Below are 201,692 nucleotides of genomic sequence, written 5' to 3'. Positions count from 1 at the left end.
TACCTGAATCAAAGCTTAAAGCCGAAAGCTGAAAGCAAAAGGCTAAAGGCAAAAAGCTGAATGCTAAAAGCAAACCCGAAACCGATCAGCGCTCATCTGCGCTGTACTCATCCGCGAAAATCTGCGGGAGATAACAACCAACCCCTCTACCCCTTACCCCGGTGACTTGCACCCGGCTGCTGCATAGCGTTGAAGACGTACAAGTGTGCGACGCAAGGGACGATCATAAGAATTACTACTGACGGCAAAAACCATAACTAACAATAACAAGCTTTTAACTAGTTGATCATTATATTTGGTGAACTATTTAAGCCAGCCATACTAATGCTTTTACAACCACCAATAGTTAAGCGGTATAACCTGATTAACTTTATTACAACAGCGTTAATGCTGTTATTTTTTTGCATAAACACCAGGGCCCAGGCACAACGTGCTGACAGCACAGCATCCTATGGTGCCATCAAGGGGATAGTATTTGATTCTGCATATAATTTTGCCTTAAGCAGTTCCAGCATTGCCCTCTATAAACTCGCTGATTCCAGTTTACTCAACTATACCTTACCCAATAACTACGGGGAATTCCTATTAAAGCCTATCCCTTTTAATACACCTGTGCAGCTGGTTGTTACACATGTGGGATATAAAACAATGGTTAAGCCTATTACCATTACAAATGCGAAGCCAGAACTAGACCTTGGTAAACTTTATTTAGACCGGAAAGGCGATGATGACAGTAGTACGGTAGAGAATGAAGTAGTGGTTACCGGTGTAATACCCATGCGTATGAACGGCGATACACTGGAGTTTAATGCAGCCGCCTTTAAAATGGATAAGAATGCAACAGCTGAGGACCTGATGAGACGGCTACCTGGTTTCACTATCTGGGGTGATGGAGAGATGACCTTTAACGGTAAAACGATCAGCTCGGTCTTGGTAAACGGTAAACCTTTTATGGGTGGCGACGCCAGCGTGGCTACACAAAATATTTCCAAGGATGCGATACAGAAAATACAGGTGTACCAGCAAAAAAATGAGAACAATCCCCTGGACTCCGTAATGCATGCCAATATCAAAACAAAGGAAGAAAAAAACACCGGCCACTTTGGTAAAGCATCGGTGGGGTATGGATCGGATAAACGTTATGCACTGGATGGTATGTTTGGCATGTTCAACCCCAAAATGCAGGTGAGTGTAGTGGCGGCTACCAATAATATTAATAAAACAGTAAGAAGCCTGAGCCAGCTTATCCAGCAGGCAAGTTACAAAGGCATTGGCGCCAATATCGATTACCAGACGGATTTCAGGATGGCAGGCTTAAATAAACCGGTTGCCGCCGGCGCCAATTTTCAGTATGACTTTATTGCTGATCCGACTTATTACAAATCAAGCCGGCTTACCGGTGATTATTTTTTCCGGCGCAATAATACCCTTACAGAGCGCAATACCACCACCAATATTTTTACCGGTGAAAATAATTTACTCACACAGGAAGCTGTTGCGGTCAACAGTAATATCAGTACCAATCACTCTTTACAGACTAGTTTCAGTAAAAGAAACGAAAAGCTGAACACAACACTCAATGCCGGCATAAACCTGGGTCAGACAAATGGCAGGAGTGAATCGAATGAAACACAAAGCAATGCCACAGGGTTAATTAGTACCAATAATGCCATCCGGACAAATGCCAACGATACCAGGCAGTTTAACCTGGGATTAAGCCTGAACAGGATGGACAATAATTACAAGAACTTCAATCGTTTTTCCAAACGGGTAAACCTGGGTTATAAACTGAATGTAATGGATGATAACGGCCGGAGTACCAACAATTCAACATTCACTTCTTATGTACCGGGGCAGGATAGCAAAATTTACAGTCGTCTGTACGATAAACAGGATAAATTATCTGTTACCAATGATATAACATTAGAATACCCGGAGATCAAGAAATTGATATTTGGTAAAATGAGATTATGGGATATTAATATTTCACTCAGGGCTGCAGCCGTATTAACCAATAACAAGTATGATGACCGCGTATTGGATTTTGATGCCGGGTTGAATAAACATATACTGAATACTTATTTAACCAATAAAAGGGATGAGGATATTTTTAACTTTAAACCTAATCTGGGTATTTCAAAAACTTTTTTCAAACAGCTGAGTAACCGTTATACAAAAGCGATATTTATTTCAGCCACCATGGAAGCGCAATATTATAGCTATAAACACCAGGCGACAAGCATCACCCAGAACTTCAATTATAAGTACTGGAATATGATACCCAATATTTCGGTATCAAGAATGAATGAACAACATGGCGCTTATTCTATCAACTACTCCCTCAGTTATAACAGCTCTTTTAAATATCCTGATCTGTTTCATATAGCACCACTGGTAGATAGTTCAAATATCTGGTTTATACCCAAAGGTAACCCGGCCATAAAGCCGCAGGAGAACCGCAACCTGGGTTTTAATTTTCAATACAGTTCCCGGAAAGCAAAAAATCCCTTTAGTTTTAATATTAATGCGGGTGTTGGAAATGCCAGTGATTATATAACAGACAGTAGCTTTTACAACACAGCAGGTGTGAGAACAAACTATTATACCAATATTAACGGCTTCAGAAATGCCAACCTGAATACAACGGTAAGAAAATCTATTAAGGTAAAACAACATGCTTACCAGGTTGGATTCAGACTGGGAGGTTTTATCAGCAGAACACCACAATACATTGAAGACATTTATCGTATTGCCAAAAAACTGAATGGTAACGGTGCTATTACCATTGATTATAGTTTTAAGGATGTGGTGACCATACAGGCAGAGCAGGGAATTGGGTATAATGAATCCAAACAAACGGGTATTAACAATAATGTATTTATAGCCCGGAACTATAATACGCAGTTAAGCGGTAGTTTGCAGTTACCCAAAAACCTGACCTGGAGCAGTAATGTTACTTATTTCAGGAACAGTAGCAATAACCAGGTGCCGGTTAACTTTACCATATGGAATGCAAGCCTGACTTACCGGTTCCTGAAAGCCAATCGGGGAGAAGTAAAATTCTCGGCTTTGGACCTGCTGCGGCAGAATAAAAATATTATTAACCTGGCCAGTCCCAATAGCCAGACTTTCGGGTACCAGAATACCCTGCAGCAATATTATATGATCACCCTGTCTTATTTTCCCCGGAAATTCGGGAAGTAAGATGTTGTAAATAATAACTTATGCGTATGCTTAAACAGTTTTATTTCTTATGGATATGCCTGTTGTGTACAGGCAGCCTGTTTGCACAGGCAGTACCCAAATTACGTATTGATCCTGCCAATGCATACGGCGGAACTATCTCAGACTATTTTGACCAGGTAGATTATATACCTTTAGAAACAACAAAAGAAAGTTTGTTTGGCCAGATATCACAACTCATTATTACAGATAGTAGTATGGTGGTAACGGATGATGATACCAAAGCAGTTTTGTTTTTTACCCCGGACGGGAAATTCATACGGAAGGTTAAAACGGGCGAGCAATCTTATCCACGGATACATTATGACAGGACGGCCCATACCATAACGCTCAATGTATACAATTTTAATACGGAGAAGACGGTCACTACGTATTATGATTTAACAGGCAATAAGTTTGGCGATAAAACTGTATTTAAAAACAGTTCTAAAGAAGGAAGGATGCCGTTTGGTAATAATTTTTTCCTGACGGCGGAAGGTTGTCATTATGGTACGGATGATAAACCAAAGGATAGTGTATTTAATTTATTGAAAGTATACAAGGGGGATTCGGTATACAAAGCTTTTTTACCTTATAATCAAAAAGATAACCCGGCTCTGTGTGGTCTGGTAGGAGGCATCTGGCCCCGTTATTTACCGGAACAGGGACAGACTTATGTAGCTACGCCTTTTGATTTTAATGTGTATAGAATAACAACTGATACAGCAGAAAAGCTTTACCAGGTTGTATTTCCCCTGAGCCGTACGATGGATAAGGATATAAGAGAAACGAAGAATATTGCTATGATAGACAGCCTGCGTAAGGATCACCGGTGGCGTAAGGAACATATCATCACGGGGATCAGTAATATCCTGATCAAAAACAATTATTTTATATTTAAAATTGATGCCGCTACTTATTCCTGGGGCTACGGTTCAGAAAACAGTAAACAGTATAATTTTATTTATAACCTGGCATCCGGAAGACTGAGTTCAATAGAACGTATGCTACCTGATAGCGCCAATGCTTTTTTACCGATCATGGATGGCTTCAGGGCTTCGATAGATGGCCTGGGTTACCAGGATGGCTTTTTTTATAGCAGTGTTTCCGCATTGCGTTTATTTACCGTGAAAGAAGCTACGGCAGATAAAAAGCCGGTGTATAACGCTATTATGCAAAACTTTTTTAAACAGGGTAGCCGTAAATCAAACCCGGTTGTGGTGAGAATGAAAATTAAGGATGAAAAAAAATAAGGAAAGCTAAAAAAGAATTACAGTTATTTAAAAGCAACAGTAAATTAAAATTTATCACCTTTAAACAGGTGTTTTACCCTGAATTTGCCGGTGATAGTATAAGGTTTAACGGTGGGGTCGTTTTTAGGATTATTACCGGGTATCGTTACCACGTTGACAGTACCGGTGATGGCGCGGCCTTCTTCACCCAATTTTTCACTGGATGTAACAATGATGGCATCGGGTACCGGTGTCAGTGGCGGATTAGCAGTAAAGTCAAAACTATTGAAGGTATCCCCCTTTTCAGGATAGTCCTGCAAGGAAACACTTCCCTGTGAAATACTATAACCTGCTTCGGAAGATCCGGAAGGGGTAGTAGAGGGTTTTGACATATCGTTGGGAATGGTCAATATTAATTGAGGCCCACCTTCATTACCGGCAAATATTTTAAATTCTATTTTACCACTGAAATTATTATAACTGGTTAGTATGTTATCGGGATTTACATGTACCGGTTTCCCGTCCACGGTAAAATCGAAATAATAATCATCTGCTTGCGAAGTGTTTTTTTCCGGTTCATTGGTTGCTGTTTTTTCAGAGGCGGTATTACCACAGGAAGTGAGAATAGCGGCAATGATAAAGACAAGTAGCAGGTTAAGGGTTTTCATCTTGTATAGTTTTTAATATATAATATAATAAAAGTAGCGTTAACGGGTGATATATTCATATTTCCCGGTAAGCGGATTCATGCCACTGGTATACGTTTTGTTCATGGTAGCAGGAGACCCGTCCGCGTTATAGGTATAGGAAGAAGTTGCTGTATTGGTGGAAGCCGGAGAAAAGGTTTTTGTTACTTCGGACGCGATCATATTTGCGGATACAAAAGGAGATGATTCCACAAAAGCAGTATAATTGTTTTTGCTTTCGGCATAAGTAAAGGTAACTTCCTGAGTTTGTACCAGGCTGCTGTTATATTGTTTCCGGATAGCAATATTCTTTTTATCGGTCGTATAATAGTAAATGTTTTTTCCTGTAAATAAACCAGCGCTGTTATACGCAAAGGTTTCATACCTGTCGTCATAATAGGTATAGGTTTCATAAAAACCGGCTGCACCGGAGGTTTGAAAACCACTGGTTTTTATCAGCTTGCCCTGTGCATTGTGTTCATACACATAATAGCCCCGGTTATCACTGAATGTAAGACGGGCTATTTTGCCCTCACTGTTGCGCATAATAGTAGCAGAATAATTGAAGGTTGGTTCGGAGTTAGTGGCAATAAAGCCGATTACCCTCCCTCTGTCATCATACTGCAGCTCTTCGGCCCAACTGGAAGTACCCTGTGTATACGATCTTTTTTGCAGCAGGGTAGTTTTGTTCTTTGGTGCTGCATCTTTTTTACAGGATAAAAGAGACAGACTTATAATTAATACAAATACGGATAATAGTTTTATGTGTTGCATAGTGTAAGGGTTTACTTAAAAACAAACCTAAATAATTGATTAGTACCAATAAAAACCAACCGATTAACGGCGACCGGAAATCGATAAACGGATAAAATATTGGCCTGAATAATAGGAATGAGTTTGTATAGCTGGTATTAAATGGTTAAGCGTAATTTACCAGCTAACATATTCAAACGTGGTTTCTGTACCGTCATTACTTACTCTTTTTACAGGATAGCCGTCGTTGTTATAAGCATAGGTATAGCTGTAATTAGTAGTTGCGCCGGGCACTATTGAGGAGGTGTACGCAATTACATTATTGGCTGTTGGAACGATGGGAGAAATATCGGAGAACGGCATGGCCAATTCAGTTCCGTATTTAGTATCGTATTGATAGGTATATATTGATTTTAAAGTACCGGTATTAGTATATAATTTTCTTGATTGTATATTTTTCCCATCAGCTGTATAATAACTTTCAAAATATTCACCGGCACTACCGGCCGGGTTGTATTGCTTTGAGACGAACATATTACTCTGATAGGTGAAAGTGTAGTAAAATGTTACGCTACCGGAGGATGATAATGACTCTCTTTTAATACATTTACCGGCTGCATCATAGTAAAAATTTACGCCCCCGACTATAACACCGGTAGTAGCATTGGCATCCGTCGTTTTTGTTACCTGTCCGTTTGCATTTCTTGTAATGGTAGTAACAGTAATATTGTCATATTTATAAGATACTAACTGGCCCGCAGCATCGTAATTATAGATAATGGTAAAGGGCGCTTGTCCGGGTTTTGTCGTGATGGTTTTTGTCATCATTACCTTTTTTGCAGCAGGTGTATCTTTATCTTTTTTGCAGGAAGGTAAAAATGTAATAGAAAAGAATAGCAGGTAGAAGTAAAGTAAAGTTTTCATTGTTTATGCTTTAAGGTTATCAACCGGGGTTGAATTAAAGCATAAAAATATTTTGTTCAGGCATTAGTTAAAAAACTAACCGATAAACGGCGGGGTAAAATCGATTAACGTCATAGACTATATATTTTGATAGCCTATACGCTGATAGTAACTTGTGTGGTATCAGGTTCCGGGGCAGAAAAGGTAATAGTAATACCTGTTTTTTGCGAAAGCTCATGCACCAGCCGTAAACCAAGACCATTAAAACTTTTGGCACTTTCAGGGTCTTGAATGAATGCTTCATATTCCTTTTGCGTATAGGCAGCTCCCCGGTTCTGAATACTGATGATTGTACGGTTTTGCTGCTGGCTGGCATTGATGTTGATTATACCGTTTTGAGGCGAAGCCTTAATGGCGTTTTGTAAGAGGTTACGGATGATGGTTTGTAAATAATAACTATCTGTTTTGGCAGTAATGTTTTCGGGCAGATCAGTTTGGTAACTGATGTTCCTGGCTTCACTGTTTAACTGTAATAAATTTTGACAGGCCTGAATAACAGGTACTATTTCAACTTCCTGTATATCTATATGAAATGCGTTCATTTGTGTCTTACTCCAGATCAACAGGTCTTCCATTGTTTCTAATAAGGAACCGGTGGCCGTTTGTATTTTCTCACTGAGCACTGATTTTTGCTCGGGTGTTAATGCATCAGGATTTAGCTGTTGCAATTTTAGAAACTGGTATACCTGGCTGATGGGAGAACGCAGGTCATGGCTGATAATGCCAAATAATTTTGTTTTGGTCTGATTAGCTTCATTTAACCGGGTATTGAGTTGTTCCAGCGACCGGTTTTTTTCTAACAGCAGCCCGGCCAGCTTTTTCTTATTACGGAAGTTGACAAATAATAAAACCCCGCTTAATGTTAACAATGCGATGCCTGAAATAAGCCATACTTTTTCTTTTTGTGCAACAGATAATTTCAGGTTTTTACTGATGATCTCCTGTTGTTTTTCCTTATTCTGATACCGGGCTTCGGCCTCTGCAAAGTTTTTGTTGGCGGCAGCATGCATCAGGGTATCCGACATTTCACTATACATTTTATAATGTACATAAGCACTGTCCCACCGCATTTGTTTGGCATAACAATCGGCTATTATTTTATGAATGTCAGCATAACTTTCTTTATGAAAATCAAAGGAGTAGTTAAGTATAGTTTTTAATTCTTGTAAGGCTTCATCGTATTTACCCTGGTGGTAATAGATGGTACCCATCAGTTCTCCGGATTGGGTGGTTGTGCTCACCTCCTCGGCCTTTAATGCCAGCGCCTTACTTTTTTTACCGTAATAATAAGCACTGTCAATATTGTTTTTATCTAAATAATATTGACCATATAAATAATTGGCGGTGCTGAGCATATAAAACAACGTATCCCGGCCTGTCATACCTTTATACATGAGATGGTAATAATACTGTGCACTATCAGGTTGGTTTAGCCCTAAATAACTTTGCAGGAAATATAGATACAAGGTTTCTTCATTACCGGTTAAGGCTCTGTCTCCAATAATAGCTCTTGCCTGTTCTAAATAATCAATTGCTTTAGCATGTTGTCCTATCTGGTTAAACAGGTTGGCCAGGTTGCTGTAATCGTATCCTAAATTAATGGTTGATGTAATAAGGGTATCGGTTCTTAGGGCTTCTTTATACAGGTCGGTTGCAATAATGGTATATTCAATCGCTTTTTGATAGTCATTAATATCTGTATAATACTTTGCCACAGCATCCATCGCCAACTGTTTTGTGGTAACATCGGTTGACTTATTCCCGATCTCTGTCATTCGTTTAACGGTATTGTTTACCATTACCGTATTTCTTAAATAACCATATACATAGTTTAACCGGCTTAATGCTGTTATTTCATAAGAAGTTTTGTTTATTTTTTGAGATAACTCAGCGGCCCGTTTCAGGAAAAAAACAGCACTGTCAAGCTGGTTGGTGTTTTCATATGCACAACCGGCAAACAGGTTAAACATGGCTTTTTTAGCAATGCTGTCATCCGGTACAAGCAACAAACCTTTTTTGGCTTCGCCAATTAGTTTACGGTACTCGAATGTTTCAGTAAGCAGTTTATTACAATAGGTGCGCCAGGCATCTACTTTTTCATTTAATGTTTTATAAGTAGAAAGGTCGGGGGCCACCTGTCCCCGGGTTTGCGTAACCACTGTAAACAATAACAGGAACCATATTATCCGTTTCATACAGGTTACCATTTTAGTTGGGCTATGGCCGATCGATATGTTTTACCAATAGGTAAAACGGTATCCATACATACCAGCTCGTTGCTTTTTAATGCCTTGATTTTTGAAATGGCTACTGCATAACTCCGGTGAATACGGGCAAACAGCTCGGCAGGCAGTTTTTCCAGCATGGCGGTCAGCGTGGTAAGCGTAAGATAATTGCGTGTTGGCGTTACTATCTTCGTATAATCCTGCATGGCTTCTAAATATACAATATCGTGCAGGGACAGTTTTATTTTATTATAACCTTCGGAAAAAATGATACTGTCAGTTTCAAAAAGTAATTTATAAGATTGGGCCTGGTCTTTCATTTCCCGGTAATCCTTTAACCTGGCAGCAGTTTTGGCAAAACGTTCCGGTGTTAAGGGCTTTACAATATAATCAAATGCGGATAGCTCAAACCCTTCTACAGCAAACTCGGCATGCGAAGTAATAAACACGGCCAACGGAATTTTTTCCTGCAAAAAACGAAGTACTTCTATGCCGCTTGCACCAGGCATCTCCACATCCAGGAATACGAGGTCGGGTTGTTGTGTTTCAATAGCTTTCATGCCAGCCATGGGGGTATCAAAACTGGCAATGGCCTGTAAAAAAGGGTATTCAGCTGCATAATGTTGCAGCAACAGGGTATCTACAGGGTTATCATCAATAGCGATATAACGTATTGGTTTGGGCATGTGGAATTTTACAGGAATAATTTAAAGTAGGTTTATAAAACAAATTACGGAATATAATTCATTATCTGCCAAACTAATAAGGTATAAAATCAGTAGGCCGGCAATTTTGCCGGCCTACTGATCAAAGGATGTTTTTTACAGTGATTTTGACTTTTCTTTTGCCTCGTATAATAAGTTAAGAATATGCCGGGTATACTGCGTTTCCTTATTTAGTTCCAGCGATTTTTCTAAATATAACAGGGCCTGCAGATAGTTCTTTTGTAACAGGTAGTTATTTCCTAAAGCGTAATGAGGCATAAAGGCTTCGGGGTATAACCAGGTATTCATCTCCAGTACTTTTAAACCGTCGGCGGGCTTACCTTGTTTTATGAGCAATTGCCCCAGGCTGTTTAACTCGTACTCATTACTCACTTTGTTTTTTACCTGCTGACTTAACCCGCGGATGCTGGTATTGGGATGTATGAGAATATTATTATTCAGCCAATCCCTTAACTGCGAAAAAGAACCATAATTCGGCTGATAGCTTTGACCGGAAAGGATCTTTAACAGGTCGGCTTCTAATGATTGAATGGGGTATTCATTGATACGCCCCAGCTCAATATTGTTTTGGTAAACAATAAAAGTAGGTACCCGGAATATGCCTAAGCCTTTTTCTTCACCGGCGGGACTTTGCTTATACAGGGAATCACTGCCACCCAGGCCGATCAGCTGAAACTGCTGTTGAGGGAATTGCATCTGGTGCAGCAGTTTTACAAAAGCCGGTACTTCCCGTTTACTGTCGCCGCACCAGGTACCCAGGAATACCTGTATGTGCAGGCCCTTGGTTTTTATTTGCTGCAGGCGTTTCAATATTTCAGGATCAGCATTATATTTTTCATAATTAGGTTTATACCAGGCGGCATAAGGTGCCTGTTCCAGCAGGCGGGGTTGAAAGCTCCCGTAAATAACAGGATCCGGGGCCTGGTTATTGGTTTGTGCAATGATTGTTTGGTTGAGGTACAGGCATAACAATGCCATCACGATATATTTCATGTTTTTTTATTTAATGAGTGAACCAGTTTTGTAAGTAACAGTAATGGAGATCAAGCGTATTACAACAGGGCATAGTAATGCCTGGCCATTGTTAGGCAACAATAGTTTGGATTGTATATAAAACGTTGATTAAGCCATAACTGGCTGTGGCGGCTTGAGAATGGAGAAATGGAACTGGTGATACAAGCCTTGTGTATAAGGGATTTCAGGAGCAGGATTGGATGTATGAATGATGACGGCTACTGTGCAGACAGGCTGCTGTATATACCATTCGGCCAATGAAAAATGCTGGTGTTGTGCATGGTCTTTCTGCGTATCAGCATCCTGCGGCTGTATATTGGTTATTTGCTGGCAATCGCAAAGTGCAACGCCCTGGCGAAATTCATTGATCAGTACACATTGCATATAACTTAATTGCCGCCCGTGAAAGAACAGCGACAGCAATGCTAACAAAAATATGGCAGAGAGTTTTTGCAAAAAAAAATGTTGGTTGGTAACCCCAAGAAGCCATCCATACCAAAAGGGTTGCGTGCAGGGTTTATTTTTTTTGCGGGATACGGCCGGGAAACAACAGGCAGTACTAAGTAAGAATATTTAGTATAGAGAGACAGGGAACTTAAAATTTATAATTCCTCATTCATAATTCATCATTCCTCATTCACAACTTACCCTTCAATATGCAAAGTGAACACGATCATACGTGACTGTATATTATCAATAACACTGGAGTATTTTAAGTTGGCATCACGGCTATGGATATTACGCAGCCCCTGGCTTACTTTAATTTCGGGGGAGAGAATGAAAGTGGGGAAGTAAAAATTAAAACCAATACCCAGTTCAGCGCCATAATCCAGTTTCTGTAATTTTACCAGGTCGTCAGCACGGCGGGCACGGGCATTACTGGCCAGGTCAAAATCAACCTTGCCGCCGCCCAGCATGTACACCCGGAAATTATGAATACGGTCGCTGTGGAATTTTAACTGTAAGGGAAAGGAAACAAGGATAGACTCAATGTTCTTTACATTATTGGTACTGTTTTCCACGCCTTCCGGATATTTGGTTACGTAACGTATACTGCGGTTCATAAAAATCAGCTGCGGGTTGAACCGGGTCTCTAAACGATTGGCTAAGCGCAGGGTAGCGGATAAACCTAAGGAAAGGCCACCATTGTTATTGGGCTCAGCAACATATACACTATCATCCTGTAAAAAACGGGAATGTAAAGAAGTACGGAAGCTGGACATATTACCGCCCAGCGTGATACCAAAATAATACGGTTTTTCGTCGTGGTTGGGCAGGTTGGGTTCTCGGAACTGCGCCTGCAGATCATCCTGCGCAACAAATAAAAAAAGAATTGCTACAACAATATTTAGGACAGTGGCTTTTTTCCTGTGTAGATGCAACATATGCCTAAGCTTAACGATTTGTAACGGGTATCGGTATAACCTGCTTTGTTTAAAATATCAATTAACTGTTTACGTTCAGGAAAAGCATTGGCCGATGCCGTTAAGTATTCGTATGCCTGCTGATCTTTGGTTATCATACGTGCTACGTTGGGCGCAACTAATTTCATGTACAGGTTATAAAGCGATTTAAAAGGTTGTTTAGGTTTGGAAAACTCTAAAATAACCAAGGGCGCCCCGGGTTGTAAAACCCTTAATATCTCCTGCAGTCCCCGTTCCAGGTTCTCAAAGTTGCGGATGCCAAATGCCACCATTCCAGCATCAAACGTATTGTCATTAAATTTTATTGCCTCCGAATCACCGGTATGCAGGGTAATTTTATCAACAAGTCCTTCTTTCTCAATCTTTTTGCGGCCTACTTCCAGCATTTCGGTAGATATGTCAATACCCGTAATTTGGCGAGGCTTTAACATTTTACAGGCCATGATGGACATATCGCCCGTACCGGTGGCAATATCCAGTATGTGTTGAGGAGCAACGGGTTGTAACCATTTTATCGCCTTTTTACGCCAGCCTATATCGGTACCAACAGATAAAAAGCGGTTCATAAAATCGTACTTGCCGGCAATGTTGTTAAACATATCGGCCACCTGTTCTTTTTTGCCTTTTTCCGACTGCTCGTAAGGCCTGATACTATCGTGTGGTAAACTGTTTGCCATGGGGCGCAAAGGTAACTATTATGGGAGATTTAAGATCGAAGATTTTGGATGGAAGATTTACGCTTTGAGACCTTTTCCCGTACCGGGTCTGTATACTATGTATCCAAATCTCAATACTATAATCTACCTACTATATCCTTTCCGTTTACCGGCTTCGGTACTACTGGCATCGCCTGTTGTGTCACTCACTTGTGCAACATCAACGCCACTCAACGTTCTCATTTCCAAATTCCCAAATTAACTAATTGCCAAATTAGCCCTCTGTTAATAATTCCGTCACACTGGCGTAACAATGGCTTAATATAGCGCCAATACTTTTGCCGCAAATTAAAACGGCTTATGAAGCTTACATTATTTAGCTGCTTATGTGTTCTGTTCCTTTCTTTTACTGCCGCTGCCCAAAAAAGTGGTGTAAAAATTAAAGTAAAAGATGAGGACAATCTCAATCTTCCCGGTGCTACTATTGACGTTAAACCCGGTAAACATACCGTAGTGACCGATAGAAACGGGGAAGCTTTTATTCAGTTATCATCCGGTAATTATAATCTTTCCATTACCTATATAGGGTATGGTAACAGTACCAAAGAAATCAAGATCGGTACGGAGGTACTCCAGGTAACGGAAGTATTAAAAAGCGGTGCCGTGGTTACCGATAACGAGGTGATCGTACTGGGCGACCGTTTAAAAGGCCAGGCCAAAGCCCTGAACCAGCAACGCAACAGCGGTAATATTACCAATATTGTAAGTGCCGACCAGATCGGCCGTTTTCCCGATGCCAATATCGGTGACGCCATTAAACGTGTACCCGGCATTACCATGCAAAACGACCAGGGCGAGGCCCGTAACATTGTTATCAGGGGTATGGGCCCTGAGTTTAATGCGGTTACCTTAAATGGCGAGCGTGTTCCTTCTGCTGAGGGTGACAATCGCCGTGTACAGATGGACCTGATACCTGCAGACATGGTGCAAACCGTAGAGGTAAATAAAACTTTAACGGCCGATATGGATGCCGATGCGATCGGTGGTTCTGTAAACCTGGTTACACGTTCTGCTCCCAATGGTTTACGTATCTCCGGAACACTGGCCGGTGGTTACAGCGATATCAGGCAGGGCTTTAACGGTACTGCCAACTTATTGATAGGCACCCGCACAAAAGACCAGCGTTTGGGTTTTATTGTGAACGGCTCTTACAATACCAATAAATACGGTTCTGATAACGTGGAAGCTGTTTGGAGCAAGGATGCGAATGGCAAAGAATTTATCAGCGACCATGATATCCGTGTGTATGATATAACCCGTATACGCCGCAGTATTTCATCTACTGTTGATTTTAAAATTGATCCACGCAATACTATCTATTTAACCGGTACCTATAACTGGCGTGATGACAGGGAGAACCGTTACCGCCTGCGTCACCGTACCCGTTCCGGTTATACTTTGCAATATGGTGCCGATGGGGAGATCACCGGTTATACAGGAGGTGAAGTGTTGCGCCAGACAAAAGGTGGTTTAAATGGCGGCCGTACAGATGGTGCGAGGTTAGAGGATCAGCGTGTACGTTCCTTAGCGTTGAACGGTGATCACTTCTGGGGTAAACTAAAAACTAACTGGAGTGTACAATATGCCAAGGCTTCGGAAGAAAGACCAAATGAACGGTATATCGCTATGGGACGCAGGAATATTGCAGTAACGCAAAACATTCTTGACCCCGAAAAACCCATGCTGACTGATGGTGAAGCATTTAATCGTTACACCCGTTTAGATGAGTTAACTGAACAGTTTCAAAACCAGTTTGAAAAAGACCTGAATGCCAAACTGAACTTTGAATTACCGGTTAGCATTATTAAAGAACAAAAAGGTAGTTTATACTTTGGTGGCCGTTTAAGGTCTAAATCAAAAGAAAGAGCAAATACTTTCTTTGAATATGAGCCCATCGGTGCCAATGAAGATAATTATGCCAACATCAGCTTATTGCCTTTGATCAATAAAACAAGCAATAACTTCCTTGCCGGCAAAAACTATGTAGCGGGACAATTTATTGATAAAGCCTTTTTAGGCGGGTTGGATTTAAAGAATAACACTTTATTTGATGAAGCAGATGTACCGGCTGAATACCTGGCAGGTAACTATACCGCTTCTGAAAATATCTATGCAGGTTTCCTTGGTCTGAAACAAGACTTTACCAATAAATTTTCAGCCAATATTGGTGTACGTATTGAGCATACCAACCTCAAGTATACCGGTAATATTGTGGAAGATGAAGAAACACTAAAAGGACAAAACACCTTTACAGATGACTATACCGACTTTTTACCCAGTGTGAACTTAAAGTATAATATTGCCAAGGACCTGGTGTTAAAAGCAGCCTATACACATTCTATTGCACGCCCTAAATATTATGACCTGGTGCCTTATTTCCTGATCAACCCTGCCGACCAGGAACTGGAAGCCGGTAACCCCGCCTTAAAACCTGTACGTTCTAAAAACGTAGATGTAATGGCAGAGAAATATTTCAAATCAGTTGGTTTGATCTCGGGTGGTGTATTCTATAAAAAATTAGATAATTTCTATTTCACTTATATTGATAATCAATATAACGCTGAAAAATTTGGCCGTGATTTTCCGGAAGCAACATTTAATCCAATCGGTGCAGGCGAAGTATGGCGCTTTACCCAACGTCGCAATGGTTCAGGCGCAGATGTAATGGGCTTTGAAATAGCGGCACAAAGACAGCTGGACTTTTTACCGGGTATCTGGAAAGGCTTTGGTGTGTACGCTAACTATACCTATACTTATTCCAAAACCGAAGGTATTTATGCTGACGGCGAAAAGATCAGGAGCGATGTAAAACTTCCGGGAGCAGCGCCTCATATGTTCAATGCTTCATTATCATATGAGAACAGCAAACTGGTAGTGCGTATATCCGGTAACTTTACCTCGGCTTATGTGGATGATAGTGATGATGCCGGTTATGGTGAAGATTCTTTCAACGACCGTTATTACGACAAACAGTTTTTCCTGGATGTGAATGCTTCTTACGCTTTCAACAAAAAATTCAGGTTGTTTGCCGAAGCCAATAACCTGACCAACCAGGGCTTACGTTATTACCAGGGTGCTAAACAAAGAACAGCACAAATGGAATACTATGGCCCAAGGTTTAACTTAGGTATTAAATTCGATTTAAGTAAATAATATATAACCGATAGTTACTCGCTTGCCGGCATGATAACCGGCAGGCGAGTTTGTTTTATCATATAATATGAACTGCATGAAATATCCCCCGTTTTTATGGATAGGTTTGGCTGTTTTACTGGCGGCCTGTAACAACGAAAAAAAAGGCGGTACCATAGCGCCGGATGCTATTAAACCGGTAGCTGTTACCGAGCCGGTTGAGTTTGATACCGATGATCCGGCTATCTGGATCAATAAACAGGATACCACAAAAAGTTTAATCATCGGCACCGATAAAGAAACCGGTGGCGGCCTGTATGTGTATGACCTGCAGGGTAAAATAGTTAATAAAGTAACGGGCTTAAAAAGACCGAATAACATTGATATCGCTTACGATGTATTGCTCAACGGTCGGCGGGTAGATATAGCTTTAACAACAGAAAGAGAGGCCAATGCGGTGAGAATATATACCATACCCGATTTTAAACCGGTTGATGGTGGGGGTATACCTGTATTTGAAGGCGAACAACAGCGTGACCCGATGGGTATTGCGGTCTATACCCGTCCTTCGGATAGTGCTGTATTTGTAATTGTAGGCCGTAAAACAGGCCCTGCTGACGGCTATCTATGGCAATACCGCCTCACAGATAAAGGTGGTAAACTGGGCCTTGACCTGGTAAGGAAATTTGGTAAATACAGTGGTAAGAAAGAAATAGAAGCTATTGCCGTTGATAATAAATTAGGGTTTATTTATTACTCCGATGAACAGGTAGGGGTACATAAATACTATGCCGATCCGGCTATGAATAATAACGAAGAGCTGGCCTTGTTTGGTACTACCGGCTTTACCTCCGATCATGAAGGTATTTCCATTTACCAGTCAACCGACTCCACCGGTTATATCCTGGTATCTAACCAGCAGGACAACAGCTTTATGATCTTCCCCCGGGAAGGCGCCAGGGATAATAAGAACAACCATCCTTTGATCGGTAAAGTACCGGTATCAACCCTGGAAAGCGATGGCTCCGAAGTAACTGCCATACCCTTACCTAATTATCCTAATGGTTTATTTGTGGCCATGAGCAACGGTAAAGTGTTTCATTATTATGACTGGAGGGATATTGCGAAGAAAGCGGGACTTAAATAGTTCAAAAGGTTTAAAAGTTCAAGAAGTTCAAAGGTTAATAGTTGTTATTTCCTAAGTGAAAATAATCAGCGTATAAAAAAGCCCGCGGCGTAAGTCGCGGGCTTTTTGGACTATTAAATAAAAAAACTTTAGCAGGCACACAATATCCTTCTATACAAAAAAGTTTTTTCTAAAATCTAAAATCTAAAATCTAAAATCTAAAATCTAAAATCTAAAATCTAAAATCTAAAATCTAAAATCTAAAATCTAAAATCTAATTCCCGCTTCTTCCCACTGTCAGTTCCGTCGTTGTTTTAATGGTCATCGGCATTACACTGTTCATGGCCTCTACGGTTCCTTTTCCCTCGGCTACACTTGATTGCGATTTGATGATACCGGTTGCTTTATCTACATAGGTTTTACCGGTAGTAATGGTGCTGATCTTGGTGGTGGCATCCATATTCATCATCTGCGAAGTAACGATCGATTCGGCGGCTGTTCTGAACCCTACTACGATCACGCTGTCTGTAATATCTTCTATCGTATTTACCGTAGCCGATACTTCGGTAGCGGTAGTGGCCGATGTTGTCCAGGAATAACCTTTTACCAGTATAGTATCAGGTAATACTTTAAAAAAGCTATTGCTGCCTTTAGCCGGCGGGTTGGCTACATCCTGCAGGCCGGGTATCATGTTGGTAACAATATTAGCCTGGTCATTCGCTTTTTTGTCAAAGCTTTGCGGAATGCTCATCAGGGTTTTGCCCGAGCCGTCAACGATCACGTTATAGGTTTTGCCCATGATCTCTTTAATGGGTTTACCCAGCTGGCCATCCAGGTCTTTTTTATTATCGGAATCAAAGTTGAATCCCTGGCCCATACCGTCCGCCTTAAAGCTGATACGCTTTAACTGGTGGCTGAGCGTACTGTTATCCTCCGTTACATTGGTCACCTTGTATTGTTTTTCAATATTACTGTTTGATTTAAAATCAATATTACGGCCCATTACCTCCTGTGCTACGGTGGATTCCTGTTTAAGGGTAACCGTAACGGTTTCGCCCTGTACAAAAGCAAGTTTGGGCGCTTTCTGCTGGCTGATAGCCGGTATGGTCAAGCTTAACAATAAGGAACAACCGATGATTTTGGTAACAAACATGTTGGGGGATTTTTTTAGAGGTTCAACAATGGGTCAAACTTACAAAAATGACGGGCATTTACAGCTATTCGTTGCCTGATTAAACCCACTATTTGCCCACACGGCGAAATATTATAAAAATATGCGCCGAACTTGCTACTTTTAGCCGGTAAAAACATACACATGGCTATCAGAATGACCGATGATCCGCAGGATCAGAACCAAAATGACTATAACGATAATAGTGGCGGCGGTGGTAACCGTCCCAGTATTCCCGGCGGCGGGGGAGGTTTAATTGCCTTATTACCCATGCTGCTCAGCCTGTTCAAAGGCAAAGGGATCTTTCTCCTCTTAATTCTGGGCGCAGGCGCTTATTTTTTACTGGGTAAAGGTGGTGGCGGTTGTAATGTTGCCGACATAGCCCGGCAGTTCTCCCAGAGTGGCTATAACTTTAGTCCCGAACAGTTTAACAAAGCTTCCGTTTATGAAGGACTGGAAGCGGAGGCCGGTAAAAACCCATTACCCGAAGCGGTATCTCTATTAAGATATGCACCTACCCGCGGCGACCAGGGATCACAGGGTAGTTGTGTGGCCTGGAGCAGTGCATATGCAGCCCAGACCATTTTAACGGCTGCGGCAACCGGCGCCGATCCCAATACTATCGTATTTTCTCCCTCTTACTTATACAACCAGATAAAACTGGATGACTGCCAGGGTTCTTATGTAAACCTTGCCATGGAAGCCATGCAGAAGAACGGTGGTGTACCTTTAAGCAGTTATCCCTACAATCCCAACGATTGTGGCCGCGATGCCAGCCAGTACTTCAATACAGGCCGTCAAAACACCATACACGGTTATACCCGCTTAACCAATGGTAATACCCAAACCATTAATGTACGTGCCATTAAGGAACACCTGAGCAAAGATGCTCCCGTGGTGATAGGCATGATGGTGGGTAATAGTTTTATGCAGGATATGATGGGTAAGGAACTGTGGACACCACAGGGTATGGACGCATCTATGGTAGGTATGGGTGGTCATGCCATGACCATTATCGGTTATGATGACCGTAAATTCGGCGGGGCCTTCCAGATCATGAACAGCTGGGGCCGCGACTGGGGTAAGGATGGTATAGGCTGGGTACGTTACGGCGATTTCCAGCAATATGCCCGTGAAGCCTATGGTATAGATGCTTTACCTAAAACAAATGATATAGCGGCAAAAGCATTGGAATGTAATATTGGCCTGGTGGCTTATGAAGATGTGAATGCGACCACAAAAAAATACATGCAGCTGCGTTCTACCGGCGGTAACAGCTTTCAATCGGTAGCGCCTATTAAAGTGGGTACCCGCTTTAAAATGGAAGTAACCAATGCCACACCCTGTTATGTGTATATATTCTCGCGCCAGGCCGATGGCAGCAGCGCAGTATTATTCCCTTACTTAAAACCGGGTGAAACGGTATCCAAACATTCTCCTTACTTTGGTATTACCGGTTACCGTTTGTTCCCTAAAGGTCAGTCTATGGAAGCAGATGCCGACGGCAACAAAGACTATATCGCTATTGTAACCAGTAAATCGGAGCTGGATTATAACAAACTCAACCAGGCTATCAGTGCCAGTGCACAAACCGATTATACAGCCAAAGTAAATGATGCGTTAAAAGGTATTTTAGCTACCAATGCCAGCATCAGCAGCACCGGCGACGGACGTATTTATTTCAAAGTAAATGCCGGCGAAACCCGTGCGGTGGCAACGGTAGTGGCTTTTGATAAGGTAGCGAATTAACCACTACGTTGTTTCCTAGGAGTTTCGAAGTCTGTTTGGCGTTCGAAAGTTATCCCATGTTTGTATATAGGATTATTACTGCGAAGGTTTATGGCCCTTGATATTCATGTTTAAAATCTTTTATAGTTATTTTCTTCTCAAAGAAGTTTATTTTCTCTTTTTGTATATTTACTGGTAAGCTACTAACAAAAATTTTTTGTGATTTTTCATGTCCTGTGCGAAATTTAAGTGTTGAGATATTGGTCAATTTGATTTCATTGGGAGGTTGAGGATAACCGAATGTTAAATACCATCCTAACAATGATTTATAATTCTGCACATTGGCATAGTCTTTATTCCTAATAAATACATTTTTCATTATTTTCCAAACTGATATTATTATACTGTCTCCACTAATTGATGCGCTTCCTTGAATAGATACTTCTTTCAAGTTCTGTTCTATTGTTATAAAGCTCTTTTCCCATTCAGGACCACCTATAAGGCTATTCTGATAGGATGAGTATTTGGAAAAGCCAATATTGTCAAAAAAAATTATATAAGATTGTTGATAAGTATTAAGATTGTTTAATTGTATTTCATTAAAGTAAGTATTTTGATTGGGTAAGGGTTTGTTAATATATGGATAAAATTGTGTAAAGTAATTTGTAGGTACTTTGATTGTATACTCAATAATTACATCCATAGGGGTAATAGGATTTAGTATAGACTCAGCATTTTTTTGTATATCATTTACATTTTTATTTGCTTCTCCTAGATTATTATAAATAATATCAGTTGTAAGTTGCAATTGGGAAGCATTTGTGTAAATTTTTTGTTTTGCTGTATCAAACACTAAGTTTTGGCTATCAAGGGCATTTGATAAACTTGCAAATATTTCTTGAACTTTTGATTTTACTCTTTGTTCACTTTGATTTCTTTCATTTTTTAATAGAGCTTCACTTGCATTACTTTTTTTATTTGCAATATATAATTGCCAACAAGTGAAAGCTGCAGTGGCCATTAAAACTATAGATAGTAAAACACCTTTAAATTTCAAGCCTTTTACTTTTCCCTCCTTTTTTTTAAAAAAGGTATCGTCACTAGAAATAAAAGACACTAATAAGCTTAATAGCTGAAGAAAAATGATAATAACATATTCCATGATGGTTGAATGGTTTAATGGGACAATAAATAAAAGTACAAATTATTTAAATAAGGGATAAACAAAAAGTCCGGGGCTAAGCCCGGACTTTTTGTTTATAGATTCGAATATTTATAATTCAACATTCATAACTCATCATTCCAACACCTTATCCTTTCACAAAGTTGTAAACAAAGTAAATGGTTTTGCCTTCAAACACCACCGGCGATTTGGCAATAAAGCCGTTATCGGTAATATCGGTGATCACCAGCCTGTAACCATCGTCTACATCGTTGGCATCTTTTCTTTTAACGCCATCCATTTTTTTGAAATTAAAATAATTCACGCCGTCTTTGGTGCGGAACGACCAGTTGATCTTTCTTTCACCGGTCATGCAATTAGCCGAGGCAATATTATAGGTGCCAAAGCCACTGTTGGGTAAATACCATTGACTGCCCTGGAAACACTCGTAAGGCACGTCGTCAAAAGCAACGGTTTTGATTTTAGTACCGGCGGCCAACCCTTCAATACTTACGGAACTTACCGTCCAGGTGCCACGGATGTCTTTTTTCTTTACATTCTGCGAGGCTGATTTTGAAGAAGAACAGGAGCCCATTACGAAAAGGGTTAATAAAGCCAATACGGGAACGAAAATTTTGTGTCGCATAATTTAAAAATTAATAATGTTAAGTTAGCAATTGAAGTGCCAAAGTTAGTACAAACAATAAAACAACGGGATTTAAGTATATTGCATAATAAAAATTTACCTCCGATGTTACGTACCATTCTTTTAGGTATATCTGTCTTATGCCTTGCTACTGTTTCAGTTGCACAAGCTGACACTATTGTAAAACCAAAAATTTACAACCCAGACGACAACGCCGCAAAAGCCGTTGCACAGGCCATAGCAACCGCTAAAAAAGAAAATAAACATGTTTTCATACAGGTGGGCGGTAACTGGTGTATATGGTGTATACGGTTCAATAATTTTGTTAAAACCGACGCTACATTAGATTCACTGGTGAAGGCCAATTATGTGGTGTACCACCTTAATTACAGCGAAGAGAACTACAATAAGGATATCTTAAAACAATATAAGTTTCCCCAGCGTTTTGGTTTCCCGGTATTTTTAATACTGGACCAGGAAGGGAAACTGCTGCATACCCAGAATACAGAGTATTTGGAAGACGGTAAAAGCGGTTATGACAAAAAGAAAGTGATCACCTTCTTAAATCACTGGTCGCCAAAGGCATTGAACCCTGCCACTTACCAGGATAAAAAATAAAGCTATGTCCATACAAGCCGCCGATACTGCTGCCTTTATAAAACTGGTAAAACATCCACTGAAATTCAGGCTGTTCTTATTAAGCAAATTACCCAGTGCTTTTTTTGCCGGGGTAAGGGTGCAGTCCATTTCGGAAAAAGCCTGTACGGTAACGGTGCCTTATAAATGGTTCTCCACAAATCCTTTCCGCTCAACCTATTTTGCCTGCCTGGCCATGGCTGCCGAAATGAGTACAGGAGCCCTGTCCATGGCGCACCTGTATAAAATAAAACCATCAGTATCCATGTTGGTGGTAGGTTTGCAAGCGGAGTATTTTAAAAAAGCAACAGGCAAAACCAGTTTTGTTTGTAACGATGGTGAAGCTATACAAAATGCCATTGCCGCTACCATCCGTACCGGCGAAGGGGTAACCGTAAAAGCTACCAGCATAGGTATGAATGCAGAAGGGGAGGAGGTAGCCCGCTTTTTTATAACCTGGTCGTTCAAGGCAAAAAAATAACCAACTAAATGAGTACATTAGCTACTCTATACACCATTTAAAAAAGCCCGGTATTAATAACCGGCATATACAATATTATGAAGATTGCTTTCCACGGCGCCGCCCGTACGGTAACCGGCTCCAAACACCTCCTTACTTTAAAAAATGGCAAACAGATATTACTGGACTGTGGTATGTTCCAGGGCCTGGGTAAGGAAACCAACCAACTGAACCGTGACCTTGGTTTTGATGCATCGGCAGTGGACGTAGTGATACTCTCACATGCGCATATCGATCACTCGGGTTTATTACCCAAGCTGGTAAAAGATGGTTTTAACGGCAAGATATTCTGTACGCCTGCCACGCAGCGTTTAACTTCTATCCTGCTGGAAGACTCGGCAGAGATACAGGAGGAAGAGGCCAAGTTTGCCAATAAAAGAGGCCTGCACCAGGGACGTCCTTACCAGCAGCCTTTATATACACTGGATGATGCCAAACGTACCATTGACCGTTTTGAAGAAGTGGAATACGGACGCTGGTTTTTTGCCTTACCCGATGTAGAGGTGATGTATTCCGAAGCCGGCCATATCATCGGCAGTGCCTGTGTTAACCTGCGTATTACAGAGAACGGCAAACAAACACATATCACCTTCAGCGGTGATGTAGGCCGTTACCGCGACGTGATCTTAAAATCACCGGATATTTTTCCGCAGGCCGATTACATCATCATGGAGTCTACCTATGGCAACAGCTTACACGATCCTGCAGACAGTACACCGGAGCTGTTGTTAAAATGGATCAATCATACCTGTATTGAGAAAAAAGGAAAGCTGATACTGCCGGCCTTCAGCGTGGGCCGTACACAGGAATTATTGTTTGCCCTTAACCAGCTGGAACTGGAAAACCAGTTACCCGACCTGGATTATTATGTAGATAGTCCTTTAAGTATTGAAGCCACAGAAGTAGTAAAAAGTTACCCGCAGTATTTTAATAAAAAGATCCAGAAGATCATGCAAACGGATAATGATCCCTTTGCATTTAAAGGATTAAAATATATTAAAACGGTGGAGCAATCCAAGATGCTCAACTACCAGAAAAATCCGTTCGTGGTGATATCTGCCAGTGGTATGGCCGATGCGGGCAGGGTGAAACACCATATCAGTAATAATATTGAGAACAGCCGTAATACTATTGTATTTACCGGTTATTGCGAACCCAATTCCTTAGGCGGCCGTTTAATGGCCGGTGTGCAGGAGGTAGGTATTTTTGGTATCGACCACCAGGTGCATGCGGAAATTGGCTCTATACGCAGCATGAGCGCTCATGGCGATTACGAAGACCTGAGCCAGTGGTTAGCCTGCCAGGACCCGCAACAGGTGAAAAAACTGTTCCTGGTACATGGTGAGTTTGAAGTGCAGGAGGAGTTCAGGCGTAAACTGCTGAAGAAAGGTTTTACGGATATTACTATTCCTGAGCAACACCAGGAGTTTGGGTTAGGAATGGAATAAAATTATGAATGATGAATTATGAATTAATAATGTGCTATCTGCGGGATGCCTGTGCCACGGTTCGTGTATCACGAACTGCTATGAGATTTGCGGGATGCTGAATAGGATTACCGGACGTACAAGTGTGCGACGCAAGGGACGACGATAGTAGTAATGCAGCCTGTAACAAAATAAAAAAAGGACACTGTTAAAACAGTGTCCTTTTTTATGAATATAGTTGAAATTTATTTACGCTTCCTGCTCCATTAGTTCATACTGAAAAACTGCCAGGTTTAAAAAGTTAGGCAGTATATGTGAATAGGTCCATAATATTTTATCAGGATCATTCAATTGCTCTAACATGCTCTGCAACTTGGCTTCACCGTGGTTTTCGATAACGGTCTTACGTTTTTCTTCCTGTTGAAAATGCGTAGCCATACCCATGGCATCGGCTTCAGGATGAAACTGGGTACCTACCATGAATTCGTTAAAACGAATACCCATCACGGCACGTTCGTAAGGCACATGCGGACGGTCTTTTTCAATGCATAATATTTTACCGCCTATTTTTTCCAGTATGGCATGGTTGGGCTGTATAACCTGGTAATCGCGACTGTCCACCACATAAAAAGGATCCTGTAAACCATCAAAAACATGTTCCTCCATTCCTTCTTCCAGCATATGTACCGGGAAAACACCGAAGGATGTACTGCGGCGTTTATATACCAGGGCCGCATCAAAATGACGGCAGGCCAGCTGGAAAGAATGGCAGATAAAAAATACATGTTTTTTTATCTGGTTATCGGGGTTCTCATTATACCTTACCATATCGGCCACCCACTTGTTCCAGTTTATATCCCAGTCGTCAAAACGGGATGATAAAGGATCGCCGGGGCCACCGCTGGAAATATAAATATCAAAAGATGTATCGGGTAGTTCGTTTTTTTGCCTGACATCAAATTCGGTAGTGGTCACATACAAATCACGCTGCTCGCTCCATTCCTTTATGATCTGCCTGATGCAACGCATACCCTGGTTAGGAAAACCGTCATTGAGGTCTAAAATTGCTATACTAACGGCCTTATTTTCTGTAAAACTCATGCCTGCAAACATAGGATTTTTTTAAAAAATAGTGTATTCATGCTATTTTACATATATAACTAATTAAAATATAATTTTTTATGATGTTTATTCGCCAATAACGAACAAAGCTGGAACAAGGCTTACTTTCCAATTATCAAATTAACTAATTATCTCATTGGCTAATTGTCCTCAACCTATTCTTAACCCGTTTTCCGTTGGTTGTTCCGGCGTAAGTAAGGTAATCACATTACTGGCGCCCACTGTTCCCAGTACCAGGCACTCACTCATAAAAGTAGCGATCTGTTTAGGCGGAAAATTAATAACGGCGATCACCTGTTTACCGATCAGTGTTTCAGGCTGATACAGGTCGGTTATCTGGGCCGATGTTTTACGGGTACCATATTCGCCAAAATCAACCACTAATTTATAAGCCGGTTTACGGGCTGCTGTAAATACTTCTGCCTGGATAATGGTGCCAACCCGCATTTCAATCTTTGTAAAATCGTTCCAGGTGATAGGTGCTTCCGACTGTTCTTTCATGCTTTAATTTTAGGGTTGCTGGTATACTTTAACACCGTTAATATAGGTTTGTTGAACGGTAGTTGTTAAAATTTCGGACTCGGGTATGGTCATCAGGTCTTTATTCAGGATAATAAAATCGGCCAGTTTACCGGCTTCCAGGCTGCCTTTTTCTTTTTCCTCAAAATGGCTTTTAGCGGCCCAGATGGTCATGCCTTTTAATGTTTCCTCGCGACTCAGGGCATTCTCGGTCTGGAAACCCTGTTCGGGCCAATTCTTGCTATCCTTGCGCACAACAGATGCAAAAAAGGTTTTAAAAGGCGATATATCTTCTACCGGGAAATCGGTGCCCAGTGCCAGCCAGCCATTCTGCTGTAATAATTGTTTATAGGCATAAGCCGTTTTTACTCTTTCATTACCTAAACGGTCGGCAGCCCAATACATATCACTGGTGGCATGTGTGGGTTGTACCGAGGGTACAATATTATATTTACCAAACAAGGCAAAATCAGCAGGAGCCACTACCTGTGCATGTTCTATACGCCAGCGCAGGTCGTTTTTTTCCGGTAAATGTTTGGCATAGGTATTTAATATTACCCGGTTGCCGCTATCGCCGATAGCGTGGGTACACATCTGGAAACCGCCGGCTTTAATGCGGGTAGCTACCGAATCAAAATGAGCGGCGGTGCTTAATAAAAAGCCATAATGCCCGGGGCGGTCATGGTAAGGGCTTAGCAGACAAGCGCCACGTGAACCCAATGCACCATCACCATATACTTTAAAGCCACGTACATGTAAACGGTCAGTTTTTATAATGCCCGATTTTTCCAAATACTCATAGTTTGATTTGTCATCGCTTAACAATACATACAAACGCATGGCTAGTGCATTAGCGGCGTGTAACTGTTTAATGCGTTCCACATCTTTATTGCTTAAACCGCAATCGGCAATACTTGTCAGCCCCATGGCAAAACAATTCTTCTCGGCCTGTTGTAAGGCGGTCTTATAATCGTTATCAGTGGTGGCGGGTATTTTGGAGGATACCAGGTCAACCGCATTATCTACCAGTACGCCGGTCAGTTTTCCATTTACTACTTCTATTTCACCACCTTCAATCTTATCACCGGCTTTAATACCTGCCAGTTCCAGGGCTTTGTTATTGGCAATAGCGGCATGGCCGTCCACACGTACCAGTAATACGGGATTATCCCTGAACAATAAACTCAATGCTTCATTATCGGGGTATTTTTTACCGGGCCACAGGTTCTGGTCCCAGCCGCGGCCGGTGATCCATTGTCCTACGGCTAAACTTTTAGTGGCGGCAAAAGCCATGGTTCTTTCAATACAGTTATCCCAGGTAGGAGCGCCCATCAGGTCAACACTTTGCAAAGCCTGTGCATAACCCACAAAATGCGCATGGGCATCAATAAAGCCCGGCATAATGGCTTTACCGCCGGCATTTAAAGAATCATTGGGATTGTATTTGGCTACCAGGTCTGCATAACTGCCGGTCGCTACTATTTTACCATCTTTAATGACCATGGCCTCCTGTATACTAAAAGCGCTGTCTACGGTATAAATGCGGGCATTATGTACCAGCAGGTCAACAGCCTTTTTTTGGGAGCAGGCGGTAAATAAAATGACACTGAGTATAAGCAGCAGTAAACGGTTCATAAAGCTTTATTTTATAAAACTGTAAGATAAGTTTTATTTTTTTAGGAGGGATTTGCTGCGAGCTGTAAATAAATTTTCCTGTAAGTGTTTACCTGAAATGCCCCGTATATGCATACGCGATCGAATCATTCACCTTATAAAATATCTCCCCGTTAATGCTTCGTTTTTGTGTATTCAGGTCCTTATCCAGCAACCTGTTTTTATGATCAAATAATTGTCTGGAGGAGAAGAAGGCCAGTGTAAAATACTTTTCAGCCTTCCATTTGGCAGCCAGGTCCTTGTGCCTTATGGTTAAAAATACCAGGTGTTTCTTTTGGCGTTTTTCATAAAAATCAAGGGTGGTGATCCAGGTGCAGAAATTCTGCCGCATATCATAGATCAGGTCATTCACCCCCCGTTCGTCAAAATGGTATTTTCGTAAAGTATCGGTCAGTGCCTGTGAGTCCGAGTCAAATACATAAATATACCGGATGCTGTCTGTAATGATCTCCAGTCCTAATTTGGTAAAGTTTTTGTCCTTGAACTCGATAGAGAACGGCCGGTTTTTTGACAGCTTTTCGTATTGCTGTTTGATACGTTGCAAAGCTTTTTCATTGGCCTGGTAATAGTTATAGGTAAACTTCTGCGAAGGAAAACAACCTCCCAGTAAACCGAGCAGCACAAAGCCCATTAAAAAAAGTTTACCCTTCATGTTTATCGGTCTTTAGTTTACAATTGGTAACACCATAAATAATTTCATCTAAAAACTCAGGGGTTACCTGCTGCAGTGATTTGCGGCCATAATCCCAGTACACAATATTTATTTTACCGTTATCTGCTTTGTAAATATCCAATAACACCACGTAATGGGTAGGTACACCAAACCTTGCTTTAACATGTGTTTTTTTATACAACAGCCGGTTATTCAGGTATAGGAATACCGGACCTTCCTGCATTTTTTTGCTCAGGTAAACTAACCAATCGTTAACGGATGGTTTAATAATATCGGCGCCACGGGCATGTACTTCAAACTGCGGGAACAGTTTTTTTAACATGCGGTTGAACTTGGCAAAGTTGGTAGAAGCCCAGAAAGTGTTCTCATCACCTTTATCAAAACGGTGGTTGAAAATATTCAGGTAACCTTTAAAATGATCGGCCAGGGTAAGAAACCACATTTGTCCTGCCGGGCTTATATCCAGTGCGCCTTTGTATTTAATTAAACCCGCTTCATTGCGTACCCGCTTACCCGGTTTTAGCTTTACATTACCAAAAGTGGCCTGCCCGTTGACAAACAGACTAACCATAAACCTGGAGAAATACTCCGGGTCGTAGTTCAGCGGTAAATAGGTAAGCGCCATATAGGCACAAAAATTAGTTACTTTTCCTTCGTAAAATTTAAGAGGTGATTTGGCAAAAAAGCGCAGGTTTTCCATGAATAAAACGGGATCAACATGCGGCCAGTGTACACTGCTGTCCAGGCGTTGCACACTATCTAAAAAGCGCATGGCCTTATCCTGGCTATAAGCTAATACAGGGCTGAAGTTTTTAACCGGCAGGTCACTTTGTGCATATAGCGGTAAGCGCAATACACATAGTCCGAAAAAAAACAATAGAGTCCTGATATATGCCTTTGGTGAATGCAATTGTTTCCTTAGAATGGGTTCAAAAAAACAAATTTAATGAATAGTTTATTGTAAATGATGAATGTTGAATTATGAATGAGGAATGATGAATTGGGGAGAGAAGCAGGGCAGGCGGGCAAAGAGGTTAGTATATAGTTTTTAGTATACAGATGTACCTTGTAAGGTCATTCCCCAGGTATTTCCTATACCCTGGGATAATAGCACTACCTGAAATTAAGCACAAAGCTGATGCCATTGGTGTTGGCCAGTTCGCTGTAACCGGGCTTTATTTTAAAGCTCAGGTCGGGGCTAACATCAAAAGTACTTAAATGGGCATCCACTGTTGCATCCACTACATTTAAAGCCCATGCCAGCAGGAAGAATAAGGCAGAGTAATCAATATCCCGGCGATAAGAGTTACGGTAATAACGCAGTGTTTCGAGGCGGTTGTTTTGTACAAAAGGTTGTAACTGGCGATGCACTTTTTCATAAGCTGTCGGCCCTTCGCTTAGTAAAACATTGGTAGCATAACGGGTACGGTTATACCATTGCAGGTTAAAAAAGAAAATATACCCGGTAGCGCCTAATGCACCATATACCAGGGGGAGTTTCCACCATTTACGGTTATATATCTGTCCTAATCCCGGCAGTATAGCCGAACGCAGGGCGGCAGTCCGGGGGTTACGTGCTTTTTTATTAAATACAGAAAGGTTGCTGTCCGTAGCCGGAACCGTATCAATATAAACGATGAAACTGTTGGGAGCGGCCTCTTCAATGGTGTATAAAACCTCCTTTAAATCATGGTGGGTATAAGGCGGTACAGATGCACGGGCGGTAAGTGACGGCCAGCTAAGGGCTACCACAGTGGCCAATAAAAATAAACAACGCATCGGTACTGGTTTCATACTTTTTGTTAGGTGCATCATCCTGCTTAGTCAATGGAAACATCCAGTTTTTTCAGCAGCTTATTCAGTTCATCCAGTGAATAATAGTCAAAAGTGATCTGACCGTTACCGCTTTTACTGTGTTTTAGTTTTACCCTTGTTTCAAAATGCGATGCTAAGTTATCTTCAATTCGCTGAAAAGCGGTTGCCAATTTGGGTTTTGCAGTTTTTTTAACAGCAGGGTCATCTTTATAAAAGTTACGTACCAGCTGTTCTGTCTGGCGTACAGATAAGCCTTTACTTTTTATTTCCTTGAATACGGCCAGTTGTTTATCCACCGTATCAATATTGATCAAAGAACGTGCATGGCCCATGCTCAACTCACCCTTACGTACTGCCAGCTGAATATCCGGTGGCAGTTTTAACAAACGGATAAAGTTAGATACGGTGCTTCTGTCAACACTCATACGTTCGCCTACCTGGTCCTGTGTATAATTCAGTTCTTCCATCATCCTTTTGTAGCTTAAGGCTACTTCCATGGCGTTCAGGTCCTCACGCTGCAGGTTTTCCAGTAAAGCCAGTTCCAGTAACTGCTGGTCGTTTGATTGGCGTAAATAAGCCGGTATATCTTTTAAACCTGCCATTTGGCTGGCACGCCAGCGCCTTTCACCCGATACCAGGCGGTATTTACCGGATGGTAGTTTGGATACGGTGATGGGTTGAATAATATCATGCAACTTTATTGAATCGGCAAGGTCTTTTAAGGCCTGTTCATCAAAATCACGGCGGGGTTGTTTGGGGTTGGGCTCAATATCGCCAACCGGTATACGGTTAATGCCGGTGGCATTTTCAACCACGGTATTCTTTAATGATCCCGCTGCATTTTTCAAATCCGAATCAATGCCCTGTAATAAGGAACGTATGCCTTTACCTAAGGCGTCTTTCTGGGGTTTGGGTGTTGCCATGTACAAGTAAATTTATTGCCCGGTATGTTGCAAGCATCGGGCTATTGGATGCAGCAATCATCTTGCCGCAATATGATAAAAATTAAAGTTCCAGTATTCTTTCTTCCTGTGTTAACTTGGTCATGTTGTTCTTCTGCAGTATTTCTTTGGCCAGGTTCAGGTAGTTAACCGATCCCTTACTGCTGGCATCGTACATAATAACAGGTTTACCAAAGCTGGGAGCTTCACTCAGGCGCGAGTTACGGTGAATAATGGTATTAAATACCAGCTCATCAAAATGACGGCGCACCTCGCTTACCACCTGGTTACATAAACGTAAACGGCCATCGTACATGGTCATTAAAATACCTTCAATCACCAGTTCAGTATTTAAACGGCTCTGTACTATTTTAATGGTGTTCAATAATTTACCTAAACCTTCCAGCGCAAAAAACTCGCACTGTACCGGTACTACTACCGAGTCGGCAGCGGTTAAGGCGTTTACCGTAATTAAACCAAGAGAAGGTGAGCAGTCAATTACAATAAAATCATAATCATCCTTTATGGTCTCCAGCATGCTTTTCAGCACGGTTTCACGGTTGGGGTAATTGATCATTTCAATTTCGGCGCCTACCAGGTCAATATGCGAGGGAATCAGGTCCAGGTTAGGGATCTCGCTTTTCAGTATTACCTCTTTGGCCGTTGCCTGGTTAATCATACAGTCATACAGGCTTTTGGTAATATTATGCAAATCAAAACCCACACCGGTAGTGCTGTTTGCCTGCGGATCACCGTCTACTAACAGGGTCCTGTATTCCAGTACGGCAAAACTTGCCGCCAGGTTAATGGCTGTAGTGGTTTTACCCACCCCGCCTTTTTGATTTGCTACACCAATAATTCTTGCCATATATTTCCAAAACTACACTACCCAGCGTAATATTTATAATAAAGCTCCAAAAATAATAAAAAACCCGCCTATAAAGTGATCGTTTCCCCGATTGCAGGTAAAATCAGCTCCTGCCCGGCATCCGAAAATGCTTTTTTAGCTCCGGCATGGTCAATTTTAATAAAACCGAAAGTATCAAAGTGCACACCTATTACTTTATTGGTTTTTACCCATTTAGCGGCTTCAATGGTATCTTCAATACCCATGGTAAAATTATCGCCAATGGGCATAATGCTGAACTGCAGATCAGCCCACCTCGGTATCAGTTGCATATCCATAGTGAGGGCCGTGTCGCCGCTGTAATAAAAATTTCCTTCAGGGCTGTACACAATAAAACCCATCGGGTTGCCGCCATAACTGCCATCCGGCAGGCCGCTGCTGTGCTGGGCTACCACACATTTTACCGAAAAATCGCCAAAATCCCATTTACCGCCGGTATTCATGGGGTGGGTGTTTTTCACATCCTTAGTTCCCAGCCACTCGGCTACTTCCCAGTTACAGATCACTTTAGCGCCGGTGCTCATGGCCAGGCTTACCGCATCGGCCGTATGGTCAACATGCCCGTGCGATAATAAAATATAATCGGCTTCAATATCAGCTACCACAATATCCTTTGCCAGCTCATTGGGCGTAATAAACGGGTCAAATAACAATTTTTTACCATTTACTTCTACTAAAAAACAGGCGTGGCCAAAATAAGTAAACTGCATAATCTGTATTTTTTTGATGGAATGGTACAAAAATACGGCCTAAACAGGAAAGAGGCAGATGTTTAAAGTTTAAGGTTCAATGTTTAATGTTTTCGTAAAAGGACAGCGGCCTTTTCTCTTTTCCACAAATTCGGCCAACCAAAATGGTTTTTTATTTGTTGACCAGCTGCAGTAATACAAATGATCGTCCCTTGCGTCGCACACTTGTACTGCATATCGTTAATCGGCAGGGTAAACCCGGAAACAAATGAAACCAAAAGCCGGTAAATCAGGCTATTAACCACTCCCAACATTAAACCTTAAACTTTAAACAGTAAACTACAAAAACCGCTTACTTTGCAATATGAGAAATTCCTCTTTCTGGTGGATATTGATCGTTTTAATGATCATATTGGACCTATATGTTTTTCAGGCAGTAAAATTAGTGGCCCAGCCAATGGGCGCCAGGGCAAAAACCATTATTTATATTGCCTACTGGGTGGTATCTATCTCCGCGATGGTTACTTTACTGTTATTGCCCTACCTGCCTTTTATACAGCAATCCAAGTTTTTACGCTCCACGGTATTTGCCATTATTATCGGGCTGTTCTTTGCCAAAGTGGTATCGGCACTTTTCTTTGTTATTGATGATGTACGCCGCGGGGCGCAATGGCTGGCCGGCAAATTGCTTTTCAAACAAACGGAAGGAGAAACCATCCAGGAGGGAACCCGCATTTCCCGTTCTGCCTTCCTTAGCTGGATAGGTTTTGCTGCGGGCGGTGGATTATTCAGCACCCTCATCTATGGCTTTGGCAATAAATACCGGTACCATATTAATAATATACCCCTGAGCTTTCCTAACCTGCCGGTGGCTTTTCACGGGTTAAAAGTGGTGCATATATCCGATATACATACCGGTAGTTTAACCGATAAAAAAGCCGTATTAAAAGGCGTAGAAAAAATATTAAAGGAAAAGCCGGATGTAATATTATTTACCGGCGACCTGGTAAATAATGTATCTGAAGAAGCGGACGAGTTCATGGAAATATTCAGCCGCCTGAAAGCGCCAATGGGTGTATATTCAACACTGGGTAACCATGACTATGGTGATTATGCCGCCTGGGATACCATCGAGGCCAAAAAAGCCAATCTCGACCGGATCATCAATATCCATCACGAGATGGGCTGGCGTTTATTAATGGATGAACATGTGGTGTTGGAAAAGGAAGGCCATCAGATCGCTTTACTGGGCGTACAAAATATCAGCGGCAAAGCCCGTTTTCATTCCTATGGTAATATGCACAAAGCTTATGAAGGTGCGGCTGCTTACCCTTTTAAAATACTCATGAGTCACGATCCCTCGCATTGGGATGCAGAAGTGGTGCCTAATTTCTCCGATGTGGATTTAACCCTCGCCGGTCACACACATGGTATGCAGTTTGGGGTGGAGATACCCGGCTTTAAATGGAGCCCTGTTCAATACGTGTATAAGCAATGGGCCGGCCTGTACGAACAAAGCAAACAAAAACTATACGTAAACCGTGGTTTTGGCTTTATCGGCTATCCTGGCAGGGTAGGCATATTACCGGAGATCACCGTATTTGAACTGAAGTATGGCCAGGGGATTTAATATTGAAGATGTAGTATTTAATATTTTTCGTTACCGATGGTATTGTTAAAACGTCTTTTGTTGTGGAGTATTTGTCTGCATGGTTTAATACTTATAACATTTGCTCATAGCGGAGGCTTTTTGTTTATGTTAGATTTGGCTTTCCTGTCAGCATCTACTGAATTTTTTGACGAAAGAAACTTTAATCCGTTCACGCTGGATATTATACACAATATTGGTTTCGTTGTAACATTATCTTTTTTAGGAAAGTTGTTTACTGTTATTGCTTTATTTATAAAAAGGAAAAAAAGGTTTTTTATTCTGTCGTTTATTGGTTTAATACAGCTTTGGTTAAGTTTTTTTTATTTGGCTTATGACTTTCGCAACAACAATGAAGCTTATACAGCTTTTATAACCGGGCTTCCTTTCCTGATACTATCAATCTTATTTATTTTATTTTCGTATATGCAATGGAAAAACCAAACAGTCAGAGTATAACGCTTAAAATGTAATTACCTCATTTCCAAATTCTCAAATTGTCAAATTATCAAATTGGCTAATTGTCCAATTGTTTTACATTTTCTTTCACAACTGTTATATACTAAAACAGTGGGGTAAACTGTTTTAGCAAATGATTATACTCCTGTTAAAGTACTTTATAAAATGCAGGTATAAGTATTGATATTTTTTGGACAAAAACATTATTTACCATGACGAAAAAGCTTTCTATGCTGCTACTTGCAGCAATTGCCTTAACACAAGTTGCTATGGCACAGTTTCATGTAGGGATTAAGGGTGGTGCAAACATTACCAAAATTGATGGCAAGTCGTTTAAAGATGAGTTCAGTTATGGCTATGTGGTAGCCGGCTTTGCCGAAATTGGTTTAGGCCGTCGCTTCAGCATTAACCCTGAGGTACAGTTTAACCAGTTTTCCGGTACCGTATCCGAAGATTATAAGGATATATACCAGGGCGTATTTAATTCAGACCAGTCCAAAGTAAAAATGAATTACCTGTCTATTCCGCTGGTATTGGATTATAAACTGCTGGGGCCTTTACATATACAGGCCGGTCCGCAGTTCAGTATTTTAATGAATAAGGATAAAAACTTTTTACAAAACGGGGCCGATGCATTTAAGAAAGGTGATTTTGCACTGGTAGGTGGTGCCCAGATACATATACGTGGATTACGTGTAGGAGGCCGTTATGTACTGGGTCTGGATAATATGAATGATATAGATAACAAAGATCAATGGCGCAGCCAGGCATGGCAGCTGACCGTTGGTTTTGCACTATAGTTTTTTGGTGAAGGATAAATGATAAAGCCGGTTGTTTTTACAACCGGCTTTTTTTATACCTGTAAGATTTTTAAAATCTTACAGGTATAACTGTTGAAGGGCTGCCCGACTGGCAGCAGTAGCTGCAACTTTGAGCCGGCATGGTGCGGGGCGTTGCACTACTGCAGAAAGCGGGAACTATAGCTGAAACGTATTACTGCAGTTGACAGCCCCCAAATACATTTTGAAAATAAACCGGCCATATTGGCGTAAGCCGTGCCATAGTTTTATAGGCTTGAGACACAATGAGTTGATTTTTTTTGTGGCATTAAACTTGACCGCTATTTATTCCTTTGTATTTTTACAGGTTCGGACTACGGCCCTGTGACAACTTGACTATTAGAATTAATGAATATGAACTTTGATAAAATGTTATTGAATACGGAAGATGATATGAATTTTATGCCGATCATTCCGTTGAATGAGAGTGACCAGGAGGATAATGCTAAACTGGAGATACCGTCCGAAATTGCACTGCTGCCTTTGCGTAATACGGTATTGTTTCCCGGTGTGGTATTGCCGATTACAGTGGGCAGGGAAAAAAGCATTAAAGCGGTAACCGATGCGTATAAGGGTGATAAGCTGATAGGTGTGGTGGCGCAAAAGGATACAAGTATTGAAGATCCCGCCGCCAGCGACCTGGTACAGGTGGGTACGGTTGCCAAGATTGTAAAGCAGATCAAGATGCCGGATGGCGGCACTACTGTTATTATACAAGGTAAAGCCCGTTTTCAGGTGAATGAAATTATTACGGACGAACCTTATTTTAAAGCAAAGATCACCCGGCTGGAAGACGGGGAAACCCCGGTTGATACGGATTTTGAAGCCTATGTGGCCAATATCAAAGACCTGGCAACTGAGATCATACAATTATCGCCCAACTTACCGGCAGAAGCATCGATCATTTTACGCAATATTGAAAATCCTTCTTTCCTGATCCATTTTGCATCGAGCAACCTGAATACGGATATAAAAGAGAAACAGCGTTTACTGGAGATCAATGATATCCGTGAGCGTGCCAATGCGTTAATGCAGCTGCTGCAAAAGGAGTTACAATTTGCCGAACTTAAAAATAAAGTGACCAATAAAACCCGCACCGAGCTGGATAAGCAACAGCGGGAGTACTTTTTACAGCAACAGTTAAAGAGTATTAAGGATGAGCTAGGCGGCGATACCAATGCCCAGGAAATAAAACAGATGCAGAAGAAGGCCGAAACAAAAAAATGGCCCGAAGCTGCAAAAGAAGCCTTTAAAAAAGGGATTGAAAAACTGGAGCGTATGCATCCCAGTACACCCGATTACTCCGTGGTGTACAATCACCTTGACCTGATGCTGGAATTACCCTGGCAGGAGTATACCGAAGATTTTTACGACTTAAAGAAAGCAAAGAAAACCCTGGATACCGACCATTTTGGTATGAACAAAATAAAAGAACGTATCCTGGAATACCTGGCGGTACTGAAATTAAAGGGCGACATGAAAAGCCCTATCTTATGTTTTGTTGGCCCTCCGGGTATTGGTAAAACCTCATTAGGCCGTAGTATTGCCAATGCCGTAGGCCGTAAATATGTACGGTTAAGCCTGGGTGGTTTGCATGATGAAAGCGAAATACGCGGTCACCGTAAAACCTATATTGGCGCTATGCCCGGCCGTTTATTACAATCATTACGCAAAGTAAAATCGGGTAACCCGGTAATTGTATTGGACGAGATTGATAAAATTGGCAGTGATTTCAGAGGCGATCCTTCATCGGCTTTATTGGAAGTGCTTGACCCGGAACAGAACCATACTTTTTACGATAACTACCTTGAGCTGGAATACGACCTGAGTAAAGTGTTGTTTATTGCTACGGCAAATAACCTGCAGAATATTCAACCCGCTTTACGCGACAGGTTAGAAATTATTGACCTGAGCGGTTATGCAATAGAGGAAAAAGTGGAGATAGCTAAAAAACATTTATTACCCCGCCAGAAAAACCTGCATGGTTTACAGCCTAACAGTTTTAAGGTAAGCGATAAAGTACTGGAAAAGATCATTACCGATTACACCCGCGAGAGCGGTGTGCGGGAGCTGGAAAGACAGCTGGCATCCGTGATGCGTTACCAGGCTAAGCTGCTGGCCATGGAGGAAGAAATAAAATCACCCCTGACCATAGAGGATGTGGAACTTATTTTAGGTAAATCTCGTTACAGTAACGAAATATACAAAACCGCCAATATACCCGGCGTGGCTGTTGGCCTGGCCTGGACCTATGTAGGCGGTGATATTTTATTTATTGAAACCAGTTTAAGTACGGGCAAAGGCGACCTGAAGCTTACCGGTAACCTGGGTAATGTAATGAAGGAAAGTGCCACCACGGCCTTAACCTACCTGCAGTCCAATGCTGAGCGTTATAAAATTGATGCTACACTTTTTGAAAAGAAAAGTATTCATGTACACGTGCCGGAAGGTGCGGTACCAAAAGATGGTCCCAGCGCAGGTATTACCATGATGACCGCCATTGCATCGGCGTTAACAGGAAAACGGGTAAAACCTTTCCTGGCCATGACAGGGGAGATCACTTTACGCGGACAGGTATTGCCGGTTGGTGGTATTAAAGAAAAAATACTGGCGGCAAAACGGGCCGGTTTAAAAGAGATCATCCTTTGCTGGCAGAATGAAAAAGATGTACAGGAAATAGAAGCCGAGTATATTAAAGGCATTAAATTTCATTATGTACGTACCATGGACGAAGTACTGGAACTGGCTTTATTGAAGAAATAAGATAAGGATATACAGATAACGAAAAAGAGCAGCCTGAGCTGCTCTTTTTCGTTTATGTTATTGTAACATTACTGTAGAGTCTTTTAATAAAGGGAGTTTAGCATGGAAATATTTATTGCTGATGATCCGGAATATATTAACGGAACTGAGGCTGTCGTTAAGCATGGAATAATCTTTATCAGAAAAATAAATAGCGTTCAGGTTGGCAAACTCCTTATCTCTTATTTTATCCCGCATTTCCGGGTCCCTGTAACCATGATCCCCGGCAATGATCATTACTTTCGGCCGGCCTGAAGGGGTATGATGGATCAGCGATGCCATAGAGTCTATCAATGTATTGGCATACAGTACTTGCTGAAAATACAGGCTATCCTTCGTTTTACCGGCTTTATGGTCATACATGGAAAGATCCCTGATTGCTCCGTCCTTTGTATAAATAAAAGGGTTATGCGGTAAAATAAGGTGTGTATATACAAATACAGGTTTGGCCGGTTGCTTTTTTAATTCATTAAATGTGTTGGTGATATTGGCAATAGTCTGATTTCTCCGGGGTAATGCCGTTTGCGTTATTTTTTTTCCGATCTCTGCCGGGCTATATAAACGTAGCGATACATTCCACCATATATCTTTATTGATCCTGCCCCAGAGTGTTTCCAGCGTCAGGATATTCTCTATATCAAAATTAAAAAACGGTTCTCTCAGGTTTTTTGTACCCGCAAAATTAAAAATACTGTGATTCACAATATTATAACCGGATGCCGACAGTGCTGCCGGGAAAAAACTTTCCTCAATGGTTTTCTGTGCTTTTAAGGAAATACTGGGTGTATAAAAATAGCCTTCCAGGTCGGCATTTAAATACTGTAAGTTTAAAGTAGAAGCCAGCGAGTGGGGCGTAGCATTGTAATTGCTGGTCGCATGATTGGCTACAAAAAAGCCTTTTTTCAATAATGAAGAATCCAGGGCCGAATTATCAAAGCCGGTATATTTTTTTATACTTTGGGTATTGGCAAACTCATCAAAAATAATAAAGTAAATATCAGGCTTTAGCGAGTCAGGTATGGCTGCAATATTCAATGCAGGCGCTGCTGAACCGTAGGTCAGGTTGTTTTTTTCACTTTTATGGGTTAACAATTGGTAAACTGTTATCTGTAATTCCAGTAAAAGCAAAAACAATAAAACGGCATTTAAATAAGCCGTCATACGTATCTGTTTGTTCTTATTTCTTCTTAATACAATAGCCGATACAACAATAATAACCAGTATTATCGGCAGCAATATGCTGTATGAGCTGATGATGGAAAAAAAAGTATTTGTTCTTACAAAATCATGAAAAGCCCCGAAAAAGAAAAATATGGTCAGCAATACCGAAGCCCAGATAGCCGCCCGGGTATTACGCTTTAATAATAATTTACCCAGGCCAAACAAGGCCAGGCTTAAGCCGGTATAAAGAGCGCCATACTTAAGAATATAAGACCAGGTGATTAACCCAAAATAACTATTACAGCAATGCCAGATAAAGAATATTGGAATTAAAAGAAAATGAAAATTATACCTGGTTAAAAATTTGATCATGCGGGTTACTGGTTATTTCCTTTTCAGTAAAAATAATATTCTTTCGGAATGTGGTACCACCATTTGCTGTTCAACATGAAATAAAGGCTCAAACGCAGCCAGGAAGCCGGCTTCCGTGTAGTGCGGGTAAATATCTTTTTTATGTTGCAGCAGTAATTGTGTTTTGGGGTCCTGTTTGGGTACAAACTCAATTAACAGGTAAGGCGCTACCGGTGCAAAAAAAGCCGCAATTCGTTCCAGCGGAATATTTTTGCCAATGGCCAGGTGGTGTATCACTGCCAGTGCCAGTACCAGGTCAACCTGTAATCTTTTCGAAAAACTGCTGCGCTCCGCATAATTCAGCCCGTTGGCCGGTGAAGGCTGTGACAGGTCAAGTATGAGGGGCTGAATATTTTTTACACCATGCTTTTTAATATGGCGGTATAAATTATTAATGCAATAGGGGTCAAAATCGGCAGCAACCGTATCAATACTTTTAGCGGCAACCATTTTGGAGAACTCTCCTTCATTAGCGCCAAGGTCGGCTGCTGTTTTAATTTGCGGTAAACGGCTTAACCAGCCGTCAATGATCTCCTTCTTTGCTTCCAGGTAACCATTACGCTGCGAGGCTTCCTGGTAATAATGCGACCAGGTACTCTCCAGGTCCGGTATCTGTAATTTATTAATCAGTATCTCCAGGCTGTTGATCAGGCGGTCCAGTTTACCCCTGGTAAATACTTCGGTATTACTGTTGCCTGGTGTGCCTGTTTTTTGTTTGGCCGAAACCTTTGCATGTAAATGTATATGCAGGTAGGTATGGATGGAAAAACGGCTCTTACGGGGTAATAAGCTGGCCGCTATATCCAGCGGAATACCATCCGGCCAGGCCAGCATTAACTGTTGTAAAGGCCTTTTGGTATAATACATTACCAGCAAAGGTGCTACAAAACATTCGCAGAACTGGCGGTAAGCTATCCAGGGCTTTTCTTCATACTTTTCAAAGGACAGGGTATCAATAAATACCAGCTTACCATGGTGCCATTGTATATTGTATGGCGTGGCATCTTTTAATATCAGCCCGAACTGTAAGGCCTGCTTCAATATGCGTAATGTCAGTAATGCGGCATCTTTCAGCATATCAAAACTCCACTCATAAGCATAACTCACAAGGGAAACCTGTTCCGGCTTTAACGTAGTATACCAGTCATTACTGTTCAGCAGGTTATCTGTGAGCTGCTCATGGCTTACAAGCAAACCATCATCAACCAGTTGCCGGTAACAGCCGCTGTTCACAAACAGGTCAAAATGTTCGCGGTAAAACTGGTTTACCTGCCGGTATACTATGCCTTCATGTACATAAACAAAACCCGATGGGTCGCGGTAGGATGCAGGATGTTGGACGCTGGTACTCATTAATCGTTGGTTGGGGTATTATCCTTCTTAGGCTTTTTAAACCTGGAGAAAAAAGCCATGATGTATAGTTTGATGTTCCTGAAAAAAAACACCACGCCCAACGCAGCAGCAGCCAATATCTGTACCAGGTAGCTGCCGCTACCCGGGTCAAGATATAAAAGGTAATTGGTTATCATAAATAACTCAGATTAGTTTTAGGGGTAAGGGTTAACAAGGTTTCATACATCAGCGAAATGGTATTTTCAATATCATCATGATGTAACATTTCCACCGTTGTATGCATATAACGCAAAGGTATTGAAATTAGTACGGACGGGCAGCCGTCGTTACTGTAAGCAAAAGAATCGGTATCCGTACCGGTGCTGCGGCTTAAGGCCCGCCATTGTACCGGTATTTTTTTATCAGCCGCTACCTTCTCCACTATACCCAGCAGTTTATTATGTACGGCCGGTGCATAGGCCAGTGATGGGCCTTTGCCACAATGTACTTCGCCTTCTATATTCTTGTTGATCAGCGGGGTAGTGGTATCGTGGGTTACGTCTGTAACAATAGCGATATTCGGTTTAATACGGCGGGCGATCATTTCCGCACCGCGTAAACCAATCTCTTCCTGTACCGCGTTTACCACGTATAAGCCAAAAGGTAATTTCTTTTTATTCTCTTTTAATAAACGGGCCACTTCAGCTATCATAAACCCGCCTACACGGTTATCAAATGCACGGCCTACATAATTACCATTGGCCAGTTCGTCAAAACCGTCCTGGTAAGTAACCACGGCTCCTACATGTATACCCAGTTCTTCCACTTCTTTGCGGTTGCGGGCACCACAGTCCAGCCATAAATTATCGGTACGTGGCTGTGCTTCCTTCTGGTCAGGCGTGGCATAACGGGTATGTATAGCCGGCCATCCAAATACAGCTTTTACCGGTCCTTTTTTGCCATGTATCAATACACGCGATGCAGGTGCAGTCTGGTGGTCCACACCGCCATTTCTTTTCAGGTAAATCAATCCTTCGGCAGTAACATAATTCACAAACCAGCTGATCTCATCGGCATGGGCCTCAATCACCACTTTAAACTCATGCTCAGGATTAATAACGGCCACAGCAGTACCATAAGGATCTACATAATGTGTATCTGCATAAGGTTTTATATACTCCAGCCATAACTTCTGGCCCCAGGTTTCAAACCCTACCGGTGATGCATTATTAATATAATTCTTAAAAAAAGCGAATGACTTTTCGGTAATGATCTTTGTCTTTTTAGGTTTTGCTGCTTTTGCCATGATCTGATTATATGTTTTAATTTTTTTGGCGTTCCCCGGTAACAACCAAGGCGGCTCTTTTTTCGCCGGCTACTTCAATACGGGGCGGGCTTTCCGCTGCAAGCCCTGACGCTGTTTTCAAAAGTAAGTAATCTTGTATGAATTATTGAATCTTGAATGATGAGTGACCAATGTTACCGTATAATACAATAATTGTTCTTCAATCACCTCATCAGCGAAAATCTGCGTATTCATCTGCAGGATCTGCGGGTAAAATAAACAGATGTTCAAATTTGAATAGCCTTTACCGGCTAAGTCCCTTTAAAAACTCCATCGTATCGGCGCCATCCGCATAATTACTGATGCCGGGTTGCTGCGACTGTCCAAAGGGTATATAGCCGTCACCAACAATACATTGTATAGTGGTATCGGCTTCCAGGGTTTGGGCCAGTTCTGCTTTATCGGTATAAAAACTATAATTCAGCTGGGCAATGGGCGAAAAATGATTTTCGTTCTCTACCAGCAACAAGGATGGGTTGCTCATATAGAACTGTTTATTCAATATATAAATGGCCAGGTTATAATCGTAATTGTTCTTATACTTATGGTGATCGGCCAGGTCATTATATTTATCAAAAGCCCTTAGCAGGGGAATAAAATCGTATTCCTGCGGCACATATATATGGGTAACATTGCGGCAGCCCAGGCCAAAATACAGGTACACATCATCGGCCAGGCGGGTCAGCTCATCCACGGTTTCCTTACCGGTAAGCAGGGCAACGGAAGTACGGTTACGGCGTATAAGGTTAGGGTACTTACCAAAATAATAATCAAAATACCCGGCAGAATTGTTGCTGCCGGTAGCTATATAGGCATCACAATGTTTCAGCATATCGGCAAAGGAAATATAACCTGCCACAGCGGGATTAATATGTATCAATTGAGCCACCAGGTGTTTGATCAGTACATCATCCTTAGAGGAAGCTTTTATAATAGCCCTGTGACCACTGACAAATACACATAAAAGATCGTGAAAGCCTACCAGCGGAATATTGCCGGCCATAACAATGCCCACATTTTTGGGGTTTTCAATAGCCTGTTCGCTGATCCCGTAACTACGGGTCCATTCTTCCAAAGCCCCCGGCTGTAAAAAACTGTGGGCAATCTGGTGGGCAGCCCTGTTTATAAATGCTTCCGTAAACCAGCCGTTCTGTAGCTGTGCTTTATACACGGCTTCCTGCCAGGCTTCATTATTTTCCGAGATATATTGTCCTAAACTTACTAAAGCCTGTATTCGTTCTTGTAAAATCATTACCAAAGGTTTACTTTTGCATTTCGTTGAGCGTAATTTTGCAAAAGTAAGTTCAACCGTTTAATTAGTTCAAATTATGGCAATTAAGATTACTGATGAGTGTATAAATTGTGGAGCCTGCGAGCCGGAATGTCCCAATAACGCTATTTATGAAGGTGGGGTGGAATGGGCCGTGGCCGATGGTACGGGTGTAACCGGTATGTTTACCTTAATGGATGGTTCACAGGTAGATGCGCATACAAAAAATGACCCTATAAGCGTAGATGTATACTTTATTTCCCCTAATAAATGTACCGAATGCCAGGGCTTTCATGAGGAGCCCCAATGTGCGGCGGTTTGCCCGGTAGATTGTTGTGTACCGGATGAAATGTACCAGGAAACCGTAGCCGAATTGCTGGAAAAGAAAGAAAAACTGCACGTATAACAGGCTTATTGCCTGTGCCCGGATGTGCATAAAATTTTTAGGAAACAGGTATTATATATAGTAACTTGTACTCAACATTCAACACTATCTTGAATGTAAACAACTTCGGTTGTTATTAAGCAGGCGGGTGATATTTCCCGTCGTAAAAAGGTGAAGTACCATACCGGTCTTCACCTTTATTATTTTAAGTCCGTTCCATATTGCCAAAAACAGGTTAAATTAAACATTCTATGCTGTTTTCTGCAATACAAATACCCTGCATACGTTAGTCTCAGCAGGTTTAACGGTATATAAATGCGTTCACCTACATTTTATTTTATGTTACCCTTTTTTTCAATAATATTTGTGTTATTAAATTAGGCAAAGAATATGAAGAAAAATATAGCCCTGGTTACCGGGGGCTTTTCCGGCGAAGCTGTCATTTCCTACAAAACGGCTGCCACCATTGAGAATAACCTGGACAAAAGCTTATATAATGTTTACAAAATAGATCTTACCAAAAACGGCTGGTTTTATGAAGTGGCCGATGGCCGTAAGGTTACGGTTAATAAAAACGACTTTTCTTTGCAATTAGATGGCCAGCAGGTAAAATTTGATGCGGTTTTTATTGCCATGCACGGCACACCCGGCGAAGACGGGAAACTGCAGGGCTATTTTGATATGCTCAAAATACCTTACACCAGCTGTGATGCCACTACTTCGGCCATCACTTTTAATAAACGGTTCACCGTGGCGGTGGCTAAAATGGCGGGCATTGCCGTAGCCGAATCGGTACACCTGTATAGAAACAACGCTTATAACTGCGAGGCTATTTTACAGCAACTCACACTACCCGTGTTTGTAAAACCGGCTAATGGCGGTTCCAGCATTGGTATGAGTAAAGTATCCCAGCCCGGCGACCTGCAGGCGGCTATTGATAAGGCTTTTAATGAGGACGACCAAGTGCTGGTAGAGCAGATGATCACCGGGCGCGAGTTTACCGTAGGCGTATTTAAAACAGAAGGTAATATTATTGTACTGCCGCTTACCGAAGTAAAGGCGCACGACAGCAAAGACTTTTTCGATTTTGAAGCCAAGTATGAAGGCAAATCAACCGAAATTACACCCGCACAGGTAGATGAAAGTATTGCCAATAAAGTAAGAGAGGCTGCACAAAAAATTTATGCGGTGTTCAACTGCCGTGGTGTTATACGTATTGACTTTATTTACCACGAGGCCAGCGGGCAACCGCATATGCTGGAAATAAATACCATTCCCGGCCAGAGCGAAGCCAGTATTGTACCACAACAGGTAAAAGAAATGGGCTGGAGTTTAAAGGAGTTTTATGCTAAATTAGTGAATGAATGTTTCGCATAAACCGGCTGGTAAAAAACTGTAAATAGGCCTGGTCTCAATTATTATTAAACATAAATAAGTACATGTTTAAATTTATCACTACCCGTCCTTTGTGGGTAAACATTTTAGCAGGTATAGCACTCATGGTGATTATATTTTTCCTGTTTGTATTATCCTTGCAATGGCTCACCAATCATAACGAATCCTCAACAGTACCCTATGTAATGGGAAAAAGTTATGATGAGGCGGAAAAAATATTAAACAAAGCCGGTTTTGAAGTGGTGATACAGGACTCCGTATACACCGATACCACCAAACCGCTCACCGTATTAAAACAGGTGCCGGAAGGCGATGAGCTGGTAAAAAACAACCGTACGGTTTACTTAACCATTAACAGGGCGGTAGCCCCGCCGGTTGAAATGCCGAATATTGTGGGGTATAGTTTTCGCAGTGCCGAAATGGCTTTAAAAACGGCGGGCTTAAAAGTGGGGGATACTATTTTTAAACCCGACTTTGCCCGTAACTCTGTACTGGAACAGCTTTTTAATGGCACTGCTATTAAACAGGGTACTAAAATTCCGATGGGTAGCCGTATTGATCTGGTGCTGGGTAATGGTATAGGTGACAGGGAATTTATTGTGCCGCAATTGATCGGTAAAACCTATTGCGATGCACTGGCAGAATTAGAAGCCAACGGCCTTGGGCTTGGCGTGGTGATTGCCGACGGTATAAGTGATACCTGTAATGCTTATATTTACTGGCAAAGTCCTGAGCGGTACGATGAGGATAAAAAATTCCGCCGCATTCGTTCCGGACAATTAATGGATATTAAATTACAAACCGAAAGACCGGCCATTGATTCGGCAAAAGCCATCATGCCACCGGTACCGGCAGACGAATAAAAAAAACATAGTTATGCAAACAATTACCATAGACGAATTAAAGGCACGTTTAGATGCCGGCGAAACAGTAAACATTGTAGATGTGCGTGAGCCACACGAACACGCGGAATTTAATATTGGCGGCGTACTGGTGCCCTTGGGCCAGGTGCGTGATATGCAGGTAGATGAGCTGGAGGCGTTTAAAGACCAGGAGCTCATTGTGTATTGCCGCAGTGGTAACCGGAGTGGCCAGGCCTGTATGGTGCTTGACTCCCTGGGTTTTGAAAATACCAAGAACCTGGTTGGCGGTATGTTAGCCTGGCAGGAAAAGTTTGGTGGTTAAAATTTTTAAAGGCCCTCGCAAGGGCCTTTTTTTATACTTGCTAAAGGGTTGCAGTCTCTTGCTGAAAGGGGCCATCTTTCAGCGTTTGGTTCACTAACCAACAGAAGCTATTTTTATATGAGAAAAATTGTACTGCCATTGCTCATGAGCATTTACTTGTGCTTTCTTCTTACTGCTGATATAAATGCTCAGGATAAAACCGATCCTGTATATTATGGTAATATAAATTGGGTAAAAACCAATAATGATATTATCAGGTATAGTCAGACGGATATTCAAAAAGGAGGAAATAAAAAAGCGGATTCCGTTTCTTTAAAAGTGTTAGGTTCATTAGATGAACATCAAAATTTAATTAGTTCTCCATTCGACGCTATGGCTTTTGAATCCTTTCATGGCATTGAAGAAAAAAAGTATGCGATAAAAGATATTTCAGCGACAAGCTTACAGGAAGTCATGCAGGTGATACCAGAGAATGGTACAGTCTATGTCCGGTATCAAAAAGTTACAGTATTATTAGATCGTGTTATTATCTCCCTGCGTGTTTATTTTAAAGACTCTGTTGATGTAGCTACACAAAAAAAGGAGGTTGCTGCCTTTGCAAAACTTCAATATACCGATTCAGTCAGGTATTATACTAAGGAAGAAGAAGAAAAACTTTATTTGGAAGCGGGTGGCGATGAAAGCTGGAAGTCAGTACTTGATGTTAGTCCTTTTCCTGCAGTTGCAGAGGTTTTTATAAAGCTGCAGTATATAAATGAAAAAGATATTCCTGTAATAGTAAAAACAATAGAACAATCTAAATTGGTCTCATCAGTTGAATATCCCAGGGCAATGAAGTATAACCAGATAACTCAAATAAATCAACTATACCAGGTTCCTTTTATTCTTAAAATTCAATATGATTAATGTAAATGTACCGGAGAATATTGTTTAATAGACACGGTTCGTGTCACACGAACCAAGGCCGGTGAGTAGCATTACCGAACGTACAAGTGTGCGACGCAACAACAGCCAAATCAGGGGAGGGACGATGGTAACAAAAAACAAAGCCCCTCTTTGCAGAAGGGCTTTATCATTACTAAAAATATTTTACAGGCTAATATTTACGCCAATCATAAAATTGGTGCCTGCCATCGGGTAATAACCATTATCTGCTCCTACGGTACCATCTAAGCGATACGCATAGTTCCAGCCATTGGGCTCGTATTTTTTATTCAATACATTATTTACCTGGCCAATAATATACCATTGTTTAAAGAACTTATTTTTTAAGGTTAATATGGCTCTTATATCCTGCGTATAAAAATCATTCAAAGAACGGGTTTTATTCTGGGTATTATCCAGGTACTGTTTGCCCACATACTTACCCAGTAAGCTGAACTCCAGGTTTTTTGCCGGTAAAAAATTAAGATCATAGCCGGCGATCACGGCAGGCGAAAAGGCAATACTGGTATTTTCATGGGCTATACCAAAATAACCTAACTTGTTCCAGTCCGCATCATAATCTTCTACATACTCGGTAAATGCTTTTATTTTATTACGGCTGAAAGTGGCATTAGCATTGATATTGGCCCAGGTACTAAAAATATAACCGGCCTGCAGTTCAATACCTGTACGGTAGCTGTCCGGCACATTAATGCGGGTAGCTGCACCAACATCATTGATCTGGCCGGTAAGTACCAGCTGGTTTTTATACAACATATAATACAGGTTGGCGGCGGCATAAAACTTATCGGTACGTTTTTCTACACCGGCTTCAAAATCGTGTAACTGCTCATGTTTTGGCTGGCTGAGCACACCGGCCTCAAAATCATCCCGGTTGGGTTCTTTATTGGCAGCTGCATAACTAACAAAGGCGTTCCAGCCATTTACTAAATAGTTGATACCTATTTTGGGGTTCACAAAATTGAACTTACGTTTAACCTGCAATGTTGGGTTGTCCTCAAATCCCTTCATCTGGTGTTGTACATAACGGTACTGTATATCCGTAAATAAACTCCAGGCATTGGTAAAGGAGTACTGCCATTTGGCAAAGCCGTTGATATCGGTTTTATTAGCCGGGTTATTATAATAAATATACCCGTTGTCAAAACCATACTTCGCCCATATTACTTTACCAATATGGTCGCCGGTATAACGGCTCCAGCCGCCACCCAGCGTTATCTCGTGTTTCTCCTGTTTATACCGGATCGAAAATATCTGGCCGTAAAAGTAATTATCCAGCCATTTCTGGCGTACCAGGTCGGTGCTGGTAATAGTGGTATCGCCTAATACTACATCAGGTACACGGTACTCGCTTAAAAGCTGTTCGCCCTTATAATTCTCATAATAACCCTTGCCACGGGTTAAAAAGAAAGCCGTATTCAGGTGCCAGCGGCTGTTTACCTGGTGGTCCAGGAAAAGCTGGTAATGGGTCTGGTTATAATTATCCGTTTCATTATCATAAGGCTCACCGGGTTTATCTGTACCGGCGGGGTTATAGGTCCGGTCATTCTTTAACCTGCTGGCCGAAATGCCGTTCCAGGCCTGGTAGGTTTTTTCTTTACCCGAAAAAACATTCAGGCGCAGGGTAGTGCGTTCCCTTAAATAAGCGCCGGATAAATAAAACGCCTGTAAATCGCTGCTGGCACGGTCAATATAACCGTCACTGGCAATACGGCTTAAACGGGCATCCAGGGTAAAAGCATTATTGATCAGGCCGCTTCCTACCTTAACGGTATTTTTCCAGGTGTTAAAGGAGCCGTAACTATTGTTCAGCTCGGCATATGGCTTTTCGTTCACTTCATTGGTGGATAAACTAACGGTAGCGCCAAAAGCACCGGTTCCGTTGGAGGAAGTACCCACACCACGCTGTATCTGTATGGAGTTCACCGATGAGGTAAAATCGGGCAGGTTCACAAAAAATGTTCCCTGGCTCTCCGCATCGTTGTAAGGAATACCATTCAGCGTAATATTAATACGGGTAGCATCTGTACCCCGTATACGCAGGCCGGTATAACCAATGCCCGTACCGGCATCCGAACTTACCACTACCGATGGGGTACGGTTCAGTACAAAAGGAATGTCCTGCCCCTGGTTCAGCTTCTGGATGGCCGCTTTGTTTAAATTGGTCTTTGTAAAAGGTGTTTTTTCGCCGGCGCGGATCGCTTTTACTTCAATGGGCGATAACTGGTAAAAGCTGTCGGCAACGGCAGTAGTTTGTTGGGCATGTAAAATGCCAGCTACTCCTAAGTAGCTGAGAGTCAATAAAATCCTCTTCATTTTTTTTAATGAGTTTTGTTTTAAAAAATAATGAGAGGGAAATGCTGTAGTAGAAAGGAAATAGAAATAGTCAACCATCCTTCCCTGCGCAGGCATTACCCTGATCAGGTTTGCGGGTTTAATCTCAGCCGGTTGTTTTTAGGCAACAAGCACCCCGGGAAACACTGTAAAAATGCCCTTAAACGGTGCACCATTTAAAAGCGGCACCAAAGATAGCAGAATATTTTTACATTTTTTGTAACATTCTGTTCTCCCTTATCGTAATACCCTATATAACTACTTAACTTTTTTAAAATAAAACGAGTATGAAACCCATCACTATTGCTTTAATTGCCCTCACTTTATTGTGCAGTAACCTTTTATCCGCACAAAAAGTAATTACCGATAACAATGCCAATGCGCAGAAAAGAACCCTGTCCGGAAGCTTTTCGGCCATCAGCGTATCCAGCGGTGTTGCGGCTTATTTAACCGAGGGTAATGAAGAAGCAGTAGCGGTAAGCGCTGTTGACGATGAATTCCGCGACCGGATCATTACTGAAGTAAAGAACGGCACCTTACATATTTACTACAAACAGGATGAAAATAAAAAATGGATCAAAGGCGATAAAAGATTAAAAGCCTATGTGTCCTATAAAAGCTTAAAAAACATCCGTATTTCATCCGGGGCTTCCGTTACTTCCAATGAATATATCAATGCCGACAAATTAAATATGGACTTATCTTCGGGGGCCGTTTTCAATGGTTCAATAAAAGCGGATAAGGCTGTCATCAGTCAGAACAGTGGTGCAGTAGCCAATGTGGCGGGTAATGTGCAACAACTGGAGGTAAGCTCCAGCAGCGGTGCAAAATTTAAAGGAAAGAATTTGCAAACTGTAGCCTGTGAGGCTTCGGCCAGCAGTGGCGGCCATGTAGAGGTAAGTTGCTCCGAATCGTTAAATGCCGATGCCAGCAGCGGGGGAAAAATAGCTTTTAACAGTAATAACAATGCCATCCACGTTAAAAAAATAAAAAGCAGCGGTGGCTCCATTGTAAACAGTAAATAATTTAACAAACAGAGGATTCATGAAACGGATAAACTTTCTTATTGCTTTTTTAATCACTGCCGTTATTGCCCAGGCGCAGAAGATATACGATGCCAATGCCACCTTACGTACGGTAGGCGATTTTAAGGCCATTTCTATCAGCAACGCTTTCAGTGTGTACATTTCGCAAAGCAATGAAACCGCGCTGGCGGTAAGCGCCGAAAATAAAAACGATATTAAAAACATTGTGACCGAAGTAGAGGATGGTGTTTTAAAAATTAAATACGATGAAAGAGGCAGCTGGCGTGGTGATAAAAAACTGAAGGCCTATATTTCTTTCAAAGACCTGAACAGGATCATCATGAAAGGCGCTACCGACCTGTATATTGTTACGCCTGTTAACCTGCCGTCCCTGCAGGTGGATGCTTCGGGAGCCAGCAACTTTAAAACGCTTACCGGGGTATTAAATATTGACGAAATGGTGATTAAATCCCAGGGAGCATCCGATATACAGTTAAAAGGTAAGGTAAACAAACTGGTCATTGATGCCAGTGGTGCCAGCGATATTAAATCCTATGCCCTGGTGGCCAATAACTGCGATATCAAGGCCAGCGGTGCCAGCGATATTAAACTAACGGTAAATGGCGAATTAACGGTTAATGCCAGCGGCGCCAGCGATATCCGTTATAAAGGCTCAGCTACGGTAAGTGATATTAAATCCACCGGCGCCAGCTCGGTAAGTAAAGTAAATGATTAAAATAGCTGTATAATTAAGGTGAATTCCTAACCGGGGCTGAAGCAATTCAACCCCGGTTTTTTATGACAGATCCTTCATTTTGAAAATATACCCATGAATATTTTTCAATTAGTTTGGCTGGTAATATAAATCCCCTTAATTTTGCACCCTCATCGCGAGGTAGAGCAGCGGTAGCTCGTTGGGCTCATAACCCAAAGGTCGGGAGTTCGATCCTCCCCCTCGCAACAAAAGAAAAAGTTGGCCTTTTGAGCCAACTTTTTTTATAGGTGTATGTGAGTCCAGGTCTTTTAAGCAAATTCCAGCTCCTTATTTTTAATCTTCAGGTTTACGGCCGATACCCTGATCTGTTGTAATACCGCAGAAAGTTCCTTGATCCTTTCGGCAGATAACTGGCTGTACAGTTTTATCTCGTTCAAAAAATATACATTGGCATTAATGATCTCCCTGGCCGTTCTGCCCGAAAAAACATTCACAAACAAATGCACAATGCCTTTTACTATCTGGTTATCGCTGTCACCGGCATAATAAATCTTACCGTCCACATACTTGGCTTCCAGCCATATTTTCGACTTGGTGGCTTTTACCAGGTTCTCGTCCGTTTTCTTAATGGAATAAGCAGCAGTATCTTTTTTACCAAAATGGGCCAGGTGACGGAAGTAATTGAATTTGCTCTTCATACCATCAATAATGGACTCAAACTCTTCAATAATTTTGTCCTGTACTTTGTTCAAATTCATAATACAAATTTTTCAGTTTATTAAAGTGGTTACCCGGCGTTCTTCATAGTGGTTATCACATGTTGTATGTGTACACATCATGCCAATAACACAAAATTATCCCGGTGCGGTTTTCAGCAGCAGTCCCTGCATTTTATACAGCCGATTATGTAATAAAATGGAGTTATTCTGTAATATGTTCTTCCTGCGGGTAATTGCGTGCAGGGGTTAAAAAAGTCCTACATTGCGCCCTGTTAGCATAAAAAACAAAATAGTATAATGGCGGGCTGTCATAAAGGTCCCGCCAGCATATAAATGAATGAAGCATTTCCCGGTAATAAAAAACTCCTGTTTACGGACGGCTGCAAAGGCCGGGGGCTATGAACTTATGGTGCCGCTATCAGCTGTAGTTCCGGCTGCTGCGGGCTTCGCTGTCGCTCCGGCCCCGGTAAAACCGTGGCTGCCCCTGCGCATCCGGCAGCCCTTCAGCAACAGTACTTCGTATCGGCTCAGGGCAATCGTAAAAATGATGCTCTTTTTATTATTGGGTATCATCGCCATCAACCATTTGCAGGCACAAACCGATACCAGTAAAACCTTACATAAAATAACCGTATCAGCTTTAAAATACAAAAACCCATACCGTTCTGCGGTTCCCACGCAGTTACTGCAAAAAAATATATTACAACAGCTAAATGCCCCCACCATTGGTGATGCAGCCAACTATTTCTCCGGTGTATTGGTTAAAGATTATGGCGGGGTTGGGGGATTAAAAACAGTATCGGTCCGCAGCCTGGGAGCTGCCCATACCGGCATTGCCTACGATGGCATTGCTGTTTCCGATGTACAGGCCGGGCAAATTGATATGTCCCGTTTCTCCAGTTCTTTTGTGCAGACGCTGTTACTGGAGATAGGTTTGCCTCAACAGCTTTTACAGCCTGCCCGTTTGCAGGGTTCAGCTGCCTTATTATCTGTTAATACGCCTTTTAACTATCCTGCTGCCGCAACACAAACCAAATGGCAGGCAGGGCTCCACGCCGGCTCTTTCGGCTTATGGCAGCCCTTTGCCGGGGTACAATTGCCGGTGTCAAAACGAACTACCCTTGGTGTCAATGCCGAAGCTTTCTTTTCAAAGGGCAACTATCCCTACCAGGAGCGTAACGGCAATATTGTGGAAGATCATAAACGGGTAAACAGCGATATTCAATCGGTACAGGCCGAACTGAACCTGAGAACCATCTTTAAAGACAGCGCCAGCTTACAGCTAAAAAGCTGGGGTTATCATTCGGAAAGAGGATTGCCCGGCGCCGTTATATTTTACAATAACCGTTCGGTGCAACGGCTGTGGAATAAAGACTTTTTCCTGCAGGCAAAATATACCAGGGCCCTGGCCCCGCATACAGACCTGTTGCTGGCGGCTAAATACAATTATGCCTATACCCGGTATATTGATCCTGCTTTTTTAAATAATACCGGCGGGCTCGATAACCGGTACACCCAGCAGGAGGGGTACTTTAGTGCAGCTATTCAGCGCAGCTTGTTGTCATGCCTGTCAATGTCACTGGCATCAGATATAGCATATACCGGTTTAACGGCCAACAGTAACGTAAAAGGTAAGCCCGAAAGGTTATCCTTATGGAATGCGCTTAGCGTAAAATATGCGCAAAACCTGTGGCAGGTGAACGGCACTTTATTGTGGCAGCATTTTAACGATAAAACCCGGCATCAGCCATCGGCGGGTACTACCGGTAAAATAACCCCCGGTATCAGTACTACCTGGCAATGGGCTGCTGAAAGTCCTTTTATGCTGCGTTTCTTTTACAAGCACATATTCCGCATGCCTACTTTTAACGACCTGTATTACAATTTTATCGGCTCCCGTAATTTGCTGCCCGAGCTGGCAAAGCAATATAACGCGGGCATCAGTTATTCCAAAGGCCTTACGGGTTTTGTTCAGCAACTGAATATCAGTGCCGATGGTTATATCAACACCATTCATGATAAAATAGTGGCCATGCCTTCGCAAAATATGTTTGTATGGGCTATGATGAATGTAGGTAAAGTGCGTATTACGGGTATCGATATTAATACCGATGTACAGGGTAAATGGAAAGAGCATTTTAGCTGGATGTTACGCCTGGCCTATACCTGGCAAAAAGCATTGGATATTACCAGCCGGGCCGAAAGCAGTTATAAAAACTTTATACCCTATACACCGGAGCATTCGGGGTCTGGTATATTTTCTTTGTCCTGGAAAAAATGGACAGCCGGGTATAACCTGCTTTTTTCGGGCACCCGCTATACCCAGAAAGAAAATCATCCTACCAATGAGTTGAACGGTTGGGGTATTCACGATATTTTTGTGGCCCGGACGCTCAGCTATAAGCAGTATGACCTGCAGCTGAGGACCGGTGTAAACAATTTAACCAGCCGTGCATATGATATTGTAAATAGCTATCCTATGCCGGGACGTAATGTTAAGATCAGCCTGTTGGTGAATAACCTGTAAAACACAAGCAAATATTAAAAACAAATAATAAACAAACATAGATGAAAACAAGAACACTGAAGCTCCTGGTTGCAGCCCTTTCCGGCAGTTTACTATTCGCGTCCTGCCAAAAAGAAGATGATCCGGTAGTAGTAACCCCTGAAACACCGGCTGATGGCTTATTCGTTTTAAATGAAGGCACTTTTTTTGCCAACAATACCACACTCACCTATTACGATGCCGCCACCAAAACGGCAACCACCGATTTTTACCGTAATAAAAACGGCCATGGCCTGGGCGATACCGGCAACGACTTTATTAAATACGGTACCAAATTCTACTTTGTAGTAAATGTGTCCAGTTATGTGCAGGTAACCAACAGTGAAGGGGTTGATGTTAAAAAGATCGATTTCCTGGGTGATGGTGGTGTAAAAAGAGAACCACGTTATATAGTACCCTATAAAAATAAAGTATTGGTAAGCTCATATGATGGCACAGTAGCCGTGATTGATACTGCTTCTTTAACCATTGATAAATTTATAACAGTAGGTAGTAATCCTGAGCAGATTGCTGTGGCCGGCGATAAACTATTTGTTGCCAATTCCGGGGGATTTAGTTACCCTGTTTTTGACTCTACCGTTTCGGTAGTAGACCTGGCTTCTTATACCGAAGTACATAAAGTGAAAGTGGGTAAAAACCCCGGGGCTATTGTGGCCGATAATGCAGGCAATGTATATGTTGCCTGTACCGGTAATTACAGTGATATAGGTCCTACATTGGTTAAAATAAATGCATTCACACATGCTATTCTTAAAACAGTTGACCTTCCTGTTGGGAAAATGCGTTTTAATAATGGACTTATATATGCAACACCTGGGTATCTGGGCGATGGAAAGGTAAAAACAATTAACCCAAACACCCTGACAGTAGCTAGTGCTAATTTTATTACTGATGGTACCAGTGTTACCTCACCGTATGGTATTGACATTGATACTCAAAATGGCGATATATATATAACAGATAATAAAAACAGTATGTCATCAGGTGAGGTGTTTTGTTTCGATAATACAGGGAAAAAGAAATTTTCATTTGCTACAACCCCCGGATTAAATCCTAATAAAGTAGTAATTATAAGAAAGTAAAAAGTACTTCTTAATAGTTACTTGGTTATAATAAGATGGGCGGCCTTAAGGCCGCCCATCTTATTAACGCACAGTTATTTAAGCAGGGTATAAAAAAATCCGGCTTGGCCTGAATTATATTGGTACGGTTTTTTCATTAAGGGTAGTAACAAGATCTTAGGACTAAAACCAAATTCTATAATCAATAAATTTCAGGTTATGAAAAAAGAAAGCCCATCCGAAGATATGTCAACATTGGTGTCATGCATGAACAATGCCACCCGTAAGGGGTTTAAAGCAGATTTTCGTGTAACCGAAAATGGCCTGGAGTCTTCCTCCAATGATAAAGTGTTTCAACCTGCTGATGTATGCATTGAAAACTTTTATCGTTTTGAAGGCGAGAGTGACCCGGCCGATAGCACTATCCTGTATTTAATAAAAACCAATACCGGTTTAAAAGGCGTTTTGCTGGATGCCTATGGCGCCTATGCCGATGACAATGTGAGTGCATTTATCCAGAATGTTGAATGCATTGTAAAAAAAGAACCTACCAAATTAAGAAAATCGAAAGCAAGGTTGCGTCGCAAAAAAATTGCAGCCGTAGCCATAGCAGCTTCTATTATTGGCGGTACTTTTTATTACCTCATCAGGAACAGTAAAAAAAGAAAACTACAGTTCGCCTGTTAAGTTTTTCAGGGATAAAACATAAAGAATATTTTATAGGTATTTTTTATGCGCTAACTAACAAAAGCACCGATATAAAAGAGGGACCTAAGTAATTAGGTCCCTCTTGCTGTTAACAGCCTGTATACAATCACTGTTACGGCAAACAATAAACTACCCTGGTGTAAAGCTGTCTGGCACAAAGCAGCCGATTTTAAAGGTTGTTTACCTATGCCTGGTTTGGGCCCGGCCCTGTCACCATGCTAACCAAACCAGGGTAGTGCTGTTTGAAATTATATTTGTGATGAGTGTTCTTTATAACAGACCACTATTGTATTAATTGAACAGTTGCAGCAGATAAGGGCAATAAAAAAAGGAGCTTCTGTAGAAACTCCTTTTAAAGTGGGTATGTGTTTGTGAAATGCTCCCGGAAATTGTTGAAGGGGTTCAAAGGCTTACTACAGCCTTTAATTAACCAGCCTTTTACGCTGCTGGTGCAGTAACTGGTATAACAGGGCGCCTACAAAAGGCACTGAAATCACCAGGATCTGCCAGAATCTTTTTTGATAAGTAAATAAGTCTTTGGTTCCGCTTACAAGTACGATCATCCATACCCAGTAAATGGCAGCAAGTACAAGGGCCACGGTTAGCAGGGGATAATTAAAAAGGGCTTCGTCCGGTTTAATTAAAAAGCTAAGCATGCCTGTAAATAAAGCTATTATTGCTACCACAAACGGAGGAATGTTTACTATTTTCATAACCTATTGTTTTAGTGGTTAAAAAATTGCCCGTATTAGTTTCACAAGCTTTAAATGTATATTTTATAGTATGCAAAACCGTACCAAAAAACTGGCCTCCCTTTAATTTATGATTTATTTTAAGCCGGTCAAAAGCCGGTAAAATGTAGGGAATAAAGAATATTTTTTTGTTTATTGGCGGTCTGCTGTATCTTAATACAAAAAAAGCATGTTGCGTAATGTATTATTGGTAATACTGTCTCTTATTTATTTTCAATCAATTGCACAACAGTTCGGGGGGCACCCGGCCTCCACCAAATGGCAACAGCTGAACAGCGATACTGCCAGGGTGATTTTTAAACAGGGAAACGATAGCCTGGCCCGAGATGTGGCCGCGATCGTACATACCCTGGCAGCACAACATCCTTACAGTTTAGGAAACAAGCTTAAAAAAATAAATATCGTATTACAACCCAATACTACCATTGCAAACGGGTATGTAGGCTTGGGGCCTTTCCGCAGCGAGTTTTATATGACACCGGCCGTCAACTCCTTTCAGCAGGGCAGCACACCCTGGCATAAACAACTGGCCATACATGAGTACCGGCATGTGCAGCAGTTCAATAATTTTAATAACGGCCTTAGTAAGGTAGCCGGCATCCTGTTTGGACAGGAGGGCTATGCACTGGCTATTAATGCCTCGGTACCGGATTGGTTTTATGAAGGCGATGCGGTATATGGCGAAACTTTTTTAACACAACAGGGCCGCGGGCGTTTACCCCTGTTTAATAATATGTTCCCCGCTTTATGGCAGGCCGGGAAAAACTATTCCTGGATGAAGCTGCGCAACGGCTCATTAAAAGATTATGTACCTACCCATTATCACCTGGGCTATTTACTGGTAAATTATGGAAGAGAAACCTATGGCAATGATATATGGACAAAAGTAACCCGTGATGCCAGTGCTTTTAAAGGCTTGTTCTATCCCATGCAAAAAGCGGTAAAACGGCATACCGGTAAAACCTATAAAGCTTTTTATACCGAAGCCTTTGAGCATTACCGGCAGCAAACAAAAGCCACAGCAACCGGTCAGTTTATACTACCCGTAAATAAAAAAGTGGTCACACATTATAAATACCCATACCTGTTGGGTGGCGATAGCCTGCTTTACCTGCAATCTGCTTACAACCAGCGGGAGGCTTTAATGATCAAAGAGGGAGATCACACCACACGCCTGCGTTTCCTGGATATAAGGGACGATGACCAGTTTAATTATAACAATGGCAAAGTAGTGTACAGTGCTTATGAAAACAATGCCCGCTGGCGCTGGCACGATTACAGCGTGATCAAGGTACTGGATATTGCCACCAATAAACAGGTAACCATCGGTAAAAAAACAAAATACTTCAGGCCCGATATAACGGCTGACGGCAGCAAAATTGTAGCTACCCATGTGGCAGTGAACGGGCAAACGGCTTTGCATGTATTAGATGCGGTCAATGGTGGTCTTATCAGGGAGTTAAAGGACAAAGATATCAGCTATTACGCCGATCCCCGCTTTATGGATGCGGCCAATATTGTTTTTGCAGCCCGTTACAACAATGGTACCATGGCACTGGTAAAAGTAAATATCAGTGATGGTAGTTTTATAAGGCTTACACCGGCCACCCATAAAGTAGTGGGCAACCCCTATGTGCAAAACGATTCACTCTACTTTACAGCCGGGTATGATGGTGGTGATCATGCATACATGTTATCACTTACCAATAATAACCTGTACAAAATAGCTGCCTCTGCCCAGGGTAATTATAACCTGCATGCCGGCCAGAATAAAATAGCCTGGAGTAGTTTTAGTGCAGAAGGATTTAATATTGAGCAGCAGGATATTAGCAGCAAACAATGGCTGCCGGTGGATATAAGCAGTTTAACTGCGGATACCGTTCCGGTACCTTTAGCATGGCCGGGTACGGCAGGTAGTGATAATGTTACTACTTATCCAAAACACAAACACCTGGTGAATGCACATAGCTGGCGGCCTTATTATGAAGATCCCCTGCTTACCTATTCGCTCTACAGCGAAAATATATTGAACACCTTGCAGTCCGAACTGTTTTACCAGTATAATGAGAACGACCGTACCCATTCTACCGGTATCAACCTGGCTTATGGCGGCTGGTATCCGCAAATTACGGGCGGGGCGCAATATACTTTTAACCGCTGGGCGCAGGCCCAGAACCGGCGTAAAGAGTGGAACCAGCTGGATATAGGGCTGGGCTTTAATATCCCTTTAAGCTGGGTAAGCGGCACTACCATTAAAAACTTTAACTGGGGCGTACGTTACCAGTATCGTAACGATTTTAATACCGGTTTTTATAAGGACACATTCACCACGGTACAATTCAGTTACCTCATACACCAGTTATCCTGGAGCCAGTATATTCAAACAGCGGCACAGCATATTTACCCCAGGCTGGGTTATGCGTTTGGTGCACAATACCGCCATGCTATCAGCAGTTATACCAGCTGGCAACCGGTGGTGAATGCTACGGTTTATTTGCCTGGTTTTCAAAAATCGCATAGCATTGTAGTGTCCGGGGCTTATCAGGAAACAGATACTACCTATGCGTTGTTTGGTAACCGTATGCCTTATTCCCGCGGGTACGAAGCGCCTTACTTTGCCCGCATGTGGCGTATAGGTGGCAACTATCATTTCCCGATCGTGTACCCGGACTGGGGATTTGGTAATATTTTGTATTTACAACGTATCAGGGGTAACCTGTTTTATGATATTACCCGTGTGTACAATAAACAAAAACAACCCTTTGCCTGGCAGCGGTCAACAGGCGCCGAGGTTTTTATTGATACAAAATGGTGGAACCAGCACCCGCTTACCTTCGGCTTCAGAACAAGCTATTTACTGGATACAGATTTTTACTATCCCAACAGGAAAGTTGTTTTCGAGTTTATTATGCCGGTGAGCATCCTGCCCCGATAAAATGGATGCGTATTATGCGGTAACCTGGTGATGAACGGTGAAGGGTTCAATTGCTTCGGTGTAAAAAACTATCTTTGCCGCATGGAAATTGTATCGGCTAAGTATATTATCAGCAGCGCTACCTATAAACAATGTCCCGGGCCTGATAAGCCGGAATATGCTTTTATCGGTCGGAGCAATGTGGGGAAGTCGTCGTTAATTAATATGTTGTGTAACCAGCGTGGCCTGGCCAAAACTTCGGCTACACCCGGTAAAACACAGCTGATCAATCATTTTGAAGTAATATCCAAAGACGGCACTAAAAAGGGCACGGGCCGGGCCTGGTACCTGGTCGATTTACCTGGTTATGGCTATGCCGTTACCTCACAAAAATCCCGGAACAACTGGGCTAATATGATCGAATCCTATATCAGGAAACGTCCCAACCTGGGTTGTGTTTTCCTGCTGGTGGATAGCAGGCACACCCCTCAGACCATTGATTTAAATTTTGTACAACAATTGGGCGAATGGCAGGTGCCTTTTGTACTGGTATTTACCAAGGCCGATAAAAATAAGCCCGGCGCTACCAACCGTAATGTAAAGTCCTTTTTAGATGAACTGCAGAAAACCTGGGAGGAACTACCCCCGTTTTTTGTTACCTCGGCTATTGATAAAACAGGTAAGGATGATATACTGGATTATATTGCCGATATTAACGCAGAATACCATGCTAACCCGCCCGCCTTATAATAGTTGTTGCTAAGGGTTAACTCTTGCGTATGCAAGTTTGTGAGTTTCAATTGTTTTACTGATAAAATTCTGGGCCCTGTTTCCACCAAAAACATTAACTTGCGGCCAATTAGAACTTATGAGGACGTATTTCTCTGAGAAGAACCTAGTGGTCCTTCTTTTTATTCTTGTACTGGTTGTTTTCACCATCGCTCAATCCGAAACCCAGAAAATGGGTAAAGTGAATGGTGGTTTATTGTCCTCTGCGCATAAGTCAATCCATAAAAATATTGCCGCTCTACAGTCCGAAAAGCCGGCTCTTAACCAGTAAACTTATTTACTCCAGATCAGGCAAACCGGTTTCCCGGCTTCAATTCTACCCCCCGTATCTGTCAGCTTTCCTGTTTTTTTATCTCTTTTAAACACAACAATATTATCGCTGTCCTGGTGGGCTACTAATAAAAAGTTACCGCTGGGATCAATGGTAAAATTGCGGGGAATATGGCCATTGGTAGGCACTGTTTCAATGTGGGTTAAACGCCCTGATTTAACATCAACAGCAAAAGCCGCAATGGTATTATTAATACGATGGGTAGTATACAGGAAGTTACCATCGGGTGATATGTGAATGTCGGCACTATTGGCCGGTGATTGTTTATCTTCCGGTAAACTATGGATGGTTTGTAAGAGGAGCAAAGTACCTTGCCTATGTTCGTACACCAATACCGCACCATTTAATTCCCCCACAGCATATAAGCGGCTCCCGGTTTTGTTAAACGTCATGTGACGGGGCCCGGCACCGGCCGGCACAGCGGTTTCCAGTACTTTTTCAGTTAATGTTCCCGTAGCAGCATCAAAAGGATAGGCGCTGATCTTGTCCGTTCCCAGGTCAGCTACCAATAACCAGCGATTATCGGGCGTTAAAACAGTACTATGCACATGGGGTGCTTCCTGCCTGTCTTTAACAGGGCCGCTGCCGGTATGTTTAACGGTAAGGGAGGCAGGGGCCAGGCCGCCGTTCGCGTTTACCCGGAAAACGGAAAAGTTTCCGCTGCTGTAATTTCCGGCAAATACAGTTTTACCTTTTTTATCAATACTTACATAACAGGGGTGGTTGCCATGGGTAGGTTGCTGATTGATCAGTTTTAATTGCCCTTTGGAGGAGTTAAATGAAAAAGCACTGATGGTCCCACCACCTTTATCCTCACCCAGTTCATTAACTGCGTAAAGAAACCGGTTATCGGGGGATAGAGCTAAAAAGGAAGGATCAGCAGCTGCTACTGTACTGATTAAAGACGCTTTACCGGTTTTGGAATTAAAATCAAAAACATAAATGCCTTTACTCTTACTGTTGGTAGTGTAAGTGCCAACTATCAGTTTGCTATTTTGGGCTTCCAGTAATACAGACATCGTAATACAGGCAATCGTTGTTAAAAAAAGTCTCATGCCACAAGTTAACCATAAAAGATAATGCCAGTTATTTCTTCCACCGTTTATCTGCGCTTTAGTACGATTAAGAGAGGGTGCCGCATAAGCTAATATGTCCACTATCAGTTAGTTGGCGGTGAAAAGCTAAATATATGGTCGGGGCTATAAATGAGGTATAAGCCAAAAAGCTTATCTTAAAGCATTGGAAAACCGGCCTGTATTTCTGTTAAATAGCTGTTTTCAGTTGTAAATGAAGTACCTTTGCGCCCCCAATAAGAAATTAACAACCGTTTTGAAAGTAGGTTTTGTAAACATATTTGGTAAGCCTAATGCAGGAAAAAGCACATTATTAAATGCGCTAATGGGGGAGAAACTGGCTATTGTATCACATAAGGTACAGACTACCCGCCACCGTATTAAAGCCATTATGACCGGCGACGATTACCAGGTTATTTTTTCTGATACCCCCGGTATTATCGAGCCTAAATACAAACTGCATGAAAAAATGATGCAGGCGGTAAAAAGTTCGCTGGAAGATGCCGATGTGGCCTTATTGATCGTGGATGTGAATGATAACTGGGAAGAATCGGATGCCATATTCTCGGCATTACGGTTAAAAGTACCGGCTATTGTCATCATCAATAAAACCGACCGGGCCAAAAAGGACCGTATAGCGGAAGCTATTGATTTCTTTAAACAAAAGAAATATTGTAAGGAAGCCGTACCGCTGGCGGCTGCCAAACCTTTTGATCCGCAGGTATTATTAAAGCCGATTATCGCTTTATTGCCTGAAGGAGAACCGTTTTACAACGAAGATGATATCAGCGACCTGCCCACCAAGTTTTTTGTGAGTGAGCTGATCAGGGAAAAGGTATACGAACTGTTTTCTGATGAATTGCCTTATCATACTGCCGTACTGATACGGGAGTACAAGGAAAAAGCCACCCTGGTAAAAATAGTAGCCGATATTATTGTGCACCGTGAAACACAAAAGGCCATCATCATCGGCGAAAAGGGAAGTATGATCAAAAAGATCGGGATGCTGGCCCGGGCCGATATAGAGAGCTTTATCCAGCAAAAGGTTTTCCTGGAGTTATTTGTGAAGGTTAAACCCAAGTGGCGGGAAAACGAGTTACAGCTCAGGGAGTACGGTTATTAATAATATAATGGTCCGGTATAAACCGGTTTTAAATGTAGTTAACACAGCATCAGCCTTTTAGATCCGGCTCTGCTTTTAATTTTTTCGATATGAGTTTTACAGTTGCAATAGTGGGTCGCCCCAATGTAGGAAAAAGTACGTTCTTCAACCGTTTGCTGGAAGAGCGTAAAGCCATTGTAGATGACGTGAGTGGCGTAACCCGCGATCGCCAGTATGGCGAAAGTGATTGGAACGGCAAATCATTTAATGTAATAGATACCGGTGGTTTTGTAAGCGGTAGTGATGATGTGTTTGAAAAAGAAATTGCCAAACAGGTGATGATCGCTGTGAATGAAGCTAATGCGATTGTATTTATGGTAGACGCCCATACCGGCCTTACCGATCTGGATGAAGCTATGGCCAATGTACTGCGCCGTAGTACCAAACCCGTTTTTCTGACAGTGAACAAGGTTGACAACAACGACCGTTTACTGGAAGCCAGTGAGTTTTACAGTATGGGTTTTGACCATGTTTTCTTTATTGCGGCGGCAAGCGGCAGTGGCAGCGGTGAATTACTCGATGCCATTACCGAGCTTATTCCTGCCCAGGCCGAGGAAGCTGTGATCACCGATGAAGAATTACTGGAAGAAGGGGAGGAGAAGCCGGTGGTGAAAAAGGAATATGGCATACCTAAATTTGCCATCATCGGTCAGCCGAATGTGGGTAAATCCTCTTTATTAAATGCCCTGATAGGCCAGGAGCGTACCATTGTAAGCGATATTGCCGGCACTACCCGTGATACTATCCATACCCATTATAATTTATACCAGAAGGAGTTTATCCTGATCGATACAGCCGGTATCCGCCGCAAAAACAAGGTGCATGAGGACCTGGAGTTTTACTCGGTGATCCGTGCCATTAAAGCGGTAGATGAGGCGGATGTTTGTTTATTGTTACTGGATGCTGAAAAGGGAATTACTGCCCAGGACCTGAATATTTACAGCCTGGCAGCCCGCAAGGGTAAAGGTATTGTGGTGCTGGTGAACAAATGGGACCTGGTACAAAACAAACAGACCAATACCGCCAAAGAGTACGAAAATACCCTGAAAAAGAAATTGGCTCCCTTTAATGATGTGCCGGTATTATTTATATCCGCTTTAGAAAAAACAAGGATATTTAAGGCCATTGAAACGGCCCTGCAGGTGATAGAGAACAGGCGTAACCGTGTATCTACCTCCAAACTGAACGAGATCATGCTGAAAGCGGTGGAAAACTACCATGCGCCGGTGGTGCGTGGCCATGCCATTAAAATTAAGTTTGTTACGCAGTTACCCACGGCTGTGCCTTCCTTTGCGTTCTTCTGTAACTTTCCTGACGATATTAAGCAACCATATAAAAACTACCTGGAAAACCAGTTACGCCAGCATTTTGACCTGAGCGGGGTGCCGGTGCGCCTGTTTTTCAGGAAAAAGTAAAGAGTATTAGTATAAAAAGTTATAACCCGGCCCTCCCTGGCCGGGTTTTTTATTTCAGGTACCCGGACCCAGGATCAGTTGTATATTGATATTTTTTATAATGTGAATAGATTAATAGGTTACCCCTAAATGTTTGGTACACTATTTGAAAAGTAAGGGTAAGCACGTATTGGGTGCAGATTTGTATAAAAAAAGTCATATACTTTTGTAAAAACCTGAATTTGGTGATTTAAATCAACCGGAAGGACGATTTATGGCACTTAATTTGCGTTTTTTTGCATGGAAACACGCCCCGTTTTTAAAACAATAGTCTATGCAAACCCTGTTTCCCATATTGTGTGAAAAAACCAGATATCTTAAGTAAAGCTTTATGTTCATTATCCCTGAATAAACTTATTAATTATGTGTATGTGAAACACCGAACTAGGTTAAGGGCTCAGTCTTGAGCCTTTTTTCATGCCCCTACACCACCTTTGGTATTATATGTTGATTAATAAGCTGTTGTAGAACAGGCACCTTTATTTTTAACGGTGAGACCCAACCGGCCGGTTTTTACCGGCATCCAGGCCTTTGAAAAACAATGGGTTGAACGGGGTAGAAGGCAGGTTCCGTGTAAAACAACCCGGCGCAAAGGGTGATAACAGCTCCGAAAAAGGGTTAATTTTACATGATTTAAGGCAAAACCTAAGAATTTTTCAAAAAAAGTATATTAATATTTTGCCCTTTCATATCTATCCCCTTACCTTTGCACTCCCAAAAGAAAAGCGGGTTCAAACACATGTCACAGCGAATCAGAATAAAATTACAGTCTTACGATCATAACTTAGTTGACAAATCAGCAGAGAAAATCGTAAAAACAGTACGCAGTACAGGTGCAGTAGTAACTGGACCAATTCCTTTGCCTACTCGTAAGAAGATCTTTACTGTATTACGTTCACCACACGTTAACAAAAAGAGCCGTGAGCAGTTCCAGTTAGCTACTCACAAACGCTTATTGGACATTTATACTTCTTCTTCTCGTACCGTAGATGCGTTAAGTAAGTTGGATCTGCCAAGTGGGGTAGAGGTTGAGATCAAAGCGTAACCCGCTGAAAATCGCAACTTTAGGGAAAGTAGTTCTTTTTTAAAATTAAATTTTTACCATCTCTCAAATTCCGAAAGCGGAACCAAAAGAGCTCTGGAATATTACATAAAACAAGCCGTTCAGGGTTTGTTTACTGCCGGTACTTCCCCAGAAAGGAAAAGGTCGGTGGCAAACGGGGATTGAAGCATCCTGATAGTGTGTCCCGCACACTGTTTAGACATGATGTTGTCCCAATAATCCTGTAAGGCATAAATTGATCACAAACCATGAAAGGTATTATTGGGAAAAAAATCGGGATGACAAGCATCTTTGATCCTTCAGGCAAACAAACAGCCTGCACGATCATTGAGGCAACTCCTAACGTAGTTACTCAAGTAAAAACTACAGAAACAGACGGCTATAATGCCCTGCAACTTTCTTTCGGCGAGAAAAAAGAAAAACGTGCCACAAAAGCCGAAAAAAATCACTTCGCAAAAGCTAGCACAGCTCCAAAGAAATTCTCTAAGGAATTCCGTAATTATTCTCTTGAAAAAAATATTGGTGAATCAATAACTGTTGACATCTTCGAAGAAGGTGACAAAGTAGAAGTTGTTGGTACCACAAAGGGTAAAGGTTTCCAGGGTGTTGTAAAACGCCATGGCTTCTCCGGTGTGGGTGAACAATCGCATGGTCAGCACGACCGTCAAAGAGCTCCGGGTTCCCTGGGTAACTCTTCTGACGCAAGCCGTGTAATGAAAGGTATGCGTATGGCCGGCCGTGATGGTGGCGACCGCGTTAAAATGAAAGGATTGAAAGTAGTGAAAGTATTTGCTGACAAAAACTACATCCTGGTAAGCGGATCTGTTCCCGGTCACAACGGTTCTATCGTTCTTATTCAAAAATAAGCACCGCCTTTTGTAAAGGTGTAAACCCAACAAAAACAGTTAGCGCTAGCGCTACTAAAAAAACAAGAAAATGAAAGTTGAAGTATTAAATAGTAAAGGTGCCAGTACTGGTCGCTCGGTAGAACTTCCGGAAGAAATTTTTGGAATTGAGCCAAACAATCACGTAATGTACTTGGCTGTGAAACAATATTTAGCTGCACAACGCCAGGGTACACACAAAGTGAAAACCCGTGCCGAAGTAAAAGGTGCCAGCCGTAAACTGCACAAACAAAAAGGTACAGGTGGCAGCCGTAAAGGTAATATCCGTAACCCTTTATATAAAGGTGGTGGTACTATCTTCGGTCCAAAACCTCATAGCTACGATATTAAATTAAATCGTAATGTGAAAGCTTTGGCCAAGTTCTCTGCACTTTCTTATAAAGTAAAAGAAAACAACCTGGTGGTAGTAGAAGATATCCAGTTAGCGCAACCTAAAACAAAAGAGTTTGCCGCTATTCTGAAAAATCTGAAAGCTGACACTAAAAAAGTATTGTTCCTGACTGCAGAAACAAACGACAGCAACGACAGCCTGTTCCTGTCTTACAGAAACATACCAAACGTATTAGGATATACTTTCCACAATATGAATACGTATGATATTGTAAACTCAGGTTTAGTGGTATTAACTGAAGCAGCCGTTAACCAGATTAACGAAGACCTGAAAGAAGCGTAAGCTTTAACAGGGTGGGAACGAAAACAAATTTTGATTTTTAAAAATTAAGGAAGATGAAACTTTCTGAAGTATTAATAAAACCGGTTTTAACAGAGAAAGCAAATGCACAGCAGGACAAACTGCGTCGTTACACTTTCAAAGTAGCAAAAAGTGCTAACAAACTGGAAATTAAAAAAGCCGTTGAAGCTTTTTACGGTGTAAACGTAATTAACGTGAACACTGTAGTTTCTCCTGCAAAAAATAAAACCCGCTTTACAAAAGCCGGCTTTATCTCTGGTCGTAAGCCTTCATTCAAAAAAGCTTACGTAACTGTTGCAGAAAACGAAACAATTGACTTATACGCTAACATTTAATTGCAGGCTGTAAGCAGACAAACCAATTTGTAAACAGAATGGTAGATCAACTACCGCAAAAGTTGAAACGCCTAATATCCAAAAAGGCAAAAAAAGAATAAAATGGCATTAAGAAAATTTAAACCGGTTACAGCAGGCACACGTTGGAGAATAGGTAATGCCTATGCTGAAGTAACCACTAACGTTCCGGAAAAATCATTGGTTGAAACCAAGAAAAAAACCGGTGGTCGTAACTCTTCTGGTCGCTTATCTATGCGTTACAGAGGTGGTGGACACAAACAGAAATACCGTATCATCGACTTTAAGCGTGATAAAAAAGATGTTGCAGCAACTGTAGTATCTATTGAGTACGATCCGAACCGTACCGCATTCATCGCTTTACTGAACTATGCCGATGGCGAAAAACGTTACATCATTGCCCCTCAGGGTTTAGAAGTTGGTGCAACAGTTATCAGTGGTGACGCCGTAGCTCCTGAAATAGGAAACGCGTTACAAATGAAAAACATGCCTTTAGGTACCAACATTCACAATATTGAAATGCAGCCTGGTCAGGGTGGTAAATTGGCCCGTAGCGCCGGTTCATCAGCCCAGTTAACCAACAAGGAAGAAAAATACGCTGTATTAAAAATGCCTTCCGGTGAGTTAAGAAAAGTACTGGTTAACGGTTATGCTACCGTAGGTGTGGTAAGCAACAGCGACCACAGCTTACAGAGCATGGGTAAAGCCGGCCGTAACCGTTGGAAAGGTATTAAACCAAGAAACAGAGGTGTAGCCATGAACCCTGTAGATCACCCGATGGGTGGTGGTGAAGGTAGAGCTTCCGGAGGTCAGCCTCGCAGCAGAACCGGTCAGTACTCAAGAGGTCTTAAAACCCGTACTAAAGGTAAAGGAAGCGATAAGTTAATCATTCAAAGAAAGAATGGTAGCAAATTAGCTAAGTAAGATTTGAAAAGTGAGGATGTGAAAATTTGAAAATGGTTTTCAGCCCACGGTAAGAAGAGCACATTTTCAAATCAACAAATTATCAAATTAACTAATTAGAAATATGGCACGTTCGATTAAAAAAGGTCCTTATATAGCTACTCACCTTGAAAAAAAGGTATTGGCTGTAAATGAAGGTAAAGCCAAAAAAGGTGTAATTAAAACCTGGAGCCGTAGATCAACTATTTCTCCTGATTTTGTAGGACACACTTTTGCTGTACATAACGGTAACAAATTCATACCTGTTTATGTAACAGAGTTTATGGTAGGCCACAAACTGGGAGAGTTTGCACCAACCAGGAACTTCAAAGGGCACTCTAAGAAAGACTAATTTTTAAAAGTTATACGAAGTACAATCCTTCGGTTAACAGATAAACTAAAGAAGGTAAAATATTCAGGGTATTATTCGCCGGACAATATTTGACCATAAACATAGTAAAAATGGAAGCAGTAGCTAAATTAAAAAATTACCCAACGTCGCCTCGTAAGATGCGTTTGCTTGCTGATCTGATTCGTGGTCAGAAAGTAGAGAAAGTATTGGCGGAATTGGAGCACAATCCTAAACATCCGGCAGTGCCTTTGCGTAAACTGGTTTTAAGTGCTATCAGCAACTGGAAACAAAAGAACGAAGGTGGTGACGAAGGACAATTGTATATCAAAACCATTTTTGTTGATGGTGGCAGAACTTTAAAACGCATGCGTCCGGCGCCCCAGGGTCGTGGATACCGCGTTAGAAAAAGAAGCAACCACGTAACTGTAATAGTTGACGCTAAGTAATTAAGCAAAAAGTTGGATGTGTTAATTTGAAAATGAGTAACACATCCGAATGATTAAACATAAAAGATTATAGGTAGTTTGAATCCATTTTCAAATTTTCAAATTATCACATTGTCAAATTAAAAACATGGGTCAGAAAGCAAATCCGATTGGTAACAGGTTAGGCATCATCCGTGGATGGGAGTCTAACTGGTATGGCAGCAAAAAAGACTATGCCGGCAAGTTGATCGAGGACCACAAGATCAGGACTTACCTGAATGCACGTATCAATAAAGGCGGTATTTCTAAAATCGTTATTGAGCGTACACTTGGTAAATTAATTGTTACCATTCATACATCTAAACCTGGTATCATCATTGGTAAAGGCGGTGGAGAAGTAGATCGTATTAAAGAGGAGTTGAAGAAACTTACCGGTAAAGATGATGTACAAATAAATATCCTGGAGATCCGTCGTCCTGAACTGGATGCGATGATCGTAGGTGATACTATTGCCCGCCAGATCGAGAACCGTATCAACTTTAAAAGAGCCACTAAAATGGCGATTGCTTCTGCATTACGTATGGGTGCCGAAGGTATTAAAGTAAAATTAAGCGGTCGTTTAGGTGGTGCAGAGATTGCCCGTAGCGAGGAGTTTAAACAAGGTCGTGTACCTTTGCACACTTTCCGTATGGATATTGATTATGCCAATGTATTTGCACAGACTGTATATGGTAAAATTGGTATCAAAGTATGGATCTGTAAAGGTGAGGTTTTAACCAAACGTGACCTGAACCCTAACATTATTGCCGGCGGTAAAAACGAAGGTGGTAATAACGCCGGTGGCGAAAGAAGAGGTGGCGATAGAAGAGATGACAGAAGAGGCGACAGAAGAGGTGGTGGCCGTGGCGATAGAAAAAATTAATTAGCTAATTAGTCGATGTGCTGATTTGCTAATGGATAGCAATTTACACATTAGCAGATTATAACATTATCAAATTGAATTAAGATGTTACAACCGAAAAGAACGAAACATAGGAAAGTGCAGAAAGGCCGCATGAAGGGTGATGCAAAAAGAGGTACTACCATCTCTTTTGGATCATATGCACTGAAAGCACTTGATGATCATTGGATTACCGATCGTCAGATTGAAGCTGCTCGTCAGGCGCTTACCCGTGAAATGAAAAGGGAAGGTAATGTGTGGATCCGCATTTTCCCTGACAAGCCAATTACACACAAACCTGCTGAGGTTCGTATGGGTAAAGGTAAAGGTAACTTGGAATACTGGGCTGCCGTAGTAAAACCGGGTCGTATTATATTTGAAATTGATGGCGTTGACGAGAAAGTTGCCCGTGCTGCACTGGCACTTGCTTCAGGTAAATTGCCTATCAAAACCAAATTTATCATGCGTCGTGATTTAGTTACCGCATAATAACTCAGTTTCAAACTTTCAAATAAATAAAGATGTCAAAAAAAGTAGATTTCAATAAAAGTATCCAGGGTTTGAGCCTTGCCGATCTGCAGGCCCGCCTGGAAGAAGATAAACTTCGTTTGAAGAAATTGGAGTTTGCCCATGCTATTTCACCATTGGAAAACCCAATGAGCATTCGTAGCCTGCGTAAAGACATTGCACGTGTACAAACTGCAGTGAAACAAAAACAAGCGGAAGCTTAAGATAATATTCAAATTAGATAAAGATGTCTGAAAGAAATTTAAGAAAAACGAGGATTGGTGTTGTTACCAGCAATAAAATGACTAAAACCATTACGGTTGCAGTTGAGCGTAAAGTAAAACACCCCATCTACGGTAAGTTCCTTAAAAAAACTACCAAGTTTCATGCGCATGACGAAAAAGACGAATGCAGCATTGGTGATGTAGTTAAAATCATGGAAACCCGCCCGCTGAGCAAAACTAAGCGTTGGAGACTGGTAGAAGTGGTAGAAAAAGTTAAATAAGATAAGGGTACTGCGTAGTCAGTATTAAGTAAAATAGTTTTATAATATTTAAGTACTAAGTACTAAAAGCGAAGTACTCTATTAAAAATCTAACAAGATGATACAGCAAGAAAGCCGGTTAAACGTAGCCGATAATAGTGGCGCAAAAGAGGTGTTGTGTATCCGTGTTTTGGGTAATAGCGGTCAGCGTTATGCCAGAATTGGTGATAAAATTGTGGTTACTGTTAAGGATGCCATTCCTGCCGGTGGTATTAAAAAAGGTACCGTAGCAAAAGCGGTAATTGTACGTACTACTAACAAATTACGTCGTAAAGATGGTTCTTATATCCGTTTCGACGACAACGCGGTAGTAATATTAAATGCTTCAGATGAGCCGAGAGGCACACGTATTTTTGGGCCGGTTGCCCGTGAATTGCGTGACAAAGGATACATGAAAATTGTATCACTTGCCCCTGAAGTACTGTAAGGACCGGGAGGGATCCCCTCTCAGCCGATAAGCGTACGGGACGCTGAAAGTAGCGTCGCAAGCAAAGATGAACAGAATTACCAGAGCTGGTAAACCAAATAAAAATATCTCATCAAGAGAAAACAAGTAAAATGAGCAACAGATTTAAACCTAAATACAACATCAAGAAGGGTGACCTGGTAATTGTTATTACCGGTGCCGCTAAACCCAGAAAAGATGATAACGGTAAGGTTGAGTACAAACCTCGTGTAGTTAAAGAAGTACTGGTGGAAGCCGGTAAAGTAATTGTAGAGGGTGTTAACGTAGTGTCTAAACACACTAAACCTTCTGCACAGAACACACAAGGTGGCATTGTGAAAAAAGAAATGCCGATTCAAATTAGCAACGTTATGTTGTGGGATGCTAAAGCTAAGGCACCTACAAAGGTTAAACGCGTACGCGAGGAAGGTAAGAAAACTGTGCGTGTGTCAAAGAAATCAGGAGAAATTATATAATAATCTCTTAGCAGTATTAAAAGCATTAGAAAATGAGTACTACAAAATATACCCCAAGATTGTCGGACAAATACACTAAAGAAGTGGTTCCGGCTTTAGTTAAGAAGTTTGCTTACAAATCTGTAATGCAGGCTCCACGTTTGGAAAAAATTTGCCTGAACCGTGGTGTTAACGGTGCTGTGGGTGATAAAAAATTAGTAGACATTGCTATTGATGAGTTAACAACTATAACTGGTCAAAAAGCAGTAGCAACTATATCTAAAAAAGATATCTCAAACTTTAAATTACGTAAAAACATGCCCATTGGTGCACGTGTAACTTTACGTGGTGATAAAATGTACGAGTTTTTAGATCGTTTAATTGCTGTGTCTTTACCTCGTGTACGTGACTTTAAAGGTATTAACGAAAAGGCTTTTGACGGCCGCGGTAATTATACTTTAGGTGTTACCGAACAAATTATTTTCCCTGAGATCGATATCGATAAGGTAAATAAAATTACCGGCCTGGATATCACTTTTGTAACTACCGCGCAAACTGACGAAGAAGCGTATGAGTTACTGAAAGAATTGGGAATGCCTTTTAAAAACGCTAAGAAAGAAAGTTCTAATTAAGTAAAGGTATTTGGTTAAGCAGCGTTGCTGAACTAACCAGATTTTAAAATAAAATAATAATATGGCAAAAACTTCAGTATCAGCCCGTCAACGTAAAAGGGAAAAACTGGTAGAGCAGTATGCAGCTAAAAGGGAAGAGCTTAAGAAAGAGGGCAATTGGGCTGCTTTGGACGAGCTTCCTAAAAATTCATCTAAAGTACGTTTAAAAAACCGTTGCGGTTTAACCGGCCGTCCAAAAGGTTATGTACGTTACTTTGGTATTTCAAGGGTTGCTTTGCGTGACATGGCACTGAATGGTAAAATACCAGGATTGAAAAAAGCAAGCTGGTAGTAGCAATGTTGGCCTTTAACCGCCGGTTAGGGCAAACAGAAACAATTTACAAATAACAATTCACAACTTACTTAAAGATGGTAACAGATCCTATAGCAGACTTCCTTACAAGAATTAGGAATGCACAAATGGCGGGACACCGTATTGTAGAAATACCTGCGTCAAACCTTAAAAAGCGCATGACCGAGATTTTGTACAATCAGGGCTATATTCTGAAATACAAATTTGAAGATGATAACAAACAGGGCGTTATTAAAATTGCCTTGAAATATGATGCTGCCAGCAAGCAACCCGCTATCCAGAGCCTGGAGAGGGTAAGCCGCCCGGGTCTGCGTCAGTATGCATCTCCTGCTGAATTCAGACGTGTTAAAAACGGTTTAGGTGTAGCTATTATTTCTACCTCTAAAGGCGTTATGACCGATAAAGAAGCAAAAGCTCAAAACGTAGGTGGCGAGGTTCTTTGCTACATTTATTAATACATTTTCAGGTATGATGACAATGGCTGCCTGATGTAAAAAGTGTTAAACGATAATATAAAGTTCTCTATACGGAAACTGAACACGTTTAATACACATTGTCCCTTTTTTAAACATATACAATTTTAAATTATGTCTCGTATAGGTAAAAAGCCGATTGTTGTTCCTGCAGGTGTTACTGTTACCGTTGGTAAAGACAATGTAATTACTGTAAAAGGACCAAAAGGTGAATTGAAAGAAGCGATTGATCGCGATATTACTGTAGAAGTAAAAGATGGCGAAGTTACTTTTGGCCGTCCTACAGATCAGATCAGGCACCGCGCCTTACACGGTTTATACCGTGCCCTGGTAGCTAACCTGGTTAAAGGTGTTACCGAAGGTTTTGAGCGCAAACTGGAATTAATTGGTGTAGGTTTTAAAGCTACCAACCAGGGTAACCTGCTGGACCTGGCTTTAGGTTATTCTCACAACTTCATTATCGAGATCCCTAAAGAATTAACTGTTGCCACACAACAGGAAAAAGGTCAGAACCCTATCATTACTTTAAACGGTATTGACAAACAATTAATTGGCCAGGTTGCTGCTAAATTACGCAGCTTACGTAAACCAGAGCCGTACAAAGGAAAAGGGGTACGTTACATGGGTGAAGTGGTACGTAAGAAAGCTGGTAAATCTGCTGGTAAATAATAAAAGCAGGTAACAAGAAATAATATTGAATACAATCCTGGCAGAATCAGGATATTAAATAAAAGAAGATGTCAAACTTAAAATCTCTCAGAAGGCAAAAAATCCGCTACAGCATTCGTCAGAAGGTGAGTGGAACTGCTGCAAAGCCAAGATTGGCTGTTTTTAGAAGCAACACTGATATTTATGCGCAGTTAATTGATGACACCAGCGGTGTTACCATTGCAGCGGCTTCCTCTAAAGACAAGGATATTAAAGCACAGGCCGGCAATAAAACTGAAAAAAGCAAATTAGTAGGTGCTGCCGTTGCCCGCAAAGCCGGTGAGTTGGGTGTGACGACTGTAGTATTTGATCGTGGTGGTAACTTATACCATGGCCGTATCAAAGCTTTAGCCGAAGGCGCAAGAGAAGGTGGTTTACAATTCTAATTTTCAACAACGCAAGTTTCAAAACTGAAATAATGTCAAAAGCAAATTTAAACAGAGTAAAAGCAGGTGACCTTGAATTAAAAGACAAAGTAGTTGCCATTAACCGTGTGGTTAAAACTACCAAAGGTGGTCGTGCTTTTAGCTTTTCTGCACTGGTAGTGGTAGGTAACGAGGCAGGTGTGGTAGGTCATGGCTTAGGTAAAGCTAAAGAAGTTCAGGAAGCTATTACAAAAGGTATTGAAGACGCAAAGAAAAACCTGATCAAAGTTCCGGTAATGAAAGGTACTATCCCTCATGACCAGTGGGCTAAAGAAGGTGCTGCTAAAGTTTTAATTAAACCCGCTGCTCATGGTACTGGTGTAATTGCCGGTGGTAGCATGCGTGCTGTACTGGAAAGTGCAGGTGTTACCGACGTATTAGCAAAATCTTTAGGATCAGCTAACCCGCACAACGTGGTAAAAGCAACTTTTAAAGCTTTGGCTTTATTACGTGAGCCGGTTTCTGTTGCCAAAACAAGAACCCTGGGATTAAAGAAAGTATTTAACGGATAAATGTTAATTGTTAATCGTTATTAGTTAATCGAATGTTGACCAATAACTATTAACCTTTAACTATTAACTTATACATATCATGAAAAAGATAAAAATTACGTTAGTTAAAAGCCCTATTGACCGCCCCGAGCGTCAGAAGCTTACTTTAAAAGCTTTAGGACTTAACAAAACCAACTCTGTTAAAGAAGTTGAAGCTACTCCTCAGGTTTTAGGTATGGTGCGTAAAGTAGAGCACCTGGTTAAGGTAGAGGAAGCTTAATTAAAATAAAATAGTAAGGTTTGCAATGTTTTCGTAACATTGCAAACTTTTTCGTTCATATAAGCGAGCTCCAGCTGCTTTTGGAGCGCCAAGTAAAAAACAAAGCACAATGAAATTACATGAATTAAAGCCTGCAAAAGGCGCAACGCACAAAGAAAAAAGAATTGGTCGTGGTGATGGTTCCGGACATGGTGGAACTGCTACAAAAGGTACAAAAGGTGGTCAGAGCCGTGCCGGTTACAAACGTAAATTAGCACACGAAGGTGGGCAGATGCCTATCCAGCGCCGTGTACCTAAAAGAGGTTTTAACAACCCTCACCGTATTGAGTATAAAGTATTGAATGTTGGTCAGTTAGATCAATACGCCGAAAAATATGGCTTTACCGAGTTTTCTTTAGAGAACCTTTATATTAACAACCTGATCGGCCAGAACGATAAAATTAAGTTGTTAGGCAATGGTGAATTAAAAGGAAAATTCACTGTAAAAGTAAACGCAGCCAGTGCGAAAGCGAAGAGTGTTGTAGAAGCTGCCGGCGGTACAGTAGAAATTGTTAAGTAATTTTCACTAATTTGCATCGACGCACTTAGTGCGTCTTTTGCTTTTTTGGCCTTAAAAACTGATTACATTTCCGTGAAAAAGTTTATTCAGACACTCAAGAATATTTGGAGCATAGAAGAGTTAAGACAAAAAATTCTTTTCACTTTATTGCTTATTGTTATTTATCGTATCGGTTCACACATTGTGTTACCGGGCATCGATCCCATCAGGCTGGAGCAGTTAAATGCTAACAATGCCAATAATGGTATCCTTGACCTGATCAACACATTTGCCGGTGGTGCCTTTAACATGGCATCTATCTTTGCATTAGGTATCATGCCTTATATCTCTGCCTCTATCTTTATGCAGCTGATGACGGTACTGGTTCCTACTTTCCAGAAAATGCAGAAAGACGGTGAAAGTGGCCGTAAAAAAATTAACCAGTACACCCGTTACTTAACAGTGGCCGTTACCATTGTACAGGCTTTTGCTTACGTAAGTTACTTACGTCAGACCTCAGGTCCTGCTATTATGGAAAACTTCGGAGCTGCCTATTTCACTATCTCTACCATCCTTACCTTAACTGCCGGCACCATGCTGGTAATGTGGATGGGTGAAAAGATCACTGATAAAGGATTAGGTAATGGTACTTCCTTAATTATCATGGTGGGTATCTTAGCCCGTTTACCACAATCATTCTTCCAGGAGTTAACCAGCCGTTCAACCCGTGCCGGTAATATCCTGATCTTTATTGTGGAAATAGCGGTGTTTATCGCCATTATCTTAGGCTGTATCTTACTGGTACAGGGGGTACGTAAAGTGCCTGTAAACTATGCCAAGCAATTAACCGGTAACAAACAATTTGGCGGTGCCCGCCAGTTTTTACCCTTAAAGGTGAACGGTGCAGGTGTAATGCCTATCATCTTTGCCCAGGCTATCATGTTCCTGCCTACTTTATTTACTTTAGGTAGTACTTCTTCCATTGGTAAAGCATTTACCGATCATAAGAATATCTGGTACATGGTTATTTATTCAGTAGTGGTAATTGGTTTTACCTTCTTATACACTGCCCTGATATTTAACCCGCGCCAGATTGCCGATAACCTGAAGCAGAACAATGGTTTTGTACCGGGTGTAGCTCCTGGTCAGCCTACGGCCGACTATATTGGTACCATCATGGACAGGATCACTTTACCCGGCGCTATCCTGTTAGCCCTGGTAGGTATCTTACCTGGTATTGCCGAGCTTGTGTTTGTGGGTATGCAGCCAAGTTTCTCTACCTTCTTCGGTGGTACATCCATCCTGATCATGGTAGGTGTAATCCTGGATACTTTACAACAAATTGAAACACAGTTGTTGATGCGCCAGTACGACGGCCTGATGAAAAGCGGTCGTGTACAGGGACGTCAGACCACTTCTGCGGTTCAGATTTAATAACTATTTACAAGTTCATTATAAAGCCGGTAAGTAATTACCGGCTTTTTTTTACGATATTTGCGTATGATTTTTTTGAAAAACAAGGAAGAGATTGAAATGATGCGCCAAAGCGCATTGCTGGTAAGTACCACGCTTACCGAAATTGCTAAAATTTTAAAGCCGGGTATCACCACTTTATCGCTGGATAAATTTGCCGGTGAATTCCTGGCCGACCATAAAGCAACTCCCTCATTTTTAAACTTTCACGGGTATCCCTTTAATACCTGTATGTCGGTGAATGATGTGGTGGTGCATGGCTTTCCCAATAAAATGGAACTGAAGGAAGGCGATATCATTTCTATTGATATTGGCGCTTACCTGAATGGCTGGCATGGTGACCATGCCTATACTTTTGCCATCGGCGATCCCGGTGAAGCTACCATACAATTAATTGAAGCTACCAAAGCTTCTTTATATAAAGGCATTGAAAAAGCCGTAGCGGGTAACCGTATAGGCGATATTGCTTTTGCTATACAGGATGCTACAGAACGTAAATACGGTTATGGTGTGGTACGTGAACTGGTAGGCCATGGCCTTGGTCGCAGCATGCACGAGGATCCGCAGGTGCCTAATTACGGTAAACGTGGTACCGGCACCAAGCTTAAAGCAGGTATGGTACTGGCCATTGAGCCCATGATCAATATGGGTAAAAAAGAAGTATATACCGAAGATGACGGCTGGACCATCCGTACAAAAGATGGCAAACCTTCCGTACACTTTGAACATGATGTATGCGTAGGCAGCGATAAGCCGGATATTCTTTCCAACTATGCTATTATTGAAGAAGCGGAGGCGAATAACCCTAACTTATACACGGTACGTAAAAAAGCAGTGGCCGTTTAATTTTTTGTTGACCGGCTGCAGTAACACAGTGGATCGTCCCTTGCGTCGCACACTTGTGCTGCAGTAATGCTAATCAACAGAGAGAAGTCGGAAAGTTCGAAAGACCGTAAGAAATATACTAGTGAGTAGTGAATAGTCAGCAGTCAGTATTACATGATCTATTCACTGCTCACAATTGACTATTCACATAAGCATCGTCTCAAATCTCAATTCTGTTCTCTCTTGAAACCAACAACAACCATCATCATTGGCGGCGGCGCGGCGGGTTTTTTCTGTGCCGTTAACCTGGCCAGGTTGCAGCCGCAGATGAAAGTGATCATACTGGAAAAAAGCAGCAAGCTCTTGTCCAAGGTAAAGATCAGCGGTGGCGGCCGGTGTAATGTTACCCACGCCTGTTTTGATATCAACGATATGAGTAACCGTTACCCCCGGGGCAGAAATTTTGTAAAAAAGATCTTTCACCAGTTTTTTACAACCGATACCATTGTCTGGTTTAAGGAAAGGGGTGTGGCCATTAAAGCCGAAAAAGACGGCCGCATGTTCCCGGTTACCGATTCATCGCAAACCATTATTGACTGTTTACTGAAAGAAGCCAATAAATACCAGGTGGATATTCGCATGAACGTGGAAGTAACGGGTATAGAACAACAGCAGCAACAGATCATATGTACAACCCGTAATGGCGAAAAACTGGTAGCCGATCATGTATGTGTGGCGGCAGGCGGGTATCCCAAATCAACCATGTTTGACTGGCTGATACAAACGGGTCATTCTATTGCAAACCCAGTTCCTTCCTTATTTACATTTAATATTCCCGGCCACTCCATTACCTCCTTAATGGGTGTAAGTGTGCCGGATGCACGGGTAAAGATAGCCGGTACCAAACTGGAACAGCAGGGCCCGGTATTAATTACCCATTGGGGATTAAGCGGACCCGCCGTATTAAAGTTAAGCGCCTGGGGCGCCCGTGAGTTACAGGAAAAAAACTGGCATTACGAAGTATTGATTAACTGGTTGCCGCAGTATAAAGAACCGGAACTAAGGGAGCTGCTGCTGGAGGTAAAAGAAGAGCAGAAGCAGCAAAAAATAACCGGCCGTAATCCTTTTGAATTGCCCAACAGGTTGTGGGAGTTTTTTGTTACCGAAGCAGGGATAAACAAGGAGGTAAAATGGGCCGATGTACCCGTTAAATTATTAAACCGGCTGATCGTTATTTTAAATAGTTACAGTTTACCGGTAAAAGGTAAAACCACTTATAAAGAGGAGTTTGTTACCGCAGGGGGTATTCAGTTACAGGATATAGATGCCAATACCATGATGAGTAAATTAGTACCCAACCTGTTTTTTGCCGGCGAAATTACCGATGTGGATGGTATTACCGGCGGCTATAACTTTCAATATGCCTGGACCACCGGCTGGGTAGCTGCCAATCATATTACCAGGCTGTCTAAAGGCTAATGTTTTACCTGTACTCCTTTTGTTAAGCTTTCTCCGTTTTTACCATCTTCAAACACACAGAGTACAGAAATAAAAGAACTGCCTGCCTTAGGCTGCAGTACATTAAAATGCAGGTGTGCCACATCGGTAAAGCCCGTCATACCGCTTAAACCAATGGCCTGGCCCTTATTTACCTTATCACCTGTTTTTACAAAAGCACCATGGTGTTTTAAGTGAACATATTGTGTAAACAGGCCGGAATGCGGATGATAGATGGTAATAAAATTACTTTTATCATTATTACGCCATTCGTCAGTATGACCACCATATTTATACTCCTTTATCACACCCACTACATAACCATCATCGGCACTGCAAACCGTATCGCCAATTTTTAAATTAAAATCAACGGCATACTGGCTGTAATCGTTTGTATGCGAGTACCGGCCGGTATAACCCTGGATAATGGTATAGGTTTTACCTTTTGGAAAAGGGTAGGCCAGTGCAACGGGGTGTATGGGTTGTTGTGCATCGCCTAAATTGGTATATAAACCAAACACCGGGTTTTGTATGGCCGGCACATAAAAATGTAAACTGGTATCCTGTTGTGGCAGGAGGGTAACGGTATCCATCATACTGACAAAATTTTTTAACCGGCTATCATTGGTAAAAGCGTTTACCCTTATGGGACTCATTAAAGAATTGTCAATATAAACAGTTAAGGTATCGTTATGGTAGTGGTAGGTTTTGGTATGGTTGAACTGGCGGTAGGTTTGCGTGGGTAACTGTTGCTGTGAGGTACAGGCGGTAAGGATAATTATGAAATAAACGAAAATGATAGGTACAGGTTTCATTTTAAACTGGTCGGGTAAATTATGGTAAATTTTAGATCTTTCTTCCCTGCATAACACTGATAGCGGAGCCTTCTGCTAAAAATACAGACCTGGGAATTTCATTTTTCAAGAAGTTAAATTCACTTCCGTATACCATAGCAAAGTCAACATCTATCCAATAATCATGAATGGGGTATATCTCCCATTTCGGGTGTTTTACTTCATACTCGGCTGTTTGGGTATTCGATATTTTGGTATAGCCCCAATAGTGCTCTGTTATAAACTCCGCCTCGCTGCCGGGCATAATAGGTACAGGATTACTGTCTGCCTTTATTTTCAGAGAGTGCCAGTTTTTCTTTTTCCATTTGTATTCAATGGTCAATTCCTCATCCCGTTCCACCCAGGAATGTACCATGGGCATGGTTTGATAATTTTCCCCATACACCGTATTGGCTACAAATGTGAGGGCCGCCCTGGGAACAATTTCCTTAATGAACACCACACCCCGTTTCCAGGTATCATTGTCTTTATAACGCACGTAGAACCGTAGGTTAACTTCTTCAAAATTGATATGAAACGGGATTTTAAAACCCTTTACCCTTGTGTTTTTGAACATAAACCCAACCAGGCTTATATAACAGGTATCATTCCACAGGTCGATCTCCGTTTTGGCAGGTAAATAGGAGGCCAACAGGTTAGGATCAACAGCATAGTTTACCATTGCCAGTTTTCTCCATTCGGCCTGTAAGAAGGTGTTTGCCATGATGGTGTAATATACCGGTGATTAATCCAACTGTTTACTGAGTTGTATATAACTGAAGGCCGTAAAAGGTATCAGCAGCAAGGCTAACCAGCACCAGCTGTAAAACACCAGCACCAGTATAACCGTGAGTAATAAAACGTAAAGAGGGTAAGTGATCAGTGATACACCTAATAATACCGAATCGAAATGATCGGTCTTCCCGGCTTTTTTAGTGACAAAGTTTTTTACCGGTATAAAATAGGGGGCGTGAATGATAAGGCCGATCAATGCCGGTATTGCCAGCAATATCTTTTTCCAGGCCGGAACCGGCACGGTGAGCAGTTGCGTTTTCTTTGCCGTATCGTTCGCATCAATTTCGTACACCAGTTGGTTCAGTTCCGTTTTTAAAGCCTGGTTAAATACTACATTCTTTTTGCCATCGGTATCATAATCTTCCACCAGGCTTTTTTGAATAGGCGAACCAATATTGATAAAAACATTTTTGCCTAATAAACGGAAGGAATTATAGTTGATACCTACGGGTAATACGGTCATGGGTACATTCTCCTCCCAGGCTTTGATGGCTAAACGGGCCGTGCCTTTTTTTAAGGGGCGCAGGTGCCATTCGTTAATACAAAGTCCCTCGCTGAAAATGAGGACCGATTCGCCCTGCCTGAATTTTTCGATACAGGTATCGAAGGTTTTATAGTTTTCGCCCAGGTTATCGTTTCCCTCGCTGGTACGGTATACCGGCAGTATGCGTACGGCAGTAAGCAATTGTATCACTCTTTTACCTTTGAATACATCGCCACGGGCCAGCGACCAGATGGATACTTTAAAAAGAATGTCCATGAAGATGGCATCTAAAAAAGAATTGGGATGGTTCATCGCCAGCATAAAAGGAGCATCGGACCTTAATAGTTTTGGATGGTTCACTTTTATTTTACGGGCAAAGATGAACATGGCCAGCCGGACATAAGCTTTTAAAAATGCGTACAACAAGGGGATTCTGATTTTTGCGTGAATGTAGGGAATTATGAATTATGAATGAGAAATTATGAACGGGGAATGATGAATTATGAATGCGGAATTATGAATGATGAATGATGGAGCGGGTTATACAGCTGAAGGGCTGCCGGACTGGGGGCAGTAGCTGCAATAGGAGGCAGAGTGGGGGGCCATTGCACTACTGCAGAAGGCCGGAACGGAAGCTGGGACAGGGTAATATTGCTGAAAGCCCCGGCAGGAATTTGGTGATTTGATAATTTGGTAATTGGATAATGAAATATCCCGGTTTAATTTATTGATTATTAGGTGGTTAAGAAATGGGGTATTGTTTGATTTTTTTGACCGGTTTTTGGCGGAAAAGCCTGTAAAATAGTGTATCTTTGCACCCCCGATTTTAAAACCCCGGGGACAAACAAAATGTTTATTAACAAACACTTAAACGCTGATGCACAGGATAGCGCGGGTGGTGAGGTGGAAACACCGGCTGCCGAAGCTACTACAGCGACAACAACTGCACCTGTGGCCGAGCCTGTTGTAGAAACAGCTCATGATGATTTTGACTGGAACGTTGACAAACGTAACGTAACTTCTTACTCTAAAGAGGAAAAAGAAAAGTACGATGCGGTTTATGACAACACTTTCGTACAGTTAAACGACGGTGAATTAATTACCGGTACTATCGTAGGTTTAACTAAAACTGATGTGGTTTTAAACATTGGTTTTAAAAGCGACGGTTTAATTTCTTTAAACGAGTTCCGCGACCTGCAAGGTATTAAAGTTGGTGATGAAGTTGAGGTAATGATTGTTGAGAAAGAAGACCGCGACGGTCACCTTAACTTAAGCCGCAAACAAGCCCGCATTACACGTGCGTGGGAAAGAATTGTGGAAGTACACAAAACCGGCGAAGTTATTACCGGTGCTGTTACCTCTAAAACTAAAGGTGGTTTAATTGTGGACGTATTTGGTATGGAAACTTTCTTACCAGGTTCGCAAATTGACGTTAAACCTGTTACCGACTACGATCAGTTTGTTGGTAAAACAATGGAGTTTAAAGTAGTTAAGATCAACGAAACTATTAAGAACGCCGTTGTATCGCACAAAGCATTAATTGAAAGCGATATTGAAGCACAACGTGCTGAGATCATGAGCAAACTGGAGAAAGGACAAGTATTGGAAGGTACTGTTAAAAACATTACCGACTTCGGTGCTTTCATGGACCTGGGTGGCTTAGACGGCCTGTTGTACATTACCGATATTTCATGGGGTCGTATCTCTCACCCTGCTGAGGTATTGAAAATGGATCAGAAGATCAATGTGGTTGTTCTTGACTTTGATGACGAGAAAAAACGCATCAGCCTTGGTTTAAAACAATTAACTCCTCACCCTTGGGACGTATTGCCTGAAGCGATTGTTGAAGGCAATTTAGTAAAAGGTAAAGTAGTTAATATTGAAGACTACGGTGCTTTCCTGGAAATACTGCCAGGTGTTGAAGGTTTAGTACACGTAAGTGAAATTACATGGGCTAACACTCCGATCAACGCTAAAGAGTTCTTCAAATTAGGCGACGAGTACGAAGCTAAAATTGTTACCCTTGATAAAGAAACTCGCAAAATGAGTTTATCTATCAAACAATTAACTGAAGATCCCTGGAGCGAAATCGAGAACCGTTTTGCTGAAGGCAGCAAACATGCCGGTTTGGTGAAAAACATCACTAACTACGGTGTATTTGTTGAGTTAGCTTCCGGTATCGGTGGTATGATCCACATTTCTGACCTGAGCTGGTTAAAACGCTTTAACCATCCTGGTGAGTACACTAAAGTAGGTGACTCTATCGATGTTATCATTTTAGGTATTGACAAAGAGAACCGCAAATTACAGTTAGGCCACAAACAATTAGAGGAAGATCCCTGGAATGCATTACAGGACACTTTCGCTATTGGTAGCCAGCACGAAGGAACTGTTATCCGTCGCGACGATAAAGGTGCTGTAGTTCAGCTGCCTTATGGTTTAGAAGGATTTGCGCCTAACCGTCACTTAACAAAAGAAGATGGTAAGAGCATTGGTGCCGACGAAACTGCACAATTTGTAGTGATCGAGTTTGACCGTAACGAAAAACGCATTGTACTTTCACATAGCCGTATCTGGGAGCAAGGACAGATAGAAGAGAAAGAAACAGCTAAGAAAGAAGCCAAAGCGGAAGCAGAAAAAACCAAATCTGCCGTTAAGAACATTCAGAATAAAGTAGAGAAAGCAACCCTGGGTGACCTGGGTGTATTAGCCGACTTGAAGAAAAAACTGGATGACGAAGCATCAAAAGGCGAATAAGCAATAGCTTATATATACTTTAACTGCCGTAGCCCTGTGCTGCGGCAGTTTTTTATTGTACAGTTTTTTACACAGTATTTTTTTTATTTGTTTAAAATAAAAAAGTTATGTTGCATCCTGCAATCATAACAAACTACCGATAGTAAGAGTTTTATTGCAGTAGTTGGTTAAGGGCGCCTTAAAACAGGCGTAACATTTTAAAATGACTTTCAGTACAACGCTGCTTAGCTTCAATTTAATAAAAGATGTGGGAACGATTAGTAAAATATAGTTTGGTACGCAAGTTTGTGCATGCGGTGGTAGGAGCTGTATTTTATCCGCGGTTGGCCATCTTTAATAAACTTACATTTGAAGGAACGGAACATTTTAAGCACCTCCCTAAAAAAAATGTTTTGTTTGTAAGTAATCACCAAACCTATTTTGTAGATGTGATTACCTTTTTATCTATTTTTTCTGCAGCCAAATGGGGCAAAAAAAACAGGCTGGGCATACCTTTTTACCTGTTAAACCCTTTTACCAATGTGCGGTATATAGCGGCTGCGCAAACCATGAAGGACAGCTGGGTAGCACGTTTCTTCCGTTTGGCCGGCGGGGTAGTGGTGAAGCGTACCTGGAATGATAAAAGTAACGAGGTTCGTAAAGGGCTTGACCCTTCGGATACCCGTAAAATAGCCCGGGCCCTGGAACAGAACTGGGTAATTACTTTTCCGCAGGGTACAACTACTCCTTATGCACCGGGCCGCAAGGGTACAGCGGTGATCATACGTTATACCCAACCTGTGGTGATACCGGTTGTTATTGAAGGGTTCTCCACCGCATTTGATAAAACAGGCCTGAAGACAAAGAAACGGGGCACAGCGCTCAAAGTAACTTTTAAAGCTCCCCTGGATATTGACTATAAAATGCCTGCCGATAAGATAATGGAACAGATCATGGAGGCTATTGAGCAAAGCAGCGCCTATGCTGATAAACAAGGTACTGCCACCAGCGCTGTTACGCAAACCATTGAATAGATCATTATCGCCGTTCCTCCGCTTTTATTGCGGGCTTTTAAGAGTATTTATTGCTAAAATTCATAATATTGTAATACCGATGTCATGATAAAATAATATAGCCATTATTTTGTTTACGATCAGTATTAACAAAACGCTGTTTAAATACCCCCTAGCTATGATACAGAAACCCGCCACCATAAAAGAAATTGCCAAACGTTTAAATGTTTCTATTTCTACCGTATCACGTGCTTTGCACGATCACCCGGGTATTGGTTTACGTACCAAAATGCGGGTTCAGCAAATTGCTGCCGAATTGAATTATGTACCCAACCAGGCCGCTATTTCTTTTAAGCAGGGTAAGACAAAGACAGTAGGAGTGATACTTCCCAATTTTAACGAAGACTTCTTTTCTATTGCCATTACAGCGATAGAAGATATGACACAGAGCAATGGTTATACCGTGCTCATAGGGCAAAGCCATGATAATACGGAAAGAGAAAAGACCATTGTAGCTACCATGCAGAAACACCGGGTAGATGGTGTATTGGTTTCTTTATCAAAAAACACAACTGATTTTACACCTTTTGAGCAATTAATGGCCAATGGTATACCGGTTGTTTTTTTTGACCGGATACCTAACCAGTTAGATGCTTATACCGTAAGCTGCGACCTGAGCAAGGCTACGGAGCAGTTGGTTGACCTGCTGGTGGCACAGAAACACAAACGGATCGGTTTTATCAATGGACCGGAGAGCATGGCCTCCTTTAAAGAGCGGGAGGAAGGCTTCAGGGAAAGTGTAAAAAAACATAAACTGAGCGAGAAAGATATTACAGTGGTATCGACCGACCTGACCAAGGAACAAACCACCACTGCTATTAAACAGCTGCTGGATAAAAAAGACCGGCCTACTGCGGTTATTGCTTTTAATGATTATGTAGCCCTGGAAGCCATTAAATTTACCAGGGAGCAGGGCCTGAAAATTAACGAGGATATCAGCTTTGTGAGTTATGCCAACCTACCCATTACTACCTACCTGGAACAGGGTTTACTGGCTTCTGTAGAACAGTTCCCGTACGAGCAGGCGGAGAAGGCTACCGAGATACTATTTACCATACTGGATGAGAAGGAAGATACATCCGCACTACAAAAAAATTATGTGTTTCAGGCCGAAGTGGTAATGCACTAAAAAAGTACAAAAAATAATTCAATACTATTTTTTTATTAACTCTCTGGCACTTACTTTTGCGCCGGAGAGATGGCAGAGCGGTCGAATGCGGCGGTCTTGAAAACCGTTGTCTGTAACAGGACCGGGGGTTCGAATCCCTCTCTCTCCGCATATTAGTATAACACGCTCATTATCAACTAATTAACGTCTTTATTTTGGTGTTTGAGGTTCTAAACCTCAAGCAAATAAAGACATGTATAAGCATTATTCGATAGTACTCAGAGACTATCAAGAAGACCTAAACCAAAAGTGGTTTTTAGAACTCTACTTTACCGATCCGGTAACGAATCAAACAATCCGCAGACAAATCAGGGGCTACATTAATAAAGGCACCACTGCCAGGGAACGCCGACAAATAGCGCGTATTACAAAAGAGGAACTAATCAAGAAACTAGATAACGGTTGGTCGCCGGTGTCAGAAGAACTTGTGTTTTATAATTTCTCTCAGGCGTTGGATTACGCACTCACTAAATGCGTGGTTTCCAAAAGAACAATTCAAGGGTATAGATCCTGTATTAAACAAATCAAAAGTGGTGCTGAAAAGCTAGGCATTGACTTATTACACGTAAGGATGATTTCCCGCCGACATATAAAACTCATCCTAGATAAATGCAGGGAATTACATAACTGGTCAAACCATGCTTATAATAAATATCTGGGTTATCTGTCGGCTTTATTCAGTCGGTTGGAAGAATACGAGGTTATCAAATCAAACCCCGTAAGTAAGATTAAAACACTTCCACTGGTTGAGACCGACAAATTCCTTACACTGGATGACTGGGAAAAAAGAAAGCTGCGCACTGAACTCACAAGGATTCACCCAAACTTTTTTACTTTCCTTATGGTGATATACCACACCGGAATGCGCCCTAACGAGGTACGGTGTTTGAAGATTAGAGACTTAAACATGGAGCGTCGGGTAATAATGATATACCCAGACTTAGAAGAAAGAAACTCAAAGACCAATAATATTAGGGTAGTGCCAATTAATAATCATTTGTATGAGCTTTTACAGAATCATATTGCAGGACATGAAAATGACGACCTGTATTTATTCGGGCCACCTAAGGACAGTTATGTTATTCAATATGGAGTACATGTTAAAAAACAATACAAATGTTCTCATAAGATGTATTTCGGTGTTTCCGACAAACGTATAAAACGAGACACCGCCACTAAACTTTGGAAAAGTCTGGTCATGGATAACCTGGGAATTAAAAAACACATGTACGCATTAAAACACACAGGAGCTGATGATAAAATACTTGCTGGAGTTCCGCTGGATGCTTTGAAGACTATGTACGGCCACACCAGCAAACGAATGACAGAGAAATACGCCCGGAAAGTGAAAGAGGTATATCAAAAGCAGATTGTGGATGGGAGTCCGGATTTTTAGGTAAAAAATATTGTTTTAAAATGTGTAATGAATGCAAGAATCTAATTCAAGTTATTTATGGCATCCACAACCTTATTTCTTTCTATGTTTAGCCAACCCACATGTTGGTCATGTAATAAATCGTCTGGTGCAAAAAATTTTATTGAATGGTTTTTAAAAAATACTTCGAAGCATGCAAAATATATTAACAATTGTTCTTTTCTTGTGTATAATATTTCAGTAACTCCTATTATCTCGTTTTTTTTAATTATTGACCCACAGATTTCTAAAAATGAACTGTTGTTTAATTTTGATAATTGATTCATATTAATAATGATGTCATTTTGAAGTATAAATAAATTACTTTTTAAATTATATTGATTTTATTTTTTATCGAATATAACAGTCACATTATTAAGCATTGCTGTTTTGTTCTAAAAAGATATTTAATCCCCACACATGAGGGAATGCTTCGGCCGTTGAGTTGCACTGCGGCCGAACACATTTCCCAGTTTAAGTCTAAAATTACCGCTTCAGTCCAATCATTTTCAGGATCAGTAGGTGTATTGTTTTTTGCATAATATACCATTTCTCCTATTTTTAAAGAAGAGTCATAGCCGATTTGAATAGTATTATTCCGTATAGACATCTTATTACGTTAGGAGTTACTCTCTTGCATTGAGCGAATATCAAGACCAGCAGAATCTGAACTTCAAAAAACAGTATCATCACTAATGCCCAAACCACAAAACCTCAAATAGGCAGTATGAGGAGTTATTCCTGTTTTATAAAGACGCTCTAAGCGTCCTCCATAATCATGGAACATTGATGCTTCTGTAACGCTCCAATGATATTTTTTTACTAACAAAAATTTAATTTGTTCTAAGAACTCAATGAAAGTTTCTGGAATGCTTGTTAATTCTGACATTACATTTAAAGTTTTAATTGTTATTTAAAAAAAATTATCTAAAGAATTCATGATTAGCCAACTCCTGCGCATTCTCCATTTTTGATATTCTGATATACCTGAAAAATGCCGTTTCAGTTGAATGCCCGGTGATGAGCATAATCTTAGCTACTGGTATTTTAGCCAAATATGCGTTTGTTGCAAATGAACGTCGGGCGGTATGAGTGGTAATCAGTTCAAACTTCCTAACGAGTTTATTTACGACTGTTCCTTCTATCTTTTCCTCGATTTTTACAAAGTCGTTTATCCCGGCCATAGATCCGATAATCTTCAACATCATATTGTAATACCGTAGCGTATAACTTTCCGGCAGAATATTATTATTCCGCTCTAATGTTACAAGTAACAATCGGTGTGCGGGTATAACGACTTCCCTGTTGACTTTCTTCGTCAGGATTTTTACAATATTTCCGCTAAGATGCTCTCCGTTAAAGCGGGAGTAATCGGAGAAACGTAGGCCGGTAACGCAGCCTATTAAGAACCTATCTCTTATTTTGGCAAGGGTGCCATCGAGTTCAAGGTCAAAGATTGCTTTGATCTCGTCAAGGGTTAAGTATATTTTATCCATAATTATTTACAGTTCAATTGGCGGCTCCCATACGTCGGTTACAGTATCGGAGGAAATAACTAAGGATATTGGATTGTTATTATAGTCGGTTTGTTTCATTGTTGGATTGGTCGGCTGAAAATAAACACTATCGCCAATGTTAATTCCAGTAACCCCCGCTCCTTTAGCGATAACCGTTCCTTTAAAATTAACCTCAGCATCAATCAACACACGCCCAGGACGATTTGAGAAAGTGATATTCTGGGGTATTAACTCAACTGATATTTCGTTATCTCCAATCATTGTGTATATAAAGCTACTAACTTTTATGATAAAAACTATAAAATAGTATACAAAAGTGCATAATTTTATATCCAATCTGTGAAAAACATGGTTCCTGTCTCACCTAACGGCCACATTATTGTAACCTTAGAAAGCCTTTACCAGCAGAAGGAAGGGCGTTTTTTCATTGACACGACATTTAACCCGCATGAACACTCCACAGTAACCGGAACTATTCAGAGCCTGCCACTTAGGAGAGGCATTAACGGGCTTCGTAAAGGAGACGAGATTGCCTTCTCCTATTTGGTGGTAGCTGGCTCCAGGGAGTTTAGGGACAACGCTATGGATGTTTTTTATGAAGATGACCTGAATAGTATCAGCCTTACTTCGTGGACAAATAAGAAAAAGCAAACCATTTATCGGGAATACTTGCATAATAACAAGTTTAAGGCTTGGCTGGTAAATGAAGGGGTAATCGTGGATCAGATTTTAGGCACCGAAGGCGACATCGAAAGCTGGATGGGCAAGTTTACTTTCAATTCTACCACTGACGAAAGTTTTAAATACAGACTTCCACACGACGGAATCGATTATTGGCGTGTTCCGGTTGAGCAAATTTATGCGGTAAAGAGGGGGCGAAAAATAGAGACCGTTCCGGGCTATTTACTACTTGAAAAACCTGCTGCTAAAAAAGATAAATGGGGTGTTGAGTTCCAGGAACAACGAGTTAAAGTTTGCCATACCTCGGTAACTTCTGAATTAAAGCCCGGCGAACTTGTTTGTGTTGACTTTAATAAAACACCATCTTATAAAATCTGGGGCAAGGAATACCTGGTGGCCCGCGAAAACCAAATCCTTTTAAAATGCGCATAGACCAGATTCATGAAAGGATAAATTTTATTGCTGACAAAGAACAGTCTGGCTACTTCACACCCGCTGAAATTGATATTGCTATTGATACAGCTTCCATGTGGCTGTTTAATCAATTCCTTGAAGTATATGCCACAAGTACTGAATCGCAGGAAGCCCTGTCCCCATTTAAGGACATGGAATATGTATTAACTAATTCCGATGGAGAATTTAAGGTAGTAAGCACGAATTACATGCGTTTGATCGGATTAAAAGTATCTGTTCTTTCAGCAAATAATATCCCAACTCACTCAGGAGTTCCAATCATGGACGAATCGGAACTAGCCTTTAGACTAAATTCTCAGCTTAAAAAACCAACACGCCAATATCCTGTTGGAGAAGAGATAGGAATTGGAAGTTACAGACTACACCCGAAAGAAGTACACGCGGGAGAAATCAGGTTTTTAAGAAGGCCAGCAAAGCCGGTTTTTGCAATTGACGATGAAGGGAACTATGATGATGTGAACTCAGTTCAACTTGAATGGGGAGAACAGTTTATTGGTAAAATCATACTTCAAACCTTAGTAATACTTGGTATTCATCTTGATAACAACTGGCTCCGTGAAAATGGTATGGCCTTACCTCAATCCAATGTTTAATGTACCCAACTAAATATTCCATATCAGAGCAGGTTATGAGCCTTTTAAAAGGTGGTAATCCTTCTGTTTCTTCATCTATTGATATAAGAGAGGTAATGGTTGCAATTAATCAAGCAATCAACAAACTTTTAAAAGTTGAATATTATAGTACTCACTTGGCATCAGGCGAGGAAATCGCTATTAACGGGCAGATCATAGCGACTTATGACAATATCCCTGTAAAGTCAACCTGCGGAAAGGCGGAGATTACCCTACCTGTAATGCCGGTTAAATTATTAAAGAATCAAGGCTTATGGCATATATCCAAACAAGATGACCACTGGAACCCCTTTATTCCTATTCCTAATGGTATGGGTGCAATGCTACAAGGTGAGCCAATTCTGAGCGATTTGCTTGGGCAGGTGGGGTATGAGCAATTCGGATTAAAGGTTGTGTTTAAGACCGATATAACACTCGATGGAATTAACGAAGTAATGGTAAAACTGGTTGTTTCGGATATAGAAAAACTGGAAGATACCGACCCTTTACCAATTCCTGCAGACATGGAACAAGACGTTGTTGTTACTGTATTTCAAATCCTTGGCGGACAATTAAAACCGCTTAATCCTAATGATAACACCCAGGAAAAACAATGACATATATAACCCTTGACCATATTGTTCGTTCGGCCCTGAGCCAAAAGAACCTTTCCATACATTGGTATTTTCAGTATCTCAAATTAGCCGCTGATTGCCTGAGAGAGTTTAATTATGACATCCTCGGAACAGTTCAGACCAAAAGAATAAAGGTAGATGAAAATAATGTCGCCAAATTACCGGATGATTTTATTGACTATACCAAGATCGGGATGGAGGTTTCTCAATTCGTGCGCCCGCTGGTACAGAATCAGGCTATTAACCGGCTCCCAAAACTCGATGACGACGGCAACGAAACAACCTATACCCAAAAACTAGATGGGATCGGAACCTACTATGGCGGTATGTGGTACTTAAACTCCTGGAATAAATACGGAGAACATGTAGGCGGATATTTTGGGTACAAACAAAGAACCTGGAGAGATGGATTTAAGATTATCAAAGAAAGGGGAATAATTCAATTAACCGAAGGAGTATGTACTGATTTTATAGTACTGGAATACATCTCAAGTGGTATGAACTGTGACGCAGCCTGTAAGATCAACCCATTTGCGCAAAAGGCTATTGAATCTTATGTATTTTGGAAAGCTAGCCCAAACCGGTTCAATAATTTCTCACCGGAAGCCCAACATTTTTTTAATGACCGCAGAATATTAGTCGCGAGAGTTGACCATTTGTCATTGGATGATATTAAAAGAGTAATGAACCAAAATAAAATAGCATCAATTAAGTAATGCCGCTGATTGAAAAGAAATTCCCTGTTGACCTTTTGAATACGGATGACGCACCACATGTCGTACCGAAAGATGCTGCTGTGTTTATGCGTAATATCCGTTTTAATTCTAGTCTGGACGGGAAAGCTGGTTATTTTGAAAACATTATCTCGAATAAAAAAATCACAAATAACGTAATCCCGGATGATAGTGTATGTGTGGGGTCGGGTAGTGACTTAACCGGAAGATTTATTATATGGTTTACGCATTGTCTTTCAAACCCCGATAACGACCAGATCAACCTATATGATACCGAAGCCGAACAATATTGGTTAGTCGCCCGTACAAATATGGGTGCGCAGGGGAATATTACGGGCGGATTAAGGTTTACCCAGAATAATTATATTTCGTCCATTGAGATTGTAAATAATATATTAATCTGGACGGAGAAAGATAAATTTCCAAGAAAATTACATTTAGGCGCTGCGATTAGAGCTGCAAATCCCGCGGCCCTTGACACTCCTTTTTATGACGGCTGGCAGTATGATTGGACAAATACTGACCAAAACGATACTTTATTAGAGAACATCTCTTTAATCGTTAAACCGCCGTCTTATCCGCCAACTATTATAAAAACATTAGACGAAGCCTATACTAATAACTTCATTCGGAACGAAAGTTTTCAATTTGCTTATCAGTTTGTTTACTATTCTAATGAAGAAAGTACGCTTTCGCCTTTCTCAACTTCAAGCCTGATTAATAGTAAATTTCAAGCCGAAGGGAACTGTATTGATGTCAGAATGTCAAATATCGAATTCCCCTTAGCTCAGGGCATTCGGATGATAAGATTATACGTTAAGGTTGCCAGTACCCAAAAAATGTTCGTTGTTAAAACCTGGGATAAAGAAATACCCGAAGAAGCCGTTGAAATCGACAACATCATACTAGGGCAACTCGTTTTCCGGTTTTATGGTCAACAGCTAGGAACTGTATTAGATGATGTTGTAGCCGTAAAGCCATTTGATAGCGTTCCTTTAACGTCTTCTTGTGTAACATCGGGGCGTAACAGAATATTTCTTGGTGATAATGTAGAAGGTTATGGCACGCCAAAAACAACTTCTTTTGATTTGCAATTGTCGCCGGCGGAGGAAATAAGAGATATAAACGACTATCTTGCTAAAAAGAATGTTTATGAAGTATTAATCCATGGACACTACAGAACAGGATTTTTAAACTGGAATCGTTATACAATAGGCGTCCTTGTTATAAAAATTGACGAATTACCTTCTAATAAGGGGTATTATTTATTGCCAAACTCTTGGATTGTTGCAAATACAACCCCACCTAATATTCCTCCCTATGTAGGATATGCGACCCCTGCGGCCGCTTCAATGGGGAGTTATTTGAGTTCTTCAACTTTATTCCCTTTACAATATGATTATGACACTCCAATATTTTTAAGCAGTCTTATTTTTCTTGGTGCTACTCCGTCACAAACGTATGAAGAATTAAGAAGAAGGGTTTTCCCAAGCGGTCGATCAGGCATTACATCTGCTAATATGTGGATGGCGCAAGATTTGGAAGTTCAAATCAGGGATTTAATAGGTGATGCTTTAGAGATTATTGCACTTCCTGCAATCTTACATGATGCAGAATACGAAGCCGGAATTGTGTTTTTTGATAGGTATTTAAGGAAATGTGGAGTTGCTTCAAAAGATGCAAAAGTACAAACTCCCGTTAGGACTTATGAAGTAGAAACAATCATTCCATCACTCGAATGGACGGTTGATAATACTAATTCTGTAAACGAAATTCCTGACTGGGCGGAATTTTACGCTCCAGTTATAAGAAGGAATAAACGAACTACTTTTTTTATTACAGGCGTTTCCGATACGGTTCGATATGGACAGGCTGACCCAGATGGGACTCATGTTTTTGCTAAAAAAGAACCTTCGGGTGACGATACCCCCTATTTAACCCCCAATATAAGCACAACCTATATAGGTATTGATACTTCTATAATGGTTAACTCCGGGATAGGGTATTCTTATTCAGAGGGTGACTATTGTTATTTGTTTGAAAAAGACTCAACCAATGTTTACCGACTTACGGTTCGTGGCCAACAAGGTAAATATATCCTGCTTGAATACTCCAACATTGGAAACCTCGAAAACAAACAGTTCATATTTGAAATATACACTCCCAACAAAGCTACTGCAGAAGACCTTTTTTATGAAGTAGGGCAAATGTATCCCATATTTCAAGCTCATCTGCCTGAGCGTAAATATTCTGTACTTAGCGGATTGTTCTTGCCAGACACCTATGTTTTGCCACGCCAAGGCGAATTATCTGGGGTTTATTATGCCTATGCAATGTCACCTAATGACTCCCTTTATCAAAGATGGGACACACACTTCGGACGGGCTAATGTGATTACCAAGATTGGTCAGGTTTACAAGCCGGGAAATATTTCTTTCAGCAACATATTCGCTCCCGGTACTAAAGTAAACGGGTTAAACTCATTTGAAGCACTTAACGAAGTAAATATCCCCGTTGAGATGGGTGCGGTTAAAAGGTTGATACTAACTTCTAAAGTTCAGCGTGAAGGTACAGTAATGGTGGTTATTTGTGAAAGACAGACAGCATCAATTTACCTCAGCGAAAACGAAATGGCAGATCAGGAGGGTAGTGCATTTGTTGTTAGGAGCGAAAACGTACTGGGTAAAATCAATGTACTCCGTGGAGATTATGGAACCTTTCACCCTGAAAGCGCCAAATGTTTCAATGAAAACATATTCTGGTTTGATAGGCGCACAGGGGCTTTTGTAAAATATGGCGGTAACGGATTATTCCCGTTTAGTGACCTTAAATTAAAACAACTAGCCTTTAAACTTGCTAAATGGATCGAGAACCACGATAAAGAAAACGAAAACAAGGTTTTATTAATAGGAGGAATAGACCCTTACCACAAAGAATATTTAGCCGCAAGGGTTATCCCTGGCGAAGATAGTCCAATTAGCTGTCCTAACCCAACCGGTCTAACAATTACTCCTTCCCCGATTGATGACAATGCGGAACGTGTAATAATTAGCTGGAATTTCTCTGGTAACCCTCTTTTTGAAATACAAATATTTGAAACGGAATCAGGGATTGAATTAGTGGACATAAAAGATTTTAATTCCCCTTCGAGTCCTGCTCAGCTCATAATTGACAGTTCTGTATTTGGGGTTGAATATACAGTCAAAGTAAGAGCCAAATGTTACGATGGGGTATATAGTGAATGGCTTACACAGACCTATTCGCTAGTTGAGCCTTGCCGTCCGGCTTATGTTGACCCCGATACTGAAATGCCGGGCGGTATAGTCGATTCGCCATACTCATTTACATTCCCCGTAACTGGCAGTCCAGTTATTACTGTAACAGATAGTACCACGCCAGGTTGGTTGACGGTTGCGACCTCAGGTGATCCGGTTAATGCGGTTGGCGTTTCTGGTACTCCGCCGGCTCCAGGAACATATAGTGTGAGCTTTACAGTAACAAATGACTGTGGCAGTTCAACTTATACCGGATCTTTTGTGGTGGAGGACACTCCGGAAGGTGATAATAACTCACAAATCATCCTTAATGAAGAATCAGGTCTATTAATAACTGTTTCAGTAACATATAACGGTTTTACAGTAGTGGATCATGTTGCCGTAGCCGCTGGTACGCCATATAGCTTTTATATGCCAGAAACATCTTATGCTGATATTATAGTTACTCTTCACACACCTCCTGCGTTTCCTGTAATTGACATTGAGAACGACGGAGTAATAACACTACCCGTTGAAGTAAACTATGATAACTCAAAATTTATTAACGTAACTACCATTGGGGGCATAAACATAAATATTCATTAATGGAAGTTGAAGATATACATACACTGGTCTTTTGTTTTGATGAAAACAAGTTTCGGGGATCGGATGATCTAAACCCAGAGGGTATGACTATGTGCGGAAATAATCACTTTTCCTTCAAAAATGGAGACCTTTGGCAACAGGATGCCGGACAAAGCCATAATACATTTTATGGTATACAATATCCCTCAGAAATCGAAGTAGTAGCGAATGCCGAAATCGGAAAAATAAAAACCGCCTTAACTGTTTCCTCTGAATCCAATATTGTTCCTACAAAAGCTACTATAAACACAACTTATCCCCGTTCCCAAACTACAGAAATTGGGTCTTCATTCTTTAAGAATAGGGAGGGTATATTTTACGTTCCTGTTCTACGTGATCTCAATACTCCCGGCTCATCAACTGTCAAACATCTTACTGGCGACAGGATAAGAGCGCCATTTACTTTTATTAAAGTTCAGTTCAATACTACCGATAAATTACAACTCAGGTTTATAAACTTCGGGTACAAACTTAGTTCTGGTCATGAATTTGTGTAAAACTAATCATGATAAAAACTTTAATAAAGTATATAAAATGTAATAATTTTACTAATGCAATTCCCTTGTATTCAATGTGGCCTATGTTGTAGTAAGATTGGATTAGTATTAGAAGACGCCGATGAGAACTTTTTAACACACTCTTTTCCATACAAATGGGATAGTAGCGGTAGGTGTGAAAAGCTTACAGATGAAGGTCTTTGTTCAGTTTATTTTAACAGACCTCTTTTGTGTAATGTAAAAGCAATGGCGGATGAACTGGGAGTTGATGAAAAGGAGTTTTATAACACCAATATTAAAGTCTGCAATAGCTTGTTAGAGCAAGATGGACAAGATGTTCAGATCAAAGAAATTTAACCTATGCCAATACCTATTATCCTCGGAGCATTAGCTCTTGGTTCGGGTGCTTATAAAATGATAGCATCAGGCCAACAAAAAAAAGCACTTCAAAGGGCGACTCGTGAAGCGGGTTATTACACAGCTGACGATAACGTCAAACAAAATCTTGCTTTAGCACAAAACTTATATAACGGGCGTATGGCCGGGGCTTCTAGGTTAGAAGCACAGATATATGGGAACCAGGCAAACACCATTGGTGCCATGAACCGAAACGTTACAGATAGCAGCCAGGCGCTTGCGCTGGCCGGGAGCGTTCAGGGAAACACCAATGAAGCCTTACAACAACTGGCTATCTCCGAAGCACAGGATAGGCTTTCAAGATATGGTATTCTAGCAAATGCTTCACAGGCACTCGCTGCAGAGAAATACAAAGAAAGAATGGACAAAATCAGGTATCAAAACCAATTGATGGGAATTAAGGCAACCCACAATCAAAACATTGCTACCGGAGTAGGAGATATGGTAAATGGTCTGGGTATGATTGCCAGCGGTGCGCAGGGATTAAATCAAAATAATCAAAACTTGAATTTTCCTAGTAGCTGGAATCGGGTTGGCGCAACACCTACAGCCACACCGATTGCTACACAATTAAACAGTAACACAGGACTTTTAAGCGGTCTTGCTTCTACAATAAAACCCTTAAGCTAATGACCCCAATATTCGGCGCACAGTTTCAGCAAGGCGATTTTCCAACCCTGAGGGATGTATATATTCAAAATATACAGAACGACCGTTTGGATAAAAAGCTGGAACAGCAACAGGCTTTACAACAAGATAAAGTCGATGCTAAAGCGCAGGCATACATTACGGGAAAATTAGATGTTTCTAAATACGCGACAGGAACACCGCACGACAGGATGGTTTCTGAAAGGATTAAAGAACTTTTGGGTAAATACTCTGCTATGCAACGCCAGGCAGGCTTTGATGCCAGCGAAATGCACCAATTAATGAGTGAAGATATTGGGGAGTTGGATAATTATTACAGGTCATCGAAGGGATTCGCCGATTATACCAAGAAAGCAGCTGCAGAAATGGCAAAAAAAGGATTTAGCCCCAATGAAATCAGTAATCTTTTAAAAGAAAGAGTATTATTTAACAGGGATGACAAAGGTAATCTTTCTCCCAAACCTTTAAATGAAATTGATTTTACAACCGATGGATTGTTAGAGGGTTTGATCTCGGAAGATTATAACAGACTAAGCTCAGTTAATCCGTATAAAGCATTACAGCCGCTTACTTATGGCAGGCCAACCCAGACACAAAATGTAAAATACAGGTCAAGTTACACCCCTTTAAACGGAACGGCTAGAACTATTGACAGAAACGGATCAGTAACATTTGATCCTATGTTTGATGTGGTTACAACTGATACGAATGGTATTCCTACAATTTCAAAACGTAAACGCCCTGTTTTATTAGAGAACGGAAAACCATATACTGATGTAGCCTTCGGAACTAACAAGCCTGTTTCAGTGCTAGATGACGATATTTTTGATTTCATGTATAACGAGGGTAATCCGGCTTTAATGGTGACTATCAACAAGCAGGCTGACGGGTTAATAAAAAAACTTGGTCGCCCTGTTACACAGGAAGAAGCGGAAATAATCAAAAAGCAAGTGGCGACTGATATTTTAGAGAAAAACAGTAAGTCCAAATTTACAAGGGACATAAACGATACAGTTAGGCAAGTTCATCACCATGAACCGGAGTCACAAATGCCAACGACAGGAATTTCTCTCGATGCCATCCAGCCAGATGCGAATGGTGACAGGGATATAACTAACCAGGTCGGAGGGTCGATTTCAATCGGACATGGGCAAAAGGATGATTTGTTTATCACAAAAGACGGCGGATTAAAGGTTAAAACCTATAAACGAAATAGTTACGGAGAGGAAGAACTATCAGGGGTTAAAACTCTTTACGGGAATGACATTAAGAATTACATAAAAGCAAATGATAGGGCTAACGGAGTAACTAATAAAGATTTAAAAAGATTGAATTCTTTCCAGTTTGCAGATAGTTTTAAAGTTTCTCCCGAAGTAAACACTTTTAATAATCTCATTAATAAGGGCGAAACTCCCGGATTACAGGCACCTAAAAAGAACACACCTCAGCCTGCAAAACAAAAATCTACACCGGCAACAAATCAAAAGAAAAAAATTAGTTGGTAATGGACGAAAAGGAACTACAAAAACTTTATAACGCTCTTTCCGCCCAATTTGATATTGGCGACTACGGTTCGTTTTCCTCTAAAATGCAATCACCAGAGGACAGGAAAAGGTTTTATGATGCTATAAGCAATGAGGGGTTTGATCTAGGCGACTATAATAGTTATGAAAACAGATTGGGCGGCGTAAAAAAAAAAGACGTTTTACTGCCTACTGGAAACGATTATTTCTTTGGATTGCTTGCTGGTTCGACTAAAAAACCTGTTGACCCCATAGCGGAGCAATTTAAAAAGAATACTCCTAACATATCTGGAACTCCTGGCTTTTTAGATGATTTTTCAAAACCTGTACAGTCACAAAACCTGAGTCTTAAAAGCAACAGGCAAGACCCATTATTAGCTACAAAACAACAAAAGACGGAATCGGAAGCCAATTCTGTACCTGTCGATAAAACACTTCAACGGAAAACTGAGGAACTTAACACCGCCCTCAATAAAGGTGAACTAACCGATAAAGACTACGATTTCCTTCAAAATGTAAAACCTGAATTACTAAATAATCTTGCCGCGGAAACTGGCCTGCAGGAGGTTAATAAAGATGCTTTAAACCTTGGCATTCAAAGAAAAATTTCTGAAAACAAAGCGGCTTACTTTAATAATATAGATGCTGAGACTAAGGAAGAAATAAAATCGTATGGTTTTCAGCCAGAAAGATTAGTTGATGATAATTACCGTAACCAGTCATTAGCAATGCTGGATGCTAAGAAAGATTTGGAAATTAAGGAACTCAATGCAAAATATCCATTACGTAATGACAGGCTTGATGCTGGGAACGCATTCACGAACTTAAAAGACATTGACCGCCGTGCCAATCAAGCTGAATATGAAAAATCCCTTATAGAAATAGAGGATAGGTACGCTAAGGTTAAACAGAAAATGGGCATATCATATGTGAATGATATTGCTAAACAGAACCCAGATTTGGACGCAAAGGCTTTGGGGTTAGAATTTCTTAAAGTAGCCGATAATGACAAATATAATTTATTCAAAAAGACTAGTGGAGCAACAAAGCAGGATCGGGATGTAGCCGAAATTGGATTAATGGCTCAATATGCTTCGGGCAATCCGGTTAGTTTAGCCTGGGCAAATGAGACTGAAAAAAGCCTAAATGATTTATATCCTGATAAATTCTCAGCAGAGGTTAGAAGTAAATTAGGCTCTCTTTATTATAATGATTCCGAAAATAGCAGTTGGTATAACAGACTTATTACCCGTAAACCGTCTATTGAAAAACTCGACGAACTAGCAAAACAGTTAACCCCCGAAGAACAATCCCAATACTTTAAATTTATACGCCCGGTTGAACAAAGGATTATAGGAACTGAAATCCCATTGTCTGGTATGTTTAATAAAATGGGTGAAAACATAAACCAGGTAGCAACCGGAACAGGCAATTTCTTTTCTGGATTGGTGGGAGGTAGATCCGATTCCGAAAAAGCCCTGGAAATATTAAACGCACCCTATGAAACACAATTTCAGAACCCAGGTGAATACGCTCCATTAAAACTGAGGTATAATGAACTGAAATCCAAAAAAGTTCTGTCTGTTGAAGAAAACAAGGAGCTAAACAAACTGAATGATATTGTCAATGTTCGCGATTCGTGGCAGACTTTTTTAGACGGAAACGGAGCCTTAGCCGGCCAGGTACTCGCTCAAGCAATAGGAACAAAAGGCGTTGGTGCATTACTAGGACGTGGTGTTCAGGCTATTGGACTAGCTAAAGTGCCAGTTTTAACAAAATCTGCTACAACATTAGATGACCTGGCCGCAAATGCGGTAAACTTTGGAATATCTCAAAATCAAATTACTAATTTATCTGCGGGGCTAGTTGCCTTTGCTAGTAGCTATGACGATGCAAGTAAAACAGCGTTGGCGTTAATGCCGGAAGAGAACGAAGAAGGGAACCGCAGAATATTCTCCACTGTTGTGGCAATGTCCAATGCACTTACAGAAAGGATATTTAAAGATGAGAAGGTTTTTGACGCTTTTAAGAAAGAGGTAGCTCCGAATGTAGTTAACTTGGTTAAGGGTTTATCAAAGGAGAATTTAAGTAAAGAAGCCTTTCAGTCAGGCTTAAAAGATGTTATCAAAAAAGGATTAGAATTTGTAAAATATTCTGAAAAAGAAACTGCTAAGGAAACAATAGAAGAAGTTTCGGGAAGTGTAGCCCAAAGTGCCGCCACTGCATTGCTGGGCCCGGATAAATTCTCTGCTCAAGATGCCCTGGACGATATGCTTACCACAGCTACCACAACTTTTATCGATGGTCAATTAGTCGGTGCGTTTGCTGGGCGGGCACAGTTTAAGGCTAACCATATTGCAGCTCCTTTATACTTACAACTAGGTGTAAACAAAGACTTTACTAACAGTGTTTTAAACGAGATTAATCGCCAGGAAATCGCCGGAGATATAACCCCTCAACAAGCTAAAGACAAAAGAAACATCATTACCGATGCTTCGGAGGTAAATAACAAAACAATGCCTGAGGTTGACCTCGACCCCAGAAGCCGTTATAAATTCATGGTTATGGCCGTTAACGAAAAAAACTTAGCCAGAAAAGCCGAAGAAGTTGCTGACCCTGTTTTGCAGAAAAATTATGAAAATCAGGTTAAGGAATCCGAAGATACCAGGTTAAAAATACTTAATGGCGAATTGGAGGTTGATGACAATTATGAGGTTGTTAAGCCTGACCAAAAGACAAGTAATGTATCTGTAATTATGCCTGGCGAGGTGGCTCGTCCGGAAACAACTACTGTTGGAGTGACCGAAAAAAAACCTAATTTTACCAATAATGAAAGAGAACAAACCCAAATCGACCAGCCCTCTGAACAATCCCGACTGGATAGCGAAAGGCAAGCGAATAGCGGAGGAAATCTCCAAACAATCGCCGGTATCACGCGAGGAGTTCAGAAAACAAGCGAAGATGCTGAAAGAGGCTTCACAGAATCAAAGGCCGAATCAAGAGAGCTAGAGAAGTACGCCAAGGATAATAATCTTTGGGTAGAGGATTACCAGTCAAAATATGGCGAGAGAGATGCAAACGGCGTAGAATCTGACGTTTACATAGAACCGGATGGCAAAAATGTAATCAAAATAAACAGTGGTATTCACCACAACAGTTGGGAAGATTTTTTTAACCGCATTCAGGCTCATAATGATTACTTCCCGGAAACAAAATATGATATAGTTGGGTTTACTAAAAAGTCTGATGCCCTTTCAGAAACCAACAAGCTATCACCAATATTAAGGCAGCCATTTGTAAAGATTCAACGCCCTGCCACAGAAGCCGAGATTAAGGATTTCTTTGAAGGGAAAGGGTTTGAATACAAGGGCATAAATGATATACGTGACCCTGAAAACGGTGTAATTATCCGTGATCTACACAAAGAAAATGCAGTTATTAATGAAAATGGCAGTGTAGTCATTATTGACCCTATCATTCAATTTGAAAAGGATAGTAAGTATTTAAAAGATAAGATAGATGAATCAACTGGAAGAAATGTACAATCAACTCCAGCAACAACCCAAGAACAAGGAGTTAAGGCAACAATACCAGAATCTACTAATCCAACTGGACAAGAAGGGGCAGGAGGAACCCTTGCCATTTCAGAACCAGACGCCCTTACAGAAAAAACTGAAAACAATGATGGCGGAGGAAAGGGGCAAACTAATAGCTCAGGAGATGGTGGACAACCTCAACAATCCCGCCAACCACGGAAAAACAATCTAACCCCGCTCGAGGATAGCTACAGCCGGTTAACAGAAGGTCTAACCGAAGAACAAATCAATGCCGATCCTGAGCTGGTTAGGATGCGTAAGGCAATCCAAAAGACCTATAACCAAGATCAGGGTTTTGCCAAACCTAAAGAGGGGCGCATTCCTGTTGCCCCAATAAAAAGTCAGTCAGAAAAGCCCATTAAGGACATAATATTTGATGTTACCAAAGGCATCAAACAAAAGTTATTCTATGTACGCCCTTCTTCAAGGGGCGCAGCGGGCTCATACTCCCCTGGAAGTTCCGCAATTAAAATAAGGTTTAACAATGACCTCGATGTTACTGCCCACGAGATAGGCCATAGTATTGATGATATTTTTGGTGTGTTAGCTAATATAGGAGACAACCCAACTATTGAATCTGAATTAATGGGTCTTGCACCGTTCGGAAGTGAACCACCAGCTAACCATCCTGACCCTCAAAAATATCAAATGGCTGAGGGTTTTGCAGAATATTTACGTGGCCTATTAGTCAATCCTGACTATACAAGAGAAACCTATCCTGAGATTACCAAACTATACGAACAAAAAGTTCACCCTGATTATCAAATAGAATTAGAAAAATTTGGTAAAGAAATAAGGGAGTTCGCCGGTTCTGACAGGAAGATTTTGGCAAATATGGAGTGGAAGCCAAAGGAGAAAAAGATGTTTGAAGACCTATTCGGAAAGTCAAATTCTGAATTTGAAATAAAACTATTTGACAAGTTCAAGGCAAACTTTACTAACCCATTTACTCCATTCAACAAAGCAATTAATTATCTCCAAAATCTATCTGGACAATCTGAATTACTGCCCGCTAACGATCCGGAATTATTGGCTAGGTCGCTACTTCATATCGGGGCCAAAATGGATTCTATCGTACATGATGGTATGATAGATACGAAGTTAAACCGGCTTAAGGATGCGGACGGGAATATTAAGAATATTGATTGGTTATTTTCAGCACTCGATACCTCTACTCGTGAAACATTAGAGCAGGAAGCAAAGGAAACTGCTGAATACATGATAGCCGAAAGGACAATTGAACTTGCGAAACGTTTTGAGCGAGATAGTATTTTAACTGGTATTGGTGGCGGTATGTTTTCAGATGTTGATGTAGCGCAGGAAGCTATTGATAAGTTTAACTCTTTCCCAGAAGACAAACAGGAGCGATTAAAGAAGACTGCCGATCGTTATAGGGATTTAGCAAATGATTCCCTGCGTTATATGGTAGAGAAAGGGAGAATTTCCGAAGATCAGTATAATGAAATAAAAAAGAACAACGTACAGTACGTTGCCCTGCAAAGGATATTAGAAACCGAACCCGGAGCCGAAGTTGATGTTTTTGCTAAACCGGGCGGAAATCTTGGTTCTAAAAAGGAAGTAATTAAAAAGGTTAAGGGGTCTACTAAAACAATCGTAAACCCATTCCTAACAATTTATGATTCGATCAATAAGTCAATCCAAGAAGCGGACAGGAACGAAGCAATGAAGTCATTCCGTGATTTATTGGTAGAACCTCGTGGAATGTATGATGGCGACCCGAAAAGATATGCTGATATTGGTGTAATTGCTACTCAACAGGACAAAAACACTATCCCAATTTTTGTTAATGGACAGGTTGAACATTGGAAGTTCGAGCAGGATGTATATAAAACATTGAAGGGATTGAGTAACGAAGGGTTTAAATTTCATTCAATTATAACTGCTCTACCTAGGCTTCTTAGGTTTGGCGTTACTAGTTTTCCTGTTTTTGCTGCAAGAAATATCGTTCGAGATACCCAAGATCGTATGATTAAATCTAACGAGGGAAATCTTGGAAATATTTATGGGTTAGGTGGTTTTTTGGGCGAACGAAAAGACTGGAAAGATATTGCAATTGCAGGAGGATTGAATGCGGGATTTTACATGAAAGACAGAAAGTCTTACTACGGGTTGATGGATGAAGCCATGAAACGAATAGCCGTCAAAAAGCCTATTCTTCTAAACCCTATTGCTCTCGCCAAGAAAACATGGAAAGGTTATGAGGATTTACTTCAAAAGGGAGAAACCTTAAATCGAGTAGCGGAATACAGATCTGCTTTCGCAAAAGCAAAACGAAATGGTCTTGATGATTACAACGCGATGTTATATGCGGGTTATAAGGCGGCCGATATAATTGATTTTGCCTTAATGGGGCATCAAATGAAATGGATAAATCAATTAATCCCTTTCTCAAATGCAGCAGTTCAGGGGTTGCGGTCTACTGCCACCAGATTAAAGGAGAATCCGGGTGGTTTTGCCTTGCGTACATTTTTATTTTCGGTTATTCCACAAGTAGCATTATGGTTCGCAAATCATCGGGATAAAGAAACGGAAGAAGAATACGAAGAGCTACCCAATTATCAACGAGATATGTTTTGGAATCTTAAAGTGGCTCCTAATATCTGGGTAAGCGTTCCTAAACCTTTTGAACTTGGTGTTTTAGCTTCCGGGGTTGATCGTGGTCTAAGTTTTACTTTAAGTGATAACAAAGAAGCATTTGATGGTTATGCCGGAACGTTGTCTAAGTCATTATTCCCGTTTGAAGAAAGTTCATCTACCGGGCCTTTACGTCCCTTTGTCGAGTTGATGGCTAACTATGATTTTTTCCGTGAAAAATCTATTGTTCCAGACTACGAAGAAAACCTTGATATGAGATTGCGGAATCCCAAGTACGCATCAAGACTAGGAAAGGCTATCCAAGACGTATATAAACTATCCACTGGAGGTGATGTTGACCCGCGTAAGGTTGACCATTTTATTAAATCTACCATGTCCTATTATGGTAACGCCTTAGTAAAATCCTCAAATATCGGTCGTGATGAAGGAGATCAATTCGGGCTACCTGATTTAGGGTTCTTTAAGTATTCTCCTGCATATAATTCAAAAACCGTTCAGGAGTTTCTTGCATTAACTAAAGCTTATGGACTGTCATATAAAGATGGGTTTGTTTTAGGCTATAAAAAGTATCAAAAAGCATATTTCGACGCTAAGACTAATGCGGAAAGAGATCAGGCCGCCAGGGATATGCGTGAATATGTAAAAAACTCAATCGATGAACTAAGGCGAGTCGGAGAGGAAAAAGTAAAAGACAAACAAGAAAAGATCAACAACGAAGAATAACCTAACCAATGAATTACACCAAATGTTTTTGCGATCCTACAAAGGAGCTTAATCCTAGGGTATTACAAATATCCAATAATCAACCTATGCTCCGGTACATTATTATGATGTATGACCCAAACAGCCCGCTGCGAAAAAACTACCCCGAGTTAGACTTAAGGAAACAGGTTGCTTCACAGGAATCTGGATATGATTTGCAATTACAAGACGGCGAACGTAGTGAATTGGAACGAGAAATTCTTGTAGACTCAATTATTCTTTACCTCAGAATGATTAACAACCTTACTTGGACAGAAATGTGTACCACCGAGGAAGCTATTTGGGAGTATAACCGAAGAATACTAGAACCAATTAAGAGTAACGACAAGGAAAAAGATGAAATGTCGGCTGTTAAGATGAAGGGTACAATGATGTCTGAACTTAAAATGATGAACATCAGGTATAAGGAGTTGACTCTTGAATTTTTCGGTGAAGACGATGATTTAATCGAAGCATCTAAAATAAAGGTTTCTAAAATTTCTTCAGAAGACATTGCAAAAAGATTAAGAAATGTTTCTTAAACGGTCAATTAATTATACAACAGTTGATGTACAGGGGCTGGCTTGCCAGGTTCCTCCCGTCGGCTTTGTATTTAATATCCTTACTGGCCAGTTAGAAAAAAGAGAAATTTTTAAGAGAAGTGAGCTTCCGGCTAATCAATACTGGGAAAGACAAGAAATACCCGATTGGTACAAAAAAAAATCAAGAGAAGTAACAGCAAAAAGAGAAACTGAACCTGATTTTTTTGATCCAAAATGTAATGAGTATGAAGCGCAGGAGTGGGATAGGAGATTAAATGGTTTTTGGTTTTATAATAATGGGGTTCCAACCTATATAACCGGAATGCATTATTTGTATTTGCAGTGGTGGAAAATTGACATAGGTTACCCAGGATTTCGTATTCCTGATTTGGAATATTTCTATTTTTTACAGTATTGTATAGACGACCCGAACAGTTTTGGAATGTGCGAGATCACGAAAAGGCGTTTCGGCAAAAGCTTTAGAGCAGGGTTGTTTTCATTTGAATATGTTTCTAGGGCTGTTGAATCTCAATCTGGCATCCAATCAAAAACCGGAACCGATGCAAAAAAATTCTTTGCAAAAGCTGTTGTTCGACCATTTAAAAGGCTTCCTGATTTTTTCCGTCCTGAATATGATAAAGCCCAGGGCTTAACGCCTAAAACAGAACTTAGGTTCCAACAAACTAACGTAAAGGGCAAAAAGGCTGCAGAGACGCTGGAAAAGGATGAGTTAGAATCCATGGTTGACTTCCAAAGTTCTGATGCCGTTGCGTATGATGGACAAAAACTCCACCGAGCCGTAAATGATGAGTTCGCAAAAACTGTTGAGGTTAATATCTATGACAGACATGATGTTGTTAGATACTGTTTATTAGATGATGAAGGTAAAATTATTGGTAAGGCTTTATACACAAGTACAGTCGAAAAGCTAGAAACTGAAAAAAATGGCGTTTCTGATGCTGCTCGTCAATTATGGACGGATAGCGACCAGAACAATAGACAACAAAACGGCCAGACTATAAGCGGGTTGTATAGATTTTTCATGCCGGCTGACAGAACCAGGTATTTTGATAGGTTCGGGTTTCCCGATGAGAAAAAGGCCCGGCAAGCTATTTTATTAGATAGGGAAAGTGTAAAAAACGATGCAAAACGACTTAGCGCAAGGATAAGAAAAGAGCCTTTAACCATAGAAGAAGCGTTTAGAGCTGATGGCGACAAATGCCTTTACAACTCCGAAAACCTTAATAACCAGCGTGATTTTCTTTCATGGAACCAAGATATAGTTGAACGTGGAAATTTCATGTGGAAAGAGGGGAAACGTGATACCGAAGTGGTTTGGAAAAAGTCTTCCAATGGTAGATGGTTAATGCTGAAAGGATTTAACCCTAAAAAAGAGGAAACAAACCAGGTTGAACAGGTAGGTAATCAATTCTACCCTAAGAACAATATCCGTTTTGGGTCGGCAGTTGACCCGTACGACCATAACCAGACAGAGGATAATTATAAAAGGTCTATGGCGGCTTCTTTGGTTAAACAAAAGAATAACCCCTATAACTTTTCCGATCCGATGATTGGAGCTTATATCTGTCGTTACTACGCCAGGCCAGCTACGGCTGCAGCAATGTATGAAGACATGATAATGCAGTGTCGGTATTTCGGGATCAGTATTTTGGCTGAAAGTAACAGACCTGGTATTATATCATATTTCAGAGACAGAAATCACGGAGCATTTCTAATGCACTTGCCAGGATATAAGGAACCTGGAATCCCTTCAACCCAAGAAAACAAACGACAAGCATCAGAACTCATCGAAGCTACAATAGAGGATAATTGTGATAAGATATTCTTTATTGATGTGATTGAGGACTTGCTTGTTTTCGACATAAACAAAACACAAAAATTCGACTTGGCAATGGCTGCTCTCTGGACAGAAATTGCCTGCGATAACAGACTGTTCCGGTTAAAAGAGAAATCGGAAGTCACAGAAGTAACTGAACTATTTAAACGCCATAAAATAGCCTAACCATGATGTACATCAATGAAGATCCGTTTCCTAAACACAATATTGACCCTAATTTAAAGGGCAAGGATTGGATATTGTCTTTTGCGAAGACCGCACATAGTGAGTGGCACTACTCCACGGCATCTTTATTCAGAAAGAACCTTGAAAAATACAGGGAAATAAAAAACTATGTTCTTGGCCAACAGTCAATTAATAAGTACAAAAAACTATTAGGGGTTGAGGAAAGTGCTGATGATTCATGGCTGGCGGTTGACTGGAAGGTTAGGCCAATCGGGGCTAAATTAAGAAGTATAGGGATTAGTAAGTTGGTTTCACGTGAATACAATATACTATGTACAGCGATTGACCCAATGGCTCAAACAAAGGTGGATGAGTATTTCGCCGATACCAGGACCAAAATAATGATGTTTGAAGCCCTGAAAGATGCTAATCCTGATCTGGCGGCTAATCCTCTGTTAAGAAAACAATTAGGAGAGCCGGAAGATATGGAAGAATTAGAAATCACCCAGATGTATGGTGCCAAGTATAACCTTGCTATGGAAAGCGAAATGGGGATTGATTTGATATTGTACAAAAATGGCTTTGACAAAGAAAGGGAGAGGAATTCGGAATGCTTATTTGATTATGGCGTAGGTGGATACAAAGAGTGGATAGACGAAAATCAGGAGGTTAAACTAAGAAGCGTTCAGGTTGAAGCAATGATGGTCAGCCCTTGTCAAAAACCTGACTTTTCGGATAAAACATATTGTGGTGAATATATAGAAGTCCCGTTATCACAATTAGCGGACAAGTTTACCTCTGAGGAACTCGAAACTATTGCTAATTCAATAAAATCCAACAACAAAGGGTTTACTCCAAAAACCGCTTTCAACGATGAGTGGGACGGGTTTAAAGCTACAGTTCTCGACTTAGAGTTTCTGAGTTGGAACGAATATAAGTACCAACAAAGGGTTAACCTTAAAGGGAACCTGGTAGTACGCCCCGAACCGTATTCTATCAAAACAAATGGCAACACCTTTAATTATAAAGGCGAACAGCTTAAACAATACATCTCCAAGAAAAAAGAAGTAGTATATAAATGTAAATGGATTGTCGGTACTGATTTGATGTATGACTATGGTCTGGCGACTAATATGAAGCGCAGCTTGCCTAATAAGGCTTGTACCGACCTTTCATATCACCTATATGCCTATAACTTCTTCAGAATGCAGGCTTCGGGCATGATGGAAAGGATAATACCATTGATTGATGAATACCACTTAACGATGTTCAAAATCCAAAACTTCAAAAATCAATGGATGCCATATATTATCGACATTGATTTTGATGCTTTGGAGAATGTTTCTTTAGGTCAGGCCGGGCAAAATATGACCAAGAAGGATATTTTGGACATGATGTTCCAAAAGTTTGTATTGGTTAATCGTAAAAAGGATATATCCGGAACGAACATAAATTATAAAGCTGTAGATGTAAGGGCTACATCTATGGGGCAGGAGTTCTCATTATTAGCCGCTGACCTTTCAAGGATTTTATCGGATATGCGTGATACTCTTGGATTAAACGAGATCACTGATGGTAGTAGCCCTAATCCTAATTTATTAAACGGTGTAGCTAGACTTGGAGCGGAGGCAACAAACAACGCTTTGCGCCCTATTCTTTTAGCTGATAGACACTTAACCGAATCCCTGGCCCGTGGCGTAATTCAACGCTTAACTCAGGTTGTTGGCAAAAAGACTATTTCCGGTGAAATGCCATACAAAGGACAGACAAGATTAAAATTCATCACTCTTTCAAAAGATATAGCCTTACACGACTGGGCTATTAAAATAGAAGACCGGCCGACAGATTACGAACGGGAATTATTATTACAACAACTAAACCTCAAAGATGCTAACGGAATGATAGATCCAGAGGATTATGTAATGATAATGAATACTAAGAACCTCAAACAAGCCGCTGCTTTACTCGCTTACAGAACAAAAAAACGTCGTAAAGAAAATGAAGCATACGAGTTGAAGAAAATGCAAATGAATGGTCAGGTTCAACAAGAAAGTGCAGTAGTTGCCGAACAGGCAAAACAACAAACATTACAATTAGAGTGGCAATTACGTAGAGATACCGGACTTGCATTAAAAGAAGCAGATAAAGATATGTTGCTGCTAAAACTTGGTGTTCAGCAAGAAGGTAATCAAATGTCTTTGGCTGGCAAAGTAGCGACAACTGCTATTCAGAAGGGGATTGAGATGGAGGATGAAGATGAAGAAATGCCAATTGTTGACTGATTGTGCCTAAGTAATATGATAAAAACTATATAAAAGTATACAAAAGAGCATAATTTTATATCCAATATATTCTATATGGAAGACACCCAGGAAAAAATTCCTTTTAGTTCTTTTAAACCAATTCCAGAAGGTACAGAAATCGAAACCATTACAGAAGAAGTAGAAGAATCGCCAGAGAATGACGATCCGACACCAGAACCTGTTGTGGAAAATAGAGAAACTCCTGTATCTACTCCGGCACCGGAGACCAAACCTACACCTGAGCCAGAAACACCAACACCGGTTACCACTGCTCCTGTAGAAAAAGACTGGAAACAAGTTTTTGAAGAACACAAAAATGATATTCTATCCGAATTGGGATTTGATGAGTTCATTTTAGAGTTGGCCGACTACTACAAAACAAATGGTAATGTTGAGCCATACCTAAACGCTAAAGCGGTTGACTACTCAAAAATCTCTGATGATGACATGATTGCAATGGGAGTTAAAGCGCAACATCCTAACGCAGCAGAAAATGTTATCAAACGTTTAGTCGCTAAAGAGTTGGAAAAGTACAAATCCGACCCTGATGTAGACGATCCGGCAGAGGTTGAGTTGATTCAATACGAAAAACAGCAAGCCGCTAATAAAATCCGTCAGGGTTTTATTGATGAACAAAAGAAATTCCAGTTAAAAACAAAGGTCGTTGCTCAACCTGAGAACAATGCTGAACTTGATGCAAAAGCCAAAGAGTTCAATGACAAAGTAACTCAAAGCCCAGAAACAAAAACACTGCTCGAAAACAAGAGAATTGAAATCGGTGGTGGACAAGTCAACTTTGAGGTATCTAATCCCCAACAAGTCATTGACCAAATCACGGGCAAAGAAAACTTCTACAGCCTGTTTTTTGATGGCGACAATTTTAATCAAAAAAAATGGATTGCGGTCGCTTCGTTTGCTCAGAATATGGAAGCCTATGATAAAACCCTAATTGATTATGGTAAATCATTAGCTCTTAAAGCTGAGTTAGAAAAAGACCAAAATCCAGGAGAACGCCAACAAACACCAGCACCAGAAAAGCAACTAACACCCTTCCAAACGCTGCAGTCACAAGGCCGTGTGACACAATTTTAACTAACCTAATTAGCCTATAAAATGCCAATTACTTCAACTAAGAAGCAGTATATCTCTGCTATCGATTCTTTAGATCAAAGGGAAATCTACCCTAAAATTCTTGATGCTGAAAACAATGTCGGTCTCACCGATATTCTAAATGTTGTAGGTCGTTACAAACCTACTAAAGCATCTTTTTACAAATCATATACAAATACTCCACTGTGGCAAACCGCAGTTGTGGATTCTGTAACCAGTGGTTCCGGAACTTCGCAAGTAGTAATTGTATTAACAGCCGGCACATCTGCTAACAGGCGTGTACAGGATATTGTTAAGTTTCCAAACGGAAAGGATGGTTATGTAACCGTAGTAAGCATGAACGCCGGTGTTGCGACTTGTACAATTCGTTCTGTTGACGGTACAAACTTAACAGTAGCCGCTACCAACGCTTTGAAATTCTACTCTAACGCAGTAGGTGAGCAAAGCAAAAGCCGTGACAGCCTGTTCTATGGTCTGACCGTGTACAAAAACATCATCCAAATTTTCAAAGAAACTCACGCCGAATCTGACATTGCCAAAATCACTAAGGTTGAGGTTCCAGGTTCTGGTTATTGGGGCTGGAAAGAGGTTGCGGAAAAATGGATCAAAGTAAAAGGCGAAGTAAATGCATCTCTTTTAGGAGGTGTTGTTTCAGCTTCTGAATTTGTTACTCCAACTGGCGCAATTCCCGATCCTGTAAATAGCGGTACTGTACAAACTACCCGTGGCTTGGATCAGTACACCTCACAATATGGGGTAAATGAACAAGTAAATACATTAGGTACTTGCTTGCTGGCTGACTGGAACGACCTTACTGACGCTATGTTAGCGAAGAAAACTCCTTACAAGCACATGGCTTATGGTTCTACCAAAGCTCTGCGTCCAGCTTTTGACACCTTTAAAGGTTTAGGGTCTTCTGATGTAACCAAGGGCTTGTTAAGCCTGGATGGCAAAACACTGGATTTAACTGTTGATACTTTCAGAAAAGATGGTTTCGAGTTCAATTTTGCGGTTTTACCGTTATTGAATCAACCCGACTTACTGGGTGGTACAGACATTGCGAAGTCCATCTACTTTATCCCTGAAGGCCAGGTTAAAACACTGGGTGATGATGGTAATACCGCTGGTTCGGCTCCAATCGCTCAAATTCGTTATTTACCTGTACCTAAAGTTGGTAACAACCGAGGTAATGACGTGTGGGCTGAAATTCATGATGGAGCAATTTCACCTGTTAATCCTAACGGTGATGAAATGGTGGCTCGCTTCAGCATTCAAACCTATCAGGGCTTAGAAGTGCTGGCTCCTACTTTCTTATCCAAAATGAAAACCATAGCATAATTAAACGGGCGGTGAAAGCCGCCCTTTTTCTTTACCTAAAAAATCTTATATGTTAACTGTAGTTGGAGATTTCAACAAACTGTCACAAAAGACTTTAGACTCTATAAAACCTATTGAAGGAAAGGTTATTTACGAATTGGTAAATGGCACTTTCGACGGCTTGACAAAAGAAATATTATTTGGCGGCTACCGGTCACTACCTGGCGCAGATAAAATAAAGGACTTAGAAACAGGTAAGCTCGTTTCTATTAGTGTTCCGCGTGAACACGATGGCAAAATCGTAAGCAGGAGTAAAAAATTTATAATAAATGGCGGCGAAAACGGCTTGGTTGCAAAACAAATTGTCTTAGTCCAAGGTAATATCGAACATGAGGAATGGCACGCATTCTTTAGTTTATGTAACTACAACGAATCTAACCCAAATCGGGACAGAAGCGTTGAGCCTTTAATACGTTTTGTTGACGAGGTGAAAGAATCTAAACAACGCTCAGCCAAACGCAACTTGCAATTTGAAGCCCTGAAACGCCACGATTTGATGACAGACGGCGAAATCCTGGTGTTCGTAAAAGCTATGGGCTGGCCTTTATATAATCATGGCCCAGAACTACTGAAAGACAGGGTGGGAGAGTATGCAAATGCAAATCCAAAAGAGTTTATAGCGAAACTGGAAGACAACACTACTCTGCGTTCTGCAGTAATTCGCATTGCAATAGAGGAAGGCGGTATCTCAATTGACCCACTTACATTAAAAGCTCGCTTTACAGCCGGTGATATTCTGTTTGCTTCACTCACTAAAGAAGACGGCAAAGAACCTGTTCATCTTTTAGCTGAATGGACGCTTACTCATCCTGACGGTGCAAAATACTACGACCAGATCAAAGCTCTGGTTTCCGGTGATAAAAGCAAAATCGTTGAAGTAGTTGAAAAGAGACAAGGTCGCCCAAAGAAAAATGCCGAAGAATAACAAAAAAAGCTAACCTATAATTATACCAAGTGCCTGATTTATCCGCTTATATCGACTTTGATGTTTTATTGAATAAATCTACTGAAAAGCTAATCGTTACAGGTCGGTTTTCAGGTACTTCTGGTATTTTAGGTGATGGCAGTGGACTTTCCGGAACGATTTCTGTAATGCATCCGGATTCTGTCTGGGAGAAAAAGAACTTAACCTTTTCTATTGTTTCTCCATCAACCGAGTTCTTTGTTTTTGAAACTGTATTACGCCTTGATGTTTTAGATAGAATCCAAAATGGTTGCTATAAGGTTAATGCTTTGGTTAAGTTGACCGGATATGATGACACTTTAGTAAATAAAACAATTAACCTTAACTATGAATCGCCAAAGATTTCACTCAAAAGCAACTTTGATTTAATAACTCCGGCCTTATCATTTGATGACATTACAGTTTATCAAAAAGCAAAGTTTACCCTTGCTGACATCTCCCGCCTATGGAATATAACCATCAAAGAGAAAGGCTCTTTTACTTCAAATAGCCAAGCTCCGGATCTACTTTATGAAGGCGGTTATTATGACGCGGAATATCGTGGCACCTTATCTACAACCATAAGATATAATTCAGTCCAATATCCTTTTCTTTCAATTATTGATTTGTGTGTAGGGTCTATTTGTGAACCTGCAGTTGTCCTACCACCGTATGGCGAAATTCCTGATTACCTGGAATACATTGATCGTTCGACTAGTAAGGGAGGTTGTGGGTGTTCTTGCGAATCAAAAGAGTACAAAAAAGCATTTCTGGCCTATCAGAAATTACAAAAGATTATTTGTACAGACGACCTTGAAACTATTCAACTGCTTCTATTAACAATTCATAACATTTTTTACAAAGTGAAAGGTTGTTATAAGCACACAAACAATACCCTATCCTATGATAGAAGTTTCTGTGAAAACGGTGTTGGTGATAATATAGAGGTTTTAAGGTGGTATGGAGATATTGATCCTTATAGCGATTTATTGGCAGGTAATGATACATTAACCTATTTGGCACCAGTTACAATAGCAAGTAATGCATCAGCAGTCAATGTAAACTTCCCTTCTGCTGCTTCCAGTGATTTAACACCAGATGGTAAATTCTTTGTTATAAAGGTGCCTATTTCAGTAACTGTTAAGACCAAGTGGGAAAACGGCACTTCGGTTTACAACAAAGGCGATATACCCGATATTTCTTGGAGAGCGCCGTTTACAAGTGGTCAGTTTAGATATTATGTGACCAGAACTGCTTTGATTTTGGATTACAATGTTGTTCCATCAAACAATATAACACTAACCTAATGAAAAATGCCTTATTCGTTTTACTTGTGATGTTAGCTAACTACAGCTATTCACAGGTTTATAATCCAGCACAACACACTTTAACTCCAAAATCTATGGGGTTTTCGCAAGCCGTTTCAACTGACGCTCGTAGTACTTTTTATGACCCCACAACATTTAGTCAACGCCCTTTTAATTCTAAAGAAGAAGTAATGGCGACCCTTAATACCCCTGCTAAAAGAATAGGAGGGTTTGATATTTTTATTAAAGAAAATGGAGAAACAAAGGTTTATTGGTTTAAAGATGGAACAAACTTAGAAAACCTGGTATTAAAATCTGAGCTTGACGATAAAGCACCACGGGTTACTAATAAAGGAAATGGTACAACAACAACTATTATTAGCGATAGTGTAAGGGTAAAATTAGGCGGCGAATTATCAGACTCACTCACTCATATTTATTTACCTGTTGGTAGAAAAACTAATCAAAATACACTCGCTCAATCAAAGTCGTTTGTTATTACAAATAGGCCCTATACTGGAACCGCTGGAACAGATTGGGGTTATTGGAATGAAAGAGGGAATAACTCTCTTTTAACCCTTGAAAGAATGTTTGATGAAGCGACAAACGACACTGCAGATCAACAATATAACGGCATACTAAAAGCCTTTTCCAGATTACGTTTAGATCGAAACAGCACGAGATTTAAATATAATAACCAGCCAATTAAGATGCAGAATATGGGAATATCTTCTGCAGTTCAACTATACCCTCCGCAGGACAGTACTCATTTAATTCCTGGGCCATTTGGCTATGATGGAGCTGCCGGCCGGTTTTCTATTGCATTTGGCGAATCTTACGGTTACAACCTCGCTATAAAACCTACAATTACCGACTTCCCACAGAATGCTGTTTTCTCAGAAATTGATTTTAATAGGGTAATAGACAATACATATAGAAAAAAAATGACAGGGCCAATAACTAACTATTTAGCAGGTTGGAAAGCCCATCAGTCAAATATAAGTTTGGCCACCCCTGATGCTGGTAGTCGATATGAACAAGTAAGCGATTATACGAGTTTCGGAACATGGTATCCTTTGATCGGTTCCTCAGTCACCAAAGAAAAGGTCCTCTCAGTCTCAAGGGTTGATATTGCACGGGGTTTTTTTAGTTTACCTAAAAGACTTCCAACAAACGAAGTTGTTAATGGATATCCGTTTCAACAAATAGGAACAGAAGACATTAGTCATACTCAGGGTTATTGGAGATTTGGATTTAACGCTCCTACTTGGGGTGAAGACGGTATGACCATTCCTCAATTGAGGAAAGTTCAGTTTGATAACAGTGTGGCATTTAACGATACTACCACTTTCAATAATGAAAAATTAAAATTTATATATCAAAACTTAGGCCCCACAAGTAACTGGAACTGGATAGATAGCCCAGATAGTACGTACCGTTTAATAATGGGAAGCAGAACAGGACATAGTGGAACAATGCAAATTTATGGTTCTGGCTCAGTTGCAACGGATAACAGAGGTGGTTTTGATTTTACAGCCGTAGACAGGGCTGGTATCACAAATCAAACTAACAAGGTAAAGCACAGGTTTTATATTCGCGATAACAGCCCCGGAGGTACAGGAGCGTATGTCAATTATTTTCAAATTGCCAAAGACAGCACTTCGATGTATATCCAGGCTAATGTGAATGATACCATTGCATTTACGCCATTATTGATTAATAAAACAACTGGATCGCTTTCCAAAACACCATGGAACACTATTTCAAACATGATTGGGTACACTCCAATTGTCAAAGGGTTTATTGATAGTTTATCTGGTGGATTAATTACAGACAGCACTTATCAAAAGCTCATTACAGGGGCAACTGGTAATTACGATAGCGTTTATACTTATATAAAAGCATACCCCGCTACGACTTGGGATAGTGTGTTTTCTTTTAGAGTGCCCAAGTATAACCCAGGTGGAACCGGAATAACCGCATTGACCGGTGATGTTACAGCAAGCGGTACCGGCAGTGTTGCAGCAACTATTTCAAATGATGCAATTACAAGTGTAAAACTTGCAAGTAATTCTGTAACAAATGCGAAAATAGCTGATAATTCTATTTCTTCTGGAAAGCTACAATCTAATTCTGTATCAACCTCAGCTTTAATTGATGGAAATGTAACAAATGCAAAAATTAGTGATGTCTCTTCCTCTAAAATTACAGGTGGGTCAGAAGGACAAGTTGTTAAATACTTTTTAGGTACAAAAACATGGGCTTATGAAGACTTTGATATGGCTGCTGCATTAAGTGACGAAACAACAACTCTTACTACTGGCACTAAACTTACATTCTATACTCAATCTCAATTATTAATCAGAGATGTAAGGGCATCCTTAACTACCGCAAGTAGTTCGGGTTTAGTAACAATAAGTATTACAGTAAATGGTAATCCTATGTTTAGTACACCATTAACTATTGATGCAGGTGAAGAGAGTTCTTTTACTGCTGCAACGCCTTTTGTATTTGATGGGGGTAGTTCAACTTTTGGCTCCGACAATAACTATAAAGTTGTAGTTACCGTTAGTGGTGCAGGCACAGGAGCCGCTGGTCTTAAATTATATATGAAGGGGTATAAAATGTCACAATAATGAAAAGGATTGTTTTACTTCTGACCATATCATGTTTATTTATAGGTGCTAACGCTCAATGGGTGATTAATCCGTATTCTTTCGGTGGGACACCTGTTATACCCGATACTGCAAAATTCAATTTTAGCCTTTCTGCCAGGCCTGTATCGGGCTGGTATAACTTCGTTATGACCTCCCGTGCAGATCAGACACTTTTTTCTGGAACCGACCAAGGCATTACCATCACAACAACTGCAGCTAGCGGAACAAACTGGACACCGGAAGGAACATCACCTGCAGCAACGTCAGCACAAAATTCGGCCCCGGCTTCAACTTTAGCAGGTTGGCCAGGTGATGTTGGATTAGACTATGCCTTTAACAAGAAATCAGCGGCCCCGGCGAATGCTGCAGCAGAGCATTGGACCGTATCGGGTCTTACTCCCTTTGCTACTTATAAATTCGAGTGGCTGGGAAGTAGAACAACGGCGGAAACTTCACGCACTTGTTACTATACAATCCGAGATAATACAGGCGTAACTACGAGCGCCCTTCACGAAGCAAAAGGAAACACATCTACAATAGTAACACTTACAGGGGTTGCAAATGCATCCGGTATAGTTTATTTAAGCGGTTATGGTGGCGGCACTACCGCTAACTCGCTTTATGTCTATTACAATGCCCTGAAAATATACAAAGTAACACCGTGAGGATATTAGCAACGATATTATTTACTTTTTTGGTGACTTACATACAAGCCCAAACCACCAATATTTTCTTTAATGCTGCTGACGGTCGGGCAATGCGTACATATGATACCACTATTATCGGAAGCGGTTCTACTTGGAATGCAAGAGTGACCATGCCGGTTGACCACGACACAAAAGTCGATAGTACAACTGCATTGATTATGGTAGTTGGACTTGGTGAAGCTAATGGGAATTGGGGGGTAATTGCTGTCAACGGCTGGCATTATTGGTTGGCTAATGGTTGGGACGGCAGCGTAACCCTTCCTAATGGGGTTCATCATCCTATTATAATTACCCTGCAGCCTAATTCAGGCTGGCCTGCCGAGAATATCACTAATGTAAAACTTGGGCAAATTTTAACACGATACAAGATTAAAAGAGGAGTTCCTGGTTCTAAAAAAAGCGGTATTCATGTATCTGGTTTATCTATGGGTGGCTGGACTTGGACAACCTATGTTACAGGTGATGCAGGTTCTCCTTATAATTATGCCCGCCTAATCGCTTCTGTTGCCGAAAGTTGCGGAGCTAATCCGAATGCCAATACTCCTTATCCTAATTTATTCGATCAGTTTGCTATTTATGGTAATGCGGGGTTTGGGGGTAATTTATTAGGCTTTGAACAGCAATTAGACGGCCGGGATATTCTTAACCGTGTTAATAGGATGAATAGCAACCATGCCGGCAGCTACTACATACGTACAAATTTCGGCAGCGGTGGGCATAGTAATTTTAACGACCATTATAACCCTAGCCGTACCAACTGGACTACAGGAAGTAGCAATGTGACGGCGACAACGCCATCCGGCGGTATTAATCTTTCGATGGCTCAATGGCAGCTTTTACAAGGTGATACTACATTACCTGTAACGGTTCCACCTGAAACCATAATTCTAAACCCTATTTCTAGTTTTACGCATACTTTTTCTCATACCGCTACTCCAAATTTTTCTATTACATCTACTGTTAATCAAGGAGTAGTTACAAGCTGGAATTGGGTACAGCAATATGGGCCAGCAACTTTGACAATGTCAAATGGCAGTACGTCCACAGTAACTTTATCAAATATTACGCAGCCGGGTTATTATACATTTCAGGTTACAGCTTCGGGGCCGGCTGGGAGTGATTCTAAAACAGTTACTGTTCATATACGAGACTTAATGATGAAGAATGTTAGTGATTGTCGTTCTGGTGGTGGTAAGAAGTTCATCATAGGTAATGTATTATCCGGTGCTCAAGTAAGTACCACAGCAATATATGTACCTTATGTAAACCGGGATCTATTCTTTGGAGAATTGATAAAAGGGGGAGATACTATTGTTATTGCAATGAATCCTAATAATGGAAATTATTGGAATACTATTACCATAGGGGATTTTGGCGGGAACTTTGGTTGCCCTATTACGATAATGTCCGATAGCGTAACCAAGATTGGAGCTTCTAATGGAGCGTTTCGTATCGGTACTATGGATAGCAACGCTGTTGCACATATTAAATTAGACGGTCTTGCAAACAGGTTAACCAAAGGTGTAGTATATGGTTTTCAATATGACCGTAATGATTTTACTCACGAATCAAACTCCATTGCTTTAACAATTAATCTTGGACACCATATAGAAGTTAGTGGGTATAGCGTTAAGAACGCCGGAGTAGGCTTCTTTTTAAAGAAAAATAGTGATAGTACCAATCCATTTTCTATTTACGATAATTACAGGTTTCACAAGGTGACTTTTCATGACTTATATCTCCATCGGATAAATGGGGAGGGTTTCTATATTGGTCATACAGATATAGCTGGTGTGAGCCAATCCGGGAATAATGGACGAACAGTAATGGGGGACAGTTTAACTATTACCAGAGCTATTATTGATAGTACTGAATGGGATGGCTTGCAAGTGTCAAACTTTGGATATAACGCCAAAGTGTATAACAATATGACCTACAGAACAGGTGCCAAAAACCAATCTTCTCAACAGTGGGCGTTGTTCATAGGAGGTAATACTCAGGGTGAAATCTATGATAATGTGAGCGTTAACGGTACCGGCCCAGTAGGAACCCTTGGAAAGGGAACTGTAAAAATATACAACAATCTTGTTGATAGCATAAACAACGGGCTAAGTGATGCTGATGGTATATATGTGAGTATGAGTACATCTGGTATGTTAACTCCGGTTGATAGTTTGATTGCTCAAACTTATAATAATACGATCAGCAGAGTTGTGAGAAATGCCGTCTTTCATGCAAATAGTAATGGAGCCATGAAGGCTGGAAAGATTGAGAACAATATTTATGTCGGCCCAGTGAGTAAGGATTTTACCTCAAATGCAAGTGATGTCATTTCTGGTAATACGTATTCCTCAAGTTTAAATATTGATAATATCTGGAAGGATCATCCGGCTTATCGAATATATAAAATGGTAAAGTCTAATCCAGGATATGCATATAGTTTCTGGGATTTACAAACTCCTGCTCCACCGGATGTAAAACCGGTTGGCTTTAGGAGGGGGCATAAACTAAAGTACAAACCAAATTAAAGATTTATTTTCTAATGGACAATAATACTCATACTGAAAACGGAATAATCGGCGGAATAATATCTATATGCTCCACTGTGTTTGCTTGGATTAGTGTTGCTAACCTTCAAACATTTATGGCTGTAATGGCTTCGTTTGTGGCTGTCATTACGGGTGTATTTGCAATTGTACATTACTATTACTCAATTAAGGAAAAAAAACAACTCATAAATAAAAATAAATGATAATGGATTACATTTTTATCAGCTTGTTAATGGGCTTAGGCGTTTGGTTTCACATCATGCAGAGAGTTAGCTCTGTGCGTAAACGATATCCTAAGTTAAAATTCAGGGAGGTTTGGGTTACATTCTTAGATGAAGAATGGGACAGCCTTTTTGTGTCTGGATTAGTTTGTTTTTCCTGTCTTTTGGCCTTAAAGATAATCCGATATAATGAAGTAATACTTCCCGACTGGTTTGAAAACTGGGGAATGTATGTTTTAGTCTTAGTACTTGGATATGCAGGCCAGCGTTTGGCATATAGATATTTAGGCACTGCAGAAAAAGTTTTGGCCGAAAAGGCAAATACAATGTATAAAGGTTGTGACCATGAACCAAAACAATAACGATATGAGTTATGATAGCAAAGTAGATACTCTACTACACATTAAAAGAGTGGCTGAATTAATGACTGAAGCAGCAAGCGAATTAATCCGGCGTGCAAACGTTCATGATAATTCAAAATTGCAAAGTCCTGAAAAAGAGTTGTTTGATGAGTTCACACCTAAACTCAAAGAAAGTACTTACGGGTCAGATGAATATAAGGGATTTCTGAAAGGATTAAAGGTGGCATTAGACCATCATTATGCCCATAATTCGCACCATCCGGAGCATTATGAAAATGGTATAAATGGATTCAATTTATTTGATTTGGTGGAAATGTTTTTTGATTGGAAAGCCGCCAGCGAACGCCATGCAGATGGAAGCATTTATAAGTCCATTGAAATAAATAAAGATCGGTTCAGAATGTCAGACCAATTTGTTGACATATTTACGAATACAGCAAAACACCTTGGGTGGTAATCTGATTGAAACACAATAATAACGATATGAAATTCATTAACTCTTGTGCAGTAGCTTGTATTTTATGGTTATTGCTATGGGCTGCTTGTGGCTGTAAAACAACCAAGTACGTTGAAAGGACAAAGACCGTCTATGATAGCACAGCGATATATCAAAACCAAGTTCTAAAACAAACTATTGCGGATCAAAAGCAATACTATGAGGAACTGATTAAGGACAGCAATGGTTATAAAATAGAGTTTTTCCCAGAAAATCGCCCTCTTTATAAGCCATCACCTTACTATTTTGGCGGGAAAGTTGATACTGCAATTATTAACCGTCTTATAAGGGTAGATACTACGTGGTATGATTCATTGCCTAAAGGTGTTAAACAATGGTATAATGACTTTGAAAAAGAAAGCAATATGCTGTTACCATGGCAAGTAGATGAAAGTAACAATAAAAAATTTATCCTGCGAAAAGATGGAACAATTGAGGCTAGTGGAAATATTAAGACTGTCCAAGTTTCAGCCACCAAACAAGCCCAGTTTCTGTCCGAACTCCAACACAAATACGACAGTGCTGTTCTATCTAATGAGAACCGGAAAGTTGAGGTAAAGACGGAAACTAAAGAGCTGATTAAGAAGGTTGAACGTAGAGTATATCCACTTTGGCTGATTGGACTTGTCATTATTGGAACCTGGACACTCTGCACCCACCGATATAAAATACCGTATTTCAGCACTATTATAAAATTCCTTAGACTATGACAAAACAAGACTTCGTTAATTCATTTAAACCCTTTGCAATACAGACGCAAGAGAAAACAGGTATAGACGCACGTTTTATACTTGCCCAGGCTGCCCTTGAAAGCGGATGGGGGAAGGTCTCGCCGGGAAATATGTTCTTTGGGGTTAAAGATACGGACGGAATTAACGGGAACGAACAGTTACTAACAACAACCGAATACAGCCGCAGTGCTAACCTTAAATTCCCTGTGATATTATCTGTTACCCCTGTTATACGCAATGGTCAAAAGTGGTTTAAATACAAGGTAAAAGACTATTTCAGAAAGTTCGATACTCCTGAACAGTCATTTACCCACCATGCTAATTTTTTCCTTGTAAATAAAAGGTATGCTAATGCTCTAAAGGTGAAAGAGAACCCTTACGATTTCGCTGACGAAGTAGCAAAGGCCGGCTACGCAACGGATCCGGATTATTCAAAAACACTCAGAAAATTAATAAAATCAATCGACCAATATTTTTAAACTTTTCGGTCTTGTAGTCTCATATTTGCAGTTTGGTTTTCCCTGTCGTTTCTACGGCGGGGATTTTTATTTTAAAAAATATATGATAAAAAATATACTTAGTTATATAAAATGTATATATTTGCTTATCCTCGCTCGTCTTTACTTTGGTGTTATCTAATAGATAACATGGAAATTATTACTCATCAAAAATTCAGGGAAGCCCTTAGAGTTGTAGATCAATACTACAAACAAAGCGGTATTACAAAAACTGACGTAGAAAAGGCGATCTGCGAAACTTTCAATTTATCTATTGAGCAAATTTTAGAGCGTTCAAGGAAACGTTCAGTAGTCGATGCCCGGCAGGTATGGCAAGCTATCCTATATAAATGCCTACGTATGACCGCTAGTTCGGTAGGAGAGGTTACCGGCGGCTATGATCATACAACCGTTTTAAATTCCGTACAAGTTGTTAAGGACTTACAAGAGACGTCGCAGGTTTACCGTGAGCGACTGGATATTGTTATGCGTAGAATTGGGTTTACGATTGAAATTTTATATGAAAACTAATAATGATGAACGTTTTAGCTCTTGATATAGCGACGAAAACAGGCTGGAAAACAAAAACAGCATCGGGAGTATGGGATTTGACACCAAATAGAGGTGAAAGCAGTGGGATGAGACTGGTAAGGTTTAAAGCGAAAGTAATCGAGTTAGCAGGTCTTGAAGACATAAATCTAATATCCTACGAAAGGCCAGCCGGAATGCATAAGAGTTCGATAATGGTGGCTTCTGAAATGGTTGGCATACTTAAAGAACTGTGTGTTTATCTGAATATTGAATTGGCTTGTTATTCGGCGACACAAATAAAAAAGTTCGCAACCGGAACGGGAAACGCAAATAAGGAAGCAATGATAAAAGCAGCGGTTGAATTAGGTTTTAATCCTGCCGATGATAACGAAGCAGATGCAATACATCTTTATAATTTGACTATTAGTGATTTGAAAATTTAAACCATTTTAGTTTAATGCAGGAACAGTATAAAAATAAAACATGCAAGTGTGCTATGCAGCGAACATAGCTTATAGCTCTAGTCCTAAGAGCTGTACCACATCTTGGTAATGTGGCGGGTGATGCTAGTGACATCGCCTAATTGCAAGTTATCCGTGGAACTGGGAGTCGGGTAAATGGTTTTTAAATTATGAAAGAAAAGTATAATCATATTGATGGAACACATTGCTGGTTTTGCGACCGGGAATATTCAAGTGAATACTGCCTTACAATTCATACCGGAATGAGGTTGAGAAGGACAAAGGAGCATATTATTCCAAGGTCAAAAATCGGGGTTAATATATCAACTAACTATATCGGCTCGTGTATTGATTGTAATCACTTGAAAGGTGATAGAAATGCCAAACAAATTGCTGAGAGAATTGAGAAAATGATCGAATACAATAACCATGAGATGAAAGAGTACTTCCCGATCATGAGATTAAGAGCCTGGAAACTGTACAACAAAACAGCTTTTTTACATAGAAACTTTAAAACTATAAGCCCAAAAACAACCAAACATGAAACACTTAAAAACAGTTATAAATTTCATTACAGCTATTCCAAATAGCGTACTGGCATCGTTAGTCTTTATACTAATGGTTATTGATTGGTTTTCTAAAGATTTCTCATACGCACCCTACCTAGTTATGTTTTTCGCCATTCTGGTAATAAGCATTTGTGAGTTATGCGAATCTATTGTAAACGCTTTAAAAGATAATGAGGACTAAAGTATGATTTATTTTATTGTAACTATTTATTGTTTGCTTGGTATTCATTGTGTTTTTTTATTTATAAAAGACTGGATGAAGCATCATGATTTAACTACCAACGAATTGCCAGTCATCTTGTTTTGTTTATTATTTTCTGTTCTAATATATTTTATATTCTTAATAGACTTTTTGTCAAAAAAGAGAATAATAATAAAGCATAAACCAAAAGACAAATGAAAACTCTCCTTCAATATGTTGTCGGCATAGTACTGCTCATTAAGGTAGTATATGGGTCGCTGTTTACTGATGTGTTGGATTAAAATAAGGATTTATGAAAATAAGAAACAATATAACCGTTTACGCCTGTGAACATTGCAATAAAAAAATGTTTGTCCGTCATGCAATGGAGCGGCATGAGAAATGGTGCAATAAAAACCTGGACAACTTCAGAGCTTGCCATGATTGTAAGTTTTTGGATCGAATAAATATTGATTATTCTTATTCGGCAGCAACAATAGACCCAATCAGTTTTGGAGTAATACCAGATAGCCGGTTGGTAGAAAAACAAACTAAAGGTTTTTTCTGTTCTAAAATCCAAAAGAAGATATATCCACTACTTGCCGAAAAGAGGGGATTGGTTGATATGTACCCTGAAACATTTGAGGATCAGGAGCCGATGCGAAAGGAATGTGAGTTTTTTGATAATGACTTTTCAATTTAAACAACCCCCCAATGCGCACACTAATTAACTACATACGATCGCTGTTTTGTAAGCATGAGTTTGAGTATGGTGAACATTATCATACAGATTATGGCTTTGATGGTGATTGGGAGCGACGCGGAACTAAAGTTTCCCGCACCTGCAAAAAATGCGGGTGGCATAAATCGTATTGGAAGTATTAAAAGGTACAATTGTAAATAAAGTTATGACTAGAACTTTAAGCCAAATATTAAAAGAGGCTGATAAAAAAACGGATTTACAAGACTTAATTAATTTATGGAATGAGATAGCCGAAAATAAATATGAATACCCATTGATACAGATACGATTTGCAAATGAGTATATAAGTCAATTAGCTTTAAGTACAAACGGTTGTGATTTAGAAAAGGGGAAGTTTTATTATACATTAAGTGAAATGCTTAGAAATGAAGCTATTATATAAAGGGGAAAATGGCCGTGATGAAATTAGCCATTTAATAGAAAGCATGGGAATTGACAAAACTATTTGTTTACATGAAGACAGGGTTTTGTATGCTAGAAATCACCCTCGAAATCCTTTTTTCATTGGGGCTATTCAAGATAGCAAAAAGAAGTTAGTAACATTAAAAATGATAAAAGATGAACAAACTAACAATACACCACCTTGCTAAGAGGTTGCCTTATGGAGTGAAATTTGTATCAAACGGAGAAATCTTTTTGATAACTGATATTAACACCATTGATCCGTTTCCGATATGGGCATCAACAAGGAGAAACAAAAAAACGTTAATGCTTGAACCAGAAATTAATGTTCGGCCAGATGTATTAGGCCGGGGATTTAGGCTATCTTCTATTAAGCCAATCCTTTTTCCCCTCTCCGCGCTCACCCAGGAAATAACAGTTAATGGGGAAGCTTTTGTGCCGATTAGAAGAATATTAGAGGATAGCTGCTTTGATCTATCAAAAATGACTGATGAGGAAATTAACTCTTATGCAAAATCGGAAGTTAATGTGTTAATGTCGTATGAAACAGCGGAGTTTTTCCATAAGTATCATATCGACTACGAAAATTTGATTTCTTCCGGCCTATCCATAAGCGTATTTGATTTACCTGAAAACCCGTATAAGTAATGAATTTTGACGACTTGTTTAAAACTGAACCAAAGGAGCCATATAAAATGAGCCAAATGGATTTTTTTGAAAAAACTAAAGTTGTCTTTGAGAAAATCTATAAAAGTTATTCTCAAGCGTGGCAAGAAAAGAATTTAAAAGATGATGAATATCCTGAAGAAAGTGTTTGTGATAAATGTACGGGTTGTGGAATTTTCTTGAAAAATGGAGAAGAAAAAGATTGCTTTCAAAATAAAGAGCATGGAGAATGTTTTTATCTTTTTTGTGATTATGAATTAGTCGGTATGGAATTAGAAACCCAACTTGAAGAAATATCTGATTTGCTTTCAGTAGATGAAATTGTAGATGCCGCTGAACTAAAATCATTATTAAATAATCCTGAGTAAGAAAATGACAACAATCCAACAAGAAGATAAAAAGCTGTCTGCAAATGATGTAATTATCAATTTTATTTCGTTTCTAAACACAGATAGGAAGGATTTAATTTATAAACAAGCGGAAGATTACGCAGAAACGCTAGCTAAAGGTGGAAATTATTATTACAAAATAAAGCGTTTGATTAATGAGAAGCCTCGTCATTTGATTTCACTGTCATCGCTTCCAAATGACCTTAAAAAGCTAATACAAGTAAACAGTGCGCCTGGCGAAAATGTTTATTTAAACACATCAATTAAAGCCCTACTGGATGATTTGCTAATTGAGTGGAAGAATCAAGAAACGTTAAAGTTTCACAACCTTCCAATCCGTAATAAGATTTTATTTCATGGCCCAACCGGTAATGGCAAGACAACAATTGCAAGGCACATTGCAAAATTAACAAATCTTCCTTTTGTTGAAGTCAATGCCGATATTATTATTGATAGTAGAATTGGCAATACTGGACAAAACATTCAATCTGTATTTAACCAAATAAAAGAGCCTTGTGTGTTGTTCTGGGATGAAGTAGATACAATTGGCAGAAAGAGGGGAGTAGGCAACGATAGTGCAGCCGGAATGGAAAACGAAAGAATGGTCAACTCCATCCTTGTGAATCTGGAAAAAATGGACAGTAATGTAATTTTTATCGGAGCTACAAACAGGAAAGATGTTTTGGATACTGCCTTTTTAAGGAGGTTTGACGTTCAAGTAGAATTACTCGCTCCATTGACCGAGGAAAAAGAAACTTTCATCTCAAAGTTAAATAGTTACTACAATTTACCGTCTGACTTCTCATACATTGACACGTCTAAACTCAATAGCTACTCTGAAATAAAAGCGGAGTTTGTAGAATTGGCTAGGAAATATGTTATAAAAAACCTACAAGTTAGCAATCAATGAAACTCAAACAAATAACCATACTAAAGAAGCCTGTTCTGCTGGTGGATGGACTGCCCGCCGGTGCTAAATTCCATATTACAGAGGAAGGAATATTGATTTATGAAGTAGACGGGGTAAAGGAAGTGCTGCAGAATGCGCCGCCGATTAGAGAGTTTGTGGAAAAAATAGGAGAGCTGACAGAAGACAACGTATTGGAGTTGGTTGAAAGGGTTGATCCATGGGCGGCACTCAAATGGTACAGAGACTACTTTCATGATGATAATTTCTTAAATCCAGTGTATTCTTTTTTGTCTTCCCTAAAATCGGAAGGTGTATTGTTTAAGAATCCTTTTGGGGATCAAGAGGATATAGTTGTAAACGCCTTTGACTTTGATAAGTTTCATGAAGACATGAACCAGTGGCAAGCCGCCGAATCTAACGTATTCAGTAAAGACACTTTAATATTTATTCAAAAATAATCTAAACCATGAACTTATACTACTGTAAAAAATGCAATACTCTTACAACAAGAGATTCAGAGAAAAAGACTATTAAATCAACCTGCCAAGAAACTAACAAAGAGTCGGTATTGGTTCGGGTTGATTGTAAACACAAACATTCAAAAAGATTACGAAAGATGTTTCTTAAAAATTCCATTGACTTAAAATCTTTCTCCCCAAAAGAAAGAATGTTTTTGAATATGGCTTTTGAACTAGGGGCGCTTGTCACACTGAATAGTTTTAGACCATAGTAGACGGCACTTTAATATTTATTCAACAGTAAAAAATATACCATGAAACCAATCACAATTGGTGGGATATTATACAATTTAGTACCAGTGGAAGATCAAAGAGAAAAATCCGACAAAATTAATGAAGTCTTTTTTCAATTATTTTTCCAAACAAATAGGATTGTAGTTGACAAGGAAAAGTTTCAAAACTCAACTTTCGGATTTCTTGGAGATAAATACTTGTGGGAATACAATTCATCTGATAAGATTTTGTGGGTTTCTTATAAATATATTTGGTCAGTTTTGACACCAAAATTTGATTATGATACTTATGAAATTGAGCAGATTTTAACAAGTCTGATTGAAAATCATTTTAATTGCAGCAATATTAAAACCTACCCCTCATTTGAGGAATATCAAAATGAGATAGAAAAACACTTTAATTAAAAAAATGAAATCCCTCAACCGCCACTATACCAAAGTATGGAAGACCAGGAGAAGTAAAATCAAAATTATATTAAAATATGCATGACACTAAAACAGTAGCCTTTGAAATTTACTTAGGCAGTAAAATAAAAAGGAACGGACAGTACAGAAACCCAGTAATTACTATTTGGCATAATGACCCCGAAACGGATGGTACAGATGATAGCTGCGGGTGGTTTATGCGCCCAAGGCACGGAGATCCAGAAATGTTGAATAAGATTAAGTCGGCAATAGAGTCTGATTTTGATCGAACTTATGTTTCAGAATCAAATGGAACATTGTATTTGACAGGTTATTTTACCCCAATTACAGGAGCACCAGTAATGTCTGTACATGGTATTGTGTTAAATATGTTTAGTGCGGCTGCTTGGCAATACTTTAAGTTTGACAGAAAAAGGCATAATAAATGGATGAAAGAAAACCTTTATGATATTTTACATTTTGCTGAAAACCCAACGGATTCATTAAGGGATGACGTTTTAGGGATTTTTCGTCGTGGTTGTGGAGAGAATTGGAATAGGGATGAGTCTCTTAATAATTATGCAAGAATTATTTATGGATGGATTTTAAGGAAAACTAGAAAATGGTATCAACACCCACGGTGGCACTTCCACCACTGGAGTATTCAAATTCATCCTTTACAAAAAATAAAAAGGCGCTTTTGGGATAAATGTTCCAAATGCGGTAAAAGAGGGTTTAAAGGCTCTGCAATTGGCGACTGGTATGGAACTAAAATTTGGCACCAGCAATGTGACGATAGTTTTAAAAATCCACCGACCGGCAATTAAAACGTCAAAACGAAATGGATAAACTATGAAATATATACTATTATCAACTGGAACAGTAATTAGATGTAGCCTTAAAGATTCTGCGACATTATTAAATAATAATAACCTTGTAGAACTTAACGACTGCAGCATATCTGCAGGAATTGGAATCGAGTATTATACACACGTAAAAAACTTTCAGTTTGCCGCATCCAGTTACGTCGCTGAATGGGAGGAATTGGAACCATGAAACTCTGGACAACCGAAATAAAAGCAATCGATCCCTTGACCGGAGAACTAAAGACCTGGTTCGGGGATTATGTTCAGGCTCCGACGTTTGAACTCGCTCAACAATGGTGCGAAAAGAACAAAGGTTATCTAAAAGTAACGGGCGAACTGATTGCGGAAATACCTTTTAAAGAAGGAACGGATGAGCCGGACTGGGGGAAGAAGGTTGATTTTGATGTGATTTATAATAACTAAACTATAAAATATGAAACAAATACACAGCCATTTTTGGTTTAAAGAGAATTTTAATACCAAATTTATCGAAGACACTAAACTATACCACTGTTTTGGGACTTGCAACGGATATGATTATTCTTTTGCTAGTGATAATGAAGAAAGTGCATGGCTGCTTGCGGAAGCCTATTTAAAAAAGAATGGGCACCTGTTTGACGAAAGAGAAAACCAGATTTTGGCCTTAAAGGATGAAATCGAACGCAATAAAAATATTTTCAAAAAACATATGTCAGAAATTGGGGAAAGGCACCGAAGCAAGTTAATGTCAGTTTACTACATGCTTGACGCTATTAGTAAAACAGGAACACACAGAGAAAAACAGGCTGTTATCGTATTTCAGAAATGTGTGTTGGAAGATTTGATAAATAAGGGAGATACACTGCCTATTGAATATGTCGATGAACTGCCCTTTTAATATTAAAACTAAAGAAATGACTATCGAAGAAATTGAAAATAACTATCATAAAGAACTTTTGGACAGAAGGGATGACGCAAAGAATTTTAAAGGACAAGTAGCCGGCAGGCATCCAGACCAGCTATCAAATATCGAAATTAACGCTAAAGTTCAAGGGTTTATTGAATGTTACCGACTATTTGAGTCTTCTTTTTTTGATATTGATTATATGAAAAGAGCCTTCCTTGTAGGAGTAATTTTAGGTGAAAACGAACCTGGAGGGAATAAACTTGACGCTTTTAATGTATTAATAAAATCTATAAAAAAACATTGTTCTAATGACCTACCGAATAATCAAAGCCACTGAAAAATCAGGGCAGGAGAGATATTATATTCAGAAACGTGTTTTATGGCTGTTTTGGGCTTATTTAGGCTCTTTTTGCAAGCCAACAATATTGGGATACAAACCATATCACGTCACCCTTGTTGCGGCTTTAAATCAGCTCAAACAGCTTAATCAACTAATTGAACAAAACAACCTCCGCAAACAAAGAAAGATTGTAAAAAGGGAGGTGGTGAAATGATAAACTTCAACAAACAACTGCACTATCTGACTTCTATAATTGAAGTCCAGCAACAAATCCTTGACAATGTATCTAAAATTTATCACCGGCGAAAAATAAAACAACAAACCATGAACACAAAAACACTAGGAGAACAAAGGTTAGGAGTAGATTTTACTCCAGGAACCCCAGGAAATGAGTATGCCATCAAACAAAAGACGGCCGAACTAATCAACATCCTCGAAGCATTCAGAACCGACGAACGCTACCAACACAGCCCGGAAACACAAAGACTGATCGACGAAGCACAGAAAGGCTACGAACAAGCTGCTATGTGGGCGGTAAAGGCGGTGACTGGAGAATAAATTGTTAGACACTAAAATATTAAACATGAACTACTTTGAAGAACTAGCGTTAGAAATTGAAAAAAGGCATCCTAAAATTGAATATAAAGGGGTGGAGATAAACCTTACCCCCTTTCAGTATATGTTAACACATCTGGGTGACTTAGCTGAAAGAGTATTTAATATACTGAATGGAGCTACCATTAACATAATGAAAGACAACCAAGGCTTTTTGATTTCCAAAGATGAACGGGTTTTAGTTTGGAAGAGAGACCGTACCCCTTATTATAATGTTGAAGAATTTAGTACGGAAACCTTAAACCACGAATCCAACGACATTTCATTTGTAATTGGGGAATTTTTTGCCTATTATTTTGGAGGGGAGAATATTGGAAGCTACGGATTACCTATACATTTTAAGAAAAACCTTATCCAAATCGAAGAGTTAGATAAAAATAACCTCAACCACCTTTTAATTAAAAATGTAGATGGATCTATTTTAAACCTAAATCCACTAAATGTAACACATAGTGGAATGTACTTAACAAAGGTAGGTTCTTCTGTTATATGGTCTTGTCTTCAGCCATTTTCTGTTTCTCAACGCCTATGTTATGATTTAGGAGATTACGAAGGGATTGAGAAAAAATTGTTAGAACACTTCAGAATTGAGAGTAACTGGGCTGGGTTTTCACATCCCGCTGCAGCCTTTAGTGGCTTTTTATGCCGATTTCTAAAGGATGTAATGAGAATTGAAAGTCCGTACATAATTCATGTAAACAGAGATAATAAAATATCAAAATGAAAATACTCCTTCTAATCCTAACAGTATTAATACTACATTCCTGTTCGTACGATCAACAGCAAGATGTAGATAAGGCTAACCTAGACTTATTGTTTCATCCAAAAATTGATACTTCTTCCCATGTAATCATAACAGATAGTGCTATTTACGGCCCTATTCAAACTAGTGATAGTATAGATATAATACAATGGGAGTTTTTATGTAAACTGCCCGAAGGGTACAAATTAAAGCATCTGGGCGACCTGTATTACATTGAAGTTAAGAAAACGAGATTCGCATTAAAACAGTTTGCTTCAATGGATAGCTGTAACGCTATGCGAAATTTCAATCGGTGGTTATCTCGTGAAAAAAACCTTAGACAATGGCCTAATATACAGATCGGCAACTAAAACATTGTTGAGTCAAATAATACTACATGAACCATACAAGCCCAGAAGATGCCCTAAAAGACCTTTCTACCAAAGACCTGGAAAAGGAGTTAAGCAAGCGTAAAGATCGAAATTTTGGCCGCTGTGACACCTGTGGAGGGAAATGGACTGTTTACATGGGATGCTCCCGCAGTTGGAGAGAAGAACTCCATTGTTTGGGCTGTAGAAAACCGGTCGCAAATTGTACTTGTTCATGATAATAAATTACTGGAACTAAAAAAAGAAATATATGATTATTGTAAAAACAGAAAAAGGGGAGTATAAATACAAAAAATGGCAATGGCGTCTTTCTTGGGTCATAGTTTGGCTGATGGGCGTTATTACAGGAGGATGTCTTTTTAAGATTTTCGTTAATTAAAATTAGGTATGTAAATGAAGTGTTGTGTAATTATTCAATAAATAAATATAAAAAATCGAATTATGAAATGTTATAAATGCAATGTATCAGTATTCACTGCGCCATTATCAAGAGTAAACCCAACAGGCGAAGATGGTATTTTTTGGTGCGACGAGTGCATTAAAAAACATGAGCCAGAGCTTTATAAAAACTTAAAAGAGGACGAACCAGACGTTCTAAAGGACTTGAAAAACATTTGTTACACCAATAAAAAATCAAAATAATGACCAACACTAAATCTCATGCACAATTAGAATTTGATATTCTTCAATCTACTATTCCAGATGCAGCAATATTGCCTTTCAAAAATGAAATCCTGGCACTTTGTGACAAATTTGGACAGTCTGGACAATCCGGGGGATCCGCTCCTTATACGGCCTGCGTAATTTCCAAAGCAGTAGAACTACTTCTTTTGCAACAACCCATCTGTGAAATTACAGGCCACGAAAGTGAATGGGTAAATGTATCGGATTTGGGCAATGAACTTCTTTATCAGAATAAAAGATGTAGTGCACTCTTTAAAAACGGAGATGGTACTTGCTCTTATGTTGATGCAATTGTATGGAAGGGAGAAGAAGAATGGGACACATTCACTGGCAGTGTCTATGTAGACAACAATAGCTGGGAATTAATAAGAAGTAAACAAAACGTCAAATTCCCATTCAAGCCAAAAACCTTTTACGTCGATGTAGTAAGAGTTCCAATATCAAAACAGGAAGCAGAAAACAACAACCTGCACTATATCGAAGGAAGCGACAGAGAATGTTATTACACCGTCTTAAAGGACCCTAAACAATTAGATGAGGTGTTTGAATATTACAATAAAAGGGTGTGTTAATGGAGCATTGGAGTGTATATTTATTTAGCGGGGGTGCAAATTCCTGCGGGAAACGCAATCGGGCGACCGGGTGGGTCAGGAATGCGCATTCACGTTTTCAAGACCAGATTTTGGCACCTGGTTGTGATATATCCGCTAAAACTCGTTCTGATCTGCTCACATCACACGAAAACACACGACAACGTGACATGAAAACTCGTTTTGAAGGAAAACTGAAAACCGTTTTATTGATAATCAATAAGTTGTATTTCCTGTTTTTGTATAAAAGCGGAAATGAGCTTGAAACGGAAAACAGCAGTTGAATTGCCATATTTTTCAAAAGATGGATTATTTTACTGTCAAAAACTGGTATAAACCCGCTTTTATTGGCATTTGATGTATTATTTTACTATTTTGTTTGTCTATGAACAATTGGAATCACCCCTTTCCGCCCCTCATTTCACTTAAATTATATGTAGTCAACCTAGTTTACTATTATTATGGAGTCATTTAACCTGCTACGGATCTATTTTATTCATTATGCTATTCGTAGTATGGCTAATGACACTGGTGTTAGGCTTAATGTAACACAGATTAAGGTGCTTATAAGGCTTTATTATTGGGGTGACAGTTCCCAGCATAAGTTAGGTAAGATATATAATTGGCGTGTTCTTCATCGCCGGCTGCTGCCTTCTTTATTACAGATAGGATATATTGAAGAGTTTGAGCGTCCTAAACATAAATGTCCTGGTATTAGGTTAACTGCTTTTGGTAGAGATTATATTGATGGTCTTGAAAGATATCTTGTACACTATATTACTAATGGTGTAGATCATTCTCCGATGAAATAGTTTCTGTGGCTTCGCCTTTTTCTTCTCTTTTACTCTCTTTTTGGTCATTTGAAGGCTCTGAGAATCGTTTATATGATTTCTTGGTGGACTGTTGTACGGTATAATTTACTGTGGGTCAGTAGATATGATAAAAAATATAAAAAAGTATAAAAATAGTTGACTAAATATTTGGTGATATAAAAATGTGTCACTATATTTGTGTTGTCATTCGATTATTAATTATTAAATCTATCAATCATGGGAGCATTAACATTAACAGTTTCAGTAATCGCAGTATTGTTCTTAATTGTTACTTTCTTTCTGATGAATTCTGGTGCCAAACAGAATGAAAAGAGAGAAGCCGAGCGTAAAGAACAATATAACAGACAGCAAGCCGCTATTGCTGCTCAAAATCGTAGAATGCGTTATTAACCCCTTAACCCTTCAACTATGATGTATCTATCTGGATGGTCTATTAAGCCGGAGGTTTCAACAATTAAGTTCAGGGCGCAAACACTGGACGGGAAGAAACGTATAATGGCCTTATTAGCTCTTTTAGGAGGGTTTGAGGGGAATAAGGACCAGGTTAAGAATGTTGGTCACTTTGAGCATGATATGAAGCTCTTGAGGGCTGAACATAACCTATCTGAGATCCTGGACGCTATTTCCAAACACATTAAAGACGATGCCGACTTTCCGGCGGAGTACAAATCTTAACAAACATGAAACTCAAACCCATTTTAGCGCTTATCGCTTATTATGCCTTTTTGTATCTGATTGGTTCATTTGTGGCACTTGACCTTAACCCTGTCAATTGGATGATCTTTGATTATCCGCTACTTCGGCTAATTTTCCTTATTGTATTTATCGGCACTTCGGTCGCCATATACATTGAATCAAACGACTAACCCCGCGGCTCGCAACCGCTTTTAATAAAAATCTAAACGACAAATTATGAAACGTAACTACCTCGCTGCAGCCTTTGCGCTGTTTATTACCACGGCCTTACTAGCCTCTACTGGTACTTTTCTCCTTACTCTTAAGTCTGCACACTCTTGTAATTGGGAGGAGTGCGAACTAAGGTCTAAAATCCGCTTTGATGTGGATTATGAAAAAGACACAGACATCTACCTTATGTATTTAACTCACTGGAATAATCCGGGTTGGAGTTATGAGCAAGTTGAAAATTATATGTTCAATATAAAATAACCAAACAACTAAATAAAGATGAAGAACAATAATTCAACCGAAAATTATTATAAAAACCCTTTTCACAATCCTAACTATACAGGAAGCAAGCCACAAATTAAAATTGAAAGTGCTCCCATAGAATATAAGGGATATTTAATTTACGAAAGAATAAAATATACTTGTTTTGATGTTGTGAAAGATGGGGTGTGCGTTGGGATGTATGCTGGAAAGAACGGAGCAATGCGATTTATAGACAAAACGCACAATACTTAGTATTATACCAATTAAAAAAGGGGTGAAGGCTCGCAACCAACACCCCAACACTTTCTAAACGACAATTTAAAAAATGTAATTATGACAAAAGTAAAGCAAGTTGTGCTAATTTTAGCCTTAATTTTTATTTCCCTGGCCGGTTACTCGCAGACCTGCGCCGGAGTGAAAAAGGACAAAACGCCTTGTAAGATGAAAGTATCAAAGCCGGGCGATTACTGCCAGCACCATAACCCCAACCGGATGTATTGTGTAGCAGTCAAAAAGAATAAAGAACGGTGTAGGATGGCGGTAAGGGTAGAGGGGGATAGATGCCGGTATCATAATAAGTAATACACTCCAAAACAACAAGGTTAAAGGCCTGAACCTGGTTCAACTCCGGGGTTGTTTCAAATAAAATACTATGGTTTGGAAATATATTAAAGCAGAGCCTTTCTTTGCTGACTTTTTACCACACATTAAAAATCACCGGTATAAAATCGTTGGCCGCAATACTAAAGGCAACCCCCTTACATTTTCTCCGGATGAGGAAAAACAAATCAGAAAAAAGCTGGCTGAATTATCTCCATTTTTGAAGAATATGCCACTTTCAAAATCTTAAAATGGTCAAACACTACTCAAAAGCTCCTTAGTTGGGGCTTTTTGTCGTTTATGTATGAAATGTACAATACAAATATTCAGGCGACATTCATATATCCAATTCTCAACGCCTTTAAAAAGAAAAAAGCGAAGAAAAAACTTCGCTTTGATACTGGGTGGCAATTTTTTGTCTTACATAGAGTGGGTAGTTATACTTGCCGGATTAAGTGAGGGTAAGGATTAAATTATACAATTTGTATACTTTGTTATACAAATATACATACTTTTTGTATTATACAAAATATATTTAAGTGTTTTCTATTAAAGAAATCAATCAAAAAAATATTAAAAAATATTTGGCGTTTTAATTCAAATGCTTATCTTTGATCTACCAAACCGATCACCCCGCAAAATTTTAAAAATGAAAAATGTTACTACAATAGATGCCGCTGGAACTTTAGTGAGAGAGTTGTTTAAAGATTTATCCGGAACAACTTACTTTACTTTATCAATTAATGATAAGGTTTTTAAAATCAGAGTATCTGATCACTCAGCTAATTATGCCAATAACCTGTCAAATGGAGAGTATGATAATTACTTTTCTTTTGTTTTAAACAAAAACACGCAAAACGGATATGGCAGGGGTAATATGTTGAATGAATGGCAATTGAACGAAAACGGAGAATTTACTGAGGAGTTTGAAAGTGTAGAAGATTGTCTTGACTACCAGATTAACTAATATTATGGCCGGGAATAAAGAGTGGAACGCTCAGGAACTTACTTACCTGGAAAAGCACTACAAGGCTACACATATAGCAGTATTATGTGCAATTTTCGATCGGAGTAAAGACGCTATCCAGTGGAAGGCGTCGCAATTAGGCATTTTACAGCGAGACGGAAAGCAGAGGAAAGCGTCTTATAAAAAAATAATAAACCTTACCAAAGAACACCACGAATTTCTTAGCAAGAGTATAAATCATTCACATATTGTGCGATTAGCACTTGATCAATATATTAAGAATCATGAAAAATAAAATCGATAAGCGTAAATTCAACGGAGGCCATAAGACTGCAGGCCGTAAGAGTCGGGAGGAGCAGGGGCTTGAACCGGTCAAAAACACCACGGTCCAGGTGGAGCCGTCGGTAATTGATAAGTGCCGTGAAAAATATGGAAGCCTGGCGAATGCTTTAAGATTTGCAGCAGCACATTAGTACTCCTAATAACCCAAACATAGCCGCACCAATGTGGGCGGTTTTCTGGTATGAGAAAACTTTTTAGATCCTAATATTAGATTTGTTTTAAAAAAATGAATTAATCCGTTCGTTGGATTATATTTTAAAAAACTCGTTTCCTTTTTTTTGCTTAAAATTCTACTTAATTGCTAAAATATTTAGTATTTTTGACCGGTGGAATGGGAAAACTTACATATTAGGTTCACTAACAGGCGGAAATACAAGGTAAAAATTGCTCGGATATACCCCGGTACCAGCCTTTGGAAGTTCGAGGTAACCGGTGGGGCCAAGAGGGCAGTACTTGACAAACACCTTTACCGAAAATCAAATACCTGGATGCAATCTGTTGGTGGCCTGGCTGAAAAAGATGTGCTGTTGCTCGGCCGGATAATAGATTACCTAGTGAAAAACTACGGAATAGAGCCTACCAAAAAGGTTCATAAAAAAGACAATCACGACTGGTCGGGGAAAACTATTGATCTGGACACGCTGAAATTATTGGAAGTTTTACTCAATGGTAAATAAATGGTGTCAACTAGCATTAATATATTAATGCTAGTTGACACCATTAATAACCTTCATTTCCTGACCAGCTTATAATCTGTCCCTCAAATGGCTGAGGATATTTAAACCAAGACATAAAATCATCTAATTTCAAGCCATCATTTGTTGAAAGCTCAAAAAGTAAATAGTGGGCATGTGTTCCTGGGCGATAATCACAATCATAACCTATCCCGTCTATGGAAAACATTGTACTTCCGGTCAAATTATCCTGAAAAATACTAAAGTCCCAAACCTGTTTTACTAAAGTATCAGGGGCAAAAACAATTTGTGGGCTGCGATAAGGTTTGCCCGACCAAACACGAGGACTGAAAATATCCCCCGTCTTAAACCTTTTACCAGCCCTAATAGTGTGTGTTTTCGCAAAACCTATTTCTAATTCGTCATAATTAAAAGTGTTTTGTAAAGATGGTACAACGACTTTTGAACGATTGCCCTTTAAAAATGCTTCTACAAAAAATGTCGGCTGACCTTCTTTAGGGTGTCCCTTTGGGAAATACCGACTAAACGTAATTACTTTTGCCATTGATATTTTTATTTGTATTCGATTTTTCATTTTTTGCTGAACTCAAACTATTTTGTATTCGGATTTTGAAGCTGGGTTTTATCCCACCAGTCTAACGCATACTTGGCGAGAACTTCCGGATTAGTTGGCATATCTATAACAGATAGTTCTAATTTAACATGTTTACACAGTTCAATTGCCTGTCTTAAATCTCCGCTATATCTTGGAGCATGCCACCCTTTATGAACCCTACCAACCCGTGGAAGGGTATTGTAAAAGTCTTGTGTTGGTTTTTGGTTTGGCGGATAAAGTATTTCACAGGCGTTTTCACCGTTGTAATCTAAGCTAACAGGAATTATTACCCAACCAAATATTCTCTCTACTATTTCAGCGTCTAAGTTTCTATTCATTGCTTTTTTAATTTTTAAGTGATGCCCATGGTTGTTTAATTGTAAGTGCTTTCATCGTTTTGTAAATTCAATAATTTTGATTTCTGTTGTTGTTCCATCACTGTTTTTTGAACAGTTTATAAGCGGGTAGCTTTTATGGTCAAATTCCGGAAGATAATCGGCAGGCACTAAAATTACCAGCTTTGCTTTTGACCTACAAAGCCTAATCATTTTTTTTAATATGGGCATCCAAATCTACTCCATTACCAAACGGGGGATTAGCAATACACCCACTATATTTTGGTTGCATTCCTGTAAATTCTAAAAAGTCTTTTAATACAACTACATCGGCAATGCTCTCTAAATCTTTTTTCCATTCCGGATATAGTTCAACTGCAAATACTTTTGTTTCGGGACACTTTTTCTTGACAGCTTTTACCAAAGCACCATTACCGGCAGACGGTTCTAAAATTACCTGATGGGGTTGTGGGTTCAATAGGTCTGCCATAAATTCCGAGGTCTCAGGATAAGTAAAAAACTTGGTGTAATCCCTTTTCTTATTAATCGTATTCATATTCTTTTATTTTACGACGCTTCAGTAAAGCGCCCGTTTGGGATTATTGCATTCCAATAGGGGTTAGGTAATTATAGGATTAATCAAAAGGTACCTTCGGCCTTTGTGACGGATTTTCCCGTCTTCGCAGTCCCATGTATCATACGGGGCTTCATCGTCCACCCATGCCTTTTCAGATGAGATTAACATGTTTTCCTCTGTAAATTCATTCACAGTATAATTAAAATCTGCACCCCTTTCATGGTTGGGCATTAATTTAACTGGCATATTTTCGGGATATTCCGAAAGAAGCTTTATCAAGTCTTTTACTTTCATTTTATTTAATTGTTATAATTTACTTTTTCACCCCCTCAATCAATAACGCCGCTACTCTTGCATGATGACTGGAACGTTCTTTATATCCTGTCATCCGTGCAAACAGTTCTGTATGTTCTGCGAGTTGGTTACGTTGCTTGTCGGGGCGGGTTGTTCTGAATTTGATTTTATGTTCTGTTAAAAAGTCCTCCCATATACTGAAATCACGTTTGATAGAACCGGCACCTTGCAACCTTGAACGGGCGTTTTTCGTGTCCTTGAAATGTGTCCAAAGGTTCGGATTCTCGATTACGAGTACTTTTATTTCGCCCTTTCGTTCTCTAACAAAATCCAATGCTTGGTGAATTTTCATTGTGAAAAGCTGCATTTCGTCGGTTTCGAGATTTCTTACCGCTAATCCAGTGTGGGTGCCAGGGTCTATTCCTATTGTGTATTTCATGGGATTATTTTATATAAGTCTCAACGACCTGAACCAATTGAGGATTATAGATTTCTTACCTAATGGATAACTCCACTTTCCAGTTACTAAAAAGCATACAGGAAGGCAGATTATCATAATAATCATAGATATAAGTGCAAATGGTAAAGTAATCCTTATCCATGGCTTAACTGGAGTTTCTTCTTCATAGTAGAAGTTCATTTTTAGTTTTATGAACCTTTCACAAAGTTCTTCACCATCAACTTTTGAGAGTTCAGGGAATGTTTCTTTAAATTTTGGGATATAATTTGCATATCCAAATGACCATGTTCTTTTTAATTTTCGATACATTTTTTTAAGTTTACTTATTCTCCAAATAGTATTTCACCACCTCTTTTCTGCTCACCAGCATCACCTTTTCCTGTGACCGGGCAGATATTGATTTTTTATTGATCTTCTTATCACCGTTGTTAACATATTCAATTCGGCAGTCTACTATTTTTCTCACCCTTCTTTCGATGCCATAGAGAATAAATACATCTCCTAATTTCAGCTCACATACACGGACTATGATGTTTAGGGTGGGCATTATTTCAGGATGTCTGGGTTATCGTGGATATTACCAAGAAGCTCAACAGATTTAAGGTTATTATATTGGTTAATAAAATTAGATTCGCCTTTCAATTTTCTAAAGTCTGCAGATTTTACATCACTTATCGTTTTAAACATAAAAGCATAGTGTATGTTTGAAAAAACAACCTCCTTAATAGGCCCAATAAACCCATCAACTACATTTAAAATATCTCCCTCATAAATCTCCTTTCCGTTTTTGTCTTTAAGGCCGGTGAACTGGCCGACTGTTTCGGGGTCTATAAAATATCCCCTTATCTCTCTAAGGGATTCTAAGTACCCAAACACCCACTCTCCATTATCGATCCGCTTACCGCGGAATTTTATCTCTCGCATATTATTTCTCATTTATTAAATCAAACAAATACAAAGCCTGAACAATCATAATTTTTGTGTAACGTGGAACATCTAATCCCTTCACCTGACCCCAGTAGTGTTTCTTTGTTTCCGGTGGGAGTTCTGAAATAGGTGTTATCTCTTTACTCCTAACTAAGTTGTCATAAGTCAGGCTCAACGGCAACCAGTAACAACTACTACCGACTATCTTTTCTGCCTTGTTATTTTCATCTTTGAGCAGAACTAAAACACGGTTTAATATTTGGGGTAGGGTGGTCAAGCGTTAGTTATCAAAGAAGTAAACTATTCTCACGTCTTTAGGTGATACATTTTGGGCTTTCATTTTTGGCAAAACTTCTTTCAGGAACTTATCGCAGCTTTCCCCATATTCACTCCAATCAAAAGACAGAAGCTCTTCCAATGTATTCCAACTGTGAGAATGTCCATCTGATCCGTAGCGTTCAATTTCTTTCTTGACTATTTCGCTTACATTTTTAGGCATTCCTTTTGGTGGAGTAATCATTTTAGGAACAGGTTCAAAATAATAGTTTCTTACCCCACAAAGGGCAGAAAACAAATTGTAATTCCTACCGCCGGTGTAAAATTGGTTATTGCTTTCAATTTTAAATTCCGGCTCCCATTTATCTTCACCGTAGTACTTATTTTTAGTCCACTTGTCGATGTTTACCCACTTTTTAGGCTTCCAGAATTGTAGTTTATCAAGCAGTGTTTTTCTTTTTCTAACTTCTGCATATAAATGAATATCGCATCCCATATTTTTAGTGTTTTTTATTTATCAACTCGTTCATAAATAGCCGGTACATTGTTTTCCAGCTTTGTATTTTTATCGCATTGATGCTCCCTTTACGTCAATCACATTAAACATTTCCTTTAGCCTACTCCTTACCCTGAACCCATACATTTGCTCCAGTTGTTCACTATTATTATTAGTTGAGATTATGAGCCTATTAAACGCCTTAGATTGTAAATGGTAACTTTCAATAAACTCCTTAAACCAATTAATTTTTGTTCCGTAATAATTTACCTCCGTTTGTTCTGTTCCAACATCATCAATATTTAGTATTGCGTTTTCGGGTGGTGTATAAAATCCATTGTCTTTTATTTCCCTTGAAACCTCAATCATTGATATTTGAGATACTGGCTTTCTTTCGTTGTTAAGTAAAAGTTTAATTAAGAATGTTTTACCTAATCCAGATATACCTCTTATCAATAATCCCTTTTGTAGGTTATAACCTAACTCGCTTTCAAATCTTTCGTCTTCCGAAAAGAAGAAACAAAGCGCCTTGATTAATGGTAATGTTTCGTTTGAAACAATGAGCGGCTTATTTTTAATCCCCTGGCATCCTTTTTTTAAAATTTTGTAGAAATATTTGGCATCGCATCTTTTGGATATCTCAGCTTTAAGTTCTTTTTCGGCTTCCTTTTCTTTTAACCTCTGCTGTTTTTCCCACTCCAAATGAAGTTTTGAACTATTAGCTAATTTTAAAATCTCATCACGATTAATTAACTGATCCCAGTTGGTATTTTTTATTCTCATTTCAATCTGAAACTGATTAGCTGATGCTTCGTTCATCCTCCAAATCATGTTTTGCTTCTCTTTATCAATCGCATTTTGAATACACATTTCTTCTTCTTCTTTTGAAAGGATATATTCCACTTCCTCGGTTTCAGAGGGGGTCAAATTCAATTGTTTTGCCAACAACATTATTTTCTCGCTTGCCTGATTCATTTTCCCATGATTTTGTTTTAAGCCACTGCCCATTGATTGCAGCCCGCCAGTCTTTCATTTTTGCTTTGCCTATCACCCAACCTTTACTTGCGTAGTGATTAATGAACTGTTCGGCTTTTTCTGTAATTTTTTCGGCCGGCCAGCCTAAATTTTTTTCAAAATTTTTGTTTTTAAAATGTTCAATTACTTCATCCAAAACTGGTTTGATAAATCCTTTGGACGGGGGCGGCTTGTCCGCTATATCCTCTTTACTTTTTTTTCCTTTACTTTCCTTTTCTTTTCTTTGTTGCTGTTCTTCCGGAACTTTTGGCAATTCTTCCGGAAGTTTTACTGTTTCTTCCAGAAGTTTTTTCAGTTTTTCGGGAATATTGTACTTTCTTTTTGCCTTTACACTCCAATCTATAAACCTTGTGAGGATAGCTTTTGATGATAGTAACCCCTCGTTTGTAAGCAGTTCTTTATCAAAAAGACCCACGCTACAACAATATTTAACTATCTCATTTGTTAAGCTTTCTTTGATATTCCAATACTCTGACACGTCAAAGGCAGTACTATCGTCCCACACAATGAAACATCCTTGTTCTCGGTATATTTCACAAAGTATATAGTCATAAATGGCAACACCTGTTCCCCCAAAAGTTCTTTTCAGTCGTTTAATCTTTTTATCCTGGTATCTGTTGGTTTTTACAGAATAATATTCAAATCCGGGGCCTGCCATTTCAATATTTTTAATTCACCTTTACCTTAATTTCCTTTATTCCTTTTACCGCCCAGATGATCTGTAAGTGGCCGGTGGATTGTGCGATTTTCTTTAATGGAGTTTGAATAATTTTACCATCTTTCAAAAGCTCCGATAAACGTTTGTGGAGCCTATCTTGCGTCCATTTCAACTCACTGGCAATGTCTTCTTTAGTCCCAAATCCTATTTTTGTAAGGGCATTTAAAGCTGACTGCTTGTCGCTTTCGTTCTCGCCGGATAACTCCCTTTTGTTATAGGCGATTCGTGATGTTGGTTGCATATTTTAATTTTGAATTTTTACATTATCATATACAGTGATTTTAATAGGACATTTAAAATCATCCGATTCAGAATTATACCATTCAAGAACTTTTTTATTATAGTCAGGATGCGACTCTGAAATATGTCCTAATATTTGATAAGTATGTTCCTGTCGTAATGGATGAGGCCCAAAAAAGGCAAACCTTTCTGCTCCGGTTGCATGTAGGCCTTTATTGCCAATTTCACCTACATAACTATTCCATGAATACCTAACTACTACGATATGCCCTTTCTCTAGCAGCTTTTGGTTCATGTCTAACAATGATATTTTTTTGTTTTCCTTCATAATGCTGTTTCATTTACAATTAATTCATCACCTTTTATTACTTTGTCGATTACATTTTCTAATAGCTCTCGTTGTTAGGGTTTAAGAAGTGCAATCTTTTCTACTATGGCATCAATCGCCCATACATCAGAATTGACCTCGTTTTTTATTCCCTGACGTACCTGTTCTGAAAAGTTTGGATTGGTGAATAGGTCGTTGAAAATCCAGTCAATCCGGTTCTTATACATCTTAAACAGGCCTGCTTCTTTTGTTCCTGGATTGTCAGAAATAAAACTCTGCATGTGGTCTTTTGACCGATTGAGATGTTGTAAGGAACTTACTATACAGCTTTGTGATTTCATACCAACTCATTTTTACCTTTTACAATATTTTTTTTCTTCTCGACTTCAACGATTCCAACCTTCCAGTTTCTATCCAATGGATTATGAATAAAAGGAATTACTTCCGCTGCGTCCTGTTCGCTTTCAAAAGTCTTTGCTTCCTTAACTTCAAAAGTTGGAATAGCTATTAGCTTATTATCCTCTCTTTTGTCAAGACTGGATATGAATATTTTCTTGTTGTTTGGGAGCAAAGCGTAAATGATGGTTGTTTTCATATGTTAATTACTGGATTTCAGTTGTTTAATCACTTCGCCGCCATAACTATCTTTAGTCAGGTTGATAAACTCTTCAACTGTTATTTTTGAATATAAGTCAATCCCACGTTCTTTAACCCAGTGTTTTTTTCCAGAATCGCAAGATCCGGTTAGGGTTGTGTGCCAGGTAAAGAATAAATTAGTATCATATTTTATCCCATCCTTAAAAGCGTCGTGAAACGCACTAATTCTTTCGCTTACATCTAACTGCGAGTAATATTTATTTTCAGCGTCCCGTTTAGCTTCTTTCAATGAATTTCCATGCGCAAAACAGTTGTTGAACTTGTAAATAAATTGAAGTGATGAGGACAGGTCGCTTAGGTTTATTATTGCAACTTTCGCAAATAGTAAGTCTTTGTTTACTGATTTAAAAACACAAGGAATTCCATCAACATAATAAACAGGCTGTTTTTTGTATGTCTTAAGTAGTATTTTGCCGTCGCCGTAGCCGTTGCCGTTGCCGTTGCCGTCGCCGTAGCCGTTGCCGTTGCCGTTGCCGTAGCCGTTGCCGTTGCCGTTGCCGTTGCCGTTGCCGTTGCCGTTGCCGTTGCCGTTGCCGTTGCCGTTGCCGTCGCCATAACCATCGCCGTTGCCATAACCATAACCATCGCCATCGCCATAACCATAACCATTACCGTTACCATCGCCATCGCCATAACCATAACCATTACCGTTACCATCGCCATCGCCATAACCATAACCATTACCGTTACCGTTAACGTAACCATTTAAGAATTTTTTTATTAGCTTTTCCATACAGGAACGTTGTTTAAAGATTGAATAGCTTTTTCCGTCATCGGGTGGAACTCGATAAGATTGGTCACGATACTTAAATCGGTTTCATCGAGTTGTTCGGAGAATTTACACCCTCTTTGTTTTGTAACGCCCTGTTTCGCAAGTTGTGTAGTGTCTAAAGCTCCAGACCAATAGTAAAGTCTTCTTAAGGCATTAATACCTATGGTGGTTCCTTCAATAAAAGATATTTTACCCATAAATACACCGGCGCGGTCGGCTCTAATAATGTAGAATTTGTCTTTGTCGAACATTTTGTTTTTAGTGTTCATTTTGTTTGGTTTTTATTTTTTAAATTTTGATTTTATTAGTCCTAGTTTCATTCCTTCAGATGGGTGTAACTCAACCCAATTATTACATGCATTGCAAGCTCTCATTAGGTTAGTTGGTTCACATAGGTTCTTTTCTGTTCTCTTTACGGGGTGATGTAGCCCTTGCGCTTTACCTGTACAAACTCCTGGTATTTTCATTTCGCACTGGTCGTTTTCAGTTAGCATCTGTTTGACCAGATTTTTATACTTTTTATCCAGTACCTTTCTTTTCTCACTTTGCTTTGGTATTGGCTTGTTTTCTTTCTTTGCTTTCTTTTCTCCATATACTCTGTTATGATGAACGCACCATCGGTCGTTGTAGACTGGTTCGGAGCAAAGAGGGAAGTCGCAGGTTTGGGGCATTTTTAGTTCTTAATCATTATATTTCAATAATTACTAATCGCTTCCGAAAAAGATTTTCCAAAAGCATAGTTTGTGCTTTCTTGAAGATTTACAAAATCTAATCCATGGCAACAAAATTCGTTTCCATCTTTTTCAACTTGAATCTTCCACCAGTCCTTATCTACTCCACTACGATAACATGAATTGCAAACAAAAGAACCTCCATATTGAAATGGATAACAACCTTTTTGATTACATTTAAATGGGTATGTAAAAGCTATCCCATTTTCTTCAGCCATTTTTTGTGCATACTTATATCCCTCTATTCTGTAATTTTGATCATAAAAACCATCAGCATAAGAAATAGGCGGATGACCAATAATAAACATGTCAAATCCAGCCATTATTGATCTGTTTTTATTTATAATTAAATCTTGTGCAAAATGTATTTTAACTTTTCTCATATCAAACTAATGCCGCAGCTCTTTTATCAGGGTTTTGAATTTGTTTTCCGGTTGGTTGAAAGCTCAAAGGATAGACTTTCTGAAATTTCTTTTCGGTCATCCACTTTCCGTTGACTAACCGGCACCAGGTCTTACCGATTCTCTTTGAAAGAGTAGTTTCTCTTAATGACTTATTGTATAGGTACTTTTGTAAGCGTGTCATGGTTGGTTGTTTTTTGTTGTAAACGATAACTGTCTAATTCGGATAAATAATTACGACCTTTCAAAACCCGTTCATAACATCGCTCTATTGCTTCATCGTCTCTGAATACATCAAATTCGATTACTCTTTCATTCATTGGGATGTCCGGGTATGTTAGCAGTCTTTCCAATTCTTCACAGGCCTGCATATAGTCAGGATCCATATCGGTAGCAACTCCCATTTTCCACATTAGTTTCCTTTTCTCATCATTAATAATCACCTGTGGAGTGTCAACAAGGCAGTAAGCTACCGTAGCTGATTTTGCACCGGTTAGCGCCATATATCCCTGCACCTGCCACCAATAGGAAGAATTGAGAGTAGAATTAATGTTTCTAAAGAAAGTGAAAATGTCAAAACTGCTTTTGATGTCTATTATCCTTTCAGCTGTTTGGATTGTTTTTCCAATATACAGATCAGGTGTTCCCATTATGAAGTCATTTTTTAGGTGTTCTTCATTTTTTTTGAAGAAGTTTTTTTTAACCCGGCTGTAAAGAGTGATACTGTCTTCCTCTACTAACAATCCCTTTTGAATGTATTTATTTTGAATGTCGGAATTTCGTCCATACTTATTGCTAACATAAACATCCACTAAGTGAGTTTTGGCTGATTCACTTAAATTACCCGCTTCCTTATCTTTTTTCAATTTAGGATCGGTCATTAAGTGTGATAGTGAAGAACACCTGAAAAGTATATTTGAAAAGTCCATTATTTACCAGTTGAAAGAGTGGCTAATTTTTCGTTAAACAGGTCTAATTGTGACGGCATTACATTTTCTTTGATTTTTTCCAGGTCTTCTACACTGGTAGCGTCTTCAATCATTAGTTTTACCCTTTCTTCCTCTTTGTTGATTTTGCTTTCAACAATAGTAACCGGTTGAATGTCTTCCATTTCGTCAGCAGTATATATTCCCATAAGAATATCAGGTGCATAAAGACGACCAAAGAAAGCTGCAGCACGATATCGGAACATTAATTCGGGCATTGTTTTCCATTTGCTTCCCGATTTACTTACCCATCCTTCAGCGTTAGCCATTTTAAGGGTTACTTTGGGGCCTTCCAATTTGTCTTTTGTGTCTACATCGTAGGCCCAAGCGGTACATCCGTAATCTTCGCCTTCACCGGACATTACAAAGCGTAGTGGTGAGAATCTTTTACATGCATTTAAGGCTGCGATAATAAAAGAACTGCTCCAAGAAGGACGGCCATGTACGATATACAGGTTTTGCATAACCATTAATGGGTTAGCGCCTATTCGATTTGCCATTTCAATAGCAATCATTGTGTTCTGTATGTTTCCCTGGTATTCTTTAGGGATAAGCGAAGAAGAAGAAAGCATTTTAGCTACACGTTGTGCATGTTCAAAAGTTGCCGGTGAGCCGAATTGTTCTTCTTTTTGTAAAACTGTGATCTGTTGTTCCATTTTATTTAATATTGTTTTTAGAATGGTAAATCGTCAGTACCACCTGATTGTGTACCGGTTTTGTTCTGGTTCGGATTGTATGTATTCACACTAAGCATCAACACCCCGCCTTGTGTTCTGGTCAATTGTAACTTCAACTGTTTTTGACCTTTATACTCTGAAAGGTATTGGGGGTATTCATGTACGAATTGGGTTAGTTCATCGATTGATACCACTATATCACCCAACACGAAATCCGGCGCGCCTTGTCTTGGAGCGAATGTTCTGATGCCTTTAGGAAAAATTTTGTCTGCCATTATTTGTGTTTTATTATTTACGCTTCAATTTTTTCTGTTGCTTCCCGGAATTTCTCTACCCAGTCTGTTTCGTCGATCATCTTTTCCCATGCTTCACTGGTTGCGATAACAGGGGAAATGTCGGCGATAAACTTTCCTTTGATGTATAGGTTAGCTTTAAAGTCGTTGTACCCGAGTTCTGCTGCTGCTTCTCTTGTGTTAGCTTCTGCAACCAGTTCAATTACCTGTAATTGATGGTTTTGAAACTTTTCATATACTTGTACTAGGGTAGGCATGGTTACTATTTTAAGAGTTCAGGGTTATCAACACAGTTGCCAATTACTTGGCCAAGATTCCAAATATCCTTTGTGTAGACTACTATATTTATATTTGCAACAAACTCACCATTTATATAAGAAATTGGATAATTTATAAACCTTGGAGATTTTATAATATCTCCCTCATAAATCTCCTTTCCGTTTTTGTCTTTAAGGCCGGTGAACTGGCCGACTGTTTCGGGGTCTATAAAATATCCCCTTATCTCTCTAAGGGATTCTAAGTACCCAAATTCCCACTCTCCATTATCGACCCGCTTTCCGCGGAATTTTATCTCTCGCACGATTACTTATATTTAATTTTCCAAATTGCTACTGTATAATCGCTATAGAGATCTGCTGGCCTATAAATAAAATCAACGAATACTGATCCTGCTAATGGATAGTTTAACTGCATTATGAAATTTGGTTTCGGCAGTTCTATTTTGCTTATCAATGGTATCTTTTGCATCTTTTTCAGTTTTATATTTTGTTGCATTGTCTTCCAATCCTTCCCACCTTTCTTTGTCCTCATTCCAGAAGTATTTTATACCCCGGACTTCGTTAACTATTACGTACTTCACGTTTCATTTTGTTTAGTTTGCGCCACTCTCTAAAAACTATTACAGCCACAACTAGTAGGGTAATAGCCTGGATTGATAGTAGTAGTTTCATCGGTTCTGATTTTATGTGCTTGTTTAAGTTTGAATAATTGTTCCCTGAGAAATCCAACCGCTTTTATTTTACTTTCACTTTCAGGCTTTGCTCTTTCCTCTGACAGTCGTTCAGTGTAGCACTGAACCTGGTGAGCGAATAAGTCTTCGTAAGTAATGGTTGAAATGTTCATAGGTTACTTTTTGGTTTTCTTGTTCCACTTTTGCCTGCCGGTTTGTTGTAAGAGTTGGCCGTATTCTTTGGGTGAACGCCCATAGTTAATTGGTAAAATGTCTATACCTCCCAAGCCATTCGGAACAATAGATTGCTTTCTTTCCGTAACAGTCCTTTTGTTGTCCTGTTTTGCTTGTATTGATATTTGTTGTGCTGCTGGGGTTTGGTTTACTGGCACTGTTGCTTGGGTAGCACCTCCTAACATTGTAGCAGCTCCAATTAATGCTGACTTACCAATACTTACTATAGATTTTTTCATAACTGTTTGTTTTAAAAGTCCCGGCTCTTACCCGGCCGGGTTAGGTCGTTGTATTAGCCATTCTGACAACTGTGTATTAGACAAGATTCAATCCTATATATTATAAACTAATAACACTTAGAGGAAAGGTTTATTGTTAATTATACATAGTTGTATTTCTTAAATAATCTCCTGTTTTTTTTGAGTTCCTCTTTTACTTTTACCCATTGTTCAAAGCATTCCGGAGATAATGACTCTAGGCATATTTCGTTTACAAAATCCATAGCATTCAATTCTCCTTCGCCATTTGTCATGTATTGTTGAAACTCGTTTTCTAAAGTTTCTTGTGATGACGTCTCTAATTTGCTATTGTCCGATTGGGCATTAAAAAATTCATGTAAGATGTTAGTACGTTCCATAATTTTTAAGTTTTATTTCTGCTGGCACAACTGCATTCGATGCTACGGCTTCTCCGATTGTGCCATCTCTTAATACTGATTTTCAAACTCGGTTTACATTAGGCAACTACTTCATAGCTTTCAGTTTTAAGTCAGCTTCCGGTGGTTTTAATTTCTTAAAAGAGGGGCGATGAGAACAACACCCCTGATAACTAGTGCTTGCGTTTTACGAACCTTTTAAACCAAAACTTTACAGGCTTAACCGCCCATTGTATTAATTCAGTTATCAGAACAACACCAATAATTATCATCACAAAGGCTATAACCTGGTGTATTGCTTCTAATTCATCTTTTGTTATCATAACTTAGTTTTTAAAGAGGGGTATATGTAGAAACATTGCCCCGTTCGATGAAAAAACAAGAGTGTTATTTTCGCTTCACCACTAATTGAAGCTGGTCACGTATCAACTGCGCCATAGAGATATTTCCCTTTTTGCAGTACTTTTCTACTTTTTGTTTTAAGGACGGAGCAATGACAGATTCAACTCTGATGCCCAGCCCCTTTGTTTTTACTTCTTTGCTCATTTTGTCGTTTTTATGTTGTGGGTATAGGTTGTAAAATGGTTTGTAGTTTCCTTTATCGATCTCTTTCCAAAAAAGCCTTCCTTCAGGGGTTTCATACCAAACAAATGCATTGAGTAATTCGGAATACTCAGTAGCATACCAACTCTTTCTTTTTAAGGCTAGTTTCTTAATTGGTTCTGGTAATTCTTTGATTAACATGGTTTAATTTTTAGCAGTTAAAAAAAGGGGCTATGAGACCAAAGCCCCGTCTTCGCTCGTCTTTATTTTGGCGTTATGAGATTTCTTCTTTAAAAACTCCGGCACCTTATATTCGCCGGTTTCCAGATGCAGTTGTACGGCTTTCCGTATCGCATCAGACCTGGTTTCCTTTTTATTTGACTTCTTAATAGTCATATATTATTTATTATACTATTAGTATTATCTTTATGCAGTTTGGGGTGCGTCTTCACACACCTCTGACATAGGTATGTTCAGTATAACTGATATGTACTCGAGTGCATCTGCCTTGGTCAGGCGGTTGTTGGGCTTATTGTGGTTCGTATGCCTATAAACAATCTGCTCGCTACAATCAAGCTTAATAGCCAATTGTCGACGGGTAGGCACATTGTTTAAAGCATCGATTACCGATTGCTTTAAGACTTTCATAATAAAATGTATTGTTGTTGTAAGACAGTACGAATTTAATACGAAAACAAACAAAAAACAACAAAAACAAACACTTTTTGGTAATTTATTTTTTATCTAACAAACGGAAACAAACATTTAAATTCTATTAATGAAAGCGAAAGAATTGTCGATAATTTTAAAAAAAATTAAAACTGACGAAGCTTTGTCCGTTTCTGATATAGCGAGAAGAGTTGGACTTGATAGACCTAATTTATCTACAATAATTAATAAGCCGGGTGATAATGAATTATCAGATAATACAGTAAATAAAATAAAAAAGGTTTTCCCCGAGTATTTTGGAATAATAGCTAATTCCAGTAAGGAAAATGACACTAACCTAGCCGTAAGTTTTAGCGATCAAATTCAACTATTAGTTGATCAACAAAAAAAACTCATGGATTACCAAGAGTTGATTTTAGATAACAATAAGTCACTTGCTTATAGGTTACTTAGTTTAGAAAAAACAGTTCAAAATCTAATGGAGTTAAATACAGATAATAATAGTAAGAATACAGAAATCCAGATGGATACAGATAAGCGACTCGGGCGAGAGAGGTTGAAAGGACTTGGTAAGAGCTTTTCGGACAAATCTTCGCCTTCTCCTCAGGTTTCGAGCGCCCAGAAAAAGGGCAAATGAGTTTGTCTCGACAATTGTCGCACGTTGTAGATAAGGTGGCAGGTATCATGGTTAAAAATGCGACGACGAATTTATTATATTTTTAATATAAACAAAAAAAAACCTGCCGATTGGCAGGATTATAATTAATGGGTAAGTAAGAATACTTAGTTTTTGTGAGTTAATTGCAAATCCTCCAATGCCCAGTTAGTAAAATAATACACCTTCTTGGTTTTAATTGCTGGACAAACCATAAAGCAATTCAACCTGGTGAAGGCGTCAAAAAAAGGGCATTTGTTTCGATCACGGCAAGTCTCACATCTTGTTTTGTTCGTAGTACTCATAATTGTAGGCTCGTATTGTTAAATAAAGCACTAAACTAATAATTTTAGTATTGTAACCAAAATTAAAATTTTCAATATAGTTGACATTTATCAATTAAACCACCATTAAAATGAGATTTTTAACTACACTTTTATTTATTTTCTCTTTGGCATCTTGCTATCCTTCTCAGGTATTTAAAACGGCATCAAATAATGTTTTTCTTAAAGGCAATAGTTGCGTTTTTGAAAATGATTCTGTTAAAATTGAATATAACTTATGGGCAGAGAGAGGGGTGGTTTCTTTTGAGCTTTACAATAAGCTAAATACTCCGCTTTATATAGACTGGAAAACGTCAGCTTATATAACTAGTAACAGATCATTAAATTACTGGCAAGACGAGACCGTAAAGACGACTATTACAGATAATAGCCTGTTCTTAAATTCTAATAGCAAAAGCGTTTCAAAATCTGTAAAATATGATCGGGTTTCAATTATACCTCCATTGAGCGTTATCTCTAAATCTACTTACAATATTTTGCCAAAAGAGTACCATAAAAAAACAAAATACTCAGTTGGGCACTACAAACCGGATAATACCCCAATTTCATTTAGGAGCTACTTGGCTATTTCAAGTAGTGAAGATTTTAAGGGAACCGTGAATTATATAGACAATTCCTTTTATGTGTACCAGGTAGATGAAGTGAAGTCAAAAAATAAAAAACCTTCTCCGGATTCTTTCTGGATTATTGCAAGCAAATGATTGACCATTACTATCAAATAAAATAATAAAAATGGCCATAATATTATATCTCATTATGTGTTTTATAACAGCCAAATATGGCAGTAAAAGAAATGCAGGTGGAATGTGGATTTTGTTTTTTAGTATGACATTCTCTCCTTTAATTGGTTTTGTAATTGCAAGAGACTCCGGAAAAGCTGGCATAGGGGAATTTAAGCCACCTACAATTAAAACTCATTTAATATCAGCTTTTTTTGTTATTGCTAGTATTTTTCTATTTTATCAAGTGGCAATTTTAAATAATAAAGAACTCTATAATGACCCATATTTAATTCGAGAAAACAACAGAAATATATTTATCTGTTTGATATTGGCGGCCGGTTTTATAGGTGCAATTTTTTATAATTACAAAAAATTCCCAAGTTTACCAGATAACAATTCTTCACCCGATAATAACAACTAACCCATGCCCACAAAAAAGAATGCAGTAAAAAAGGCCGCTCCTAAAAAGGTGAGAAGGCAAAACACCCGGTTGGTGATAAGTATGGATGATTTTACCAACCCCACTTTTGATACCTGGACAGAAGAAGAAAAGGAAATTTTAGTTAGAATAAACCAGTTCAGGATAGATAACAACATTAGAGCAAAAGTTTTTGCTGAAGGGCTTGGGGTATCTGAACAGGCGATTTCACACCTTTTCCTGGGGCGCTTCAAGCCGAGTATCCGGCTTTTGGTATTCCTAAAAAAAACTTACGGGCTGTCATATAGCTTCCTTATTGAAGGCGACGAAAGTTCTGTACCTACCGATGTTAAATTGAAGCAAATCATAGATTTAGTGATCTCCTGGGAAAACGGGGGTCAAGCAAAAGTCAAACAAAAACAGAAATAAACATCTCAAATACCAAAATATAAGAATATTTAATTGATTGATTTCGTGACAGTTGAGGTTTTAACTTTGCTTGCAAACGAATCCCTCTCTCTCCGCTTAGAGGAGCTTCAGGATGAAGCTCCTCTTTTTTTTGTATAGCAGTAATCCTGTTTCTTTCAGATCTGTTTTTATACAATAGGTTTGGCTAATCCCATCTACGCTGAAAACCAACCAACAGGTGATTATACATACAAAGGCTTGAACAATGGATAGTTTATGTCCTTATTATCTTAGCGCCGTTGCTGCTGAGGGTATATTCCCGTGAGAAAAAAGATATAAAAAGCAGAATGCAGGGAAACAAAACTTACAATAAAAAAATATCTTTAACATCTTGAAAGAATATAATGTAAAATAGATAAGAGATAGAATGTCCGGCAAATCAACATCCATCCCAATAAAGCCTTTAGCAAAGGAATTTGACAAGGGCATCGCTGTTGGAAAATATCCGGTTGTTGATTTACGACTTTCAGAAGAAGCCGAATATTCACACCGGCACGATTACCATTTTTTTATTTTACAGGAAAAAGGAATATTTCATCTTGAAATTGACTTTGAGAAGCACCAGGTAAAAAAGCCGTCTGTAATTTACATTGCACCTAATCAGGTTCACAGGGTTATAAAAGGTGAAAACGTCGAGCTTTGTTTGTTAGCCATCAATAACGAAAACATGCACCCTGAATACCTCAAACTATTGCAGGAAATTTCACCCACAAAACCGTTACCGCTAGATTCAAAACAGCTTTCCCTTATCAGCCAGACATTTTTGTTGTGCATTAACCTGTTTGAAGAAAGGGAAAGTAAATTATATCAGTCCTCGCTGAAAGATAGTTGCAACACTTTAATTTCTTTATTCCTGGCGCAATACCTGGAAAGATCAAAACAAGCGGATACACTTTCCCGGTTTGACTTTGTAACCAGGGCATTCAAATTAGCATTGGAACAGCATTTTGTTAAAGACAAACAACCTGCCGGCTACGCTCAAAAATTAAATATCTCCGTATCCTATTTAAATGAGTGTGTAAAAAATACAACCGGGTTTTCTGTTTCATATCATATTCAGCAACGGGTTATACTGGAAGCCAAAAGATTGCTTTTTTATTCAAGTAAATCGGTCAAGGAGATAGCCGCCGAATTAGGTTATGAAGATTATGCCTACTTTTCACGCCTGTTCAATAAAGCAACGGGCATGACCGCATTAACTTTCAGGAACAAAAACCGCGATTAGTCCTATACTTACATCTTTCATTCCATTGCCAGCCGACACCGTTCGCCGTTCCTTTGCATTATGATTTTAATGCGATAAACAATGATTTCTAAATTACCAAAATGGGCGGCTGATCTGACGGAAAAAACTGGTTCTATCATGTCAGATATGAAAATATTGGAAGCAGTTTACATAAGTCCGGCCATAAAGAAAATACGTTTTCAGGGTAATATAACACGAATGAACTTCCAAATCGGCTATGCGAATGTTATCCGGGTAAGCGATACAGAGTTCAGAAACTATACCGCATCATATCATAATGTTCGCGAAGGGATTTTAGATATTATTTTTCATATTCACGGCAATGGTGCCGGAAGCCGCTACATTGACAAATTGCAGCCGGACGATGAATTGCGCATCAGTATTCCGCGGGGAAAAAAAATGTATGACGAAACAAGAAGGCAGCAGTTCATTTTTGGGGATGAAACATCTTTGGGACTAGCCTGCTCAATTTTACCGATTTTGAAAAAAAATAAACATCCATATCAGTTTTACTTTGAACTGGACGATGAGAATCAAGGTGTCCCTGAATTATTAGGCCTGGAAAATTATACGGTTTTTCCAAAAAAGAACCTGTTCAGAAACGAACAATGGGTGAGTGAATTACCGGTTTTCAACACCGGAGAATGGAACAGTGCAAATTTTATATTGACAGGAAACGTAAAATCAGTTCAGACATTCAGAAAAAAATTGAAAGATAGATCAAGTGTTAATATTTCTTCGCAAGGTTATTGGCTTGAGGGGAAAAAAGGATTATAAAAACAAGACAAATGGAACATCAACATCATCATCATCATCATCATTCGGATAAAAGCGGAATTTCATTGGCCTTTTGGCTCAATTTATTATTTTCAATTATTGAGATCATTGGTGGGTTTCTGACCAATTCAACAGCAATTATCGCCGACGCATTTCACGATTTTACAGATGCGGTTGCTATTGGTGTAGCCGTACTTTTGGAAAAACTATCGGGCAAAAAACGAACATCAAAATTCAGTTACGGTTATAAACGATTTTCTTTATTGTCGGCTTTGGGAATGTCTTTGTTTTTATTGATTGGAGCAATATTTATGTGTATGGGCGCATACCGGTCATTTACCAATCCGGAACCTGTAAACAGCACGGGAATGTTGTGGTTAGCGGCTTTAGGAATTGGTATCAACGGTTTTGCATTTCTCCGAATAAGAAACGGACACCACCATGGCCATCATCACCATTCACACAGTCATAACAGTAAAGCGATTATGCTTCACTTGCTGGAAGATGTTTTGGGCTGGGTTGCCGTTTTAATTGGTGCTGCAGTTATTTATTTTACAGGCTGGTATTGGATAGACGGCTTATTAGCTTTGGCTATTGCGGTTTTCATTGGATATAATGCAACCCGAAACTTTATCGGCACGATGAAAATATTATTACAGTCAGTTCCTGAAAATGTGAACATCGAAAAACTTTCATCCGAACTGCATCATATTGATGGCGTACAAAATATCCATGATTTGCATGTTTGGAGTATAGACGGCAATTATAACATCGGTTCATTGCATGCGGTGGTAAATATCATTGACGGAAAAGGGAAAAATGATGTTCTTTCATCCATCCTGCAATTAATGGAGAAATATAAGATACAACACCCGACCATACAAATCGAAACAAATGCAACAAATTGTAAGTTTTTAACTTGTTAACAATATATATAGTAAAGAGAACAATCAAGCGAATTACCGGTACAGCTTAAAAAATGGGATGAGCAGCTTCATGGTTGCTTTTACATAAAGCAAAAAAGCTGGAAAGTTGAGAGGAGGACAAGCATGATTTAGAAAGTTCACTTTCGCCGGCAGGTAGCCGAAGGATATTCTTACGAGCTTTGTTATGTTGACATTATAAAAAACTATCTATATAACCGAATATTTCTTTTGTTTGCATCAGGCTAACATGGCCCTGATTGGGAATAATGGCCAGCTGTGATTTGGGCATGGGATGTAAACCGGCTGCAACACCGCCTCCCAGCAGTTTATATGTTTTTGCCAGTTCAATTTTATCCATACCATCATTGTCGCCTGATATGATCAATACCGGGGCAGTGATTTTTGCTATATTATCGTCACCTAAATCGAACGGCTCCCCGGCCGAGGCAATCATCTGTTCAACAAACGGGTTCCACTTTGTTTTATCCGGCGCTACTGCCTCATAAGCGGCCTGCAAGGGTGAATTGGCAAAATGCTCAGGTTTCATTTTTTTAAAGACATCGGTTATTTCGCTAACCCAGCCTGCACTTTTATGAACAGATGAAATAATGACCAGTTTGTTCAATCGTTCAGCACTTTGTATGGCAAACTGGTAGGCTACCTGGCCACCAAAGCTATAGCCCACTATATCGGCGTTGTCAATTTTCAGATGATCCATTACCTGTTCCACATCGCTGGCTAATGTTACCCTTGATAATTTCCTGTCTGAATAGGGAGTGTGTCCGTGTCCCTGTAATTCAAGGGCAATTACCTTTCTTGTTTTGGCCAGTTCAGGTATTAATTGTCCCCAGTTCATCCCGATCGTATAATAAGCACCATGTATGAGCACGACAGGCTTACCGGCACCATATACTTCGTAATAAACTGTGGTACCATTCGCAGGTGCGTAGCCACTCTCGGCAGGTTTAAGTTCCTGCGCCTGTGATATAGAAGCTGCTGACATGATGATTGTTATTTGGAGTAATTTAATAAGATTTTGTGGTTTTAATATTTTTTTGATAAAGATGTAGTTTGTCAAGCTGGCCGGTGAAATTAGTCACAGGTGGACAGGACTTTGGTTGGACCAACAGGTATCAGGCTATTCCCCCGTTTAATATGGGGCCGGTAAAGATATTTGAACGGTAAGGCAGGATGAGTTTTTTTTACGATTTTTACAAAAACAGCTATCAGTCGGTATGGAAAAAATACTCTTTGATTATATCGCCAGGTATATGGTACTGACGGAAGACGAGCAACAGATTATCCGTGACCTGAGTATGTTTAAGACTTTTAAAAAGGATACGATACTATTAAAAGAAGGCCAGCGGTCTGAAGAAAGTTTTTTTGTATTGCAGGGTTGTATCCGCTGTTATTATATCATTGAAGGCGAAGAAAAAACCACGGCATTTTACACCGAAACCGAGTCTTTAGCTCCCTTATGCAGTATTAATAAAAAGCCTTCGGAACATTATGTGGCCTGTGTGGAGGATAGTATACTCCTGGTTTCTACTCCCGATATGGAACAACTGACCTTTGAAAAATTTCCTCGTTTTGAAACCCTGTGCCGTATCATATCGGAGGAACGGGTAGCGGAGAAGCAGGCCAGTTTTGATAACTTTAAAACATCTTCTCCCGAAGAAAGATACCTGCATTTGCTGGATACCCGGCCCGATCTGTTGCAAAGGGTTCCTCAATACCAGCTGGCCAGTTTCCTGGGTATTACGCCACAATCACTGAGCAGGTTACGAAAAAGAATAGTTACAAAATAACTATTCAGCTTTTAATGTCAGGCCGGCAATTTCCCGGGTGAGTTCAGTAGGAGAGATACAATCGCAGTTACTCAGGCCAATCACATAGATATCTTTCTCCGGGATATATACACCCATTGATTTAAAGCCGAATACACTGCCACCATGTTCCCTGCTGGCAGTACCGTTAATATCCCTGAGGTGCCAGCCATATCCATAGTAAACGGGTTTGCCACCAGCCAGCGTGTAACTGGTAAACAATTTTTGGGTACTATTGGCATTAAGTAACAGGTTTTTGTTCAATGCCGTTTGCCATAAAAACATATCATTAGCGGTTGACATTAAAGCCCCGGAGGAAAAAGGAACACTGAAACTGATAATGTTTTTATTTACATAGCCATGCTCTTTTTTATGATAGCCGTAAGCACGGTTCCTGATCACTTTACGATCGCTGGCATAACCGGAATTTTTCATACCCGCTTTATCAAAAATATTATGCTGAATAAAGTTTTCATAGGTGTTTCCCGAAACCAATTCAATAATATACCCTAACAGCACATAACCGGAATTATTATAGGAAAACCTTTCACCCGGCGAAAAGTCGGCCGGCTCATCTTTAAAAAAATTAACCATAGCTTCTGGCGACATTTCTTTTTGGGCAATGGAAGAAAGAGATTTCATAGCCGTAAAATCCTTTATACCTGAAGTATGGGTAAGTAAATGATGAATGGTTATTTTATCGCCTGCAGGATAGCCCGGAACATATTTGGATACCGGGTCAGTTAACTGCAGTTTTCCCTGCTCTTCCAGCATTAAAATGGCTACTGCTGTAAACTGTTTGGTCATGGATCCTATCTGGAAAACATTACCTGTTTGCATGTTAACATCCAGCTCAAGATTAGCTTTCCCAACCGCTTTCCGGTAAACAATTTTTCCTTTTTTAGCAACCATAAAAACGGCACCGGGCCCGGTGGTATCCGGTATCCGCAGGTATAACAGACTATCTATACGATGGCTCAGTGTTTGGCCATACAACATAGTGAAGGACTTGCTTATTGAAATGAATAGAATAAAGACAAGAACAGGAAAACGGTAATGACTCATGTGTGATATGACGCCGCTTTGCAATAACAGGTTACATCCGCTTTTTAAAATGTGGGGGGTAAAGCATACCTATTGTGCTGCTTTTTAACTTAAGTTAAGGGGCCGTAGGTTATCGCTTCATAGTATTGCAAAACATGTATAAGTAATATGAAAAAGGATCAGTCATCCATTAATATGAAAGCTATAGTCTGTAAAAAATACGGTGGTCCCGGGGTGTTGCAGTTGGTAGATATGCCGCGGCCGGTACCCGGGGATAAAGAAATATTAATACGGGTGCATGCTTCTACGGTATCAGCTGCAGCCATTCACATACGGAATGGTTTTTTCCCGGGTTCGGCACTGATCACCTTGCTTCTGCGTTTACAATTTGGTATCAGGGGGCCTGTACATCCTGTTCTGGGTGCTGAGTTTTCAGGTGTAGTACAGGCGGTGGGAAAGGATGTGCAGCTTTATAAAGCGGGGGATGAAGTATATGGTACTACTACCGGCTTAAAACAAGGAGCTTATGCAGATTATTTATGTGTGCCGGAAAAATGGCAACAAGGGCTGATCACGATAAAGCCTCAGACGCTTTCCTTTGAAATGGCCGCTGCTCTTCCTGTAGGCGGTATTACCGCATTACAATTATTACTGAAAGGAGGAGTAGGGGCCGGTAAAACAGTCCTGGTATATGGTGCTTCGGGTAGCGTTGGTACCTATGCTATGCAGATTGCCCGGCATTACGGTGCCCATGTTACGGCTGTATGCAGTGCAGCCAATAGACAACTGGTAATGTCTATAGGTGCAGATGTTTTCCTTGATTATACAGCAGGGGCTATTGAGGCATGCAAGCAAAAGTTTGATATTGTTATGGATGCGGTTGCGAAGGTACCCGCATCCCGGCTTAAACCATTGCTGAATAAGCAGGGCGTATTTGTTTCTGTCAGGGCCATTACCCGTGAAAAAATGAGCTACCTTCAACTACTGCATCAAATGATAGAGGAAGAAAAACTATTGCCGGTTATAGACAGGGTGTATCCATTTGATCGGTTAGTAGCTGCGCACACATATGTTGACCAGGGACATAAGAAAGGTAATGTGGTGATAAAACATATATAAGCAAGATATAAAATAACAGGGGAAGTTTATTAACTTAAGTTAATAGGCATGACCTGTAATGTGCCGTATTATTACACCGGTTTTAGCCCAATGGCTTAATTATAAGCCGGGGCTGTGCACTGCAGTCATAATCTCATTTTTCCGTTTAAATAAATTAGCGCTTCACCGGTAATAAATGGGTGTAATTTCTGCCTGCCGATTGCACTCACCTAAATAATAATGTAAAATATGAGAAAGACAATTTTCTACCTGTTACTGGTACTGGTTGGTCATGCCGTACAGGCTCAAAAAAAAGATACCATCCGTATCAATGCCACACATATCAATACCAAAGTACTGAAAGAAGGCACGCACCGTTACCTGGTATATTTTAAACAGGGTAAGGATGCACCGCGTTCGCAAACACAATTCTGGACAAGGACCATTGAGCGTACCGAGCAGGCCGGTAAACCGGTAATAAAAATTACACAACTGTGGGAATATAAGGACAGCGTATGGCATACCGTAACTTCGGTATGTGATGCAAAAACCTTTAGACCCATTACCAATGAATCGTGGTGGAAAGCAAAGCCCCTGACCACCGTTGATATGGAAAAGAAACAGGTACTGGTTAATAACCTAGCTTTATCCGATGCCGATACGGCCAAATCTAACCAGGCGATCTGGTCGTCATTTAAAACAGCAGGTGATAAGTATGTATTGAACTGGCACCTGGATATGGAGGTTTTTCCAACCTTACCTTTCAGAACGGGTGTTACTTTTGTCATTCCTTTTTATGACCCGGGTACCGTTGTACCTGTAACAGAAGCGGCTTATACCGTTACCGGTACGGCCAAACTTACGGGTTATGATAACCAGGAAGTGGATTGCTGGATCATGGAGCACGAGAGTGCCGGTAATAAAGAAGTTTTCTGGATCAGCAAAAAAACAAACGAGGTATTAAAGCTGGAGCAGGAAGTAAACGGCAAAATTTACCGGTATAAAATTAAACTGGGCTTTAGTGTGTAATTCATTGAACTGTTCATTTGTATACTTACCAGTACCGTTTAAATGGACGCCAGTGTGTTTACGTTTATACTTTGCCTGGTAGCCATATTATCTTTTGGTAACGCTTAAAATTACAGCGGTGAATGCCCGGTTTTATTTATAATTGTCAGTATCATTGCAAATACCCCCGATATTACAATGATGAAAGCAATTGTATTAGCTCTATTATTTGTTTTGGCTACCGGCTGGCAGGCTATTGCCCAGACTAAAACGACTGTTACCGAAAAAGTAAATGTTTTCCTGGGTTCTTCCGGTGATCATGGCCAGTTATCTCCCGGGGCTTCTTCGCCCTTTGGTATGCTGAGTATAGCACCGCAAACCTACCCGCATATTCATACCGGTTATGAGCATAAGGCAAAACAAATACTGGGCTTTACGCATACAAGAGTGGAAGGTGTGGGTTGTATGGGAAGCGGTGGTACCTTGTTAATAAAGCCCTTCTCCGGTGATGATAAGGATGAATTAATAAAAGAGCAGGAACAAGCAGGACCAGGTTACTATACTATCGGCTTTAAAAATGGCATAAAGGCTTCTTTTGTTACCAGTGGTAATGCTGCGGTTGAAGAATACCGTTTTCCGGGTACGGACAATGGTTTTTATCTTGACCTGTCCCATGCCCTGGCAAACGGCTTCAGGGAGGAAGAGCATCGTATTGAAAAGAACAACATCAGCGGCTGGATAAAAGCAGGTACTACCTGCGGTAACGGTGCTTTTAAAGTTTATTTCTTTTTAGCCTTTGACCAGGACATCAACTGGCAAAAAATTGCTGAGCATAAATATATCATTAAACCAGCTGTTAAAACTAAAACGGTGACTATCCGTTTGGGTATATCATCAGTAAATACCGACTATGCCCGTCAATCTGTTACAAAAGAAAATATACAAACGTTAAAAACAAAAGCTACTACTAACTGGAATAAGGCTTTGGGTGTTATACATGTACAGGGTGATGCGAAAGAAGCTGACCTGTTCTACTCACTTTTATACCGTACCATGCAGTCGCCTTATCGGATTAGCGAGCCGGATGGCGTATACCGTGCTATTGACGGATCACTGCAAAAGCGAGCTCATGATAGTTATAATGGTTGGTCCATCTGGGATAATTATAAAACACAGTTGCTTTTGCTTTCATTAATAGACCCGGTACGTTACCAGCATATTATTACTTCGATCGCTGATTTGTACCGGTATGGCAAAAATAACTGGGCCACACAAACAGAACCTTCCAATACAGTAAGAACCGAACACGCTATTGTAGTATTACTGGATGCTTACCGGAAAGGGTATGCCGTTGATTTTGCGGGTATTAAAGATTCTTTGCTGAAGGAAATAAGCCAGCTTGATTTTACAAAACCTGATAAGGCATTGGAATCAAGTTATGATGTATGGGCCATGGCCGAGATACTGCAGATAGTAAAAGAAGATAGTTTAAGCGCCGTTTACCGTAAGCAGGCCGCGGGCTGGCAGTTATATTGGAAGCAGGACTTTGCCGACCTGAAAAAAAGTGATGTGGACAGGGTAGGTGCCAGGGGCATGTACCAGGGCACCATCTGGCAATACCGCTGGTTTGTGCCTTTTGATATGAAGGGCCTGATCGCTCAATGCGGGGGTGAAAATGGTTTTATTGATCAGCTGGATACTTTCTTTGGGAGGGACCTGTATAACCATGCCAACGAGCCGGATATACAAGTGCCTTATATGTACAATGCTACTGCCCAGCCATGGAAATCACAGGCTGTGATTCGTAAATATGCGCAGGATACGGTAGTACAATATTACTTTAATGATAACAGCAGGGGTATTGATCCTTTTATTGACAGGGTATACCGTAACCAGCCCGATGGCCTCATCCGTACGATGGATGATGATGCGGGTGCCATGTCGGCCTGGTATGTGTTAGCGGCTTCAGGTTTATCGCCTGCATGTGTGGGCTGGCCGGTATGGTATGTACATGTACCATTATTCCCGCTGGTAAGGCTGGATATAAATGGTAAACAATTTACTGTAGAAGTTAAAAATTTTGACAAAGGAAATAAATACATTCAGGCACTTACCCTGAACGGTAAAACGTTAAACCGTACCTGGTTAACACAGGAAGAGATCATCAAAGGTGGAAAACTGGTGATAGAAGCGGCGCCTGTGCCCAACAAACAATTGGGTAAGGACAATCTATGGCTGACATCCCTGGATAAAAAGGATATTTAGGCAAATAGTTTGCTGCGTTTTTAGTAATTTACCCGGATACTTTTGTTTTAACTGATATGCTTATGATCCGGTTAATAGCTGTTTGTGTTAGCTTTTGTTTTACCATCTCTCTTTGGGGACAATCCTCTTTATACGATCTGAAATGCGATTATCTGATTGCACCACTGGGTATTGATAATCCATATCCACGTTTTACCTGGAAACTGGAAGATAAAAGAAATGGTATACTACCAACAGCTTATCACCTGGTAGTGGGCACCGATTCACTGGAAGTAAAACAGGGAAAAGGTAATTACTGGGTAGTACCCGAAACAAACAGTGCGGCCAACCTGGTGACCTATGCCGGGAAACCTTTACAACCTTTTACAAAATATTATTGGAGCGTTCGTATAACAAATAATCAGGGGCAACAAACAGTACCAGTGGTTGCCGGTTTTGAAACAGGTATGATGCAAATGAGTAACTGGAAGGGCACCTGGATCAGTGATGCAAAAGGTATAGCGGTTAAACCGGCTCCCTATTTCAGGAAAACTTTCAGCACTACTAAAAAAATAAAATCGGCCAGGGCTTATATTACTGCAGCAGGATTGTATGAGCTATATATTAACGGCCGGGAGATCGGCGACCAGCGTTTAAATCCTATGTATACCCGCTTTGATGAACGCAACCTGTATATTACCTATGATGTAACGGATGCATTACAGAACGGGCAGAATGCCTTGGGTGTGCTATTGGGTAATGGTTGGTATAATCACCAGTCACTGGCCGTATGGAATTTTGAAAGAGCGCCCTGGCGTGACAGACCGGCTTTTTGCATGGACCTGCGAATTACCTATGCCGATGGCAGTACAGAAACAATCACGACTGATAAAAGCTGGAAGACCAGTTTAAGCCCGGTAGTATATAACAGTATTTATACCGGCCAGCACTATGATGCCCGCAAAGAACAAGCCGGATGGAATACTATTCATTTTGATGACAGCAAATGGGACAGGGTGATCAACCGTAAGGCACCATCCAATAATATTGTAGCCCAGGTATTACAGCCGGTGCGGTATGTGGAAACATTAGCCCCTGTAACCATACAGCAAAAAAATGATACCAGCTGGCTGGTTAATTTTGGTAAAAATATATCGGGCATTACCCGTATTACGCTGGACGGAGACTCTTCCACGGTGGTTCGTGTAATACATGCGGAAAGATTGAATAAACAGGGGAATATTGACCAGTCGAACGTAGACTATTTTCTTTCCAAAGCCACCCGTGATACAGATCCTTTTGCAACCGATATATATTGGCTGAACGGAAAAGGACCGCAAACATTTGCGCCTAAGTTTGATTATAAAGGTTTTCAGTATGTAGAAATAACCAGTAATAAACCGTTACGACTGGACAAAGAAAGTATTGTAGCCTACTTTATGCACAGCGACGTGCCGCCTGTGGGTAATATTCATACCTCTAATGAACTGGTGAATAAAATTTATGCGGCTACCAATGCGGCTTACCTGTCTAACCTGCTGGGGTATCCTACGGATTGCCCGCAGCGGGAGAAGAATGGCTGGACAGGTGATGCGCATATAGCCAGTGAAATGGGCTTGTACAATTTTGACGGTATTACGGTGTATGAAAAATGGCTGGATGATCACCGTGATGAACAACAGCCGAATGGTGTATTGCCTTCCATTATTCCTACCGGTGGCTGGGGTTACGAATGGGGTAACGGGCCGGACTGGACCAGCACCATTGCCATCATACCCTGGAATGTTTACCTGTTTTATGGTGATACAAAAATATTGCGTGATAATTACGATAATATTAAACGCTATGTGGATCATATTACAGATCGGTATCCAACCGGTTTAACCGACTGGGGGTTGGGTGATTGGGCACCTTTACGGTCCAAAAGCCCGGTAGAACTTACTTCATCTGCCTACTATTATGCTGATGCAAACATTCTTGCTAAAATTGCGAAGGTGCTGAACAGGTCCGCTGATCATATAAAATATGCGGCACTGGCTGCAAAAATTAAAGAGGCGATCAATGCCAAATACTTAAACCCGGCGAAAGCTATATATGGCTCAGGTTACCAAACCGAATTAAGTGTGCCTTTATACTGGGGCATTGTACCGGATAGCCTGAAACAAAGAGTGGCGGCTAACCTGGCCGATTCTGTAGCGGCAAATAAATACTTCCTGGATGTTGGTATTTTAGGTGCTAAAGCTATTTTATCGGCATTAAGTGATAACGGCCAGGCACAAACAGCTTACAGGCTGGCGGCACAAAAGGAATTTCCCTCCTGGGGCTGGTGGATCGTGAATGGTGCCACTACTTTATATGAGAACTGGAATATTACCCTAGAGCGTGACCTTTCACTGAATCATATTATGTTTGGTGAAATAGGCGCCTGGCTTTTTAAAGGGATCGGGGGCATTAAGCCCGATGAGGACAATCCGGGTTTTAAGCATGTGATCGTTACGCCCAATTTTATAGAAGGATTGGAACATTTTACCGCCACACACCAGGGCCCTTACGGCAATATTATTTCGGCGTGGAAACGGGTGGGTAAACAAATACACTACCAGCTTACCGTTCCGCCTAATTCAACGGCAGTGATAACCTTCCCTTCCGTAAAAAACAGATCGGTGTACCTGCAGAATAAAAAGATCAATGATACGCAGGCCTTTGCGGTAACGGCGGGTTACCATGAATTTGTGATCAAATAATCATATTGGTAAAAGATACCTGTCTTCACAGTCCCGGCTTTGCCGGGATTTTTTATTTACGCATCATGATGCTATTTTTTATACATGGGAAGCATACCATTTTTACAGTGTAAATAAATCATGACCTGTTTTATAAAATAATAAGGGTTGGCAGTATGAGTACATATACCAGGATATGGCATGTGTCGGAACAGGAACTACAGGAGGAGATTGCTTTTTTTAAGCAGGACCCTGCTTACCAGCCGCCGTTATATATGGCATACGATGAGTATGAAAAGTTATTACGCAAAATCGCTTACTGGCATATCAGCCGGATGAATATTATGGCATTGGGTATCATTAACCTGTTACTCATTGGTGGTTCGGTTATGGTTTATAATGCACGCAACAACCTTGTCTGGATGAATGCTGTACTGGTGAAGGTATTAATGGTAATTATTGTGATTCATGTGGTCATATATTTTTTAGCAGGCATTCCATTAAACAAATACAAAACTAAACTTTCTGTAAAATGAAAAAGTATCCGGCTTATATACTAACAATTGCCCTTTTGATGGGCATAATGTTGTTCAATACATCCTGTGGAAATAATAAAGGCACCCCTGATGACAAAGCCGCCGCCGCTGCTGATGAAGCCGGGGATGATAAAGCCTTGCAGGAAAAAATGAGTCCTTATGTCGAGGTTATTAACGAGGTGAGTAAACCGCTGAACAAAGGGTATAGTTATTACTTAAATTATGTGCAGGCCGAAACCGGCGAACCCCTGACCAAAGGAGCCGGTGTTTACTTTATGCCCGAAATAAAAAATGCAGATGCAAAGCTGACCGCTATAGAAAATGCTGCCAAGGCTGAGCCCAAAGCTGATATAGACCAATATGCTGCTGCTTATGTAACCAAAGCCAAAGAGGCATTAAACCTGCATAACCAGCTGGCGGCTTATTACCAGGCAAAAGAAAACCTGGTAGATAACCACGCAAAGGGCCTGGCCCTGCATAAAGATTATATAGCTGCATTAACTGACTTTAAAACCACGGCTCAACAGGTTGCTGCAGCCTATGATAAGTACTACAAGGAAGGTAATGCAAAGTATATCGCCAGGCTGGAGCAAAAAGGGGATAAGGTGAGGGTAGCCGCTAACCTGTTGATGAATGAGGCGGAAGTATTGCAAAGCGATTTTTATGCCGCCATCCCGGCTAAAGGTCCTATTACCATAACACCGGAACTGGAAGCGGTAATGACCAGGACAGGGGAATTTCAAAAACTGATCGCTGCCTTTAATACTGCCGAACAAAGTATCAGTGAGGCCGATAAGAAAAAATTCTTCCGTGCGGGTACTATCTTCAGTTTTTTTTCCGGTAAAGCCAATACTTTATTGACACAGATCCGCTCGGTAATCGATAAGCTGAAGCAGGACCCTAAAGCGGATATTGGTCATGAATATGAAAGTATTGGTCGCAGTTATGACGATATGATACAAGAGTTTAACAGGAACCAGTTTTAAACAATTATACATTTTAACCCTGACAACTATGAAACGAATTAGTTTTTTAGGCCTGCTGTTAAGTACGGTTATGTTATTTAGTTATTGTAAAAAGAGTAAGAATAATGACGGTGATAAACCATTCATCAGTATGAAGATAAATGGTGTGGATTGGTACGATAATAAAAATGTTGTGATCGGTTCATCCGCTGCCGGCGGTACTTATAATGTAACCATTATGGGACGTGATGATGATTTTGGAGCGGAAGCTTCTTCCTTCTCGGCCATTTTTTCCAGGGATGCCGATATTACTACCGGAACCTACAATTTTACCAGCTCAGGTGATGGTGCTACTGTAACGAAAGTAAATGGAAAAACTTATTTAATGACCGGTACTACATCGGGAGCGTCCTTTACCCTAACGATCACAGGTGTAAGCGGTACGGGCAGTGTAAGAAAACTAAGAGGAACTTTTTCCGGCGTGTTGCGGGGCCCCACTGCCGGTGATAATATAATCATCACCAACGGGCAGTTCTCAGGATACTAAAGGGCTTATGATAAACGGTACATTACATTAACCATTTACAGCGTGTTACTTAATAAGAACAGGGCATTATACAATGCCCTGTCTTTTTTGCAGTGTGAGATCCGAACAAGAAAACTTTTAATGTGGCACTGTTTCCACTAATATTTCATTTCCGGCAGTGTCGTAATAACTGCAGGTCATTTTAGTCATATCCATTACCCATTTTTCAATGCCCGACCTGGCACAATCATCACAGAAAGCAGGATAATCTGTTTTACCCTGCTGGTGTGCTTTCAGGTCAGCCTTAAAAGCTGCAGGGTTACTTGTTAATGCAATGGTTAATTTATCATACACGGGCATGGTAGATACCTTAAAATCGTTATCTCCATAGTAATCCGTATGGCCATCGGTTACATAGGTATCATATGTTTTTACACCTAAGGTTATAAGGTCCTGTACATAACGCGGGAAATCTGCTCCTGATTGTACTTTTGCATGTGCTGCTTTAATGGCTTCAATGGTAAACATAGTTTTTATAAAGGTGTTTTAATTAATCGGACAGTTTTATCAGCCCAGTATTTTATCCGGTGTAATGGGCAGGTCGCGTAAACGTTTACCAATGGCGTTATAAATAGCATTACTGATAGCTGCGGCCACACCTATAATACCAACTTCGCCCAGGCCTTTTGAGCCGGTGGGGTTGATATTAACATCGGGCTTGCCGATAAAAGCAATATCGATCATCGGCGCATCGGCATTCACCGCAAAATGATAGCCGGCCAAGTCATCGCCCACCAGCCCGCCCAGGCGTTCATCCGTTATCAGCTCTTCCAGTAAAGCCATACCAATGCCTCCCACTGCGGCGCCGGACATTTGATTGGCGGCGGCCTTCTCGCTTACAATTTTACCGCCATCGGCCACGGCCACCATTTTTTCAATTTTAACCTTGCCCGTTTTACGGTTTACTTTCAGTTTACAGAAGTGAGCGGCCGAAGAACAGAAAGAGTATTGCTGTCTTTCGGCACCGGGACCCGAACTGGCTTCTACTTCCAATACCTGTAAATTATTTTTATTCCAAATGGTGTTATAACTAACGAACTGGTTATTGCTGCTTTGGTAAGCAATGCCGGTGTCGGATAGTATGATATCGGTGGCTTTGGCATCTTTAAACACCGCATTTTCTTTGGCGGCATATTCGGCCAGCTTTAGTTTTAACGCATTGCCGGCAGCTACCACGGCGCCACTGATGGATGATAAACCATTGCTGCCACCCTGGCTGGGCGCGGGCGGCAGGTTAGAATTACCTAACTCAATTTTTATTTTTGATTTGGTGATGCCGGTAATATCGTGTGCAATATTCTGCATGGAAGTACCGGTGCCGGTGCCGATATCGGTCATGGCTGTTTGTACGGTGAGGCTGCCGTCTTTTAATAACTGCATAGCGGCGCTGGCATTACCACGGCCTGCATTCCACATGCCTACGGCCATACCATAACCTGTACTCCAGTCACCATCCGTTAATAGCCCGGGTTCTGTTTTACGTTCCTGCCAGTTGATCATGGCCGCTCCTTTTTCAATACACTCGTTGATATAGTTGGTAGACCAGGGTAAACCGGTCTCCGGGTTTTTATCCAGTGCCAGGTTTTTTAAACGCAACACAACAGGGTCCATTTTTACCTGGTAACTGATCTCATCAATGGCGCTTTCCACTGCAAAATCGCCGGTACAATCACCGGGGCCACGCATCCAGGTTGGCGTGCTTAGGTTAAGCGGAACAACGGCGGCATCTGTTTTCAGGTTCTCAAAATTATATATCAGTCTTGTTACGCGGGTGATGCCTTCGTTAAAGTTTTCATACCTGGATGTGCCGTTTTTTGACTGGTGTAAAATGCCGGCCAGTTTGCCATCGGCAGTAGCGCCCAGTTTTATTTTTTGCCAGGAAGCAGGGCGGTAGCCAACGGAGTTGAACATCTGCTGCCTGGTGAGCATCAGTTTTACCGGGCGGTTTACCTGTTTAGCGGCCATGATGGTAGCCAGTGCATGCGGCCAAACCCTTAAGCCGGAGCCAAAGCCACCGCCGACATATTCGCTGGTTACTTCTATATTTTTTTCAGGAATAGCGAACAAACGGGCAAAGGTCCTTTGCACATTGTTTACGCCCTGGTTTTTATCATACAATTTTAAGGTATCGGTTCCGGTCCATTCGGCAATGGTCGCATGCATTTCCATAGGGTGGTGCACTTCGGCCTTGATGGTGTATTCCGCTTCCACCATATAAGGCGCATTGCTCCAGGCGTTTAATGAACCTCTTTCCTTACCGGTACTGGCTAAAGGAACAGCGGCCTGTGCTTTATCAAAATCAACGGTAAAATTTTCAGTATCATACTGTGCTTCTATCAGTGAAGCGGCATAAGTGGCATCTTCCAGTGTTTCGGCTATTACCATGGCAATAGGCTGGCCTTTAAAGTAAATTTTATCGGTATGAAAAACCGGTAGGCCAAACCTGGCTTCTTTTATTTTGTTTTCATCGGACAGGCCGGGAACAAGTGGTTTATGCTGGTGCGTAATAATATCCAGTACACCGGCTACCTGCCGGGCATTACCGAGGTTGATATTTTTAATAGTACCGGCTGCTACCGTACTGCCTGCCAATACCGCGTAACAAAGATTATTGGCCTTATACTCCGCCGCATATTTTCCTTTGCCGGTTACTTTATAAATGCCTTCAACACGGCCGTCATCCGGCGGTGTTAAAAGATCGTATGGTTCATCAAAAAAGCCCATGGGATGCGATTTGATAATTTGGTAATTAGTTGATTTGGAAATAAGCATTCATTAATAACAAACTGTCTCATTTATGGCTCAATAGTGTTACTACAGCTGAAGTGTGCGACGCAAGGAACGATGCTGTTAGTTACTACAGCCGGTAACAAAAAAATTATGGCGATATGGTTACACATTGCTGCAGGGCCGTTTCAACCGCACCTTTTAACAGGCCTACTTTAAAACTATTGTGGGATAAGGGTTTTACTCCCCTGGTAACAATGGTGGCTGCTTCGGTAAAAGACGCAGCGGTGGCCGGTTTGCCTTTCAGGTATTGCTCGGCCTCGGTCCAGCGCCAGGGTTTATGTGCCACGCCGCCGGAGGCCAGTCTTGCCTGCACAATTGTATTACCGCTTAGCTGTAAAGCGGCTGCAACCGATACAAGGGCAAAAGCATAGCTGTCACGGTCGCGCAGCTTTATATACGCATAGTTTTTATTAAAAGGATTATCCGGGATGGTGACAGCATGGATAAGGGCATTTGCCGGTAAATTATTATCACGGTCAGGTGTACTTTCCGGCAGCCGGTGAAAATCCTTAAATGCTATTTGTTGCTGCTGGTTGTTTTTAGTGGTAACCGTAACTGTTGCATCGAGGGCTGCCAGTGCCACACACATATCGGAGGGGTGTACGGCCACACATTGATCGCTGTAGCCCACAATAGCACTCATGCGGTTTTGCCCCTGCAGCGCACTGCAGCCACTGCCTGGTTTACGTTTATTACAAGGCGTAGTGATATCATAAAAATAAGGACAGCGGGTGCGCTGTAATAAGTTGCCGCCGGTAGAAGCCATATTCCTGATCTGTGGCGAAGCGCCTGCTAAAATGGCTTTTGCCAGCAGGGGATATTTTGACTTTACAGTAGCATCATTGGTAATAGCACTGTTACGCACCATGGCCCCGATCTGTAAACCTTTTGCGGTTGCCTGTATTTTAGCGGGCAATGCGGTGGTAATATCCACCAGGTTTTCGGGCTGGGCAATATTTTTCTTCATCAGATCAACCAGGTTGGTACCGCCTGCAATAAACTGGGTACTATTATTTTTTTTAGCTAATGCCTGGTTGAGTGCGGATGAGCGGGTAAATAGAAATGGTCTCATGGTGCAACTTTTTGAATGGATTGAACAATACCGTTATAAGCGCCACAGCGGCATAAGTTGCCACTCATGAATTCTTTTATTTCGGCTACCGAACCGGTGTGGCCTTCGTTTACACAGGCTACGGCCGACATGATCTGGCCGGGTGTGCAGTAACCGCATTGAAAGCCGTCGCATTCAATAAATGCCTGCTGCATGGGGTGTAGTTTATCACCGTTGGCCAGCCCTTCAATAGTGGTAACTTCTTTGCCAGGTACCATAGCCGCCAGGGTTAAACAGCTTAATACCCGTTCTCCGTTTACATGTACGGTACAGGCGCCGCACTGGCCATGGTCGCAACCCTTTTTTGTGCCGGTCAGTTGCAGTTCTTCCCGTAACAGGTCGAGCAGGGTAGTACGGGTATCGGCTTTAACCGTGTATTTCTTTTTGTTGATGCTGAGACTGAGCGGTAATATTTCTTTGTTGGGTACAAAGAAGTTTTTTACTTCTTCGTAAAACGCTTTGGCAGTGCGTGGTATCATGGCAAAAACTGCCAGTACCGACGATGTTTTTAAGAAAAAACGCCGCGAGTTTTCCTGCTGATTCATGAGGATCAAAGTATTAAAGCATAAAATAATGGTGGAGCCGGATGATTGTGCTGCCGGCTCCGTGGATCATTGGATAAATATACACAAAAAGGGCCGTTGATAGTACAAACGGCCCTTGCTGCATACTGCTTTTTTATACCATAAATACTATTTTTTATCCAGCCATTCGGCTACCAGTTTTCTATAGGTTTCGCCAATAGGTAAAAAACTACCGTCACTCATCTGTACCTGGTTGCCTTCTATTACTTTTATTTTGTTTAAGGGGATGATATAGGAGCGATGGATACGCACAAAACGGTTGGCGGGTAGCTGCTCTATTATATCCTTCATGTTTTCCAGCACCATGATCTTTTCGCCGGGGGTATGGATACGGATATAATCTTTCAAACCTTCAATAAATAAAATGTTGTCCGTGGCAATTTTGTAATGTTTACGATCGGCTTTTACAAACAGGAAATTATCCGTGTCCTGCTGCTGAAAGGTTTCCTGCCAGCGGTTATATTTTTCTACACTCTGGTAAAAGCGGTTAAAAGTGATGGGTTTAACGATAAAATCAATGACATGAAACTGGTAAGCTTCCAGTGCATATTGCGGGTAGGCCGAAGTGATGATAAAGTTATGTTTGTGGTTGAACATCTGCATCAGTTCAATGCCGGTAAGCTGCGGCATCTGGATATCAATGAAGATGAGGTCCACTGTTTCTTTATTCAACACTTCAATGGCTTCAAATACATCACTGTCGGCGTACAACACATTCAACTGCGGAACTTTGGATGCATAGTCAGCCAACAGTTGTACGGCAAAGGGCTCATCGTCTAATATGATACAGTTTATTTTCTTTTTCATATAAACCTGATTTGAAGGTCGGCGGTGAAATGGTTATGTTCATTGGTCAGTAAGAGCTGGTGTGTGTCTGGGAAATGTATATCCAGCCGGCTCTTTAAGTTGTCCAGCCCGATGCCGCCGAGTTTATCTTTCTTCTGGGTGCCGATTTCGTTGCTTACCTGTAGATGTAATAGCTGGTTATTGGCGGTAAGTACTATCCTTATAGGATTTTCAGTAGAAGCAACACCATGTTTTAATGCATTCTCCACCAAAGGGGATAAAATATAAGGTGGTATTTCAATATGCTCCGTATTGGTTTGAATATCCAGTTGTACAAAAGCGCTCTCTTTATGCCTTAACTGTTCCAGTTCAATATAGGCTTTGATATAGTTGATCTCCTCCGATAACCAGATCTTTTCTTTCTGCGATTCATATGTAGTGAACAACATGATCTGGCTTAGTTTTTCAATAGCGGGTAAAGATTTATCCGATTTAAAATAAACCATGGAGTAAATATTGTTCAGGATATTGAAAATAAAATGCGGGTTGATCTGGGCCTTCAGGAATTTGATCTCCGTGTTTTTATTTTCTTCCAGGATAGCTTTATTGTATTCCTGCAGCCGCACAAAGTAGATGCCGAACCATAAAAAAGAACTGAAGATGATGGGCATGCTGCTGTAATGCAGGTTGTCCAGCATATAATTAATGAATGTAGGATCAATATAATTTACCCGGTTGAATAGAAGATTGGTGATCACCTGTTCGGTAAGCCACCTGGCGCCTGTAAAGAATAAATAGGAAATAAACAGGCCGGCTAATAGTTTTTTCCATTGAAAGGTGCGGAATACCTTTTTCATTACTACCAGGTAATGAAAATAAAAGGTAGCCATAAATACAATGGCATAAGTGATATAGAACAGATCGGGAACGATCCATTGGGCATACAAAGGGTTTTTAACAAAGGCAAAATAGCCGGTTAATAACCAGAAAATAATATGGATCAGACATTCCATGCGCCTGGATAATGTCCCTTTATACACCATCTGAATAAATTTTAACAAAGATATTCATTCACCCGTTAGGGCCTGACCGGGTTTGTAGATGAACGGGAGGGGTTTGTCGATAGAAATAGTTTTATGTACCGCGGAACGGCAGTTTTGTGTCCTAATTAAAAAGTATGAAACAGATCATTTTTTTACTGGCGGTATTGGTTTGCCAGGCCAGGGTATCGGGACAGCATTTTACGATCAGGGGTAAAGTGGTAAATGCGCAGCATGCACCTGTTGAGTTTGTCTATGTAAGTTTATTAAGCAAAGATTCGGCACTGGTACAAAGAACAGCTACAGACAGTACGGGCCTGTTTATAATAAAAAGCGGGACAGGGAATTACCGCCTGGTGGTGGAGCAATTTGGCCGGGAGTTTTTAAATAAAACCTTGTTGCTGAATGGCGATATGGACATGGGCATAATTACCATAAATGAAATGGCAGAACTGGGAGGCATAACGATTGCTTCCAGGAAAAAACTGGTAGAGCAGAAAGTAGACCGGCTGGTTTTTAACGTAGAACAGGCGACAGCTATAACCGGCGGTACGGCCCTGGATGCCCTGAAAGCCACACCTACGGTGAGGGTACAAAACGATATGGTGTCTATTGTGGGGAAAGGGGAGGTGCTGGTAATGGTTGATGACCGGTTACAACGCATGTCGCCGGAAGACCTGGCCGCTTTCCTGCGATCGATACCTGCTGATAATATTAAAAGTATTGAAGTGATCACGGCGCCACCTGCTAAGTATGATGCCGAAGGGAACAGCGGACTGATCAATATCCGGCTTAAATCGGCCAGGAAAAATAGCTGGAATGCGAACCTGGGAACATCCTACACACAAAAAACCTATGCCAGTAACAACCTGCAGGGTTTATTTAACTATAACCGTGACCGCCTGGCGGTTCAGGCTAGTGTGAGTAAGAGCAAGGATAAATTATTGACAAGTTCTGAAGGACATATCTTTTACCCAGGTGAATGGTGGAAACAGGAGGTGAGCAATAAATCGGTAAGTCATATATGGGGTTTGGGATTGGGTGTTGATTACAAAATGAGCAGGCAATGGAGCAGCGGCATTAAATACCTCGGAAGCTTTACAGACAAAACATCAGCCAATAACCCGTTCACAACCCGGTTTGATCATGTTTCGGGTTTGCCAACGTCTTATATAAGAACGGCAGCAGATGCAGGGAACAAGCCTGTCATGCATTCCATTAACTGGTATCATACCGTAGCCTTAGGCACCGCGGGTAAAACCATATCGGTAGATATAGACCATTTTAATTACCGCAAAAAGGACCGCCGTTTTTTTGCAGGCAATGAACTGGACGAACAAAAAAATAATATACCCAATAGTTTTTTCTCTTCCACCAATAGCAATATCAACAAGGTGCAGAACTATTCGGGAAAGATCGATGTGACATTACCTTATCAATGGGCGAATATCAGTTTTGGCGGAAAGATTGCTTATACCAATACCAATAACGACCTGGTGGTGTATGATCATCATACGGGTGAGCCGGTTTTAAATACGGATCAATCCAACATGTTTAATTATAAAGAATACAATGAAGCCCTGTACTTTTCGGCCGGTAAAAAACTGCATGAAAAATGGGAGACGCAATTAGGCTTACGCATGGAAGCAACGCAAACCCATGGTTATTCAAAAAACCTGGACCAGGAGAATAAAAATAAATATGTAAGATTGTTTCCAACGGCCTATATCACTTATGTACCGGATCAACGAAATTCTTTTTCGTTTAATTATAGCCGTCGTATCAGGCGACCGGATTTTGAATACCTGAACCCTTTTGTGATCCGTACCAGTCCCTATTTTTATTCGGAGGGTAATCCTTTCTTACAACCTTCATTTATTGATAACCTGGAGTTCTCCTATATCAACAACCAGAAATGGGTAAGCTCGGTATATTATTCCGGTGTGAAGGATTTTGGGCAGGAGTTGTCCATTGCAGATCCGGTGACCAATATTACCCGGCAAACGCCGGTGAACTATGCCAACACTTTCCAGCTGGGACTTTCTTCCTATTATCATTTCAGCAAATGGACATGGTGGAACAGTTTTAGCGGTTTTAATATGAACTACCAGCATGTACAATCAAAAACAAGGTTTATCACTTCAGTAGATGGATTGAATGCCTACCTGTATACCAACAACGATTTTACCCTGAATAAACGGAAAACTTTTTTCGCGGGATTGAATTATGCCGTACAGTTACCCGGGCGTTACCAGGTATTTCATATTTCTTCCATGCATATGCTGGATGTTTCGGTGAAATTTTTATTACTGGATAAAAAACTATCCCTGACGCTTGTGGGTGAAGACCTGCTGAATGCTCAACGGCCTTTAATTACGTATTATTCCAACAGTATAAAAAATAATGTACGCAGCTACGGTGATACCAGGGGCTTCAGGGTGTCGCTGAGTTATAAATTTGGCAATAATGCTATTAAAGCCAAACAAAGAAATGCCGGGAACGAGGAAGAAAGAAACCGGGTTGGGTTGTAATGTGGAAGGGGATCTATAAAATGCCCGGATGGTATCTTTGTTTTCTCATTAACAATAAACGGTGTTTGATTAATATGTACCGGTTTTACACTAATTTTAGAATAAGAAATTTCATGTAATATGATCAAGCAGGCATTACTTGGAGAATTTTTGTACGAAGCAGAAAATACAAGAAAGCTGTTGCAGGCTATTCCTGATACAGCGCTGGAATACCGTCCGCAACCGCATCTCTGGTCGGTGGCACAACTAGCTTCACATGTCACGGCTATCTATGCCTGGTATGAAGGTGTTTTTGGTGTAGATGTTTTTGATTTTGGCAGTTTTCATTATAAAAGGGAAGACCATAGCCAGATTGCCAATATTATCGCCAAATTTGAAGAGAATGTGGCCAAAGCAAAAAAGGCCATTGAAGCGTCGGATGAATCCACGTATTTCAATGAGTGGGTAATGAAAAGCGGCGAGCAGGTCTTTGTTGGTCCTATGCCCAAGGTACAGGCCATCCGTGGATTTTTGTATAACCACCTCTACCATCACCGGGGTGAACTGGTGGCACACTTGCGTGCAACGGGTAATGCTGTGCCCGGTTTATATGGTCCCACCTATGAACAGTCGAAGAAATAATTAAAAAATGTACCGAACATACAAGGTGATAGCACAGGCTATCACCTTTTTTTTGACCTGCTATTGTTATTAAATTCATAATATGCTGAATTGAGGTGTAAAAAATAATATACCGAACGGTATATTATTATATCTTTGTGGAATAAATTACTAAAACCTGATGTCAAAGGCTGAACAGACACGTCAATTCATCATTGAAAAAACAGCTACCCTTTTTAATAAAAACGGGTATGCCGGTACTTCTTTGTCTGATATGACCGCTGCCACCGGCCTGACAAAAGGCAGTATTTACGGTAATTTCCAGAATAAAGAAGAAGTGGCGATTGCTGTATTTAAACACAGTCTGGGGGAATTAACCGGGAAAATTAAAAGGGCTATTGCTGCCGAAACCTCTGCTTATGACAAACTGTTAGCTTTTATCAATTTCTACAGGAATAACTGGTCATCCATTTCTGTAAAGGGTGGGTGTGTTATGCTGAATGCGGCAACGGAGGTAGATGATGCCCTGCCTTTTATGAAATCGACTGTGCAACAGGCATTTGCCAATTGGGCAAAAGAGATGACAAAGATTATGGAGGCAGGGATAAAAAAGAATGAATTCCGGAAGGATATTGATACAAAGGCATACGCCAGTACTTTTTTAATGCTGATTGAGGGTGGTATTTTATTGTCAAAAGTAGTGAACGGTCCTGATCACCTGAACCTGGCTTTAGACCGTATTGTAAAAATTATAAACGAGGAAATTGTAAAATAAATTTTTTTATCATAAAATATACCGTTCGGTATATTATTTAAACAACTTAAATTTCATTATATGAACACGTCGAACAATACCATTTTAATATCGGGCGGAAGCGCAGGCATTGGTTTTGAATTAGCCAAACTGTTATCGGAAAAAGGCAATACGGTTATTATCACCGGGCGGAACAAGGAGCGCCTGCTGCAGGCTGCTGCCAGCTTAAAAGGTGTAACGCCGATAGTAGCAGATGTTAGCAAGGAGGGTGATGTTGAACGTTTAGTGCAGCAGGTGTATACCGATTTTCCACAGCTTAATATGGTCATTAACAATGCCGGCAGGGCTTTGGTGTACGACCTTGCCACGGAAAATATACAGGCATTTGAAAAAGCAGCGGATGAGATGCTGACCAATTATTTGTCGGTTATACGGTTGAATGAAAAATTGTTACCCTTGCTGAAAAAACAGGAATCAGCTGCGATAGTGAATGTATCTTCCGTGGTAGCATTTGTACCGGGTAGCCTGGCAACCTATTCAGCCAGTAAAGCCGCCTTGCATTCCTATACGCAATCCCTGCGTTTGGCGTTACAGGGTACACCGGTAGCGGTGTTTGAATTAATGCCACCGTTGGTGGATACTGAGTTTTCAGCTCCTATCGGAGGTAAAAACGGTATTTCACCGCAGGCAGTAGCGGAGCAGTTTCTACAGGCGTGGGAACAGGATCAATGGGAAATAAGGGTAGGCAAAACTGAGGATATGTATAGACTGTACCTGTCGTCGCCGGAAGAAGCCTTGAAAGTGATGAACCAGACCAGGACAAAGCCGGTGACCGCTTAATTATTCCGGAAAACATTTTTATGAAACAAAAAATTGTATTTGCCCTGATCATGGGCATACTAACCACGGGTATTATTTCCTTCACGCTGATCACCGTGAATGTTGGCTGGGCACATTTACATACATCGGTATGGTTGAGATCATGGGCTGTTGCTTAGTTGATTGTCGTTCCTGCGATCCTGACCATTTCACCATGGGTTGAAAAATTAGTATCGTTCTTAATTCCTAAAAAATAACAGGATGGATGCATTAACAATTATGAAAAGTTTTATTGGGAAAGAATTTTCAGCCTCACCCTCGCCGTTTATGCGCTGGTTAAACCCTGTTTTAAAAAAAGTGGAATCGGGTACTTTGGAATTTGAATACCAGGTACGAGAAGAATGGCTGAACCCTGTGGGAAACTTACACGGCGGCGTTACTGCGGCGATCATTGATGATGTACTGGGTGCAACAATGTTTTCTTTGAATGAGGAGTTTTTTTATACCACTATCAACAATGTGATCGATTATTTTTCGGTAGCAAAAGCCGGTGAAACGATCATTGCAAAAACCAGGATCATCAAGAAGGGAAAACAGTTTGTCAATGCAGAATGTGAAATATGGAATGCCGGTGAAACAAGACTGATAGCCAAAGGGTATTCCAACTTATTTAAAACAGACTTTAAGAAAAATTAAATGAAACGAGTAGTAATAACAGGGTTGGGTACGGTTAACCCCCTGGGAAACGAAGTAGACACTTTTTGGCAAAACAGCCTGGAAGGTAAAAGAGCCGGGGGTATGATCACCCGTTTTGATGCTTCCCGGTTCCGCACACAGATCGCGGCAGAAATAAAAAACTTTGATCCGCAGCGATATCTTGACCGGAACGAAATTAAACGCAGTGACCTCTTTACACAATATGCGTTGTATAGTGCAGCACAGGCCTGGGAAGATGCAGGTTTGGATATGAAAAACATTGATCCTTTTGATGTGGGTGTGATCTGGGGGGTAGGACAAGGCGGAATGGAAACCTTTGAAACAGAAGTGGAGCAGTATGTGACAGGCAATTATATGCCACGTTTCAGTCCTTTTTTTGTACCGCGACTGATCGTGAATATGGCTTCGGGCATGATCTCCATGAAATATGGCTTGCAAGGTATTAATTACACAACGGTTTCAGCCTGTGCCACTTCCAATACCGCCATTATGGATGCGTTCAACTATATCCGTTTGGGTAAGGCAAAGGTGTTTATAAGCGGAGGTTCCGAAGCGCCCATTACTCCTGCATCGGTTGGTGGTTTTTCTGCTATGAAAGCGATGAGCACCAGGAACGATGATCCGTTGCGGGCCAGTCGCCCTTTTGATACGAACCGGGATGGTTTTGTAATGGGAGAGGGGGCAGGTGCATTGGTGCTGGAAGAGTATGAACATGCTAAAAAGCGGGGTGCAAAAATTTATGCCGAGTTAGCTGGTGCTTCTATGACGGCCGATGCCTATCACATGACATCGCCACACCCTGAAGGCTTGGGTGCGGCAAAAGCCATGGAGCTGGCCATGGAAGAAGCCGAACTGAATATTACTGAACTGGATTACCTGAACCTGCATGCAACGTCCACCCCGGTAGGTGATATTGCAGAGTTAAAGGCAGTAGCAAAAACATTCAAGGGTTCAGCTAATTTGTGGGTGAATTCTACCAAATCAATGACGGGGCATTTGCTGGGTGCGGCCGGCGCAATCGAGGCTATTATCGCGATAAAATCGATTAATGAAAATATTATTCCCCCAACGATCAATATTGAGCAACCGGATGCAGATATACCCGCAGGTATTCAAATCGTAAGGGATGAACCCCTCCAGAAAAATATCAGAACGGCCATGAGCAATGCTTTTGGTTTCGGGGGACATAATTCAACCCTGGTATTTAAATCCCTGTAATATTTAATTACTGTTACAGGCAGTATCTTGCTACAAACAAAAACGTCGTTAAAGTATATACCTTAACGACGTTTTTTAATAAAAGAGATGAATTAGTTTTTTAAACTCTGCATATCAATCACAAACCGGTACTTCACATCACTTTTCAACATTCTTTCGTAAGCATGGTTGATATCCTGCATCTTGATGATCTCGATATCGGATACAATATTGTGCTTGCCACAAAAGTCCAGCATTTCCTGTGTTTCGGCAATACCACCGATCACAGAGCCTGCTACTGATTTACGCCCCAGGATCAATGGTACCGTATGTAACATGGGTTCCAATGGTCCTAAATAGCCCACCAGTACTACCGTGCCGTTAATATTTAATGTAGCCACATAAGGGTTTACATCATGTACATAAGGAACAGTATCGATGATGAGATCAAACTTTCCTTTTACCGCATTCATCTGCGCTTCGTCAGTTGAAATAATTACTTCATCTGCGCCCAATGCTTTGGCGTCTTCCGTTTTACCGGGTGTCCTGGAAAATAAAGATACACTGGCGCCTAAACCTTTGGCCAGTTTAATGGCCATATGTCCTAAACCGCCTAAGCCTACAACGGCTACCTTACTGCCTTCTTTTACATTCCAGTGGCGCAGGGGCGACCAGGTGGTGATGCCTGCACATAATAAAGGTGCTGCAGCTGCCAGGTCCAGGTTTTCCGGAACCGATAATACAAAATGTTCGTCAACAACTACTTTCTCCGAATAGCCACCAAAGGTATGACCACCCAGGTGTTTGTCCTTTCCGTTATAGGTACCGGTAAAACCATTCAGACAATATTGCTCCAGGTCCTGTTGGCAACTGCTGCAGGTCTGGCAACTGTCTACAATACAACCTACAGCGGCCAGGTCGCCTACTTTAAATTTTGTTACCTCGCTGCCTACCCGCGTTACTTTGCCTACAATTTCATGGCCTGGTACAACAGGGTATTTACTACCGCCCCAGTCATTACGGGCTGTGTGCAGGTCAGAGTGGCAAACGCCACAGTATAAAATGTCGATCTCTACATCCTTTGGTGTTACCGTCCTGCGGTGGATGTTCATTTGCTCCAGATTGGCTTCGGGTGCAGTGGTCCCGAATGCTTTAACATGTATTGTTTCCATAATCTTTTTTATGTTTGGTTGTTTAGGAAGCAAAGGTAAAGTGTATGGACGGTTCAAATATTTGCGAAAAACGGGCTGGTTGATTTTTGTTGATAACTGGTGTTTTAAAGCCAGTATTTTATCACAACTATTTTTGAGCTGGTTTGTTTAGGGTAGGTGTTGCCGTTTTATAATAAGGCCGCTTTTACTGTTTTGATCTTATCCTCCCCGAAAGTAAAGTCAAACATTCCTTTTATTTTACCTTCAGGAAATTCACCGGTGAACTCCACTTCAATATAAGCCGCGTTTTTCCGGAGCTTTGTTTTCAACAACCTGGTTTGCGTTTTGTAACCGATAAAATAACTGGTATAATACTCTTTTATTCCTTTATGTCCGGGGAATGTGCTGCCTACTGATGGGTCGTCCAGTACCGCATCCTTCGAAAAAAAGGATAAATATTTTTTTGTGTTATAACTATTACTGGCCGCTATCCAGTCAGCTATAAATGTTTTTATGTCCATTGTGTAAAGTTATAGTAGTATCAGGCAAATACGCCTTCTCTTTCCTTGATGGCCCATTTGGCCATGGCATTAATTACCGGTAATAACCCTTTGCCGGAAGTACTCAGCCTATAAATAACATGGGGTGGTACGACCGGCTTTGATTCGCGGATGATTAGGCCGTCTGCCTCCAGTTGTTTCAGGTGTTGTATTAATACCTTTTCTGTAATAGCCGGTATGGCCCTTTTGAGTTCGCTGTAACGTTTGGTACTGGTGGACAGGTGGTATAAAATAATAGGTTTCCAGTAGCCGCCTATCTTTTCCATTACATAGGTAACCGGGCAAAGGTCCAGGGCATATTGTTTATTTTCCTGGATGGTAGATGTTTTTTTAATCGCTGTCATTATACATACTTTAGGGTAAGTACTTGTATAAAAGTAAGTACAAAGATAACTTTGCTGTCAGAAATAAAAAATATTTAGCATGAAAATTACAGTATCGGGTTCTTTAGGGAACATAGGACAACAATTAGTAAAGAAACTGGTAGCAGCCGGGCAAACCGTAACCGTTATTACCAGTAACGAGACCAGGAAAAAAGACATTGAGGCGTTGGGTGCTACGGCTGCCATCGGCTCGGTGAGTGATGCGGCTTTTTTAACCAGCGCTTTCACCGGTGCTGACGCTGTTTTTGCGATGACACCTCCAAACCTGGGCGGGGCCAATATTGTGGCCAATACAGCCGCTGCCGGTGAAGCATTTGCCAAAGCCTTTAAAGCCGCTAACGTAAAACAGGTAGTGATGCTCAGCAGCATTGGTGCTGACCTGTCAAATGGCAATGGTCCTATTGAAGGCTTATACCAGGTAGAGAATATTTACAACCAGCTGGAAGGTATTAATATTACATTCCTGCGTGCAGGTTATTTTTATACCAATTATTACAATGATGTACCGGTAATTAAAGGCGCCGGCATTATTGGTTCTAATTTACCTGCTGCTACCTTATTACCCCTGGTACACCCGCATGATATTGCTGCCACTGCTGCCGTTGCCTTACAACAGCCTGCAACTGGTAAACAGGTTCAGTATATTGTGAGCGATATCCGTACTGCTGCTGATGTGGCCAAAGTATTTGGCGCGGTTATCGGAAAGCCTGAGTTACCCTGGGTTGAGTTTACCGATGAACAGGCTTTGGAAGGTATGAAAGGTGCCGGCGTTCCGGCAGAGATCGCACAACTGTATACCGATATGGGAGCCGGTTTACGTGCAGGTAAGATCCAGGCACATTTTAAAGCCAGCGGTGCGCCTGTGGATGGTAAGATAAAACTGGAGGATTTTGCAAAAGAATATGCAAAGGCTTTTTAACATTATATACCATAGGATAGACAAACCCGGATCTACTGATCCGGGTTTTTTTTATGGTAATCGTTATTTCCATTTTTTTGTAAAAATGGCTTTTAACCGGTCCAGCTCCTGATGGTAAATGGTGTTTTTCCGGGAACCAAAATAAAGCGTGTTCTCCAGCGGTTTAATACCTTCCCAAACCAGTTTTATCTTTTTGTTTTTAATAGCGTCCATACATAAAAAATCGGGGACAATAGAAAAGCCATTGCCATCACTCAAACAACGGATAATTGAGCTGATATTGGGTACAATATAGTTAGGACGGAAATCAGGATGCTCCTCGAAATTCTTTATCCAAAAATTTTTCAGGTGTTCCATATCTGCCGTGGTGCTGTACCAGCATTGTTGTTTTAAGTAGGTGGCCAGTTCAGGTACCCGTTTATTTGCCAGTATTTTTTGTAAAGGTTTAATATCCGTTTTACCACCTGCGATCAGCACGATACGTTCTTTGGAAAACGGTGTATACTCCAGGTTTTTATGGTTTCCTTTTTGGGGTGTAACGATCAGGTCCAGTAAACCATTATCGAGGTCCTGCAGCATTTGCGGGTATTCTCCAAACTTAATGATGAGGTTAAAAGGCAGGCTGGCAATATGTTCTTCCAGAGTATACTGGAAGGTTTCAAAGCACATGCCTACGCTGATGGTGGCTCTTTCGGATTGCGCTCTTTTGTGAAAATGCTGTTCGGCAGTCTCCAGTTTTTTGATGGGCTCCAGGATAAAATTGTATAAAAACTTTCCTTTTTCTGTTGGCACCATCCTGCGTGCCGAACGGTCAAACAGCTTATAACCCGTATAGGCCTCCAGCGAACTCAAATGCAGGCTTACACCGGGTTGCGAAATAAATAATTCCTGCGCTGCACCGGATAAAGTGCCTGTTTCGTAGATGGCTTTAAAGGTACGGAACCACTCAAAATTTGTTGGCATAAACTATTATAATTATGATACAAATGTACAATTTATGTTATTTTAATAATAATAACCGGCAAGCTAATTTTGCCTTGTCATTTTAAAATAATAGCGATGAAACATATTTTTATTATCAATGGTGGTCAGCATTTTGCCCATTCCGGCGGCGCTTTCAATAAAACCTTAACTGGCTGGATTGTGGAGTATTTGCAGCAAAACGGTTTTGAAGTAAGGGTAACGGATATTAATGATGCTTTTATTGCGGAGGAAGAAGTAGCGCATTTTAAATGGGCCGACCTGGTAATTTATAATACACCTATCTGGTGGTTCCAGGTACCTAACCGTTTAAAAAAGTATATTGACGAAGTGTTCACAGCCGGGCATCAGAACGGTATTTACCACAGTGATGGCCGCTCACGCAGCAATCCGGCAATTAACTATGGTACCGGTGGTTTGATGCATGGTAAAAAGTATATGGTCAATACCAGCTGGAATGCACCGGATACGGCTTTTACCTTACCGGGTGAGTTTTTTAACCAGACTTCTGTGGATGATGGGGTATTGTTTGGTTTCCACCGCATGAATGCTTTTACCGGTATGGAGAAAATACAGGGCTTTCATTTTCATGACCTGGAGAAGAATGCTACAACGGAGCGTATTAGTAATTACAAAAAAGAATACATAACCCACCTTACACAAGTAATAGGCGAGCGGGTAGCAGTTTGTTTATCATAATGACAGTGCGGGAAACATAGTGTAAATCAGGATGATCATATTACAGGTTTGCTCTCATTCCAGTAATAGCTGTCCGGGTACTGCCGTTTGCCAAAAATGGCTGTGCCCACCCTTACAATAGTAGCGCCTTCTGCTATTGCTGTTTCCAGGTCATTGCTCATACCCATGGATAATTCTTTCATTTCTACATTGGGTAATTGTAAAACAATGATATCCTGCTGTATCTTTTTTAATAAGCGGAAACAGTTTCTTACGGCAACAGTGTCGGTGCTGAATAAGCCGATGGTCATTAATCCCTTAATGCGTAGGGTATCCAGCTTGGCTACCTGTTTTACCAGTTCTATGGCTTCACCGGGTGCTACCCCAAACTTACTTTCTTCCTGCGAAGTGTTTACCTGTATCAGCACATCCATCGTACGCTGCTCCTGTAACAGCCGCTGGTGCAGCTTTTCGGCCAGGTCTGATCGGTCAACAGATTGTACACAGCTAACCCCGTATTTTAAAATATCTTTTATTTTATTCGTTTGCAGGTGACCAATAAAATGTTTCTCGTGGGGGGTGGACAGCAGGGCCTCATATTTTTCTTTTATCTCCTGGACTTTGTTTTCTCCTATCAATGACTGTCCGGCCTGCAAGGCAATTTTTATATTTTCAGGGGTAACTGTTTTGGTGGCCAGCAATAACCTTACGGAACCCGGGTCACGCCCGGCGGTTATGCAGGCCTGACGTATACGTGTTTCAATATGATGTAAGTGCTCTATAATTTCCATTAGTGTGCGGTGTTAAGATGTAACCAATCGTTTTTTGTAATACGGTAAACAAAATTCAAGCGGTCGGACTCACCGAAATAGGCCACTGTTTCCTCTCCTGTTTTGTGAGCGCCTATACGCCCCATAGCAATTTGTGAACGGATGTTCTGCGCCCCTACATGAAAGAATACTTCGTTTACATATTCAAATGCATAGTCTAGCATCAGTTGTTTAACAGCACGGTTAATGCCCTTGCCCCAGCAATGGGTGGCATAAAAAGTATACCCTATAAAAATGCTGTTATGGCTGGCATCATGATCATAAAAACGGCTGCTGCCGATGACCTGTCCGGTGGCTTTATCTACAATTTTAAAAGCACCCCCGCTGGCCATAGCGCCTTCAAAAAAAGTGGTAAACACTTCGCGCTGCCAGCGGTCTTTATTGGGGTGTTGTTCCCAGATGGCAGGGTCCGATGCAACCTGGTACAGAGCTTCAAAATCTTCCTGCTGTAATGGGTAGAGTATTAACTGATCGGTTGTTAAAACGGGTTGTGTGTTAAAGGACATAGTATGCCGCTACTTTGGATAATTGTAATAACCGCAAAGTTATTAAACATCAGGAAGCCGGTGACAGGTTCTTATACAAACGGCGGTTTAATTATGCATCCAATACAATGTTAAAGGTTGAACCTTTACCGGGTTCACTGCTGATGGTAATGCCGGCATTTATTTTTTCCAGCAATTCCTTCACCAGAAATAAACCCAGGCCACTGCCGCGTTCACCTGCTGTACCCTTGGTAGAGCTGATCTCCCTGGTTTCTATCTGTCTTATCTGCTCCGGCGTCATACCAATGCCCTGGTCGGCAATACTTACATACACTTTATCCTTATCCTTAACGGAACTGATGGTGATAGTACTGTTGGCAGGGCTGAACTTGATGGCATTGGTAACGATATTACGAACGGCGATCTGCAAAATATCATAATTGCCCATGGCAGTAGCGGCCTGTATGTGCTGAACAACCGTAATACCTTTTTGAATGGTCTGCGGTTTTACCCCTTCCGTTACATCCCATATACTGTCTTCGATAGAGATGGTGGTAATCGGTGGCGTAGTATTCTTCAGCTGTATATTGGCCCAGGCCAGTAAATTATCCAGCATATCGCTGGTGTTCAATACGGCATTAAAGGTTAATATTTTAAACTCTCTTTTCTTCTCTTCGGCCACGTCCTTATTATCAGAAAGGATCAGAAAGGATTTGAGGGTTTGTAAAGGCTGGCGCAGGTCATGACTGATGATGCTGAACAAACGGTCTTTAACCCTATTCAGGGTTAATAACTCATTCTTTTGTTCATTGATTAAAATATTCTTCTCATTCAGCAGCTTGTTCGCTTTTTTTATTCTTGTGTAAAAATATCCCAGGGTTAGTAAAATGGCCAGGGCAGTGGCGCTTAAAATAATAAAGATATTCCGCTGGCTTTTGTTACGGGTCACTTCCGTTTCTTTTACCAGCAGTTCATTATTCTTCTTGGTGATCTCGTAATCAGCTTCCAGCTGTGTGATCTGGTTTTTACTGTCGATAGTAAAAATGCTGTCCTTGATGGCATAATATTTTTGCAGGTAGGCCGAATGATTTTTATAATCGCCGTTTTTCAGGAACAGGTCTGACATATTCCGGTAGTTCTCCATCTCGTTCTTCAGTAACCCGGCTTCCCTGGCAATTTGTATACTGGTGTTAAAGGCTGCCAGCGCTTTATCCGTTTGGCCCATCATGGCATAGGTAGCCCCGATATTATTCTTTATGCTGGCGTTCAGGTCGGCCATTTGCTCCACATCTTTTACAGCGGCAATACTGGAGTCAAAATATTGTAAGGCCTGCTGGTATTGGCCCATTTTTTTAAGGGTCAGGCCCTTATTCATCATTACAATAGATTGGCCGATGGGATCATTAAATGATTTATTCAGGTCAATAGCTTTCTGGTAATAATATAAAGCGGAATCGTATTTATTTTGTTTGCTGTTGATCGTAGCTATTGAGCCATAAAAGTCGGCCACCTGCGGCAGGTCGTTCACCCCAAAAATATAGGGTGCGGCCTGGGCCATATACTCCTTTGCCTTTTCCAGGTCATTCAGTTCAAAATAAGTGGACTGGATAGACATTAAGGCATTGGCTAAACGAAAACTATCCTTCCGTTGTTCGTATACAGGCAGGGACTGCTGGTAAGCATGTATCGCCTGGTCATACTTTCCTTTAACGCGGTAATTAAAACCTATACTATACCAGAAATTGGCATAGGCTATCTGTAATCTGGCCTTTTCGGCAATAGCTTTTCCTTTCTCCAGGTATTCAATGGCCTTCGTAGGGTTATTTTGCGATACAACCTGGCCGATCTCATCGTACAGATCCACTAATACCGAATCAGGCGGGTGTTTATCGATCTCCGTTAACAGGCTGTCTATGTATTTTTTTTGCTGGGCAAAAGCAGTTACAAACAAAACAAGGGCAGTTAAAAGCAAAAAGCCTTTTCTCATATTGGTTTAGATATGTCTTTTAATAATGTTGTTACCAAGTACGGCCTGCAATACACTGTTAACATAGGTTTTACCTACCGGCAGTTGTATTTTCCCTAAAACTACATTATTACTGTCAACGGCGGTCAGTTTGTGTTTGTTGATCATAAAGTTCCTGGAGATCCGTAAAAACAAAGAGGCCGGTAATTGCTGTTCCAGGCTCTTCATATTTACCAGTGCTATTTTCTTAGTGCCATCCTCCAGGTGTATGTCCACAAAATCCCCTAATGATTCTATATACATTACCTGGCTGTAAACAATTTTTAAAAAACTTCCTTTATCCTTAATAAAAAATGCATTATCATCAACCGGTTTAAAGCCCTCATCCGGGTGGGTATTCTTCTTTAATTCATGTAAATGCAGGGCTTTGTTCACGGCACGCATAATACGTGGCAGGGGCGAAGGTTTTACCAAAAAGTCAATGGCATCCACATTAAAGGCATCCACGGCATAACTGCTGTGCGATGATATGAAAATGATCATGGGTTGTTCTGCAAGGCTTTGCACCAGGTCAATACCCGATAAACCGGGCATTTCCACATCCAGTATCAGCAGGTCGGCGGGTTGTTCCTGCATTTTTTTGCGTACCTCCATCGCATTATCGCACACGGCCAGGCATACCAGTTCCGGCATCGTGTTTAAATGTTGCAACATCAATTCACGGTAAATAATATCGTCATCAGCGATGATGTAGGAGAGGGTCATTACTACAAAAATATACTATTACAAAAATATTAGGCTCTTTGGCGCTAAAATTCTTCCATTCATCTACTCCCGGCTTTCATTCGGCTACATTTTTACCCTGTTCGGCTACTTTCTGTATAATCCTATTCATCCTGGCTTATGTTTGTCCTGGTTTTTCATAGGATATTGGATTTTGAAACGGGGGAGAATTTCTATTCAGACCCCTTTATTTTAAAAAATATAGCTCTTAATATATAAACGCTTGGACGGATCAATAAGTAATTATTGATTTTTTTAAGCCACATCTTTCCAGATAGTGGCTTTTTTAACTTTTTCGGGAATTTTCTCAGGTCACTCAATCCGTATGGGGGCAAACAGAAACTGTTGCCATTTTAACCTGCCTATGTTTGTTGAACGGGTAATTACAATTGTAATTGCCCGTTTTTTTATTGGGAAGTATATTTTTGAACGAACGGTTGGTAGTTGTTTGAGTGAGATCGCCATCCGGCTTTTCAGATTTGTATATGACTCCGGCTGCTTACAGGTTAAATAGTGCTATTCCGGCACTCCCCGCGATACGGCTGTAAATAAAGAGGATAAAAGCACTGCCAGAATTTTTATGCCTTATGGCTTATCTCCTTAAGCCTTATACCTTCTTTTAAGGTCATCCGCTGTAAAAGCAAAATCCATACTGTGGTTAATACAAGCAATCATAAAAGCGACCCTGCCTGTTGTTTTTTTAGTTTCAGGCCTGTATCTTTTGGTAAACGGTATTATTCAATACCTGCGGCATGGGCTTCCCTTGCAGGGCGGCAACAATGTTATTGGCTGCAACAACCGCCATCTTACTCCTAGTTTCCTGTGTGGCCGAACCTATATGGGGTAATACACATACGTTGCGCATCTGTAACAATGGATTATCGGGTAACATAGGCTCAGGGTTGGTTACGTCGAGGCCGGCGCCCCAGATCGTCTGGTTTTTCAGGGCTTCTGTAAGGTCCTGCTCATTGTGTAAAGCGCCGCGGGCAGTATTAATAAAAATGGCCGTGGGTTTCATCTGGTCAAATGCCGCTTTATTGAACATATTTTTGGTAGCGGGGGTTAAGTTGGCGTGTACGGATAATACATCGCTTTGCTGTAATAACTGTTCAAACGAAACATAACGGGCGCCAAACGTTCTTTCGGCATTGGTATTCCGGTTGCGGTTATGATAGATGAGCTGCATGTTGTAGGCCGCAGTACATTTTTGAGCCAGCGACATGCCAATACGTCCCAGTCCCAATATGCCTAATGTTTTACCATATAATTCTATGCCTAAATTGGCAGTGGGCTCAAAAAAGCTCCATTCTTTTTTGCCAATGGTTTTATGCATATAAAATGCATTTCTTGATACAGCCAGCATTAATAAAAAAGCCACATCGGCTGTGGCGTTGCTTAATACATCGGGTGTATTGCTTACCGGGATATTGTTGTCAGTAGCAACCTGAATGTCTACCTGGTCATAACCCGCGCTCATCAGGGCAATGCCTTTTAAATGACTGCAGGCCTGCAGGAAAGCTGCATCCAGTTTATTAGGCCCTACACTCAATAAAGCGTCTGCCTGTTGGCAGTTTTGTACCAGTTCTTCTTTTTCAATATTGGTTTTACCGGTATACTGGATCACTTCCACACCTGCCTGTCGCAACACATGTAAGCCTGCTTCCGGTATCATACGCGTTATGTAAACTTTCATGTCATTTCATTATGGCTTGTTAATAATAATATACCCTATCAGCAATAAGCACTCCAAACTGGTTATTAAAATGGTATTACTTTGTTACAATTTCCTGTGGCTGCAATACCAGTTGTTGTTTGGCCTGCTTATAACGTATCCAGGCAATAACAAAAGCCAGTAAAGCCCATACACAGAACTGTATGCTCACCAGTTGCCATCCGCCTGCCTTCCAGCAAAGTATACCAACCAGCGACCCGGTAGCGCCACCAATAAAATAGCTGGTCATATAAATGGTATTAATGCGGCTGTGTGCCTGTTCATCCAGCATGTAGATCATGGCAATATTGGTTACCTGTGTGGCCTGTACACCTACATCCAGTAATAGTACGGCGATAATTAAAGCCCATACATTGGTGGGGAAAATAAATAAAATGGCGGCTGCCACTACAATCATACTCACAGTGATCAGCTGTGATCTTTCGGGTAATACACCATCCGCTTTTTTCCCGAATGCAGGCGCCATTAAAGCGCCGGCAATGGCCAGTAAACCAAACAAACCGATAATATCCGTGCCATAATAAAAAGGAGCGCCGCTCACATGGAAGGTAAGCGTGGTCCAGAAGGAGCAGAACACGCCAAATATCAGGGCGCCCAGCAGGGCGGTTTGTCTTAACTGCGGAAAACGTTTTAACTGGTAAAAAGTGGTAGATAAAAGCTGGCCATAACTGCCTTTAAACTTTGCGGGCTGGTTAGGCAGCATAAAATACATGCTTACTGCCGCTACGGTTACCATGGCAGCGGCTATGCCATATACATAACGCCAGCTGAACCAGTCGGCAATATACCCGCTGAATACCCGGGCCGCTAGAATGCCGATCAATATGCCGGTGAAAATAATGCCTACATTCCGGCCTTTATTATTGCCGGATAGAGAAGCGGCCATGGGTAAAATGACCTGTGCCGCAACGGCCAGTACACCAATGGCCAGGCTCATAGCGCCTATTAAAAATAAATTAGTGGCAAAAGTAATACCCAGTAAAGCTGCTACCAGGCAAACCTGTAAACTTACTATCAGTTTCTTCCTGTCAACTTTATCACCTAAAGGCGTTAAGAAAAATAAACCTAAGCCATAACCCGCCTGTGCCAGTACGGCAATAGAGCCCACCGCATCGTCGCTGGTCTTCAGGCTCAATGCAATATCATGTAACAAGGGCTGGTTGTAATATATATTGGCGACACAGATACCGGCGGTAACCGACATGCCCAATACCTGTTTCCTGCTTAAAATATCCGGTTTCATCTGGTAAAGTTGGGGTAAATTAAACTAACACCCGTCAACTGAAAAAGTTTAGCGAAAAATTAATGAGTAAGCGGAGCCGGGGCAATCATCAACTAACAATCGTTTCCAGTGCTTGGAGATACTGATCTATGAACAATAATTTATCCTTTCGCCTGTACTGCATAATAAAACGCGGATGGGGCAGGGGTATTATTTCTTTGAACCAGTTATGTTTGTTATTGAGCGACTGGAAAAAACGATAATTCTTTTCGCCGCCAATGCAGATACACTTTTCCCGGTAAACATTCCAGGAAACCTGTGTTTCCAGGCATTGGGTAATAAAAGGCGTTACTTTTTTTAACAGGGCCGCATCATCGTAATAATTCAGGTTTTTATTGGCTTTGGTAAATCCCAGCGGACATACCGAGGTTAAAAAATACCGACTGTAAAAAGTAGTTGCGCCACCAAACTGTTCAATTACTTCATAAATAAACTCGGCCGATAATTCAGATTGATTACCAAAAGGATGTTCGATGCCGCAGTTTTGTGATAATTGCCTGGCCGCGGTAAAATTAATGCCGGTTACACCGGCGCCAAAACGCCCGGGGTTAATGCCAAACAGCAAAGCCCGCCGGTGATTGTCGGCATAATACTTATTAAAAAACTGTTTGATTACCGCCTGTGTTTCCTTCTCCTGCTGCGGGTGTAACACACTGATGCCGGCCGGCAGCCGGGTATGGATGTTTAAGTTATAATAAAAATCAGTGATGCGCCGGGCAAAGCTTGTCATCTTATAAAGTTACAACAATCAGGCGCCATTCCGGCCATGTTCACCGGGGTATAATTGCCACAGTGGATCACTTTGCCAGAATTCTTTGGTATCAATATTCATGATACTTAAACGGCCTTTAAAGGCGGCACCGGTATCCAGGTTCCACACATTACATCCCTGCATGGGAGTAGTAATGTTATAATAAAGAGTAGGGGTGTGACCTATAAATATTTCGCTGAATAGTTTTAAACGTTTGGGGTACAGCAATGAATCTTTTTTTATCCGTTGGTCCATGGTAATGGCCATTTCCCACAGGGTCCTGTCCCAGCTGAAATTGGAAGAATGAAATTCTTTTTCCGGTCCGTGCATGGAGGTAAAACCGGCATGAATAAATAAACGGTTTTGTTCATCTACCACATAATAGGGCATGCGTTCCAGCCAGTTCAAATGTTCAAGCCGGGTGTGCCCGTCAATATCTTTATAACTGTCTACAGTTTCCTTACCACCATGGGTGAGCCATAATTGCGGGGCGAGACCTTCTTTGAGCCAGCCTTCGCACCATACATCATGATTGCCTTTGATAAAAATACATTCCTGTTTTTCAGCCAGCGCTATCAGAAAGCTGATGGTCTGTGCCGATTGGCTCCAGCCATCCACATAATCGCCGAGGAAGATCAGTCGGTCTCCCTGGGTTACCTGCGCTGCCTGCAATACCTGTTGTAAAGCCCTTAACCCGCCGTGTATATCGCCTATAACAAATGTGTTCATAAAGATGTAAGATCAAATTAAAAAGTCAAAATGCAAAAATTGGATATGGCTATCCATGATAGTGGTCGTTTTGACTTTTTAATTTTTATTTTTCAATATATTCTGCCGGTACATGATCTGTCAGCCATACATGATTGTCTGACAGGTAAAAGGTATAACCCGCTTCATGCATTTGCTTCGTTTGTACTACCAGCACTACTACTTTGCCATGCCTGCTACCCACCTGTATGGCGGTTTCCCTGGTAGCGCTCAGGTGTACATGTTGCCGGCTTTGTTTTAACAGACCATTTGCCCGGATGCTCTCCAGGTTTTGCTGTGCCGTTCCATGGTACAGTATGGCCGGAGGTGTTACCGGTTGCAGGTCAAGGTCAATAGGAATACTATGCCCCTGGCTGGCCCTTATTTTGGTTTTATCGTCATTAAAGGCAAAGCGTTTTTTATCGTTTGAAGCCACAATGGTTTCCAGTATATCCATTGTAAGGGCAGCATTATGTGCATTCATTTTGGTAATGAGTTCGTTTACATCGGCCCAGCCTTTATTGTCCAGTGTGAGCCCTATTTTTTCAGGATGATGCCTGAGTGTATAACTCAGAAATTTGCTGAAATATTTATGTTCTTTTTCCATGGTTTAATCTTGTTCATGATTGGTTATGCCAATCCTTTTTTCAATAATTGTGTCATTTAAAACTATTACCTCTTCGTAAGGAATAATCAGGTTATTTATCTCTTTATGCTGCACAAACTGATATTGCTCCTGTACAAAGCCGGTGATATCTTCAATTTTTGTGATCCAGTTGGTACAGAAATTTTTCAGGATATTTCCTTTTAATCCCAGCTGTATAGCTTTACGTTCCTGTTTATTGCCATATGGATCATGATCGGGGTCCCACTGTAACCTTACTTCGGTGTTTTGCAGTTCATCTTTCCAGCTTTCCCTTGTAGGATAAATGTCTGCATGATAGGAAGATAAAGTTGCTTCACGTAAAATAGTTTTAAAGTGTATCATGGGTAATGTAATGGCCAGTATCTTTTGCTGGTGTTCTTTTTGCGCCCAGCCTGCCCGGTGCATCATCCATAAAAAGCCCGGCTTAATCCATGACATCCTGTTAAAACTATAATGTGTTCCTCCGAATTGTTGATATTGTACTGCATAATCAGCAATACGCGGATTGAAAGCCTGGTACACTATGATGTTTTCCTCTTCAGTATATCCTATGATTTGTTTTCCATTTTCAGGTAAGCGCCCAACCTGGCTCACATATCTTTCTGTCTTCATTTCTTTTCGTTTAATCTTTTTTATAATTGGTTCCATAAAAGGTTTTTATTAACCTTATACTTCCTACGATATGATTGTTAAAATCATCTAATTGTTCTGCCGGTACCCATAGTTCATTATGAATTTCACCGCCCACATTCTGTACCGGGAATTGCTGCACATAACTTTCTATAATATCAAAAGCAAGTACATGACCAACATAATTACCGGCTTCGTCATTGGTATTCCACTGCGAAGCAATCTGTTCGGCATAAGGCTGATTGGTTACGGGATAAAATATAGGTTGCCAGTACAGCCTTGGCGGAAAACGTTTATATCCCGCTTCAATAATTAAATCCCATTCTTTTTGTCCTACGGGCCTGTATAATGTAATCGTTTTCATATTAGGCTTCTAATATTCTTTTATATATCAAAAAATTTTCTTCATCAAAACAAACAAGTAATACTTTTTCAAACTGGTGGCCTTCCGGAAAGTTTTTAATTGTTTGAATGGCTATCATGGCTGCTTGTTCCTTTGGAAACCTGTATATCCCTGTGCTGATATTCGGGAAAGCAATTGAAGAAAGTTTATTTTCTATTGCTAACCGAAGGCTATTGGTATAACAGTCTTCCAGTAATTGGGCTTCGTTTTTATTACCACCCTGCCAGACGGGTCCCACAGTATGTATAACATATTTTGCAGGAAGATTACTCCCTGTAGTAATAACCGCTTCTCCGGTAGCACAACCGCCTTGTTTATTTCTTATGGCAATGTATTCGTCGAGAATGGTTTTACCACCCTTGTAGTGTATTGCACCGTCCACGCCTCCACCACCTAACAAACTGCTGTTGGCTGCATTTACAATAACATCAACATCAATCGTTGTTATATCGGCTTGTATAAGTTGAATATTTGTTTTCATTTTTCTTTTTTATGCCGTTCTATAAAGCCGATCAGTATTGCTGTTGTACAAGTGTGCGACGCAAGGGACGGTCAATAGCATTACTGTTGCTGGCTAAACAAAATCAGCTTTCCCATACTCTTCTCCTGATCTCAGCCAGGGAATATTCATTTACCAATTTACCATTTTTAAAAACAGTCTGCAAAGCGCCTTCTTGTTCCTCCTGCCAGCTTGCATTGTCGTGTAATACAAAAGTTCCGTTTTTTAGATTTTACCTGTAATAAACCTATGGCTGATCTTTTGGTGCTGCCTGTATTTAAGTTGATTATTAACA

General features: G+C 40.5%; 218 protein-coding genes, 2 tRNA genes and 1 riboswitch. Of the genes, 131 read left to right on the top strand and 89 right to left on the bottom strand.

All coding sequences use genetic code 11. The annotated features are described in order from the left end of the window. Positions 1-387: 387 nt before the first annotated feature. Together ACFS6H_RS20665 and ACFS6H_RS20660 are read left to right on the top strand one after the other, a co-directional pair. Entirely contained in the window at positions 388-3,204 is a 2,817-nt protein-coding gene (locus ACFS6H_RS20665; RefSeq protein ID WP_386103569.1) for an outer membrane beta-barrel protein, read from the top strand. Positions 3,205-3,224: 20 nt separating this feature from the next. Next, the gene (locus ACFS6H_RS20660; protein ID WP_386103567.1) at positions 3,225-4,475 is read left to right on the top strand and encodes a 6-bladed beta-propeller; all 1,251 of its coding nucleotides are present in this window, start codon (positions 3,225-3,227) and stop codon (positions 4,473-4,475) included. Positions 4,476-4,519: 44 nt separating this feature from the next. Here the strand turns inward: ACFS6H_RS20660 and ACFS6H_RS20655 are convergent, their stop codons facing one another. The 9 genes from ACFS6H_RS20655 to ubiE form a co-directional block, all read right to left on the bottom strand. Then, on the bottom strand, positions 4,520-5,122 hold the full coding sequence (locus ACFS6H_RS20655) for a hypothetical protein (RefSeq protein WP_386103565.1): 603 nt from the start codon (positions 5,120-5,122) through the stop codon (positions 4,520-4,522). Between the two features lie 39 nt (positions 5,123-5,161). Continuing rightward, positions 5,162-5,914: a hypothetical protein gene (locus ACFS6H_RS20650; protein WP_386103563.1), complete on the bottom strand. Its 753-nt coding sequence runs from the start codon at positions 5,912-5,914 to the stop codon at positions 5,162-5,164. A gap of 156 nt (positions 5,915-6,070) precedes the next feature. Continuing rightward, on the bottom strand, positions 6,071-6,817 hold the full coding sequence (locus ACFS6H_RS20645; protein WP_386103561.1) for a hypothetical protein: 747 nt from the start codon (positions 6,815-6,817) through the stop codon (positions 6,071-6,073). 134 nt (positions 6,818-6,951) lie between these two features. Next, positions 6,952-9,051 (bottom strand): tetratricopeptide repeat-containing sensor histidine kinase, encoded by a 2,100-nt coding sequence (locus ACFS6H_RS20640; RefSeq protein WP_386103559.1) that lies wholly within the window; start codon positions 9,049-9,051, stop codon positions 6,952-6,954. 5 nt (positions 9,052-9,056) lie between these two features. Further along, complete coding sequence (locus ACFS6H_RS20635; protein WP_386103557.1) at positions 9,057-9,767, bottom strand: LytR/AlgR family response regulator transcription factor; 711 nt, start codon at positions 9,765-9,767, stop codon at positions 9,057-9,059. 135 nt (positions 9,768-9,902) lie between these two features. Continuing rightward, entirely contained in the window at positions 9,903-10,799 is an 897-nt protein-coding gene (locus ACFS6H_RS20630) for a hypothetical protein (protein WP_386103555.1), read from the bottom strand. A gap of 129 nt (positions 10,800-10,928) precedes the next feature. Continuing rightward, complete coding sequence (locus ACFS6H_RS20625; RefSeq protein WP_386103553.1) at positions 10,929-11,276, bottom strand: hypothetical protein; 348 nt, start codon at positions 11,274-11,276, stop codon at positions 10,929-10,931. A gap of 188 nt (positions 11,277-11,464) precedes the next feature. Next, positions 11,465-12,205: a type IX secretion/gliding motility protein PorT/SprT gene (gene porT, locus ACFS6H_RS20620; RefSeq protein WP_386103551.1), complete on the bottom strand. Its 741-nt coding sequence runs from the start codon at positions 12,203-12,205 to the stop codon at positions 11,465-11,467. Further along, a complete protein-coding gene (gene ubiE, locus ACFS6H_RS20615; RefSeq protein WP_386103549.1) occupies positions 12,169-12,921 on the bottom strand; it encodes a bifunctional demethylmenaquinone methyltransferase/2-methoxy-6-polyprenyl-1,4-benzoquinol methylase UbiE in 753 nt (250 codons plus the stop codon). Before ubiE ends, porT begins: the two co-directional genes overlap by 37 nt. Positions 12,922-13,260: 339 nt before the next feature. Between ubiE and ACFS6H_RS20610 the strand changes: the two genes are divergently transcribed. Together ACFS6H_RS20610 and ACFS6H_RS20605 are read left to right on the top strand one after the other, a co-directional pair. Next, the gene (locus ACFS6H_RS20610; protein ID WP_386103547.1) at positions 13,261-16,113 is read left to right on the top strand and encodes a TonB-dependent receptor; all 2,853 of its coding nucleotides are present in this window, start codon (positions 13,261-13,263) and stop codon (positions 16,111-16,113) included. Positions 16,114-16,189: 76 nt separating this feature from the next. Further along, on the top strand, positions 16,190-17,239 hold the full coding sequence (locus ACFS6H_RS20605; RefSeq protein WP_386103545.1) for a phytase: 1,050 nt from the start codon (positions 16,190-16,192) through the stop codon (positions 17,237-17,239). 253 nt (positions 17,240-17,492) lie between these two features. Here the strand turns inward: ACFS6H_RS20605 and ACFS6H_RS20600 are convergent, their stop codons facing one another. After that, entirely contained in the window at positions 17,493-18,371 is an 879-nt protein-coding gene (locus ACFS6H_RS20600; RefSeq protein WP_386103543.1) for a DUF6263 family protein, read from the bottom strand. A gap of 162 nt (positions 18,372-18,533) precedes the next feature. Here ACFS6H_RS20600 and ACFS6H_RS20595 point away from each other — a divergent pair, with 162 nt between their 5' ends. Beyond that, positions 18,534-20,138, top strand: coding sequence for a C1 family peptidase (locus ACFS6H_RS20595; RefSeq protein ID WP_386103541.1), 1,605 nt, complete (start codon positions 18,534-18,536; stop codon positions 20,136-20,138). A gap of 88 nt (positions 20,139-20,226) precedes the next feature. Here the strand turns inward: ACFS6H_RS20595 and ACFS6H_RS20590 are convergent, their stop codons facing one another. Both ACFS6H_RS20590 and ACFS6H_RS20585 read right to left on the bottom strand, forming a co-directional pair. Next, the gene (locus ACFS6H_RS20590; protein WP_386103539.1) at positions 20,227-21,279 is read right to left on the bottom strand and encodes a hypothetical protein; all 1,053 of its coding nucleotides are present in this window, start codon (positions 21,277-21,279) and stop codon (positions 20,227-20,229) included. 148 nt (positions 21,280-21,427) lie between these two features. Next, on the bottom strand, positions 21,428-21,925 hold the full coding sequence (locus tag ACFS6H_RS20585) for a hypothetical protein (protein ID WP_386103537.1): 498 nt from the start codon (positions 21,923-21,925) through the stop codon (positions 21,428-21,430). Positions 21,926-22,030: 105 nt separating this feature from the next. On the opposite strand from ACFS6H_RS20585, the gene ACFS6H_RS20580 reads away from it, so the two are divergent. From ACFS6H_RS20580 to ACFS6H_RS20570, 3 genes are all read left to right on the top strand, one after another. Further along, the gene (locus tag ACFS6H_RS20580; protein ID WP_386103535.1) at positions 22,031-22,543 is read left to right on the top strand and encodes a thioredoxin family protein; all 513 of its coding nucleotides are present in this window, start codon (positions 22,031-22,033) and stop codon (positions 22,541-22,543) included. 4 nt (positions 22,544-22,547) lie between these two features. Further along, complete coding sequence (locus tag ACFS6H_RS20575; RefSeq protein ID WP_386103533.1) at positions 22,548-23,042, top strand: DUF4442 domain-containing protein; 495 nt, start codon at positions 22,548-22,550, stop codon at positions 23,040-23,042. A 77-nt stretch (positions 23,043-23,119) separates the two neighbouring features. Beyond that, positions 23,120-24,529 (top strand): MBL fold metallo-hydrolase RNA specificity domain-containing protein, encoded by a 1,410-nt coding sequence (locus ACFS6H_RS20570; protein ID WP_386103531.1) that lies wholly within the window; start codon positions 23,120-23,122, stop codon positions 24,527-24,529. 228 nt (positions 24,530-24,757) lie between these two features. Here ACFS6H_RS20570 and ACFS6H_RS20565 read toward each other — a convergent pair whose 3' ends face one another. From ACFS6H_RS20565 to ACFS6H_RS20525, 9 genes are all read right to left on the bottom strand, one after another. Continuing rightward, a complete protein-coding gene (locus ACFS6H_RS20565) occupies positions 24,758-25,609 on the bottom strand; it encodes a type 1 glutamine amidotransferase (RefSeq protein WP_386103529.1) in 852 nt (283 codons plus the stop codon). A 171-nt stretch (positions 25,610-25,780) separates the two neighbouring features. Further along, the gene (locus ACFS6H_RS20560; protein WP_386103527.1) at positions 25,781-26,131 is read right to left on the bottom strand and encodes a tRNA-binding protein; all 351 of its coding nucleotides are present in this window, start codon (positions 26,129-26,131) and stop codon (positions 25,781-25,783) included. Between the two features lie 9 nt (positions 26,132-26,140). Continuing rightward, positions 26,141-27,784, bottom strand: coding sequence for an amidohydrolase (locus ACFS6H_RS20555; protein ID WP_386103525.1), 1,644 nt, complete (start codon positions 27,782-27,784; stop codon positions 26,141-26,143). A gap of 88 nt (positions 27,785-27,872) precedes the next feature. Further along, positions 27,873-28,475: a hypothetical protein gene (locus ACFS6H_RS20550; RefSeq protein ID WP_386103523.1), complete on the bottom strand. Its 603-nt coding sequence runs from the start codon at positions 28,473-28,475 to the stop codon at positions 27,873-27,875. Further along, complete coding sequence (locus ACFS6H_RS20545; RefSeq protein ID WP_386103521.1) at positions 28,465-29,349, bottom strand: hypothetical protein; 885 nt, start codon at positions 29,347-29,349, stop codon at positions 28,465-28,467. Before ACFS6H_RS20545 ends, ACFS6H_RS20550 begins: the two co-directional genes overlap by 11 nt. Before the next feature lie 260 nt (positions 29,350-29,609). Next, positions 29,610-30,290, bottom strand: a complete 681-nt coding sequence (locus ACFS6H_RS20540) for a DUF5683 domain-containing protein (protein ID WP_386103519.1) — start codon at positions 30,288-30,290, stop codon at positions 29,610-29,612. Between the two features lie 26 nt (positions 30,291-30,316). Beyond that, positions 30,317-31,234: a ParB/RepB/Spo0J family partition protein gene (locus ACFS6H_RS20535; protein ID WP_386103517.1), complete on the bottom strand. Its 918-nt coding sequence runs from the start codon at positions 31,232-31,234 to the stop codon at positions 30,317-30,319. An 82-nt stretch (positions 31,235-31,316) separates the two neighbouring features. Beyond that, positions 31,317-32,120, bottom strand: coding sequence for a ParA family protein (locus ACFS6H_RS20530; protein ID WP_386103515.1), 804 nt, complete (start codon positions 32,118-32,120; stop codon positions 31,317-31,319). A gap of 68 nt (positions 32,121-32,188) precedes the next feature. Beyond that, complete coding sequence (locus ACFS6H_RS20525; protein WP_386103513.1) at positions 32,189-32,869, bottom strand: metal-dependent hydrolase; 681 nt, start codon at positions 32,867-32,869, stop codon at positions 32,189-32,191. 343 nt (positions 32,870-33,212) lie between these two features. Here ACFS6H_RS20525 and ACFS6H_RS20520 point away from each other — a divergent pair, with 343 nt between their 5' ends. From ACFS6H_RS20520 to lon, 3 genes are all read left to right on the top strand, one after another. Then, the gene (locus tag ACFS6H_RS20520; RefSeq protein WP_386103511.1) at positions 33,213-34,478 is read left to right on the top strand and encodes a metallophosphoesterase; all 1,266 of its coding nucleotides are present in this window, start codon (positions 33,213-33,215) and stop codon (positions 34,476-34,478) included. 689 nt (positions 34,479-35,167) lie between these two features. Then, positions 35,168-35,755, top strand: a complete 588-nt coding sequence (locus ACFS6H_RS20515; RefSeq protein ID WP_386103509.1) for a porin family protein — start codon at positions 35,168-35,170, stop codon at positions 35,753-35,755. Between the two features lie 393 nt (positions 35,756-36,148). Next, complete coding sequence (gene lon / locus ACFS6H_RS20510) at positions 36,149-38,557, top strand: endopeptidase La (protein ID WP_386103507.1); 2,409 nt, start codon at positions 36,149-36,151, stop codon at positions 38,555-38,557. A gap of 57 nt (positions 38,558-38,614) precedes the next feature. Here the strand turns inward: lon and ACFS6H_RS20505 are convergent, their stop codons facing one another. From ACFS6H_RS20505 to ACFS6H_RS20485, 5 genes are all read right to left on the bottom strand, one after another. Then, positions 38,615-40,129 (bottom strand): sulfatase-like hydrolase/transferase, encoded by a 1,515-nt coding sequence (locus ACFS6H_RS20505; protein ID WP_386103506.1) that lies wholly within the window; start codon positions 40,127-40,129, stop codon positions 38,615-38,617. A 12-nt stretch (positions 40,130-40,141) separates the two neighbouring features. After that, positions 40,142-41,521 (bottom strand): hypothetical protein, encoded by a 1,380-nt coding sequence (locus tag ACFS6H_RS20500; protein ID WP_386103504.1) that lies wholly within the window; start codon positions 41,519-41,521, stop codon positions 40,142-40,144. Further along, positions 41,521-41,697 carry a hypothetical protein gene (locus ACFS6H_RS20495; protein WP_386103502.1) on the bottom strand — a complete coding sequence of 59 codons (177 nt, stop codon included), beginning with the start codon at positions 41,695-41,697 and terminating at the stop codon, positions 41,521-41,523. The genes ACFS6H_RS20500 and ACFS6H_RS20495 overlap by 1 nt, the downstream gene beginning before the upstream one ends. Beyond that, positions 41,694-42,806 (bottom strand): M20/M25/M40 family metallo-hydrolase, encoded by a 1,113-nt coding sequence (locus ACFS6H_RS20490; RefSeq protein WP_386103500.1) that lies wholly within the window; start codon positions 42,804-42,806, stop codon positions 41,694-41,696. The genes ACFS6H_RS20495 and ACFS6H_RS20490 overlap by 4 nt, the downstream gene beginning before the upstream one ends. Positions 42,807-43,089: 283 nt before the next feature. After that, positions 43,090-44,097 carry an acyl-CoA reductase gene (locus tag ACFS6H_RS20485; protein ID WP_386103498.1) on the bottom strand — a complete coding sequence of 336 codons (1,008 nt, stop codon included), beginning with the start codon at positions 44,095-44,097 and terminating at the stop codon, positions 43,090-43,092. Between the two features lie 76 nt (positions 44,098-44,173). On the opposite strand from ACFS6H_RS20485, the gene ACFS6H_RS20480 reads away from it, so the two are divergent. The 5 genes from ACFS6H_RS20480 (at position 44,174) to ACFS6H_RS20460 (ending at position 47,986) form a co-directional block, all read left to right on the top strand. After that, entirely contained in the window at positions 44,174-44,521 is a 348-nt protein-coding gene (locus ACFS6H_RS20480; protein WP_386103496.1) for a 4Fe-4S dicluster domain-containing protein, read from the top strand. 369 nt (positions 44,522-44,890) lie between these two features. After that, complete coding sequence (locus tag ACFS6H_RS20475; protein ID WP_386103494.1) at positions 44,891-45,877, top strand: D-alanine--D-alanine ligase; 987 nt, start codon at positions 44,891-44,893, stop codon at positions 45,875-45,877. A 62-nt stretch (positions 45,878-45,939) separates the two neighbouring features. Next, on the top strand, positions 45,940-46,758 hold the full coding sequence (locus ACFS6H_RS20470; RefSeq protein ID WP_386103492.1) for a PASTA domain-containing protein: 819 nt from the start codon (positions 45,940-45,942) through the stop codon (positions 46,756-46,758). Between the two features lie 13 nt (positions 46,759-46,771). Continuing rightward, positions 46,772-47,080 carry a rhodanese-like domain-containing protein gene (locus ACFS6H_RS20465; RefSeq protein WP_386103490.1) on the top strand — a complete coding sequence of 103 codons (309 nt, stop codon included), beginning with the start codon at positions 46,772-46,774 and terminating at the stop codon, positions 47,078-47,080. 117 nt (positions 47,081-47,197) lie between these two features. Further along, the gene (locus ACFS6H_RS20460; RefSeq protein WP_386103488.1) at positions 47,198-47,986 is read left to right on the top strand and encodes a permease-like cell division protein FtsX; all 789 of its coding nucleotides are present in this window, start codon (positions 47,198-47,200) and stop codon (positions 47,984-47,986) included. A 183-nt stretch (positions 47,987-48,169) separates the two neighbouring features. Here ACFS6H_RS20460 and ACFS6H_RS20455 read toward each other — a convergent pair whose 3' ends face one another. Next, complete coding sequence (locus ACFS6H_RS20455) at positions 48,170-50,341, bottom strand: TonB-dependent receptor (protein WP_386103486.1); 2,172 nt, start codon at positions 50,339-50,341, stop codon at positions 48,170-48,172. Between the two features lie 64 nt (positions 50,342-50,405). Further along, a riboswitch (TPP riboswitch) is annotated at positions 50,406-50,508 on the bottom strand. 138 nt (positions 50,509-50,646) lie between these two features. Here ACFS6H_RS20455 and ACFS6H_RS20450 point away from each other — a divergent pair. The 3 genes from ACFS6H_RS20450 to ACFS6H_RS20440 all read left to right on the top strand — a co-directional run bounded on the left by ACFS6H_RS20450 (position 50,647) and on the right by ACFS6H_RS20440 (position 52,345). Further along, positions 50,647-51,384: a head GIN domain-containing protein gene (locus ACFS6H_RS20450; protein WP_386103484.1), complete on the top strand. Its 738-nt coding sequence runs from the start codon at positions 50,647-50,649 to the stop codon at positions 51,382-51,384. Positions 51,385-51,403: 19 nt separating this feature from the next. Next, positions 51,404-52,120 (top strand): head GIN domain-containing protein, encoded by a 717-nt coding sequence (locus ACFS6H_RS20445; protein WP_386103482.1) that lies wholly within the window; start codon positions 51,404-51,406, stop codon positions 52,118-52,120. A gap of 153 nt (positions 52,121-52,273) precedes the next feature. Further along, positions 52,274-52,345: transfer RNA gene (locus ACFS6H_RS20440), tRNA-Met, on the top strand. A 62-nt stretch (positions 52,346-52,407) separates the two neighbouring features. Here ACFS6H_RS20440 and ACFS6H_RS20435 read toward each other — a convergent pair. Further along, the gene (locus ACFS6H_RS20435) at positions 52,408-52,857 is read right to left on the bottom strand and encodes a SufE family protein (RefSeq protein ID WP_386103480.1); all 450 of its coding nucleotides are present in this window, start codon (positions 52,855-52,857) and stop codon (positions 52,408-52,410) included. Between the two features lie 505 nt (positions 52,858-53,362). On the opposite strand from ACFS6H_RS20435, the gene ACFS6H_RS20430 reads away from it, so the two are divergent. The 3 genes from ACFS6H_RS20430 to ACFS6H_RS20420 all read left to right on the top strand — a co-directional run bounded on the left by ACFS6H_RS20430 (position 53,363) and on the right by ACFS6H_RS20420 (position 57,132). Further along, the gene (locus tag ACFS6H_RS20430; protein WP_386103478.1) at positions 53,363-55,345 is read left to right on the top strand and encodes a TonB-dependent receptor plug domain-containing protein; all 1,983 of its coding nucleotides are present in this window, start codon (positions 53,363-53,365) and stop codon (positions 55,343-55,345) included. Positions 55,346-55,386: 41 nt separating this feature from the next. After that, positions 55,387-56,466: a DUF5074 domain-containing protein gene (locus ACFS6H_RS20425; RefSeq protein WP_386103476.1), complete on the top strand. Its 1,080-nt coding sequence runs from the start codon at positions 55,387-55,389 to the stop codon at positions 56,464-56,466. A gap of 198 nt (positions 56,467-56,664) precedes the next feature. Next, positions 56,665-57,132: a hypothetical protein gene (locus ACFS6H_RS20420; protein WP_386103474.1), complete on the top strand. Its 468-nt coding sequence runs from the start codon at positions 56,665-56,667 to the stop codon at positions 57,130-57,132. A 443-nt stretch (positions 57,133-57,575) separates the two neighbouring features. Here ACFS6H_RS20420 and ACFS6H_RS20415 read toward each other — a convergent pair whose 3' ends face one another. Beyond that, the gene (locus ACFS6H_RS20415) at positions 57,576-57,866 is read right to left on the bottom strand and encodes a hypothetical protein (protein ID WP_386103472.1); all 291 of its coding nucleotides are present in this window, start codon (positions 57,864-57,866) and stop codon (positions 57,576-57,578) included. A 208-nt stretch (positions 57,867-58,074) separates the two neighbouring features. On the opposite strand from ACFS6H_RS20415, the gene ACFS6H_RS20410 reads away from it, so the two are divergent. From ACFS6H_RS20410 to ACFS6H_RS20400, 3 genes are all read left to right on the top strand, one after another. Then, a complete protein-coding gene (locus ACFS6H_RS20410) occupies positions 58,075-60,840 on the top strand; it encodes a hypothetical protein (RefSeq protein ID WP_386103470.1) in 2,766 nt (921 codons plus the stop codon). A gap of 81 nt (positions 60,841-60,921) precedes the next feature. Continuing rightward, complete coding sequence (gene yihA, locus ACFS6H_RS20405) at positions 60,922-61,569, top strand: ribosome biogenesis GTP-binding protein YihA/YsxC (RefSeq protein WP_386103468.1); 648 nt, start codon at positions 60,922-60,924, stop codon at positions 61,567-61,569. Positions 61,570-61,687: 118 nt separating this feature from the next. After that, a complete protein-coding gene (locus ACFS6H_RS20400) occupies positions 61,688-61,879 on the top strand; it encodes a hypothetical protein (RefSeq protein ID WP_386103466.1) in 192 nt (63 codons plus the stop codon). Positions 61,880-61,881: 2 nt separating this feature from the next. Here the strand turns inward: ACFS6H_RS20400 and ACFS6H_RS20395 are convergent, their stop codons facing one another. Next, on the bottom strand, positions 61,882-62,994 hold the full coding sequence (locus ACFS6H_RS20395; protein ID WP_386103464.1) for a lactonase family protein: 1,113 nt from the start codon (positions 62,992-62,994) through the stop codon (positions 61,882-61,884). A gap of 274 nt (positions 62,995-63,268) precedes the next feature. On the opposite strand from ACFS6H_RS20395, the gene era reads away from it, so the two are divergent. The 26 genes from era to ACFS6H_RS20265 all read left to right on the top strand — a co-directional run bounded on the left by era (position 63,269) and on the right by ACFS6H_RS20265 (position 80,926). Then, complete coding sequence (era, locus tag ACFS6H_RS20390; RefSeq protein WP_386103462.1) at positions 63,269-64,135, top strand: GTPase Era; 867 nt, start codon at positions 63,269-63,271, stop codon at positions 64,133-64,135. An 89-nt stretch (positions 64,136-64,224) separates the two neighbouring features. Next, entirely contained in the window at positions 64,225-65,589 is a 1,365-nt protein-coding gene (der, locus tag ACFS6H_RS20385) for a ribosome biogenesis GTPase Der (protein ID WP_386103460.1), read from the top strand. A 778-nt stretch (positions 65,590-66,367) separates the two neighbouring features. Continuing rightward, positions 66,368-66,673 carry a 30S ribosomal protein S10 gene (rpsJ, locus tag ACFS6H_RS20380; protein ID WP_028787065.1) on the top strand — a complete coding sequence of 102 codons (306 nt, stop codon included), beginning with the start codon at positions 66,368-66,370 and terminating at the stop codon, positions 66,671-66,673. Between the two features lie 266 nt (positions 66,674-66,939). Next, a complete protein-coding gene (rplC, locus tag ACFS6H_RS20375) occupies positions 66,940-67,557 on the top strand; it encodes a 50S ribosomal protein L3 (protein ID WP_386103457.1) in 618 nt (205 codons plus the stop codon). A gap of 70 nt (positions 67,558-67,627) precedes the next feature. Further along, positions 67,628-68,269 (top strand): 50S ribosomal protein L4, encoded by a 642-nt coding sequence (gene rplD, locus ACFS6H_RS20370; RefSeq protein WP_386103455.1) that lies wholly within the window; start codon positions 67,628-67,630, stop codon positions 68,267-68,269. A gap of 53 nt (positions 68,270-68,322) precedes the next feature. Further along, on the top strand, positions 68,323-68,622 hold the full coding sequence (rplW, locus tag ACFS6H_RS20365) for a 50S ribosomal protein L23 (RefSeq protein ID WP_386103453.1): 300 nt from the start codon (positions 68,323-68,325) through the stop codon (positions 68,620-68,622). A gap of 102 nt (positions 68,623-68,724) precedes the next feature. Further along, positions 68,725-69,564: a 50S ribosomal protein L2 gene (gene rplB / locus ACFS6H_RS20360; protein ID WP_386103451.1), complete on the top strand. Its 840-nt coding sequence runs from the start codon at positions 68,725-68,727 to the stop codon at positions 69,562-69,564. Between the two features lie 103 nt (positions 69,565-69,667). Then, entirely contained in the window at positions 69,668-69,934 is a 267-nt protein-coding gene (gene rpsS / locus ACFS6H_RS20355; protein WP_386103449.1) for a 30S ribosomal protein S19, read from the top strand. Positions 69,935-70,044: 110 nt separating this feature from the next. Then, positions 70,045-70,380: a 50S ribosomal protein L22 gene (rplV, locus tag ACFS6H_RS20350; protein WP_386103447.1), complete on the top strand. Its 336-nt coding sequence runs from the start codon at positions 70,045-70,047 to the stop codon at positions 70,378-70,380. A 127-nt stretch (positions 70,381-70,507) separates the two neighbouring features. After that, positions 70,508-71,281, top strand: a complete 774-nt coding sequence (rpsC, locus tag ACFS6H_RS20345; RefSeq protein ID WP_386103444.1) for a 30S ribosomal protein S3 — start codon at positions 70,508-70,510, stop codon at positions 71,279-71,281. Positions 71,282-71,365: 84 nt separating this feature from the next. Continuing rightward, on the top strand, positions 71,366-71,788 hold the full coding sequence (gene rplP / locus ACFS6H_RS20340) for a 50S ribosomal protein L16 (protein WP_386103442.1): 423 nt from the start codon (positions 71,366-71,368) through the stop codon (positions 71,786-71,788). A 32-nt stretch (positions 71,789-71,820) separates the two neighbouring features. After that, a complete protein-coding gene (gene rpmC / locus ACFS6H_RS20335) occupies positions 71,821-72,030 on the top strand; it encodes a 50S ribosomal protein L29 (protein WP_386103440.1) in 210 nt (69 codons plus the stop codon). A 23-nt stretch (positions 72,031-72,053) separates the two neighbouring features. Then, positions 72,054-72,311, top strand: a complete 258-nt coding sequence (gene rpsQ / locus ACFS6H_RS20330) for a 30S ribosomal protein S17 (protein WP_386103438.1) — start codon at positions 72,054-72,056, stop codon at positions 72,309-72,311. Positions 72,312-72,408: 97 nt separating this feature from the next. After that, on the top strand, positions 72,409-72,777 hold the full coding sequence (gene rplN, locus ACFS6H_RS20325; RefSeq protein WP_386103436.1) for a 50S ribosomal protein L14: 369 nt from the start codon (positions 72,409-72,411) through the stop codon (positions 72,775-72,777). Between the two features lie 131 nt (positions 72,778-72,908). Next, positions 72,909-73,271 carry a 50S ribosomal protein L24 gene (rplX, locus tag ACFS6H_RS20320; protein WP_386103434.1) on the top strand — a complete coding sequence of 121 codons (363 nt, stop codon included), beginning with the start codon at positions 72,909-72,911 and terminating at the stop codon, positions 73,269-73,271. Between the two features lie 32 nt (positions 73,272-73,303). Next, positions 73,304-73,882: a 50S ribosomal protein L5 gene (gene rplE, locus ACFS6H_RS20315; RefSeq protein WP_386103432.1), complete on the top strand. Its 579-nt coding sequence runs from the start codon at positions 73,304-73,306 to the stop codon at positions 73,880-73,882. A 61-nt stretch (positions 73,883-73,943) separates the two neighbouring features. Then, a complete protein-coding gene (rpsN, locus tag ACFS6H_RS20310) occupies positions 73,944-74,213 on the top strand; it encodes a 30S ribosomal protein S14 (RefSeq protein ID WP_386103430.1) in 270 nt (89 codons plus the stop codon). Between the two features lie 77 nt (positions 74,214-74,290). Next, a complete protein-coding gene (gene rpsH / locus ACFS6H_RS20305; protein WP_386103428.1) occupies positions 74,291-74,689 on the top strand; it encodes a 30S ribosomal protein S8 in 399 nt (132 codons plus the stop codon). A 132-nt stretch (positions 74,690-74,821) separates the two neighbouring features. Further along, positions 74,822-75,376 (top strand): 50S ribosomal protein L6, encoded by a 555-nt coding sequence (rplF, locus tag ACFS6H_RS20300; protein WP_386103426.1) that lies wholly within the window; start codon positions 74,822-74,824, stop codon positions 75,374-75,376. A gap of 68 nt (positions 75,377-75,444) precedes the next feature. Beyond that, positions 75,445-75,801, top strand: coding sequence for a 50S ribosomal protein L18 (gene rplR, locus ACFS6H_RS20295; protein WP_386103424.1), 357 nt, complete (start codon positions 75,445-75,447; stop codon positions 75,799-75,801). A 32-nt stretch (positions 75,802-75,833) separates the two neighbouring features. Next, positions 75,834-76,352 carry a 30S ribosomal protein S5 gene (gene rpsE, locus ACFS6H_RS20290; protein WP_386103422.1) on the top strand — a complete coding sequence of 173 codons (519 nt, stop codon included), beginning with the start codon at positions 75,834-75,836 and terminating at the stop codon, positions 76,350-76,352. 79 nt (positions 76,353-76,431) lie between these two features. Further along, positions 76,432-76,611 carry a 50S ribosomal protein L30 gene (gene rpmD / locus ACFS6H_RS20285; protein WP_386103420.1) on the top strand — a complete coding sequence of 60 codons (180 nt, stop codon included), beginning with the start codon at positions 76,432-76,434 and terminating at the stop codon, positions 76,609-76,611. A 109-nt stretch (positions 76,612-76,720) separates the two neighbouring features. Further along, positions 76,721-77,170, top strand: coding sequence for a 50S ribosomal protein L15 (gene rplO / locus ACFS6H_RS20280; RefSeq protein ID WP_386103418.1), 450 nt, complete (start codon positions 76,721-76,723; stop codon positions 77,168-77,170). Positions 77,171-77,242: 72 nt separating this feature from the next. Continuing rightward, positions 77,243-78,583, top strand: a complete 1,341-nt coding sequence (gene secY, locus ACFS6H_RS20275; RefSeq protein WP_386103416.1) for a preprotein translocase subunit SecY — start codon at positions 77,243-77,245, stop codon at positions 78,581-78,583. A gap of 66 nt (positions 78,584-78,649) precedes the next feature. After that, the gene (map, locus tag ACFS6H_RS20270) at positions 78,650-79,468 is read left to right on the top strand and encodes a type I methionyl aminopeptidase (RefSeq protein WP_386103414.1); all 819 of its coding nucleotides are present in this window, start codon (positions 78,650-78,652) and stop codon (positions 79,466-79,468) included. 222 nt (positions 79,469-79,690) lie between these two features. Beyond that, positions 79,691-80,926 carry a BaiN/RdsA family NAD(P)/FAD-dependent oxidoreductase gene (locus tag ACFS6H_RS20265; RefSeq protein WP_386103412.1) on the top strand — a complete coding sequence of 412 codons (1,236 nt, stop codon included), beginning with the start codon at positions 79,691-79,693 and terminating at the stop codon, positions 80,924-80,926. Here ACFS6H_RS20265 and ACFS6H_RS20260 read toward each other — a convergent pair. The 3 genes from ACFS6H_RS20260 to ACFS6H_RS20250 are packed head-to-tail and all read right to left on the bottom strand — an operon-like array spanning position 80,923 to position 83,482. Next, a complete protein-coding gene (locus ACFS6H_RS20260; RefSeq protein WP_386103410.1) occupies positions 80,923-81,759 on the bottom strand; it encodes a M23 family metallopeptidase in 837 nt (278 codons plus the stop codon). The genes ACFS6H_RS20265 and ACFS6H_RS20260 overlap by 4 nt on opposite strands. A gap of 31 nt (positions 81,760-81,790) precedes the next feature. Then, positions 81,791-82,501, bottom strand: coding sequence for a YqjF family protein (locus ACFS6H_RS20255; protein WP_386103408.1), 711 nt, complete (start codon positions 82,499-82,501; stop codon positions 81,791-81,793). 21 nt (positions 82,502-82,522) lie between these two features. After that, entirely contained in the window at positions 82,523-83,482 is a 960-nt protein-coding gene (locus ACFS6H_RS20250) for a lysophospholipid acyltransferase family protein (protein ID WP_386103406.1), read from the bottom strand. 423 nt (positions 83,483-83,905) lie between these two features. Here ACFS6H_RS20250 and rpsA point away from each other — a divergent pair, with 423 nt between their 5' ends. The 5 genes from rpsA to ACFS6H_RS20225 all read left to right on the top strand — a co-directional run bounded on the left by rpsA (position 83,906) and on the right by ACFS6H_RS20225 (position 89,429). Next, on the top strand, positions 83,906-85,813 hold the full coding sequence (gene rpsA, locus ACFS6H_RS20245) for a 30S ribosomal protein S1 (protein ID WP_386103404.1): 1,908 nt from the start codon (positions 83,906-83,908) through the stop codon (positions 85,811-85,813). A gap of 245 nt (positions 85,814-86,058) precedes the next feature. Next, positions 86,059-86,826: a lysophospholipid acyltransferase family protein gene (locus ACFS6H_RS20240; RefSeq protein WP_386103402.1), complete on the top strand. Its 768-nt coding sequence runs from the start codon at positions 86,059-86,061 to the stop codon at positions 86,824-86,826. A 157-nt stretch (positions 86,827-86,983) separates the two neighbouring features. After that, positions 86,984-87,994, top strand: a complete 1,011-nt coding sequence (locus ACFS6H_RS20235) for a LacI family DNA-binding transcriptional regulator (protein WP_386103400.1) — start codon at positions 86,984-86,986, stop codon at positions 87,992-87,994. Positions 87,995-88,057: 63 nt separating this feature from the next. Further along, positions 88,058-88,142 (top strand) — tRNA-Ser (locus tag ACFS6H_RS20230). 84 nt (positions 88,143-88,226) lie between these two features. Beyond that, entirely contained in the window at positions 88,227-89,429 is a 1,203-nt protein-coding gene (locus ACFS6H_RS20225) for a tyrosine-type recombinase/integrase (RefSeq protein WP_386103398.1), read from the top strand. 691 nt (positions 89,430-90,120) lie between these two features. Here the strand turns inward: ACFS6H_RS20225 and ACFS6H_RS20220 are convergent. From ACFS6H_RS20220 to ACFS6H_RS20210, 3 genes are read right to left on the bottom strand one after another with little or no spacing between them, the layout of a single operon-like run. Then, a complete protein-coding gene (locus ACFS6H_RS20220; protein WP_386103396.1) occupies positions 90,121-90,336 on the bottom strand; it encodes a hypothetical protein in 216 nt (71 codons plus the stop codon). Between the two features lie 34 nt (positions 90,337-90,370). Beyond that, positions 90,371-90,943 carry a hypothetical protein gene (locus tag ACFS6H_RS20215; RefSeq protein ID WP_386103394.1) on the bottom strand — a complete coding sequence of 191 codons (573 nt, stop codon included), beginning with the start codon at positions 90,941-90,943 and terminating at the stop codon, positions 90,371-90,373. 6 nt (positions 90,944-90,949) lie between these two features. After that, positions 90,950-91,225 (bottom strand): hypothetical protein, encoded by a 276-nt coding sequence (locus tag ACFS6H_RS20210; RefSeq protein WP_386103392.1) that lies wholly within the window; start codon positions 91,223-91,225, stop codon positions 90,950-90,952. An 87-nt stretch (positions 91,226-91,312) separates the two neighbouring features. Between ACFS6H_RS20210 and ACFS6H_RS20205 the strand changes: the two genes are divergently transcribed. The 51 genes from ACFS6H_RS20205 to ACFS6H_RS19955 all read left to right on the top strand — a co-directional run bounded on the left by ACFS6H_RS20205 (position 91,313) and on the right by ACFS6H_RS19955 (position 141,590). Beyond that, a complete protein-coding gene (locus tag ACFS6H_RS20205) occupies positions 91,313-92,077 on the top strand; it encodes a hypothetical protein (protein WP_386103390.1) in 765 nt (254 codons plus the stop codon). Next, on the top strand, positions 92,068-92,712 hold the full coding sequence (locus ACFS6H_RS20200) for a hypothetical protein (protein WP_386103388.1): 645 nt from the start codon (positions 92,068-92,070) through the stop codon (positions 92,710-92,712). The genes ACFS6H_RS20205 and ACFS6H_RS20200 overlap by 10 nt, the downstream gene beginning before the upstream one ends. Beyond that, on the top strand, positions 92,712-93,347 hold the full coding sequence (locus ACFS6H_RS20195; RefSeq protein ID WP_386103386.1) for a hypothetical protein: 636 nt from the start codon (positions 92,712-92,714) through the stop codon (positions 93,345-93,347). The genes ACFS6H_RS20200 and ACFS6H_RS20195 overlap by 1 nt, the downstream gene beginning before the upstream one ends. Further along, positions 93,344-94,081 (top strand): hypothetical protein, encoded by a 738-nt coding sequence (locus tag ACFS6H_RS20190; protein ID WP_386103384.1) that lies wholly within the window; start codon positions 93,344-93,346, stop codon positions 94,079-94,081. Before ACFS6H_RS20195 ends, ACFS6H_RS20190 begins: the two co-directional genes overlap by 4 nt. Next, on the top strand, positions 94,081-97,959 hold the full coding sequence (locus ACFS6H_RS20185; protein WP_386103382.1) for an Ig domain-containing protein: 3,879 nt from the start codon (positions 94,081-94,083) through the stop codon (positions 97,957-97,959). The genes ACFS6H_RS20190 and ACFS6H_RS20185 overlap by 1 nt, the downstream gene beginning before the upstream one ends. Then, positions 97,959-98,495, top strand: coding sequence for a hypothetical protein (locus ACFS6H_RS20180; protein ID WP_386103380.1), 537 nt, complete (start codon positions 97,959-97,961; stop codon positions 98,493-98,495). Before ACFS6H_RS20185 ends, ACFS6H_RS20180 begins: the two co-directional genes overlap by 1 nt. A 54-nt stretch (positions 98,496-98,549) precedes the next feature. Further along, positions 98,550-98,852, top strand: a complete 303-nt coding sequence (locus ACFS6H_RS20175; protein ID WP_386103378.1) for a YkgJ family cysteine cluster protein — start codon at positions 98,550-98,552, stop codon at positions 98,850-98,852. A gap of 3 nt (positions 98,853-98,855) precedes the next feature. After that, positions 98,856-99,542 (top strand): hypothetical protein, encoded by a 687-nt coding sequence (locus ACFS6H_RS20170; protein ID WP_386103376.1) that lies wholly within the window; start codon positions 98,856-98,858, stop codon positions 99,540-99,542. Then, positions 99,542-101,065, top strand: a complete 1,524-nt coding sequence (locus tag ACFS6H_RS20165; RefSeq protein ID WP_386103374.1) for a hypothetical protein — start codon at positions 99,542-99,544, stop codon at positions 101,063-101,065. The genes ACFS6H_RS20170 and ACFS6H_RS20165 overlap by 1 nt, the downstream gene beginning before the upstream one ends. Beyond that, entirely contained in the window at positions 101,065-108,018 is a 6,954-nt protein-coding gene (locus ACFS6H_RS20160) for a putative polyvalent protein kinase domain-containing protein (protein WP_386103372.1), read from the top strand. Before ACFS6H_RS20165 ends, ACFS6H_RS20160 begins: the two co-directional genes overlap by 1 nt. An 8-nt stretch (positions 108,019-108,026) precedes the next feature. Further along, positions 108,027-108,578: a hypothetical protein gene (locus ACFS6H_RS20155; RefSeq protein WP_386103370.1), complete on the top strand. Its 552-nt coding sequence runs from the start codon at positions 108,027-108,029 to the stop codon at positions 108,576-108,578. Beyond that, positions 108,568-110,601, top strand: a complete 2,034-nt coding sequence (locus ACFS6H_RS20150; RefSeq protein WP_386103368.1) for a hypothetical protein — start codon at positions 108,568-108,570, stop codon at positions 110,599-110,601. Before ACFS6H_RS20155 ends, ACFS6H_RS20150 begins: the two co-directional genes overlap by 11 nt. Positions 110,602-110,603: 2 nt before the next feature. After that, positions 110,604-112,883 carry a hypothetical protein gene (locus ACFS6H_RS20145; RefSeq protein WP_386103366.1) on the top strand — a complete coding sequence of 760 codons (2,280 nt, stop codon included), beginning with the start codon at positions 110,604-110,606 and terminating at the stop codon, positions 112,881-112,883. A 75-nt stretch (positions 112,884-112,958) separates the two neighbouring features. After that, complete coding sequence (locus tag ACFS6H_RS20140) at positions 112,959-113,996, top strand: hypothetical protein (protein WP_386103364.1); 1,038 nt, start codon at positions 112,959-112,961, stop codon at positions 113,994-113,996. Positions 113,997-114,017: 21 nt separating this feature from the next. Beyond that, positions 114,018-115,352, top strand: coding sequence for an SU10 major capsid protein (locus tag ACFS6H_RS20135; RefSeq protein ID WP_386103362.1), 1,335 nt, complete (start codon positions 114,018-114,020; stop codon positions 115,350-115,352). Between the two features lie 49 nt (positions 115,353-115,401). Next, on the top strand, positions 115,402-116,316 hold the full coding sequence (locus ACFS6H_RS20130) for a hypothetical protein (RefSeq protein ID WP_386103360.1): 915 nt from the start codon (positions 115,402-115,404) through the stop codon (positions 116,314-116,316). A gap of 29 nt (positions 116,317-116,345) precedes the next feature. Next, positions 116,346-117,641 carry a hypothetical protein gene (locus ACFS6H_RS20125; protein ID WP_386103358.1) on the top strand — a complete coding sequence of 432 codons (1,296 nt, stop codon included), beginning with the start codon at positions 116,346-116,348 and terminating at the stop codon, positions 117,639-117,641. Beyond that, positions 117,641-120,277 (top strand): hypothetical protein, encoded by a 2,637-nt coding sequence (locus tag ACFS6H_RS20120; protein ID WP_386103356.1) that lies wholly within the window; start codon positions 117,641-117,643, stop codon positions 120,275-120,277. The genes ACFS6H_RS20125 and ACFS6H_RS20120 overlap by 1 nt, the downstream gene beginning before the upstream one ends. Then, on the top strand, positions 120,277-120,963 hold the full coding sequence (locus ACFS6H_RS20115) for a hypothetical protein (protein ID WP_386103354.1): 687 nt from the start codon (positions 120,277-120,279) through the stop codon (positions 120,961-120,963). The genes ACFS6H_RS20120 and ACFS6H_RS20115 overlap by 1 nt, the downstream gene beginning before the upstream one ends. Beyond that, positions 120,960-123,533, top strand: a complete 2,574-nt coding sequence (locus tag ACFS6H_RS20110) for a PKD domain-containing protein (RefSeq protein ID WP_386103352.1) — start codon at positions 120,960-120,962, stop codon at positions 123,531-123,533. The genes ACFS6H_RS20115 and ACFS6H_RS20110 overlap by 4 nt, the downstream gene beginning before the upstream one ends. A 226-nt stretch (positions 123,534-123,759) precedes the next feature. Beyond that, the gene (locus tag ACFS6H_RS20105; protein ID WP_386103350.1) at positions 123,760-124,137 is read left to right on the top strand and encodes a hypothetical protein; all 378 of its coding nucleotides are present in this window, start codon (positions 123,760-123,762) and stop codon (positions 124,135-124,137) included. 4 nt (positions 124,138-124,141) lie between these two features. After that, positions 124,142-124,594, top strand: a complete 453-nt coding sequence (locus tag ACFS6H_RS20100; RefSeq protein WP_386103348.1) for a DUF5662 family protein — start codon at positions 124,142-124,144, stop codon at positions 124,592-124,594. Positions 124,595-124,620: 26 nt separating this feature from the next. Continuing rightward, complete coding sequence (locus ACFS6H_RS20095; protein ID WP_386103346.1) at positions 124,621-125,343, top strand: hypothetical protein; 723 nt, start codon at positions 124,621-124,623, stop codon at positions 125,341-125,343. Then, a complete protein-coding gene (locus tag ACFS6H_RS20090; protein ID WP_386103344.1) occupies positions 125,340-125,843 on the top strand; it encodes a glycoside hydrolase family 73 protein in 504 nt (167 codons plus the stop codon). Before ACFS6H_RS20095 ends, ACFS6H_RS20090 begins: the two co-directional genes overlap by 4 nt. A 168-nt stretch (positions 125,844-126,011) precedes the next feature. After that, a complete protein-coding gene (locus ACFS6H_RS20085) occupies positions 126,012-126,392 on the top strand; it encodes a helix-turn-helix domain-containing protein (RefSeq protein WP_386103342.1) in 381 nt (126 codons plus the stop codon). Between the two features lie 2 nt (positions 126,393-126,394). Further along, positions 126,395-126,835 (top strand): crossover junction endodeoxyribonuclease RuvC, encoded by a 441-nt coding sequence (locus ACFS6H_RS20080; RefSeq protein ID WP_386103340.1) that lies wholly within the window; start codon positions 126,395-126,397, stop codon positions 126,833-126,835. A gap of 188 nt (positions 126,836-127,023) precedes the next feature. Continuing rightward, complete coding sequence (locus ACFS6H_RS20075; protein WP_386103338.1) at positions 127,024-127,443, top strand: hypothetical protein; 420 nt, start codon at positions 127,024-127,026, stop codon at positions 127,441-127,443. A gap of 473 nt (positions 127,444-127,916) precedes the next feature. Further along, positions 127,917-128,306, top strand: coding sequence for a hypothetical protein (locus ACFS6H_RS20070; RefSeq protein ID WP_386103336.1), 390 nt, complete (start codon positions 127,917-127,919; stop codon positions 128,304-128,306). A gap of 205 nt (positions 128,307-128,511) precedes the next feature. After that, entirely contained in the window at positions 128,512-128,748 is a 237-nt protein-coding gene (locus ACFS6H_RS20065; protein ID WP_386103334.1) for a hypothetical protein, read from the top strand. Continuing rightward, positions 128,732-128,956 (top strand): hypothetical protein, encoded by a 225-nt coding sequence (locus ACFS6H_RS20060; protein ID WP_386103332.1) that lies wholly within the window; start codon positions 128,732-128,734, stop codon positions 128,954-128,956. The genes ACFS6H_RS20065 and ACFS6H_RS20060 overlap by 17 nt, the downstream gene beginning before the upstream one ends. After that, a complete protein-coding gene (locus ACFS6H_RS20055; protein ID WP_386103330.1) occupies positions 128,925-129,416 on the top strand; it encodes a hypothetical protein in 492 nt (163 codons plus the stop codon). The genes ACFS6H_RS20060 and ACFS6H_RS20055 overlap by 32 nt, the downstream gene beginning before the upstream one ends. Continuing rightward, on the top strand, positions 129,416-129,802 hold the full coding sequence (locus ACFS6H_RS20050; protein WP_386103328.1) for a hypothetical protein: 387 nt from the start codon (positions 129,416-129,418) through the stop codon (positions 129,800-129,802). Before ACFS6H_RS20055 ends, ACFS6H_RS20050 begins: the two co-directional genes overlap by 1 nt. A 4-nt stretch (positions 129,803-129,806) precedes the next feature. Next, complete coding sequence (locus tag ACFS6H_RS20045) at positions 129,807-130,733, top strand: AAA family ATPase (RefSeq protein ID WP_386103326.1); 927 nt, start codon at positions 129,807-129,809, stop codon at positions 130,731-130,733. After that, complete coding sequence (locus ACFS6H_RS20040; protein WP_386103324.1) at positions 130,730-131,191, top strand: hypothetical protein; 462 nt, start codon at positions 130,730-130,732, stop codon at positions 131,189-131,191. The genes ACFS6H_RS20045 and ACFS6H_RS20040 overlap by 4 nt, the downstream gene beginning before the upstream one ends. 314 nt (positions 131,192-131,505) lie before the next feature. Then, positions 131,506-131,889, top strand: coding sequence for a hypothetical protein (locus ACFS6H_RS20035; RefSeq protein WP_386103322.1), 384 nt, complete (start codon positions 131,506-131,508; stop codon positions 131,887-131,889). Between the two features lie 77 nt (positions 131,890-131,966). Further along, complete coding sequence (locus tag ACFS6H_RS20030; RefSeq protein ID WP_386103320.1) at positions 131,967-132,716, top strand: hypothetical protein; 750 nt, start codon at positions 131,967-131,969, stop codon at positions 132,714-132,716. 225 nt (positions 132,717-132,941) lie between these two features. Further along, positions 132,942-133,178 carry a hypothetical protein gene (locus ACFS6H_RS20025; protein WP_386103318.1) on the top strand — a complete coding sequence of 79 codons (237 nt, stop codon included), beginning with the start codon at positions 132,942-132,944 and terminating at the stop codon, positions 133,176-133,178. Positions 133,179-133,188: 10 nt separating this feature from the next. Continuing rightward, positions 133,189-133,632 (top strand): hypothetical protein, encoded by a 444-nt coding sequence (locus tag ACFS6H_RS20020; RefSeq protein WP_386103316.1) that lies wholly within the window; start codon positions 133,189-133,191, stop codon positions 133,630-133,632. A 16-nt stretch (positions 133,633-133,648) separates the two neighbouring features. Beyond that, a complete protein-coding gene (locus ACFS6H_RS20015) occupies positions 133,649-133,978 on the top strand; it encodes a hypothetical protein (protein WP_386103314.1) in 330 nt (109 codons plus the stop codon). A gap of 327 nt (positions 133,979-134,305) precedes the next feature. Then, entirely contained in the window at positions 134,306-134,539 is a 234-nt protein-coding gene (locus ACFS6H_RS20010; RefSeq protein ID WP_386103312.1) for an Acb2/Tad1 domain-containing protein, read from the top strand. Positions 134,540-134,564: 25 nt separating this feature from the next. Continuing rightward, entirely contained in the window at positions 134,565-135,320 is a 756-nt protein-coding gene (locus ACFS6H_RS20005) for a hypothetical protein (protein ID WP_386103310.1), read from the top strand. 848 nt (positions 135,321-136,168) lie between these two features. Further along, the gene (locus ACFS6H_RS20000) at positions 136,169-136,369 is read left to right on the top strand and encodes a hypothetical protein (protein WP_386103308.1); all 201 of its coding nucleotides are present in this window, start codon (positions 136,169-136,171) and stop codon (positions 136,367-136,369) included. Continuing rightward, a complete protein-coding gene (locus ACFS6H_RS19995) occupies positions 136,369-136,983 on the top strand; it encodes a hypothetical protein (RefSeq protein ID WP_386103306.1) in 615 nt (204 codons plus the stop codon). The genes ACFS6H_RS20000 and ACFS6H_RS19995 overlap by 1 nt, the downstream gene beginning before the upstream one ends. A 1,067-nt stretch (positions 136,984-138,050) precedes the next feature. Next, positions 138,051-138,224 carry a hypothetical protein gene (locus tag ACFS6H_RS19990; protein WP_386103304.1) on the top strand — a complete coding sequence of 58 codons (174 nt, stop codon included), beginning with the start codon at positions 138,051-138,053 and terminating at the stop codon, positions 138,222-138,224. Positions 138,225-138,242: 18 nt separating this feature from the next. Then, positions 138,243-138,509 (top strand): hypothetical protein, encoded by a 267-nt coding sequence (locus ACFS6H_RS19985; RefSeq protein WP_386103303.1) that lies wholly within the window; start codon positions 138,243-138,245, stop codon positions 138,507-138,509. A gap of 237 nt (positions 138,510-138,746) precedes the next feature. Next, positions 138,747-139,001 carry a hypothetical protein gene (locus ACFS6H_RS19980; RefSeq protein WP_386103301.1) on the top strand — a complete coding sequence of 85 codons (255 nt, stop codon included), beginning with the start codon at positions 138,747-138,749 and terminating at the stop codon, positions 138,999-139,001. Between the two features lie 18 nt (positions 139,002-139,019). Beyond that, positions 139,020-139,256: a hypothetical protein gene (locus tag ACFS6H_RS19975; protein ID WP_386103299.1), complete on the top strand. Its 237-nt coding sequence runs from the start codon at positions 139,020-139,022 to the stop codon at positions 139,254-139,256. A gap of 400 nt (positions 139,257-139,656) precedes the next feature. Further along, positions 139,657-139,854: a hypothetical protein gene (locus ACFS6H_RS19970; RefSeq protein ID WP_386103298.1), complete on the top strand. Its 198-nt coding sequence runs from the start codon at positions 139,657-139,659 to the stop codon at positions 139,852-139,854. A gap of 399 nt (positions 139,855-140,253) precedes the next feature. Next, entirely contained in the window at positions 140,254-140,571 is a 318-nt protein-coding gene (locus tag ACFS6H_RS19965) for a hypothetical protein (protein ID WP_386103297.1), read from the top strand. 284 nt (positions 140,572-140,855) lie between these two features. Next, positions 140,856-141,044 carry a hypothetical protein gene (locus ACFS6H_RS19960; protein ID WP_386103296.1) on the top strand — a complete coding sequence of 63 codons (189 nt, stop codon included), beginning with the start codon at positions 140,856-140,858 and terminating at the stop codon, positions 141,042-141,044. 357 nt (positions 141,045-141,401) lie between these two features. Then, positions 141,402-141,590 (top strand): hypothetical protein, encoded by a 189-nt coding sequence (locus tag ACFS6H_RS19955; protein ID WP_386103295.1) that lies wholly within the window; start codon positions 141,402-141,404, stop codon positions 141,588-141,590. 43 nt (positions 141,591-141,633) lie between these two features. Here ACFS6H_RS19955 and ACFS6H_RS19950 read toward each other — a convergent pair whose 3' ends face one another. The 29 genes from ACFS6H_RS19950 to ACFS6H_RS19810 all read right to left on the bottom strand — a co-directional run bounded on the left by ACFS6H_RS19950 (position 141,634) and on the right by ACFS6H_RS19810 (position 155,183). Continuing rightward, positions 141,634-142,182, bottom strand: coding sequence for a hypothetical protein (locus ACFS6H_RS19950; RefSeq protein WP_386103293.1), 549 nt, complete (start codon positions 142,180-142,182; stop codon positions 141,634-141,636). Positions 142,183-142,199: 17 nt separating this feature from the next. Continuing rightward, positions 142,200-142,541 (bottom strand): hypothetical protein, encoded by a 342-nt coding sequence (locus tag ACFS6H_RS19945; protein WP_386103291.1) that lies wholly within the window; start codon positions 142,539-142,541, stop codon positions 142,200-142,202. A 202-nt stretch (positions 142,542-142,743) separates the two neighbouring features. Further along, entirely contained in the window at positions 142,744-143,094 is a 351-nt protein-coding gene (locus tag ACFS6H_RS19940) for an N-6 DNA methylase (RefSeq protein ID WP_386103289.1), read from the bottom strand. A gap of 63 nt (positions 143,095-143,157) precedes the next feature. Continuing rightward, the gene (locus ACFS6H_RS19935; protein WP_386103287.1) at positions 143,158-143,409 is read right to left on the bottom strand and encodes a hypothetical protein; all 252 of its coding nucleotides are present in this window, start codon (positions 143,407-143,409) and stop codon (positions 143,158-143,160) included. 19 nt (positions 143,410-143,428) lie between these two features. Then, on the bottom strand, positions 143,429-143,848 hold the full coding sequence (locus ACFS6H_RS19930) for a hypothetical protein (RefSeq protein ID WP_386103285.1): 420 nt from the start codon (positions 143,846-143,848) through the stop codon (positions 143,429-143,431). A gap of 9 nt (positions 143,849-143,857) precedes the next feature. Beyond that, positions 143,858-144,178 (bottom strand): hypothetical protein, encoded by a 321-nt coding sequence (locus ACFS6H_RS19925; protein WP_386103283.1) that lies wholly within the window; start codon positions 144,176-144,178, stop codon positions 143,858-143,860. Between the two features lie 10 nt (positions 144,179-144,188). Further along, positions 144,189-144,416: a hypothetical protein gene (locus ACFS6H_RS19920; protein WP_386103281.1), complete on the bottom strand. Its 228-nt coding sequence runs from the start codon at positions 144,414-144,416 to the stop codon at positions 144,189-144,191. After that, on the bottom strand, positions 144,416-144,793 hold the full coding sequence (locus tag ACFS6H_RS19915) for a YopX family protein (protein WP_386103279.1): 378 nt from the start codon (positions 144,791-144,793) through the stop codon (positions 144,416-144,418). The genes ACFS6H_RS19920 and ACFS6H_RS19915 overlap by 1 nt, the downstream gene beginning before the upstream one ends. Position 144,794: 1 nt before the next feature. Beyond that, on the bottom strand, positions 144,795-145,073 hold the full coding sequence (locus tag ACFS6H_RS19910; RefSeq protein ID WP_386103277.1) for a hypothetical protein: 279 nt from the start codon (positions 145,071-145,073) through the stop codon (positions 144,795-144,797). A gap of 3 nt (positions 145,074-145,076) precedes the next feature. Beyond that, positions 145,077-145,568, bottom strand: a complete 492-nt coding sequence (locus tag ACFS6H_RS19905; protein ID WP_386103275.1) for a hypothetical protein — start codon at positions 145,566-145,568, stop codon at positions 145,077-145,079. Between the two features lie 69 nt (positions 145,569-145,637). Continuing rightward, a complete protein-coding gene (locus ACFS6H_RS19900; RefSeq protein WP_386103273.1) occupies positions 145,638-146,543 on the bottom strand; it encodes a hypothetical protein in 906 nt (301 codons plus the stop codon). Continuing rightward, complete coding sequence (locus ACFS6H_RS19895; RefSeq protein ID WP_386103271.1) at positions 146,482-147,261, bottom strand: DUF4373 domain-containing protein; 780 nt, start codon at positions 147,259-147,261, stop codon at positions 146,482-146,484. Before ACFS6H_RS19895 ends, ACFS6H_RS19900 begins: the two co-directional genes overlap by 62 nt. 10 nt (positions 147,262-147,271) lie before the next feature. Continuing rightward, positions 147,272-147,562, bottom strand: coding sequence for a hypothetical protein (locus ACFS6H_RS19890; RefSeq protein ID WP_386103269.1), 291 nt, complete (start codon positions 147,560-147,562; stop codon positions 147,272-147,274). Positions 147,563-147,565: 3 nt separating this feature from the next. Further along, a complete protein-coding gene (locus tag ACFS6H_RS19885; RefSeq protein ID WP_386103267.1) occupies positions 147,566-147,889 on the bottom strand; it encodes a hypothetical protein in 324 nt (107 codons plus the stop codon). Between the two features lie 74 nt (positions 147,890-147,963). After that, the gene (locus tag ACFS6H_RS19880; protein ID WP_386103265.1) at positions 147,964-148,230 is read right to left on the bottom strand and encodes a hypothetical protein; all 267 of its coding nucleotides are present in this window, start codon (positions 148,228-148,230) and stop codon (positions 147,964-147,966) included. After that, entirely contained in the window at positions 148,227-148,484 is a 258-nt protein-coding gene (locus ACFS6H_RS19875; RefSeq protein WP_386103264.1) for a hypothetical protein, read from the bottom strand. The genes ACFS6H_RS19880 and ACFS6H_RS19875 overlap by 4 nt, the downstream gene beginning before the upstream one ends. Positions 148,485-148,487: 3 nt before the next feature. Then, the gene (locus tag ACFS6H_RS19870; protein WP_386103262.1) at positions 148,488-149,279 is read right to left on the bottom strand and encodes a hypothetical protein; all 792 of its coding nucleotides are present in this window, start codon (positions 149,277-149,279) and stop codon (positions 148,488-148,490) included. Continuing rightward, on the bottom strand, positions 149,267-149,587 hold the full coding sequence (locus ACFS6H_RS19865; RefSeq protein WP_386103260.1) for a DUF6948 domain-containing protein: 321 nt from the start codon (positions 149,585-149,587) through the stop codon (positions 149,267-149,269). The genes ACFS6H_RS19870 and ACFS6H_RS19865 overlap by 13 nt, the downstream gene beginning before the upstream one ends. Before the next feature lie 425 nt (positions 149,588-150,012). Beyond that, entirely contained in the window at positions 150,013-150,432 is a 420-nt protein-coding gene (locus tag ACFS6H_RS19860) for a hypothetical protein (RefSeq protein WP_386103258.1), read from the bottom strand. Between the two features lie 170 nt (positions 150,433-150,602). Further along, complete coding sequence (locus ACFS6H_RS19855; protein WP_386103256.1) at positions 150,603-151,331, bottom strand: YqaJ viral recombinase family protein; 729 nt, start codon at positions 151,329-151,331, stop codon at positions 150,603-150,605. A 47-nt stretch (positions 151,332-151,378) separates the two neighbouring features. Beyond that, complete coding sequence (locus tag ACFS6H_RS19850) at positions 151,379-152,092, bottom strand: recombinase RecT (protein ID WP_386103254.1); 714 nt, start codon at positions 152,090-152,092, stop codon at positions 151,379-151,381. Positions 152,093-152,109: 17 nt separating this feature from the next. Continuing rightward, positions 152,110-152,388 (bottom strand): hypothetical protein, encoded by a 279-nt coding sequence (locus tag ACFS6H_RS19845; RefSeq protein ID WP_386103252.1) that lies wholly within the window; start codon positions 152,386-152,388, stop codon positions 152,110-152,112. A gap of 17 nt (positions 152,389-152,405) precedes the next feature. Beyond that, complete coding sequence (locus ACFS6H_RS19840) at positions 152,406-152,663, bottom strand: hypothetical protein (RefSeq protein WP_386103251.1); 258 nt, start codon at positions 152,661-152,663, stop codon at positions 152,406-152,408. A gap of 5 nt (positions 152,664-152,668) precedes the next feature. Beyond that, the gene (locus tag ACFS6H_RS19835) at positions 152,669-152,986 is read right to left on the bottom strand and encodes a YopX family protein (protein ID WP_386103249.1); all 318 of its coding nucleotides are present in this window, start codon (positions 152,984-152,986) and stop codon (positions 152,669-152,671) included. Between the two features lie 72 nt (positions 152,987-153,058). Beyond that, the gene (locus ACFS6H_RS19830) at positions 153,059-153,265 is read right to left on the bottom strand and encodes a hypothetical protein (protein ID WP_386103247.1); all 207 of its coding nucleotides are present in this window, start codon (positions 153,263-153,265) and stop codon (positions 153,059-153,061) included. Positions 153,266-153,531: 266 nt separating this feature from the next. Next, entirely contained in the window at positions 153,532-153,828 is a 297-nt protein-coding gene (locus tag ACFS6H_RS19825) for a hypothetical protein (protein WP_386103245.1), read from the bottom strand. Positions 153,829-153,968: 140 nt separating this feature from the next. After that, a complete protein-coding gene (locus tag ACFS6H_RS19820; RefSeq protein ID WP_386103243.1) occupies positions 153,969-154,226 on the bottom strand; it encodes a hypothetical protein in 258 nt (85 codons plus the stop codon). 405 nt (positions 154,227-154,631) lie between these two features. Next, positions 154,632-154,988 carry a hypothetical protein gene (locus ACFS6H_RS19815; RefSeq protein WP_386103241.1) on the bottom strand — a complete coding sequence of 119 codons (357 nt, stop codon included), beginning with the start codon at positions 154,986-154,988 and terminating at the stop codon, positions 154,632-154,634. 30 nt (positions 154,989-155,018) lie between these two features. Continuing rightward, entirely contained in the window at positions 155,019-155,183 is a 165-nt protein-coding gene (locus tag ACFS6H_RS19810; protein WP_386103239.1) for a hypothetical protein, read from the bottom strand. A 382-nt stretch (positions 155,184-155,565) separates the two neighbouring features. Here ACFS6H_RS19810 and ACFS6H_RS19805 point away from each other — a divergent pair, with 382 nt between their 5' ends. From ACFS6H_RS19805 to ACFS6H_RS19775, 7 genes are all read left to right on the top strand, one after another. Continuing rightward, complete coding sequence (locus tag ACFS6H_RS19805) at positions 155,566-156,093, top strand: hypothetical protein (protein ID WP_386103237.1); 528 nt, start codon at positions 155,566-155,568, stop codon at positions 156,091-156,093. Positions 156,094-156,526: 433 nt separating this feature from the next. Continuing rightward, positions 156,527-157,156: a hypothetical protein gene (locus ACFS6H_RS19800; RefSeq protein WP_386103235.1), complete on the top strand. Its 630-nt coding sequence runs from the start codon at positions 156,527-156,529 to the stop codon at positions 157,154-157,156. A 31-nt stretch (positions 157,157-157,187) separates the two neighbouring features. Next, entirely contained in the window at positions 157,188-157,598 is a 411-nt protein-coding gene (locus tag ACFS6H_RS19795; protein ID WP_386103233.1) for a hypothetical protein, read from the top strand. A gap of 3 nt (positions 157,599-157,601) precedes the next feature. After that, entirely contained in the window at positions 157,602-158,024 is a 423-nt protein-coding gene (locus ACFS6H_RS19790; protein ID WP_386103231.1) for a helix-turn-helix domain-containing protein, read from the top strand. A 406-nt stretch (positions 158,025-158,430) separates the two neighbouring features. Beyond that, entirely contained in the window at positions 158,431-159,288 is an 858-nt protein-coding gene (locus ACFS6H_RS19785; RefSeq protein ID WP_386103229.1) for an AraC family transcriptional regulator, read from the top strand. A gap of 81 nt (positions 159,289-159,369) precedes the next feature. Then, positions 159,370-160,086: an FAD-binding oxidoreductase gene (locus tag ACFS6H_RS19780; protein WP_386103227.1), complete on the top strand. Its 717-nt coding sequence runs from the start codon at positions 159,370-159,372 to the stop codon at positions 160,084-160,086. An 11-nt stretch (positions 160,087-160,097) separates the two neighbouring features. After that, on the top strand, positions 160,098-161,012 hold the full coding sequence (locus ACFS6H_RS19775; protein ID WP_386103225.1) for a cation diffusion facilitator family transporter: 915 nt from the start codon (positions 160,098-160,100) through the stop codon (positions 161,010-161,012). Between the two features lie 193 nt (positions 161,013-161,205). Here ACFS6H_RS19775 and ACFS6H_RS19770 read toward each other — a convergent pair whose 3' ends face one another. Continuing rightward, positions 161,206-162,015 carry an alpha/beta fold hydrolase gene (locus ACFS6H_RS19770; RefSeq protein ID WP_386103223.1) on the bottom strand — a complete coding sequence of 270 codons (810 nt, stop codon included), beginning with the start codon at positions 162,013-162,015 and terminating at the stop codon, positions 161,206-161,208. Positions 162,016-162,247: 232 nt separating this feature from the next. Between ACFS6H_RS19770 and ACFS6H_RS19765 the strand changes: the two genes are divergently transcribed. Next, positions 162,248-162,820 carry a Crp/Fnr family transcriptional regulator gene (locus ACFS6H_RS19765; RefSeq protein ID WP_386103221.1) on the top strand — a complete coding sequence of 191 codons (573 nt, stop codon included), beginning with the start codon at positions 162,248-162,250 and terminating at the stop codon, positions 162,818-162,820. Here the strand turns inward: ACFS6H_RS19765 and ACFS6H_RS19760 are convergent, their stop codons facing one another. Then, complete coding sequence (locus ACFS6H_RS19760; RefSeq protein WP_386103219.1) at positions 162,821-163,837, bottom strand: serine hydrolase domain-containing protein; 1,017 nt, start codon at positions 163,835-163,837, stop codon at positions 162,821-162,823. Between the two features lie 213 nt (positions 163,838-164,050). On the opposite strand from ACFS6H_RS19760, the gene ACFS6H_RS19755 reads away from it, so the two are divergent. The 7 genes from ACFS6H_RS19755 to ACFS6H_RS19725 all read left to right on the top strand — a co-directional run bounded on the left by ACFS6H_RS19755 (position 164,051) and on the right by ACFS6H_RS19725 (position 173,003). Then, complete coding sequence (locus ACFS6H_RS19755; protein WP_386103217.1) at positions 164,051-165,001, top strand: NAD(P)-dependent alcohol dehydrogenase; 951 nt, start codon at positions 164,051-164,053, stop codon at positions 164,999-165,001. A gap of 228 nt (positions 165,002-165,229) precedes the next feature. Continuing rightward, the gene (locus ACFS6H_RS19750; RefSeq protein ID WP_386103216.1) at positions 165,230-166,009 is read left to right on the top strand and encodes a DUF3108 domain-containing protein; all 780 of its coding nucleotides are present in this window, start codon (positions 165,230-165,232) and stop codon (positions 166,007-166,009) included. Positions 166,010-166,186: 177 nt separating this feature from the next. Continuing rightward, positions 166,187-168,253 (top strand): glycoside hydrolase domain-containing protein, encoded by a 2,067-nt coding sequence (locus ACFS6H_RS19745; RefSeq protein WP_386103214.1) that lies wholly within the window; start codon positions 166,187-166,189, stop codon positions 168,251-168,253. A gap of 62 nt (positions 168,254-168,315) precedes the next feature. Next, on the top strand, positions 168,316-170,976 hold the full coding sequence (locus ACFS6H_RS19740) for an alpha-L-rhamnosidase (RefSeq protein ID WP_386103212.1): 2,661 nt from the start codon (positions 168,316-168,318) through the stop codon (positions 170,974-170,976). Between the two features lie 155 nt (positions 170,977-171,131). Further along, positions 171,132-171,491, top strand: coding sequence for a hypothetical protein (locus tag ACFS6H_RS19735; protein ID WP_386103210.1), 360 nt, complete (start codon positions 171,132-171,134; stop codon positions 171,489-171,491). Further along, on the top strand, positions 171,488-172,477 hold the full coding sequence (locus tag ACFS6H_RS19730) for a DUF3829 domain-containing protein (protein WP_386103208.1): 990 nt from the start codon (positions 171,488-171,490) through the stop codon (positions 172,475-172,477). The genes ACFS6H_RS19735 and ACFS6H_RS19730 overlap by 4 nt, the downstream gene beginning before the upstream one ends. 28 nt (positions 172,478-172,505) lie before the next feature. Further along, a complete protein-coding gene (locus ACFS6H_RS19725; RefSeq protein ID WP_386103206.1) occupies positions 172,506-173,003 on the top strand; it encodes a hypothetical protein in 498 nt (165 codons plus the stop codon). Positions 173,004-173,120: 117 nt separating this feature from the next. Here the strand turns inward: ACFS6H_RS19725 and ACFS6H_RS19720 are convergent, their stop codons facing one another. The 6 genes from ACFS6H_RS19720 to ACFS6H_RS19695 all read right to left on the bottom strand — a co-directional run bounded on the left by ACFS6H_RS19720 (position 173,121) and on the right by ACFS6H_RS19695 (position 179,356). Further along, on the bottom strand, positions 173,121-173,510 hold the full coding sequence (locus ACFS6H_RS19720; protein ID WP_386103204.1) for a DUF1398 domain-containing protein: 390 nt from the start codon (positions 173,508-173,510) through the stop codon (positions 173,121-173,123). A 39-nt stretch (positions 173,511-173,549) separates the two neighbouring features. Continuing rightward, entirely contained in the window at positions 173,550-175,766 is a 2,217-nt protein-coding gene (locus ACFS6H_RS19715) for a xanthine dehydrogenase family protein molybdopterin-binding subunit (RefSeq protein ID WP_386103202.1), read from the bottom strand. Between the two features lie 154 nt (positions 175,767-175,920). After that, positions 175,921-176,904, bottom strand: coding sequence for an FAD binding domain-containing protein (locus ACFS6H_RS19710; protein ID WP_386103200.1), 984 nt, complete (start codon positions 176,902-176,904; stop codon positions 175,921-175,923). After that, positions 176,901-177,488 (bottom strand): (2Fe-2S)-binding protein, encoded by a 588-nt coding sequence (locus ACFS6H_RS19705; protein ID WP_386103198.1) that lies wholly within the window; start codon positions 177,486-177,488, stop codon positions 176,901-176,903. The genes ACFS6H_RS19710 and ACFS6H_RS19705 overlap by 4 nt, the downstream gene beginning before the upstream one ends. 147 nt (positions 177,489-177,635) lie before the next feature. Next, positions 177,636-178,334: a LytR/AlgR family response regulator transcription factor gene (locus ACFS6H_RS19700; protein ID WP_386103196.1), complete on the bottom strand. Its 699-nt coding sequence runs from the start codon at positions 178,332-178,334 to the stop codon at positions 177,636-177,638. After that, positions 178,331-179,356 (bottom strand): sensor histidine kinase, encoded by a 1,026-nt coding sequence (locus ACFS6H_RS19695; protein ID WP_386103194.1) that lies wholly within the window; start codon positions 179,354-179,356, stop codon positions 178,331-178,333. The genes ACFS6H_RS19700 and ACFS6H_RS19695 overlap by 4 nt, the downstream gene beginning before the upstream one ends. Positions 179,357-179,490: 134 nt before the next feature. Between ACFS6H_RS19695 and ACFS6H_RS19690 the strand changes: the two genes are divergently transcribed. The 7 genes from ACFS6H_RS19690 to fabF all read left to right on the top strand — a co-directional run bounded on the left by ACFS6H_RS19690 (position 179,491) and on the right by fabF (position 185,992). Further along, positions 179,491-181,884 (top strand): outer membrane beta-barrel protein, encoded by a 2,394-nt coding sequence (locus ACFS6H_RS19690; protein WP_386103192.1) that lies wholly within the window; start codon positions 179,491-179,493, stop codon positions 181,882-181,884. Between the two features lie 120 nt (positions 181,885-182,004). Continuing rightward, positions 182,005-182,505 (top strand): DinB family protein, encoded by a 501-nt coding sequence (locus tag ACFS6H_RS19685; RefSeq protein WP_386103190.1) that lies wholly within the window; start codon positions 182,005-182,007, stop codon positions 182,503-182,505. 160 nt (positions 182,506-182,665) lie between these two features. Continuing rightward, positions 182,666-183,259 (top strand): TetR/AcrR family transcriptional regulator, encoded by a 594-nt coding sequence (locus ACFS6H_RS19680; protein WP_386103188.1) that lies wholly within the window; start codon positions 182,666-182,668, stop codon positions 183,257-183,259. Positions 183,260-183,319: 60 nt separating this feature from the next. Next, on the top strand, positions 183,320-184,078 hold the full coding sequence (locus tag ACFS6H_RS19675) for an SDR family oxidoreductase (RefSeq protein WP_386103186.1): 759 nt from the start codon (positions 183,320-183,322) through the stop codon (positions 184,076-184,078). Positions 184,079-184,098: 20 nt separating this feature from the next. Next, a complete protein-coding gene (locus ACFS6H_RS19670) occupies positions 184,099-184,236 on the top strand; it encodes a DUF2798 domain-containing protein (protein WP_386103184.1) in 138 nt (45 codons plus the stop codon). An 82-nt stretch (positions 184,237-184,318) separates the two neighbouring features. Next, positions 184,319-184,753 carry a PaaI family thioesterase gene (locus ACFS6H_RS19665; protein ID WP_386103182.1) on the top strand — a complete coding sequence of 145 codons (435 nt, stop codon included), beginning with the start codon at positions 184,319-184,321 and terminating at the stop codon, positions 184,751-184,753. Then, positions 184,754-185,992 carry a beta-ketoacyl-ACP synthase II gene (gene fabF / locus ACFS6H_RS19660; RefSeq protein ID WP_386103180.1) on the top strand — a complete coding sequence of 413 codons (1,239 nt, stop codon included), beginning with the start codon at positions 184,754-184,756 and terminating at the stop codon, positions 185,990-185,992. 92 nt (positions 185,993-186,084) lie between these two features. On the opposite strand, the gene ACFS6H_RS19655 is transcribed toward fabF, so the two are convergent. The 3 genes from ACFS6H_RS19655 to ACFS6H_RS19645 form a co-directional block, all read right to left on the bottom strand. Beyond that, a complete protein-coding gene (locus ACFS6H_RS19655; protein WP_386103178.1) occupies positions 186,085-187,143 on the bottom strand; it encodes an NAD(P)-dependent alcohol dehydrogenase in 1,059 nt (352 codons plus the stop codon). A gap of 167 nt (positions 187,144-187,310) precedes the next feature. Further along, positions 187,311-187,643, bottom strand: coding sequence for a nuclear transport factor 2 family protein (locus tag ACFS6H_RS19650; RefSeq protein WP_386103176.1), 333 nt, complete (start codon positions 187,641-187,643; stop codon positions 187,311-187,313). A 20-nt stretch (positions 187,644-187,663) separates the two neighbouring features. Beyond that, positions 187,664-188,026 carry a winged helix-turn-helix transcriptional regulator gene (locus ACFS6H_RS19645; RefSeq protein ID WP_386103174.1) on the bottom strand — a complete coding sequence of 121 codons (363 nt, stop codon included), beginning with the start codon at positions 188,024-188,026 and terminating at the stop codon, positions 187,664-187,666. 79 nt (positions 188,027-188,105) lie between these two features. On the opposite strand from ACFS6H_RS19645, the gene ACFS6H_RS19640 reads away from it, so the two are divergent. Then, positions 188,106-188,984 (top strand): NmrA family NAD(P)-binding protein, encoded by an 879-nt coding sequence (locus ACFS6H_RS19640; protein ID WP_386103172.1) that lies wholly within the window; start codon positions 188,106-188,108, stop codon positions 188,982-188,984. 63 nt (positions 188,985-189,047) lie between these two features. Here the strand turns inward: ACFS6H_RS19640 and ACFS6H_RS19635 are convergent, their stop codons facing one another. Then, the gene (locus ACFS6H_RS19635) at positions 189,048-189,947 is read right to left on the bottom strand and encodes a LysR family transcriptional regulator (RefSeq protein ID WP_386103170.1); all 900 of its coding nucleotides are present in this window, start codon (positions 189,945-189,947) and stop codon (positions 189,048-189,050) included. A 96-nt stretch (positions 189,948-190,043) separates the two neighbouring features. Between ACFS6H_RS19635 and ACFS6H_RS19630 the strand changes: the two genes are divergently transcribed. Beyond that, a complete protein-coding gene (locus ACFS6H_RS19630; RefSeq protein ID WP_386103168.1) occupies positions 190,044-190,664 on the top strand; it encodes an NAD(P)H-dependent oxidoreductase in 621 nt (206 codons plus the stop codon). A gap of 35 nt (positions 190,665-190,699) precedes the next feature. On the opposite strand, the gene ACFS6H_RS19625 is transcribed toward ACFS6H_RS19630, so the two are convergent. From ACFS6H_RS19625 to ACFS6H_RS19570, 12 genes are all read right to left on the bottom strand, one after another. After that, positions 190,700-191,434 carry a YggS family pyridoxal phosphate-dependent enzyme gene (locus ACFS6H_RS19625; protein WP_386103166.1) on the bottom strand — a complete coding sequence of 245 codons (735 nt, stop codon included), beginning with the start codon at positions 191,432-191,434 and terminating at the stop codon, positions 190,700-190,702. Further along, positions 191,434-191,979 carry a GNAT family N-acetyltransferase gene (locus ACFS6H_RS19620; protein ID WP_386103164.1) on the bottom strand — a complete coding sequence of 182 codons (546 nt, stop codon included), beginning with the start codon at positions 191,977-191,979 and terminating at the stop codon, positions 191,434-191,436. Before ACFS6H_RS19620 ends, ACFS6H_RS19625 begins: the two co-directional genes overlap by 1 nt. A 91-nt stretch (positions 191,980-192,070) precedes the next feature. After that, positions 192,071-193,945, bottom strand: coding sequence for a tetratricopeptide repeat protein (locus tag ACFS6H_RS19615; protein WP_386103162.1), 1,875 nt, complete (start codon positions 193,943-193,945; stop codon positions 192,071-192,073). 6 nt (positions 193,946-193,951) lie between these two features. Beyond that, positions 193,952-194,689, bottom strand: coding sequence for a LytR/AlgR family response regulator transcription factor (locus ACFS6H_RS19610; RefSeq protein WP_386103160.1), 738 nt, complete (start codon positions 194,687-194,689; stop codon positions 193,952-193,954). 724 nt (positions 194,690-195,413) lie between these two features. Beyond that, a complete protein-coding gene (locus ACFS6H_RS19605) occupies positions 195,414-196,400 on the bottom strand; it encodes a 2-hydroxyacid dehydrogenase (RefSeq protein ID WP_386103158.1) in 987 nt (328 codons plus the stop codon). Positions 196,401-196,476: 76 nt separating this feature from the next. Continuing rightward, positions 196,477-197,682, bottom strand: a complete 1,206-nt coding sequence (locus tag ACFS6H_RS19600; protein ID WP_386103156.1) for an MFS transporter — start codon at positions 197,680-197,682, stop codon at positions 196,477-196,479. A gap of 88 nt (positions 197,683-197,770) precedes the next feature. Next, positions 197,771-198,451, bottom strand: coding sequence for a uracil-DNA glycosylase family protein (locus ACFS6H_RS19595; protein WP_386103154.1), 681 nt, complete (start codon positions 198,449-198,451; stop codon positions 197,771-197,773). Between the two features lie 18 nt (positions 198,452-198,469). Further along, positions 198,470-199,201, bottom strand: coding sequence for a metallophosphoesterase family protein (locus ACFS6H_RS19590; protein ID WP_386103152.1), 732 nt, complete (start codon positions 199,199-199,201; stop codon positions 198,470-198,472). Positions 199,202-199,286: 85 nt separating this feature from the next. Beyond that, on the bottom strand, positions 199,287-199,826 hold the full coding sequence (locus tag ACFS6H_RS19585) for an RNA 2'-phosphotransferase (RefSeq protein ID WP_386103150.1): 540 nt from the start codon (positions 199,824-199,826) through the stop codon (positions 199,287-199,289). A gap of 3 nt (positions 199,827-199,829) precedes the next feature. Next, on the bottom strand, positions 199,830-200,513 hold the full coding sequence (locus ACFS6H_RS19580) for a DUF4291 domain-containing protein (RefSeq protein WP_386103148.1): 684 nt from the start codon (positions 200,511-200,513) through the stop codon (positions 199,830-199,832). Further along, positions 200,488-200,859, bottom strand: a complete 372-nt coding sequence (locus ACFS6H_RS19575; RefSeq protein WP_386103146.1) for an ADP-ribosylation/crystallin J1 — start codon at positions 200,857-200,859, stop codon at positions 200,488-200,490. Before ACFS6H_RS19575 ends, ACFS6H_RS19580 begins: the two co-directional genes overlap by 26 nt. A gap of 1 nt (position 200,860) precedes the next feature. Beyond that, entirely contained in the window at positions 200,861-201,379 is a 519-nt protein-coding gene (locus tag ACFS6H_RS19570) for an O-acetyl-ADP-ribose deacetylase (RefSeq protein WP_386103144.1), read from the bottom strand. Between the last annotated feature and the right edge of the window lie 313 nt (positions 201,380-201,692).

Origin of the sequence: Terrimonas rubra (assembly GCF_042686025.1) — a bacterium.
In the GTDB taxonomy this organism is placed as follows: domain Bacteria; phylum Bacteroidota; class Bacteroidia; order Chitinophagales; family Chitinophagaceae; genus Terrimonas; species Terrimonas rubra.
This window is presented reverse-complemented; position numbering and strand designations above follow the sequence as displayed.

What these genes read in the sequence shown, in the direction of transcription:
- ACFS6H_RS20650 (WP_386103563.1), bottom strand. Translation starts at nt 5,914, where the DNA reads ATGCAACACATAAAACTATTATCCGTATTTGTATTAATTATAAGTCTG.
- ACFS6H_RS20060 (WP_386103332.1), top strand. Translation starts at nt 128,732, where the DNA reads ATGAAGCTATTATATAAAGGGGAAAATGGCCGTGATGAAATTAGCCAT.
- ACFS6H_RS20555 (WP_386103525.1), bottom strand. Translation starts at nt 27,784, where the DNA reads ATGAACCGTTTACTGCTGCTTATACTCAGTGTCATTTTATTTACCGCC.
- ACFS6H_RS20655 (WP_386103565.1), bottom strand. Translation starts at nt 5,122, where the DNA reads ATGAAAACCCTTAACCTGCTACTTGTCTTTATCATTGCCGCTATTCTC.
- ACFS6H_RS19675 (WP_386103186.1), top strand. Translation starts at nt 183,320, where the DNA reads ATGAACACGTCGAACAATACCATTTTAATATCGGGCGGAAGCGCAGGC.
- ACFS6H_RS20640 (WP_386103559.1), bottom strand. Translation starts at nt 9,051, where the DNA reads ATGAAACGGATAATATGGTTCCTGTTATTGTTTACAGTGGTTACGCAA.
- ACFS6H_RS20170 (WP_386103376.1), top strand. Translation starts at nt 98,856, where the DNA reads ATGCCAATACCTATTATCCTCGGAGCATTAGCTCTTGGTTCGGGTGCT.
- ACFS6H_RS19640 (WP_386103172.1), top strand. Translation starts at nt 188,106, where the DNA reads ATGAAAATTACAGTATCGGGTTCTTTAGGGAACATAGGACAACAATTA.
- ACFS6H_RS19770 (WP_386103223.1), bottom strand. Translation starts at nt 162,015, where the DNA reads ATGTCAGCAGCTTCTATATCACAGGCGCAGGAACTTAAACCTGCCGAG.
- ACFS6H_RS19765 (WP_386103221.1), top strand. Translation starts at nt 162,248, where the DNA reads ATGGAAAAAATACTCTTTGATTATATCGCCAGGTATATGGTACTGACG.
- ACFS6H_RS20590 (WP_386103539.1), bottom strand. Translation starts at nt 21,279, where the DNA reads ATGGAATATGTTATTATCATTTTTCTTCAGCTATTAAGCTTATTAGTG.
- ACFS6H_RS20020 (WP_386103316.1), top strand. Translation starts at nt 133,189, where the DNA reads ATGAAACAAATACACAGCCATTTTTGGTTTAAAGAGAATTTTAATACC.
- ACFS6H_RS20460 (WP_386103488.1), top strand. Translation starts at nt 47,198, where the DNA reads ATGAGAAAAATTGTACTGCCATTGCTCATGAGCATTTACTTGTGCTTT.
- der (WP_386103460.1), top strand. Translation starts at nt 64,225, where the DNA reads ATGAGTTTTACAGTTGCAATAGTGGGTCGCCCCAATGTAGGAAAAAGT.
- ACFS6H_RS20095 (WP_386103346.1), top strand. Translation starts at nt 124,621, where the DNA reads ATGAAATTCATTAACTCTTGTGCAGTAGCTTGTATTTTATGGTTATTG.
- ACFS6H_RS20185 (WP_386103382.1), top strand. Translation starts at nt 94,081, where the DNA reads ATGCCGCTGATTGAAAAGAAATTCCCTGTTGACCTTTTGAATACGGAT.
- map (WP_386103414.1), top strand. Translation starts at nt 78,650, where the DNA reads ATGATTTTTTTGAAAAACAAGGAAGAGATTGAAATGATGCGCCAAAGC.
- ACFS6H_RS20560 (WP_386103527.1), bottom strand. Translation starts at nt 26,131, where the DNA reads ATGAAAGAACAGTCGGAAGCACCTATCACCTGGAACGATTTTACAAAG.
- ACFS6H_RS20035 (WP_386103322.1), top strand. Translation starts at nt 131,506, where the DNA reads ATGAAACCAATCACAATTGGTGGGATATTATACAATTTAGTACCAGTG.
- ACFS6H_RS20490 (WP_386103500.1), bottom strand. Translation starts at nt 42,806, where the DNA reads ATGGCAAAAGCAGCAAAACCTAAAAAGACAAAGATCATTACCGAAAAG.
- ACFS6H_RS20435 (WP_386103480.1), bottom strand. Translation starts at nt 52,857, where the DNA reads ATGAATTTGAACAAAGTACAGGACAAAATTATTGAAGAGTTTGAGTCC.
- ACFS6H_RS19810 (WP_386103239.1), bottom strand. Translation starts at nt 155,183, where the DNA reads ATGACTATTAAGAAGTCAAATAAAAAGGAAACCAGGTCTGATGCGATA.
- ACFS6H_RS20515 (WP_386103509.1), top strand. Translation starts at nt 35,168, where the DNA reads ATGACGAAAAAGCTTTCTATGCTGCTACTTGCAGCAATTGCCTTAACA.
- rplP (WP_386103442.1), top strand. Translation starts at nt 71,366, where the DNA reads ATGTTACAACCGAAAAGAACGAAACATAGGAAAGTGCAGAAAGGCCGC.
- ACFS6H_RS19915 (WP_386103279.1), bottom strand. Translation starts at nt 144,793, where the DNA reads ATGCGAGAGATAAAATTCCGCGGTAAGCGGATCGATAATGGAGAGTGG.
- ACFS6H_RS20135 (WP_386103362.1), top strand. Translation starts at nt 114,018, where the DNA reads ATGCCAATTACTTCAACTAAGAAGCAGTATATCTCTGCTATCGATTCT.
- ACFS6H_RS19615 (WP_386103162.1), bottom strand. Translation starts at nt 193,945, where the DNA reads ATGAGAAAAGGCTTTTTGCTTTTAACTGCCCTTGTTTTGTTTGTAACT.
- rplD (WP_386103455.1), top strand. Translation starts at nt 67,628, where the DNA reads ATGAAAGTTGAAGTATTAAATAGTAAAGGTGCCAGTACTGGTCGCTCG.
- ACFS6H_RS19950 (WP_386103293.1), bottom strand. Translation starts at nt 142,182, where the DNA reads ATGAAAAATCGAATACAAATAAAAATATCAATGGCAAAAGTAATTACG.
- ACFS6H_RS19930 (WP_386103285.1), bottom strand. Translation starts at nt 143,848, where the DNA reads ATGAAATACACAATAGGAATAGACCCTGGCACCCACACTGGATTAGCG.
- ACFS6H_RS19925 (WP_386103283.1), bottom strand. Translation starts at nt 144,178, where the DNA reads ATGTATCGAAAATTAAAAAGAACATGGTCATTTGGATATGCAAATTAT.
- ACFS6H_RS19960 (WP_386103296.1), top strand. Translation starts at nt 140,856, where the DNA reads ATGAAAAATAAAATCGATAAGCGTAAATTCAACGGAGGCCATAAGACT.
- lon (WP_386103507.1), top strand. Translation starts at nt 36,149, where the DNA reads ATGAACTTTGATAAAATGTTATTGAATACGGAAGATGATATGAATTTT.
- rplC (WP_386103457.1), top strand. Translation starts at nt 66,940, where the DNA reads ATGAAAGGTATTATTGGGAAAAAAATCGGGATGACAAGCATCTTTGAT.
- ACFS6H_RS20145 (WP_386103366.1), top strand. Translation starts at nt 110,604, where the DNA reads ATGATGTACATCAATGAAGATCCGTTTCCTAAACACAATATTGACCCT.
- rplB (WP_386103451.1), top strand. Translation starts at nt 68,725, where the DNA reads ATGGCATTAAGAAAATTTAAACCGGTTACAGCAGGCACACGTTGGAGA.
- ACFS6H_RS19695 (WP_386103194.1), bottom strand. Translation starts at nt 179,356, where the DNA reads ATGGTGTATAAAGGGACATTATCCAGGCGCATGGAATGTCTGATCCAT.
- ACFS6H_RS19580 (WP_386103148.1), bottom strand. Translation starts at nt 200,513, where the DNA reads ATGGAACCAATTATAAAAAAGATTAAACGAAAAGAAATGAAGACAGAA.
- ACFS6H_RS19610 (WP_386103160.1), bottom strand. Translation starts at nt 194,689, where the DNA reads ATGACCCTCTCCTACATCATCGCTGATGACGATATTATTTACCGTGAA.
- ACFS6H_RS19600 (WP_386103156.1), bottom strand. Translation starts at nt 197,682, where the DNA reads ATGAAACCGGATATTTTAAGCAGGAAACAGGTATTGGGCATGTCGGTT.
- ACFS6H_RS19800 (WP_386103235.1), top strand. Translation starts at nt 156,527, where the DNA reads ATGAGATTTTTAACTACACTTTTATTTATTTTCTCTTTGGCATCTTGC.
- ACFS6H_RS19785 (WP_386103229.1), top strand. Translation starts at nt 158,431, where the DNA reads ATGTCCGGCAAATCAACATCCATCCCAATAAAGCCTTTAGCAAAGGAA.
- ACFS6H_RS19575 (WP_386103146.1), bottom strand. Translation starts at nt 200,859, where the DNA reads ATGAAAACGATTACATTATACAGGCCCGTAGGACAAAAAGAATGGGAT.
- ACFS6H_RS20085 (WP_386103342.1), top strand. Translation starts at nt 126,012, where the DNA reads ATGGAAATTATTACTCATCAAAAATTCAGGGAAGCCCTTAGAGTTGTA.
- ACFS6H_RS20260 (WP_386103410.1), bottom strand. Translation starts at nt 81,759, where the DNA reads ATGAAACCTGTACCTATCATTTTCGTTTATTTCATAATTATCCTTACC.
- ACFS6H_RS19975 (WP_386103299.1), top strand. Translation starts at nt 139,020, where the DNA reads ATGAAGAACAATAATTCAACCGAAAATTATTATAAAAACCCTTTTCAC.
- ACFS6H_RS20200 (WP_386103388.1), top strand. Translation starts at nt 92,068, where the DNA reads ATGCGCATAGACCAGATTCATGAAAGGATAAATTTTATTGCTGACAAA.
- ACFS6H_RS19705 (WP_386103198.1), bottom strand. Translation starts at nt 177,488, where the DNA reads ATGAATCAGCAGGAAAACTCGCGGCGTTTTTTCTTAAAAACATCGTCG.
- ACFS6H_RS20665 (WP_386103569.1), top strand. Translation starts at nt 388, where the DNA reads ATGCTGTTATTTTTTTGCATAAACACCAGGGCCCAGGCACAACGTGCT.
- ACFS6H_RS20180 (WP_386103380.1), top strand. Translation starts at nt 97,959, where the DNA reads ATGGAAGTTGAAGATATACATACACTGGTCTTTTGTTTTGATGAAAAC.
- ACFS6H_RS19905 (WP_386103275.1), bottom strand. Translation starts at nt 145,568, where the DNA reads ATGGGATGCGATATTCATTTATATGCAGAAGTTAGAAAAAGAAAAACA.
- ubiE (WP_386103549.1), bottom strand. Translation starts at nt 12,921, where the DNA reads ATGGCAAACAGTTTACCACACGATAGTATCAGGCCTTACGAGCAGTCG.
- ACFS6H_RS20635 (WP_386103557.1), bottom strand. Translation starts at nt 9,767, where the DNA reads ATGCCCAAACCAATACGTTATATCGCTATTGATGATAACCCTGTAGAT.
- ACFS6H_RS19735 (WP_386103210.1), top strand. Translation starts at nt 171,132, where the DNA reads ATGAGTACATATACCAGGATATGGCATGTGTCGGAACAGGAACTACAG.
- ACFS6H_RS19815 (WP_386103241.1), bottom strand. Translation starts at nt 154,988, where the DNA reads ATGTTAATCAAAGAATTACCAGAACCAATTAAGAAACTAGCCTTAAAA.
- ACFS6H_RS20550 (WP_386103523.1), bottom strand. Translation starts at nt 28,475, where the DNA reads ATGAAGGGTAAACTTTTTTTAATGGGCTTTGTGCTGCTCGGTTTACTG.
- ACFS6H_RS20130 (WP_386103360.1), top strand. Translation starts at nt 115,402, where the DNA reads ATGTTAACTGTAGTTGGAGATTTCAACAAACTGTCACAAAAGACTTTA.
- ACFS6H_RS20415 (WP_386103472.1), bottom strand. Translation starts at nt 57,866, where the DNA reads ATGAAAATAGTAAACATTCCTCCGTTTGTGGTAGCAATAATAGCTTTA.
- ACFS6H_RS19860 (WP_386103258.1), bottom strand. Translation starts at nt 150,432, where the DNA reads ATGAGAAAAGTTAAAATACATTTTGCACAAGATTTAATTATAAATAAA.
- ACFS6H_RS20025 (WP_386103318.1), top strand. Translation starts at nt 132,942, where the DNA reads ATGAAACTCTGGACAACCGAAATAAAAGCAATCGATCCCTTGACCGGA.
- ACFS6H_RS19620 (WP_386103164.1), bottom strand. Translation starts at nt 191,979, where the DNA reads ATGTCCTTTAACACACAACCCGTTTTAACAACCGATCAGTTAATACTC.
- ACFS6H_RS19870 (WP_386103262.1), bottom strand. Translation starts at nt 149,279, where the DNA reads ATGGAAAAGCTAATAAAAAAATTCTTAAATGGTTACGTTAACGGTAAC.
- rplO (WP_386103418.1), top strand. Translation starts at nt 76,721, where the DNA reads ATGAAATTACATGAATTAAAGCCTGCAAAAGGCGCAACGCACAAAGAA.
- ACFS6H_RS19740 (WP_386103212.1), top strand. Translation starts at nt 168,316, where the DNA reads ATGATCCGGTTAATAGCTGTTTGTGTTAGCTTTTGTTTTACCATCTCT.
- rplF (WP_386103426.1), top strand. Translation starts at nt 74,822, where the DNA reads ATGTCTCGTATAGGTAAAAAGCCGATTGTTGTTCCTGCAGGTGTTACT.
- rplN (WP_386103436.1), top strand. Translation starts at nt 72,409, where the DNA reads ATGATACAGCAAGAAAGCCGGTTAAACGTAGCCGATAATAGTGGCGCA.
- ACFS6H_RS19720 (WP_386103204.1), bottom strand. Translation starts at nt 173,510, where the DNA reads ATGTTTACCATTGAAGCCATTAAAGCAGCACATGCAAAAGTACAATCA.
- ACFS6H_RS20475 (WP_386103494.1), top strand. Translation starts at nt 44,891, where the DNA reads ATGAAGAAAAATATAGCCCTGGTTACCGGGGGCTTTTCCGGCGAAGCT.
- ACFS6H_RS20605 (WP_386103545.1), top strand. Translation starts at nt 16,190, where the DNA reads ATGAAATATCCCCCGTTTTTATGGATAGGTTTGGCTGTTTTACTGGCG.
- ACFS6H_RS19980 (WP_386103301.1), top strand. Translation starts at nt 138,747, where the DNA reads ATGAAACGTAACTACCTCGCTGCAGCCTTTGCGCTGTTTATTACCACG.
- ACFS6H_RS19855 (WP_386103256.1), bottom strand. Translation starts at nt 151,331, where the DNA reads ATGACCGATCCTAAATTGAAAAAAGATAAGGAAGCGGGTAATTTAAGT.
- ACFS6H_RS20190 (WP_386103384.1), top strand. Translation starts at nt 93,344, where the DNA reads ATGACATATATAACCCTTGACCATATTGTTCGTTCGGCCCTGAGCCAA.
- rplR (WP_386103424.1), top strand. Translation starts at nt 75,445, where the DNA reads ATGTCAAACTTAAAATCTCTCAGAAGGCAAAAAATCCGCTACAGCATT.
- yihA (WP_386103468.1), top strand. Translation starts at nt 60,922, where the DNA reads ATGGAAATTGTATCGGCTAAGTATATTATCAGCAGCGCTACCTATAAA.
- ACFS6H_RS20455 (WP_386103486.1), bottom strand. Translation starts at nt 50,341, where the DNA reads ATGAAGAGGATTTTATTGACTCTCAGCTACTTAGGAGTAGCTGGCATT.
- ACFS6H_RS20220 (WP_386103396.1), bottom strand. Translation starts at nt 90,336, where the DNA reads ATGTCAGAATTAACAAGCATTCCAGAAACTTTCATTGAGTTCTTAGAA.
- fabF (WP_386103180.1), top strand. Translation starts at nt 184,754, where the DNA reads ATGAAACGAGTAGTAATAACAGGGTTGGGTACGGTTAACCCCCTGGGA.
- ACFS6H_RS19965 (WP_386103297.1), top strand. Translation starts at nt 140,254, where the DNA reads ATGAAAAATGTTACTACAATAGATGCCGCTGGAACTTTAGTGAGAGAG.
- ACFS6H_RS20235 (WP_386103400.1), top strand. Translation starts at nt 86,984, where the DNA reads ATGATACAGAAACCCGCCACCATAAAAGAAATTGCCAAACGTTTAAAT.
- ACFS6H_RS20210 (WP_386103392.1), bottom strand. Translation starts at nt 91,225, where the DNA reads ATGATTGGAGATAACGAAATATCAGTTGAGTTAATACCCCAGAATATC.
- ACFS6H_RS19630 (WP_386103168.1), top strand. Translation starts at nt 190,044, where the DNA reads ATGAAACATATTTTTATTATCAATGGTGGTCAGCATTTTGCCCATTCC.
- ACFS6H_RS20115 (WP_386103354.1), top strand. Translation starts at nt 120,277, where the DNA reads ATGAAAAGGATTGTTTTACTTCTGACCATATCATGTTTATTTATAGGT.
- rpsN (WP_386103430.1), top strand. Translation starts at nt 73,944, where the DNA reads ATGGCAAAAACTTCAGTATCAGCCCGTCAACGTAAAAGGGAAAAACTG.
- ACFS6H_RS20580 (WP_386103535.1), top strand. Translation starts at nt 22,031, where the DNA reads ATGTTACGTACCATTCTTTTAGGTATATCTGTCTTATGCCTTGCTACT.
- rplV (WP_386103447.1), top strand. Translation starts at nt 70,045, where the DNA reads ATGGAAGCAGTAGCTAAATTAAAAAATTACCCAACGTCGCCTCGTAAG.
- ACFS6H_RS20040 (WP_386103324.1), top strand. Translation starts at nt 130,730, where the DNA reads ATGAAACTCAAACAAATAACCATACTAAAGAAGCCTGTTCTGCTGGTG.
- ACFS6H_RS19700 (WP_386103196.1), bottom strand. Translation starts at nt 178,334, where the DNA reads ATGAAAAAGAAAATAAACTGTATCATATTAGACGATGAGCCCTTTGCC.
- ACFS6H_RS20530 (WP_386103515.1), bottom strand. Translation starts at nt 32,120, where the DNA reads ATGGCAAGAATTATTGGTGTAGCAAATCAAAAAGGCGGGGTGGGTAAA.
- ACFS6H_RS20005 (WP_386103310.1), top strand. Translation starts at nt 134,565, where the DNA reads ATGAACTACTTTGAAGAACTAGCGTTAGAAATTGAAAAAAGGCATCCT.
- ACFS6H_RS20105 (WP_386103350.1), top strand. Translation starts at nt 123,760, where the DNA reads ATGGATTACATTTTTATCAGCTTGTTAATGGGCTTAGGCGTTTGGTTT.
- rplE (WP_386103432.1), top strand. Translation starts at nt 73,304, where the DNA reads ATGAGTACTACAAAATATACCCCAAGATTGTCGGACAAATACACTAAA.
- ACFS6H_RS19760 (WP_386103219.1), bottom strand. Translation starts at nt 163,837, where the DNA reads ATGTTGTATGGCCAAACACTGAGCCATCGTATAGATAGTCTGTTATAC.
- ACFS6H_RS20120 (WP_386103356.1), top strand. Translation starts at nt 117,641, where the DNA reads ATGAAAAATGCCTTATTCGTTTTACTTGTGATGTTAGCTAACTACAGC.
- porT (WP_386103551.1), bottom strand. Translation starts at nt 12,205, where the DNA reads ATGTTGCATCTACACAGGAAAAAAGCCACTGTCCTAAATATTGTTGTA.
- ACFS6H_RS20535 (WP_386103517.1), bottom strand. Translation starts at nt 31,234, where the DNA reads ATGGCAACACCCAAACCCCAGAAAGACGCCTTAGGTAAAGGCATACGT.
- ACFS6H_RS19585 (WP_386103150.1), bottom strand. Translation starts at nt 199,826, where the DNA reads ATGGAAAAAGAACATAAATATTTCAGCAAATTTCTGAGTTATACACTC.
- ACFS6H_RS19955 (WP_386103295.1), top strand. Translation starts at nt 141,402, where the DNA reads ATGCAATCTGTTGGTGGCCTGGCTGAAAAAGATGTGCTGTTGCTCGGC.
- ACFS6H_RS20195 (WP_386103386.1), top strand. Translation starts at nt 92,712, where the DNA reads ATGTACCCAACTAAATATTCCATATCAGAGCAGGTTATGAGCCTTTTA.
- rplX (WP_386103434.1), top strand. Translation starts at nt 72,909, where the DNA reads ATGAGCAACAGATTTAAACCTAAATACAACATCAAGAAGGGTGACCTG.
- ACFS6H_RS20505 (WP_386103506.1), bottom strand. Translation starts at nt 40,129, where the DNA reads ATGATCAAATTTTTAACCAGGTATAATTTTCATTTTCTTTTAATTCCA.
- rpsE (WP_386103422.1), top strand. Translation starts at nt 75,834, where the DNA reads ATGTCAAAAGCAAATTTAAACAGAGTAAAAGCAGGTGACCTTGAATTA.
- ACFS6H_RS19755 (WP_386103217.1), top strand. Translation starts at nt 164,051, where the DNA reads ATGAAAAAGGATCAGTCATCCATTAATATGAAAGCTATAGTCTGTAAA.
- ACFS6H_RS20100 (WP_386103348.1), top strand. Translation starts at nt 124,142, where the DNA reads ATGAGTTATGATAGCAAAGTAGATACTCTACTACACATTAAAAGAGTG.
- ACFS6H_RS20150 (WP_386103368.1), top strand. Translation starts at nt 108,568, where the DNA reads ATGTTTCTTAAACGGTCAATTAATTATACAACAGTTGATGTACAGGGG.
- ACFS6H_RS20160 (WP_386103372.1), top strand. Translation starts at nt 101,065, where the DNA reads ATGGACGAAAAGGAACTACAAAAACTTTATAACGCTCTTTCCGCCCAA.
- ACFS6H_RS19605 (WP_386103158.1), bottom strand. Translation starts at nt 196,400, where the DNA reads ATGAAAGTTTACATAACGCGTATGATACCGGAAGCAGGCTTACATGTG.
- ACFS6H_RS19730 (WP_386103208.1), top strand. Translation starts at nt 171,488, where the DNA reads ATGAAAAAGTATCCGGCTTATATACTAACAATTGCCCTTTTGATGGGC.
- ACFS6H_RS19795 (WP_386103233.1), top strand. Translation starts at nt 157,188, where the DNA reads ATGGCCATAATATTATATCTCATTATGTGTTTTATAACAGCCAAATAT.
- ACFS6H_RS19875 (WP_386103264.1), bottom strand. Translation starts at nt 148,484, where the DNA reads ATGAAAACAACCATCATTTACGCTTTGCTCCCAAACAACAAGAAAATA.
- ACFS6H_RS19745 (WP_386103214.1), top strand. Translation starts at nt 166,187, where the DNA reads ATGATGAAAGCAATTGTATTAGCTCTATTATTTGTTTTGGCTACCGGC.
- ACFS6H_RS20080 (WP_386103340.1), top strand. Translation starts at nt 126,395, where the DNA reads ATGATGAACGTTTTAGCTCTTGATATAGCGACGAAAACAGGCTGGAAA.
- ACFS6H_RS20055 (WP_386103330.1), top strand. Translation starts at nt 128,925, where the DNA reads ATGAACAAACTAACAATACACCACCTTGCTAAGAGGTTGCCTTATGGA.
- ACFS6H_RS19935 (WP_386103287.1), bottom strand. Translation starts at nt 143,409, where the DNA reads ATGAAAGTAAAAGACTTGATAAAGCTTCTTTCGGAATATCCCGAAAAT.
- ACFS6H_RS19715 (WP_386103202.1), bottom strand. Translation starts at nt 175,766, where the DNA reads ATGGGCTTTTTTGATGAACCATACGATCTTTTAACACCGCCGGATGAC.
- ACFS6H_RS20155 (WP_386103370.1), top strand. Translation starts at nt 108,027, where the DNA reads ATGAATTACACCAAATGTTTTTGCGATCCTACAAAGGAGCTTAATCCT.
- ACFS6H_RS19805 (WP_386103237.1), top strand. Translation starts at nt 155,566, where the DNA reads ATGAAAGCGAAAGAATTGTCGATAATTTTAAAAAAAATTAAAACTGAC.
- ACFS6H_RS20450 (WP_386103484.1), top strand. Translation starts at nt 50,647, where the DNA reads ATGAAACCCATCACTATTGCTTTAATTGCCCTCACTTTATTGTGCAGT.
- ACFS6H_RS19670 (WP_386103184.1), top strand. Translation starts at nt 184,099, where the DNA reads ATGAAACAAAAAATTGTATTTGCCCTGATCATGGGCATACTAACCACG.
- ACFS6H_RS19820 (WP_386103243.1), bottom strand. Translation starts at nt 154,226, where the DNA reads ATGGAACGTACTAACATCTTACATGAATTTTTTAATGCCCAATCGGAC.
- ACFS6H_RS20165 (WP_386103374.1), top strand. Translation starts at nt 99,542, where the DNA reads ATGACCCCAATATTCGGCGCACAGTTTCAGCAAGGCGATTTTCCAACC.
- ACFS6H_RS20600 (WP_386103543.1), bottom strand. Translation starts at nt 18,371, where the DNA reads ATGTTTGTTACCAAAATCATCGGTTGTTCCTTATTGTTAAGCTTGACC.
- ACFS6H_RS19940 (WP_386103289.1), bottom strand. Translation starts at nt 143,094, where the DNA reads ATGAATACGATTAATAAGAAAAGGGATTACACCAAGTTTTTTACTTAT.
- ACFS6H_RS20175 (WP_386103378.1), top strand. Translation starts at nt 98,550, where the DNA reads ATGCAATTCCCTTGTATTCAATGTGGCCTATGTTGTAGTAAGATTGGA.
- ACFS6H_RS20240 (WP_386103402.1), top strand. Translation starts at nt 86,059, where the DNA reads ATGTGGGAACGATTAGTAAAATATAGTTTGGTACGCAAGTTTGTGCAT.
- ACFS6H_RS19900 (WP_386103273.1), bottom strand. Translation starts at nt 146,543, where the DNA reads ATGAATCAGGCAAGCGAGAAAATAATGTTGTTGGCAAAACAATTGAAT.
- ACFS6H_RS20015 (WP_386103314.1), top strand. Translation starts at nt 133,649, where the DNA reads ATGACTATCGAAGAAATTGAAAATAACTATCATAAAGAACTTTTGGAC.
- rpmC (WP_386103440.1), top strand. Translation starts at nt 71,821, where the DNA reads ATGTCAAAAAAAGTAGATTTCAATAAAAGTATCCAGGGTTTGAGCCTT.
- ACFS6H_RS20410 (WP_386103470.1), top strand. Translation starts at nt 58,075, where the DNA reads ATGTTGCGTAATGTATTATTGGTAATACTGTCTCTTATTTATTTTCAA.
- ACFS6H_RS19890 (WP_386103269.1), bottom strand. Translation starts at nt 147,562, where the DNA reads ATGCAACCAACATCACGAATCGCCTATAACAAAAGGGAGTTATCCGGC.
- ACFS6H_RS19995 (WP_386103306.1), top strand. Translation starts at nt 136,369, where the DNA reads ATGACCAACACTAAATCTCATGCACAATTAGAATTTGATATTCTTCAA.
- ACFS6H_RS19650 (WP_386103176.1), bottom strand. Translation starts at nt 187,643, where the DNA reads ATGGACATAAAAACATTTATAGCTGACTGGATAGCGGCCAGTAATAGT.
- ACFS6H_RS19990 (WP_386103304.1), top strand. Translation starts at nt 138,051, where the DNA reads ATGGGAGCATTAACATTAACAGTTTCAGTAATCGCAGTATTGTTCTTA.
- ACFS6H_RS20255 (WP_386103408.1), bottom strand. Translation starts at nt 82,501, where the DNA reads ATGGCAAACACCTTCTTACAGGCCGAATGGAGAAAACTGGCAATGGTA.
- ACFS6H_RS20575 (WP_386103533.1), top strand. Translation starts at nt 22,548, where the DNA reads ATGTCCATACAAGCCGCCGATACTGCTGCCTTTATAAAACTGGTAAAA.
- ACFS6H_RS19970 (WP_386103298.1), top strand. Translation starts at nt 139,657, where the DNA reads ATGGTTTGGAAATATATTAAAGCAGAGCCTTTCTTTGCTGACTTTTTA.
- ACFS6H_RS19920 (WP_386103281.1), bottom strand. Translation starts at nt 144,416, where the DNA reads ATGCCCACCCTAAACATCATAGTCCGTGTATGTGAGCTGAAATTAGGA.
- ACFS6H_RS20465 (WP_386103490.1), top strand. Translation starts at nt 46,772, where the DNA reads ATGCAAACAATTACCATAGACGAATTAAAGGCACGTTTAGATGCCGGC.
- ACFS6H_RS19625 (WP_386103166.1), bottom strand. Translation starts at nt 191,434, where the DNA reads ATGGAAATTATAGAGCACTTACATCATATTGAAACACGTATACGTCAG.
- ACFS6H_RS19750 (WP_386103216.1), top strand. Translation starts at nt 165,230, where the DNA reads ATGAGAAAGACAATTTTCTACCTGTTACTGGTACTGGTTGGTCATGCC.
- ACFS6H_RS20485 (WP_386103498.1), bottom strand. Translation starts at nt 44,097, where the DNA reads ATGATTTTACAAGAACGAATACAGGCTTTAGTAAGTTTAGGACAATAT.
- ACFS6H_RS20070 (WP_386103336.1), top strand. Translation starts at nt 127,917, where the DNA reads ATGAAAATAAGAAACAATATAACCGTTTACGCCTGTGAACATTGCAAT.
- ACFS6H_RS20445 (WP_386103482.1), top strand. Translation starts at nt 51,404, where the DNA reads ATGAAACGGATAAACTTTCTTATTGCTTTTTTAATCACTGCCGTTATT.
- ACFS6H_RS20030 (WP_386103320.1), top strand. Translation starts at nt 131,967, where the DNA reads ATGCATGACACTAAAACAGTAGCCTTTGAAATTTACTTAGGCAGTAAA.
- ACFS6H_RS19690 (WP_386103192.1), top strand. Translation starts at nt 179,491, where the DNA reads ATGAAACAGATCATTTTTTTACTGGCGGTATTGGTTTGCCAGGCCAGG.
- rpsQ (WP_386103438.1), top strand. Translation starts at nt 72,054, where the DNA reads ATGTCTGAAAGAAATTTAAGAAAAACGAGGATTGGTGTTGTTACCAGC.
- ACFS6H_RS20420 (WP_386103474.1), top strand. Translation starts at nt 56,665, where the DNA reads ATGAAAAAAGAAAGCCCATCCGAAGATATGTCAACATTGGTGTCATGC.
- ACFS6H_RS19885 (WP_386103267.1), bottom strand. Translation starts at nt 147,889, where the DNA reads ATGAAGGAAAACAAAAAAATATCATTGTTAGACATGAACCAAAAGCTG.
- ACFS6H_RS19780 (WP_386103227.1), top strand. Translation starts at nt 159,370, where the DNA reads ATGATTTCTAAATTACCAAAATGGGCGGCTGATCTGACGGAAAAAACT.
- ACFS6H_RS20480 (WP_386103496.1), top strand. Translation starts at nt 44,174, where the DNA reads ATGGCAATTAAGATTACTGATGAGTGTATAAATTGTGGAGCCTGCGAG.
- ACFS6H_RS19680 (WP_386103188.1), top strand. Translation starts at nt 182,666, where the DNA reads ATGTCAAAGGCTGAACAGACACGTCAATTCATCATTGAAAAAACAGCT.
- ACFS6H_RS19850 (WP_386103254.1), bottom strand. Translation starts at nt 152,092, where the DNA reads ATGGAACAACAGATCACAGTTTTACAAAAAGAAGAACAATTCGGCTCA.
- ACFS6H_RS19655 (WP_386103178.1), bottom strand. Translation starts at nt 187,143, where the DNA reads ATGGAAACAATACATGTTAAAGCATTCGGGACCACTGCACCCGAAGCC.
- ACFS6H_RS19725 (WP_386103206.1), top strand. Translation starts at nt 172,506, where the DNA reads ATGAAACGAATTAGTTTTTTAGGCCTGCTGTTAAGTACGGTTATGTTA.
- ACFS6H_RS19895 (WP_386103271.1), bottom strand. Translation starts at nt 147,261, where the DNA reads ATGGCAGGCCCCGGATTTGAATATTATTCTGTAAAAACCAACAGATAC.
- ACFS6H_RS20525 (WP_386103513.1), bottom strand. Translation starts at nt 32,869, where the DNA reads ATGCAGTTTACTTATTTTGGCCACGCCTGTTTTTTAGTAGAAGTAAAT.
- ACFS6H_RS20500 (WP_386103504.1), bottom strand. Translation starts at nt 41,521, where the DNA reads ATGAGTACCAGCGTCCAACATCCTGCATCCTACCGCGACCCATCGGGT.
- ACFS6H_RS20645 (WP_386103561.1), bottom strand. Translation starts at nt 6,817, where the DNA reads ATGAAAACTTTACTTTACTTCTACCTGCTATTCTTTTCTATTACATTT.
- ACFS6H_RS19710 (WP_386103200.1), bottom strand. Translation starts at nt 176,904, where the DNA reads ATGAGACCATTTCTATTTACCCGCTCATCCGCACTCAACCAGGCATTA.
- ACFS6H_RS20205 (WP_386103390.1), top strand. Translation starts at nt 91,313, where the DNA reads ATGGTTCCTGTCTCACCTAACGGCCACATTATTGTAACCTTAGAAAGC.
- ACFS6H_RS19825 (WP_386103245.1), bottom strand. Translation starts at nt 153,828, where the DNA reads ATGAAAAAATCTATAGTAAGTATTGGTAAGTCAGCATTAATTGGAGCT.
- ACFS6H_RS20225 (WP_386103398.1), top strand. Translation starts at nt 88,227, where the DNA reads ATGTATAAGCATTATTCGATAGTACTCAGAGACTATCAAGAAGACCTA.
- rplW (WP_386103453.1), top strand. Translation starts at nt 68,323, where the DNA reads ATGAAACTTTCTGAAGTATTAATAAAACCGGTTTTAACAGAGAAAGCA.
- ACFS6H_RS20075 (WP_386103338.1), top strand. Translation starts at nt 127,024, where the DNA reads ATGAAAGAAAAGTATAATCATATTGATGGAACACATTGCTGGTTTTGC.
- ACFS6H_RS20495 (WP_386103502.1), bottom strand. Translation starts at nt 41,697, where the DNA reads ATGATAACCAATTACCTTTTATATCTTGACCCGGGTAGCGGCAGCTAC.
- rpmD (WP_386103420.1), top strand. Translation starts at nt 76,432, where the DNA reads ATGAAAAAGATAAAAATTACGTTAGTTAAAAGCCCTATTGACCGCCCC.
- ACFS6H_RS20520 (WP_386103511.1), top strand. Translation starts at nt 33,213, where the DNA reads ATGAGAAATTCCTCTTTCTGGTGGATATTGATCGTTTTAATGATCATA.
- ACFS6H_RS20090 (WP_386103344.1), top strand. Translation starts at nt 125,340, where the DNA reads ATGACAAAACAAGACTTCGTTAATTCATTTAAACCCTTTGCAATACAG.
- ACFS6H_RS20660 (WP_386103567.1), top strand. Translation starts at nt 3,225, where the DNA reads ATGCGTATGCTTAAACAGTTTTATTTCTTATGGATATGCCTGTTGTGT.
- ACFS6H_RS19985 (WP_386103303.1), top strand. Translation starts at nt 138,243, where the DNA reads ATGATGTATCTATCTGGATGGTCTATTAAGCCGGAGGTTTCAACAATT.
- ACFS6H_RS19945 (WP_386103291.1), bottom strand. Translation starts at nt 142,541, where the DNA reads ATGAATAGAAACTTAGACGCTGAAATAGTAGAGAGAATATTTGGTTGG.
- ACFS6H_RS19590 (WP_386103152.1), bottom strand. Translation starts at nt 199,201, where the DNA reads ATGAACACATTTGTTATAGGCGATATACACGGCGGGTTAAGGGCTTTA.
- ACFS6H_RS19865 (WP_386103260.1), bottom strand. Translation starts at nt 149,587, where the DNA reads ATGAACACTAAAAACAAAATGTTCGACAAAGACAAATTCTACATTATT.
- ACFS6H_RS19840 (WP_386103251.1), bottom strand. Translation starts at nt 152,663, where the DNA reads ATGCCTACCCTAGTACAAGTATATGAAAAGTTTCAAAACCATCAATTA.
- ACFS6H_RS20470 (WP_386103492.1), top strand. Translation starts at nt 45,940, where the DNA reads ATGTTTAAATTTATCACTACCCGTCCTTTGTGGGTAAACATTTTAGCA.
- ACFS6H_RS19775 (WP_386103225.1), top strand. Translation starts at nt 160,098, where the DNA reads ATGGAACATCAACATCATCATCATCATCATCATTCGGATAAAAGCGGA.
- ACFS6H_RS19570 (WP_386103144.1), bottom strand. Translation starts at nt 201,379, where the DNA reads ATGAAAACAAATATTCAACTTATACAAGCCGATATAACAACGATTGAT.
- ACFS6H_RS20000 (WP_386103308.1), top strand. Translation starts at nt 136,169, where the DNA reads ATGAAATGTTATAAATGCAATGTATCAGTATTCACTGCGCCATTATCA.
- ACFS6H_RS20540 (WP_386103519.1), bottom strand. Translation starts at nt 30,290, where the DNA reads ATGAAACCAGTACCGATGCGTTGTTTATTTTTATTGGCCACTGTGGTA.
- rpsS (WP_386103449.1), top strand. Translation starts at nt 69,668, where the DNA reads ATGGCACGTTCGATTAAAAAAGGTCCTTATATAGCTACTCACCTTGAA.
- ACFS6H_RS20140 (WP_386103364.1), top strand. Translation starts at nt 112,959, where the DNA reads ATGGAAGACACCCAGGAAAAAATTCCTTTTAGTTCTTTTAAACCAATT.
- ACFS6H_RS19645 (WP_386103174.1), bottom strand. Translation starts at nt 188,026, where the DNA reads ATGACAGCGATTAAAAAAACATCTACCATCCAGGAAAATAAACAATAT.
- ACFS6H_RS20610 (WP_386103547.1), top strand. Translation starts at nt 13,261, where the DNA reads ATGAAGCTTACATTATTTAGCTGCTTATGTGTTCTGTTCCTTTCTTTT.
- ACFS6H_RS19685 (WP_386103190.1), top strand. Translation starts at nt 182,005, where the DNA reads ATGATCAAGCAGGCATTACTTGGAGAATTTTTGTACGAAGCAGAAAAT.
- ACFS6H_RS20065 (WP_386103334.1), top strand. Translation starts at nt 128,512, where the DNA reads ATGACTAGAACTTTAAGCCAAATATTAAAAGAGGCTGATAAAAAAACG.
- ACFS6H_RS20425 (WP_386103476.1), top strand. Translation starts at nt 55,387, where the DNA reads ATGAAAACAAGAACACTGAAGCTCCTGGTTGCAGCCCTTTCCGGCAGT.
- ACFS6H_RS19635 (WP_386103170.1), bottom strand. Translation starts at nt 189,947, where the DNA reads ATGCCAACAAATTTTGAGTGGTTCCGTACCTTTAAAGCCATCTACGAA.
- ACFS6H_RS20565 (WP_386103529.1), bottom strand. Translation starts at nt 25,609, where the DNA reads ATGAGTTTTACAGAAAATAAGGCCGTTAGTATAGCAATTTTAGACCTC.
- ACFS6H_RS19845 (WP_386103252.1), bottom strand. Translation starts at nt 152,388, where the DNA reads ATGGCAGACAAAATTTTTCCTAAAGGCATCAGAACATTCGCTCCAAGA.
- ACFS6H_RS20045 (WP_386103326.1), top strand. Translation starts at nt 129,807, where the DNA reads ATGACAACAATCCAACAAGAAGATAAAAAGCTGTCTGCAAATGATGTA.
- ACFS6H_RS20570 (WP_386103531.1), top strand. Translation starts at nt 23,120, where the DNA reads ATGAAGATTGCTTTCCACGGCGCCGCCCGTACGGTAACCGGCTCCAAA.
- ACFS6H_RS20430 (WP_386103478.1), top strand. Translation starts at nt 53,363, where the DNA reads ATGATGCTCTTTTTATTATTGGGTATCATCGCCATCAACCATTTGCAG.
- ACFS6H_RS20595 (WP_386103541.1), top strand. Translation starts at nt 18,534, where the DNA reads ATGGCTATCAGAATGACCGATGATCCGCAGGATCAGAACCAAAATGAC.
- rpsJ (WP_028787065.1), top strand. Translation starts at nt 66,368, where the DNA reads ATGTCACAGCGAATCAGAATAAAATTACAGTCTTACGATCATAACTTA.
- ACFS6H_RS20585 (WP_386103537.1), bottom strand. Translation starts at nt 21,925, where the DNA reads ATGCGACACAAAATTTTCGTTCCCGTATTGGCTTTATTAACCCTTTTC.
- ACFS6H_RS19790 (WP_386103231.1), top strand. Translation starts at nt 157,602, where the DNA reads ATGCCCACAAAAAAGAATGCAGTAAAAAAGGCCGCTCCTAAAAAGGTG.
- rpsH (WP_386103428.1), top strand. Translation starts at nt 74,291, where the DNA reads ATGGTAACAGATCCTATAGCAGACTTCCTTACAAGAATTAGGAATGCA.
- ACFS6H_RS20395 (WP_386103464.1), bottom strand. Translation starts at nt 62,994, where the DNA reads ATGAGACTTTTTTTAACAACGATTGCCTGTATTACGATGTCTGTATTA.
- ACFS6H_RS20010 (WP_386103312.1), top strand. Translation starts at nt 134,306, where the DNA reads ATGAACACAAAAACACTAGGAGAACAAAGGTTAGGAGTAGATTTTACT.
- rpsA (WP_386103404.1), top strand. Translation starts at nt 83,906, where the DNA reads ATGTTTATTAACAAACACTTAAACGCTGATGCACAGGATAGCGCGGGT.
- ACFS6H_RS20400 (WP_386103466.1), top strand. Translation starts at nt 61,688, where the DNA reads ATGAGGACGTATTTCTCTGAGAAGAACCTAGTGGTCCTTCTTTTTATT.
- ACFS6H_RS20630 (WP_386103555.1), bottom strand. Translation starts at nt 10,799, where the DNA reads ATGAAATATATCGTGATGGCATTGTTATGCCTGTACCTCAACCAAACA.
- rpsC (WP_386103444.1), top strand. Translation starts at nt 70,508, where the DNA reads ATGGGTCAGAAAGCAAATCCGATTGGTAACAGGTTAGGCATCATCCGT.
- ACFS6H_RS20050 (WP_386103328.1), top strand. Translation starts at nt 129,416, where the DNA reads ATGAATTTTGACGACTTGTTTAAAACTGAACCAAAGGAGCCATATAAA.
- ACFS6H_RS19665 (WP_386103182.1), top strand. Translation starts at nt 184,319, where the DNA reads ATGGATGCATTAACAATTATGAAAAGTTTTATTGGGAAAGAATTTTCA.
- ACFS6H_RS19880 (WP_386103265.1), bottom strand. Translation starts at nt 148,230, where the DNA reads ATGAAATCACAAAGCTGTATAGTAAGTTCCTTACAACATCTCAATCGG.
- ACFS6H_RS19595 (WP_386103154.1), bottom strand. Translation starts at nt 198,451, where the DNA reads ATGACAAGCTTTGCCCGGCGCATCACTGATTTTTATTATAACTTAAAC.
- ACFS6H_RS20215 (WP_386103394.1), bottom strand. Translation starts at nt 90,943, where the DNA reads ATGGATAAAATATACTTAACCCTTGACGAGATCAAAGCAATCTTTGAC.